225 protein-coding genes, 3 riboswitches and 1 other annotated feature (2 of these 229 only partly in view) are annotated in these 230,686 nt (G+C 47.3%); of the genes, 61 read left to right on the forward strand and 164 right to left on the reverse strand.

Features of this window, described 5'->3' with window-relative positions; genetic code table 11:
- On the forward strand, window positions 1–563 hold the 3' portion of the coding sequence (locus tag AC4EHJ_RS07945) for an acyltransferase family protein (RefSeq protein WP_490975020.1). It extends 487 nt beyond the left edge of the window; only the last 563 of its 1,050 coding nucleotides appear in the window; the start codon falls outside the window, past its left edge; its stop codon occupies window positions 561–563.
- Window positions 564–634: 71 nt separating this feature from the next.
- On the opposite strand, the gene AC4EHJ_RS07950 is transcribed toward AC4EHJ_RS07945, so the two are convergent.
- The 5 genes from AC4EHJ_RS07950 to AC4EHJ_RS07970 form a co-directional block, all read right to left on the reverse strand.
- Complete coding sequence (locus AC4EHJ_RS07950; RefSeq protein WP_490975021.1) at window positions 635–2,458, reverse strand: ABC transporter ATP-binding protein; 1,824 nt, start codon at window positions 2,456–2,458, stop codon at window positions 635–637.
- Complete coding sequence (locus AC4EHJ_RS07955; protein ID WP_490975022.1) at window positions 2,451–4,178, reverse strand: ABC transporter ATP-binding protein; 1,728 nt, start codon at window positions 4,176–4,178, stop codon at window positions 2,451–2,453. Before AC4EHJ_RS07955 ends, AC4EHJ_RS07950 begins: the two co-directional genes overlap by 8 nt.
- Before the next feature lie 132 nt (window positions 4,179–4,310).
- Window positions 4,311–5,225: a DMT family transporter gene (locus AC4EHJ_RS07960; protein WP_490975023.1), complete on the reverse strand. Its 915-nt coding sequence runs from the start codon at window positions 5,223–5,225 to the stop codon at window positions 4,311–4,313.
- Between the two features lie 59 nt (window positions 5,226–5,284).
- On the reverse strand, window positions 5,285–6,334 hold the full coding sequence (locus tag AC4EHJ_RS07965) for a copper resistance D family protein (RefSeq protein ID WP_490975024.1): 1,050 nt from the start codon (window positions 6,332–6,334) through the stop codon (window positions 5,285–5,287).
- Entirely contained in the window at window positions 6,331–6,900 is a 570-nt protein-coding gene (locus AC4EHJ_RS07970; protein ID WP_490975025.1) for a copper resistance CopC family protein, read from the reverse strand. The genes AC4EHJ_RS07965 and AC4EHJ_RS07970 overlap by 4 nt, the downstream gene beginning before the upstream one ends.
- Before the next feature lie 177 nt (window positions 6,901–7,077).
- Here AC4EHJ_RS07970 and AC4EHJ_RS07975 point away from each other — a divergent pair, with 177 nt between their 5' ends.
- Window positions 7,078–9,099: a sensor domain-containing protein gene (locus AC4EHJ_RS07975; protein ID WP_490975026.1), complete on the forward strand. Its 2,022-nt coding sequence runs from the start codon at window positions 7,078–7,080 to the stop codon at window positions 9,097–9,099.
- A 30-nt stretch (window positions 9,100–9,129) separates the two neighbouring features.
- Here the strand turns inward: AC4EHJ_RS07975 and AC4EHJ_RS07980 are convergent, their stop codons facing one another.
- From AC4EHJ_RS07980 to AC4EHJ_RS08000, 5 genes are all read right to left on the reverse strand, one after another.
- On the reverse strand, window positions 9,130–9,597 hold the full coding sequence (locus AC4EHJ_RS07980) for a threonine/serine exporter family protein (protein WP_490975027.1): 468 nt from the start codon (window positions 9,595–9,597) through the stop codon (window positions 9,130–9,132).
- Between the two features lie 13 nt (window positions 9,598–9,610).
- Window positions 9,611–10,396 (reverse strand): threonine/serine exporter family protein, encoded by a 786-nt coding sequence (locus tag AC4EHJ_RS07985; RefSeq protein WP_490975028.1) that lies wholly within the window; start codon window positions 10,394–10,396, stop codon window positions 9,611–9,613.
- A 558-nt stretch (window positions 10,397–10,954) separates the two neighbouring features.
- On the reverse strand, window positions 10,955–12,094 hold the full coding sequence (locus AC4EHJ_RS07990) for a zinc-dependent alcohol dehydrogenase (RefSeq protein WP_490975029.1): 1,140 nt from the start codon (window positions 12,092–12,094) through the stop codon (window positions 10,955–10,957).
- 93 nt (window positions 12,095–12,187) lie between these two features.
- The gene (locus tag AC4EHJ_RS07995; RefSeq protein ID WP_490975030.1) at window positions 12,188–14,350 is read right to left on the reverse strand and encodes a beta-propeller domain-containing protein; all 2,163 of its coding nucleotides are present in this window, start codon (window positions 14,348–14,350) and stop codon (window positions 12,188–12,190) included.
- Window positions 14,351–14,407: 57 nt separating this feature from the next.
- Window positions 14,408–15,604, reverse strand: coding sequence for an alanyl-tRNA editing protein (locus AC4EHJ_RS08000; protein ID WP_490975031.1), 1,197 nt, complete (start codon window positions 15,602–15,604; stop codon window positions 14,408–14,410).
- A gap of 104 nt (window positions 15,605–15,708) precedes the next feature.
- Between AC4EHJ_RS08000 and AC4EHJ_RS08005 the strand changes: the two genes are divergently transcribed.
- On the forward strand, window positions 15,709–16,626 hold the full coding sequence (locus AC4EHJ_RS08005) for a diacylglycerol/lipid kinase family protein (protein ID WP_490975032.1): 918 nt from the start codon (window positions 15,709–15,711) through the stop codon (window positions 16,624–16,626).
- A 66-nt stretch (window positions 16,627–16,692) separates the two neighbouring features.
- On the opposite strand, the gene AC4EHJ_RS08010 is transcribed toward AC4EHJ_RS08005, so the two are convergent.
- Genes AC4EHJ_RS08010 through AC4EHJ_RS08020 form a run of 3 tightly spaced genes read right to left on the reverse strand, consistent with a single transcriptional unit; the run spans window position 16,693 to window position 20,576 of the window.
- The gene (locus AC4EHJ_RS08010; RefSeq protein ID WP_490975033.1) at window positions 16,693–17,886 is read right to left on the reverse strand and encodes an acyl-CoA dehydrogenase family protein; all 1,194 of its coding nucleotides are present in this window, start codon (window positions 17,884–17,886) and stop codon (window positions 16,693–16,695) included.
- 25 nt (window positions 17,887–17,911) lie between these two features.
- On the reverse strand, window positions 17,912–19,075 hold the full coding sequence (locus tag AC4EHJ_RS08015; RefSeq protein ID WP_490975034.1) for a saccharopine dehydrogenase family protein: 1,164 nt from the start codon (window positions 19,073–19,075) through the stop codon (window positions 17,912–17,914).
- Window positions 19,076–19,094: 19 nt separating this feature from the next.
- Window positions 19,095–20,576, reverse strand: coding sequence for an aldehyde dehydrogenase family protein (locus AC4EHJ_RS08020; RefSeq protein WP_490975035.1), 1,482 nt, complete (start codon window positions 20,574–20,576; stop codon window positions 19,095–19,097).
- 321 nt (window positions 20,577–20,897) lie between these two features.
- Here AC4EHJ_RS08020 and AC4EHJ_RS08025 point away from each other — a divergent pair, with 321 nt between their 5' ends.
- The 6 genes from AC4EHJ_RS08025 (at window position 20,898) to AC4EHJ_RS08050 (ending at window position 27,410) form a co-directional block, all read left to right on the forward strand.
- The gene (locus tag AC4EHJ_RS08025) at window positions 20,898–21,740 is read left to right on the forward strand and encodes a MerR family transcriptional regulator (RefSeq protein ID WP_490975036.1); all 843 of its coding nucleotides are present in this window, start codon (window positions 20,898–20,900) and stop codon (window positions 21,738–21,740) included.
- Between the two features lie 197 nt (window positions 21,741–21,937).
- Window positions 21,938–23,539 (forward strand): ATP-binding protein, encoded by a 1,602-nt coding sequence (locus AC4EHJ_RS08030; protein ID WP_490975037.1) that lies wholly within the window; start codon window positions 21,938–21,940, stop codon window positions 23,537–23,539.
- Window positions 23,536–24,213: a response regulator gene (locus AC4EHJ_RS08035; RefSeq protein WP_490975038.1), complete on the forward strand. Its 678-nt coding sequence runs from the start codon at window positions 23,536–23,538 to the stop codon at window positions 24,211–24,213. The genes AC4EHJ_RS08030 and AC4EHJ_RS08035 overlap by 4 nt, the downstream gene beginning before the upstream one ends.
- Before the next feature lie 135 nt (window positions 24,214–24,348).
- Window positions 24,349–25,365, forward strand: coding sequence for a Bug family tripartite tricarboxylate transporter substrate binding protein (locus AC4EHJ_RS08040; RefSeq protein ID WP_490975039.1), 1,017 nt, complete (start codon window positions 24,349–24,351; stop codon window positions 25,363–25,365).
- Between the two features lie 50 nt (window positions 25,366–25,415).
- Window positions 25,416–25,865, forward strand: a complete 450-nt coding sequence (locus AC4EHJ_RS08045) for a tripartite tricarboxylate transporter TctB family protein (protein WP_490975040.1) — start codon at window positions 25,416–25,418, stop codon at window positions 25,863–25,865.
- Between the two features lie 18 nt (window positions 25,866–25,883).
- A complete protein-coding gene (locus tag AC4EHJ_RS08050; RefSeq protein ID WP_490975041.1) occupies window positions 25,884–27,410 on the forward strand; it encodes a tripartite tricarboxylate transporter permease in 1,527 nt (508 codons plus the stop codon).
- 38 nt (window positions 27,411–27,448) lie between these two features.
- Here AC4EHJ_RS08050 and trhO read toward each other — a convergent pair whose 3' ends face one another.
- The 4 genes from trhO to AC4EHJ_RS08070 form a co-directional block, all read right to left on the reverse strand.
- Window positions 27,449–28,411: an oxygen-dependent tRNA uridine(34) hydroxylase TrhO gene (trhO, locus tag AC4EHJ_RS08055; protein ID WP_490975042.1), complete on the reverse strand. Its 963-nt coding sequence runs from the start codon at window positions 28,409–28,411 to the stop codon at window positions 27,449–27,451.
- A 128-nt stretch (window positions 28,412–28,539) separates the two neighbouring features.
- Window positions 28,540–29,490, reverse strand: coding sequence for a 2-hydroxyacid dehydrogenase (locus tag AC4EHJ_RS08060; protein WP_490975043.1), 951 nt, complete (start codon window positions 29,488–29,490; stop codon window positions 28,540–28,542).
- Between the two features lie 90 nt (window positions 29,491–29,580).
- Window positions 29,581–30,198: a DedA family protein gene (locus AC4EHJ_RS08065; protein WP_490975044.1), complete on the reverse strand. Its 618-nt coding sequence runs from the start codon at window positions 30,196–30,198 to the stop codon at window positions 29,581–29,583.
- Window positions 30,199–30,210: 12 nt separating this feature from the next.
- Window positions 30,211–31,293, reverse strand: coding sequence for a metallophosphoesterase (locus AC4EHJ_RS08070; RefSeq protein ID WP_490975045.1), 1,083 nt, complete (start codon window positions 31,291–31,293; stop codon window positions 30,211–30,213).
- Window positions 31,294–31,834: 541 nt separating this feature from the next.
- Between AC4EHJ_RS08070 and AC4EHJ_RS08075 the strand changes: the two genes are divergently transcribed.
- From AC4EHJ_RS08075 to AC4EHJ_RS08095, 5 genes are all read left to right on the forward strand, one after another.
- A complete protein-coding gene (locus AC4EHJ_RS08075; RefSeq protein ID WP_490975046.1) occupies window positions 31,835–32,176 on the forward strand; it encodes a lmo0954 family membrane protein in 342 nt (113 codons plus the stop codon).
- Window positions 32,177–32,188: 12 nt separating this feature from the next.
- Window positions 32,189–32,824, forward strand: coding sequence for a PspA/IM30 family protein (locus AC4EHJ_RS08080; protein ID WP_490975047.1), 636 nt, complete (start codon window positions 32,189–32,191; stop codon window positions 32,822–32,824).
- A gap of 62 nt (window positions 32,825–32,886) precedes the next feature.
- On the forward strand, window positions 32,887–33,579 hold the full coding sequence (gene liaF, locus AC4EHJ_RS08085; protein WP_490975048.1) for a cell wall-active antibiotics response protein LiaF: 693 nt from the start codon (window positions 32,887–32,889) through the stop codon (window positions 33,577–33,579).
- Window positions 33,576–34,622: a sensor histidine kinase gene (locus AC4EHJ_RS08090; protein ID WP_490975049.1), complete on the forward strand. Its 1,047-nt coding sequence runs from the start codon at window positions 33,576–33,578 to the stop codon at window positions 34,620–34,622. The genes liaF and AC4EHJ_RS08090 overlap by 4 nt, the downstream gene beginning before the upstream one ends.
- Window positions 34,597–35,232 (forward strand): response regulator, encoded by a 636-nt coding sequence (locus tag AC4EHJ_RS08095; RefSeq protein ID WP_490975050.1) that lies wholly within the window; start codon window positions 34,597–34,599, stop codon window positions 35,230–35,232. The genes AC4EHJ_RS08090 and AC4EHJ_RS08095 overlap by 26 nt, the downstream gene beginning before the upstream one ends.
- A 65-nt stretch (window positions 35,233–35,297) precedes the next feature.
- Here AC4EHJ_RS08095 and AC4EHJ_RS08100 read toward each other — a convergent pair whose 3' ends face one another.
- The 7 genes from AC4EHJ_RS08100 to AC4EHJ_RS08130 form a co-directional block, all read right to left on the reverse strand.
- Window positions 35,298–35,840 carry a hypothetical protein gene (locus AC4EHJ_RS08100; protein ID WP_490975051.1) on the reverse strand — a complete coding sequence of 181 codons (543 nt, stop codon included), beginning with the start codon at window positions 35,838–35,840 and terminating at the stop codon, window positions 35,298–35,300.
- 24 nt (window positions 35,841–35,864) lie between these two features.
- Window positions 35,865–37,514, reverse strand: coding sequence for a sodium:solute symporter family transporter (locus AC4EHJ_RS08105; protein WP_490975052.1), 1,650 nt, complete (start codon window positions 37,512–37,514; stop codon window positions 35,865–35,867).
- Between the two features lie 3 nt (window positions 37,515–37,517).
- A complete protein-coding gene (locus AC4EHJ_RS08110; RefSeq protein ID WP_490975053.1) occupies window positions 37,518–37,787 on the reverse strand; it encodes a hypothetical protein in 270 nt (89 codons plus the stop codon).
- Between the two features lie 249 nt (window positions 37,788–38,036).
- Entirely contained in the window at window positions 38,037–40,178 is a 2,142-nt protein-coding gene (locus tag AC4EHJ_RS08115; protein WP_490975054.1) for a sensor histidine kinase, read from the reverse strand.
- A gap of 2 nt (window positions 40,179–40,180) precedes the next feature.
- Window positions 40,181–40,342, reverse strand: coding sequence for a hypothetical protein (locus tag AC4EHJ_RS08120; protein ID WP_490975055.1), 162 nt, complete (start codon window positions 40,340–40,342; stop codon window positions 40,181–40,183).
- Window positions 40,320–41,012 (reverse strand): response regulator transcription factor, encoded by a 693-nt coding sequence (locus AC4EHJ_RS08125; RefSeq protein WP_490975056.1) that lies wholly within the window; start codon window positions 41,010–41,012, stop codon window positions 40,320–40,322. The genes AC4EHJ_RS08120 and AC4EHJ_RS08125 overlap by 23 nt, the downstream gene beginning before the upstream one ends.
- A gap of 118 nt (window positions 41,013–41,130) precedes the next feature.
- The gene (locus tag AC4EHJ_RS08130; RefSeq protein ID WP_490975057.1) at window positions 41,131–41,997 is read right to left on the reverse strand and encodes an EamA family transporter; all 867 of its coding nucleotides are present in this window, start codon (window positions 41,995–41,997) and stop codon (window positions 41,131–41,133) included.
- A gap of 195 nt (window positions 41,998–42,192) precedes the next feature.
- Between AC4EHJ_RS08130 and AC4EHJ_RS08135 the strand changes: the two genes are divergently transcribed.
- Complete coding sequence (locus AC4EHJ_RS08135) at window positions 42,193–42,423, forward strand: excisionase family DNA-binding protein (protein ID WP_490975058.1); 231 nt, start codon at window positions 42,193–42,195, stop codon at window positions 42,421–42,423.
- Between the two features lie 55 nt (window positions 42,424–42,478).
- Here the strand turns inward: AC4EHJ_RS08135 and AC4EHJ_RS08140 are convergent, their stop codons facing one another.
- The 3 genes from AC4EHJ_RS08140 to AC4EHJ_RS08150 form a co-directional block, all read right to left on the reverse strand.
- On the reverse strand, window positions 42,479–43,264 hold the full coding sequence (locus AC4EHJ_RS08140; RefSeq protein WP_490975059.1) for a hypothetical protein: 786 nt from the start codon (window positions 43,262–43,264) through the stop codon (window positions 42,479–42,481).
- Window positions 43,265–43,407: 143 nt separating this feature from the next.
- Entirely contained in the window at window positions 43,408–44,421 is a 1,014-nt protein-coding gene (gene metX, locus AC4EHJ_RS08145) for a homoserine O-acetyltransferase MetX (RefSeq protein ID WP_490975060.1), read from the reverse strand.
- A gap of 12 nt (window positions 44,422–44,433) precedes the next feature.
- Window positions 44,434–45,723, reverse strand: coding sequence for an O-acetylhomoserine aminocarboxypropyltransferase/cysteine synthase family protein (locus AC4EHJ_RS08150; protein WP_490975061.1), 1,290 nt, complete (start codon window positions 45,721–45,723; stop codon window positions 44,434–44,436).
- A gap of 104 nt (window positions 45,724–45,827) precedes the next feature.
- A riboswitch (SAM riboswitch) is annotated at window positions 45,828–45,943 on the reverse strand.
- Window positions 45,944–46,076: 133 nt separating this feature from the next.
- Between AC4EHJ_RS08150 and AC4EHJ_RS08155 the strand changes: the two genes are divergently transcribed.
- From AC4EHJ_RS08155 to pepT, 6 genes are all read left to right on the forward strand, one after another.
- Window positions 46,077–46,718 carry a glycerol-3-phosphate acyltransferase gene (locus AC4EHJ_RS08155; protein WP_490975062.1) on the forward strand — a complete coding sequence of 214 codons (642 nt, stop codon included), beginning with the start codon at window positions 46,077–46,079 and terminating at the stop codon, window positions 46,716–46,718.
- A gap of 104 nt (window positions 46,719–46,822) precedes the next feature.
- Window positions 46,823–46,936, forward strand: a riboswitch (SAM riboswitch).
- Window positions 46,937–47,077: 141 nt separating this feature from the next.
- Window positions 47,078–48,109 carry a methionine ABC transporter ATP-binding protein gene (locus AC4EHJ_RS08160; protein WP_490975063.1) on the forward strand — a complete coding sequence of 344 codons (1,032 nt, stop codon included), beginning with the start codon at window positions 47,078–47,080 and terminating at the stop codon, window positions 48,107–48,109.
- Window positions 48,099–48,749 (forward strand): methionine ABC transporter permease, encoded by a 651-nt coding sequence (locus tag AC4EHJ_RS08165; protein ID WP_490975064.1) that lies wholly within the window; start codon window positions 48,099–48,101, stop codon window positions 48,747–48,749. Before AC4EHJ_RS08160 ends, AC4EHJ_RS08165 begins: the two co-directional genes overlap by 11 nt.
- A 40-nt stretch (window positions 48,750–48,789) precedes the next feature.
- Entirely contained in the window at window positions 48,790–49,626 is an 837-nt protein-coding gene (locus AC4EHJ_RS08170; RefSeq protein WP_490975065.1) for a MetQ/NlpA family ABC transporter substrate-binding protein, read from the forward strand.
- A gap of 19 nt (window positions 49,627–49,645) precedes the next feature.
- Window positions 49,646–50,845: a M20 family metallopeptidase gene (locus tag AC4EHJ_RS08175; protein WP_490975066.1), complete on the forward strand. Its 1,200-nt coding sequence runs from the start codon at window positions 49,646–49,648 to the stop codon at window positions 50,843–50,845.
- Between the two features lie 160 nt (window positions 50,846–51,005).
- Window positions 51,006–52,223 carry a peptidase T gene (pepT, locus tag AC4EHJ_RS08180; RefSeq protein WP_490975067.1) on the forward strand — a complete coding sequence of 406 codons (1,218 nt, stop codon included), beginning with the start codon at window positions 51,006–51,008 and terminating at the stop codon, window positions 52,221–52,223.
- A gap of 191 nt (window positions 52,224–52,414) precedes the next feature.
- Here pepT and AC4EHJ_RS08185 read toward each other — a convergent pair whose 3' ends face one another.
- Both AC4EHJ_RS08185 and AC4EHJ_RS08190 read right to left on the reverse strand, forming a co-directional pair.
- Window positions 52,415–53,512 carry an acyltransferase gene (locus AC4EHJ_RS08185; RefSeq protein ID WP_490975068.1) on the reverse strand — a complete coding sequence of 366 codons (1,098 nt, stop codon included), beginning with the start codon at window positions 53,510–53,512 and terminating at the stop codon, window positions 52,415–52,417.
- Window positions 53,513–53,743: 231 nt separating this feature from the next.
- Window positions 53,744–54,763, reverse strand: coding sequence for an STAS domain-containing protein (locus AC4EHJ_RS08190; RefSeq protein WP_490975069.1), 1,020 nt, complete (start codon window positions 54,761–54,763; stop codon window positions 53,744–53,746).
- 174 nt (window positions 54,764–54,937) lie between these two features.
- Between AC4EHJ_RS08190 and AC4EHJ_RS08195 the strand changes: the two genes are divergently transcribed.
- The 3 genes from AC4EHJ_RS08195 to AC4EHJ_RS08205 all read left to right on the forward strand — a co-directional run bounded on the left by AC4EHJ_RS08195 (window position 54,938) and on the right by AC4EHJ_RS08205 (window position 56,666).
- Window positions 54,938–55,165 carry a YczO family protein gene (locus AC4EHJ_RS08195; RefSeq protein WP_490975070.1) on the forward strand — a complete coding sequence of 76 codons (228 nt, stop codon included), beginning with the start codon at window positions 54,938–54,940 and terminating at the stop codon, window positions 55,163–55,165.
- A 95-nt stretch (window positions 55,166–55,260) separates the two neighbouring features.
- Entirely contained in the window at window positions 55,261–56,157 is an 897-nt protein-coding gene (locus tag AC4EHJ_RS08200) for an EamA family transporter (protein ID WP_490975071.1), read from the forward strand.
- Window positions 56,158–56,243: 86 nt separating this feature from the next.
- A complete protein-coding gene (locus AC4EHJ_RS08205; protein WP_490975072.1) occupies window positions 56,244–56,666 on the forward strand; it encodes a pyridoxamine 5'-phosphate oxidase family protein in 423 nt (140 codons plus the stop codon).
- Between the two features lie 33 nt (window positions 56,667–56,699).
- Here the strand turns inward: AC4EHJ_RS08205 and AC4EHJ_RS08210 are convergent, their stop codons facing one another.
- The gene (locus tag AC4EHJ_RS08210) at window positions 56,700–57,134 is read right to left on the reverse strand and encodes an RrF2 family transcriptional regulator (protein WP_490975073.1); all 435 of its coding nucleotides are present in this window, start codon (window positions 57,132–57,134) and stop codon (window positions 56,700–56,702) included.
- A gap of 234 nt (window positions 57,135–57,368) precedes the next feature.
- Between AC4EHJ_RS08210 and hmpA the strand changes: the two genes are divergently transcribed.
- Entirely contained in the window at window positions 57,369–58,550 is a 1,182-nt protein-coding gene (gene hmpA / locus AC4EHJ_RS08215) for an NO-inducible flavohemoprotein (RefSeq protein WP_490975074.1), read from the forward strand.
- Between the two features lie 88 nt (window positions 58,551–58,638).
- Here the strand turns inward: hmpA and AC4EHJ_RS08220 are convergent, their stop codons facing one another.
- Window positions 58,639–59,019 carry a VOC family protein gene (locus AC4EHJ_RS08220; RefSeq protein WP_490975075.1) on the reverse strand — a complete coding sequence of 127 codons (381 nt, stop codon included), beginning with the start codon at window positions 59,017–59,019 and terminating at the stop codon, window positions 58,639–58,641.
- Between the two features lie 115 nt (window positions 59,020–59,134).
- Between AC4EHJ_RS08220 and AC4EHJ_RS08225 the strand changes: the two genes are divergently transcribed.
- On the forward strand, window positions 59,135–59,815 hold the full coding sequence (locus AC4EHJ_RS08225) for an IucA/IucC family C-terminal-domain containing protein (protein WP_490975076.1): 681 nt from the start codon (window positions 59,135–59,137) through the stop codon (window positions 59,813–59,815).
- A 33-nt stretch (window positions 59,816–59,848) separates the two neighbouring features.
- Here AC4EHJ_RS08225 and AC4EHJ_RS08230 read toward each other — a convergent pair whose 3' ends face one another.
- Window positions 59,849–60,694, reverse strand: coding sequence for a VLRF1 family aeRF1-type release factor (locus AC4EHJ_RS08230; protein WP_490975077.1), 846 nt, complete (start codon window positions 60,692–60,694; stop codon window positions 59,849–59,851).
- A 162-nt stretch (window positions 60,695–60,856) separates the two neighbouring features.
- Between AC4EHJ_RS08230 and AC4EHJ_RS08235 the strand changes: the two genes are divergently transcribed.
- Window positions 60,857–61,168 carry a DUF3243 domain-containing protein gene (locus AC4EHJ_RS08235; protein ID WP_490975078.1) on the forward strand — a complete coding sequence of 104 codons (312 nt, stop codon included), beginning with the start codon at window positions 60,857–60,859 and terminating at the stop codon, window positions 61,166–61,168.
- A 32-nt stretch (window positions 61,169–61,200) separates the two neighbouring features.
- On the opposite strand, the gene AC4EHJ_RS08240 is transcribed toward AC4EHJ_RS08235, so the two are convergent.
- The 22 genes from AC4EHJ_RS08240 to AC4EHJ_RS08345 form a co-directional block, all read right to left on the reverse strand.
- Complete coding sequence (locus AC4EHJ_RS08240; RefSeq protein WP_490975079.1) at window positions 61,201–62,472, reverse strand: MDR family MFS transporter; 1,272 nt, start codon at window positions 62,470–62,472, stop codon at window positions 61,201–61,203.
- 45 nt (window positions 62,473–62,517) lie between these two features.
- Window positions 62,518–64,644 (reverse strand): ATP-dependent helicase, encoded by a 2,127-nt coding sequence (locus tag AC4EHJ_RS08245; RefSeq protein ID WP_490975080.1) that lies wholly within the window; start codon window positions 64,642–64,644, stop codon window positions 62,518–62,520.
- Window positions 64,645–64,826: 182 nt separating this feature from the next.
- Window positions 64,827–65,027, reverse strand: a complete 201-nt coding sequence (locus AC4EHJ_RS08250; RefSeq protein WP_490975081.1) for a YwbE family protein — start codon at window positions 65,025–65,027, stop codon at window positions 64,827–64,829.
- 85 nt (window positions 65,028–65,112) lie between these two features.
- On the reverse strand, window positions 65,113–66,360 hold the full coding sequence (locus AC4EHJ_RS08255; protein ID WP_490975082.1) for a DUF2382 domain-containing protein: 1,248 nt from the start codon (window positions 66,358–66,360) through the stop codon (window positions 65,113–65,115).
- 138 nt (window positions 66,361–66,498) lie between these two features.
- Window positions 66,499–68,547: a catalase gene (locus AC4EHJ_RS08260; RefSeq protein ID WP_490975083.1), complete on the reverse strand. Its 2,049-nt coding sequence runs from the start codon at window positions 68,545–68,547 to the stop codon at window positions 66,499–66,501.
- Between the two features lie 123 nt (window positions 68,548–68,670).
- Window positions 68,671–69,636 carry a glutaminase gene (locus AC4EHJ_RS08265; protein ID WP_490975084.1) on the reverse strand — a complete coding sequence of 322 codons (966 nt, stop codon included), beginning with the start codon at window positions 69,634–69,636 and terminating at the stop codon, window positions 68,671–68,673.
- 59 nt (window positions 69,637–69,695) lie between these two features.
- The gene (locus AC4EHJ_RS08270) at window positions 69,696–70,298 is read right to left on the reverse strand and encodes an alpha/beta hydrolase (protein ID WP_490975085.1); all 603 of its coding nucleotides are present in this window, start codon (window positions 70,296–70,298) and stop codon (window positions 69,696–69,698) included.
- A gap of 232 nt (window positions 70,299–70,530) precedes the next feature.
- A complete protein-coding gene (gene hslO / locus AC4EHJ_RS08275) occupies window positions 70,531–71,400 on the reverse strand; it encodes an Hsp33 family molecular chaperone HslO (RefSeq protein ID WP_490975086.1) in 870 nt (289 codons plus the stop codon).
- Window positions 71,401–71,417: 17 nt separating this feature from the next.
- Entirely contained in the window at window positions 71,418–71,642 is a 225-nt protein-coding gene (locus tag AC4EHJ_RS08280) for a DUF896 domain-containing protein (protein ID WP_490975087.1), read from the reverse strand.
- Complete coding sequence (locus AC4EHJ_RS08285) at window positions 71,639–72,142, reverse strand: RrF2 family transcriptional regulator (protein WP_490975088.1); 504 nt, start codon at window positions 72,140–72,142, stop codon at window positions 71,639–71,641. The genes AC4EHJ_RS08280 and AC4EHJ_RS08285 overlap by 4 nt, the downstream gene beginning before the upstream one ends.
- A gap of 144 nt (window positions 72,143–72,286) precedes the next feature.
- On the reverse strand, window positions 72,287–72,820 hold the full coding sequence (locus AC4EHJ_RS08290; RefSeq protein ID WP_490975089.1) for a chromate transporter: 534 nt from the start codon (window positions 72,818–72,820) through the stop codon (window positions 72,287–72,289).
- Window positions 72,817–73,392 (reverse strand): chromate transporter, encoded by a 576-nt coding sequence (locus tag AC4EHJ_RS08295; protein ID WP_490975637.1) that lies wholly within the window; start codon window positions 73,390–73,392, stop codon window positions 72,817–72,819. The genes AC4EHJ_RS08290 and AC4EHJ_RS08295 overlap by 4 nt, the downstream gene beginning before the upstream one ends.
- A 17-nt stretch (window positions 73,393–73,409) precedes the next feature.
- Complete coding sequence (locus AC4EHJ_RS08300) at window positions 73,410–75,014, reverse strand: gamma-glutamyltransferase family protein (RefSeq protein WP_490975090.1); 1,605 nt, start codon at window positions 75,012–75,014, stop codon at window positions 73,410–73,412.
- 59 nt (window positions 75,015–75,073) lie between these two features.
- The gene (locus AC4EHJ_RS08305) at window positions 75,074–76,075 is read right to left on the reverse strand and encodes an ABC transporter ATP-binding protein (protein WP_490975091.1); all 1,002 of its coding nucleotides are present in this window, start codon (window positions 76,073–76,075) and stop codon (window positions 75,074–75,076) included.
- A complete protein-coding gene (locus AC4EHJ_RS08310) occupies window positions 76,041–77,054 on the reverse strand; it encodes an ABC transporter ATP-binding protein (protein ID WP_490975092.1) in 1,014 nt (337 codons plus the stop codon). Before AC4EHJ_RS08310 ends, AC4EHJ_RS08305 begins: the two co-directional genes overlap by 35 nt.
- 7 nt (window positions 77,055–77,061) lie before the next feature.
- Window positions 77,062–78,621, reverse strand: coding sequence for a glutathione ABC transporter substrate-binding protein (locus AC4EHJ_RS08315; RefSeq protein WP_490975093.1), 1,560 nt, complete (start codon window positions 78,619–78,621; stop codon window positions 77,062–77,064).
- A gap of 16 nt (window positions 78,622–78,637) precedes the next feature.
- Window positions 78,638–79,525 carry an ABC transporter permease gene (locus tag AC4EHJ_RS08320; protein ID WP_490975094.1) on the reverse strand — a complete coding sequence of 296 codons (888 nt, stop codon included), beginning with the start codon at window positions 79,523–79,525 and terminating at the stop codon, window positions 78,638–78,640.
- 15 nt (window positions 79,526–79,540) lie between these two features.
- Window positions 79,541–80,482 carry an ABC transporter permease gene (locus AC4EHJ_RS08325; protein ID WP_490975095.1) on the reverse strand — a complete coding sequence of 314 codons (942 nt, stop codon included), beginning with the start codon at window positions 80,480–80,482 and terminating at the stop codon, window positions 79,541–79,543.
- A gap of 355 nt (window positions 80,483–80,837) precedes the next feature.
- Window positions 80,838–81,287: an Lrp/AsnC family transcriptional regulator gene (locus tag AC4EHJ_RS08330; RefSeq protein WP_490975096.1), complete on the reverse strand. Its 450-nt coding sequence runs from the start codon at window positions 81,285–81,287 to the stop codon at window positions 80,838–80,840.
- 79 nt (window positions 81,288–81,366) lie between these two features.
- Entirely contained in the window at window positions 81,367–81,840 is a 474-nt protein-coding gene (locus tag AC4EHJ_RS08335; RefSeq protein ID WP_490975097.1) for a GNAT family N-acetyltransferase, read from the reverse strand.
- Window positions 81,841–81,924: 84 nt separating this feature from the next.
- A complete protein-coding gene (locus tag AC4EHJ_RS08340; protein ID WP_490975098.1) occupies window positions 81,925–82,773 on the reverse strand; it encodes a patatin-like phospholipase family protein in 849 nt (282 codons plus the stop codon).
- Window positions 82,774–82,788: 15 nt separating this feature from the next.
- On the reverse strand, window positions 82,789–83,463 hold the full coding sequence (locus tag AC4EHJ_RS08345; protein WP_490975099.1) for an SOS response-associated peptidase: 675 nt from the start codon (window positions 83,461–83,463) through the stop codon (window positions 82,789–82,791).
- 216 nt (window positions 83,464–83,679) lie between these two features.
- On the opposite strand from AC4EHJ_RS08345, the gene AC4EHJ_RS08350 reads away from it, so the two are divergent.
- Both AC4EHJ_RS08350 and AC4EHJ_RS08355 read left to right on the forward strand, forming a co-directional pair.
- Window positions 83,680–84,111 (forward strand): hypothetical protein, encoded by a 432-nt coding sequence (locus AC4EHJ_RS08350; protein ID WP_135505354.1) that lies wholly within the window; start codon window positions 83,680–83,682, stop codon window positions 84,109–84,111.
- 117 nt (window positions 84,112–84,228) lie between these two features.
- Complete coding sequence (locus AC4EHJ_RS08355; RefSeq protein WP_490975100.1) at window positions 84,229–85,428, forward strand: MFS transporter; 1,200 nt, start codon at window positions 84,229–84,231, stop codon at window positions 85,426–85,428.
- A 13-nt stretch (window positions 85,429–85,441) separates the two neighbouring features.
- On the opposite strand, the gene AC4EHJ_RS08360 is transcribed toward AC4EHJ_RS08355, so the two are convergent.
- Window positions 85,442–85,630 carry a hypothetical protein gene (locus tag AC4EHJ_RS08360; RefSeq protein ID WP_490975101.1) on the reverse strand — a complete coding sequence of 63 codons (189 nt, stop codon included), beginning with the start codon at window positions 85,628–85,630 and terminating at the stop codon, window positions 85,442–85,444.
- Window positions 85,631–85,739: 109 nt separating this feature from the next.
- A complete protein-coding gene (locus AC4EHJ_RS08365; protein ID WP_490975102.1) occupies window positions 85,740–86,222 on the reverse strand; it encodes a metal-dependent hydrolase in 483 nt (160 codons plus the stop codon).
- 91 nt (window positions 86,223–86,313) lie between these two features.
- Between AC4EHJ_RS08365 and AC4EHJ_RS08370 the strand changes: the two genes are divergently transcribed.
- The 4 genes from AC4EHJ_RS08370 (at window position 86,314) to AC4EHJ_RS08385 (ending at window position 89,776) form a co-directional block, all read left to right on the forward strand.
- Window positions 86,314–86,940: a YfbR-like 5'-deoxynucleotidase gene (locus tag AC4EHJ_RS08370; RefSeq protein WP_490975103.1), complete on the forward strand. Its 627-nt coding sequence runs from the start codon at window positions 86,314–86,316 to the stop codon at window positions 86,938–86,940.
- Window positions 86,941–87,031: 91 nt separating this feature from the next.
- Window positions 87,032–88,333: a hemolysin family protein gene (locus AC4EHJ_RS08375; protein ID WP_490975104.1), complete on the forward strand. Its 1,302-nt coding sequence runs from the start codon at window positions 87,032–87,034 to the stop codon at window positions 88,331–88,333.
- 141 nt (window positions 88,334–88,474) lie between these two features.
- Window positions 88,475–88,834 (forward strand): YolD-like family protein, encoded by a 360-nt coding sequence (locus tag AC4EHJ_RS08380; protein WP_490975105.1) that lies wholly within the window; start codon window positions 88,475–88,477, stop codon window positions 88,832–88,834.
- A gap of 93 nt (window positions 88,835–88,927) precedes the next feature.
- On the forward strand, window positions 88,928–89,776 hold the full coding sequence (locus AC4EHJ_RS08385; RefSeq protein ID WP_490975106.1) for a YihY/virulence factor BrkB family protein: 849 nt from the start codon (window positions 88,928–88,930) through the stop codon (window positions 89,774–89,776).
- Between the two features lie 68 nt (window positions 89,777–89,844).
- On the opposite strand, the gene AC4EHJ_RS08390 is transcribed toward AC4EHJ_RS08385, so the two are convergent.
- The 21 genes from AC4EHJ_RS08390 to AC4EHJ_RS08490 all read right to left on the reverse strand — a co-directional run bounded on the left by AC4EHJ_RS08390 (window position 89,845) and on the right by AC4EHJ_RS08490 (window position 113,136).
- Complete coding sequence (locus tag AC4EHJ_RS08390; protein WP_490975107.1) at window positions 89,845–90,813, reverse strand: dipeptidase; 969 nt, start codon at window positions 90,811–90,813, stop codon at window positions 89,845–89,847.
- Window positions 90,814–91,536 (reverse strand): gamma-glutamyl-gamma-aminobutyrate hydrolase family protein, encoded by a 723-nt coding sequence (locus AC4EHJ_RS08395; protein ID WP_490975108.1) that lies wholly within the window; start codon window positions 91,534–91,536, stop codon window positions 90,814–90,816.
- 644 nt (window positions 91,537–92,180) lie between these two features.
- Complete coding sequence (gene dacB / locus AC4EHJ_RS08400; protein ID WP_490975109.1) at window positions 92,181–93,683, reverse strand: D-alanyl-D-alanine carboxypeptidase/D-alanyl-D-alanine endopeptidase; 1,503 nt, start codon at window positions 93,681–93,683, stop codon at window positions 92,181–92,183.
- 223 nt (window positions 93,684–93,906) lie between these two features.
- Complete coding sequence (locus AC4EHJ_RS08405; protein WP_490975110.1) at window positions 93,907–94,176, reverse strand: hypothetical protein; 270 nt, start codon at window positions 94,174–94,176, stop codon at window positions 93,907–93,909.
- 120 nt (window positions 94,177–94,296) lie between these two features.
- A complete protein-coding gene (gene rbsB / locus AC4EHJ_RS08410; protein ID WP_490975111.1) occupies window positions 94,297–95,220 on the reverse strand; it encodes a ribose ABC transporter substrate-binding protein RbsB in 924 nt (307 codons plus the stop codon).
- A gap of 13 nt (window positions 95,221–95,233) precedes the next feature.
- A complete protein-coding gene (locus AC4EHJ_RS08415; RefSeq protein ID WP_490975112.1) occupies window positions 95,234–96,178 on the reverse strand; it encodes an ABC transporter permease subunit in 945 nt (314 codons plus the stop codon).
- Entirely contained in the window at window positions 96,159–97,661 is a 1,503-nt protein-coding gene (locus AC4EHJ_RS08420) for a sugar ABC transporter ATP-binding protein (RefSeq protein WP_490975113.1), read from the reverse strand. Before AC4EHJ_RS08420 ends, AC4EHJ_RS08415 begins: the two co-directional genes overlap by 20 nt.
- Window positions 97,662–97,680: 19 nt before the next feature.
- Window positions 97,681–98,067, reverse strand: coding sequence for a D-ribose pyranase (gene rbsD, locus AC4EHJ_RS08425; protein ID WP_490975114.1), 387 nt, complete (start codon window positions 98,065–98,067; stop codon window positions 97,681–97,683).
- A complete protein-coding gene (gene rbsK, locus AC4EHJ_RS08430) occupies window positions 98,064–98,945 on the reverse strand; it encodes a ribokinase (protein ID WP_490975115.1) in 882 nt (293 codons plus the stop codon). The genes rbsD and rbsK overlap by 4 nt, the downstream gene beginning before the upstream one ends.
- On the reverse strand, window positions 98,942–99,925 hold the full coding sequence (locus AC4EHJ_RS08435) for a LacI family DNA-binding transcriptional regulator (RefSeq protein ID WP_490975116.1): 984 nt from the start codon (window positions 99,923–99,925) through the stop codon (window positions 98,942–98,944). Before AC4EHJ_RS08435 ends, rbsK begins: the two co-directional genes overlap by 4 nt.
- Before the next feature lie 131 nt (window positions 99,926–100,056).
- Entirely contained in the window at window positions 100,057–100,425 is a 369-nt protein-coding gene (locus tag AC4EHJ_RS08440; RefSeq protein ID WP_490975117.1) for a rhodanese-like domain-containing protein, read from the reverse strand.
- Window positions 100,426–100,489: 64 nt separating this feature from the next.
- Window positions 100,490–101,890 (reverse strand): MBL fold metallo-hydrolase, encoded by a 1,401-nt coding sequence (locus AC4EHJ_RS08445; protein ID WP_490975118.1) that lies wholly within the window; start codon window positions 101,888–101,890, stop codon window positions 100,490–100,492.
- 225 nt (window positions 101,891–102,115) lie between these two features.
- Entirely contained in the window at window positions 102,116–103,366 is a 1,251-nt protein-coding gene (locus tag AC4EHJ_RS08450) for a dicarboxylate/amino acid:cation symporter (RefSeq protein ID WP_490975119.1), read from the reverse strand.
- A gap of 404 nt (window positions 103,367–103,770) precedes the next feature.
- A complete protein-coding gene (locus tag AC4EHJ_RS08455) occupies window positions 103,771–105,093 on the reverse strand; it encodes a hypothetical protein (protein WP_490975120.1) in 1,323 nt (440 codons plus the stop codon).
- A 13-nt stretch (window positions 105,094–105,106) separates the two neighbouring features.
- Entirely contained in the window at window positions 105,107–106,132 is a 1,026-nt protein-coding gene (locus AC4EHJ_RS08460) for an ABC transporter ATP-binding protein (protein WP_490975121.1), read from the reverse strand.
- Window positions 106,133–106,147: 15 nt separating this feature from the next.
- Entirely contained in the window at window positions 106,148–107,110 is a 963-nt protein-coding gene (locus tag AC4EHJ_RS08465) for an ABC transporter ATP-binding protein (RefSeq protein ID WP_490975122.1), read from the reverse strand.
- Window positions 107,111–107,130: 20 nt separating this feature from the next.
- Entirely contained in the window at window positions 107,131–108,027 is an 897-nt protein-coding gene (locus AC4EHJ_RS08470) for an ABC transporter permease (protein WP_490975638.1), read from the reverse strand.
- Window positions 108,028–108,050: 23 nt separating this feature from the next.
- Complete coding sequence (locus AC4EHJ_RS08475; protein ID WP_490975123.1) at window positions 108,051–108,965, reverse strand: ABC transporter permease; 915 nt, start codon at window positions 108,963–108,965, stop codon at window positions 108,051–108,053.
- 45 nt (window positions 108,966–109,010) lie between these two features.
- Entirely contained in the window at window positions 109,011–110,561 is a 1,551-nt protein-coding gene (locus tag AC4EHJ_RS08480) for an ABC transporter substrate-binding protein (protein WP_490975124.1), read from the reverse strand.
- Window positions 110,558–111,799, reverse strand: coding sequence for a M20 metallopeptidase family protein (locus AC4EHJ_RS08485; RefSeq protein ID WP_490975125.1), 1,242 nt, complete (start codon window positions 111,797–111,799; stop codon window positions 110,558–110,560). The genes AC4EHJ_RS08480 and AC4EHJ_RS08485 overlap by 4 nt, the downstream gene beginning before the upstream one ends.
- Entirely contained in the window at window positions 111,799–113,136 is a 1,338-nt protein-coding gene (locus tag AC4EHJ_RS08490) for a M20/M25/M40 family metallo-hydrolase (protein ID WP_490975126.1), read from the reverse strand. Before AC4EHJ_RS08490 ends, AC4EHJ_RS08485 begins: the two co-directional genes overlap by 1 nt.
- Window positions 113,137–113,347: 211 nt before the next feature.
- On the opposite strand from AC4EHJ_RS08490, the gene AC4EHJ_RS08495 reads away from it, so the two are divergent.
- A complete protein-coding gene (locus tag AC4EHJ_RS08495) occupies window positions 113,348–114,493 on the forward strand; it encodes a M20 family metallopeptidase (protein WP_490975127.1) in 1,146 nt (381 codons plus the stop codon).
- Window positions 114,494–114,595: 102 nt separating this feature from the next.
- On the opposite strand, the gene AC4EHJ_RS08500 is transcribed toward AC4EHJ_RS08495, so the two are convergent.
- The 5 genes from AC4EHJ_RS08500 to AC4EHJ_RS08520 all read right to left on the reverse strand — a co-directional run bounded on the left by AC4EHJ_RS08500 (window position 114,596) and on the right by AC4EHJ_RS08520 (window position 119,746).
- The gene (locus tag AC4EHJ_RS08500; RefSeq protein ID WP_490975128.1) at window positions 114,596–115,582 is read right to left on the reverse strand and encodes a quinone oxidoreductase family protein; all 987 of its coding nucleotides are present in this window, start codon (window positions 115,580–115,582) and stop codon (window positions 114,596–114,598) included.
- A gap of 46 nt (window positions 115,583–115,628) precedes the next feature.
- Window positions 115,629–116,213 (reverse strand): TetR/AcrR family transcriptional regulator, encoded by a 585-nt coding sequence (locus AC4EHJ_RS08505; protein ID WP_490975129.1) that lies wholly within the window; start codon window positions 116,211–116,213, stop codon window positions 115,629–115,631.
- A gap of 56 nt (window positions 116,214–116,269) precedes the next feature.
- Complete coding sequence (locus AC4EHJ_RS08510) at window positions 116,270–117,499, reverse strand: acyl-CoA dehydrogenase family protein (protein ID WP_490975130.1); 1,230 nt, start codon at window positions 117,497–117,499, stop codon at window positions 116,270–116,272.
- Between the two features lie 252 nt (window positions 117,500–117,751).
- Window positions 117,752–118,468, reverse strand: a complete 717-nt coding sequence (locus AC4EHJ_RS08515; RefSeq protein WP_490975131.1) for a YebC/PmpR family DNA-binding transcriptional regulator — start codon at window positions 118,466–118,468, stop codon at window positions 117,752–117,754.
- A 183-nt stretch (window positions 118,469–118,651) separates the two neighbouring features.
- Window positions 118,652–119,746 carry a nitric oxide synthase oxygenase gene (locus tag AC4EHJ_RS08520; RefSeq protein ID WP_490975639.1) on the reverse strand — a complete coding sequence of 365 codons (1,095 nt, stop codon included), beginning with the start codon at window positions 119,744–119,746 and terminating at the stop codon, window positions 118,652–118,654.
- Between the two features lie 145 nt (window positions 119,747–119,891).
- Between AC4EHJ_RS08520 and AC4EHJ_RS08525 the strand changes: the two genes are divergently transcribed.
- Complete coding sequence (locus AC4EHJ_RS08525; protein ID WP_490975132.1) at window positions 119,892–120,683, forward strand: HAD family hydrolase; 792 nt, start codon at window positions 119,892–119,894, stop codon at window positions 120,681–120,683.
- An 87-nt stretch (window positions 120,684–120,770) separates the two neighbouring features.
- On the opposite strand, the gene serA is transcribed toward AC4EHJ_RS08525, so the two are convergent.
- The gene (gene serA, locus AC4EHJ_RS08530) at window positions 120,771–122,357 is read right to left on the reverse strand and encodes a phosphoglycerate dehydrogenase (protein WP_490975133.1); all 1,587 of its coding nucleotides are present in this window, start codon (window positions 122,355–122,357) and stop codon (window positions 120,771–120,773) included.
- Window positions 122,354–123,517 carry a pyridoxal-phosphate-dependent aminotransferase family protein gene (locus AC4EHJ_RS08535; protein ID WP_490975134.1) on the reverse strand — a complete coding sequence of 388 codons (1,164 nt, stop codon included), beginning with the start codon at window positions 123,515–123,517 and terminating at the stop codon, window positions 122,354–122,356. Before AC4EHJ_RS08535 ends, serA begins: the two co-directional genes overlap by 4 nt.
- A gap of 94 nt (window positions 123,518–123,611) precedes the next feature.
- Window positions 123,612–123,837, reverse strand: a binding site (T-box leader).
- A gap of 235 nt (window positions 123,838–124,072) precedes the next feature.
- Between AC4EHJ_RS08535 and AC4EHJ_RS08540 the strand changes: the two genes are divergently transcribed.
- Window positions 124,073–125,506, forward strand: coding sequence for a M20 family metallopeptidase (locus AC4EHJ_RS08540; RefSeq protein ID WP_490975135.1), 1,434 nt, complete (start codon window positions 124,073–124,075; stop codon window positions 125,504–125,506).
- Window positions 125,507–125,571: 65 nt separating this feature from the next.
- Here AC4EHJ_RS08540 and AC4EHJ_RS08545 read toward each other — a convergent pair whose 3' ends face one another.
- The 15 genes from AC4EHJ_RS08545 to AC4EHJ_RS08615 all read right to left on the reverse strand — a co-directional run bounded on the left by AC4EHJ_RS08545 (window position 125,572) and on the right by AC4EHJ_RS08615 (window position 140,080).
- A complete protein-coding gene (locus tag AC4EHJ_RS08545) occupies window positions 125,572–126,747 on the reverse strand; it encodes an acyl-CoA dehydrogenase family protein (protein WP_490975136.1) in 1,176 nt (391 codons plus the stop codon).
- A gap of 22 nt (window positions 126,748–126,769) precedes the next feature.
- On the reverse strand, window positions 126,770–127,951 hold the full coding sequence (locus AC4EHJ_RS08550; RefSeq protein WP_490975137.1) for a CaiB/BaiF CoA transferase family protein: 1,182 nt from the start codon (window positions 127,949–127,951) through the stop codon (window positions 126,770–126,772).
- A gap of 38 nt (window positions 127,952–127,989) precedes the next feature.
- Window positions 127,990–129,411, reverse strand: a complete 1,422-nt coding sequence (locus AC4EHJ_RS08555; RefSeq protein ID WP_490975138.1) for an SLC13 family permease — start codon at window positions 129,409–129,411, stop codon at window positions 127,990–127,992.
- 28 nt (window positions 129,412–129,439) lie between these two features.
- Window positions 129,440–130,132, reverse strand: coding sequence for a class I SAM-dependent methyltransferase (locus tag AC4EHJ_RS08560; protein WP_490975139.1), 693 nt, complete (start codon window positions 130,130–130,132; stop codon window positions 129,440–129,442).
- Between the two features lie 263 nt (window positions 130,133–130,395).
- The gene (locus AC4EHJ_RS08565) at window positions 130,396–131,460 is read right to left on the reverse strand and encodes a tartrate dehydrogenase (RefSeq protein WP_490975140.1); all 1,065 of its coding nucleotides are present in this window, start codon (window positions 131,458–131,460) and stop codon (window positions 130,396–130,398) included.
- 51 nt (window positions 131,461–131,511) lie between these two features.
- Window positions 131,512–132,177 (reverse strand): GntR family transcriptional regulator, encoded by a 666-nt coding sequence (locus tag AC4EHJ_RS08570; RefSeq protein ID WP_490975141.1) that lies wholly within the window; start codon window positions 132,175–132,177, stop codon window positions 131,512–131,514.
- A gap of 136 nt (window positions 132,178–132,313) precedes the next feature.
- Window positions 132,314–133,204 carry an NAD(P)-dependent oxidoreductase gene (locus tag AC4EHJ_RS08575; protein ID WP_490975142.1) on the reverse strand — a complete coding sequence of 297 codons (891 nt, stop codon included), beginning with the start codon at window positions 133,202–133,204 and terminating at the stop codon, window positions 132,314–132,316.
- 13 nt (window positions 133,205–133,217) lie between these two features.
- Complete coding sequence (locus AC4EHJ_RS08580; protein WP_490975143.1) at window positions 133,218–133,772, reverse strand: Fe-S-containing hydro-lyase; 555 nt, start codon at window positions 133,770–133,772, stop codon at window positions 133,218–133,220.
- Window positions 133,773–133,784: 12 nt separating this feature from the next.
- A complete protein-coding gene (locus AC4EHJ_RS08585) occupies window positions 133,785–134,627 on the reverse strand; it encodes a fumarate hydratase (RefSeq protein ID WP_490975144.1) in 843 nt (280 codons plus the stop codon).
- A gap of 20 nt (window positions 134,628–134,647) precedes the next feature.
- Complete coding sequence (locus AC4EHJ_RS08590) at window positions 134,648–135,148, reverse strand: PaaI family thioesterase (RefSeq protein ID WP_490975145.1); 501 nt, start codon at window positions 135,146–135,148, stop codon at window positions 134,648–134,650.
- A 17-nt stretch (window positions 135,149–135,165) separates the two neighbouring features.
- Window positions 135,166–136,533 (reverse strand): MmgE/PrpD family protein, encoded by a 1,368-nt coding sequence (locus tag AC4EHJ_RS08595; RefSeq protein WP_490975146.1) that lies wholly within the window; start codon window positions 136,531–136,533, stop codon window positions 135,166–135,168.
- A gap of 5 nt (window positions 136,534–136,538) precedes the next feature.
- Window positions 136,539–137,333 carry an enoyl-CoA hydratase/isomerase family protein gene (locus AC4EHJ_RS08600; protein ID WP_490975147.1) on the reverse strand — a complete coding sequence of 265 codons (795 nt, stop codon included), beginning with the start codon at window positions 137,331–137,333 and terminating at the stop codon, window positions 136,539–136,541.
- Window positions 137,334–137,359: 26 nt separating this feature from the next.
- Window positions 137,360–138,286: a hydroxymethylglutaryl-CoA lyase gene (locus tag AC4EHJ_RS08605; protein ID WP_490975148.1), complete on the reverse strand. Its 927-nt coding sequence runs from the start codon at window positions 138,284–138,286 to the stop codon at window positions 137,360–137,362.
- 283 nt (window positions 138,287–138,569) lie between these two features.
- Window positions 138,570–138,950 (reverse strand): 4-carboxymuconolactone decarboxylase, encoded by a 381-nt coding sequence (gene pcaC / locus AC4EHJ_RS08610; protein WP_490975149.1) that lies wholly within the window; start codon window positions 138,948–138,950, stop codon window positions 138,570–138,572.
- A gap of 101 nt (window positions 138,951–139,051) precedes the next feature.
- A complete protein-coding gene (locus AC4EHJ_RS08615; RefSeq protein ID WP_490975150.1) occupies window positions 139,052–140,080 on the reverse strand; it encodes a DctP family TRAP transporter solute-binding subunit in 1,029 nt (342 codons plus the stop codon).
- 415 nt (window positions 140,081–140,495) lie between these two features.
- On the opposite strand from AC4EHJ_RS08615, the gene AC4EHJ_RS08620 reads away from it, so the two are divergent.
- Both AC4EHJ_RS08620 and AC4EHJ_RS08625 read left to right on the forward strand, forming a co-directional pair.
- A complete protein-coding gene (locus AC4EHJ_RS08620; protein ID WP_490975151.1) occupies window positions 140,496–140,993 on the forward strand; it encodes a TRAP transporter small permease in 498 nt (165 codons plus the stop codon).
- Window positions 140,981–142,243, forward strand: a complete 1,263-nt coding sequence (locus AC4EHJ_RS08625) for a TRAP transporter large permease (protein ID WP_490975152.1) — start codon at window positions 140,981–140,983, stop codon at window positions 142,241–142,243. Before AC4EHJ_RS08620 ends, AC4EHJ_RS08625 begins: the two co-directional genes overlap by 13 nt.
- 64 nt (window positions 142,244–142,307) lie before the next feature.
- Here the strand turns inward: AC4EHJ_RS08625 and AC4EHJ_RS08630 are convergent, their stop codons facing one another.
- The 12 genes from AC4EHJ_RS08630 to AC4EHJ_RS08685 all read right to left on the reverse strand — a co-directional run bounded on the left by AC4EHJ_RS08630 (window position 142,308) and on the right by AC4EHJ_RS08685 (window position 155,769).
- On the reverse strand, window positions 142,308–143,606 hold the full coding sequence (locus AC4EHJ_RS08630; RefSeq protein ID WP_490975153.1) for an amidohydrolase: 1,299 nt from the start codon (window positions 143,604–143,606) through the stop codon (window positions 142,308–142,310).
- 38 nt (window positions 143,607–143,644) lie between these two features.
- Window positions 143,645–145,174, reverse strand: coding sequence for an AbgT family transporter (locus tag AC4EHJ_RS08635; RefSeq protein ID WP_490975154.1), 1,530 nt, complete (start codon window positions 145,172–145,174; stop codon window positions 143,645–143,647).
- 189 nt (window positions 145,175–145,363) lie between these two features.
- The gene (locus AC4EHJ_RS08640) at window positions 145,364–146,530 is read right to left on the reverse strand and encodes a M20 metallopeptidase family protein (protein WP_490975155.1); all 1,167 of its coding nucleotides are present in this window, start codon (window positions 146,528–146,530) and stop codon (window positions 145,364–145,366) included.
- A 213-nt stretch (window positions 146,531–146,743) separates the two neighbouring features.
- Window positions 146,744–147,322 (reverse strand): TerD family protein, encoded by a 579-nt coding sequence (locus tag AC4EHJ_RS08645; protein ID WP_490975156.1) that lies wholly within the window; start codon window positions 147,320–147,322, stop codon window positions 146,744–146,746.
- A 19-nt stretch (window positions 147,323–147,341) separates the two neighbouring features.
- Window positions 147,342–148,424 carry a toxic anion resistance protein gene (locus AC4EHJ_RS08650; RefSeq protein WP_490975157.1) on the reverse strand — a complete coding sequence of 361 codons (1,083 nt, stop codon included), beginning with the start codon at window positions 148,422–148,424 and terminating at the stop codon, window positions 147,342–147,344.
- Window positions 148,425–148,445: 21 nt separating this feature from the next.
- Window positions 148,446–150,059 carry a YceG family protein gene (locus tag AC4EHJ_RS08655; RefSeq protein WP_490975158.1) on the reverse strand — a complete coding sequence of 538 codons (1,614 nt, stop codon included), beginning with the start codon at window positions 150,057–150,059 and terminating at the stop codon, window positions 148,446–148,448.
- Window positions 150,060–150,076: 17 nt separating this feature from the next.
- Window positions 150,077–150,892: a hypothetical protein gene (locus tag AC4EHJ_RS08660; RefSeq protein WP_490975159.1), complete on the reverse strand. Its 816-nt coding sequence runs from the start codon at window positions 150,890–150,892 to the stop codon at window positions 150,077–150,079.
- Complete coding sequence (locus AC4EHJ_RS08665) at window positions 150,889–151,998, reverse strand: cysteine protease StiP family protein (RefSeq protein ID WP_490975160.1); 1,110 nt, start codon at window positions 151,996–151,998, stop codon at window positions 150,889–150,891. The genes AC4EHJ_RS08660 and AC4EHJ_RS08665 overlap by 4 nt, the downstream gene beginning before the upstream one ends.
- A complete protein-coding gene (locus AC4EHJ_RS08670) occupies window positions 151,998–153,371 on the reverse strand; it encodes a phosphoribosyltransferase domain-containing protein (protein ID WP_490975161.1) in 1,374 nt (457 codons plus the stop codon). The genes AC4EHJ_RS08665 and AC4EHJ_RS08670 overlap by 1 nt, the downstream gene beginning before the upstream one ends.
- Window positions 153,304–154,449, reverse strand: coding sequence for an HpcH/HpaI aldolase/citrate lyase family protein (locus AC4EHJ_RS08675; RefSeq protein WP_490975162.1), 1,146 nt, complete (start codon window positions 154,447–154,449; stop codon window positions 153,304–153,306). The genes AC4EHJ_RS08670 and AC4EHJ_RS08675 overlap by 68 nt, the downstream gene beginning before the upstream one ends.
- Before the next feature lie 109 nt (window positions 154,450–154,558).
- Window positions 154,559–155,137: a TerD family protein gene (locus AC4EHJ_RS08680; RefSeq protein WP_490975163.1), complete on the reverse strand. Its 579-nt coding sequence runs from the start codon at window positions 155,135–155,137 to the stop codon at window positions 154,559–154,561.
- Between the two features lie 14 nt (window positions 155,138–155,151).
- The gene (locus tag AC4EHJ_RS08685; protein ID WP_490975164.1) at window positions 155,152–155,769 is read right to left on the reverse strand and encodes a TerD family protein; all 618 of its coding nucleotides are present in this window, start codon (window positions 155,767–155,769) and stop codon (window positions 155,152–155,154) included.
- A 325-nt stretch (window positions 155,770–156,094) separates the two neighbouring features.
- On the opposite strand from AC4EHJ_RS08685, the gene AC4EHJ_RS08690 reads away from it, so the two are divergent.
- From AC4EHJ_RS08690 to AC4EHJ_RS08705, 4 genes are all read left to right on the forward strand, one after another.
- Window positions 156,095–157,033: a glycosyltransferase family 2 protein gene (locus tag AC4EHJ_RS08690; protein ID WP_490975165.1), complete on the forward strand. Its 939-nt coding sequence runs from the start codon at window positions 156,095–156,097 to the stop codon at window positions 157,031–157,033.
- A complete protein-coding gene (locus tag AC4EHJ_RS08695; protein ID WP_490975166.1) occupies window positions 157,023–157,418 on the forward strand; it encodes a GtrA family protein in 396 nt (131 codons plus the stop codon). The genes AC4EHJ_RS08690 and AC4EHJ_RS08695 overlap by 11 nt, the downstream gene beginning before the upstream one ends.
- Window positions 157,419–157,437: 19 nt before the next feature.
- On the forward strand, window positions 157,438–160,023 hold the full coding sequence (locus AC4EHJ_RS08700) for a YfhO family protein (RefSeq protein WP_490975167.1): 2,586 nt from the start codon (window positions 157,438–157,440) through the stop codon (window positions 160,021–160,023).
- A gap of 89 nt (window positions 160,024–160,112) precedes the next feature.
- Window positions 160,113–160,988, forward strand: coding sequence for an SDR family oxidoreductase (locus AC4EHJ_RS08705; protein ID WP_490975168.1), 876 nt, complete (start codon window positions 160,113–160,115; stop codon window positions 160,986–160,988).
- A 30-nt stretch (window positions 160,989–161,018) separates the two neighbouring features.
- Here AC4EHJ_RS08705 and AC4EHJ_RS08710 read toward each other — a convergent pair whose 3' ends face one another.
- From AC4EHJ_RS08710 to AC4EHJ_RS08720, 3 genes are all read right to left on the reverse strand, one after another.
- Window positions 161,019–161,726, reverse strand: a complete 708-nt coding sequence (locus AC4EHJ_RS08710) for a YqjF family protein (RefSeq protein WP_490975169.1) — start codon at window positions 161,724–161,726, stop codon at window positions 161,019–161,021.
- Window positions 161,727–161,786: 60 nt separating this feature from the next.
- Window positions 161,787–162,608 carry a manganese catalase gene (locus AC4EHJ_RS08715; protein WP_490975170.1) on the reverse strand — a complete coding sequence of 274 codons (822 nt, stop codon included), beginning with the start codon at window positions 162,606–162,608 and terminating at the stop codon, window positions 161,787–161,789.
- Between the two features lie 64 nt (window positions 162,609–162,672).
- Window positions 162,673–163,011 (reverse strand): hypothetical protein, encoded by a 339-nt coding sequence (locus AC4EHJ_RS08720; RefSeq protein ID WP_490975171.1) that lies wholly within the window; start codon window positions 163,009–163,011, stop codon window positions 162,673–162,675.
- 224 nt (window positions 163,012–163,235) lie between these two features.
- Between AC4EHJ_RS08720 and AC4EHJ_RS08725 the strand changes: the two genes are divergently transcribed.
- The 3 genes from AC4EHJ_RS08725 to AC4EHJ_RS08735 all read left to right on the forward strand — a co-directional run bounded on the left by AC4EHJ_RS08725 (window position 163,236) and on the right by AC4EHJ_RS08735 (window position 164,573).
- The gene (locus tag AC4EHJ_RS08725; RefSeq protein WP_490975172.1) at window positions 163,236–163,940 is read left to right on the forward strand and encodes a type 1 glutamine amidotransferase domain-containing protein; all 705 of its coding nucleotides are present in this window, start codon (window positions 163,236–163,238) and stop codon (window positions 163,938–163,940) included.
- Between the two features lie 54 nt (window positions 163,941–163,994).
- Window positions 163,995–164,201 (forward strand): hypothetical protein, encoded by a 207-nt coding sequence (locus tag AC4EHJ_RS08730; RefSeq protein WP_490975173.1) that lies wholly within the window; start codon window positions 163,995–163,997, stop codon window positions 164,199–164,201.
- Window positions 164,202–164,342: 141 nt separating this feature from the next.
- Window positions 164,343–164,573 (forward strand): hypothetical protein, encoded by a 231-nt coding sequence (locus tag AC4EHJ_RS08735; protein ID WP_490975174.1) that lies wholly within the window; start codon window positions 164,343–164,345, stop codon window positions 164,571–164,573.
- A gap of 66 nt (window positions 164,574–164,639) precedes the next feature.
- Here AC4EHJ_RS08735 and AC4EHJ_RS08740 read toward each other — a convergent pair whose 3' ends face one another.
- The 10 genes from AC4EHJ_RS08740 to ribE form a co-directional block, all read right to left on the reverse strand.
- Window positions 164,640–165,827: a S1C family serine protease gene (locus tag AC4EHJ_RS08740; RefSeq protein ID WP_490975175.1), complete on the reverse strand. Its 1,188-nt coding sequence runs from the start codon at window positions 165,825–165,827 to the stop codon at window positions 164,640–164,642.
- A 1-nt stretch (window position 165,828) separates the two neighbouring features.
- Window positions 165,829–166,704: a peptidylprolyl isomerase gene (locus AC4EHJ_RS08745; protein ID WP_490975176.1), complete on the reverse strand. Its 876-nt coding sequence runs from the start codon at window positions 166,702–166,704 to the stop codon at window positions 165,829–165,831.
- Between the two features lie 112 nt (window positions 166,705–166,816).
- A complete protein-coding gene (locus tag AC4EHJ_RS08750) occupies window positions 166,817–168,217 on the reverse strand; it encodes an ATP-binding protein (RefSeq protein ID WP_490975640.1) in 1,401 nt (466 codons plus the stop codon).
- Window positions 168,207–168,887, reverse strand: coding sequence for a response regulator transcription factor (locus AC4EHJ_RS08755; protein WP_490975177.1), 681 nt, complete (start codon window positions 168,885–168,887; stop codon window positions 168,207–168,209). Before AC4EHJ_RS08755 ends, AC4EHJ_RS08750 begins: the two co-directional genes overlap by 11 nt.
- A gap of 103 nt (window positions 168,888–168,990) precedes the next feature.
- On the reverse strand, window positions 168,991–170,004 hold the full coding sequence (locus AC4EHJ_RS08760) for a GTPase (RefSeq protein ID WP_490975178.1): 1,014 nt from the start codon (window positions 170,002–170,004) through the stop codon (window positions 168,991–168,993).
- 67 nt (window positions 170,005–170,071) lie between these two features.
- Window positions 170,072–171,895 carry an LTA synthase family protein gene (locus AC4EHJ_RS08765; RefSeq protein WP_490975179.1) on the reverse strand — a complete coding sequence of 608 codons (1,824 nt, stop codon included), beginning with the start codon at window positions 171,893–171,895 and terminating at the stop codon, window positions 170,072–170,074.
- Between the two features lie 69 nt (window positions 171,896–171,964).
- Window positions 171,965–172,504, reverse strand: a complete 540-nt coding sequence (locus AC4EHJ_RS08770) for a histidine phosphatase family protein (RefSeq protein ID WP_490975180.1) — start codon at window positions 172,502–172,504, stop codon at window positions 171,965–171,967.
- Window positions 172,505–172,729: 225 nt separating this feature from the next.
- The gene (ribH, locus tag AC4EHJ_RS08775) at window positions 172,730–173,194 is read right to left on the reverse strand and encodes a 6,7-dimethyl-8-ribityllumazine synthase (RefSeq protein WP_490975181.1); all 465 of its coding nucleotides are present in this window, start codon (window positions 173,192–173,194) and stop codon (window positions 172,730–172,732) included.
- Between the two features lie 13 nt (window positions 173,195–173,207).
- Complete coding sequence (locus tag AC4EHJ_RS08780) at window positions 173,208–174,401, reverse strand: bifunctional 3,4-dihydroxy-2-butanone-4-phosphate synthase/GTP cyclohydrolase II (RefSeq protein WP_490975182.1); 1,194 nt, start codon at window positions 174,399–174,401, stop codon at window positions 173,208–173,210.
- A gap of 15 nt (window positions 174,402–174,416) precedes the next feature.
- Window positions 174,417–175,046 (reverse strand): riboflavin synthase, encoded by a 630-nt coding sequence (ribE, locus tag AC4EHJ_RS08785; protein WP_490975183.1) that lies wholly within the window; start codon window positions 175,044–175,046, stop codon window positions 174,417–174,419.
- Between the two features lie 240 nt (window positions 175,047–175,286).
- Window positions 175,287–175,459, reverse strand: a riboswitch (FMN riboswitch).
- Window positions 175,460–175,545: 86 nt separating this feature from the next.
- Here ribE and AC4EHJ_RS08790 point away from each other — a divergent pair.
- Window positions 175,546–175,869: a CHY zinc finger protein gene (locus tag AC4EHJ_RS08790; RefSeq protein WP_490975184.1), complete on the forward strand. Its 324-nt coding sequence runs from the start codon at window positions 175,546–175,548 to the stop codon at window positions 175,867–175,869.
- A 32-nt stretch (window positions 175,870–175,901) separates the two neighbouring features.
- On the opposite strand, the gene AC4EHJ_RS08795 is transcribed toward AC4EHJ_RS08790, so the two are convergent.
- From AC4EHJ_RS08795 to msrA, 9 genes are all read right to left on the reverse strand, one after another.
- Window positions 175,902–176,399 carry a GNAT family N-acetyltransferase gene (locus tag AC4EHJ_RS08795; protein WP_490975185.1) on the reverse strand — a complete coding sequence of 166 codons (498 nt, stop codon included), beginning with the start codon at window positions 176,397–176,399 and terminating at the stop codon, window positions 175,902–175,904.
- Between the two features lie 24 nt (window positions 176,400–176,423).
- Window positions 176,424–176,900: an NUDIX hydrolase gene (locus tag AC4EHJ_RS08800; RefSeq protein ID WP_490975186.1), complete on the reverse strand. Its 477-nt coding sequence runs from the start codon at window positions 176,898–176,900 to the stop codon at window positions 176,424–176,426.
- Window positions 176,901–176,912: 12 nt separating this feature from the next.
- Window positions 176,913–177,737, reverse strand: coding sequence for a metallophosphoesterase (locus AC4EHJ_RS08805; protein ID WP_490975187.1), 825 nt, complete (start codon window positions 177,735–177,737; stop codon window positions 176,913–176,915).
- A 10-nt stretch (window positions 177,738–177,747) separates the two neighbouring features.
- Complete coding sequence (locus tag AC4EHJ_RS08810) at window positions 177,748–178,452, reverse strand: CBS domain-containing protein (protein WP_490975188.1); 705 nt, start codon at window positions 178,450–178,452, stop codon at window positions 177,748–177,750.
- Window positions 178,445–178,849: a VOC family protein gene (locus AC4EHJ_RS08815; protein WP_490975189.1), complete on the reverse strand. Its 405-nt coding sequence runs from the start codon at window positions 178,847–178,849 to the stop codon at window positions 178,445–178,447. The genes AC4EHJ_RS08810 and AC4EHJ_RS08815 overlap by 8 nt, the downstream gene beginning before the upstream one ends.
- Before the next feature lie 160 nt (window positions 178,850–179,009).
- Entirely contained in the window at window positions 179,010–179,795 is a 786-nt protein-coding gene (locus AC4EHJ_RS08820) for an ABC transporter permease (protein ID WP_490975190.1), read from the reverse strand.
- Window positions 179,792–180,670, reverse strand: coding sequence for an ABC transporter ATP-binding protein (locus AC4EHJ_RS08825; RefSeq protein ID WP_490975191.1), 879 nt, complete (start codon window positions 180,668–180,670; stop codon window positions 179,792–179,794). The genes AC4EHJ_RS08820 and AC4EHJ_RS08825 overlap by 4 nt, the downstream gene beginning before the upstream one ends.
- Window positions 180,667–180,861 (reverse strand): PLD nuclease N-terminal domain-containing protein, encoded by a 195-nt coding sequence (locus AC4EHJ_RS08830; RefSeq protein ID WP_490975641.1) that lies wholly within the window; start codon window positions 180,859–180,861, stop codon window positions 180,667–180,669. Before AC4EHJ_RS08830 ends, AC4EHJ_RS08825 begins: the two co-directional genes overlap by 4 nt.
- A gap of 162 nt (window positions 180,862–181,023) precedes the next feature.
- On the reverse strand, window positions 181,024–181,662 hold the full coding sequence (msrA, locus tag AC4EHJ_RS08835) for a peptide-methionine (S)-S-oxide reductase MsrA (protein WP_490975642.1): 639 nt from the start codon (window positions 181,660–181,662) through the stop codon (window positions 181,024–181,026).
- Between the two features lie 205 nt (window positions 181,663–181,867).
- On the opposite strand from msrA, the gene AC4EHJ_RS08840 reads away from it, so the two are divergent.
- Window positions 181,868–182,449, forward strand: coding sequence for a protein-L-isoaspartate(D-aspartate) O-methyltransferase (locus AC4EHJ_RS08840; RefSeq protein ID WP_490975192.1), 582 nt, complete (start codon window positions 181,868–181,870; stop codon window positions 182,447–182,449).
- Between the two features lie 818 nt (window positions 182,450–183,267).
- On the opposite strand, the gene AC4EHJ_RS08845 is transcribed toward AC4EHJ_RS08840, so the two are convergent.
- The 3 genes from AC4EHJ_RS08845 to AC4EHJ_RS08855 all read right to left on the reverse strand — a co-directional run bounded on the left by AC4EHJ_RS08845 (window position 183,268) and on the right by AC4EHJ_RS08855 (window position 186,423).
- On the reverse strand, window positions 183,268–183,474 hold the full coding sequence (locus AC4EHJ_RS08845) for a heavy-metal-associated domain-containing protein (RefSeq protein WP_490975193.1): 207 nt from the start codon (window positions 183,472–183,474) through the stop codon (window positions 183,268–183,270).
- A gap of 53 nt (window positions 183,475–183,527) precedes the next feature.
- Entirely contained in the window at window positions 183,528–185,636 is a 2,109-nt protein-coding gene (locus AC4EHJ_RS08850; RefSeq protein WP_490975194.1) for a type IA DNA topoisomerase, read from the reverse strand.
- A gap of 106 nt (window positions 185,637–185,742) precedes the next feature.
- On the reverse strand, window positions 185,743–186,423 hold the full coding sequence (locus AC4EHJ_RS08855) for a TrkA C-terminal domain-containing protein (protein ID WP_490975195.1): 681 nt from the start codon (window positions 186,421–186,423) through the stop codon (window positions 185,743–185,745).
- Window positions 186,424–186,550: 127 nt separating this feature from the next.
- Here AC4EHJ_RS08855 and AC4EHJ_RS08860 point away from each other — a divergent pair, with 127 nt between their 5' ends.
- Window positions 186,551–187,252: an oxidoreductase gene (locus AC4EHJ_RS08860; protein WP_490975196.1), complete on the forward strand. Its 702-nt coding sequence runs from the start codon at window positions 186,551–186,553 to the stop codon at window positions 187,250–187,252.
- A gap of 221 nt (window positions 187,253–187,473) precedes the next feature.
- Here AC4EHJ_RS08860 and AC4EHJ_RS08865 read toward each other — a convergent pair whose 3' ends face one another.
- From AC4EHJ_RS08865 to AC4EHJ_RS08875, 3 genes are all read right to left on the reverse strand, one after another.
- The gene (locus AC4EHJ_RS08865) at window positions 187,474–187,836 is read right to left on the reverse strand and encodes a rhodanese-like domain-containing protein (protein WP_490975197.1); all 363 of its coding nucleotides are present in this window, start codon (window positions 187,834–187,836) and stop codon (window positions 187,474–187,476) included.
- A gap of 200 nt (window positions 187,837–188,036) precedes the next feature.
- On the reverse strand, window positions 188,037–188,297 hold the full coding sequence (locus tag AC4EHJ_RS08870) for a metal-sensitive transcriptional regulator (protein ID WP_490975198.1): 261 nt from the start codon (window positions 188,295–188,297) through the stop codon (window positions 188,037–188,039).
- A 149-nt stretch (window positions 188,298–188,446) separates the two neighbouring features.
- Window positions 188,447–188,899, reverse strand: coding sequence for an OsmC family protein (locus AC4EHJ_RS08875; protein WP_490975199.1), 453 nt, complete (start codon window positions 188,897–188,899; stop codon window positions 188,447–188,449).
- A 114-nt stretch (window positions 188,900–189,013) separates the two neighbouring features.
- On the opposite strand from AC4EHJ_RS08875, the gene AC4EHJ_RS08880 reads away from it, so the two are divergent.
- A complete protein-coding gene (locus AC4EHJ_RS08880; protein WP_490975200.1) occupies window positions 189,014–189,592 on the forward strand; it encodes a GNAT family N-acetyltransferase in 579 nt (192 codons plus the stop codon).
- A gap of 27 nt (window positions 189,593–189,619) precedes the next feature.
- On the opposite strand, the gene AC4EHJ_RS08885 is transcribed toward AC4EHJ_RS08880, so the two are convergent.
- On the reverse strand, window positions 189,620–190,405 hold the full coding sequence (locus tag AC4EHJ_RS08885) for a carbon-nitrogen family hydrolase (protein ID WP_490975201.1): 786 nt from the start codon (window positions 190,403–190,405) through the stop codon (window positions 189,620–189,622).
- Between the two features lie 87 nt (window positions 190,406–190,492).
- Here AC4EHJ_RS08885 and AC4EHJ_RS08890 point away from each other — a divergent pair, with 87 nt between their 5' ends.
- On the forward strand, window positions 190,493–191,659 hold the full coding sequence (locus AC4EHJ_RS08890; RefSeq protein WP_490975202.1) for a pyridoxal phosphate-dependent aminotransferase: 1,167 nt from the start codon (window positions 190,493–190,495) through the stop codon (window positions 191,657–191,659).
- Between the two features lie 50 nt (window positions 191,660–191,709).
- Here the strand turns inward: AC4EHJ_RS08890 and AC4EHJ_RS08895 are convergent, their stop codons facing one another.
- Together AC4EHJ_RS08895 and lepB are read right to left on the reverse strand one after the other, a co-directional pair.
- A complete protein-coding gene (locus tag AC4EHJ_RS08895) occupies window positions 191,710–194,049 on the reverse strand; it encodes a purple acid phosphatase family protein (protein WP_490975203.1) in 2,340 nt (779 codons plus the stop codon).
- A 510-nt stretch (window positions 194,050–194,559) separates the two neighbouring features.
- Entirely contained in the window at window positions 194,560–195,093 is a 534-nt protein-coding gene (gene lepB, locus AC4EHJ_RS08900; RefSeq protein WP_490975204.1) for a signal peptidase I, read from the reverse strand.
- Between the two features lie 126 nt (window positions 195,094–195,219).
- Here lepB and AC4EHJ_RS08905 point away from each other — a divergent pair, with 126 nt between their 5' ends.
- The 3 genes from AC4EHJ_RS08905 (at window position 195,220) to AC4EHJ_RS08915 (ending at window position 198,096) form a co-directional block, all read left to right on the forward strand.
- Entirely contained in the window at window positions 195,220–196,122 is a 903-nt protein-coding gene (locus AC4EHJ_RS08905) for an acetamidase/formamidase family protein (RefSeq protein ID WP_490975205.1), read from the forward strand.
- Between the two features lie 108 nt (window positions 196,123–196,230).
- On the forward strand, window positions 196,231–197,250 hold the full coding sequence (locus AC4EHJ_RS08910) for a YecA family protein (protein WP_490975206.1): 1,020 nt from the start codon (window positions 196,231–196,233) through the stop codon (window positions 197,248–197,250).
- 336 nt (window positions 197,251–197,586) lie between these two features.
- Complete coding sequence (locus AC4EHJ_RS08915) at window positions 197,587–198,096, forward strand: DUF421 domain-containing protein (protein WP_490975207.1); 510 nt, start codon at window positions 197,587–197,589, stop codon at window positions 198,094–198,096.
- 62 nt (window positions 198,097–198,158) lie between these two features.
- Here AC4EHJ_RS08915 and AC4EHJ_RS08920 read toward each other — a convergent pair whose 3' ends face one another.
- Complete coding sequence (locus AC4EHJ_RS08920) at window positions 198,159–198,635, reverse strand: acyl-CoA thioesterase (RefSeq protein WP_490975208.1); 477 nt, start codon at window positions 198,633–198,635, stop codon at window positions 198,159–198,161.
- A 79-nt stretch (window positions 198,636–198,714) separates the two neighbouring features.
- Here AC4EHJ_RS08920 and AC4EHJ_RS08925 point away from each other — a divergent pair, with 79 nt between their 5' ends.
- The gene (locus AC4EHJ_RS08925) at window positions 198,715–199,533 is read left to right on the forward strand and encodes an AAC(3) family N-acetyltransferase (RefSeq protein WP_490975209.1); all 819 of its coding nucleotides are present in this window, start codon (window positions 198,715–198,717) and stop codon (window positions 199,531–199,533) included.
- Between the two features lie 71 nt (window positions 199,534–199,604).
- Here AC4EHJ_RS08925 and AC4EHJ_RS08930 read toward each other — a convergent pair whose 3' ends face one another.
- From AC4EHJ_RS08930 to adh, 4 genes are all read right to left on the reverse strand, one after another.
- The gene (locus AC4EHJ_RS08930) at window positions 199,605–200,195 is read right to left on the reverse strand and encodes a Fic/DOC family protein (RefSeq protein WP_490975210.1); all 591 of its coding nucleotides are present in this window, start codon (window positions 200,193–200,195) and stop codon (window positions 199,605–199,607) included.
- Window positions 200,188–200,376, reverse strand: a complete 189-nt coding sequence (locus AC4EHJ_RS08935; protein WP_490975211.1) for a hypothetical protein — start codon at window positions 200,374–200,376, stop codon at window positions 200,188–200,190. The genes AC4EHJ_RS08930 and AC4EHJ_RS08935 overlap by 8 nt, the downstream gene beginning before the upstream one ends.
- 485 nt (window positions 200,377–200,861) lie before the next feature.
- On the reverse strand, window positions 200,862–201,224 hold the full coding sequence (locus AC4EHJ_RS08940) for a DUF779 domain-containing protein (protein ID WP_490975212.1): 363 nt from the start codon (window positions 201,222–201,224) through the stop codon (window positions 200,862–200,864).
- Between the two features lie 21 nt (window positions 201,225–201,245).
- Window positions 201,246–202,766 (reverse strand): aldehyde dehydrogenase, encoded by a 1,521-nt coding sequence (gene adh, locus AC4EHJ_RS08945; RefSeq protein WP_490975643.1) that lies wholly within the window; start codon window positions 202,764–202,766, stop codon window positions 201,246–201,248.
- A gap of 235 nt (window positions 202,767–203,001) precedes the next feature.
- Between adh and rluF the strand changes: the two genes are divergently transcribed.
- Together rluF and AC4EHJ_RS08955 are read left to right on the forward strand one after the other, a co-directional pair.
- A complete protein-coding gene (gene rluF, locus AC4EHJ_RS08950) occupies window positions 203,002–203,709 on the forward strand; it encodes a 23S rRNA pseudouridine(2604) synthase RluF (RefSeq protein ID WP_490975213.1) in 708 nt (235 codons plus the stop codon).
- Between the two features lie 11 nt (window positions 203,710–203,720).
- Complete coding sequence (locus AC4EHJ_RS08955) at window positions 203,721–204,437, forward strand: DUF6904 family protein (protein ID WP_490975214.1); 717 nt, start codon at window positions 203,721–203,723, stop codon at window positions 204,435–204,437.
- 171 nt (window positions 204,438–204,608) lie between these two features.
- On the opposite strand, the gene AC4EHJ_RS08960 is transcribed toward AC4EHJ_RS08955, so the two are convergent.
- From AC4EHJ_RS08960 to AC4EHJ_RS08980, 5 genes are all read right to left on the reverse strand, one after another.
- A complete protein-coding gene (locus AC4EHJ_RS08960; RefSeq protein WP_490975215.1) occupies window positions 204,609–204,908 on the reverse strand; it encodes an AraC family ligand binding domain-containing protein in 300 nt (99 codons plus the stop codon).
- An 84-nt stretch (window positions 204,909–204,992) separates the two neighbouring features.
- Complete coding sequence (locus tag AC4EHJ_RS08965; RefSeq protein WP_490975216.1) at window positions 204,993–205,715, reverse strand: amino acid ABC transporter ATP-binding protein; 723 nt, start codon at window positions 205,713–205,715, stop codon at window positions 204,993–204,995.
- A 12-nt stretch (window positions 205,716–205,727) separates the two neighbouring features.
- Complete coding sequence (locus AC4EHJ_RS08970; RefSeq protein ID WP_490975217.1) at window positions 205,728–206,396, reverse strand: amino acid ABC transporter permease; 669 nt, start codon at window positions 206,394–206,396, stop codon at window positions 205,728–205,730.
- Window positions 206,397–206,424: 28 nt separating this feature from the next.
- Window positions 206,425–207,261, reverse strand: a complete 837-nt coding sequence (locus AC4EHJ_RS08975) for a transporter substrate-binding domain-containing protein (RefSeq protein WP_490975218.1) — start codon at window positions 207,259–207,261, stop codon at window positions 206,425–206,427.
- A gap of 81 nt (window positions 207,262–207,342) precedes the next feature.
- Window positions 207,343–208,185, reverse strand: coding sequence for a MurR/RpiR family transcriptional regulator (locus AC4EHJ_RS08980; RefSeq protein ID WP_490975219.1), 843 nt, complete (start codon window positions 208,183–208,185; stop codon window positions 207,343–207,345).
- 468 nt (window positions 208,186–208,653) lie between these two features.
- Between AC4EHJ_RS08980 and AC4EHJ_RS08985 the strand changes: the two genes are divergently transcribed.
- The 4 genes from AC4EHJ_RS08985 to AC4EHJ_RS09000 are packed head-to-tail and all read left to right on the forward strand — an operon-like array spanning window position 208,654 to window position 212,658.
- On the forward strand, window positions 208,654–209,412 hold the full coding sequence (locus AC4EHJ_RS08985; protein WP_490975220.1) for a carotenoid biosynthesis protein: 759 nt from the start codon (window positions 208,654–208,656) through the stop codon (window positions 209,410–209,412).
- Window positions 209,409–210,083, forward strand: coding sequence for a lysophospholipid acyltransferase family protein (locus AC4EHJ_RS08990; protein WP_490975221.1), 675 nt, complete (start codon window positions 209,409–209,411; stop codon window positions 210,081–210,083). Before AC4EHJ_RS08985 ends, AC4EHJ_RS08990 begins: the two co-directional genes overlap by 4 nt.
- 2 nt (window positions 210,084–210,085) lie before the next feature.
- Window positions 210,086–211,186 carry a glycosyltransferase family 2 protein gene (locus tag AC4EHJ_RS08995; RefSeq protein WP_490975222.1) on the forward strand — a complete coding sequence of 367 codons (1,101 nt, stop codon included), beginning with the start codon at window positions 210,086–210,088 and terminating at the stop codon, window positions 211,184–211,186.
- Window positions 211,183–212,658 (forward strand): phytoene desaturase family protein, encoded by a 1,476-nt coding sequence (locus AC4EHJ_RS09000; RefSeq protein ID WP_490975223.1) that lies wholly within the window; start codon window positions 211,183–211,185, stop codon window positions 212,656–212,658. Before AC4EHJ_RS08995 ends, AC4EHJ_RS09000 begins: the two co-directional genes overlap by 4 nt.
- A gap of 37 nt (window positions 212,659–212,695) precedes the next feature.
- Here AC4EHJ_RS09000 and AC4EHJ_RS09005 read toward each other — a convergent pair whose 3' ends face one another.
- From AC4EHJ_RS09005 to AC4EHJ_RS09015, 3 genes are read right to left on the reverse strand one after another with little or no spacing between them, the layout of a single operon-like run.
- Window positions 212,696–213,526: a phytoene/squalene synthase family protein gene (locus AC4EHJ_RS09005; protein WP_490975224.1), complete on the reverse strand. Its 831-nt coding sequence runs from the start codon at window positions 213,524–213,526 to the stop codon at window positions 212,696–212,698.
- Window positions 213,517–214,983, reverse strand: a complete 1,467-nt coding sequence (locus AC4EHJ_RS09010) for a phytoene desaturase family protein (protein ID WP_490975225.1) — start codon at window positions 214,981–214,983, stop codon at window positions 213,517–213,519. Before AC4EHJ_RS09010 ends, AC4EHJ_RS09005 begins: the two co-directional genes overlap by 10 nt.
- Entirely contained in the window at window positions 214,980–216,506 is a 1,527-nt protein-coding gene (locus AC4EHJ_RS09015; RefSeq protein WP_490975226.1) for a phytoene desaturase family protein, read from the reverse strand. Before AC4EHJ_RS09015 ends, AC4EHJ_RS09010 begins: the two co-directional genes overlap by 4 nt.
- A gap of 470 nt (window positions 216,507–216,976) precedes the next feature.
- On the opposite strand from AC4EHJ_RS09015, the gene AC4EHJ_RS09020 reads away from it, so the two are divergent.
- Window positions 216,977–219,337: an immune inhibitor A domain-containing protein gene (locus AC4EHJ_RS09020; protein WP_490975227.1), complete on the forward strand. Its 2,361-nt coding sequence runs from the start codon at window positions 216,977–216,979 to the stop codon at window positions 219,335–219,337.
- Window positions 219,338–219,475: 138 nt separating this feature from the next.
- On the opposite strand, the gene AC4EHJ_RS09025 is transcribed toward AC4EHJ_RS09020, so the two are convergent.
- The 9 genes from AC4EHJ_RS09025 to gltB all read right to left on the reverse strand — a co-directional run.
- Window positions 219,476–220,042, reverse strand: coding sequence for a 3D domain-containing protein (locus AC4EHJ_RS09025; RefSeq protein ID WP_490975228.1), 567 nt, complete (start codon window positions 220,040–220,042; stop codon window positions 219,476–219,478).
- Window positions 220,043–220,276: 234 nt separating this feature from the next.
- Window positions 220,277–221,722 carry a DEAD/DEAH box helicase gene (locus tag AC4EHJ_RS09030; protein ID WP_490975229.1) on the reverse strand — a complete coding sequence of 482 codons (1,446 nt, stop codon included), beginning with the start codon at window positions 221,720–221,722 and terminating at the stop codon, window positions 220,277–220,279.
- Between the two features lie 150 nt (window positions 221,723–221,872).
- The gene (locus AC4EHJ_RS09035; protein WP_490975230.1) at window positions 221,873–223,756 is read right to left on the reverse strand and encodes an alpha-E domain-containing protein; all 1,884 of its coding nucleotides are present in this window, start codon (window positions 223,754–223,756) and stop codon (window positions 221,873–221,875) included.
- The gene (locus tag AC4EHJ_RS09040; RefSeq protein ID WP_490975231.1) at window positions 223,737–225,212 is read right to left on the reverse strand and encodes a circularly permuted type 2 ATP-grasp protein; all 1,476 of its coding nucleotides are present in this window, start codon (window positions 225,210–225,212) and stop codon (window positions 223,737–223,739) included. The genes AC4EHJ_RS09035 and AC4EHJ_RS09040 overlap by 20 nt, the downstream gene beginning before the upstream one ends.
- A 132-nt stretch (window positions 225,213–225,344) precedes the next feature.
- A complete protein-coding gene (locus tag AC4EHJ_RS09045) occupies window positions 225,345–225,923 on the reverse strand; it encodes a hypothetical protein (RefSeq protein ID WP_490975232.1) in 579 nt (192 codons plus the stop codon).
- A 133-nt stretch (window positions 225,924–226,056) separates the two neighbouring features.
- Window positions 226,057–226,959, reverse strand: a complete 903-nt coding sequence (locus AC4EHJ_RS09050; RefSeq protein ID WP_490975233.1) for an HD domain-containing phosphohydrolase — start codon at window positions 226,957–226,959, stop codon at window positions 226,057–226,059.
- Window positions 226,960–227,046: 87 nt separating this feature from the next.
- Window positions 227,047–227,481 carry a hypothetical protein gene (locus tag AC4EHJ_RS09055; protein ID WP_490975234.1) on the reverse strand — a complete coding sequence of 145 codons (435 nt, stop codon included), beginning with the start codon at window positions 227,479–227,481 and terminating at the stop codon, window positions 227,047–227,049.
- A gap of 288 nt (window positions 227,482–227,769) precedes the next feature.
- Window positions 227,770–229,257, reverse strand: a complete 1,488-nt coding sequence (locus tag AC4EHJ_RS09060; RefSeq protein ID WP_490975235.1) for a glutamate synthase subunit beta — start codon at window positions 229,255–229,257, stop codon at window positions 227,770–227,772.
- A gap of 18 nt (window positions 229,258–229,275) precedes the next feature.
- A protein-coding gene (gene gltB / locus AC4EHJ_RS09065) for a glutamate synthase large subunit (protein ID WP_490975236.1) crosses the window boundary here: on the reverse strand, window positions 229,276–230,686 show its final stretch. The gene runs 3,176 nt beyond the window's last position; 1,411 of the gene's 4,587 nt are visible here — the last part of the coding sequence; the start codon falls outside the window, past its right edge; its stop codon occupies window positions 229,276–229,278.

Here is a 230,686-nt window from a genome sequence, read left to right on the forward strand (position 1 = left end):
TGGAAGGATCATTCGCTATGGGGCTCGCTTCTGAACCAGACGCTGCCTCTGCCCAGATCCCAATGATTGGGAATCTGGACGTTGTGCTTATCGCCGTCGTCTATTTTGCGACCGGCTATTATTTCAAGGCATTTTGGATGAATATCCCGAAAGCCGCAATCGGCATTGCGGCGACAGTTGTTGCTTTGGCAATGGCCGCCGATGGCATCGGACTTATCAATTACCATTTAAGCCTGAAATTTTTGCGCTACGACCATTTCTTGCTGGATCTCATCATACCGATTGCGATGTCAGCTTTAATCGTCGGCATCTTCCAGCAGATGACAGCCATTAAAAGGCTGCCTTGGTTCGAGAAAATCGAAAAACATTCGATTTCAATCATGTATCTGCACATCTTCATCGGCTTTGTCGTCAAAGATATGCTTCCTTATAATATTTTGACCTACACATTAGCGGGATTATTCGTGCCGATTGTCTTGTCAATCCTGATTCCCAAGACGATTCCGCTCGGCGAAATCCTCATCGGCCGATTCAATCCGCGCAAACATATGCACTTGAGCTGAAAAAAAGAGACAGAAAGCAGAGTATCTGCCATTCCGTCTCTTTTTTGTTGGAAAAGATTTAAACTATGCGGTCACAGCTTCGCATCCGCGAGCATTGCCGTGTACAAACCACCGCTGTTGATCAAGTCCTGCTGCTGGCCGAACTCGACCAATTCACCCATTTCCATCACCAGCACCAAATCAGCCTGCCGCACTGTGTTCAAACGGTGCGCAATGACGAAGCTGGTTCGGCCGGCCATGAGATGTTCAAGAGCTTCCTGTATTTTCAGCTCTGTGACGGTATCGATGCTGCTCGTTGCCTCATCCAATAAAAGGATGACAGGATCTGCGATGAGCGCTCTCGCAATCGACAGCAATTGCTTCTGCCCTTGGCTGATCATCGAGCCGTCGCCTTTCAACACCGTGTCGTAGCCGAACGGCAATGCCTCGATAAAGTCATGGGCATTGCTCCTTTTCGCAGCCTCGACCACTTCTTCATCGGTTGCATCGAGGCGGCCATACCGAATATTTTCCCGCACCGTCTCTTCAAAAAGGAACGGGTCCTGCAGGACAAAAGCGATTTGTTTGCGGAGCGTTTCCCGCGGCATCGCTTCGATCGGTGTGCCATCAAGGCGTATCTGCCCTTCCGCCGTGTCATAGAAACGGGCAAGCAACTGCATAATCGTCGTTTTCCCCGCACCGGTCGCTCCGACCAATGCGGCAGTCTGGCCAACGCCGACGGCAAAGCTCACATTACGGATTGTCCAATCCTCTTCCGCACCTTCGTATTTGAAAGACACATCGTCAAATTCGACCAGCCCGCGCAGCTTCTTATCGGCATTCAAAACCGCTTCATCCTTTTCTTCCGTTTCTCCCATGATCGAAAACACACGTTCCGCCCCTGCTATAGCCGACAGTACGGTATTGAACTGGTTTGCCAAGTCATTGAGCGGGCGCGTAAACTGGCGGGCATACTCAGTAAAGATGACAATGACCCCGATTGAAATCGATCCGTTAAGCGCAAGAATACCGCCCACGCCGGCGACAATCGCAAAACTGCCGTTGTTCAAAAAGTTCATCACTTTCGGAATGAACCCAGCATAAGTCCATGCCCAAAATCCTGTACGGCGAAGATTCTCACTTTTCACGAGAAACTCTTCCATCACGCGCGGTTCCTGTGAAAAGGCTTTGACGATTTTCTGCCCGGAAATCGATTCCTCGATCAAACCGTTCAATTCGCCGATGGCTTGCTGCTGCTCTTTGTAGAGACGGCCCGTGCGCTTCGTAATCCATTGCATCGAAACGTACATGAGGGGAATGATGATTAGCGTCAAAACCGTCAGCAGCGGGCTCAGCCACAGCATGACAATGATGGTCCCCGTCAATGTCAGGATGCTTGAAAACACTTGGATAAATGTGCTGTTAAGCGTTGTCGACACATTCTCGATGTCATTCGTCATGCGGCTCATCAACTCGCCGTGCTGGCGTTTGTCGAAGAATGAGACCGGCAAACGCTGAAGATGCTCGAACAGCCTGGTGCGCATCCGGTAAATCACTCCTTGGGCAATCCCGACCATCCAATAGTTTTGCAGGTATAACGAGACAGAATGCCCGGTATAAACGGCAATGAGCCAGAAGATGACCGTTCCCATGCCGCTGAACGTCTGGGGGACGATGAATTCATCAATAATAAAACCGATCAGGTAAGGGCCTAGCAGCGCCAACGCTGAACTGACGAACACCAAAGCAAGCACTGCCACCAACAGGAGGCGATGTTCATCCACCAGTTTCCAGATGCGCAGCAGCGTGGATTGCCAATTCTCCGCACGCTCGGTTTTTTTGCTGTCTTTCTTTTTTAAGTCCTCTTTCTGGATTACCGGTTCGTAGCCGAAAGGACGCCGAATCGCCTCAAACATACTCGTCCACCTCCTGTTCTTGCTGTGAAAAGGCAATCTGCCGATAAAGTGAAGACGCCTTCAAGAGCTGTTCGTGTGTTCCATAAGCGGAAATTTCACCATCCTCCAAAAGCAGGATGCGGTCAGCTTTCATCGCTGTGCGGATTTTTTGTGTGACCATGAGCATCGTCGCATTTTCCCGTTCGAGCTCTTCCCACAGCGCCGCTTCCGTTTTCACATCAAGCGCGCTTGTGCTGTCATCCAAAATCAGCACCGATGGTTTGCGTACAAGTGCACGCGCAATCGACAAGCGCTGTTTTTGGCCGCCGGATAAATTGACGCCTTTTTGTCCGACACGCGTGTTATAGCCATCCGGAAAACGCATGATGGTATCGTGGATTTGGGCTTTAACAGCGGCGTTGGCAAGTTCACCTTGCTCAGACTGTTCTTTCCCCCACGACAAGTTGTCTGAAATGGTCCCCGTGAAAAGCATCGATTGCTGCGGCACGATGCCGATGGTTTTGCGCAATGTCCGCAGCTTCCATTTCTGCACGTCGCTGCCATGGATTTTCACAATGCCATCCTTAGCATCATAAAACCGGGGAATGAGCTGCAAAAGCGTCGATTTCCCCGACCCAGTCGCACCCATAATCGCCAGTTTTTCATTCGCTTCCAAGCTGAACGTGATATTCTTCAGCACCAATCGATCCGTTCCGGGATATGCAAATGACACGCCATCGAACTCGACAGCTCCGCGCTGCAGCATATTGTCTCCACCATTTTCATCTTTTTCACGCACGTCTTCCGCAAGCAGCACTTCTTCGATTCGCTCAGAAGAAGATTTCGCCCGCGCAAACGCCATAATGATGAACGAGAACATCGAGAAAGCGCCAGTCATACGCATGGCGTAGTTGACGATTGCCACCAGTTCGCCGATTTCAGCACTGCCTTGACGAATTTCAAAGGCGCCAAACCAAAGCACCGCTAATAACGACAAGTTCATGCCGAATAAAAGAATTGGCAAAATGATTTCCATGACGCGGAATGCTTTCACGGTATCGATTTTCAGCGAATCGGCTACGCCCGAGAAGCGATTCGATTCGTGTTTGCCGCGCAAATAAGCTTTGATCAGCCGGACAGCCTGCAAGTTTTCCTGAACCATCCGGTTAAGCTGATCGAGCCGCTGCTGAACAAAACTGAAATGCGAAACACCTTTTTTCACCATAATGTATAAAAACACCAACAGCAATGGAAAGATGACCACCAGATAAACCGCCAGCTGGGCGTTAACGACAAATGCCATGACGATGCTTCCAATAACGAGCAACGGCGCGCGCAGCATGATGCGCAAACTCATGAACAGCACCTGCTGGACTAAGTTGACATCGCTGGTCAGCCGCGTGATCAAGCCCGACGCCGGAAAGCGGTTGAACGTTGCCAGTGAAAAAGACTGTATCCGCCCGTAGACGGCCTTTCTCAAGTCGAACGAAAAGCTTTGCGATACGTGCGAAGCGAAATAGGAGTTCACCACACCTGACAAAAAGGCGATGACCGAAAGCCCCATCAATATGATTCCATATTCGATGATTTGATCGCGGTCCCCCGCCATGATGCCGTCGTCGATGATTTTTGCGATGACCAGCGGCTGCAAAAGCTCCACTGTCAGTTCAAGCAGCATAAGAGATAAGGCGATGGAGATTAAAAATTTATATGATTTGGCGTACGAAAAAACAGTTTTCACCCGCATAGCCTCCTTGAACATTTCGATACACGAACTTTTATCTTGTTATTATGACATAATTCTCTGACAACAGACAGTATATTTCCTTGAAAATAAAAAAAACGGCGCTTCTATAAAGCGCCGCTTCGTGACTTATCTGACTCTTCGTTTTTTCAGTTTAACATTGCCTGCCAGCGACAGGAATGTGACAAACACCAGCATGATGAGCGCTCCTGTAAGCTGGGTCGGTGCAAGTATCTGATGAAACCAGAAAGCTGAAATAATCATTGCCGTAAGCGGTTCCACCGCAGACAGCACACTCGTTTCCACTGGCGTGATAAAGCGCATGCTGCTTAGGAACAGGACAAACGCCAGCGTCCCTACAATAACCAAGGCAAGGAAAATCAAGAGCGCTTTTGGATCCATCAGGCTTCCCCAATCATCCGCAAGAAACACCGGATCCACAATCGCCAGGAACAGGCCGCCAATCAGCATCGACCATCCTACGACAAGAAGTACGCCCCATTCTTGCATCAATTGTGCTGGGTATAAAGTATAAAAAGAAAACGTCAGTCCTACTAAGATGCCCCAGAACAGCGCTTCGCCGCTGATGATCAGCTCATCCGGACGACCATTTGTCAAAAGCAGGAATAACCCTGCCAGCGTTCCCACCATGCCGATCACCTGATAAAGCGGCGGCAATTTCTTTTGGCGCAGTGAAATGAATAGGATGATGTAAATCGGCCCCAAAAATTGAAGCAGCGTCGCGACGACTGCGTCACTGGCTGCAATGGCTGATACAAATGTAAATTGCGCGCCAAGCATGCCGAAAATCGAGAACAGTACAAGTGGACGGATCCAAATGCGCCCTCTGAAAATCGATGTGACTTTCACTCCTTTCATTTTCACAAAAGCAAGCAGCATCACCCCCGCCAGCATCAGGCGCAGCGTGGACACAAAAGTAGGCGTCAAGCTGTACTCATGCATCATCCACTCCATCATCGGGCCGGTTGCTCCCCAAAATACCGAACCCGTGATGATCATTGCAATCCCTTTAATACGGTTCATGGCAAATCTTCCTTTCTACAGGAAAAACCAATCCCGGAAGATTGGTTTTCTGGTATTCGTTAAAAAGTGGTGGTCAGCATCAAGCCGCAATACGCGGCTGCGATAAAACCGATGCCGAACAGTACGGAAAATCCGGCAGGCAGGCTGCGTTTATAAGACAGCGGCACCATCACCAAACAAAGGAGTGCTATTCCAAGCAGCAGCAGGCCATTCAATGAAAAGGCCGGTGCTGCGCTGATTGGAATATACAGCGGACCCATGAACGCTTCGATAAACGGCGCCGCCCCTTCCGAGCGGAATGTATCATTGACATCGTGCGGAGGTGCTTGTTTGCTCATGAACGCGGTCATTGCCAGCGTTGCCAATAGCAAAATGCTTTCCGCTTTCAGCCATGCCTGTTGGTAAAGGCGTTTTTTATTCAAAAAGCCATTGATGGCTGCCGCCAGCAATAGCGGAAGGATGCTCAAATGTTTCAATAACAGCAATTGGCCGTAAGGCAGAACCCATGAACTGGCGTAATCAGCTGGCGCCACAAAGAACAGCATGATGACAAATCCACTGATTAACAGGATCGCGACACAGGCACTGGCAAATGGCGTGAACCACGCCAAGAATCGCTCCCATTGCCCGCCCTTTGATAACCATGCTGTCTGCAGCAGCATTCCCGCCCAGAGCACCAACGCCAAAAAATGGATCGTATGGCCAACGAAACCGCTCCATAAATTCAAGGTCGAAGCGTGGCTGAAAAATCCGACAGCCAGAATTAATGCCAGCGTGTAGTACGCGGCCATGTATTTTGAGCCGTCGTAATAGATGGTGACGCCAAGGAGCAGCGAAATCAATGCGGTAATCACCCAGCCATGGCCGGTCCGGTAATCGAGCAGCACGGTAAAGAACGTCCCGAAACCGCCGTCCAAAAACACCAGCAATTCAATGACAGGGGCCAGCGAAAAAAGCACAATCCCGATTACGCTTAACATCAGCAGCCATCGCGGCTCACGGATTTCCGGCTTATGGGACTGAGGGATGAATTTCAACAACACCGAACTCGCGATAATGGAAAATGAGATATACAGCAAAAAATCAGCAATTGAAGTGAAAAAGATCATCGCTTCTTTTTGATCAGCAGGACAGAGCCGAACCCTATCAGTACTGTAACAGCAATAATCAATAAAATTGTCAGAAGGCTGCCGCCTTCTTTCCCTTCATCCGCAGCAGCTTGCTGGTCTTCATCGGACTCGGCAGGCTCTGTTTGAGCTGCCTCTTCTTGTGCAGCTTCTCCTGTGGATTCTTCAGCCGGTTCTTCCGATGCTGTTTCTTCTGCAGGAGCCGCCTCCACACTGAATAAAATTTCCCCTTCAATTGGATGACCATCTTCACCTATAATTTTCCATGAAATTATGTATTGGCCATTCACTAACTCTTCATTGATTAAGCCTTTCATCACGTTTTCAGAAATTGAAATACCATCCAGCGCCACGTCTGTCTCAGGTCCTTTGAGCGTCATCATGCTGCCTTCTTCGATAATTGTGCCAAACACCAATTCAAGTTCCTCCGGGGTTTCAGCCAATTTCTCACCTTCTGCAGGGTTAGACGATGTCAATGCTGTATGGGCATGCGCCGTGAAAGGCATCCCGATCATTAGCAGCAACATTGCCACAATTATTTTCTTCATTGAGTTTCCCTCTTTTTCTTTATTTTTCATTTTTTCTTTCCCCATTCTCTCATGCTTGTTAAAATAAGCATAGTCATTGTATCTTATAAATAATCGCAGGGAATATTTTGAAAAGGATGACGATAGTCCTTTTCTTCTTTATAATGGAATTAGACTACGGAGAAGGAGCGTCATGGAATGAGTGAATTACAAGAACTGCTAGCGGATAACCTCGTTTTTAACCATATCCCTTTTCCCATTATCATTATGGACAAAGACGGACTTGTAGTATGGTGCAGCCGCCATGCAGAACGTGTTTTCCAAATCGAAACCAATACAATCAAAGGCCAACTTTATCCATATATGAACCCGGAGAGAGCCGCTCTTTATAAGCATTCCTGGGAAACGGTTATACATAGCAAAGAGCCGATACGGTTTGAAGATGTAGAAGTCGAATTAGGTGGCGGAACGCTGACGTATACAACCATCGTCACAAAAGCATTCACTGCTGATAATGAACAATTCATCATGGCGATTTTCGAAGTGGACGATGCTGACGAAGAAGGATCGGCAAACCGCGAATTGAACAGCTTGCGGAGCGGATTGGATAATTCGTTCATGTTGCTATATTTTGACGAGGAATTTTTGATCACTTACGCAAATCCTTTGTTTCTAAAACTCAGCAAATGGACGCCGAAACGGATTCTCGGCAAACCGATCTGGCAGATGTTCGGGGAAGAAAGCGCGGATGTCCGTTTTGTGGAAACGCTTGTGGCAACATTGAAGAGCGGCAATGTCTGGAACGGGCAGACGCGGAAAGTGAAGAAAGACGGCGAAGAATACTGGGTTGACCTGACTGCGATTCCGATGCAGATTAAAGGCGATGACACCTATTACATCTTCCTCGAAAAGGATATTACTGCTGCTAAGAAAGTGCAGCATCACTTGGAAGAAATTGCCTTCGTTGATCCCATCACTGGCTTAGAGAATCGCCATCGCTTAGAGCAAGTGGTCAACGAGTTTATCGAAGAGAAGAAAAATTTCTCGTTTGTCTATCTCGATATTGACCGTTTCTATACACTTCGCGATGTGTCGGACACCGATACTGAAAATGAATTGCTCATCGAATTCACGAAGCGCCTGCGCATGTATTTCTCAGATACCATCATCACCCGCGCCGGGCTGCATGAATTCGCGTTGGTGACACCGCTCAGCAACTGGTTCATTGAAGGGTTCCTATATTACCTTCAGCAGCACCCGATCTACATTGACGGGCTGTCAATTCCGATGACCATCAGCGGCGCCATCACGCGCTATCCGGAAGATCAGCAGTCGTTCGTGCACCTGATTAAAGCGTCTCACGCGACCATCAAAAAAGTCAAAGAACGCGGCGGCAGTGCCATCTCTGCGCTGACTTCGGATGACCATGAGCGCCTGAGCCGAAAATCATTGATTGAAAAACGCTTGATCCACGCGCTTGACCGCCATAATTTGCATTTGCTGTACCAGCCGCAAGTCAATTTGAAGACCGGAAAAGTGGAAAGTGTCGAAGCGCTCGTGCGATGGGAAGATTCCGAAATCGGCATTGTCACGCCGGATGAATTAATACCGATCGCCGAAGAAAATGGGATGATCAACGAAATCGGCCTTTACGTGCTTGAAACGGTTTGCACGCAGCTGAAAGACTGGCAGAATCGTGGAATCGATATGAAAGTCAGCATTAATACGTCCATCCGGGAATTCCGCGACAAGGACATGGCCAAGATCTTTCTTGAGCAGATCCAGCTAAATGGCTGCGATCCTGCTTCATTGGCGATTGAAATTACCGAACGGTTCGCTTTGGAAGCGGAAGCAGAACGGTCCATCGTCAAACAGATGCAGCAGCTGAACGCGGCTGGCATCTCCTTCTCACTCGATGATTTCGGCACAGGCTACGCCGCATTCCGCTATATGCTGATGCTGCCGATCACCAATTTGAAAATCGACCGTTCCATCATCAAGTACATCACTAAACAGGAAAAAATGCAGAAACTGATTAAAGGCATGATCCAATTTGGCAAGAGCTTGGATCTCCAAGTCACTGCGGAAGGCGTAGAAACCAACGAACAGCTGGAATTATTGCGCGCCATGGACTGCGATTTGATCCAAGGTTATATTTCCGGTTATCCGATGACAGCGGCAGACCTGGAAAAATGGCTTAAAGTTTCAGAAACGACGTAATATAAAAATAAAAAAATCGGCATGTCCCAGTCAATTCTGGGTCATGCCGATTTTCTTTTGGACGCGCTTGGCCATGACTTTGAAGACCATTTGCATCAATACTTCCGCGAACACCAACCCCATCGCGACAGCGCCTGAAATCATCAGCGCTTCAGAAGCGAAGGTTATGGCTTCCAGATAATTGTTCTCTACGATATTGCGCATGGCATTATATGCTTTGCTGCCCGGCACAAGCGGAATGATTCCTGCCACACTGAAAATGATCATGGGCATCTTGAACTTTTTCGCCAGCAGATGCGCAGCCAGCGCCACGCCGAATGCGCCAGCAAAGGTCGCCTGTACGGGGTCGTCGAGGAAAATGACGCCCGTCCGGTAAATCAGCCAGCCCGTCATACCGACCAGCCCGCAGCTGAACAATGTCCTTCTCGGCGTATTGAAAATAACGCCAAACGACGCTGCTGCCAGAAAACTTAAAAACGCTTCTAATGGCCAGTTCATCGTACCCCTCCTTTTAAAATGACAATACAAGCGCGATGCCCGCTCCAATGGCGAACGCTGTCAGAAATGCTTCCGCTCCTTTAGAGAGGCCCGAAACGAAATGCCCGGCCATCAGATCGCGGACGGCGTTAGTGATCAGCAGCCCCGGTACAAGCGGCATGATCGAGCCGATGATGATTGTGTCCAAATTTTTTCCAAAGCCGGAATGGACGGCCAACAGCGCGAACACGCCGATGGCCAACGCTCCGACAAACTCGGCAAAAAATTTCACTCGCGTTTTCTCTAAAATCGTTTCTACTATGATAAAGCCCGTACCGCCGAAAACAAAAGCGAACGGCAAATCACTCCAACTGCCGCCCAGCAGGATCAAAAAACATCCACTCGCCGTCGCTGCTGCCAGAATCTGAAGCCATATATTGAACATATAATTAGTTCGGTCGATTATTTTCAATTCTTCGTATGCCTCTGCCAGCGCCAATTCACCAGCCACCAATTTCCTAGACACCGAATTCACCAGCGCAACACGCTCCAGATCGGTGCGGCGGCTGTTGATGCGCACAAAGCGCGTCGCCAGTTCATCACTCGGAGAAAACATGATGCCCGTAGGCGTGACAAAACAATGGGAGTCTGTCATTTTCTGTGATATGGCCATGCGGATCATCGTATCTTCAACGCGGTAAGTTTCCGCGCCATTCTCCATCAATAGCTTGCCGGCCAACAGAAAACAATCGAGGGCAAGCTCGCGTCTAGTTTCAACTATTTGTGTCACAGGCTCTCCCCCTTCTGTATTATTCCTCATGATAACGCATCCGGACAAAAATTAAAACGCTCCGCCTAGGCGGAGCGTTTTTTTAGATTATTGGGAAACTCCTGACAACTCTTTTCATTTCGCTCTAGGCGGACGCTTTCCGCGGGCACGGCTTCAGCCGCTTCCCTCACTACGAAAACCGTTGCTCCTGTCCCTGTCCCTGCAACGCTTCGCTAGCTTCGGGACATGGAAGTGCGTTGCAGCGCTATACGCTTCGTCGCAAACAAGTTGGGCAAAAAAACTTTTTGCCAACTTGTTCGCCGCCTTCCGCTTCATTCAAAGGTGTTTCTTAATAGTGAAGCATTTCTTTGAATGAAGAAAACGAAAGATATAATTTCTGCAGTTTCTTTCCAATCTCCAGATATGTAGCAAAACAGCTCCGACTCCCGCGGGAGCAGCGAAGCGATGAAGTGCCGAAATCCACTCGAGCACTAGCACGAGTGGATTTCGGCGCAAGCCCGCAGGAAAGCGGTGCTGTTTTGTGGAATATTGATGTCGATGCCTGACTTGACATTGGATTTTAATTTAGTGTTTTCTGTTAGCTATAAATCAAGGTTTCAGGATGACTTTCGTGCAGTCGTCTGTGTGGTCATTGAAAATCTGATAAGCATCCGCTGCCTTTTCAAGCGGCATGATATGCGAAATGATTTCACGCGGATCGAATTCACCATTCTCAATTTTTTCGTACAGCATCGGCATCAAATGAATGACGGGTGCCTGCCCCATCTTCATTGTAACGTTGCGCTCAAAGATATTGCCCAGTGGAAACTGGTTGTACTTCAACCCATAGACGCCTGTCAATTGGATCGTACCGAATTTGGCAACTGCGTCTTTTGCGATATCAATCGCACTTAGCGTGCCGCCTTGAAGCATCAACTTCTGCTGGATTGCTTCTGCTGCCGATTTTTTGCCGTCCATTCCGACGCAATCGATAACTACTTGCGCGCCTCCGCTCGTCAGATCATGGATATGCGCACCCATATTATCGTATTGGCTAAAATCGAACACTTCAACGTTGTTCATGCGTTTCGCTTTTTCCATTCGGTATGGAATTTCATCAACCGCGATGACGCGTTTAGCGCCTTTCATCCATGCGAATTTCTGGGTCATCAAGCCGATTGGCCCGCAGCCCAGGACAACTACCGTATCTCCCTGCTTTACGCCGGCATTTTCAACACTCCACCAAGCGGTCGGCAGTACGTCAGAAAGGAAAAGCACCGATTCATCTTCAAGCTCGGAAGATTCCGGAATGACAAACGGCATGAAGTTGCCGTACGGCACACGCAGGTATTCGGCCTGTCCGCCGGAATAATCGCCGTAACGTTCAGTAAATCCGAAATAGCCGCCCGTATCGAAATGAGGATTGCCATTTGAATTGTCGCATTGGCTCTCCATGTCATGATCGCAATAGAAGCACTGCCCGCAGCTGACGTTAAATGGCAGTACGATGCGATCGCCTTTTTTCACTTTTGTCACTTCGGGCCCAACTTCTTCGACAATGCCCATCGGTTCATGGCCAATGACGTAATCTTTTCGCGCAGGCAAGGCTCCTTGATAAATATGCAAATCCGAACCACAAATAGCAGAAGAAGTGATTTTGACAACGATATCGTCTTTCTTCTCGATTTCAGGATCCTTGACTTTTTTTACTTTGATGTCTTTGACTCCTTGAAAAGTTACTGCTTTCATCTCATCGCCTCCATAGTTTTCAGAATACTCTACTACTTCCCTGATTTGATGAATAAAAAACCGCACATCCGGAATTTCCGGATGTGCGGACGGCTAATAGGCCAATGTGTCTTTCAATTCATAGGTTTCAAGATTGTAGCTTTTCACTTCGCTATTGGCTACAGTGTAAAGATTGTCACCGCTGTAAAGGATGCGCTGCACGCTTTTAGCCCAATCTTCGAACTGCATATCGGACTGCGCTATCAAATTGGCCGCTTCTGTGATGCCGTCGGGAGTTATATTGTAAATCATTGCCCCCTCACCTTCGAACTCCACATACTTGCCATCTGTTTCGCTATACATTGCCAGCGGAAAACCGTAAAGGCTCTTTTCGGGATGGATGAACAGCGCTTTGTGGTCGTATTGCAGCTGGGAATAGGTTCCCGGACCGCCTATGATTTCATTGTCTTTTTCCCGGGGATTTGAGAAATCGCTGATATCAAACAATGAAATTTTCATTCCCCCGGTTACTATCCGCGGTTCGCCGCCCTTCACCGGCTCCAGCTTCGTATCTGCCCCAAAACCGATTAAGTGGTTTTCATCCAATGGATGAAGATAATTCGAGAATCCGGGAATTTTCAATTCTCCCAGCACTTTCGGCGCGGATGGAGCGGATACATCGATGACAAACAATGGATCGGTTTCTTTAAACGTCACCATATATGCTTTATCCCCGATAAACCGGGCTGAGTAGATCCGCTCTCCTTTTGCCAAATCTTCCACTGCGCCAACTTGTTTCATGCCAGCATCCAGTACGAACAGATGGTTTTTCGAGGGTTCATTGACATTCCACGCAAATCCTTCCGTTGTTGCTATACGGAAATAGCCATTGTGCTCATCCATTGAAAACTGGTTTAAGAGTGAACCCCTCACTTCGCTGGAGGCTAAAAATTGGACTTCTGTTTCTTCCAATGCAAATTTGAAAATCTCGGTATTTGCCGTCTGCGGCATCCAGATCGCTATATCAGCATCGCTGTCGGTCACTGTGCCGTCTTCGCTGGCTGCCGGAATATAAGCGGCTGCCGTCAAATAGAGATGGTCTTTCGACATATACAACTGCTCGCTGCCGCCTAAAAATCCTTTTGTGCTAATGTCGTTTTGGGAAGGCTCCGCCAAATCGATGGCTGATATGACACTATAGCTGCCCTCCATTGTCCCTGGCAAGATGGAAAGGCTGTCGTAAGGCACCGGTGTGAGCGTGCCGCCATTTTTCGAATCGTAGGTATGTGGACGCAATTCCGTCTCATTTTGCTTTTCCATAATCCAGAAATCCGGATAGACATTGGTGACATAGTATAAGACATTGTCAGCCAGCCGTGCGCCGTTTAAATTCCCCTCTGTTCCGAATTCTCTCAGCAATTCCGGCGATGCCGGATTATCAATGTCGTAAAGGTGGACGGTTGTCATTCCCATATGCGGAAAGTACTCCCGTTCCATGCCATCCATCGGCATAATTGAATACTTGCTGCCGATCACAACAAGAACGCCATCGTTCAAGAACAATTGCTGCGGATATATTTCTTCTTCGAAAACCAGTTCATCCGCCACGGCCAATTCGTCCGGATTTCGGACATCTGTAATAATAACGCGATTTTCGCTGATTGAATAAATGAACGATCCATCGGTTTTTACGAGATCAGCTTCATCTACACCTTCAACTTGTTTATTGGTGGTTGAGTAATCGCCGCCATTCCCGGCTTCTCCGCTGGATTCACCGCTTCCGCTGTCTGCAGACTCTTCTGTGGCGCCGCTTTTATCTGTGAAAATACCAGCTTCCTCATTGCTTTGCTGCAAAGCCAGTACTTGGCCGAAATACGCCCTCAGCTCTTCAGCGTCCGTCAATGTCTGGATTTCTTCCTGAACAGAAAAAGTGAGCTCTTTTCGATCAAGTGATTTGAAAAAGCTTCCTTTGATTGCTGATTCTTTGATGTGAAGTTCGTATTGTCCAACCGGAAGCTGCGGCATTTCTATGGTTTTGCCGTTTGGCCGCAATTCCATTGAAGTTTCCACTCGATTCCCTTCCGCATCCGTCAGATAAATGTCGCCTTTTTCAATCGCATCCCTTTGGACTGTGGATGAGAAATTCGCGCGCCATCCTTGCTCAGTCAAGGCGATTGCGGGTGCGTTGACAGTCACTTTGTCGAACATCAAAACTCCTGCAATTGCGATGCCTGCAAGCAACACTGCAGCCACTAGCCATATCCCTTTCTTCTTCATTACCGACCCCGCCTTTCAAGGCTTCTTTTCCAATTAGACATTAGCCACAGGAAAAAGTTACAGATTTTCCCGGAACTTTTTTACAGCCTTTTGGAATGTCCCGATAAACTGCTCATTCGCGCAATCCGTGTTCCCACCGCCTTGAACAAATCCTGGATTTCCGCCGCCTTTGCCATCCGTTAATGCCAATAACTCTTCCAGCACTTCCCGCATATCTCCTTGTGCCTCTTCCCCTTTCGCACAGACAAATCGCACGCTTTTGCCTTCTACCGACAAAAGGAGTAAATAAGCCTCTTTTTCACGAGCCGCAACTAAACGCGCCAATTGCTGGAGTTCTTTTACCGGGCGGTTATAAAATATACGTTCTGCAGTTGCCGTATTTGCCGTTGCCTGAATGCCACCGGCTTCGGCTTCCAATAATTTTGAACGTGTGTCTTTTAATTCTTTTTCGATTCCCGTCTTTTCTTCAAGCAGCGCATCAGCCGCAGCCGGCAAATCCTTCAACGGGGAATTTAGCTGGCGCACCAGTTCATCAGTGGTTTCAATCAACAGGTTGAAATGGCTGAATGCCCGGCCACCGCATAAAAAATAAACCCGTGTTCCGCCTTTCGCCTTCTCCACAGTAATGATTTTGATGACGCCAATGTCAGCGGTATTTTTAGGATGGGTGCCTCCACAGGCATTTAGGTCGACCCCTTCAATTTTTACGAGCCGAATGTCCCCTTCCACCACAGGCGGTTTTCTTAACGGCAGAGATTTCGCCTGCTCACCGGACACCCATTCTGTCGTAATCGGCAGATGGCGGCGAATGACTCTATTGGCCGCAGCTTCCGCAGCCGCCAGAACTTCCGGTGGAATTTCAGCGGCGTCCAAATCAATGGACACCCGCTCCACACCAAGATGAAAGCTTGTCGTATGCAAATTAAACTTGTCAGCAAACACGGCACTCAGTACGTGCTGGCCAGCATGCTGCTGCATATGGTCAAAGCGCCTATTCCAGTCGAGCTGCGCCGGATATTCCCCGTTGCCGAGCGGCATATTCGTGTAATGCCGGATTTCCTCTTGAAAAGTTTGAACGTCCAGTACTGCAGCCTCGCCAATAAAGCCGGTGTCTGCAGGCTGTCCGCCGCCTTCCGGATAGAATATCGTTTGGTTTGTTAGTATGTATTGCCCTTTTTTGTCCTGTCCCGATCCAATCACTTCCACTTTGGCCAGCGCAATTTCCGGGTCGCCATAATACATTTTCAATGTCATTATCGTTCCTTCTTTCCGCTTTTTCAGTATGCAGCCCTCTGTTGTTTAGGGATCTCCGTTTAGTGGAAATAAATAATTACAAGAGAATTTAGGAGGTAGCAAGCATGCCGAGATTTGAACGTTCCATATTATTGTATAACGGCGCGGCTGGAGCGGCAACGACCGACACGGTAATCCCTTTGACTGTTCCGGCTCTCGCGCGGGCGTCAAAGCATCTTGAGCTGATCCAAACTGCGTCACCAGAAGAATTCGAAGCTGCATGCCGCAATTCCTGCAACAACGCCGATGCGCTTTTTGTTGCAGGAGGAGACGGCACCGTACACATTGCGGTACAAGTGCTTTCCACCATGGATGCTCCTCCAGTGCTCGGAATCCTTCCAAGCGGAACGTGCAATGATTTTGCCCGGACGCTGGAGATTCCATTGTTGCTTGACCAAGCGGCAGAAGCTTTGGCCGCTGGAGATATTCAGGACATCGACACGGCACAAGTCAACGATCGGATTTTCCTTAATTTCGCCGGACTCGGATTGATTACGGATACGTCATTGAACATCGACCCTGCGTTAAAAGAACGCTACGGCAAATTAAGTTATTTCATGAGCGCTTTGCAAACCATGCGCCAATCGATCCCTTTTCCAATCCATTTGGAAATCGATGGCGTGCAATCCTTGGAAGAAGGAGTCGCTGCGTTGATTATGAACGGAAAATCCATCGGCACCCATATGCTTCCGATGGATTCGATTAGCCCTTCTGACGGCCTGCTTGATGTCTTCATTGTCCAATCATCGACGATTACCGCGATCCGGGAATGGTTTTCACTCGCTAAACCTGACGTGACGCCCGACGAATTGGAACACATAACCCATTTCCAAGGACAGCACATCAAAATATGGACAGATGAAGAAAAAGAAGTCGACACGGATGGAGAAATCTACTTGAAGACTCCACTTGACATTCAAATCCAGCCGAAGAAACTCAAAATGCTGGTGCCAAAAACCGCATTTGACAGTATTCCTGAATAATCCCCCAGCCAGAAAAAAGAGCCGCAAGCAACTGTCATGGAAAAATGACAGTGCTGACGGCTTTTTTTATTCTTCAAATGGCCATTGCGGCAGCATGTGATTCAATTTCTTATCCTGGCGGTTGCCGAGCACATAATCCGCTTGCATGAGCGTATGGATTTCACGCGTTCCTTCATAAATGACCGGTGCTTTCGAGTTCCGCAAGAAGCGGGCAACCGGATATTCATCCGTATAGCCGTAAGCGCCGTGGATCTGGACAGCATCATCTGCCGCTTTATTGGCAAAATCGCAAGCCTGCCATTTCGCTAGAGACGTTTCCCGCGTGTTGCGCTTCCCTTGGTTTTTCATCTCGCCCGCCCGGTATACGAGCAGCCTGCTCATTTGATAACCCGCTTCCATATTGGCAAGCATCTGCTGGACAAGCTGGTGTTCGCCAATCGGTTTGCCGAATGTCGAGCGGGAATGGCAATACTTGACGCTTTCTTCTATACACGCCATCAGCAAACCACATGCACCCGCAGCAACGGTAAAGCGGCCGTTATCAAGTGCAGACATGGCGATTTTAAAGCCCTCGCCTTCTTGCCCTAATAGATTTTCCACCGGCACCCGCAAATCATCAAAGAATAATTCGCCGGTATTGCCCGAGCGGATGCCGTACTTTCCTTTTAGCGCTTTTGAAGAAAACCCTTCCCAAGTCCGCTCGACGATAAATGCACTGATTCCTTTATGCTTTTTCTCTTTGTCGGTATAAGCGAAAATGATAAAATGGTCTGCAACGTCGCATAACGAAATCCAGGTTTTCTGGCCATTCAAAATATAATGCTCGCCGTCCCTCACCGCTGTCGAAGCCAAAGCTACGACATCTGAGCCTGCGCCCGGTTCTGTCAGGCCGAATGCTCCAATTTTTTCACCTTTTGCTTGGGGAACGAGGTATTGCTGTTTCTGCTGCTCGGTCCCCCATTGCAAAAGGGACATCGAATTGAGGCCCGTATGGACGGAAACCGCTGTCCGGAAAGCCGTGTCTCCTCTTTCTAATTCTTCACAAATAATCGCCAACGAATTATAATCCATTCCGCTGCCGCCGTATTTTTCAGGTATGCATACACCCATTAGGCCCATATCTTTCAGCCGGATCCAGATGGCCGGATCAAAAGCTCCGGCCGCATCCCATCCGGCTATATGCGGAATGATTTCTTCATCGACAAAGTGCCTGACTGTTTTCCGAAGCAGCTGATGTTCTTGAGTGAATTCGAAATCCATAGCCGTTCCCCCCCTGTGCCGTTTTTTAATTCTGATACGCGGAACGATGCACTGTTTCTTTGATGAGAACTCCGCGCTTCGCCATTTCCGCAATGTATTCATCGCCTGGCACGATCAATTCAGGCGGATAAGAACCTCGCTTATCGATGAGGCCGCTGCCAATCATCTGCGCCACAACTGAAATCGTATAAGCAGTCGCCCGCGCCATAGCGGTCACACCCGCATCTTCCCGAACTGTAATCATATTGTATTCATAGGTCAGCCCTTCACCTTCTTTGGTACCCGAAACCAAGACGCGCAACAAAACAGCATCCTGTTTATCGCCAAGTTCAGTGAGCGGCTTCAGCACTTCACGCAAAACGTCGCGCGGCTTCACGGCTAGCCCGTTCACCTTAACCGTTTTTTCGCGATCCGTGAATCCAAGGTCGACAAGGATTTGAAACTTTTCGGCATGCCCTTTATAGCGAACCGTTTTATACTCTAATGTATCAACGTCACTGAACGTGTCGATAAGCGTTGATGTTCCGCCAGATGTATGGAAGGCTTCAAGTTCCACGAAATTCTCGAATTGTACAAATTCGATTTCCGACAGCGAAGCGACTTCCTGTTCACGCCCTTCGCGGATGACAACCGACGGGTCCGTATAATGATCGAATACGCCCTCCAATGAAAAAACATGATTGTACATTAAAGGCGGTTCGGGTTTCACCGGTATTCCGCCAACAAAAATCCGGATTTCATGGACTTGATCCAACTTTTCGGCTCCATGGCCAACCAATATATTCATCATGCCCGGAGCCACGCCCAAATCTGGAATGAGTGTCACGCCCCGCTGCTCCGCTTGTTCGTGCATCGACAAAACAGCGTCGGTAGCTCCGCCGATATGGCCGCCAAGGTCCACCGAATGGACTCCGCATTGCATAGCAAGGCGGGCCACTTTTTCGTTGAATGTATAAAACAATGCGTTGATGACAACGTCAGCCTGAGCCATGATATCCAAGAGCTGCTGGTCGTCATGAGCATCTAAATAATGCACCTCGATTTTATCGCTGCCTAGCTGTTGTTTGAACAGCTCAGCCTGCGCTGGATGAAGATCCGCCAGAAACACTTTTTCCACCTCGCTGTTGGCAGCCAAGTCCCCTGCCGCTTGCTTACCCATCAATCCTGCACCCAATACCGCGATTTTCATGCCGACGCCTCCTCTTTAATCAGATTTCGTTGTCGATTTGCGCACGCTGCAGCTTGCCGCTGAAATCAACATACACGCTCTTCCACTCTGTAAAGACGTCAAGCGCCGCAACCCCTGAATCGCGATGGCCGTTGCCGGTCCCTTTTGTCCCCCCAAATGGCAAATGGATTTCTGCCCCTGTGGTCCCAGCATTGATGTAAACGATTCCCGTATCCAAATCTCTTTGCGCTTTGAATGCACGGTTGACATCACTCGTGTAAATTGAGCTTGATAATCCGTAAATCACGCCATTATTCACTTCAATTGCTTCTTCAAAGCTCGATACTTCTATGATTGACACGACAGGGCCGAAAATTTCCTCCTGGGCAATCCGCATATCCGGCAGTACATCCGTAAACACTGTCGGAGCGTAATAGTTGCCTTTGTCTAGCGGTGCTCCACTCAAAACTTCACCGCCAATCAGCAATGCAGCGCCTTCCTGCTGGCCTACCTCCACATAGGAATGGATTTTTTCCAAAGCTTTTTTATTGATGACCGGACCAACTTTAACCGTTTCATCCAAGCCATCCCCGATCGTTAAGATTTTCACTTTTTCAAGCAGCCGTCTTTGCAGTTCCTCTTTGATGTCCTTATGGACAATAACACGGCTGCAAGCCGTGCAGCGCTGGCCGGCTGTTCCGTATGCGCTCCATAAGATTCCTTCGACTGCAAGATCCAGATCCGCATCATCCATGACGATCACTGCATTCTTGCCGCCCATTTCCAATGACACTTTCTTCAAGTTACGTCCTCCAGCTTCAGCCACTTTGCGGCCGGTTTCCGTTGAACCTGTAAACGAAATCACTTTGATATCCGGATGTTCGATCATCGCTGTGCCCACTTCAGCACCAGAGCCGAATACAATATTCGCCACCCCTGGAGGCAATCCCGCCGCCTCGAAGATTTTAGCCATTTCAAAAGCCATCATCGGCGTTTCCGTAGCCGGCTTCCAGAGAAACGCATTGCCCGCTACAATGGCCGGAAACGACTTCCATGTTGCAATCGCCACGGGGAAGTTCCAGGGAGTGATCAATCCGACAACCCCAATCGGAGAGCGGACGCTCATCGCAAATTTGTCTGCCAGTTCAGAGGGTGTCGTTTCACCGAACATGCGACGTCCTTCACCAGCCATATAAAAAGCCATGTCTATGCCTTCCTGCACCTCTCCGCGCGCTTCTTCGATGACTTTGCCCATCTCCTTGGTCAGTACTTGCGCCAACCGTTCTTTATCTTCTTTCATCAACCTTCCAATTTCATATAAATAATCCGCTCGTTTCGGAGCCGGAACTTTCGCCCATTTCTTCTGCGCTGTTTTTGCCGCTCGAGCCGCTGCATCGACATCAGCCGTTGTAGACATTTGGACTTGAGCCAATTGTTCGCCCGTAGCTGGATTCGTTACTGGAGTAAAATTTGAATTAGCCGCTTCCTGCCACTCGCCGTTCACGTAATTCGTCAACTTCATTTTCCATTCCTCCTTGGCACGCCATTTTTGAAACTGCTCTCATGGTTATTATTTCACACGGATTTTGAAACTACCAGCTTTTATGAGAAATATTAGAATTTTCTTTCTACGATAATATACAGCTTATATAATGCCACTTGGTTGGCGAAACATCCAAAAGTAAAAATAACCCCATTCAAGATTTATTAAGATAATAGACCTGAATTAGAAAGTGCGTTCCCCTGAATGCTTGTGTAGTTTGTGCCATTTAAAAGAAATTCTCCATATTCTATTGACACTGACGGTTCGTCATAGTCTAATCAGTAATTAGAGGTGATAGTCATGTACAAAGTACAGGAAGTGGCAAAAATTGCAGGAGTCAGTGTTCGCACGCTCCACCATTATGACAGCATCGGGCTGCTCAAGCCCTCAAATATCGGTTCCAACCGTTACCGTTATTATAACGACGAAGATTTGAAGCTGCTGCAGCATATCCTATTTTTCAAAGAACTTGGATTCTCTTTGAAAAAAATACAGGAAATTGTTGCTCTTGGATTTGATGCGAATTTCGCGTTGGCGCAGCACATCGAGTTTTTACGCCTGAAAAAAGAGCGTATGGAAGCATTGATTGAAAGCGCTGAAATGACGCTTCTGGAAAACGCGGGCGCGGAAACACTTTCCAATGAAGAACGTTTTGCAGCTTTCGCTGACAAGAAGAACGGGGACGATATCTCAAAATATAAAATGGAGATTCCAGAACTCTTGGAAGATGAAGTGTCTGAAGAAAGGTTTGAAGCTGCAGAAGAAGCGGAATTGCTTGTGAATATGGCAGTGATCGACGAAGCTGCTGCTATTGAAGAGCCTGTACATATTGAAACGGCAAAACCGGAAAAAGAAGAAGAAGACTTGGATGAGATCAACCTTGAAGGAAACCGGATTTACAATGCAGTCGCAGCATTGATGCATCTGCCGCCGTACGCGGAAGAAGTGCAGATTGAAATGAAGGCGTATTACACGCTTTTGAACCGTTTTTACGATTGCACGCCAAGAATGTTTCGCGGCCTTGCAGATTTATACGCGTCTGACAGCCGCTTCGCGAACAATATCGATCAGCATGGAAAAGGCCTTTCAACTTACTTGAAGGAAGCCATGTACGAGTACGCGGCTGCATTACAGGATGCGTGAACTCATCGGCCCCTGCAGCAATTGTGGAAAAGACATCTATTGCCTTGATGGCTTTTTGGACGGCGTCTATATAGACGGTGAGCTCTTTTGTTTTGACTGCTCGGAAGAAGAGGAGGAAATGGCACAAAAGTAGACACTTTTGTGCCATTTCTTTTCCGTTCTTTTAAATTCAGAATTTTATTTCATCTTTTATAGAAATGAGTGGCGTGTTCATGTCTCTTCAGAAAAGAATATTTTTATACGGCGCTTTGTTCATTTCCGCCATTATGGTGCTGGCTGGCGGCCTATTTTACGTCACCATATCTGGCGCCATTGAAGAACAGGTCGGCCAGCGGGCGTTGGATATTGCCGTCACTTCAGCCGAGCGCCCCGATATTATAGAAGGGTTCAAAGCGGACGACCCGGTGGCGTCCATCCAACCGATTGCTGAAAAAATCCGCACCCAAACCGGCGCCGAATATGTGGTCGTCGGCAATACTGAAAGCATCCGCTATTCTCATCCCATTGTCGGAAGGCTCGGACAAAAGATGATCGGTGACGACAACGAAAAAGCTTTACAGGACGGCATTGCTTATATTTCCGAGGCAACAGGTTCCCTGGGACCAGCCCTGCGAGGAAAAGCACCCATTTTTGACCAAGACGGCACCATCATCGGCGTCATTTCAGTCGGGTTCTTAAAGACGGATATGGCTGGAACGTTCCATGCCTATCTGGATTCCATCAGCAGCATCGTCGTGGCGGCGGCTGTCATCGGCGCCTTCGGTTCGATGCTGCTTGCGCGCAGCATCAAGAAAACCTTATTCGGCCTTGAACCTGCTGAAATCGCTAACCTGTACAATGAACGGAACGCGGTAATTGAATCGGTCCGGGAAGGCATCATCATGGTGAACAAGTCGGGCGAAATCACCATGGCGAACGCTTCAGCGCATGACATGTTAGAGCTGCCTGAAGACATGAGCCTGCTGGGTATCCCCATCGAAGACATTTTGCCGAACACGATGCTTCCTCAAGTGTTCCAAACGGGCGAATCCCAATTCGATCGCCCCATGACAATACGCGGCAAGAAAACGATCGTCAATCGCATCCCCATCAGTTTTGATGATGAAATCGTCGGGGCCGTCTCCAGTTTCCGACTGCAAGCGGATATTGAAGGGCTGCGGAGTGAATTGTCACAAGTCACACAATATGCTGAAGCTTTGCGCGCTCAGACACATGAACACCAGAATTTCCTTTACACGATATCCGGCCTGATTCAGCTTAACTCGCTCGAAGAAGCGATGCAGCTAATCCATCACGAAACTGAAGAACAGCAATCACTTGTCCAGTTCGTGACGCAACGGCTCCAAGACCCATTTTTAGGCGGTTTGGTCATTGGCTTGTTCAATCGCGCGCGTGAATTGAAAGTGAAAATGCTGCTCGATGAAGAAAGCTATATGAAAGGGCTGCCCCCTCACCTCGAAAAAAGTTTGTTTGTCTCGATACTCGGCAATTTAATTGTTAATGCATTCGAAGCGGTCGAGCACTTGCCGGAAAGCGAACGTACGGTGCGCCTGTTAATAGTGGACAATGGCAGCGAAATTCTCTTGGAAGTTGAAGATTCGGGTCCGGGTCTTAAGCCGGAACTCATGCCTTTGCTGTTCAAAGAGCGCGTCTCCACTAAACAAGGCGGCGACCGCGGCTATGGTATGGTCAAAGTTTACGAAAGCGTCCGCGACCTCCAAGGGGAGATCGCTATCGAAGCTGGCGATTTAGGCGGTTCGTTATTCATTATTTCGATAAAATCGGAGGAACTAGCATGATTGAGATTCTAATCATTGAAGACGATAAACGCATTGCCGACATCCACAGACGCTTCATCGAAAAGATGGAAGGTTTCCAAGTGGTCGGCTCTGCCCATAACGGAGCGGAAGCCAAGGATTGGATTCAAGCGCTTCAGCCTCAACTGATTTTGCTCGATGTCCATTTGCCAGACATGAAAGGAACGGAATTATTGCCTTTCATCCAGCAGGAAAGCACCGACTCGGATATCATTTTCATCACAGCGGCTTCTGAGACGGACATCGTGAAAAAAGCGTTCCGCGCAGGCGTCGCCGATTATATCCTCAAACCGCTGACTTTTGCACGATTTGAAGAAAGCCTGGTTGCCTATAAGGAAAAAAGACGGTCATTGGAAAAGGCCGGTTCGCTGGACGAGGAGTCTATCCAGAAATTATGGAATTTGAACCGCAGTGCCTCGAGCGAACCTTTTGCTACACCGAAAGGCATCGATCCGAATACCATGGCCCGCATCAAAGAACGTTTGGCAATGGCTGAGCTGGGAATGACTGCGGAAGAAATGGGCGCCGCGTGCGGCATGAGCCGGTCTACTGCCCGCCGTTATCTGGAACACCTGGTATCTGAACGGCTGGCAGTGGCAGAATTGCTTTATGGCACAATCGGCCGGCCAGAGCGCCGCTACTTTCCGCAGCCGTGAACTTTATGCACAAAAATGATTAATTGAACAATATCCCTCTTATTTCCACAAACGATCAATTGAATAAAAGTTCTGATAAATTAAAGACAGCGCATGAAAGCGCTGTCTTTTACTATTTCAAAGGGGATGATTAATATGTTGAAAAAAATGATTTCTGTTTCATTAGCCGGTGTCTTGGCTTTAAGTTTGGCAGCCTGTTCTTCCGGAGGAGAAACGCAAGGAGCGGGTGAATCAGCGAATTATCCAGAACGTGGAATGTCCATTGTTGCCCCTTCGGGAGCTGGCGGCGGGTGGGATTTGACAGCGCGGTCCATTGCTAAAACCATGAACAATACAAAATTGATCGAAGAGTCGATCACGGTTGAAAACAAACCAGGCGGCGGCGGTGCAGTATTTATGGCGGAATACGCCACTAAAGAAGTGGACAACGATTATATGCTGATGGTGAAATCTCCGCCAATTTTGATCAACAACAATAAAGCTGAAGGAAACAGCCCTTATGGCTATAAAGATACAACTCCACTGGCGCAATTGACGCGTGATTACGGCGCAATCGTCGTCAGAGCCGATTCAGAATTCAATACGCTCGAAGATTTGCTGGAAGCAATCAAAGCAGACCCAACTTCCATCACATTGGCCGGCGGTTCAGCTCCAGGTTCGATGGACCACCTAGTTGGCATCCTTCCTGCTTTCGAATACGGTATTGATCCAAAGTCAGTAAAATACGTATCGTATGATGGAGGCGGCGAAGCGGTAGCATCTTTGCTCGGCAATAACGCAGATGTCATTGCAACGGATGCTTCGACGATTGCTGAATACGTTCGCTCTGGTGATGTGAAAGTTCTGGCAGTAAGTTCTCCTGAACCTCTTGAAGGCGAGTTGAGCGATGTCCCTACTTTTAAAGACGCTGGAATTGATGCAGAATTCACAATCTGGCGCGGAATTTTCGGACCTAAGAATATGTCAGATGGCGCAGTTGACTATTGGTCAACGAAATTGAAAGAGATGTCCGAAACGGAAGAATGGAAAAAAGAATTAGAGCAGAACGGCTGGCAGCCTGAGTACAAAGATGCCGCTGGTTTTGAAGAATACTTGAAAACACAAGAACAAGTGATTGTTGAACTGTTGACGGCGCTTGAGATGCAAAAATAATGAAGGAGCGGCTTCGGCCGCTTTCTTGATTTTGAAAGGAGTAGAAGGCAATGAGTAAAACGTTTGACCGCTTTGCAGGAATCGCTTTTTTGCTGATTGGGCTGCTGTTCGTACTGGAAAGCCGAAAAATATCCGAAAGCTCGTACGGCTCAGAAGTCGGACCAGATATCTTCCCTATTGGCTTGGGCATCCTTTTGATCCTGTTGAGTGCACGGTTGATTTATGAAACTTTCCGCTACCAGGTGATACAAGGAGAAATGGAAAAAGTCCAGTATGGCAAGTTTATTGTGCTGTTTGTCAGCGCAGTGCTTTATGCAGCACTTCTTGAACCTCTGGGATATGTCATCACGACTTTCCTGTTCTTGTTAATCGCATTTCAGACGATGGAGCGCGGCAAATGGATTCAAACCCTTGTCATCGCCAGCATTTTTTCTTTCGGAGTCTATTATTTGTTCGCTGAATTCCTAGGCGGTTCCTTGCCAGGGTTTCCGGTATTCTAACTTGAAAGGCGGAGAATTATGAGTACATTACAATTTCTTATGGATGGATTCGGTGTCGCTTTTCAATGGCAGAACATCCTCTTTGCATTTGTCGGCGTATTGATCGGAACAGCGGTCGGGGTGCTTCCGGGCATCGGCCCTATGAGCGGCGTTGCGCTCCTGATTCCGGTCACAGCCACATTAACTGCTGGCCTTCCCCCTGAAGCGGCCGCCGCCAGCTCCATCATTTTATTGGCCGGCGTATACTATGGGGCAATGTATGGCGGTTCGACAACCTCCATCTTACTGAACACTCCTGGAGAATCCTCTTCAGTCGTCACTACGCTCGACGGCTACCAGATGGCGCGGCAAGGGCGGGCGGGTGCAGCATTGTCCATTGCTGCCATCGGTTCGTTCGCCGCAGGCATAATTTCACTGATCGGCCTTGTGCTGCTGGCAAAACCGTTATCGAATATCGCACTGCAATTCGGGCCAGCCGAATATTTCTCGTTGATGCTTCTCGGTCTTGCTGCGGTTAGCGGACTTGCCGGAAAATCAATGACAAAAGCGCTGATGATGACAGTCTTCGGCCTTATGCTCGGGACCATCGGCATCGATGCCGTTTCAGGCATTGCGCGCTTCACTTACGATTTGCCGATTTTGTATTCAGGTCTTGAATTTTTGACGATTGCTGTCGGGTTATTCGCTTTAGGGGAAGTATTCAAAACAGTCCTTGAACGTGATCACGAAGAAGGCGCAATTGCAAAAATCGGCCGCATTTTGCCGACAAAGCAAGATTTAAAAGACAGTACCGTACCGATATTGCGCGGTTCGTTCCTGGGTTTCTTCATCGGCGTTCTGCCTGGAGCCGGCGCTACATTGGCTTCGTTCTTCTCTTACATCACAGAAAAGAAATTCAGCAAAACTCCTGAAAAATTCGGCACTGGCGCAATTGCCGGTGTAGCGGGTCCGGAATCCGCAAATAATGCAGCTTCTGGCGGCGCATTGATCCCCTTGCTGACACTCGGCATTCCAGGATCAGGTACAACCGCTATCCTCATGGGTGCATTGATCATGTACAATATCCAGCCAGGCCCATTACTTTTTGATGATCACCCAGAAGTAGCGTGGGGATTAATCGCCAGCATGTTTGTCGGGAACTTGATGCTGTTGGTGCTGAATATGCCATTGGTCAAAGTATTTGCTAAGATTATTCAAACACCGAAGAAATACTTGTTGCCGATCATCATCGCCATCTCTTTCTTCGGCGTCTACGCAGTGCAATACACGACATTCGATTTGTACCTATTGCTTGCTTGCGGCTTGCTTGGCTATCTGCTCGTGCGGAATGATTTCCCAGTCGCTCCATTGGTATTGGCATTAGTGCTTGGTCCAATGATCGAAAACAATATGCGCCGCGCACTGACTATCTCGAACGGCGACTTCTCTATTTTCGCGACCAAGCCGATCTCGCTTGTGCTCTTGATCGTCGCTGCCGCTTGGCTGCTCGTGCCGCTGTTGTTGAAATTCAAAGGCCGCGCCATTATTGTCAATGAAGAAGATTGAACAGAAAAAGCCGTCCCGAGGGGCGGCTTTTTCTGTTTTTACACTTCAGTTGTTGTTTTCAATGCGTTCAGGCGCTCCTGGACTTGTGCTCCATCCAAGCCGTGCTCAAACGCATAGCGGTTGCGCGGATGTTCGCGGCATTCATCAGAACATGAACGCATATACTTATGCTCGTTTTCTTCTGATGCAAGGATTTTCGCGTTGCATTCAGGGTTAGCACAGTTTACATAGCGCTCACAAGGTTCGCCTGTAAAATGGTCTTTGCCGACGATGACGTGTTCCTTTTGGTTTACCGGTACGGCGATGCGCTCATCAAAAACGTAGAGCTGGCCATCCCAAAGTTCCCCTTGCACTTCAGGATCTTTGCCGTAAGTGGCAATCCCGCCGTGCAATTGTGAAACATCTTCAAAGCCTTCTTTTTTCAGCCAGCCAGAAAATTTCTCACAGCGGATTCCGCCTGTGCAATACGTCAAAATTTTCTTACCTTCGAAGATTTCTTTGTTGTCGCGTACCCATTCAGGCAAATCGCGGAAGTTTTCAATATCCGGCCTTACCGCACCGCGGAAATGGCCAAGATCAAATTCATAATCATTGCGTGCATCAAGAACGATTGTATCTTCTTCTTGCATCTGTTTGTAGAATTCAGAAGGCTCCAGGTATTTCCCGGTCAATTCGTTCGGGTTGATATCATCTTCCAAGCCCAAATGGACAATCTCTTGTTTCGCGCGCACATGCATTTTTCTGAAGGCATGGCGGTCAGTCGCGTCAATTTTGAATGGCATATCCGCAAAGCGCTCGTCTTGTTTCATCAATTCTACATAAGCATCAGTTTGCTCGACCGTACCTGAACACGTGCCGTTAATGCCTTCATGTGAAACAAGGATGCGGCCTTTCAAACCGATTTCCTTGCACGCAGCCAAATGCTCTGCAGCAAATACTGTTGGATCTTCGATTTCTACGTACTTATAGTACAGTAGAACATTGTGTGTATGATTTTGCATGAATCATTACCACCCTACTCTTTTCAATTTGTTCTCTTCACCGGAACGGCGTTAAAAACCTAGACTATTTTATAATAAATTCCGGCAAACTTCAACTTTCTCATAATTGAAAACAGCATCATAAGATGTTAACAGACCCGGTTTTCCACCGATTTGCCTTCAAGGCATGCAGCAATTGCTTGGGCATTCATTTCCATCATCGCCAAGCGCGTTTGGACGGTAGCGCTGCCGATATGCGGCAGCACAGTCAAGTTCGGCAATGACAACAGAGAATGATCAAGCGGCAGCGGCTCTGTTTCAAAGACGTCGAGGCCGGCACCCCAGATTTTTTTCGCTTTGAGCGCTTCGTATAAAGCTTTTTCATCAACAATGCCGCCTCGCGCAACATTGATGAGGCAAGCGGTTTCTTTCATAAGAGACAATTCACGTTCCCCGATCATGCCTTGTGTTTCTTGAGTCAGCGGCGTCAGAATGACGACATAATCCGATTGCTGCAGCAAGTCGTCAAGCTGAGCATATTTGACGTCTTCAAAGCTGCGGCGGGTCCGGTTATGATACAACACCTTCATGCCGAAGCCCTGAGCCCGTCTCGCAACCGCTTCGCCGATGCGCCCCATGCCGATGATGCCCAGCGTCGCTCCTCCGACGTTGCGTCCCGCCATTCCCATCGGGGACCACGACTTCCAGTCTCCAGAACGCACGGACTCTTCCGCTTTGATAATGCGCCGGGCAGTTGCCAGCAATAACGCAAATGTAAGATCCGCTGTGCTTTCTGTCAAGACATCGGGCGTATTCGTCACCATGACACCTCGCTCGTGGGCGGCGTGGATATCGATATTATTATAGCCAACTGCCAGATTCGAAACGATTTTTAAATTCGGTGCGGCTTCCAGCAATTCGCGGTCCACCTTATCGGACAGCATCGTCCATAAAGCGTGCGCTTCCTTTGCCTGCTTCAAGATTTCTTCCCGCGGCGCCGGCGCTTTCTCATCGTGCCACATGCGCACTTCGTAAGATTCATGCAAGCCGGCGACAGCCTCGTCCGGCAATTTCTGTGTGATAAAAATGATAGGTTTCATTTGGACCCTCCGTCTCTTTATTATCAAACAATTATATCAATTTAAAAAACTGCTGGCAATTGCCGGCAGTTTTTGGAAATTCTATTTTGTTTAATCCATCGGCCGGCTGCGAATCTTTTTCACGTAAAACCATACTGCCGCTAGTGCAACGATTACGATCAAAGCATATACCACATTGGAATAAATATCGAACTGCTCCATAATAGCTGCCCGGTTCACCCCTACTGCTTCGCCAATAAAAACGAGGACAGTATTCCATAGCAAAGTTCCCAGTGTCGTGAATGTGATGAACAGCCAAAATTTCGTATTTGCCATGCCTGCAGGAATCGAAATCAAGCTCCGGATAAGCGGAACCAGCCGCGCGAAAAAGATGGTCCAGATGCCATAGCGGTCGAACCAGGCATCTGCCCGGTAGATATCCGCCCGCTTGACACGCAAGACGCGGCCATATTTATCAACGATTTTCTCCAACCGCTCAACATCCAGCAGCAAACCAAGGCCATACAAGACAACCGCACCGCTTACTGATCCCGCCGTCGAAGCCAAAATCACTCCTGGAATTGTCATATTCGTAGAGGTTGTCATAAAGCCCCCCACTGTCAAAATGACTTCCGAGGGGATAGGCGGGAAAACGTTTTCCAACATAATAAGAAAAAATATTCCAAAATAACCGTAATCAGACATAATGTCTATAATCCATTGTTCCATTTGCTGTCTCCTTTACTGCTCTTTCCCGAACTTCATTTTTACCGACCATAATTCTGATCGGCTGCCAATCCGGATCGGTGGCCCCCAGAATCCGAATCCTGACGACACGAGAAAATGGGTTTTCTCGATCAAACGGTGGCCGTAATCCAACTCAAAGACTTTTTTAGTGATCCAGCTATTTGGCCACATCTGCCCTTTATGGGTATGGCCCGATATATGAAAATCAGCTCCAAGTCGAACCGGCATTTTTAAATCAGAAGGCGTATGGTCCATGACGATCCAAGGCAGGCCTTTTTCAGGCGCAAGCTTCTCGAGTGGATGCCGTTCGCCATTTGTCCGGTCTTCCCGTCCTGTTAAATAGAAACGCTCCGCGACCAAAATAGTTTCATCGCGCAGAATCCGAACGCCGGAGTCTTCCATCACTTTGACGAGGAGCGGAATTTTACGTCCGTAATATTCATGATTTCCAAGAACACCGTATACTCCAAGCAGAGCTGTCAAGCGCTCCATTTCCTCCTGCATCCCGTAACGCGCATACCACACCGGATCATCATCGACCAGATCTCCTGCTAAAAATACGGCATCCGGCTTAAGATTGTTGGCCCTATCAACAAATCGCTTCAGATGCCGTTTGCCTGACAGCACGCCCAAGTGAAAATCCGAACCCACGACAATATGCAATGGTTCTGCCGGCACATCGCCCACTGTTATCTCCAATTCACGAATGGTCGGACTATAAGCCAAATAAGAACCGACCAGTAAAATCAACAACATCGCCGCCGCGACGGCATTGCCGATATAAAATGCTTCACGCGGCCAATCCACCAAAACGCTCACCAAATTGGCAACGGGGAACAACACAATTGCATATTGTAAAAAGGCAAACCAATAAGAGCCGATAATGGTAAATGCCAACCAGTTATGGCCGATGCGGCCGATGAAAAAACTGAAGGCAATGATCGTCCAAATGCCAGCGAACAGCCACGGTTTCACTGAAATCCATAAGGCGATCCATAAATATGTGTTCCATCCCAAATAACTGATCAGTGCCAAGTAAATGCCGAACGCACCTGCAATGGCGGCAAACTGTTTCATACAATATTTCCTCTTTTCCTGCTATATAAATTGAATTAAAGAATTAGTATAAATATACCGCTTCTGCGCTTTGGACAGAGCAAAGATTATGCTCCTGCGCAAGCTCGTCGCAAAGGAAATGGTCCAAATTCCATTTGGCCATCTCCTTGGCTCCCTCAATAAGCCGCGAAAACCACTCGTCTCATTGCTTCGCCCAGTCCGAAGGCGCGCCGGCGCTGAGAGAAGTCTCTGGAGATATGGAGCAAAACAGTTGCGACTCCTGCGGAATAGCGAGACTCCCGAGACCCCGCAGGGAGCCTAGCGACCGAGGAGGCTTGGGAGCGAGCCCGCGGAAAGCGCAGCTGTTTTGCGGAATATCCGCTATTATTGATTATTAGTTCAACTTATATATATCTAAAAAACATTATAGCACTTACTCCCAAAACTACCTTCCCGAACGCCACTACGCCGCAAGCCCTAGTTAAAGATGCAGTCAAGGTCCGTATTCCAAAAGCCGTGCGCTTGGTAACATGAAGATAGAAATTGAGAGGAGGAAATAACAATGAATAAGTTTTGGATGATCACACTCGGCATTATCGCCGGAATCATCGTCTTGTCGAACCTGGGAGCAATTGTCGGGCTCGCTGTGTCAGCGTTGATCATGTACGCAGGTATCCATTATTACCTGAGAAGCATTTCCCTCGCTGCTAAAATTTGGTGGGGCGTCGTCGCTGCCGCCGGTGCAATCTCAGCAATCTCAAATGTCCCAGCTTTGCTCGGCGTGGCTGCAGCAGCCGGCCTGTGGATGATTTACCGCAATTGGAACGGACGTCCCGTTTCGTTTCAAGACGCAAAAGACCCTTTTACGAACTTTGAAAGCCAATGGCAGAAATTAAACAAATAAGGAGGAATCGGCATGACAACTTTATGGGAACGCTTGAAATTCGCTGTAGCCACTGACGTGGATATGGTGATGACAAAGAAGGAAGAAAAAAATCCACTAGCTGCTTTGAACCGCTTTATTGCGGAAGCCCAAAAACAGACGGAAACGACAGGCAAATGGGTGGAACGCCAAGCTCAGCTGACAGCTAAACTGGAGCAGGAGCTATCGGAAGCGTCTGCGATGGCTGAAAAACGACAAATGCAGCTTGGGTTGGCAAAAGCTTCAGGTGAAAGCGATTTGTCACGATTTGCTGAACTGGAAGTCGCAGCCTATTCGAATCGTGTCAGGGAATTGGAACAAAGCCTTGCTGAAAATCTTGAGGAAATCACTCGCCTAGAGCAGCGATTCGAGGAGATGCAGCATAAAGTGAAAGATATGAAATTGCGGCAGCTGCAATTGATGGGGAAAGAGAATGCGGCACGCGCGCATTATCAAATGGACAAAGTCTTAGCTTCCGGCTTCGAAACAGAAAGTTTGGGATCAGGAAACATGTCCGCATTTATTAACGGCCTGGGAAGCGAAGCGGAAGAGGTGCAACAACGCTCAACAATGGAACACCGCTTGGAATCGCTCGAAAAAAACAGCGCACAGCAAAAAGAAATTGGGTAAACTAGAGTGAGAAGAAGGTTTCCTTCTTCTCGCTTTTCCGCTGCAAAGAAGGAGGAAAAACCATGATGAACCACTGGACCACCAATAAAAAAGCACTGATTTTATGGTGCGCCTTATTGCTCATTTTTATAGAAGTTGCCTTTTTTGGAAATGGCAGCGTATTTTTGGTTCTTCTTGGCATTGGAATCTTGTATTACGCCATGAGTAAAGCGCCAGAGTCCCGCAAAGCTTATGTTTGGACTGCTGTCATCTTGATCGGCATTGCGGTGCTGTCGATGTGGAGTTTGAGGCTGATCGTTTTTGCGGTTGCCATCTATTTGCTGATCCGCCTATGGAAAGGCGAAGAGTGGGAGCAGCAGCTGCCGATTGGCGGCGGCGACAAAGGCCCCTTCCAAAATAAATTTTTCGCTGCCCAGCAAACGCCGATTGAAGCATATGAATGGAAAGATATACACATCCAAGGGATTGCCGGTGATTTACTCATTGACGCAACCCAGACGGTGCTGCCGAAACAAACCTCATTAATTTCCATTCGCCAAGGGTTCGGTAAAGTGAGAATCATTGTACCTTATGAAGTTCCGGTGCGCGTCTACTACTCTACCCTCTTAGGGGACGCACGTTTTTTCAACGCTGAAAAAGAACGCATTTGGAATAGTTCGCTTCATGTCGAGGATGGCTATCCCGCTGACGGCAAAGTTGAAATGATCATTGCAATCACGACATGGATGGGGGATGTCGAGGTGATTCGCCGATGAGACAGATCCTGCCGCGCAGCCTTTTCTTCATGGCCTTGTTCGCTTTTATCGTTTTCTGTATCCTGGCAGTGCTGCTGGGGCTTCCGACTTTCGCCTCGTGGTCCGTGCTGTGGGAGGATTTCGTTGCCGGATTGCCGTTCGGCATTTGGCTGCTCGTGTTGGTGCTTGCGCTGTCAATCGGCATTGCTTGGTGGTCAGAATCAATGTCCCGCGCAAAAGTGCAGGATATCGAGGAAATTTTTCAGGCTTTGTTGCGCAACGAAGACCACACTGTCATTGAAGCTGCCCATATGAAATCGCTGCCGGCCAATTTGGCTTCTTCTATTTTAAAACTCCAGAAATTGCTGGAATCTCAGCGCAGAAGCTTGGCGCGCATTTCCAATGAACGCGCGGAAACCCAGGACAAAGTGATTCAGGAACGCCTAATCATGGAACGCCAGCGGCTGGCGCGCGAATTGCATGATTCAGTGTCTCAGCAATTATTTGCTGCATCTATGCTGCTGTCTTCAATGACAGAGCGTGAACATGCCGCACCAGCTCTGCTGCAGACGGAAAAAATGGTTCAGCAAGCACAACTGGAGATGCGCGCCTTGCTGCTCCATCTCCGCCCTGCTGCGCTCCACAATAAAACCTTGCGCCAAGGATTGGCTGAACTGATCGCCGAACTAAAGGAAAAAGTCTATTTCGATATCGATTCCAAATTGGAGGAAGTTCTCTTGCCAAAAGGCGCGGAAGACCATCTCTTCCGCATCGCCCAAGAAACTCTTTCGAATACACTGCGCCATTCGAAAGCCACCGAAGTCCATATCCTTTTTGTCGAACGGGACAATTTCGCCATTTTGCGCATCCAAGATAATGGCGTAGGTTTTGAAAGCCATCAATCAAAATCCACTTCATATGGCTTGAAGCATATTGAAGAACGGGCCATTGAAATCGGCGCCGTCAGCAAAATCGTTTCCGTGCCTTCCGAGGGCACTATCGTTGAAGTGAAAGTCCCTATTGAAAGGAAGGTTTCTGATGATCCGAATCTTATTAGCCGATGACCATGAGATGGTCCGAATTGGTGTTTCCGCCTATCTCCAATCGCAGCCGGATATGGAAGTTGCCGGCGAGGCGGCAAATGGTGAAGAAGCTGTGAAGATGGCGCTCGAATTGCGGCCGGATGTTATTTTGATGGACATGGTTATGCCCATCATGAACGGGGCGGAAGCGACCGACGCCATCATCACCCTTTGGCCGGAAGCGAAAATCATGATTGTCACCAGCTTTCCAGATGATGATAAAGTTTACCCTGCATTGAAAGCCGGGGCGGTAAGCTATATTCTGAAAACGTCCAAAGCATCTCGCATTGCAGAATCTATCCGCGCTACGATGAACGGTACACCTGTCCTTGAGCCGGAAGTGATGGCCAAGATGATGAAGCAGATGCGCCGCAGCCATGTTCCTCATGAAGATCTGACAGACCGCGAAATGGAGATCCTGCTGCTGATTGCATCGGGCTACAGCAACCAGGAAATTGCGGATGAGTTATTCATCGCGCTGAAAACGGTCAAGACACATGTCAGTAATCTTTTGGCTAAACTCGAAGTCCATGACCGCACTCAAGCGGCTATCTATGCGTTTCAACATCGCCTCATCTCCCCTCCGCAATGAGGGGTTATTTTTTTCCATCAAAAAAAGGCTGGAAGCTCATGCTTCCAGCCTTTTTCAAATTCCTTTCAAGACGGCACTACGATGTAATAGACGCTCGCTAAAAACAAGAACGCAAGGAATGCCGCCCAATACGCTTTTTTATTAGTAAAGTTCTGTGTCGTTTTCAAGATTTTTGCACTGACAAAATACATCCATACAATACCCGCCAGCAGCAAGACGATGACTACAGGTCCGCCTTCTCCCCAGCCTGCCAAATAGGGTACGCAGAGCAGACCCGGCAGCATTGCGACAGGCGAGGCAAGATTGATCTCCCTGAAAAGTGCCTTGCCGCCGAACCCTTTCGCCCCCGCCCATAACAGCAGCGCCAGGCCGATTTTCGTGATGACTGCCGATAACAAGCCAAAAAGAATGAATATCAGCGGTACAAGGAAATTTTGCAGCACGGGCGAATCGAAGTTCGCTATGTATGAGGCATTCGACGCGATTGAAATCGCGCCGTAGCCTACTCCGGTAACCAGCAAAATAAGATTGCTGATCACCTTGATATTCGGTGAGTTTAAAAATGCCCCAAAATATGTTTCATTCAACGCCACCATATTCCTGACCATTTTAATCACTCCTTTTTCCATATCTTACATGCCCCAAGGCATCAGCGCCCATACAGCAACGATTGCAGACAATACGACCGTTACGCCCGCGCCGACTTTGCTGTTGTAGCGGTAAGCTTTGATATCTTTCCATCCGTGGATCCGTTCGACCAATTCGATATCCGATTGTTTGGTCAAGTTTTTTGCCAGTGACGGCATGCGGTTCGTGATATACGACACCACAATCAGCAAGATAAAGCTGACCGGAACAGCCAGCATTGCGCCTGATAGGCCCATGCCGTCTGTCACTGCGTGCCCGGTCAAGACGATACTCGGGAAGACGAAAGGCGATACGACGATATACAAGATTCCGCCGACGATCGAGGCTGCCATCGCCCCATATTTATTTGCTTCTTTCCACCATACGCCGACAATGATAAGCGGCGCATTTGTCACTCCGGCGAGACCGAATGCCCAAAGGATGCTGACCACCAGGAATGCGGGCGGTTGGATCGCCAATAGGATACTGACGACACCGCCAAGGAAAATCGCTACAAAGCCAAGGCGCAGATTCACGCGCTGAGAAATATTCGGTTTCAATGTAGCAACAATGTCTTGGGACAGCAAAGCGCCGATTGCCAGCAAGTTGCCGCTCAATGTAGAAACACCGGCTGAAATGGCGCCGGCGATGACTAATGCCGTCACCCAGTCAGGGTTGTAAACCAAGTTAAGGATGATTGTCAATTTGTCTGCGTCTTCCGGTGAAATCTGCAACCCTTGCGTAGTTGTCGCATAGACCCCGACAAAGCCCATCGCGTAAGTAGCTGAGAATACCAATCCTAGGATAAAGGCGAACCAGACCATCGCTGCCCGCGCGCTCTTCAGGTTTGATGCTGTGTAAACACGCATCGCCAAATGGGGAAGCCCCAAGGCACCGATTGTCAAAGCCGGGATAATCGAGAAATACCATTTAGGCGAAAATTGATAGTCGAAAAAAGTCGGCAGTGCGTCTAGCATCGCCGGGACCATATCCGCATACAATAATGGCGGGAAATACCAGCCAGTGCCACCGACCGCTTTCATGATCGCCCCTAAAGGAACGATGAACATCAAAGCCATGATGACCATCTGGATTGCCGCGTTATTGGTCGCTCCAGCCATGCCCCCTACTGTTATATAGCCGACAATAAGCAAGCCGCCGACAATCAAACCGGTCAAGTACGGAATACCCAATAATGTTTCGAAAGTTACGGCGATGCCGATCATCTGGCCAAGCGCGTACATAATAGAGACGAGAATCATGAACAACGCAGCAATGATAGATGCCGATTTGCCGTAGCGGTCGCGGATAAAATGCGTTGGAGAAAAAGCTCCCATCCGGCGCAGGCTTGTCCCGTAAATGATGGTGATCAGTGGAATCGCTAAAATCAGCTGAATCCACAGCATGATGAATGGCACCTGCAATTGAAGAATAAGTGCTGTAATCCCTAAAAACGTCGCTAGACTCATGTACGTTGCTGACATGGCAAGGCCATTTACAAGCGCCCCTGTATTAGATTTGCCGACATACAGCTCCTTAGCAGAAGTACTTTGGCGGTTCGATATAAAACCGACTATATAGAATAACAGGAACGTGGCTATAATAACGCCAAGACCCAACCACGGATTATCTAATTGCCAATTTTGGTTTTCCATTCCTTACACCCCTTCCGTATCGCGGGACTTATCGAGCATATCGTTTTCTGCATCAATTTCATCATCGATGCGATTGCCGATGATCCCTGCAATAATCGTCAATAGGAACACGCCGAACCACCCCATCAGAATCGGCAAGATGTACTTTAATGGAAACCCTAAGAAAATTGCATCAGTCGGGAAAATCGAGAAAATCAGTCCAACATTTCCCACCAGGATGAAAGCTGCCGTCATCCAAATTGTGAATTGCACTTCTTTTTTGTAAGCCTTCATTGCATGCTCCCCCATTTCGTGAAATAAATTACTGCCCCTTGTACACCGTCTGAGCGTGCGCTCATTTCCATTCCATAATTTCCCTCCCCTTCTTTATTTTAAGAGTAATGACCTTTTGATTGTAACCGCTTTCCCGATTTTAAGTCAAACTAATTTTCTAATAATTATAATAACTCCTGCATATTTTATTATCCGAAACAAATAAAAACCAGCCTATAGTCTGGACTACGGGCTGGCTCTCTTTAACTATTATGCACTTTTAACGGTTACTGTCACTTTGAATAAATCTCCGTCCACTTCAATCTTCAATGCGCCTCCGTGAAGTTCGACAATCGACTGGGCAATGGCAAGTCCTAAACCTGAGCCTTCTGTCTGCCGTGAAGCGTCGCCGCGCTTAAAGCGTTCGAATAGCTCATCCGGATTGCCTCCAAGCTCATAGCGAGTGATGTTTTTGATGATGAATTCCGCATCGCCCTCCACCTCGTTCAGCGACACGAAAACCCGTGTGCCCGGCAGCGCGTATTTCAGTGAATTCAAAATCAGGTTATCCAGCACACGCCACCACTTTTGGCCGTCCGTATAGATGTATAGTGGCTTGTCACCAATCGATACGCGAAAATCCAAACCGGATTGCTCAATGTCTTCCGCATGTTCAGCAAGTGCCTGCTGCAGCAATTGCGCAAAATCAAGCTTCGTCCGGTGCAGCTCGATATTGCCGCTGGCCATTTTGGATACTTCGAACAAGTCTTCAATCAGTGTCTTCAGGCGCTGTGACTTACGGTCGAGGATGCCAGCATAGGACAAGCGCTCCTCATCCGACAACACCGGCGCTTTCAGCAAATCGGTATATGTGATGATGGAAGTCAGCGGTGTACGCAAATCATGGCTGACATTCGTGATCAATTCCGTTTTCAACCTTTCGCTTTTCGCCTGCTCGGACATCGAAATTTTAACGCCTTCTTTCAAGCGGTTCAGTTGCCGTGCGTGATTGGCAAGCGGCGAAGAGCCGCGGACCGGCACCGCTTGGTTCAGCTGCCCCATCGCCATCGCTTCCGTTTCCTGCATCAATACATTCAAATAGCTGAAGCGCTTCAACATCATCACGAGCACCGGAATACCGATGAAGAACGTGGCTGGCAACCATACTAGCAACATCCCCGGAATGGCAATGGACAGCATCGTACCGAAGCCCCAAAAGAAAATCACAGTCAATAAAATCAACGACTGGACGCCGATCGATTTGTTCAAGAAAACCTGTTTGAGTCCCTTTACGTTGCGGTGAAGGATGCTTTTCTGAAACTCGTGTTTTAACAACGCAGGCTTTTTGTAATAAGCCGTGAGCCAAATCACCTGCAAAATCGCAAGTGCGGTGACGGCTAGTACGACGATAAACTCGCCTCCTAGGCTAAGTACGTAGCTCACATAATTGCTTGACCAGCTGTTCATCAAGCTCGTGTTGAAGTTTCCAGCAGCAAATAAGGCATAAATGGCAGCGAGGAAAGCTGCGAGCAGCCGTCCTTCCATCGGCCAGCCTGCCCATTTTTCAAACAGCCGGCTGAATGTGAACCATTCCCAGCGGAAAGGCAGCAGCACGATTACTGCAATCATTACTCCCGCTACAGCTACAGACAATAGATAAGTGAAAGTCTTGACGAAATTGAATTGATTGAAGTTGTTGCCGCTTTCAGATGCTGCGAGCAGTTCACGATCAACTTGAATCACCCCTTCAAAAGCCGCCTCATTAACTGTCTCCTCCATACCCGGCATAAAGTAATCACTTTCACTTTTGTTCAATGGCCGTGCTGCCGTATAGTTTTTTTCGTACACCGGATCTTTCGAAAGTTCTCCTTTCGTGAAGACTTCGCCGGTCTCGGTATTTTTCAATTCATAGACATAATAGGTGTAATTAGCAGCGAATGATGGTTTATCCGCATATACATCCTTCAACGACCTGGCGATTTCCTCCTGCCATTCAGCTTTTAATTTTTCCGCAACTACTTCATCGTCTGAAAAATTGCTTTGGATTGCCGCGATTTTGCGGTCGCGTTCTGCAACGAGAATTTTTTCCACGTCGCCGTTTCTTGCAGCTTTTGCCTCTTCGATATCGGCGGCATATTGGCTTTGAATATTTTCGACTTGGTCGGCGAGTGATCCATAGCGGGTGCGGTATTCTTCCATTTCGCTTTGGGTAACCGGTCTGTCTGCCAATTCTTCCGCATCGGGCGGCGCCAATTCAAACATGATCAAGCTATCGGTGTAATAAGCATAATCCATCTTGAATTGTTCGGAATCGGTGAACTGCTTGCCAAAATAACTGGGGACCGTTTCCATAAGAATGAAAAGGCCGAGAATAACAAAAGCCGTGGCTGCTAGCCATAACCATTTCTTCATCTTCAAATGTCCCCTTTCGACAACAAGCGCAGCGATGCCAGCAACTCTGCAGAAGATGTATTTTGAACCATTTCCAATATGAATGAACAACAGTAAAGCAAAGAAAACAATGCAATGATGACCGCTGAAATCGACCATAGATCATTTTTCCATTTTGTAGCCAATGCCCCACACCACCTTCAAATATCTTGGATTTTTCGGATCTGCTTCAATTTTTTCACGGATTTTCCGGATATGCACCGCTACAATGTTTTCAGCATTATAGGCGGGCTCGTTCCAGACGCGTTCATAAATTTCTTGGATGGAAAACACACGCCCCGCATTCGCCATCAATAATTCGGTCACTTTGAATTCAATCGGGGTCAATTTGATTGCCTCACCGTGCAGCGACACTTCTTTTGCTTCAGCGTCGAGTGCAAGGCCGTCAATTTCAATGCGCTGGTTTTTGTCTTCGTATGTACCTAGGCTAACGTAACGTCTAAGCTGTGATTTCACCCTTGCCACCAGCTCCATTGGATGAAAAGGCTTCGTGACGTAATCATCTGCACCAACCGAGAGGCCATGTATTTTATCAGAATCCTCTACTTTCGCACTGAGCATAATGATAGGAATATTGCGTTGTTCACGTATTTTAAATGTAGCAGCGATGCCGTCCATTTTTGGCATCATAACGTCGAGGATGATAACATGCACATCATTGATGTCCAACAACTCCAGCGCTTCAAGGCCGTTTGCCGCTTTCAGCACCCTATATCCCTCATTCTTCAAATAGATTTCGATGCCATCCCGGATGTCCTGGTCATCGTCAGTCACCAATACTGTAAATTGTCCCATTTCCCCACCTCTTTCATCTCTGTAATTTATTGTAAACGAAAATTCTTAAGGGCAGCTTAGGAATATTATGAAGAAATTCTTAAGAAAATAGCGGCAATCCATAGGATGCCGCTGTTTCTCAAGAAATGGGTTTCTTTTTAGCAAAAGTTAAGATGAGAATTCCCCCCAGTAACAGCAGGACGCCGGCCCAAGATACCGCACTCAACCGTTCACCGACGATGAAAACGCCGAGCAGCGCGGCGGTCAATGGTTCTCCGAGCGACAGCGTAACTGCCGATGAAGAAGGTATGTTTTTTAAGCCATATGAAAAAAGAATATACGATAAGCTTGTCGCGCCGATGCCTAAATAGACAAGGACCGCCAGATTGGCGGGATGCGCTAAATAGGAAATATCAAGTACTACTAAAAACGGCAGCAGCGCCAAAGCACCCAGTGAAAAAATAACGGCTACCGCTGGTACGGCATCCATTCGGTCGAGCACTTTTTTACTTGAAATTGCATAGCCCGCGAAAGACAGGCCTGCGCCCAGCGCCAAGACAATGCCGAGTGGGTCGATCACCGCTGCTTGCTTATCGGAAAAAAGCAGCAAGCAGCCAGCGATTGCCGATGCAGTTGCAGCGGCCCATACGCGGTCTGGCCGCCTTTTCATAATAAGCCATTCCAACAACCCGGAAAATACCGGCGCGCTGCCGATTGACGCCACCGTACCGATAGCGATGCCGGTCAGCTGCACCGAAGAAAAGAACAGCGGCTGAAATAGTGCCATTAATGCCGCCGACACCACTGCTGCTTTCCAAGGAATCTCTTTCCATATCAATTTTTTCGCAAGCAGTACAAAAGCCAACAGCGTAAAGCCGCCGATTCCAAGGCGCATGGCACCAATTGTCAGCGGGTGCGCGTCTCCTTCGATGAAACTTTGGGCGGTGCCGGTCGTGCCCCACAGCATAGCAGCCAGCAGCACCCATATGTATGGCCAATAATTCATGACATGCACCTCAAGTTAAGGCAAGCAACCCGCGCTTGCCGTTTTAGTATGTATGATTTTCTTAAAAGCTTAAGCGTTGCGAAAAGGCCTTATTCAACCGGCCTCAGCCATCCACCAATTAGCTTATCATTAATTGAATGGTTTGAGATAGCGCACTTCTTCTATTATAATAAAAGAAAAAGAGGAGATGATTCCATGTATATGACAGTCTCGGAAACTGCCGCTTTCCTGTCGATGCCTGAAGAACAAATAGCCCGCTATGTTTCAGAAGGCCGCATCCGCGCAGTCCATGACGGTGAACAATACCTGGTCAATACTTCTCAATTCGACACGCATTTCCAGCAGCTCGAGATCGCCAAACAAGCCTTGGAAGAATGGCAGATGACGCCGATTCCGGAAGATGTGGATATTAAAGACGAAGATTGACAGCTTGCAACAAAGCATCCCGGCGATTAAATCGCCGAGATGCTTTTTAGTTGAGTTATTTAGGATAGCGGATCCATTGCCGCTGGCCTTCAATGATTTTTTTGTTGTCTTCGATCATCTTATCGTAGTTCAGCTTTTTCATTTTTTCAAAATCGCTGTCTGAAATCACCTTCAATCCATCTAAACTCTTTTGCATTTTTTCCGTGTTCTCTGTGATTCCTTGGATGAATTTCTGAGTTTCTTTGTCGAATCCATTCCAGGCTTCCTTTGTTTTTAAAAAAGAGGAAAAAGCCTTTATTTCCGAATTCTTTTTCAGCAAAATCTGCAGGTTCAAGAATTGATAAAGGGTCAGCAGATTTGCTGTTTCCTGGGTTTTCACAACATCCGCAAGGACAATTTCGTTGCGGATCAACACGTCCGTTTCGTAATAGCCTTTGTACTCTTTTACTAGCGATGAAAGCTTTTGCTGAATCTTCCATAGCTCATCAAATGCATTTCTTCCTGCTATCACAGCTGAATCCGAAGCAGGAACAGGAACACTTAGCGGCTTCGTAAAATAGGCTGCGTTTATTTTTAAAAAGTCCATGCCAATATTGAATATATTATTGCTTAAATCGCCAAAAAGAGCTAAATGGCGTTGAGCTTCCAACGCTTCTTCCCGGTTTTCTTCACCGGTCGTCAAATATGCCGTTGCAACAGAAGCATTATTCTTCGTGAAGCCCGCCATATAATAAGGTTTGCCGTTTACCATCCAATAAATGGGATTTACAAATACACCTTCTGTCCATTTTTTATGCTTCTTTACTTTTTTCAAGAGCAGTTTTGTTGTTTGTTCATCCATAATACATTCCTCATCCTCTACACCTTACTGTAAACATATTCCTTATTAAACATTTTAACCTATTTTTGAGAAATAAGTTTTGTATTGTCGAGATCTTTCCGGTAGTTTTTCAGAGCATTTTAGGCAAATAAAAAAAGCTTATGCTATTGCATAAGCTGAGGAATTGTCAAGCTGTTCAATTTTCGGGAAATGTGGCTGCCCCATTTTTCGAACTCGACCAGAAAACCGTCGTGCCCGAATTGGGTATCGATGATTTCCCATGAAGCATTGGGTTGGCTGGCTAGCCAAGGAATCATCCCTTCGCTCGGATACAGCAAATCGTGTGTGTAGGAAAGAGAGAGGATCTCCACTTCCATCCGGGATTCTGAAACATCATGAGTGTTCATAGCGTGGAGCAAAACTACATAGCTATTGGCGTCAAAGCGCTTCGCCAATTTCTGCCCCTGATAAGCCAAATAAGATTCTACTTGAAAAGTTCCTTTGCCTCCGGCACGCCTGAATCGCTCGTTAAACATCCCACCGCTCCGATATGTCACCATCCCTGCTATGCGGGCTATCTCAAAACCTTTCAAATCAGCGGAGTCCTCGTAGTTTCCGCCATTGAATTTCGGATCGTTCACGATCGATTGAATGCCGATAAAATTGAATGCGACGCCAAAATCGCTGTAAGCCGGCGTTACGGCAAGCGGGAAAATCGCTTTGACGAATTCCGGGTAACTGCGTCCCCATTCCAAGGTTTTCATACCACCTAGAGATCCGCCAATTACGGCGGCAAGACCGGTAATATCCAATTCACGTAAAGCAGCGTATTCCGCATTCACCATGTCCCGGATTGTGATGGCTGGGAATGCTGCCTTGTAAGGCGTTCCGGTATGTGGATTGATGGACAAAGGGCCAGTAGAGCCGCTGCATCCGCCCAGCACATTGAAAGTGATGACTTGGAATTTATCCGTATCTACGGCTTTCCCTGGCCCTGCCAGGCCTGCCCACCAGCCTGGGTTTTCCGCAGTGCCGACAGCCCATTGATCACCTGTCAAGGCATGGCATATAAGGACCACTGGGGCGCCTTGTTTCCCGCAGCGTTCATAGGCAAGTTCGACATTCGCAAGGATTACCCCCGACTCCAGGGCCAAAGATCCGATAGATACGCTAACCATTCCGCATTCCTCCTAAACGTTTTCTAAAACTGCAGCTTGTATGGCCTGCTCAAGGTCTGCAATCAAATCTTCCGGATTCTCAAGGCCGACCGACAAGCGAATCAATTCTTCCGTGACGCCCGATGACTCAAGTTCCTCTTTAGACAATTGCTGATGCGTTGTCGACGCCGGATGGATGATCAACGATTTGGCATCGCCGACGTTGGCGACATGTGACCACAATCCAACGCTATCAATCAATTTACGTCCAGCTTCACGTCCACCTTTAACACCGAAGTTGACGATCGATCCATATCCATCCTTCAAGTATTTCTGCGCCAATCCATGTGATGGATGATTTTCAAATCCGATATAATTGACCCATTCCACTTGTGGATGGTCTCTCAAATATTCCGCTATGGCCTGTGCGTTGCTGTTATGGCGCGGAATCCGCAGATGCAGCGTCTCCAAGCCCTGTAAAAATGCATGCGCGCTCTCCGCACTCAAAGACGGGCCAAAATCACGCAGCAGCTGAACGCGCAATTTCGTTGCAAAGGAAGCACCTTCTGCGTCGATTCCGTAACGTATGCCGTGGTAGCTTTCATCGGGTTCGGTATAGCTTGGGAATTTCGGGTTGTTCCAATTGAATTTCCCGCCATCGACAACTACGCCTCCGATTGTTGTACCATGGCCGCCAATCCATTTTGTTGCGGAGTGGATGACCACATCGGCTCCGAATTCGATCGGGTTGCTGCCATAAGGCGATGCAAACGTATTGTCAATCAATAACGGAATATCATTGTCATGTGCAATGTTGGCCACTTTTTCGACATCGAAGACATTCAGGCTCGGATTGCCGATAATTTCGCCAAACAGTGCTTTTGTTTTATCGGTGATGGCTCCACGGAAATTTTCCGGATCCTTGCCGTCGACGAACTTAACCGTAATACCGTATCTCGGCAATGTATTTGCAAAGAGGCTGTAAGTACCGCCGTACAAGTTGCTGTCCGCGACGATCTCATCGCCCGCTTCTGCTACATTCAGAATGGAGAAAGCGATAGCCGCCATCCCAGATGCCAGCGCCACAGCTGCAGTGCCGCCTTCGAGAAGCGCCACTCGCTGTTCAAATACGTCCACCGTCGGATTCATAATGCGTGAATAGATATTGCCGGCTTCTTTCAAGCCGAATAAATTCTGGGCATGCTCCGTATTCTTAAACACATAAGAAGTCGTTTTATAAATTGGCACCCCTCTTGAGCCTGTTACGGGATCAGGCTGCTGTCCACCATGCAATAAAAGCGTTTCCGGTTTAAAATTTGTCATTTCGTATTCCTCCTAAGGTTTTATGGATGGAAACCAAGGTTGAGGAGGGAACAGAAAAAGCCCTCTTCGATTAAGAAGAGGGCCGTCAAATACGGGTATACCTCCTCTCATCTGCCAGATCCCGTCGTACCGGATCTGTAGGATTTAGCACCTTTCCAAGCTGCGCTTGTTGGTTGCTGGGCATCACAGGGCCTATTCCCTCCGCCTCTCTTGATAAGAGTATTCAGATTTAGTTTTCCATCTTGTTGTGAAGTATAAAAAGAAAGGCCAGCAATGTCAAGAATAAAATTCAAATAATTTCGAAACCTTCCAGCATCGGTTGCGTTAAAATGAAGGGAAGGAGGAGAATACAGATGTTATTTTGGACAATTTCCGCACTCATATCAGGTTATATTATTGGTTCTTTGCATGGCTCGCTCATCCCTCAGCTGTTGACGGGCGTCAACATCAATAAAGAAGGCCTTAAAAACTCCGGAGCGTCGAACGCCGCAATTGTGCTTGGCTGGAAATTCGGCGCACTCGTCGCCGCCTTCGACATTATTAAAGGATTTGCTGCAGTGGCCGGATTTCGGCTGCTGCTCGACGCATCGGCGCTTTCGGATGGAACAGTCTGGACCTTGCTGTTCACCGTTGGCGCGGGCGTCGTTTGTGGCCACAACTTTCCCGTCTATATGAAGTTCAACGGCGGCAAAGGAACAGCACCGCTTATTGGCGTCATGCTGGCACTGGATTGGAAATTTGGAATTGCCGCCCTCCTATTATTGGTTGCCGTTTCACTCGCCACCGACTATCTCATCGCTGGCGTGCTGGTCCTTTACCTCATGCTTTTAGCTATCGCGATTTTTCCAGCTGAAGGATTTTGGCCACCAGCCTTTGCAATTCTGCTGTTTGCAATGGCGATCTGGAAGCATCTTGAAAATATTGCGCGCGTTCGGGAAGGCACCGAAAAAAAGGTTTCTGAAGTGCTGCGCAAAAAATCCGCCGGTTCTGCTTAACATAGGCTGGCAGAAATAAGTCCAAAAAATTTTTTGGAGTTTTAGTTGACTTTTACAACAGTCCCCTTTAAAGTAAGCATTACAAATCGAATACGTACATCACTTTCTTATCCAGAGAAACCGAGGGACAGGCCCTATGACGTTTCGGCAGCGGATTCGCTTCATGCGAAAACTGTGCTAATTCCTGCAAATGCATCCGTGCATTTGGAAGATGAGAACGAGATGGTTTCATGCCGAAGCCCTCTTTTTTTCTTATGGATTAAGAAAAAAAGAGGGCTTTTTATCGTTCACTTTTGGAAAGATTGATCTGTACCGAAGAGATTTGCATAGATACACTCAGCTTGAGGAGGCGCTTTTACATGATTCAATTCGAGGAGGTCACAAAAACCTACCAATCCGGAAAACAGGAAATCCACGCTTTGAATGGCATTGATTTGACGATTGAGACCGGAGAAATATACGGAGTCATCGGCTTCAGCGGCGCTGGGAAAAGTTCACTGATCCGCACAGTCAATCTATTGGAACGCCCGACTACCGGGCGAGTGCTGATTCACGGAAAAGATATCCTGGCCTTGTCAGGCAGTGAAATCCGTAAAACGCGAAAAGACATCGGTATGATTTTCCAGCATTTCAATCTGCTGAATTCCAAAACGGTCTACCATAACGTCGCTATGCCACTGCTGCTGGCCAACACACCGAAGGATAAAATTAAGGAACAAGTCAAAAACTTGCTGGAGTTCGTCGGCTTGGCTGACCAAGCGGAGAAGTATCCGGATCAATTATCGGGTGGCCAGAAACAGCGCATCGGAATCGCCCGGGCGCTTGCCACTAATCCTTCCGTGCTGTTATGCGACGAAGCGACTTCCGCTCTGGACCCGCAGACCACGCAATCTATTCTTGAACTGCTGCGCCGCATCAACCAGGAATACAACATCACGATTTTGCTCATCACACATGAAATGGGCGTCATCCGTGAAATCTGCGACAAAGTCGCAGTCCTGGAAGCCGGCAAAATCATCGAAAAAGGAACAGTATTTGATGTCTTCACCAATCCGCAGCAACCGACCACCCAGCGCTTCGTGCGCTCGGTCATGAACGATGAGCTGCCGCCGTCGTTACTGGCACAGCTGGCGGATCCGGCACGAAGCCATTCCATTTACCGCGTTCAATTCACCGGCTCGTCAGTCGGACAGCCGCTGATGTCCCGCATTTCACGTGATTTCAATTTAGATTTGAATGTTTTATTCGGCAACATTACTGAATTGCAAGGCGAGCCGTATGGCAATCTGATTGTTGAATTTACCGGCCCTGCTGCAGAGATACAAAAAGCGCTCGCGACAATCCGCAGCGGCAGCGTCAAGGTTGAGGAGGTGAAGCATTATGCTAATTGATAACGAACAAATTTTGGAAGCACTGTGGGAGACCGTTTATATGACCAGTGCATCATTCTTCTTCTCCCTGTTAATCGGCTTCCCGCTCGGCATATTGCTAGTCGTCACCCGTAAAGACCATTTGCTGGCCAATGAACCCGTATCAAAAGTACTGAACATCGTCATCAATATTTTCCGTTCTGTGCCGTTCATCATCTTAATGGTCGCCATCATCCCGCTAACGAGGCTGATTGTCGGCACGTCGATCGGTACGGCGGCAGCGATTGTCCCGCTGGTCTTTTACGCCGGCCCATATATCGCCCGTTTGATTGAGAACTCGCTGCTCGAAGTTGATAAAGGCGTCATTGAAGCCGCGCAAGCCATGGGTGCCTCTCCTGCCCAGATTATTTTCCGCTTTTTGATACCGGAAGCATTGAGTTCACTGGTGCTCGCCCTGACAATTGCTATTGTCGGCTTGATCGGCGCTTCTGCCATGGCAGGCGCCATCGGAGGCGGCGGACTCGGAGATCTCGCCATCACTTACGGCTACCAGCGTTTCGACACAATGGTCATGGTCATCACAGTAGCGATTCTAGTCGTCCTGGTGCAAGGCGTCCAATCCGCTGGCAACCTATTATCCAAGCAAGTCAGAAGAAGATAAAAACGAACGACAACTTAAACCATTATTGGAGGAAACCCACATGAAAAAAATTACAGCTTTTTTATTGATAACGATACTCGCATTGCTGCTGGCAGCTTGCGGCAACGACGAAGAAGGCGCTGACGGCAACAGAAAAGTCACACTAGGCATCAGCGGCTCTGACACGACGATTTGGGACCACATTGCTGAAAAAGCCGAAGCAGAAGGAATCGAACTTGAAATCGTCACGTTCTCTGATTACGTTGCACCGAACATTGCCTTAGCAGAAGGTGAACTTGATTTGAACGCATTCCAAACGATTTCTTATTTCGATGAATTTGTCGCAGAACATAAACTGGATATCGTTCCGATCGGCTCGACTGTCATTGCGCCAATGGGCCTTTACTCTGAAAAACACAAGTCGATCGAAGAACTGCCTGAAGGTTCACAAATCGCCGTACCGAACGAAGCGACGAACATGGGCCGCGCCTTGCTGCTCCTTGAAGAAGCAGGCTTGATCGAACTTGCGGATGATGCCGGTTTGACAGGAACAGCTGATGACATTACGGATAACCCGAAAAAACTTGAAATTGTACCGATGATTTCTGGCCAAACACCACGTGCAATGGGTGACGTTGCCGCTTCAATCATCAATAACGGCATTGCAGTAGATGCCGGCTTGAACCCTACTGAAGACCCGATTGCCCGTGAAAGTGAAACAGCAACACCATACATCAACTTGATTGCAGCGAGTGAAGAAAATGCAGAAGATCCGGACTTCCTGAAAATCGTTGAGCTTTACCAACAGGAAGACACGAAAGAATTCATCATCGAGCATACAAAAGGGGCTCAAATCCCGACATTCGTTTCTGTTGAAGAACTTGTCGATTATAAATAATTCTTGAGGAGGAATTCCAATGACCATTGCCAAAGAAACCGTCCAGGCTATTTCCCAGTCGATCGACTCCAAGCAGGCGGCGTACATCGGAGCCAGCCAAGCGATACATGCCAAACCTGAAATCGGAAACGAAGAGTTTTTCGCCAGCAAGACCTTAGTGGCCTTGCTTGAAAACGCCGGCTTCACCGTCGAAACTGGCGTTGCCGGCCACGAAACCGCCTTTTATGCGAGCTTCGGCGGTGATGTTCCCGGCCCAGCCATCGCTTTTCTTGCGGAGTACGATGCATTGCCCGGCCTTGGCCATGCGTGCGGCCATAATATTATCGGCACGACAAGCGTTGCCGCTGCAATTGCCTTGTCCGAGACACTCGCTTGGACTGGCGGCCGTATCGTAGTGCTTGGCACACCAGCTGAAGAAGGCGGACCCCACGGCAGCGCAAAAGGCAGCTTCGTGAAACACGGGCTGCTCGAAGGCATCGATGCCGCGCTGATGATCCATCCTTCGGGCAAAACGGCGCTGACCGGCAACTCGCTGGCAGTGGACCCATTGGAATTCCATTTCTATGGCAAACCGGCACACGCTGCCGGTTCTCCTGAAAAAGGCATTAACGCACTTGATGCCGTGCTGCAGCTTTTCAACAGCATCAACGCGTTGCGCCAGCAATTGCCGTCCGACGCACGCGTCCACGGTATCATTACTCACGGCGGCGATGCACCGAACATCATTCCGGAATACGCTGCTGCTCGATTTTACATTCGAGGCGATTCATGGAAAAAAACTGCGGATACCGCGGAGAAAATCCGCGCAATCGCTGAAGGCGCCGCACTTGCTACAGGAGCCAGTGTGAAAATCGTCCGCTTCCAAAACGAAGTCAAAGATCTTGTCCCTACTCCCCTATTGGATTCGATTGTGCGCGGCGAATTGGAAGCAGTAGGCGAACAAGTAGCGGAGTCGCGCAATTACGGACTCGGTTCCACGGATGCCGGCAACATCAGCCATGTCGTCCCGACTGCGCATCCTTATATCAAAATCGGTCCTGATGACCTTGTTGGACACACGCCAGAGTTCCGGGAAGCTGCAAAATCAGATTTGGGCAATGAAGCTTTGATCCGCGGTGCCAAAGCGCTGGCGAACACCGGATACCGGTTGTTGACTGACGCTCCTCTCTTAGCAGAAATCAAACAAGCGCATGCCCAGGCATTAACAGCAAAAAATTAATCGCATGAAATGTAAGACAGCAGAGACGCTGTCTTTTTTTATTGTCTAGAAGCGTATTTCGGCAGCAAAAGAGCGTATTTCCAAATTCCCATACCGTATTCCCAAAATTCTCTCTTATCGTGCTAAAATTAAAGCATTACATATTTAGGGGGAACATTTGATGATTGAAACTTTGATCGAGCGCCTTGTGCGCTATGCAAAAATCGATACGCAATCCGATTTTGAAAACAACGAAACGCCGTCGACTCCCGGCCAATGGGATTTACTGCGTGAACTGGAAAATGAGATGAACCACATCGGACTTCTAGAAGTAGGCATGGACGATCATGGCTACCTTTTTGGTACATTGCCTGCAAATACCGATAAGCAGCTGCCAGTCCTCGGTTTCCTGGCGCATGTCGACACGGCAACTGATTTCACCGGCAAAAACGTCAATCCCCAGCGCATCGAAAATTACGATGGCAACGATATTCAGCTGAGCGGCACAGTGGCAATGACAGTCGCTGACTTCCCGGACCTGAAAAACTACGTTGGCCATACTTTGATTACAACTGACGGCACGACATTGCTAGGCGCTGACAATAAAGCGGGCGTCGCTGAAATCATGACAGCGATGGAATATTTGGTGCAGCATCCTGAACTAGAGCATGGAAAAATCCGTGTGGCGTTCACTCCGGACGAAGAAATCGGCCGTGGCCCGCATAAATTCGATGTCGCCCGCTTTGGAGCGGATTACGCGTACACGATGGACGGCGGACCGCTTGGTGAATTGCAGTATGAAAGCTTCAATGCAGCAAGCGGAAAATTAACCGTGCAAGGGAAAAGCGTCCATCCTGGATCTGCGAAAGACAAGATGGTCAACGCTCAGACAGTTGCGATTCTGTTCCAGGAAGAAATGCCAAAAAATGAAGTGCCTGAACGGACAGAAGGCTATGAAGGGTTTATCCACCTGAATAGTTTCAAGGGCGATGTTGAAAAAACGGTGCTTTCCTATATCATCCGCGATTTCGATAAAGAAAAGTTTGAAGCGAAGAAAGAACATATGAAAGCTGTCGCAGCGAAGCTACAAGAACAATTCGGTGCGGATGCAATCACGTTGGAGCTTGAAGACCAGTATTATAATATGCGCGAAAAAATCGAACCGTCGATGGAAATCGTTGATGCCGCAGAAGCAGCGATGAAGAAATTAGGCATTACGCCGAATATCGTTCCAGTACGCGGCGGCACGGATGGCTCGCAATTATCGTATATGGGATTGCCGACACCGAATGTTTTCACAGGCGGCGAAAACTACCACGGAAAATACGAATTCATTTCAGCCGAAAACATGGAAAAAGCAACACAAGTCATTATTGAAATCGTTCAATCGGCAAAATAAAAAAGCGCCCACGGGCGCTTAAAGCTTGTAGAATTAGGGTCGATTTCCACCCTAAGGCTGCAAGTTTTTTTTGTATAACAAAAGAAACTGATGCTTTTGAGGAGGTTACCACATATCGTAAAAAAAATTAGTGACAGCCGATACAAAATGAAAATGGCTTTTAATTTTATGAAGGTATTACCCTCTAAACCTTAAATAAGGTTTCTCGTTAAAACTTCTTTTTTGCTTTCTTTAGCAGGTGCCTTATTAACTATAGAAGGAACTGTTAAAATGATATGTCCAAATGGCAATTTTTGAATCAATAAAATAATGCCAATCGTGATAAACATCACCACTGCAAACCAAATTGGAAATAGAGAAAGAGTCCATACATCTGAGGGTAGGTTTCGTTGTAACATATGTATAACAAAGGGATGTATAAGATAGATTCCCATCGACATAGCTCCAAGTCTTGATGTTACGGAAAAGAGTAAAGGGTTTCGAGCAACTTTTTCAGAAATCGCCATTACAAACATAACGATAACAGGCAAATTAACGATATTAGTTATACGATTAGATCCAATGTAACCGCCCCACTCATATTCAACTGCTGCGAAGTAAAAAACTAATAATACTGCAATAAATAGTGGAACTCTCATTTTATAAGTCCATTCTTTTGCAATCTCCCAATGATATGCAAGAAATCCGCCAAAAATGAAAAAGAATAACCACTTTGGCAAAAACGCGCGTTGTTCAGTTATTAAGCCAAAAAACCCTTCAAACTGTCCAGCTGCCATATATTTCATGGAATAGATATGAACCAAAGCTGATATGGCTAATAAGCCAAACCAAGCACCTCTGCTTTTAATAAACTGCAGCAATGGAAAAATCAAATAAAATTGCAAAACAATTGAAATGAAATAAAGATGAGAATAGGTTTCTCCAAATGCCGCTTTAAAGATAAAGCGTTCAATTCCGCCATTAAAGGGATTCGCACCAAAAACCAGCCAGATATAAACTACATAAAATGCGGTCCAGAATATGAATGGGATGACGATTTTATTTATTCGTGATCTGAAAAATTTTTTAAAGAAAAACCCTCTTTTTTTTACCTGCAAAAATAATAAAAGCCCGCTTACTATAGCAAAAACAGGGGTCCCGAATCGACTTGATTGATTAATAAACAGGATTACGTCTTCCCAGCTTCCACTTTGAACATAATATAGCGCTGAAACATGAACGAGTACCACCATTAAACAACCTACTGCTCTCAGTACATGGATATCAAAAATTTGACCTTGCTGATTCATATATTTACACCCTTAACTATTTATTAGACCGAATTTATTATAAACGTTTCTTACAAGGGGATACAACTTATTTTAAAAATATCAATATAATATACTCGTGTTTTCATTTCTAGACTCGGAGGGCAAATCTTTTCTTTTGTCTTCAAATTAAAAAGCGCCCACGGGCGCTTTTTTTTGTCTAGATGCGATTTAAGAGCCTTCCGGACTAGATAAACATTTAAGCTTTCGTTTTTATATAATACTTCTTCCGTTCTGCGCTAATGCGTAATGGATGCCGTGCTGCAAAGTTTGGAAGCATTGGAATTTCGATAAATTCAAACCGGTTTCCGTAATAATCATGCCCATTTGAGGGGATATTCCGACCAGGATGGCTTGGCTGCCAATCAACGAGGCTGTAGTGCCCAATTTGTCGATCAAGCTTGCCGCCTGATACGTGAATTCTGCATTCAGCCCTGTCAAATCCAGTACAAGGTATTTCGCTTTATATCTTGGCAGGTTCTGCAATGTTTTCACGAGCAGTTCTTCTGCGCGTGCTTCGTCGTATGTTCCAAGCAGCGGCACGACGACAATGCCATCGAGCACTGGAATGATTGGCGATGAAATTTCCTTGATAAGGGCATTGAGTTCAGCAGTCTTCTCTTCTACTTGAAGTTCCAGGCGCTGAATTTCTTCCGCTTCTTTTTTGCGCGCCAATCGATGGATATTTTTGTCAATGTTTTCATCGGAAGAGTAATATTCAACAAGCGTTTCACTAAAGCCCTCTATCTGGTGGTGCAGCACCCGGTACCAGATGTTCTCCCCGAATAATTCGGTGAAAATTCCGGCATAATGCGCCGGCAGAAAGCAACCGCCGGATTTTTTCCCTTGCGCCACGTTCATCTTATGCTCCCAGCTGTTTTTCAAACTCACTTTCAACGTTTTCTGCTGTTCGTCCAACTCGCTGATTTCAGCCAACCCCCATCCAGCAGAGGCGTATGTATTTGTAATGAGTGCAGCTGCATCGGAAATCGTAACGTTTTTCATCTTCGAAAAGTATTGTCCCACCAACAACCCTTGGCGGAATCCGGTCGTTTCCATCACGATATTGGACGAATCTTCACCTGCAATCTCTTCAATCGTATCAAAAAATGTTTTTAAAGCGGTGGAAGTCCAAAAAAGGACCGAATCCTGACCTTCGAACAAAAACCTGCCTTCTTCCAGATTCCATTCAAAGCTCAAGCCTCCAACCTTTATTGAAGAAAGTGTAGCCATTTGAAAACTCCTCTCGTACTTCATTTTATTTTATCATATTGTTAAACAAACGTTAAAGCTTGCACCTTAAGCCACTCACTTTCATCATAAATGTGGCATTTATAATGGATATGTTTTAAATTGGCTGATTAAAGGAATAAAGAGATAACACATTAATAGGAAGAGGTGCTTTCTTTGCCAGATAAAAAATCTTTTGAAGAAGAACGTGAAAATCGTACAGGCGCGCCGATGGATAACCCGGAACAAGTCAAGACTGACAAGAAAACAATGCATGAAATGTTCAAAGAAGAAGAAACGGTGGATTCCATTCCGCTTGAAGATTTAAAGCAAGATATGGAAGATGAAGGAAATCCTCGCTCTACAAAGAATAACTCATCCAGCGAAGAAAAATTCCCCGGATAAAGGGCAGAATAAACCCACTTTTCTGAAGAACAGTTCGGCTGACGCCGGGCTGTTTTTTTATGATATGATATTCTGATGAACAGGAGTGGCTTATCATGAAAAACTGGATTTACCCGGTCATGGTAGTTGTTGCGGCAAGTTGTTATGGCGTTCTTTCCACAATTATTAAAGTGGCGATGCAGAATGGTTTTACAGCAGCCGAAGCAGTTACCAGCCAATATTTTGTGGGCTTCTTTTTAGCAGCCCTTTTATTTGCAGTTACACAACGCAAATTCCCACGCCTTCGCGGATGGAAAATACTTGTGTTATCCGGTTCTTGCACAGCGGCGACAGGAATGGTCTATGGCCAATCGCTGGAATACCTGCCTGCATCCCTTGCAGTTGTCCTGCTTTTCCAATTCACATGGATTGGCATGTTTCTGGATTGCATTGTAAAACGAAGACGGTTGAAACGTGCTGAGACCCTTTCCCTTGTTTTATTATTCGGGGGAACACTGCTCGCAGCCGGGGTCATCGATACTGACCTTAGCGGAATCGCATGGCAAGGATGGGCATGGGGAATCGGCGCAGCCTTCTGCTTCTCGGCGTTCATGTTTGTCAACGGCAAAAAGGTGGAAGGCATGGATACCTCCGCGCGACTTTTCTATGTTTCGCTGTTTGCGGCAATCGTCGTCGGAATGTTCCAGACGCCGGAAATTGTCTGGAATGGACAACTCTTTTCTGAAGGCTTATGGATTTACGGTTTACTTTTAGGATTTTTCGGCATTATCATGCCAATCTACTTCTTTTCCGTTGCGGTCCCACATACCGGTTCCGGCTTAGCTTCCATTTTAAGCGCCATGGAATTGCCAGTGGCTATTATCGTATCCGTACTGATTTTAAGCGAGACGCTGACTCTTCTCCAAGTGCTCGGAATTGGTGTCATTTTGGTTGGCATGATACTGCCAAGCGCATTCAACCGCACACCAAAATCAGTCGAAACTATCCATTAAGCCCGCGCTCTGCGGGCTTTTTATGTTTAGCATTGGATTAAACAGGAATAACAGGAATATCACATTAAATCAAAGGAGTGGAAAAAATGAATCAATCTGAGCTAAAAAAGCAATCACTCGATATTTTGGATGCAAGCCGCGTCGGCGTCCTGTCGACGGTGAAGGACAATAAACCTCATTCACGCTATATGACATTCTTTAATGATGAATTCACTTTATATACTCCAACCAGCAAAAAGACACAGAAGGTCGATGAATTGGAAAATAATCCGAATGCCCATATCCTTCTTGGTTACGAAGGCGAAGGCGTCGGGGATGCTTTCTTGGAAATCGAAGGGCAGATAGGCATGCACGACGATGCCAGCATGATTGATAAAGTTTGGAACGACCATCTAAAAGGCTGGTTTACAGGTCCGGATGATCCAAACCTGCTGATACTGGCGATTAAGCCGACACGCGTTCGCCTGATCAATAAAAAAGGTGAAGAGCCGCAGTCAATCGACTTGTAAAACACAAAAACGGCTCGAATAATCGAGCCGTTTTTATGTTTTCAAAATCTGGCGCAGTCCTTCACGGTTGAACAACAGATCTTCCAATGTGTATTCATCTAGAACCGCCAGATAGGCGTGCAGCGCTTTCCCAAGAACGCCCCTCAGACCGCATACCGGCGTAATTGGGCAGCGGTTATGCTCGGGGTCAAAACATTCGACCAAATGGAAGTCATCTTCCATCCTGCGGACGACTGCCCCCACATTAATGTTCTGCGGCAAATCCGCTAATCGGATTCCGCCGCCGCGGCCACGTACAGTATGGATAAAGCCGGCTTTGCCGAGTTCGAACGTCACTTTCATCAAATGATTTTTCGATATATTATAAGCATCGGAAATTTCCTGTATGGTGGATAATTTCACATCTTGTTTCGACCCTAAATACAGCAACACACGCAACGAGTAATCAGTATACATCGTCAGTCTCATCTTTTCACCTTCCCTGCCTCTCTATTATACCCATTAAGGGATTGGTGGAAAAGAAATCCGGATTGGCGAATCATTCATAAGTCTACATAAAACGGTCTGTGTTTTCACAGGCTTTTTGTGTGACTTTTTTGTGAAATCAAATGTCTTGAAATTTTAAAGATGTATTTTAAATATATCTTTAATTCGCAAAGGGGTATATAGTCAAGATATAGAAAACAAAAGGAGCGATTGACAATGTTATCCCTAGAGACAAGATCAATTATCAAAGCGACAGTACCTGTTTTAGAGGAACACGGCACAGCGATCACAACGGTCTTTTACAAAAATATGTTCGAAGCACACCCGGAACTTTTGAATATCTTCAACCATGCAAACCAAGCAAAAGGGCGTCAGCAGGCCGCTTTAGCAAATACTGTATACGCGGCAGCGGTGCATATCGATAATTTAGAAGCCATTCTTCCAGCAGTGGTTCAAATCGCCAATAAACACGTTAGCCTTGGCATAAAACCTGAACATTATCCGATTGTCGGCGAGTATCTATTAAAAGCGATCAAAGAAGTATTAGGCGATGCCGCGACTGACGACATCATCAATGCCTGGGGAGAAGCATATGGCGTCATTGCTGACGCATTCATCGGCGTTGAAAAAGATATGTATGAAAAAGTAGAAAACCAGGAGAATGGTTGGAAATTTTTTAAAGACTTTATCGTCGCACGGAAAGAGAAAGAAAGCGGCAATATCACTTCGTTCTATTTGAAACCGGCTGAAGGTTCGAATGTTCCTACCTATCACCCAGGCCAATATATTTCAGTGCGCATGTCGATTCCAGGTGAAAAATACACAATGATCCGCCAATACAGCTTGTCACAGGCTGCTAAAGAAGACGAGTTCCGCATTTCCGTTAAACGCGAAGCGGATAACGATCCAAATGGCCGCGTTTCCGTGTACCTTCATGAAGAAGTGAATATCGGCGACCGCCTAGAAGTCAGCGCGCCAGCAGGCGAATTCGTCCTCGATACTGAGAAAAAATCTCCGGTGGCATTTGTCAGCGGCGGCGTTGGCATCACACCGATGATGAGCATGTTCGAAACTGTTGCAACAATGACTCCGGAACGCCCGACCGTCTTCTTGCACGCTGCACGCAATGAATCATTCCATGCATTCGACCAGGACATCCGGAAATACACAGAGTCGATGGATAACGCCACTTATAAAACGCTTTACTCTGATGAACCTTCCGGTTACATCACACGTGAGCTTCTTGCGGAATACGTCGATATTTCAGGCGAAGCCTACGTTTGCGGGCCTGTACCATTCATGGAAGCCATGATTCAGGAACTGCGCGCGCTTGGCATGAAAGAAGATCAGATTCATTTTGAATTCTTCGGCCCTGCTGTAGCATTGCAGACTGTTTAAAAGTTCTTAAACTATTTCCGCAACCCGCTGAAAATGGATAAAAGCATGTCCTTTCGCCTTTTACAGGTGAAGGACATGCTTTTTCTATTTACTGTGAAGCCATCGCTTGTTTCAGGAATTCCAGGCGGTTGCCGAACGGGTCCGCTGCAAAAAATCGGGTACTTCCGGGAATGCTTTTGTCATCCTTTACCGCTATACCCTTTTCCATCAGATGGGCTTTCAATTCATCAAACCCTTCTACGACAAACGCAGGATGTGCTTTTTTTGCCGGTTCGAAAGGTTCTTCGACCCCAACATGTAGCTGAAAGCCAGGAAATTCAAACCAAGCCCCGCCTCTTTCTTGCAACGGTTTTGGCTTTTCCAATTCCTTCATTCCCAAAATTCCGCTATAAAAGTTACGGGCTTCTTCCTCGCAGCCTTTAGGCGCAGCTACCTGAACATGATCTATTTTTTTAATGTTGAATACCATTCCATTTCCTCCTCCAGCTTCTCCATAACTTTAGAAGCGCCTTTTATTCTTTCGCCTTTCTGTTTTGCAAATCCTTCCGCCATCCCGTAGCATATAAAAAAAGGGGTGACGCTAGATGGCTTTTCCGCAACAGCTAAAATACACACTCGCCGCCCAATCGGTCTCAATCGACCGCGAACCGCAGCAAGCGCTATCGGCCGAATTCCCAATTTTAATCAAGGAATTGAAAGAATGGGCCAAAACAGACAACGACGGAGTGGCAATTTCCTATTTCTTCCGCCAATATGCACTTTTCATCTCTGCCCAGTTCAATCTACTGGCGCATCAGAATGCTTATTTCGCTTGTTCCTGGAAGGAATTGAAATTCGATCGCAGCTTTAATTACGGCTTGCACTTGTTGAAGACGCATGCCTCTTCCCTTTCCTATACGCAAATCCAGCCTCACCAACGATATGAAGCGATGCATTACGTGCTTGTCGAACAAGTCGATTCTCTGATCCAGGAGTTTCGCCAACATGCTAAAATTTCGCCCATCATCTTATGGGAGAACGTCCTGGGATCCATCATCTGGCTTTATGCCGGAATTGAACGCTCAAATCCCAGAAAAGCCGCAGAAGACATGGAATGGCTGCTCGAACCGTCGAATTGGCAGCCTATCAAGACGTCTTATCTGAACAAGCTGCTGGGTGATGTTCCGCTGGGGCGCGCCGTTTCGGGCCCGCTCCGCAAAACGTGCTGCCTTTATAAGGAACTCCCTGAATTCGGAGCCTGCACATACTGCCCTCAGCCAAATTAAAAGCTCCGGAGCACAATGTGCCGGAGCTTTAGATTAGACTTCGAATACTTCATGCAGAATTTTTCCTGGATCGTTATTCATTAGATTTTTGTAGACACAGCTTTTCGGCTTGTCTTGGAGCGATTTCGCAAAAGATTTGGCATGCTCGGCATCTCCGACAATATGCACTTCTTCCCATCGGCGCTCTTTTTTCAGTTTTTCAATCTTGCCGCCCATATCTTTATAGAAACGGTCAAGATTTTCTTTTAAGCGATGGTCCAGTTCATCAACCGGACTGCCGCCTCCGCTTACCGGCGTACTGCCACCCGAAGCACCGCCTCCAGTTGCACCGACGCCTGAAACACGCCCAGAACTGCGGACGCCTTTTTGTTCCGCCCAGACTTCAAGGCCTGAATCGAATTCATAGAAGAATTCCTCATTGATGATTCCCATTGAGGTATCTAATACCCGGATTCCTTTTAGGCTCGGCATGACGACTCCTGCATATGGATAGGCTTTGTACATATATCTTAGCTGATCCAATTGCGGCGTTTCTTCCCAATGGAAATTGTTTTTGACCGGAATTTGAACATAGCGCACCCACCATAAATTTTCATGGGGAGAAGCGAAAATGACGACCCCTTTTAAAAGCTCGCTTTGGTGGTCGGTAATTTCCCGTTCGACTTTTTTCTTCAATTCTCTATAAGAATTTATTTCTTTTTCATCGCGTGAAGCGGAAAGGTATTCATCAAGCTTTTTCAAGCCGTTTTTTAAATGGATTTTCCAAGCACCGTTCTGGGCTTCTGAATCTGCAGGATTGGTATTTAGATAGATACTCAGTACACAGCGATCTTCGCAACGGAACGCTTTCAACTCCTGAATTTCATCGTATAATGTCATATAACCCTCATCCTCCTTAAAATCCGTGCTATTTAACTCCTTACCCTATGAGTTCTATATTAAACGGTCCATCCCCTTCTTTTTTTCATTATTCAGACGTTTAAGTTCTGCCAGTTGAGGTAAACAAGAAGTGCAATGAAAAAAAAAAGGAGCGTGTAAAAATTGGAAAATGTAGATAAAAAAGTAGACGAGAAGTTGAAGCATTTTGATGACGAAAAGAAAGAAGAAATTCTAGCCAATTTTGAGAACTTCAAAAATTATTTAGGCTCAAAAGTGGAACTTGGCGAAAAAATGGGATTGAGCGAAGAACGCCTTGCTCAAATTACGGAAAAAGTCGCAGGCTATTTAGCGAAAAATGAAGAACCTAAAAACCGTGAAGAATACGTGCTACAGGAACTATGGAAAGTCGGTTCAAAAGAAGAACAGCACATGCTGGCCCACATGCTCTTGCGTATGGTTAAAAAAGACTCATAAAGTTAAAATGACTCATAAAAAACAGCCTTCCCTTATAAATGGGAAGGCTGTTTTTCAAATAGCTGGAACATCCAGTAATAGATAACGCCGCTTGCGAATGCCAGGAGTGCCAAAATGGTAAACGTCCAGCCGAAGCCGAACCAAGCAGTCATCGGGATCGACAGTGGTGCAATCATGCGCCCTATCGTGTACCTTAGACTCGCTGCTGCAAAATACTGGCCGCGCATTTCTTCAGGCGCCAGCTTTGAGATAAAGCTCTGCTGAACGCCGACAACCATCAACTCCGCAAAAGTGAAGATCGCCATCGCTAACACGAACATCCAGAACCAAGAAGTAATCGGGAAAATAAGCATCGAGACGCCGTACAAAATCGCTGACATGAAGAAAACCCATTTCTCCCGGAACCTGGTCATCCATCTGGTAATGATGACTGTAAATAACGCAACCAGCAAGCCGTTCTCGGATAACAGGACACCGAATGACGTTTCACCCGTTACTGTCAGTTCACGCCCCATAAATGCAGCTACAGTCTGTTCGTCAATTGTTTCCTTTAAGAAGACGGGAATCAGCAAATCCAGCTGCATGAATGTCTGCGCGCCTAGAATACCGGCAATGACGAATAACAGGAAGAGTTTGTCTTTGAAAATGACGCCGTATTCCTTCACTTGCTTCGCCACTGCTCCAAGAACACCGACTGATTCTTCGCGCTGCCATTTGTCTATGACGCTTTGCGGCAAGGTTTCATTGGTATAAAGCCTTAAGACGGTACCGAGGATCATCGAGATGACCGCCACGATCAACAGTAATTCGAAACGGTACGAGAAGAACAGCACGGCTCCGAACAGCGGCCCAACAACTACCGCGATATTCAACGTAGTATAGAAAATGGCAAAGACGTCACTTCTATATTTCTCCGGAATGACATCCGCAATCATCGCCTGGCTCGCTGGCCAGTACAGTGAACCGCCCATGCCCGCTATCGTAAAGGCGATAAAACCGAGCATTGGTGATTCGAGCCAAGGCGAATTGGCATAAGCGAACAGCAAAAACGCAAAACCTTGTCCGATCGAGGCTACGACAAGCATTGTGCGCCGGCCGAACCTGTCTGCGCAATAGCCGCCGACTAAATTAGCGGCTACTGAAAAAACTTGCGACACGACAAGCAGCAAGCCCGCCGTGTTTTTCCCGAATTCTTCCGCAAAGTAAATGGCGAGGAATGGGAAGACCATCCAGTAACTTGTATTCATGAAAAATTCGCCGACGAGGCGAACTTTCAAATTCCTATTCCAATCTCTAATCTTCATTTTTCAGTTCCCCGCGTTCTCTGATCTCTTCTCTGGGCCTGGTAATTACCCGATAACTTCAAGCAGCTTGTAGCTCAGGCAAATATCGATTAACAGCTCTTTCCGTTCTTTGGCAAATTGGATGACCAGGCGTTCATGATCACGTTCGATGATTTCACCAGCTCCGAACACACGGTGCCGTACAGTCGCTCCCGCCACAAGTTCGCCGCCATCTTTTACGGCATTCGGATTGTCGGGCACTTTCACTTTGACCGGCGGCTGTACTTTTGCAGGAGCCTTCTTAAGGGCTGGTTTTCCTGCAATCGCCACATCCCGCACTTCATCGACAAAACGGGATTCGCTATCATAGCTGATCAATTCAAGATGCTTTCTAGCGCGAGTCATCCCGACATAAAACAGGCGCCGCGCCTCTTCAAGAAGATCCGGCTGCTCTGTGTCTTCTTCTGTCGGAATGATGCCTTCCACTAGGTCGATCATATACACTCTGTCGAATTCCAACCCTTTGGAACTGTGGAATGTCGAAAGGGTCAGCATGTCATCAGTTTTTTCGGCTTTGGCTGCCTGTGTCACCTGCTCCAATTCCTTCAGGCGCTTCGCAAACTCCATCATGCTGCTAAGCGGCGCAGCAATCTGCTCCAGTGTTACCAGGATCTGCTCCAGGTATTGCAGCCGCATCCCGAATTTCTCCGCGCGGCTCGCAAGCATCTGGTCATAGCCCAGATCTGCCCTGATGGTGCGGATGACTTTCAGCGGCTGCATGCCTTTCAATGCTTCGAACCATTTCTTCTGCTCGCCCAATATCCGGATTTGGTAATCTTTCAATGTTATGTGGCGGTTGATTTCGTCAAAGGCATTGATTTCTGATGGCTTCATCTTGCTCATGAACTTCAGCTGGCTTCCTGACCAGTAGGCATTGGTTTTTGAAGCGACTTTTGAATAGATGTCGATGCGCTCCAGCTTTAAGCTGAAACGCATAAAATTCAGCATGTCCTCGACAATCCAATGGGAGAAGAACCGGTTGTCCCCGTCTTTCATATAGAACGGGATGCCCATCCGGTCGAGCTCGCTCATCAACAAGGTGGAAGACGAATTATTGCGGTACAAAATCGCCACTTCTCCGAAATTGTCCAGCTCCTTCAATTCCTTCATCAGGTATTTGAATTGTGCATCTTCTGAAACCAGCCGTTTGATTACGATTGGCTGGCCATCCGGCTGTTTGGTGAACATGTTTTTATCGTGGCGCTTTTTATTCGTCTTGATGAATAAATTCGCGGCGTCGACAATATTTTTCGTGGACCGATAATTGCGCTCCATTTTCATGACGTAAGCGTCCGGATAAACCGTTTTGAATTTCAATAAATAAGTGGGCTCTGCCGCGCGCCACGTATAAATCGACTGATCGTCATCAGCGACGACGCACAGATTTTGGTGGCGCGCCACCAGCTTTTCCACGATGGCATGCTGGATCATCGATGTGTCCTGGCTTTCATCGGTCATCACGTAATCCCAGCGCTGCTGGTATTTTTTCAATAGCGCTTTGTCTTTTTCCAACGCCTCGTTCGCGAGCGACAACATATCGTCAAAGTCCACTAACCTAACATCATAGTTTTCTTTGAACGCTTCATAGGTCTTCAGTATTTCAATGGCGCCTTCAAAAGGGGCCTTCAGTTTTTTCCACTCGCTGCGCGGCGTCATCTTGTTCTTCACAAAACTGATGAATGAGGTCAATTCGTCCAATTGGTCTTCTGTTATAGGTTCCCCGACTTCGGTCTCAAACATTTCCCGCAGCAGCCGTTTTTTATGGAGTCCGTTGCTTTCGCTGCCTTCAATCATGACATAGCGCAGTTCCGACAAATACTCCCGGGTAATTTGGAAAGCCAGGCTATGGATTGTCGAAAAATCCACAGGTGCAAGCGTAGGGAAAAGCCGTTTATAGCGTTCCTGCATATCGACAGCTGACGCTTTGCTGAATGTGATCGCTTTAATGCGCTGCGCCGCCACCTTTTTTTCTTCGATCAAGTAGCCGATGCGCATGATCATCGTCGTGGTCTTGCCGGATCCAGGGCATGCCAGGAGAAGCAAGGGGCCTTCAGTCCGCTCCACTGCTTTGCGCTGTATTTTGTTCAGCTCGACGCCGAGCTGTTGTTGTTTGCGTTCAAAAAAATTGCTCATACGGCAGATACTCCTTCGCACTATCATTCCTTCTATTTTACCATGGCTGCGCGATATTTATTTGTTGTTTTTTAAGATGCAGAGAAAACTTGCGGTCCGGTTGCGAATAATTTTCTAACATAAAAAAGGACTCATGGGAATGAGCCCTTTACCGCAATCCGGCAAGCATTGCCTTATGCGATTTATTTCGGACTGATAATTTCACAGACCCGGCCCACTTGCCCATCTTCCAGCCTCACCTTGATGCCATGAGGGTGCGTCGCGGAATTGGTCAATAAATCTTTGACGATGCCTTGTGTTTTTTTACCGCTTCGCTGGTCTTGTTTTAAAATCACGTTGACTTCCAGCCCCGGTTTTACGTCACTTCTTTTTTTGCCGTCCATCCAAAATCCCTCCCGACTTTCTTCCAGTATACATTATCGCATACAAAAAGGCGGGGATTCCCCCGCCTCGCTTTGCATTCATTGCTTAAAAATGTTTTTTGCGATTACCTTCTAAATCATCGTCATCAAGATCTGACAACGTTGTATCTTTTTTGTTTTTATTAGTGAAAGAAGCGTCTTCGTCAATGTCAGCTTCTTCTTTACGGACAGTTTCACGAATTGTTTCCGTGTCTTGGACTTTCTTTTTGCCGACTACGATTTCTTCACTGACCACATTCGTTTTCGAAACGTTGACGCGTTCTTCTGTCAATGGAATGTGAATGTTATCGCCTTCTTGGTAGGCATCTGCTGTAGCGCCATCGACTTCTTCATTTACCGGGCGCCGTTCAACATAAATCTCTTCGCGTTCTACCGGCACATCAATCGATTGTTCGTTTTCCACTGTGCGTTTCCCAACGTTCACTTCGCCAGTCTGTACACGGTCTTTGTTCACATGCAAACGTTCTTCGTGAAGGCGCAGGCGCTCTTCTTCCGTCCCTGCTGCATCTGTGTTATTGCCTGAGAAGTTAGAAGCTGTGCGATCTGTATCTGTGTATCGTTCATTGTCTTTATTCAATGTGTCACGCTCCATTCCATTTGTTGTGTCAAAGCGGTCTGCATCACGGTCTTTACTAGTATCGCCATCTACTGAAACGCCTGGCCCTAAACCAAATCCTGTGCCTCTGTCTTCGCCGACTCCTGCAGTTTCATTAGTGTTTTGTCGTTCTGAAGCGGCCAAATCATCGTCATCTGTCATGCCGCGCTCGCCTTTTTCCCGGTGGTAGTTAACGTCGTTCGATTCGTTTGTATCCACAGTCAATCCGTCACGCGCCACCATTCCTGAGTCGCCGTAGCCGGCAGTTCCACCGGTTGCGCCGACATAGCCTGCCGCACCTGTAGTATTGTTCCCCGGATCGCCGTATACATTCCGATCGATATCACTATCTTTTGAGTCGTAATCCGAACCGATTTCCTGATCAACAAACAATAAAATCTTGCCGTTTTGCACGTCCTGGTAATAGCGGTCTGCTTCCTGATCGTCTACGCCCATGCCCGAGAATGCTTCACGCACCGGCTCATTACCGGAAAGGAAGCCCATGAATTTATCCATCCAGCCGCCTTCAGCAGATTTATAATCCACGTCTGTCCGCCCTCTTACCATGGATAGCTGTTCTTTATCATGCGCCATGACGTACATATGATCTTCGGAAATACCTTGCTCTCTTAACTCTTCGATTTTTCTTAATACCTCTGACTCATTGTCGAAAGTTCCCATAAATTTATTGTTGGCCATTTTTCTATTCCTCCAATTGTTTTATGTTTACAAAAATTTTTGTATTGCGAAAAATCTTACTAGTTTTGAAATACCCGCCTTGAAAACACTGAAACATTTTATTGCGATTTAAGGACTAATGGATTATAATGCGAAAACTCACTCTACTTTCCGTTCCCAGTGGCGGTGCTTGGTAATTGCGGCGATAAAATCAGTTGGAAAACTGCCATCCGCCGATCCGGTTATCACGCCCGGCTGCCCTTGCATATGGGCCGCTTCAATCCATTTCATGCCATCATGAGTCGCTCCGATTGGTTTGTAATGGTCGAAGGCTTCACCAACATAGCGCGCCGCTTCTTTAGCGAACTTCCGGCTCACCGATGCACTGCCGACTGCATAGATTGCGTCATATAGCACAGGGTCTGCCGTCGTAAACGTATGGTCAACTTCAAATTCGCCGCCATTCTTCCCTTTAGCCATCCCCAGCATCTCACTGATAATTTCCACTTGAATCCCTTTAGCTTTCAATGCCTCAAAGACTTTCGACACTTCTTTATCCTCAAAGCCGTCTCCCAGCAAAACCCCGACCTTGCGCGTTGCGGGCGTTTTGATGGTGTTTTCCTGGCTCAGCGCAGGAGAAGTTTTGCCAACAGCTGTATTGCCGCTTTGCGGCGCCACAGCTCCGACTTTTTTCGCTACCGTCTTAGCCATTTCAAGATCTACATTCGCAAACATATCGACCGCATTTTGGCGTACGACTTTTTCTTTGCATTTTCCGAGTTCGAAGCTGAACGCTTCGATGATATGCTCTTTTTCAGGCGCGGACATGCTGTTCCAGAACATCGTCGCCTGCGAGAAATGGTCTTTGAAGCTTTCGCTGCGCGCACGCACTTTACGCCCTTCCATTTTCTCCTGGTAATGTTCGAATCCGCCATCCGCGGGACTCGCTGGCGCTGGACTATTATTTGCCAAGCCATTTTTATGGTACGACACTTGCCCGCGGTTAATTGTTTGGCGCCCGTAGCCATCGCGCTGGTTATTGTGGAATGGGCATACCGGCCGGTTGATCGGCAGTTCGTGGAAATTAGGTCCGCCGAGGCGAATCAATTGCGTGTCTGTATAGGAGAACAAGCGCCCTTGCAGCAGCGGATCATTGGAAAAGTCGATTCCAGGCACAACATGCCCTGCATGGAATGCTACTTGCTCAGTTTCTGCGAAAACGTTGTCGACGTTGCGGTTCAATGTCATCTTGCCGACAATTTGAATCGGGATTTCTTCTTGCGGCCAAAGCTTGGTTGCATCCAGCAAATCAAAGTCGAATTTATGTTCATCTTCTTCTGGAATGATTTGAACCCCTAATTCAAATTCAGGAAAATCTCCGTTCTCGATTGCTTCATATAAATCTCGGCGGTTGAAGTCAGGGTCTTTGCCTGAAATCTTCTGTGCTTCGTCCCATACGAGTGAATGCACGCCGAGCGTCGATTTCCAGTTGAATTTCACAAAATGGGATTTTCCTTCGGCGTTGACAAAGCGGAACGCGTGGACGCCGAAACCATCCATCATCCGGAAACTGCGCGGCAAAGCGCGGTCAGACATCAGCCACATAATGGCATGGGCCGTTTCCTGATTATGCGCCACGAAATCCCATAATGTATCATGGGCACTCGCTGCCTGAGGCATTTCGTTATGCGGTTCCGGTTTCACGGCATGGACAAAGTCCGGGAACTTAATGGCATCCTGGATAAAGAACACAGGCATATTGTTGCCGACCAAGTCGTAATTTCCTTCCTCCGTATAGAACTTTGTTGCAAACCCCCTGACATCCCGCACGGTTTCAGCGGAGCCTTTAGAGCCTGCCACAGTGGAGAAACGCACGAAAACAGGTGTCTTCTTGCCTTTCTCAGACAGAAATTTGGCTTTCGTCAAATGTTCCAATGAATCATATGCTTCGAAAACGCCATGCGCAGCATAGCCTCTGGCATGGACGACACGCTCAGGAATCCGCTCATGGTCGAAATGCGTCATTTTTTCGCGGAAATGGAAATCCTCCATCAGCGTAGGCCCTCGTTCTCCTGCTTTCAGTGAAAATTCATCTTCCGAGACTTTGAGTCCTTGGTTAGTGGTCATGTCTTTTCCGGCGTCATCACTGCGGAATTGTTCCAACTGTTCGTCTTTGCTATCGGCGCCGACTTTCGTTTTCTTGTCCATTTCTCCACTCCTCTGTCGCAATTTTCTTTCTTCTCTCCTTCTACCCTCTAACTTTTTTAATAAAACGCCAAATGGAAAATATGAAAAGCTCTGCAGGCATAAACAGCCTGCAGAGCTTTTCATTTAAAATATACTTAAATCCCATTCTTTTGAAATCTGCCGCAGCATCATTGTCCCTGCAGCGCTGTTTCCTTGGACATCAATTGCTGGCCCGTAAACACCGATGCCTGCACCAGCCTTGAATTCATAGGTCTGGGAATGCAGTTTCGGAGGCACAGCCCCCATGATTCCGCCAGACACGCCGCTTTTCGCTGGAATGCCGACATGCGCCGCAAAATTGCCGGATGAATTGTACATGCCGCAGGTGACCATCAAAACTTTTGCCACTTGCGCAATTTCAGCCGAAAAATGCGTTTCTTTTGTAATTGGGTTAAAACCGTCGTAAGCGATGATCAATCCGATCAGCGCCAAGTCCTTGACGCTCATTTTGATGGAACATTGGCGAATATATATATCCAACGCTTCTTCCACTTCAATATCCAAAAACTTCGCTTCTTTCAAATAGTAGGCGAGTGCCCGGTTGCGATGCGATGTCTTCCATTCCGAATCGTACACTTCCTTATCGAGCTCAAGCGGATGGCCGACAAGCTTTTCCAGAAACTCCAGCAAAAATTCGTATTTTTTCTGACTCGTTGTCCCGGGCAAAATCGCAGAAATGGTAATAGCTCCTGCATTGATAAAAGGATTGAACGGCTTGTTTGGCCGGTGTATTTCAAACGGAATGATGGAATTGAACGCTTCTCCCGTCGGTTCGACGTCTACACGCTCCAAAACGAAATCCAAACCGTAATGGCAGCTCACGGCGATGAACGTCAGCGCCTTTGAAATGCTTTGCAGCGTAAATTCCTGGTCCGTATCTCCGGCGCAATAATAATGCCCATCCTCATCCACCATGCAAATGCCGAGAAGACTTGGATCCACTTTTCCAAGCGCCGGTATATATTGGGCGGTCGTCCCTAAAATAGCGTGGCTTTTGTTTTCTTTCACCCATGCTTCAAGCTGTTCCTGGATATGCGGATTTTCCTTCATAACATCCCTCCTCCTAAAATTTCTAAAACCCCTCTTAATGTGCAAGAGGGGTTGGATGATTATAAGTTATCGTACCATTCTTTCGCCGCTTCGACTTCCGGCATGGTCAATTGGTGTCCGTAATTTTCCCAATGAAGCTTGACGCTGGCACCGGCATCGCTTAAAAGCCGTTCCAGATCTGTCGACTCTTCTGCTGGGCAGATCGGGTCGTTCGTGCCAGCTGCGATGAATACAGGGACACCTGCCAAATTCGGCAATTCCGTGTCGCGGTTCGGCACCATCGGGTGGTGAAGAATCGCACCTTTCAACGCATCTGCGTAAGTAAAGAGCAGATTGGCTGCAATATTCGCTCCGTTCGAGTAGCCGATGGCGATGACATTGGTACGGTCAAAACCGTTTTCTTCAGCCGCTTTGCCAATAAAATCGTATAATTCTTCGGTCCGCAATTTCAAATCTTCCATATCGAATACACCTTCAGACAAGCGCTTGAAAAAGCGCGGCATGCCATTTTCTGAAACGTTGCCGCGGACACTTAGGATGGAAGCCTGCGAATCAATATGAGCCGCAATCGGCATCAAATCATTTTCATTGCCGCCTGTGCCGTGGAGCATTAGAAATGTCGGTTTGGATGGATCGGTACCTTTTTGGAATATGTGTTTCATCTTTTATAACCTCCCGAGATAGTAGAAAGCCTCTGCTCTGTTCTGGCTTTCCCCTTTTTAATTAGTTCGAAACTTATCTTGAATTCGAGATAATAATAACATACTTTTCGCTTCATACCAACTAATCCGTTTTTATTTTAAGCAACGCTTTTCGACAAAAAAATGCAGCGGAACGGATCCGCTGCATTTTTTAAGCCAGCCGACGATGGCGGCATTAATATTAGATGTTTTTCTAGCCAAGCATTTCTTCTAGATGCTGTTTGGAAAAATGGTATTTTTCATTGCAGAAATGGCATTGGGCTTCCGCTTGGCCATCGGTCACAATCATGTCCTGAATTTCGTCAGGGCCAAGGCTGATGATGGCATTCGATATGCGATCCCGTGAACATTGGCATTGGAACTGGATAGGCATTTTTTCCAGAACTTTAACATTCTCGCTTCCGAGAACTTCTGATAAAATCTCTTCAGGCGTTAAGCCATCACGCACCATGCTCGAAATGGTCGGAATTTCCGATAATCGCTGCTCAATATGCGCAATGACACTTTCTTCAGTGCCCGGCATCAACTGGATGATAAAGCCCCCGGAAGCCTGGATGCTGTTATCCGGATTAACGATTACGCCAACACCCACTGATGAAGGAACCTGCTCCGAAGTGACGATATAATGCGTGAAGTCCTCACCCAGCTCACCTGATACGAGCGGTACTTGCCCAACGAAAGGATGCAGCAAGCCAATGTCTTTCGATACCGACAACGTCCCTTCCGTTCCGACAGCGCGACGCACATCCAATTTTCCTTTTTCGTTCAAATCGAAATGGGTATGCGGATTCGACACGTATCCTCTGACTTCCCCTTTGGCATTGGCATCAACCAAAATCGTTCCGAGCGGTCCATTGCCGTTGATTTTGATCGTCAGCTTTTCTTCGCCTTTCATCATAGCTGCAAGCATGACGGTCGCTGTCATTGAGCGGCCCAGTGCGGCTGATGCAGTCGGCCATGTATAGTGGCGGCGCTGCGCTTCCCCCACGGATTCAGTTGTGCGTGTGGCGTATGCGCGGACTTGTCCGTCGTATGCTAATGCTTTCACTAAATAATCATTCATCTATAATCACTTTCTTTCTATATAATATTGTTAACAGTTTTATCTTTTAATTTATCTGGCGTAACGTCGTTGCCGAGCGGATCGATGATCGTCAATCCGGTAACCGAACTTTCTACCTGTCCACGGATCTGGCGCAGGTAATCTTCGCGCAGCACTTGCTGTTCCACTTGCTGAGCTTTCGTCAAGCCTACTTCTTTTGCTATTTTTGATAATTCGTTAATGCGAGTCAAACTTGCAATCATCGATTACCGCTCCTTTCCTGAACAAGCATTTTTTCGATCAACCATTGTTGAAGCTCTGCCGCTTTCGGCTGAAATCGCTGTTCTTCCATCTTCCGTGCCAATGAAGCCACAGTTTCCCGCTCCATGACAGCTCTCCATGCTGATTCTGCTTCATCCATTAAATCCGTCAACAAGCAACTGGCCTCGGGTTTTTCAAGTTCCAGCAAATCGCCCAAAATCCCGCTTGGTGAATACAGCGATTGCCTGCCCTCTATTGCCAAGTAAATATCGTACACACAGATTTCCTCGGGGCGTTTCTTCAACCGGAATCCGCCTTTGACGCCAGGCACTGATGCCACCAGATCTGCGCTGACTAATTTCCTCAACAACTTCTGAAAATAAGTGGGTGACGCATTCAACTGCTGACTGATTGCTTCACCGGACAGCACTGCTTTGCCCGGCAGCATATTCAACAAAAGAATGGCATATACGGATTGCTCGACCCCTGTCTTCATGTGCATGAAACTCACCTCTATCCCTTATTAACGAGGACAACAATTGTCCTTGATTGCTATAATAAAATATCTCGAATTAAAAGTAAAGGTTTCTGCCTGCAACAAAAAACCACCCGCTGCATGCGAATGGTTTTGGAGGTTATTAAGAAACTAAAACAAGCCACTGAGGCCGCCGTAGACGAGTGCGAGCAATATGACAAAGGCTGGATGGATTTTCTTGATTTCCAATAGCCAATAGCTGACTACCGCCAGCACTACGGTTTGTATGCTGCCGGAAGTTTCTGCTGAAGTCATAAAAAACTGCAGCGTCATGGCGCCCAAAAGAACAGCGATGACTGGCCGGATCATCTTCGTGATGTTTTTGACTTTCGGGGAATCTTTGTATTTCATCAATGTCATCATCAAGGCAATCATCAAAATCAGTGAAGGTGCCACCGAAGCGAACAACCCGATAAATGACCCCAGGATTCCACCTTCCATGTATCCGATATAGCCAGCCATCTTCGTCGCAATCGGTCCTGGAAGTGCATTTCCCAATGCCAGCACTTCTCCGAATTCCTGCGTCGTCATCCAGCCGTACCGGTCAACCACTTCCTTCTCAACAAGCGGTATGGAGGCAGGGCCTCCGCCATAGCCCAATATGCCGGGAATAAAAAACGCCAGAAAAATGGACCAGTAAATCACGCTGTCCGCCCTCCTTTTCTAAAGCCCAGCAACACGATCAAAAGAATTCCGATGATCAAAACAACCGGATGGATATGGAGGATTTCCATCAACAGAACCGAAATTCCGAGCAGCAAGGCAGCTCGGGGCCAGCCCAGGGACTGCCCGGATTTTTTCACGAAATCCCAGGTCATCACCCCCAGCATGACCGCAACAACCGGAACAACTGCTGCCGACATGCTGTTTACCCATTCAACGCCCTTGTATTGCTGCAATGCGCCGAGCAACAGGATCATCATCAGGACCGTCGGCACCACTAATGCAATCAGCGCCGTCATGCTTCCAACGATGCCCCCGATGCGATAACCTATATAGCCGGCCATTTTCGTGGCAATCGGACCTGGCATCGTATTGGCCAGCGCCAAGGTATCGCTGAACTCGTCTTCTGTCATCCAGTCATATTTTTTTACAGCTTCCGCATGGAAAAGAGGGATTGCCGAGGGGCCTCCGCCGAAGCCTAAAATACCGACGCGAAAAAAGGCGGCAAATAAATCGGCATTTATTTTCAAGGCTGAACCAGCCCGCGGCTCCATCCCTTTTTTCCCTTCAGTCACCAAACAGCCACGGCTCCATCCGTACGGGACTCTGTGCCGCCTGACAATACGCCCGTGTCCGGATTGCGCCAAATGATCTGGCCGCGGCCAAAAGCACCGCCGTCTGTTGCTACTTGAATTGCATGCCCTTTACGCGCAAGCGACTGCGCTAAATAATTCGGGAAATTCGGCTCGACCAAAATCGTTTTGCCGCCCATCCATTGCCATCTCGGCATATCAAGGGCAGCCTGTGGATTCATTAAATAGTCTATGGTGTTCGTTACTACTTGGAAATGTCCCTGCGGCTGCATATAGCCGCCCATTACGCCGAATGGACCGACCGCTTTGCCGTCTTTGGTCAGGAATCCGGGAATGATCGTGTGATAAGTCCGCTTTCCACCTTGCAGTACATTCGGATGCTGCGGGTCAAGCGAGAAATCTGCACCGCGGTTCTGCAGGCCGATTCCCGTTCCTGGAATGACGATTCCTGAACCGAAGCCCATGTAATTGCTTTGGATATAGGAAATCATATTGCCTTCTTCATCTGCTGCGGACAAATAAACGGTCCCGCCTTTAGGCAGATCGTAAGGAACAGGATCTGCTGCGCCTTCACCGATCGTACCGGCACGCTGTGCTGCATATTCTTCGGACAGAAGATGTTCGACGCTGACAGGCATCGCTTCTAGTTCCGTGATAAATTCTTTGCCATCTGTGAAAGCCAGCTTCATTGCTTCGATTTGTTGATGATAGGTGTCAGCTGACTGCCATTTGGGCTCTTTCAGTTTTTTGAAGATATTCAATGCCATCAATGCCACCATGCCTTGGCCGTTCGGCGGAATTTCCCACACATCATAGCCACGGTAATTGGCTGACACCGGCTCAACCCATTGCGGTTTGAATGCTGCAAGATCCTCTTTGGAAAGGAAGCCATTATGCTGCTTCATGAAAGCATCGATTTTTTCAGCCAGCGGCCCTTCATAGAAAGAACGTGCATCTGTTTCGGCTATTTCCTTCAACGTTGCCGCATGTCCTGGTGAAGACCACATTTCTCCAATTTCCGGAGCCTGGCCATTCGGTGCGAACGTATCGAACCACGATTGGTATTCTTCAGAAGTAAACGAATCCTTGAATTTTTCATAAGCCGCTTTCCAGTACTTGCCAAGGATCGGCGTCAACGGATAGCCTTCTTCCGCATATCGGATTGCCGGTTTTAACGCTTCAGACAAAGGCAATTTGCCGAATTTCTTTGAAAGTTCGGCCCATGCAGCGGGAACGCCAGGAACCGTGACTGGCACTACGCCGTGTACCGGCATCTTGTCATGCCCGAGCGCTTTTACAGCTTCTATCGAAATTTTCGCCGGCGCAGGACCTGAACTGTTCAGACCGTGGAGCTTGTCTTTTACCCAAACTAATGCAAAAGCGTCTCCCCCGATTCCATTTGAAGTTGGTTCAACGACTGTCAGCGCAGCCGCTGTTGCAATTGCGGCATCGATTGCGTTGCCGCCTTTTTGCATCACTTCGATCCCTGCTTGTGCCGCTAAAGGCTGGGAAGTTGCAACCATGCCTTTTTTTGAAAATACCGTATGTCTTTTCGATTCGAACGGGTGCTGTAAATAGTCCATTGAAATTCCTCCAGATTCAGAATAAAAGCCAGCTGCCGGAGTTTCCCCCGGCACCCGGCTCATAGTTTGCCCGCGAAATGGCACGCCGCAAAATGATTTGGTTCATGTTCCACAAACGCCGGCTTGTCCACAACACAAACATCCTGCGCAATCGGACAGCGGGTGTGGAATGGGCAGCCTGTAGGCGGATTTGCCGGATTCGGCATATCGCCAACAAGGCGGATACGTTCGCGTTTCGCGTTGATTGCCGGTCTCGGAATCGCCGACAACAGCGCTTTTGTATAAGGGTGGAGCGGGTTATTGAAGATTTTGGATACATCGCTCATTTCCACCATATTCCCCAGGTACATAACAAGCACCCGATCGCAGAAGTAGCGCACAACTCCTAAATCGTGGGAAATGAACATATAAGAAAGATCGTACTTTTTCTGGATGGTTTTCAGCAGTTTCAAGACTTGCGCCTGCACTGAAACATCCAATGCCGATACCGCTTCATCACAAATGACAAAAGAAGGATTGAGGGCAATTGCCCGGGCAATGCCGATTCGCTGCCGCTGGCCTCCGCTGAATTCATGCGGATAGCGGTCGTAATGTTCAGGCTTCAGCCCGACTTCGGCTAACAAGCTCAAAACGGAATCTTTCCGCTCTTTCGCCGACATATCGGTATGCATTTTGAACACTTCATCCAATGCATGGCCGATTCGCTGTCGCGGATTCAGCGAAGCGTAAGGATCCTGGAAAATCATTTGCATTTCTTTGACGAATTTCTTTTTTTCCTTGCGGCTCAGATCCTGGATTTCCTGCTGTCCGAAGCTAATTGTACCATCAGTCAGCTCCTCAAGCCCGAGGATTGTGCGCCCCAGCGTGGATTTACCACAGCCAGATTCGCCTACCACTCCGAGGCTTTCGCCTTTGTATAATTTCAGCGTTACCGACTCAACAGCTTTGACATTGCCGACAACTCGTTTAAAGACCCCGCCTTTGATTGGAAAGTATTTTTTTACACCATTTAATTCAACGAGGACTTCAGGATTCGACCGTAACTCTTCCACTGCTTTCATCTTTTTCGGCCTCCTTTTCGTTCAACCAGCACATCGCGCTATGGCCATTGGATAAAGTGAAATTAGGAGGTTCCGTCACTCTGCATTTATCCATTGCGAATTTGCAGCGCGGATGAAAACGGCAGCCAGTGATCTGTTCATTCAATCCAGGCATATTGCCCGGAATCGGTTCCAGTTCAAATTCAGGATCATCGACGTTCGGTACCGAGTGCAACAACCCTAATGTATAGGGATGGCTTGGATTAGTGAATATTTCTTCCACCGGTCCTTCTTCGATTTTCTTTCCTGCGTACATGACCATGACGCGGTCTGCAACTTCTGCTACGACGCCCATATCATGGGTAATCATCAAAACGCCCATATTCAATTTCTCTTTCAAGTCTTTGATCAAGTCCAGAATCTGTGCCTGGATGGTAACATCCAGCGCTGTAGTAGGTTCATCCGCAATCAGCAAACTCGGATGGCAGGACAGGGCCATAGCAATCATGACCCGTTGGCGCATCCCCCCGCTCAGTTCATGCGGGTATTGGTTCAACCGTTTCTCCGGATTGGGAATCCCCACTTGCCGAAGCAATTCAATGCCTTGTATCGATGCTTCCGCTTTCGACACTTTATGGTGCAGCATCAGCGGCTCACGCAATTGAAAGCCGATTGTCAAAACCGGATTCAACGCCGTCATCGGCTCTTGGAAAATCATCGAAACCCGATTGCCGCGGATTCTGCGCATTTTTTCATTTGACAGATTTTGAAGAGGTTCACCGTTCAGCAAAATCTCTCCGCTTTCGATTGAGCCGTTGGATGGGAGCAAGCGCATCACCGATAAAGAAGTGATGCTTTTCCCGCAGCCGGACTCGCCGACGATGCAAAGCGTTTCCCCTTTATCAACATGGAAAGAAACATCTCTGACCGCTTGCAATGTTCCATCGGCTGTACGAAATGATGTAACCAGATTCTTCACGTCAAGCAATCTTTCTCCCATATTCTCCCTACTCTCTCGTTACGTCTTTTAAGCTCCATTGGCCATTCGGGTCCACTTTCAGCCCTTTGATTGATTTGTCAGTAGCTGAAGTTACAAGGCCGTGATACATGACGACGGCAATATCGTTTTCAAGCATGTACATATTCGCCTCATTCAAATGTTGCTCGCGTTCAGCCTGGTCTATAGTCGTACGTGACGCTTCAACCAATTTATCGAATTCAGGATCGCTGTACTGCGCACGGTTTGAATTTCCAACGTTATCGGAATGGAAGTTCGGGTAAAGCATCTCAGAACCGTCACTTGTAACATTCGACCAGCTCAAGAATGTCAAATCATATTCACCGCCGCGTGCTGTATCAAGGAATGTCGCCCATTCCATCATTTCAATTTCCACTTTGAATCCTGCATCAGTCAATTGTGCTTGGACAATTTCCGCCATCAAGACAAAATTGTCGCGGTTCGCTGCAAGCAATTTGATCGGCTCGTCCCCAAAACCGTTTTCTTCTACCAGTTTCTTAGCAGCTTCTGGATCGTATGCTGTTCCTGCTTTGTCTGCACTTTCGTTATAGCCAAAGACTTTCGGTCCAAGTACGCTGTCGCTTCTTACGCCCAATCCGTTCAATTTTTCAACAAAAGCGTCACGATCGATTGCTTGAGCGACCGCTTTTCGGAATGCTGGATCCTGGTTGCGCTCTTGTGAATGGTTGAAAGTCAGGTAGTAGACCGGAGTCCCTTCCTGTTTGGACACATCGACATTTTTCAAGCCTTCGATACGGGAAATTTGTTCTGGCGGCAATGCATCCAGGAAGCCTACTTCACCTGTCTGAAGCATTGAAATAGCAGTTGATGTTTCTGGCACTACTCTGAATACCACTTTATCAAGCGCAACTTCTCCATCCCAGTAGTCTGCATTTTTTTCAAGGACGATTTGGTCGCCAGTCGCCCAGCTGACAAATTTGAATGGGCCTGTGCCTACCGGATTTTGCATCAAATCTTGTTTTTCATCAGCAGTTGGGCTGATAATAGCAGCGTTTGAGTGGGACAATGCTGCAAGCAGCGGTCCGTATGGGTATTTCGTTTTGATTTCAACAGTTGTTTCATCAATAACCGTTACCGTATCCACCGGTTCTAATAAGGATGCACGTGGCGCGGCAGTTGCCGGGTCGCGCAACTTATCGTACGTATATTTGACTGCTTCCGCGTTGAACGGCGTGCCATCTTGGAAAGTGATGCCTTCTTTCAATTTGATCACCCAAGTCAGGTCATCTGTGTTTTCATAGGATTCTGCAAGCTTCGGTTCCAATTCCATTGTTTCCGGATTTCTTTCAAATAGGTTTTCATAAATCTGAGTCATGACGTTCGAAGAAACAGAGTCATTCGTCATTGTCGGTGATAATCCCACCGCATCAGAAGTTGAAGCATAAATAACTTCCTTCGCCCCTCCGCTTGCCGGCTCCGAATCAGAACCTGAACCTTCCTGCCCTTCTGGAATGGTACTTCCACCAGAACAAGCCCCTAAAATCAATACCCCGATCAATGTTAATAAAAGCAGCCAGTGTTTTTTCATTTAAATTCCCCCATTCTTATTGTTGTATATCCATATTCGGATCGAGCGCGTCGCGTAAGCCGTCTCCGAGTACATTAAATGCGAAAACTGTCAGCATGATGGCGATGCCGGGCACAATCGTCAAATGCGGAGATGTCCACATAAAGTCTTGGCCTTGTGAAATCATGGCACCCCATTCCGGAGTCGGCGGCTGTGCGCCAAGCCCTAAGTAGCTGAGTGAAGCAGTGGAAAGGATAGCGGTCGCCATCCGCATTGTTGCGAAAACAATGATTGGCGCGGTGGCGTTCGGCAAGATGTGCCTGGCCATGATCCGTAGATCCGAAGCGCCCATCGAGCGCATGGCCATGATGTATTCTTTTTCTTTAATCGACAATACCGAGCCGCGGACAATGCGCGCGCATGTGGGAATCGACCAGATGCTGATGGCGATTGCGACATTGACTAGGCTAGTTCCCAGGATAGCGATGATCAGCATCGCCAAAAGAATTCCCGGAAACGAAAACAGTAAATCGACAAAGCGCATGATAACAGCGTCAAGCTTCGGATAAAAGCCGGCGAGCATGCCCAGAAGCACTCCGCCGATAAGCCCTAATGAGACGGCAACTAATCCCACTACTAGAGAAATCCGTGCGCCGTAAACAATGCGGCTCCAGACATCCCTGCCATAATTATCAGTGCCAAGCCAATGGCCGTCACTGAACATCGGCAATTCACTGCTGGCAAGATTCTGTTTTATCGGATCATGTACTGTAATGGCTGGTGCAAAAATGGCCATCAGGATTTGCAGGATGACGATAATCAGGCCAGCTACCGCCAATTTGTTTTTAAACAAGCGCCGAATCGTGGTGACGATATATTTCTCTCGCTTTTTTTCTTTTAAAGCAACCGTTTCCGCTATTGCCATTGGGTCCCCTCCTTTTTAATCGAATTTGATCCTTGGATCGATATAGGTGTAGATGATATCAACAAGCAGATTGACAACTACGAACAAGGTGGCGACGAGAAGCACAGAACCTTGGACCATTGGAAAGTCCCGGGCAGCAATGGCATCAATCATCAAGCGGCCGACCCCATTGATTGCGAATACTTTCTCTGTGATGATCGTGCCGCCAAGCAGGAAACCGAAGTTCAAGCCGATGACTGTGATAATCGGAATCATTGCGTTCTTTAATGTGTGGATCCATATAACGTTTTTCTCTTTAACACCTTTCGCACGCGCTGTCCGGACATAATCGGCACGGATTACTTCAAGCATAGAAGACCGTGTCATGCGGGCAATCATAGCAGCTGAACCTGTGCCAAGCGTAATGGCCGGCAGGATCAATTCTTTAATTCCCGCGAGCGTGTAGAAGGGGTTGGTCATCCCTCCTACCGGCAACCATTGGAGATTGACCGAGAAGACCAGAATAAGCAATGCCCCTAGCCAGAAGTTCGGTATCGAGATGCCCGCTAAAGCAAAGGTCGTTGCCGATACATCGAGCAAAGAATTTTGCTTCAGCGCCGAGATCAGCCCTGTGATGATTCCGATGACCACCGCAACGATCATGCTGGCAATTGCCAGTTTCAACGTGTTTGGAAAGCGGACCGCAATGGCATCAGCAACTGGTTGGGCTGTCTGATAGGAATAACCGAAATCCCCTTGCACTGCATTACCGACGTATCGTACGTATTGTGTAAGAAACGGATCGTCCAAGCCGAGATTCGCTTCGATTGCCGCAATATCTTCCGCCGTAGCAGTTGGGCCGCCAATGATAGCTGCCGGATTTCCGGGCGCAATATACATAGAAGAAAAGACAAGAAATGAGATTCCGAATAGCAAGAATGCCAATTGCATTATCCGGCGGATTATTAAAGCAAGCATTGTTCCTCCCCCTCTTTACATTTGTTAAGTGTTTAAATGAAAACGATTAACAAATGATTTTTTTGATTTCTTTGATTATAGAGCAAGTCTTTTAAAAAATCTATACGAATTTTCAAAAAAGTCATTATTTTTTATTTTTTTCATTCATAAAATTATAATTCTATTGAAAAATCCTTCTTTTAGTTCGTTTTTATAATAATTATTATACATTTTGAAATATATGGATGAAAACGCTTTCCAATATTTTGGAATACAAAAAGAAAGCATCGCAATTGACTATAAAAAAGGATTTTCTGAGAAATAATCAATTTTCCGCACAAAAAAAGCCTGCAGCAATTGAATATGCTGCAAGCTCTTAAAGTTTCAAACCATTTCTGCTCTTGAAACGGCGTAATAAAATGTGGCTTTCTACGCGCGTGATTCCTTCAAGCGCATATAATTCCTTGTTAATGAATTTCTCCAGATCAGTAAAGTCATCCACCAAGACATGCATGTGCAGAGTCGATGGACCGGTCATCTGGTAGCAGCTTGCAACACTGGGGTTATCCGCCAGCGCCTGCGCAACTTCAACAAGGGAGGATGGTTCACAATCTACTTCAAAGAAACCGGATACTTTTTTTCCAACTTTTTCGCTATTAATGACCACCGTGAACTTTTCAATGATGCCCGCCTCGGTCAGTTGATGGACACGTTCCCGGACTGCCACGCGTGACAGGCTCAATTCTTTACCGATGTCGACATACGAAGAACGGCCGTTGACCGTCAATAAATCCAATATCTTCTTATCAATTTCATCCAATTTCATAAGCGCACCTCTAAACTATATTTTTGTATATGATTATACGTCCTTTACTTCCGTTTTGAAAGATAAATTATAATTATTTTTACTTTTCGAAATCATTTATATGTAATGTTTTAATTTTATGATAAATTACACATGGAATTCCAGGCTCCGGTTCAAAGCTTCCTTGCAGTTTAAAACCAAACATTTCATACAATTTTCTAGCGGGTTCATTCAATGTGCCTGTGCTGACGATAAAATCGCTGCATGGAAAATTTTCCAGCAAATGCGCAAGTAATGTACGTCCTATCCCTTGCCGAAAATGTGCGGGTGCAACGGCTAGCCGGTGGATATCGACTAAGGGCCCCTTCACTTTGTAGGAAATGAAGCCGGCCAACACTCCGTTGGAATACCCAATGAAAGTTTCGCCCGAATTCTGAATTTCCAATATGGACTCATTTAATTGCGGAATGCCGTCGAATCCGATCAGTTCGGCTTCAACTTGGTAGGCACGCTTTTGCAGACGTTGAATTTCTTTTGCCGTTTTTTCCTGGTGATGGTTCAATCGTTCAATCATAAATGCACCTCTCTCCGATTTTACCATATTTCCGATTATTGGCGGGCGCACCGCCATATAAAAAAACCGCTGGCTTCCAGCGGTTTAGCGGCTGATGAATCTGTAGATCACGTCCATCATCTCTTCAGTATCTTTATAGCCTAGGTCGTAGAGCTCCGTCAGCTTTCCGACATCGCGCTCCATACCGGTCATTTTGAAATATTTAGAGGGCCGGATGACCAGCACAGTCCCTTCCGCTTCCATTTTTTCAATAAGTTCCATTGTTGTATTATAGCGGATAGCCCAGTCTTCCAGGTTCTTGATGATTCCTGGGAACTGGCGGTAAAAGGTAGGCACGATGCGTGCAAACGAATTCTTTTTTTTGCGGTACCCTTTCTCTTTGGTGAGAATGATGACTGGCCTTGTCACTTCATCCTCCAGTGCTTTTCGGATCGGCAGCGGATCTGCAAGCCCCCCATCCATCAACAGGCGCCCATTGTACTCGACCGGCCGCGCCATCAACGGGATTGAGCTTGATGCCCGGACAATCGATAGAATGTCATCAGCATGCTCATTCTTTCTATAGTAGATTGCTTCACCCGTCATGCAATCGGTCGCCCCCACTACGAATTCTTCGGTGGCTTTATTGAAATTCATGTAATCGAATGGCACAAGACGATTCGGAATTTCGTCAAAAATCAAATTCATGCCGAACAATTCCCTTTTAAGCAAGAGGTTCTTTACTGATATATAATCCGGATGATGTACAGAGCCGATCGTCACTTCACGGTTGCGTCCGGATTGCCGCGACACATAAGAAGAAGCATTGCATGCGCCTGCCGAGACTCCGATAATGTAATCCACAAACAATTCTTCATTCAGGAATTTCTCCAGAACTCCCCCTGTATAAACGCCCCTCATGCCTCCTCCTTCTAAAATCAGGCCACTCTTCATTTGGAATCCCTCCGATCATCCCACTTTTCGAATCAATTCCGGTCCATTATGCTTTGGCGAATTGACAGCATCTGAGACTTCAAAAGTTTCCATTTCCTCCGAATCGAACGGTTTCAATAAGTCTTCAAGAACCTGTGGATCCTGTTTTGGATTGAGCCAGAGTTTCTCTCCTTCTTCCGACAGCATGACCGGCATTCTGTCATGGATTGTCCCCATCAATCCATTGGCCTGTGTCGTCAGAATGGTGCAGCTGTTCACAATTTCACCCTCGGGCGATTGCCATGTTTCCCAAAGCCCAGCAAAAGCGAAAGGCTTCCCGGACTTTAACTTGGCGAGCATGGGAATTTTGCCTTCATCAGTACGCTGCCATTCGTAAAAGGCATCCGCAATCACCAAGCAGCGTTTTTTCTTGAACGCATGGCGGAAACTTGGCTTTTCCGCTGCAGTCTCTGCTCGGGCATTGATCATCTTATAGCCGATTTTCTGATCTTTCGCCCACGGCGGCACGAGCCCCCATTTCAAATAGCCAAGCCGGTTCTTCGTCCCGTCGTTTACCACCGCCAGCACTTTTTGGGAAGGTGCGATGTTGTAGCTGGGCGAATACTCCGCTTCGCCAACCGCACTTTCTTCAATGTGAAACCGTTCTAAAATCGTTGCATAATCCGCATATAAAGCGTATCTACCACACATGCAAACACTCCTTTCCACACTTTCTTCCATACCTTTAATATAACAGAATTTTCCGCCTTTTAATTGTTATCAGCTCATTTTTCCGTTATTACCCCCTTTCTTTATTCGCATGCACCCATTGTGTGCTCTTGGCAAATCTCAATAGCCCGTTTCATCCCCATTTATGGCCAAAGAGTGGTATAATAAGACATAAAGAGCTTTACAAGGAGGAATTACATGGCTACTGCACGAGAAATGAGTCTGGTAAACAAAGATTTTCTGGTAGAAGAATTAGGGCTGAAACAACAAGGCAACTCATCGGTATTTGCGAACGAGGATTGCTTCGTATTATCTCCATCAGTCCAGCGGTACGAAAAAGGTTTTGATATCAGCGAATTCAGCTTGGCGAAATTCGACCCGGAGCGTCAACAAGGCTTTTTGATCGTACGGTATATGGATACCTTTTTGATGGCTAAACTCGAAAGCTTCAAAGAAAAAATGATGCCGCCTGAACTCCAGATCAAGAAGAAAAACACGAAACCACATTGGAAGTTCACGGTTGCTGAAAACCCGGCTTACCATCTGGTAAATACCCAAAACAAAGAACTTCGCTATCGCCTTCAAGAACCTTCGAAGAAACAGATTCTTTCTTTCTTCAATAAAATATGAAAAAATCCCGCAATCATTCGATTTGCGGGATTTTTTCATGTCTTGCTCCATCACAATTCCATTGCAGTTGATTAATGGTAATATATTGATATCGCCAAGCGAATGGATGTGAATTCTATGGAGCTCCAAAAATACACTTCCAAAGACAAAGATTTTTGGAAGATCATGCTCAGCTTGCTTCTAGCTTCTCTTTTCATCTTCGCCAACCTGTACGCCGTGCAGCCGTTGCTTCCGCTTTTCGTCTCAGAATTCCAGGTTTCGATTTCTACATCCAGCCTGGCGCTGTCTTCGACGATTGTCGGGCTGATTGCCGGCTTGATCATTCTCGGCTTCTTTTCTGACCGCAACGGCAGGCGAACTTATATTATCTATTCCTTGCTCGGATCGGCGCTCCCTTTTTTCCTGCTGCCGTTCACCGAATCCTTTACATGTTTTGTTGTTCTGCGCCTTATCCAAGGTTTTGCGCTGGCAGGAGTTCCGGCAGCGGCACTGGCTTATATCAGTGAAGAGATCGACCGGAAAGACATCGCGTATGCGACCGCTCTCTACATTTCCAGCAATGCGCTTGGCGGGATGATTGGCCGTGTACTCGCCGGCTATCTGTCTGACCACTTTTCCTGGCAGACCACCTTCTTTGTTTTCGGGGCAACCGGCCTTTTACTTTTTGTCGCTGTGTTGCTTCTGCTGCCGAAATCCCTTTATTTCCAACCGAGCGACCTAAGCTTCTCTAAAGACATTGCAGGCTTCCTTTTCCATTTGAAAAACCCTTCTTTGCTTGTTGTCTTCGGTCTTGGGGCGGTTCTGCAGATTTCGTTCACAGGTATCTGGACTTATTTGCCGTTCCACCTTGAAGCACCTCCTTACTCCATGACGCTGCAGACCATTTCTTATTTCTTTTTCGCCTACGGAATCGGTGTCGCGGGTTCGCCGCTGGCTGGGCGCACCGCAGAACGATTCGGCCTCCGTACTGTGCGCAGAGCTGGTGTAGTGATTTTGTCTTTAGGGATTTTGATGACCCTCAGCTCCCAAGTCTGGCTCATCGCAGTCGGTTTATGTGTGACATGCCTAGGCTTCTTTACTGCCCATTCTTTGACAGCAGCTTCCGTAGGACAGCAAGCTGCCCATCACAAGGGAAGTGCTTCGAGCTTGTACCTTGTCGCTTATTACATCGGCGTCGCTGCAGGCAGCTCACTGTTAAGTCCGCTTTGGACCGCTGGCGGCTGGAACGCTTTGGTGCTGTTCACCGCGTCGCTGCCTATGCTGTACCTGTTTGCTGTATCGATGTACCGTAAAAATGCCGCCTCGGCTAAAAGCTGAGGCGGCATTTTTTTCATTCTTTTTCATTTTCTTTTATCGGCGTTTCTTCATCGCCCACTCCAAGGTTGCTGTGCGCTCCCTTTTTTCCCATGTCTCTTCCGTCTTCACTGGATTCCTGCTCGATGCTTTCAAATTCTTCCCGTTCGCGGCGTTTTTTTGAGCCGCCGAGAGGGCGTTCATTCGAAAAGTCGTCTTTTCCCATGAATTTCGCCTCCTTTTTTTCGTCTATAAGGCGATTATTCCCTATAACGCAGCGATAAAACTCCTGTTTCAGGTTCATTTTATAGCTGGCAGAATTTCTGGCTAGTATCCTATTGGAAGTAGATTGAGAAAGCGTCATAACCAAAATAGACAACCAATACTGAAAGCGCGGAAAATACCAAGTATTCAGCAGTTCCGCCAGTTGTTGTTGTGATTGGAAAGCGGATCGTCGCTTTCAATGGGAAAAATAATTTAATGCCATTTTTCGTCGCCATATCCAGTACAAGATGGCTGATCATTCCGACCAGAAAACCTGCGCTGATGGCTTTGTCCACTCCAAGGGCATTAAACAGGATGCCTATCAGCACTAAGAAAAGAAGGCTGTGAGTAAACGTCCGGTGACCGAACAGAACATTGATGATTTTCGATAAAACCGGGAACGAGCGGCCGATTTTGCTGCCTCCGTGGCAAATATCCGGCAGCAGCGCCCCTATAGTTCCGGAGCATAAGAGTATAACCGGATCGTAATGTGTAATTTGGGCAAACGCCAGGCTTGCGGCGATGCCTCCGATGATGTGTGTTTTTCCAGTCATGTCGCATGTTCCCCTTTTTTAGTATCTTCTTTTATTATACTGAAAACCGGGTATGATGAGGTATAGAGAAAAAATAAAGGAGTCGAGGGCGATGGGAATCCATAGGTTTTTTACCTCATTAAATGATTTGGAGCGGATTATCCGTGCTCCAGGTAGATTTAAGTTTGAAGAGCATAACGTAGCGGCGCATTCCTGGAAAGTCAGCCAATATGCGATGTTCTTTGCTACCATTGAAGAACGGGCAGGCAAAAACGTCGACTGGAAGTCGCTATACGAAAAAACCATCAACCATGACTTTGCGGAAGTGTTCATCGGCGATATCAAGACGCCCGTCAAGCACTCTTCACCCGAACTTAAAGAAATGATTGCAAAAGTGGAAGAAGGCATGATGGAAAAGTTCATCTACCGCGAAATCCCTGAAGAATTCCACGAAGTGTTCTTTGACCGTATGAAAGAAGGAAAAGACGCTTCCACCGAAGGGCGTCTGCTGGAGATGGCAGACAAGCTCGACCAATTCTACGAGTCGTTCGCAGAATTGAAACGCGGCAATTCGGACAAGGAATTTGTCGCGATGTACCGCATTGCCTTGAAAAAGCTGCTGGCGATTCCGCTTAAAGCGAGCGTTGATTACTTCCAGCATGTCATCCTTGAAGACGTCATCAGTGAAGACTCGATTGTTGATATAAAGGAAATCACGCGCCAGGTACTGGCTGATTAATCTAAAACGATAGGTTTTGCCTTTTAACTATGGTAAATTTATAATAATACCAAAAAAATCCGGAGGTGAATCCCTTATTTAAGGGAATTTATTGGACCCCATACTTTTATTGAATTTAGCTTTGCTCATCTTATTAATCGCGTTGACAGCCTTTTTTGTAGGGGCTGAATTTGCCGTCGTCAAAGTCCGCATGTCGCGCATTGACCAGCTCATTGAAGAAGGCAATAAAAAGGCGCTTACGGTCAAAAAAGTTGTCGGGAATCTGGATTATTACTTATCCGCCTGCCAGCTCGGAATTACGGTCACAGCACTTGGCCTTGGTTGGCTCGGAGAACCGACCGTGGAGCGGATCCTGCATCCTGTTTTTGATGCATTCGGCATCCCGTCATCGGTTTCGGCCATCGTTTCGTTTGTCCTGGCTTTCTCGCTAGTGACTTTTTTGCATGTCGTCATCGGAGAAATGGCGCCGAAATCATTAGCGCTCCAATTCGCCGAACGCATGTCGCTGCTATTGGCCCCGCCACTTTACTGGTTTGGCAAAATCATGGCTCCAGTCATCTTTCTGCTTAACGGTTCGGCGCGTGTTTTCCTCCGTCTTTTCGGTGTCCAGCCTGCTTCTGAAGAACAGGCCCATTCGGAAGACGAACTGAAAATCATCATGGCACAAAGTTTTCAAAGCGGCGAAATCAACCAAACCGAATTGTCCTTCATGCAGAATATATTTGCATTCGATGAGCGCAGCGCTAAAGATGTCATGGTGCCGCGTACCCAGATTGTGGCTTTCCCGCAAGATTTGAGCTGCGAAGAACTGTTGGCCGAACTTCGGGAACATCGCTACACGCGCTATCCCATTGCCAATAACGGCGATAAAGACGATTTGATCGGTTTTATCAACGCCAAAGAAATTTTGACCCATTATGCGCTTGTGGGCGATGTGAAGATGCCCGATTTTATCCATAGCCTTCCCTATTTCCATGAAACGACGCCTCTTCAGACAGCGTTGATGAAGATGCAGAAAGACCGCACGCATATCGCTTTGGTGATTGATGAATATGGCGGAACGTCAGGGATTATTACAATGGAAGACATCTTGGAAGAAATTGTCGGGGAAATCCGCGATGAATTCGATGATGAAGAAGAAGCTGAAATCATTAAAGAAAGCGATGACCGCTACTTGTTAAATGGGCGTGTTTTGCTGAAAGACCTTGAAGAGCGATTCAATCTGGAGTTTGAAGATAGTGACGATATTGATACGATTGCAGGCTGGATCCAGCATCAGCTGGTGGAAGCAGAAATTGGCGACATCGTTTCAAAAACTGGGCAACGCTGGATTATCCTCGAAATGGAAAACCACCATATTGTAAAAGTCTCATTGGAAATTCTAAGAGATTGACAAAAAGCAGGACATCTCATTGCAAATGTCCTGCTTTTTTCCGTTTAAACGGACATTATTTTCCAGTTGGCATTGACCATAAGGGTGACCTTCTATATTATAAGAACAAATGTTCCTATTTTAAAAGAAGGAGGAATTTGCATGAAACTGAACAGGCAATTAAAAGTGAATGGACAAATCAAAGATCGGGGTACGATCAAGTGGACAGCGATGATGCTGCCCGAACATGTGCAGATGCTACGCGACTGGCAGAACCACGAGCGCAGCGATACCAGACCCCGTTTGGATGAATTCGACCTTGAAGCTCTTTACGAGGAAATCCACTTGGCTTATAAGCGGCAATGCCTTATCGAAATCCGTGTCTGGCAAGAAGAGGTGAAAGCTTTCACCGGGGTTGTCGCGGCGATAGACCTTAGGCTCAAGATGCTGTCCTTAGACAGCAGCGGAAACGTATTAAAGTTTTCTTTTGACGCCATTATTGGAGCAGCAATGCGTGAATAGCTCCATAAAATACGGTCGATTTCAAAATTTCGGGATTAAACCGGCTGGCAATGGGGCATATAGAGAATAGTCTTAAGGATGGAGGTCGGATATATGAGTAAATTTATGTCGTATGCTAAAGCAGTCGGCGGAGAAATTAAAACAGACAAAGCCACTACCTTAGCTGCTGCACAAGCCTATTATTATTTATTAGCAATTGTCCCTTTATTAATTTTGCTATTGTCGATCTTGCCTTATTTGCAGATCGATCCGAATGCCGCTATGGAATTCATCGCCGGCATCATGCCAGGTGAAGTGGCGAGAACATTCGAAGACACCATTGTCAGCGTGGTCACCACGCCATCTGGCGGTTTGTTGACATTCGGTATCCTGGGGACATTATGGTCGGCTTCAAATGCCATGAACGCCTTTATCGAAGCAACGAACACAGCTTACGATGTTGAAGAAACCCGTTCGTTTATCAAAAAGAAAGCCATGGCCATCGTCTTGACGTTGTTCATGCTTGTTGCAGTCATCATCGCTTTGGTCTTGCCAATTTTTGGCGGAGCCATCATCGATGCAATCAGTTCTACCCTAAATTTGCCGGAACAGACAGAAATCATTTTCCAAGTTTTGCGCTGGGTTATCTCGATCGCTGTTATGAGCATCGTGCTGGCATTCCTTTACAAATTTGCGCCGAATAAGCAATTCCCTTTCAAAGAGGTATTGGTCGGTGCAGTCATCGCTACCGTTTTATGGCAAGTCGTGTCACTCGGATTTTCGATTTACGTGGCAAACTTCGGAAGCTATTCCGCGACATACGGAAGCTTGGGCGGGTTAATCGTCTTGATGCTTTGGTTCTTCTTGACCGGTTTGATCCTCGTGATCGGCGCCGAAATCAACGCTGTCATCCATAAACGCAAGAATACGAAAAACGCTCCTGCGCAAGTGTACGAGGAGTAGCAAAAAGGCGCACCGCTGAATTCAGCGGTGCGTCTTTTTTCATTTACAGCGCTATTGTTTGCTGCCTTTCAGCTTTTTTGCATCTTCATGCCTGGCCGATGTTCAAGGAAATTCCGGCAAGCGAAACCCGCCACTTCATCTTCCGAATAATGCTTTTGCAATTCGTTTACAAGGTTTTGGAACTTCGAGGCATTTTCTAAATCAATAATGTGTGAAGCGATGCCGTCAAAATCGGAACCGATTCCAATTTGCTTTACGCCCCCCAGGCTGCAAAAATGGTCGATGTGCCGGATTAAATCCGGAATCATAATATCTTTCGGATTGGGTTTGATAAAGTCCAGGCAAAACACGACATCAATCATGCCGTCCTTCGCGAACATCGCCTTAGCTTGTTCATCATCCAAGTTTCTCGGGTGATTACAAAGCGCCCGCGCATTGGAATGGCTCGCAATAGGATAATCAGCGAGTTCCATAACGTCCCAGAACCCTTTCACTGATAAATGCGAAACGTCCGTGAAGACTCGGTTTTCATTGTTCAAACGCACCACGTCCTTGCCAAGCAGGGTCAGCCCTCCGCCTCGGGGTTCCCCGGCGCCGTCCGCGCATAAATTCGCATTGTTCCACGTCAATCCGATTGACAGCACACCCAGGCGATACAGTTGGCGCAGCTTCATCAAATCATTGCCGAAAGCATCCGCTCCTTCAAGTGTCAAAACAGCACCAATTTCGCCATCCGCCAGCGCATCGATATCTTCCCAGCGTTTAATGTGCTTCATAGCAGCATTCTTGCCAAGAATTTCCGTGTAAAACAGATCGACCTGTTCAAGCGCGTGCTGCCATTTTTCATTGTCAGGCAAATCCGGATACAGAAATACCGCAAAAAATTGGACTTTGACGCCGCCTGAACGGAGCCGCTCGTAATTCGTTTCAATTCCATCCGCATCCGTGAAATTCAACGGCTGCTGTTTGTAGAAAGCCCCTCTTTTAGCAAGCTGCAATTTCAGTAAGGCGTCGCAATGCGTATCGATAATCTGCACTTATTCATCCCCCTCTTCCAGGCACGCTTCGATAAATCCGTTGAAGATGCCGATAGAAGGGGCGTCCCCAGCAATAGCCATATTCTCTGGATGCCATTGCACCCCCAACACAAAATGATGCTCCTTGCTTTCAATCGCTTCAATCACACCATCGCTTGCTGTACCGCTTACGAGGAAAGACTCCGGCACCAATCTGTTGGCTTGATGATGGCGGCTGTTGACTTTCAATTGTGTCTTCCCCGTCAAGCGCTGCAGCAGAGAACCTTCTGGGATGTGCACGAAATGCGAACCGTGGAATTTCGGCGCCTTCTGCTGATGCTGAAGCAAGTCTCCTTCTTTCTGAGTGGTGATATCCTGATACATATCCCCGCCAATGGCAATGTTCAAAATCTGTGCCCCGCGGCAAACAGCCAGAATCGGCTTGCCCAATTCCAGCACCTTTTTGATCAGCGCCAATTCAAACGCATCGCGCGAGGGAATGATCACTCCGAGGTTCGGATGCGGTTCTTCGCCGAATAGCGTTGGATCGATGTCGTAGCCGCCAGCAGCAAATAACCCATCAATTCGGTTCGCAATCTGGTCGATGTCTTTTTCTGCCAATAAATGCGGAAGCATGATTGGCAAGCCGCCTGCCTGTAAAATAGCTTCTGTGTCCGCCTGTTCGATTGTGTAGTGTTCTTTGCCCAATTCTTTCGATGCCGTGATGCCAATGATTGGTTTCATGCTATTTCCCCCTGTGACTGAATATTTTGTCTGAATATATTAAACATACAGAATTACCCGCCAAAATGCCAGATGAACCGAAAGATATTTCTGTGTAAGGAGAACCTGTGGGTAGGCTCTTTTCATTGCGCTTCAACGTACTTTCATGTCTCGAAGCTAGCGAAGCGATGCAACGTTTTTTCATGTCCCGAAGCTAGCGCAGCGTTGCAGGGACAGAGACAGGCGGACGCGTTCCGCGGGCCCGCCTTACGCTTCATTCAAAGGTATTTCTTAATATAGAAAATCATCTCTTTTACCAAAGATCGTGAAAGATATCCTTTCTGTAGTTTCTCAAGGTTCTACAGATATGGAGCAAAACAGCTCCGACTCCCGCGAGACAGCGCAGTGCCGAAATCCACTCGGGCGTTAGCACGAGTTAGTTCGGCGCAAGCCCGCAGGAAAGATATGGCCGAAGGTAGTTCGGCCGTATCTTTGCGACGAAGCAGCGCAGCGATGCAACGCACTTTCATGTCCCGAAGCTAGCGAAGCGTTGCAGGGACAGGAGCATATGGGCTTGCGGGGCTATTTTGCGGAATATCGGCTTTAGTAATACTACTCTCCAACACTTAAAAATCCCGATAAGCAATCGCTTATCGGGATGGCATTTATTGTTCTTCGCCGTATTCCGCTATTGCTGATGCAATGGCATCTTCGATTGGCGTCACGGTCGCAAGATCGTTATTGATCAGGATTGAGAAAATCAATTTTTCCCCGCTGCGTGTTTCTGCATATCCGGATAATGCTGAAACAGCTGTCAGTGTTCCCGTTTTAGCGGTGACATTGCCAGTCGCTTCCCCTGTTTTCATGCGGTTGCGGAGCGTCCCGCCTACGAAACGTTCAGGAACACCTGCTACTGGCAGCGAGTTCAAGTAAGCTCCGAACCATTCTTCCTGCTGCGCTCCGTGAAGAAGAGCCGAAATTTCATTTGCAGGGACAAGGTTGACATGCGACATGCCCGAGCCATCGCGCAGCTGGACCGTGTCCATATTCACGCCGAGGTCTACAGCAACGTCTTCAACAACTTCAAGCCCAGCGTCCCAGCTTCCTTTACCGGAAACTGCCTGGCCCATTTCTTTCACCAGCACTTCAGCATGTCCGTTATTGCTCAGTTTCATAAACGGAATGTAAAGCTCACGCAAGGTCATAGATTGACGCTCAGCCAGCATAGTCGAACCTTCCGGTACCTCGCCCATCTTCATGCCATGTTTGCCAATCAATTCGATTCCTTCTGCAGCCAAGGCGTTTTCAAACAAGTCCAAGGCGTATCCCGATGGTTCCGTCACGGCGATCCACTCACGCGTACGTGAACCTTCAAGCGGCATTTCGCCTTCGATGATGATGTCGTTTGACCCGTGGGCGCGGATGATGGAAACTGTTTTCTTGCCGCCGACTGCCACTGTGGTCGTGTTATTGATGATGTTGACGTAATCCGTATGGGGCGTCAGCGTTACTGCTGTTTCAGCTCCTTGCGCATCGCCGGGATTCACTTCGACAATGACAGAGCCCGCATCGTAATCTTCGTTCGGCGAAGCCGTCAAAGCCGACACTTCAGCGCCGTAGTAATAGCGCTCGTCTTTCCATGTGATGTCTTCGGAAAGCCGTTCATCGTCATACCACGTGTCATCTCCGATAAGGTCGCCTTTCACTTTTTCAATGCCCTGGCTTTTCAGCTCAGCGGCAAATTCCTCAAAGTCTTTTTGCAGAAGCGTAGGATCGCCTTTCCCTTTCAAGTATAGGTTTCCTTGCAAAACTTTTCCTTTGAGTTGGCCATCTGTATGTATTTCTGTGCTGAAACGATGATTTTCTCCTAAAGTCTCCAGCGCTGCCGCTCCGCTGAACAATTTCGTGTTCGATGCCGGCGTCAATCGGGAATCTCCGAAATGGTCGTATATCACTTCTCCGGTCTCCGCTTTGCGTATGCTGACGCCTGTCGTTGCACCGTCCAGGCGTTTATCCTGCAGCAACAAGTTGATGTCATTTGCGAGTCCTGCATAATCGTCATCTGCCTCAGCCCCTTGATCGGAATTTCCACCTTGGACAGGCGATACTGCCAATACAGCTGCCAGTACGACAGGCACCCCCCACTTCAATGCACGTTTCTTTTCCACTTTTCCAGCCCCTTTTTCCTAGTGATAAAAAAAGCATAGCACACCAGGAGAAAGAATTTTCTGATTTTTTAACAAATGATTCCAACTACTTAGTATATTTTCATTAAATAGGAATATGTTCCATAATTTATAAAATAGATGATTTTTTTGTTCTTGTGCATAGACCGATAAACCTAACGCAAAAGCCGCAAAGCATTTGCGCTTTGCGGCTCGGTTTCATTACTTACATGTCCCATTGCAGGCCAGTCGAGTAGATAAGGCGTTCCCCAATAAAGATTCTGCATTCTGTATTCGGACATTTTGCTGACAATGAAATTTTGATGTCTTCAGACTCCCCGCGGCTGTTTTTCAGTTTTCCATAAAGCCGTGAACTCAAGTGCAAGCCGATGTGTTCATCCTGCAATACGCCGTCGACGTAAAGTTTATCATTCAACAGCGTATTTTCCACGTGAATGCTATGGTCTTCGTATTTCAGCTTCCAGGTGTTTCTCATCCAATCGCCTCCGCCCCAAGGTTATATTACTGCCAGTATAACAAAGCCCTTCACCAAAGGCGCCTATTCAGACCTGCCCAAATAAAAAAGGCATCGCGTTTTCACGATGCCAGGCTTTCGTTATTCTTTAATCAATTCCAGTTCAACTGGAATTGATGCTTCCACTTCTTCGCCGTTAAGCGACTTCACTGCAGCGTCAACTGCCATTTCACCAATCATTTGCGGTTTCTGCGCAATCGTTCCTGCCAAACGGCCTTCTTCCACTGCTTTCACAGCATCATCAGTTGCATCAAAGCCGACAACTGTAATGTCTTTTCCTGCAGCTTCAATCGCTTCAAGAGCCCCTAAAGCCATTTCGTCATTATGGGCAAACACACCCGTAATGTCAGGGTTCGACTGAAGAATGTTCTCCATAACAGTCAATCCTTCTGAACGGTTGAAGTTAGCTGTTTGTTTAGCAACCACTTCCAAGCTGTCTGCTGCAATTTTGTTGAAACCTTCACCGCGTTCGTTTGCAGCAGAAGATCCTGGTACCCCTTCAAGTTCAGCAACTAAAGCACCTTCGCCGACCAATGACACAAGGAATTCTCCTGCCATTTCACCGCCAGCAATATTATCCGAAGCGATGTGTGAAACTACTTCGCCGCCAGCTGCACTGCGGTCAACTGTAATAACTGGGATGCCAGCCGAGTTCGCTGATTCCACTGCAGCCGTTACCGCTTCCGAGTCAACCGGGTTAATCATGATCAAATCCACGCCTTGCTGGATCAAATCTTCTACGTCACTTGCTTGTTTTGAAGCATTGTCCTGTGAATCTACAACCGACAATTCAGCGCCAAGTTCTTCCGCTTTCGCTTCCGCGCCATCATTCAATGTGACGAAGAACGGGTTGTTTAATGTAGAAATCGAGAATCCGATTTTGAATTCCCCGCTTGATTCTCCGCCGCCTTCCTCTTCTTCAGACCCAGAGCCTGGGGCTTCCATTGAACACGCTGCCAAAATAAGCATTGCCAACAACACCAACAATAATTGAACCTTTTTCATTTCTCAACACTCCCTATGCTGTTTTTTTACGGTCCAATAAGACCGCCAATAATATTACTGCACCCTTCACCACTTGCTGGAAGAAGGAGGTTACCCCAATAATGTTCAAGCCATTATTCAATACGCCGATAATCAACGCGCCGATCAATGTTCCGACAATCCATCCGCGCCCGCCGGTTAAACTGGTACCGCCGAGGACGACCGCTGCAATTGCATCAAGCTCGAACATCTCTCCCGCGGTTGGCTGCGCCGAGTTCAAACGGGAAGTCAGCATGAGCGCCGCCAAAGCCGATAATAATCCCGTCAGCGAGTAGACATAAATTTTGATGCGGTCTGTGTTGATGCCCGACAAGATGGAAGCTTCTTCATTGCCGCCGACCGCATAAACGCGGCGGCCGAAAGTCGTTTTCTTCAAAATGAAATACAAAATTCCGAAGCTGATCAGCATGGTGACAACCGGAATCGGGATTCCAAGAAAATAGCCTTTGCCAAGCATCTGGAACGCCACATTGTCGCCTAGCCCGGAAATCGGACGGCCTTCCGTGTAGACGAGCGTCAGCCCCCGGTAGATGGTCATTGTGGCAAGAGTCGCGATGAATGGCGCCACTTTCCCTTTTGCAATGATGACACCGTTAACTGCGCCAAGGATAGCTCCGAGCAGCAGCCCCGCAAGCATTGCCAAAATCGGATCAATGCCGCTCGCAATCAAGCCTGCGCTCACAGCACCGGTCAGCGCCAAGATAGAGCCGACCGATAAATCGATGCCTCCAGTCAAAATAACAAAAGTCATACCGAATGCAATCAACGCGTTAAAGGAAACTTGTCTCAGCACATTGAGCAAATTGTTTACGGATAGGAATCCAGGCTCTAAAATCGAAAATATTAGGACAATAACAATCAATCCGATAAATGGACCGATTTTTTGTAATAAAGATTGATTAGTGTTCTTTAACTTCATGGTTCCCGCCTCCTGCAGCAAAATGCATAATTCGTTCCTGGGTCATTTCGGCTTTTGGCAAATCAGCCGCTACTTTTCCTTCGTGCATGACCAGCACGCGATCCGCCATCCCGATGACTTCAGGGAGTTCCGAGGAAATCATCAATATCGCAACTCCGCGTTCTGCAAGGCTGTTGATGATTGAATAGATTTCCTTTTTGGCTCCGACATCGACGCCGCGCGTCGGTTCATCGAGAATCAGCAGCTCGGGTTCGATCCCCAGCCATTTGGCAATGACCACTTTCTGCTGGTTTCCGCCGCTTAAGGATTTTGCCGTCTGCTGCGGCCCTGACGTTCGGATGCCCAAGCGTTTGACCATGCTGTCGTACAACGAGCGTTCTTTTGTTTTGGAAATCAGGCCGTTTTTCGAAATCGCAGAGAAATTGGTCAGACTGACGTTTTCTTCGACGGTGAAATCGACGATCAGCCCCTCACTCTTGCGGTCTTCCGTTATATAGCCAATGCCCAATTCCTTCGCTTGTTTTGGAGTTTTTATTTTTACAACCTGCCCATCAAATTCGACTGTCCCTGAATCCGCTTTCTTATAGCCGAAAAGCGACTGCGCCACTTCGGTGCGCCCTGCGCCCATCAAACCGGCGATCGACAACACTTCGCCCCGGCGGATTTCAAAACTGACATCTTCAAAGCAATCCTTGCGGCTCAAGCCTTTTACTGCCAGCTTTACATCGCCGATCTCGGCATTGCGCTGCGGAAAACGTTCGCCGAGCTCGCGGCCGACCATCATCTGGACGATTTCTTCAAACGATGTTTCCGATATCCGCTTGTCCCCTACATACTCGCCATCCCGCAAAATCGTTATACGATCGCAAAGCGAAAAGATTTCTTCCATGCGATGTGAAATGTAGATGAATGATACGCCGCGCTCTTGCAATTCACGAATCGTCGCGAACAAGGTATCGATCTCGCGATCTGTCAACGCCGCTGTCGGCTCATCCATGACAATCACTTCTGCTTCAATAGCCAGCGCTTTCGCAATTTCCACGATTTGCTGCTGGCCGACGGACAACGAACTTGCCGGTGCTGCCGGATCGATATCCAGGCCCAGGTCCAGAAGCGCTTTTTTCGTTTTCTGTTCCATTTTTTTAGTTCTGATGATTCCAGTGCGGCCGAATGTCTCTTCATTCCCTAAAAACATATTATCCATAATCGACAAATGCGGGAGGATGTTCAGCTCCTGATGTATTACAGCTATCCCAGCTTCTTCCGCTTGCTTCGGCGACGTGAAATGGACTTCCTTGCCTTTTACTTCCACCGTTCCGCTGTCGCGCGAGTAAATGCCCGTCAGTATTTTCATCAGCGTCGATTTGCCTGCGCCGTTTTCCCCCATCAATGCATGGATTTCTCCAGGTTCCAATGAAAACTGTACATTCTTCAATACTTGGTTGCCGTTGAATGACTTCGATATATTGGTCATTTTAATCATTGGGATTCACCTGCCTTTTTTAAAAGATCACACCAGAACGAAGAACAATATTGGCGTATGGCGTCGCTTCACCCGTCCGGATGATCAGCTTCGCCTCTTTACTCATTTTCTTCAATTCGTCATGCGTAATGTATGCGGCATTGACCTGCTCTAAAACACCTGTTTCAACTTCAGGATTCTCTTCTGTTATTTCCCGGGCAATAAACCCGGCTTCCGCTTCGAAATCTTCCAGGACCGCCTGTAGCACCGTAAGGAAAGAAGGTTCGCCGATGCGGTAGGATAAGTCGATGCATGGAACCCCTTTCGGTACCGGCAAACCGCAATCGGCAATGACGAGAAGGTCTGTATGTCCGAAGGCCGCAAGCGCTGCCGCTATGTCACGGTTGATCATGCCATGTTTTTTCATGTTTGGTTATCTCCCATACGCTTCAGAACTTCCTGCCGGGATGGCATTCCGCCTTGCGCTCCGAATTTTTCCACCGATAACGATGCAGCCGCATTGGCAAAGCGCACTGCTTCCGCAAATGGCATGTTTTCCACCAACGCCACAGCGAACGCTCCGTTGAACGTATCACCTGCGCCTGTTGTATCAATCGCTTGTGTTTCAAAACCTTTTACCTGGATATGCTTGTGGCCGTCAAAATATCTTGCCCCTTCTTTGCCTAAGGTGACAATCAGGCGGTTCGGGTATTGCTCAATTTCCCGCTCCCATTCCGCACCGAAGATTTCTTCTGCCTCTGTTTCGTTCGGCGTCAAATAAGTGGCGTATGGCAGGAGTTCTTTTGTAAAAGCATCAGCTGGCGCCGGATTCAAGATGGTCGGCACATTATGCCTATGGCAAATTTCCAGCGTCTGCTGGACGACTGGAATCGGAAGTTCCAATTGCAAGATGACGATGCCGCTTGCTGCGAGCTTGGATTCAAATGCCTCTAGTTCGTGCGCTTCGATGGCGTGATTTGCGCCTGGTACGACGATGATGCGGTTATCGCCTTCAGACAATAGAATATTCGCAATTCCGCTTGTGCCTGCGACACGCTTCACCAAGCCGATATCTATGTTTTCAGCAGCCAAACCTTTCAGCAGCTCATCCCCGAAAGCGTCCGTTCCGACCGCTCCGATCATTTGCACGGCTTCACCAAGCCGCGCAGCCGCAACTGCCTGATTGGCTCCTTTGCCTCCCGGTACAGTCGTATACAAATCGCCTAACGCTGTCTCCCCTTGCTTTGGAAAGCGATTTGCCCGTACGACCAAATCCATATTCACACTGCCCACTACTGTAATCATTCTGCCACTCCCTTTGTTGTCCCGCGAAGCTTCAATTGCACCGGCACTTCGTAGAAATGCTGGTCAACGGGCTGGTTTTCAATCCGCTTGATCAAGACCCGCGTTGCAATCGCTCCCATTTTATAAACATCTTGTGCCACTGTTGAAAGGCCGGGCGATAACATCTCGCCCATTGCAATTCCATCAAAGCCGACAATCTGCAATTCTTCAGGTACTTTGATGCCGAGCGTCACCGCCGCTTTCAATGCTCCTGCCGCCGAGACATCACTGCTGGCAAAAATGCCGTCAATTTCTTTATGCGCCCGTAAGAATTCATCCGTGATTTTTTGCGAATCCGCGAAATGGAACGGAGATGTCGCCACATGGTAATCAGCGCCCGCTGCTTTGATGGCATCCATAAACCCTTCATAGCGGTCATTCGCTGGGTTGAGCTCACCCGGGCCTCTTAAAAACAGGATGTTTTTGCAGCCTCTTTCCAGAAGTGCATTTGTGCCCATCGCCGCCCCTTCCCGGTTATTGGAAGAAACGGTTGGTATTTTGTCGTTGATTGCGCGGTCAAGTGCCACAATCGGCAAGGTCATATTCGCGTAATGTGGAGCATCCAGCTGGTTCGACGTCACAATAAAACCGGCAATGTATTTTTTCTTTAATGTATTCAAATAATTTTTCTCTTTTTCCGGATCTTCATCCGAGTTGCATAAGATCACAGTGTAGCCGTAAGTCAATGCAACATCTTCAACCGCCCTTGCCAGTTCCGGAAAAAACGGATTAGTGATGTCTGGCAATATCAAACCGATCAAATTCGACTGTTTGGTATTCAGCGACCGGGCAACTGGATTCAATTCGTATTTCAATTCTTCAACTGCTGAAGCAACAGCTTTTGCTGCGTCCGTACTGACATAGCCGCTGTTATTAAGAAAACGGGAAACTGTCGCTACGGATACCCCAGCTTTTTTTGCCACGTCTCTGATGGTTGTCATTGTACTGGCTCCATTCCTAATGCGTGTGTAACCGGTTACACAAAATATACATCGCTGTTTCACCCTTGTCAATGTGAAGATTTTCCAGAAAACAAAAAAAGATTCCATCGGGTGGGATGGAATCCTTTTGATCAATTGCACGGCACGCGAATATCGCCGTTGCTGTTTTGTCCAGTTAAGCTGTAGCTCACTACATTAAAGCCTTTTTTCTGCAGAAAGCGCGCGCCCAAATTCTTTTCGATTGCGTCCGATGCCAGTAAATGTATAGGCTGATCCGGAATTTCCTTATGGCTGCGCATTAAATAAGAAAATGGCAAGTTCATAGCTTCCGGCACTTCTCCATGCGAGATATTGTAAGGGCGGATATCCAGAATCGTCAAAGACTTGGAATCCACATCTTCGAGGCATTCTTTTTTCATTCCGCGAAGCGGCATGAACCTGCGGTATCCGCAGCCTGCAAGCAGCAGCGCCAGTAGAGTAATCGGTATTGCCATATCCATTCACCTGCCCCTCTGCATCTTAAAACCGCCGGAATAGTTCCGGCGGTTCGATTTATCCTGTTAGTTACGCTTTTACTCTAATCGACCATTTCGAATAGCCGCCTGGCATGTTGACGATGTTATCAAAGCCGTTCGCTTTCAGCAGGCTCGCTGCAATCGCCGAGCGCGCTCCGCTTTGGCAATGGACGATGACTGTCTTGCTGGCATCGACTTCTTCCAGACGGTTTTTCAATGTGCCCACCATGATGTGGATGGCATTTTCAATATGTCCTTCATCATACTCCGTTTTATTTCGAACGTCGAGTACATTAGCTTCGCCATTATTGATCATTTCTTTTGCTTCTTCAATGGTCACGTTATCGTATTTATCCAAGCTGTCCGCTTGGCCGACAACCGTGTCTGCATCCGCATAGCCAAGAACTTGGTCAATGCCGATTGAATGCAAAGCGATGACCACTTCGTCAAGCGATTCGGGATTCACCAGAATGTATACCGGTTTTTTGTAATCCACGACCCACCCTGCCCAGTTCGTGAATGAGTTATTGAACGGGATGTTGATGGTCCCTGGAATGAACCCTTGGCTAAAAGCATCCGCCGGGCGCAAATCCAAGACTTGTTCGCCTTGTTTCAACAAGTTCTTGATATCGGCGAATCGATCGATCGGTTTCAGTTCGGGCAAGTTAGCAATCAACTCTGGACCCACTTTGTTGACCGATTTCATGACCGCGAAATAATACGGCGGTTCTGTCTGCCCTGCCAGCAATTCTTCCATGAAGGAAGTTTCATCTTTGAATTGCATAGCCCAGTTAAAGAGCTTTTCGTAACCGACGGTAGTTGAAGGCATTGCGCCTATTGACTTACCGCAAGCACTTCCTGCACCATGTGCCGGCCAGACTTGCAAATAATCCGGAAGCTCTTTAAAGCGTTTGATTGATTTGAACATCTCTTTAGCTCCAGATTCTGAAGTGCCTTGGATGCCTGCCGCTTTTTCAAGCAAGTCCGGACGGCCGACGTCACCGACAAAGACAAAATCACCTGTGAAGATTCCCAATGGCAAATCGGCTGCTTTTGTATCAGTCAAGATAAATGAGATGCTTTCCGGCGTATGGCCAGGAGTATGCATCACTTCAAAGATTAAATTGCCGATACTGAATTTATCGCCATCTTTTAATAGTTGGTGGCTGAGATTATCTGTGTTCTGGTATTTCCAATCCTTGTCGCCTTCATCCGAAATATACATCTTAGTTCCGAAACGGTCAGCCAATTCGCGGGAACCGGAAACGAAATCTGCGTGGATATGAGTTTCAAGCGCTCCGACAATTTTCAATTTTTCTTTTTTAGCAAGTTCAACGTATGGGTTAATATCGCGCATCGGGTCTACCACTACTGCTTCCCCAGTTGCCTGGCAGCCTACGACATAAGATGCGTGCGCTAATTTATCATCATAGAAATATCGTAATAACATAAATGATTCCCCTTTTCCTATTGTTTAGAGTAGCCAAATATAATATACCCTTAGGGGTATGCTGTGTAAAGCAATCTGCTTATTTTTTCTTTCATTCAGATACCTACGCTGTGAAACCGCAGTTTGGCGGGATCACATCGCAGCAGACGGGTAAAATAAAAAACCCCCTTTTCCGCCATGCCTACTCCAGGCTGGAGAAAAGAGGGATTCGGTTTTATTATTCAATTACGCGTTGACTTCCTGTTCCTGAATTGCTTCGGTACGGTTTTTCTCCGTTTCCGCTACGTATACGGCACAGGCTGCGTCGCCTGAAATATTGATTGCGGTTCTAGTCATATCAAGCAAACGGTCGATCCCGAGCACAAGACCGATTCCAGCTACCGGAAGATTGACGCTGCCCAGCACCATCGCCAGCATGATCAAACCGACGCCTGGTACACCCGCAGTTCCGATGCTTGCCAAGACGGCAGTTAAGACAACTGTCGCCAATTGAGTCATCGTTAAATCGACGCCATAGGCCTGCGCGATGAACATTGTCGCGACGCCTTGCATAATGGCCGTGCCATCCATGTTGATCGTTGCGCCAAGCGGCTGGACAAACGAACTTATCGATTTAGGTACACCCAACTGTTTTTGGGCAACATCCATAGAGACAGGCAAAGTCGCTGTACTGCTAGACGTACTAAATGCCACACTCATTGCAGGGGCAAACTTCTTGAAAAACCAGATTGGGTTTTTCTTCGCCAATAACCCAATCGTTCCGCCGTAGGTGAAAGCGGCGTGGATGAATAATGCAGCTAAGACTACCAACATGTATGCGCTCATCGCTTTAATGGCAGACAGCCCCTGTGACCCGATAGCTGTCGCAATCAGACCAAATGTTCCATAAGGAGCGAACTTCATTACGATGCCGACAAGATACATCATAATGTCATTGCCTTGTTCGATGAGATTTACTATCCCTTTCGTTCGTTCGCCAAGCGCTGTAAGCGCCAAGCCGATAAACACAGCAAAGACGATGATTTGCAGCATATTGCCGTTTGTCAGCGCTTCAAGCGGGTTTTTCGGAATGATGTTCAGTAATGTTTCTGCGACAGAAGGCGCTTCTTCCGAATCGAATTCTGCGGTTTCCAGATCAAAGTCTCCTGCGAGTCCAGGTTGGACGATTGCGGACAGGCCAAGGCCAATTACTATAGCAATCGTAGTTGTCACGAGAAAATAAGTGATTGTTTTAAAGCCGATCCGGCCAAGTTTCGCTGGATCGCCAAGCCCCGAGGTTCCAAGGATAATTGAAAAGAATACAAGCGGCACGACCAGCATGCTGATCAAGCTCAAAAAGATTTGGCCAAGCGGTACGAACAAGTATGTATTAAAATTATCAAAAGCGTCAGGCGCAAACAGATTGATGAGCAATCCTGTAAGGGCTCCCAATATCAATCCGGCAATTACTTTTACAGTCAAACTTTTCTTCTTCATTCAAATCTTCCTTTTCTTCTGACATAGGCAATAGTTTAACTCAAATAGCAAAGGAATTATAGCGTAAAGTAGTTGCTCGAATTGCGCTTCAACAAATATACTACTATAGTATTATGTCTTGTAAGAACATTTAACCACTCCAAAGAATTAAACTGTTAATCTTTACGTATCTATTCCACAAAACTTTCGACCTTTCGGCGGATGAGCGTTAAATCGTTGCGCACTTCTCCTTCTCAAGGGTTTCGCAATTTTGCTTTTTGTTTTCACAACAGGCAATCAACTCCGCTTTCTTCCTCTGATTCGGGTTTATCCAAATCCAAAATAGCAAATTCATTAAAAATCGAAAACGATCCATTTTTCGCCTTAATAAAAAAAAAGCCCCATTTGGGCTTTTTCACACGCATTCATTTTTCTGCGCCAAGGACCAGCTCGTAGACTTTTTTTGGCCTTCCGCGTTTACCTTGGTTCAAATCTTCTTTAAGGCTGCGAATCAGCCCCATCTGTTCCAGTTCGCTTAATATCCTCCTTGAATTGCGGTCTGTGTTTTTCAAAAGCGATGACATCATTTCACTGCTGAAATACGGGATATTTTTCAATTTTACGTATTGATAAACTTTCATCGGGATATTTTCACGGTAGCCATGTGTTTTCAGTACAGCTTCCCAATATACCGGAAGCTTCAAATTCGGCAAAATATTCGCATTGTCCGTATCAAGAGCACCGGTGTTGATTCCTTCTTCATCAACGTATATGATTTTTTCGCTGTTTTCTTCATTGGCGTATTCAAAAGCCCGTTGGACATGTTGTTCAGCGTCATGGATCGTGTATCCCGAGCCGATTCCAATATGGAAATCCAAAGCGGTCCGCATAGTGATTTCATTCACCAATTTTGAAAACGGGCGCTCAGCTATCAATAATTCGTAATCCCCTTGGGTGGCATAAATGAAATGCACACCGCCGCCACGGTTTATCAAAGACCCATTCAATTTCCTCGCAATTTGCAGCAGTTCAAGCTCCAGTTCAAGCTCTTTCTGCTTTTCGGCAAAGTCATAGACCGTCTTTTTGCAAGCTCGCCCGCCTTCGACCAATTGAAAACCGATAATGACCACTTTCTGCTTCTCATAGACATGGCTTTGAGCGCGTGAAACGAGCAGATCCAACACTGTTTTGATCGCTAATTTTGAAGGCACCACTCTATAGCATGGGATCCCCAGCTTCCTCAATGCCAAATACACTTTCAATAGGCAGGTCAATACCACTTCCGCTTTTCCAGCCTGGTAATTTTGGAAATGAAAATTAATAATTTCGTCGTAGTCTTTGTATCCCTGATATGACAACAATTCGAAATTTATTTTATTCAAATGGTATTCAGAGAAAAGCGATTTGACTATGTCCTCATCTACCGTATCCAGACTCATATGTGAAACAAAACGGCCATGCTCCTGCATCACTTGCAGGCAGGTGCCGAGCAGTGCCATGCCGTGGAGAGGAGGATAAGACGCCTCCTCCTCCGTTATCAAGCCTTTTTCCAGGCAATAATAATACGGCGTCTGCCCTGAAAAGATCCATTGCGTTACTTCAAAGCGATGTTTGGAAAGGATCCCCGGCAATTGCTCAGAACCGAAATACTCGAACTCAACCAATTCAATCCTCGAATCCAGTTGGGCGACTTCCCTTATGATTTGCAGAGAGTCTGGAGGACCGATTGCCCCAATTCGGACTTTCATGATGTGCACCTTCTTACTTAACTTTTTTAACGTGCGGCAATACATTTGTATCTTCGTTCACTAGCGGATAATGGCAAGCAACAAAATGAGCCGGCAAGATTTCCCGGTATTCGGGCATTTCTATTTCGCATTTTGCTTGGGCATAAGGGCATCGCGGGTGGAACGGACACCCCGATGGCGGATTGCTCGGGCTTGGAATTTCCCCTTTGATCAATTGATGCTCTTTGCGCAGCCGCGGATCTGGAATCGGAACAGAATCCAGCAAAGCATGTGTATATGGGTGCAGGGGGTGTTCGAATAATTCATCCCGGCCCGCCAGCTCCACCATTTTCCCTAAATACATGACGCCAATGCGGTCGCTAATATGGCGCACCGCCGGCAAACCATGTGCTATAAAAATATAAGTCAAATCCATTTCCTTTTGCAACTTTTTAAGCAGATTGAGGATTTGCGCCTGGATGGAAACATCCAACGCAGACACGGCTTCATCGCAGACAATCACTTTCGGCTTTAATGCCAATGCCCGTGCTATTCCTATCCGCTGCCGTTGCCCGCCGCTGAATTCATGGGGATATAGTTTCATCTGATGTTCCCGCAAACCAACGAGCTTCAACAATTCACTTACTTGTTTCTTCAATTCTTTGCCTGAAGCCAAGCCGTGGACCAGCAAAGGCTCCCCGACCAGTTCTTCAACTGTCATCCTTGGATTCAAGGATGAATAGGGATCTTGAAAAATCACTTGCAGGTCGCGCCTGGCCTTGCGAAGTTCCTCTTTCGTCATGCCGGCGATATCCTGATCCTGAAAATAGATATGGCCTTCTGTTGCATCAAGCAGCCCCAGCATCAAGGAACCGGTCGTCGATTTCCCGCATCCTGATTCCCCTACAATACCCAATGTTTCGCCTTTGTATACTTTAAAGTTCAAGCCATCCACAGCTCTGACAATGGTTTTCGTTTTTTTGATAAAACCTTTAGACATATCAAAATGTTTTTTAAGGTTTTTCACTTCCATAATAACCTGATCTTCGACGGCGTTCATATGATTCCCCCTCCCCTAAACTTTTATGCATCGCTTCGCGTGTTTTTCTGAAACGTATTCTAATGGGGGATGGATTTTCGTGCATTCGATATCCCCTATCGGACAGCGCGGGAAAAATTTACAGCCTGGCGGCATATCAGCCGGGTTCGGTACTGTTCCTTCTATAGAATACAATTCATCCACCACATCATGGATTTTCGGAATGGATGCCATCAATCCTTTTGTGTATGGATGGAGCGGATTTTCAAACAGCTCGTAAATCGGTGCTTCTTCCACCACTTCTCCCGCGTACATCACGATGACGCGATCTGCAAGTTCAGCCACCACTCCCAGGTCGTGCGTGATGATCATGATGCTGGTATTCGATTTCTCTTTCAAATTGCGTAACAATGTCAGAATCTGTGCTTGAATGGTGACGTCGAGCGCGGTAGTCGGTTCATCCGCAATCAGCAGCTTCGGATTTCCAGACAACGCCATCGCAATCATAACGCGCTGGCGCATCCCCCCTGAAAGCTGATGGGGAAACCTGCCCATCACTTTTTCAGCATCCGGGATGCCAACTGTCTCAAGCATTTCCACGCCTTTTTTCTGCGCCTGTTCTTTCGACATCTGATAATGCAATATCAAGGTCTCTCTTAATTGATAACCGATTGTAAAAACAGGATTCAATGCGGTCATCGGTTCCTGAAAAATCATGGCAATTTCTTTGCCACGCAATTCCCTGTATTGTTTTTTGCTTAAATTCCTCAAATCCTTGCCTTCAAAGCTGACCTTGCCTTCATAAATTTCCCCATTCGCTGGAAGAATCCCCATTAAAGCAAGCGAAGTTACACTTTTCCCGCTGCCGGACTCTCCCACAATAGCCAAGGTTTCACCTTTTTCAACATCAAAAGTGACTCCATTTACAGTAGACACATAACCATCTTCCGTTTTAAAGCGGACTTTCAAATTTTCTACTTTTAAAAGGCTATTATTCAAAACCAAGCCACCTTCTTCCATTAATCTTTGATTTTCGGATCCAACACATCTCTCAGCCAGTCTCCAAGGAAAATGACTCCCAGTACTGTTACGGTGATGGCGATACCCGGGAAAGTGGCTACCCACCAGCTGGTCGCAATATATTCACGACCATCGCTCAACATCAGCCCCCATGAAACATCCGGCGGCTGGATGCCCAAGCCAAGGAAACTCAAACTCGCTTCCAATATGATTGTCGTAGCAACATTGAGTGTGGCAATTACGATAAACGAGGAAATGACGTTTGGCAAAATGTATTTCATGATAATTCTGAAATCCTTCGCTCCGATCGCTTTTGCGGACCGTACATAATCACGTTCTTTGATGCTGAGCGTCTCACTTCGGACCATTCGCGCATAGACGACCCAAGATGTGCCCCCGAGCACCAGTATCAGCGTAATGAGGCTTGGCCCCATGACTGCGAGAATGATTAGCATGAACAATATATTCGGGATTGCCAGCAGTGAATCAACTGTCCGCATGATGATGAAATCCCATACTTTTCCGTAGTAGCCAGCGATTAATCCGAGCGCCATGCCGATGGCACCTGCCAGCAAAACGGCGCTGATTCCGATTAATAACGATATGCGGGATCCGTAAATGATGCGGCTCAATATGTCGCGCCCCAGATTATCCGTCCCCAACAAAAATTCCGTATTGCCCCCTTCCAGCCAAGACGGTGGAAGCAGGCGGTTTATCACATCCGTCTTAGCGGGATCATGATCAGTCAATAATGGCGCAAGAATGGCCATTAGCACAACGCCCACCACAATGATCACGCCAATCATGCCCGTTTTGCTTCGCAGCAGTCTCTTCCCGAGCCTCTTCAAGGAGGACTGGGATTTGACTTTTTGTTCATCTGCAATTGGTTCTGTTATTCCCGTCAATGCCCTGACCTCCTTTAATCGTATTTAATGCGTGGATCCAGTAGACGATACACTAAATCCGCAATCAAATTGCTTAAAATAACAAAAATAGCGATGATGAAAGTGGCCGCTTGTACTACAGCCATATCCCTCAGGTTGACCGACTGGACCAGCAATTGGCCAAGCCCCGGCCACGCAAATACCGTTTCTGTGATCAGCGTGCCGCCGATCAATGTAGAAGTTTGTAAAGCCATGATCGTCACCACAGGAATCAGCGCATTTCGGAACGCATGCTTATTGACGATAATCGATTCACCCAGCCCCTTGCTTCGGGCTGTGCGGATAAAATCTTGGCCTAAAATTTCCAGCATGCTCGACCGGATCAGTCGGGTCATTTCTGCCGCGATGCCCGTACCGAGCGTCAGCGCCGGCAAAACAAGATGCCCTAATGTCCCCCTGCCGGAAACCGGGAAGAATTGAAAAGTTACGGACAACAGCAGGATCAGCATGATTCCAAGCCAGAAGTTCGGCATCGCTTTCCCCAAAACCGCTCCGCCCGTAATGAAAAGGTCGAAAAAGCTGTTCCGTTTAACAGCAGACAGGATTCCGAGCGGAACCGAAATGACAATGGCGACAATCATCGACGCAATAGCCAGTTCAATCGTCGCCGGCAGCCTTTCAAGAATAAGATTCAGCGCATCGGTATTGTACCGGAACGAATCACCGAAATCGCCAGTTACCAAATCTCCCAAATAATTAAGGTACTGCACTGGCAGCGGGTCGTTGAATCCCATCGCTTCCCGCAAGGAATCCCGTTCTGCATCACTTGCTGTTTCAGGCAGCATCAGCGACACCGGATCTCCTGTGACACGAACCAGCAAAAAAACGATTAGCGTAATCAGCAATAGCACAGGAATCGTTTTAACTAGACTTTTCAAAAAATACTTCATGCCAAACCTCCCCTATTGAAAAAAAGGGGGCATGCCCCCCTTCCTTTACTTCAATGTAATTGAATCCACATAGAACATTTCGTTCAAACGCGGTTCGAAATTCAGACGGTCGTTGATGCCAGTAATAGCATCCAATTGGAACATATAGATTTGAGGGCGATCTTCCGCAATCAATTCTTGAGCTTTCTGATACTGCTGCGCTCTTTCTTCAGCGTTCATATTCTGTTCCGCTGCCAACAGCAGATCGTTCACTTCCGGGTTATTGTAATCCGATTCACCTGCGGCTTCTTCCGTTGTTAAACGGTCAAGCGCAAGCGACGCATCAAACATCGAGTTGCCGTAGCCGATGTAGAACATTTCACCGAATCCTTTTTCCTGGTACTTCTGGTTGAATGCACTCCATTCCATCAATTCCAAGTTTACAGTGATGCCAACTTCAGAAAGCATCGCCGTAACCAATTCGACTGTTTCTTTATCTTTCAAATACCGTCCGTTTGGTGCGCTAAGCGCAAGCTCAAAGCCATCCGCATGCCCTGCTTCTTCAAGCAATTGTTTTGCTTTTTCTGGATCATAGAGTGTTTGGCCGTATAGGTCTTCGTTGGCGCCAATGTTCCCTGGTGTTACACGGGTGCGCGTAACTGTTCCTGCGCCTTCAAGCAATGAATCCACAATCGCTTGCTTATCAATTGCCAAATCGATGGCTTCACGGACTTTCGGATCTCCTGTTACGCTGCCTTCATCTGTGCGCAGCGTAAACATCATAACGCGCTGCGTAGGCGATTGGACAACCGATACGCCGTCTGTGCTGTTAATGCGTTCAACGTCTGTCGGCGGGATGTTTACAGCAACGTCCACTCCCCCTGTCAGCAATTCAGAAACACGAGTGGAATCTTCAGGAATGCTGCGGAATACGACTTCATCCCATTTCGGTGCTTCTCCGAAATATTCCGTATTAGCTTCCAGCGTCAAGCGGTCGTCTTTCTTCCATTCTTTGAATTTATAAGGTCCTGTACCCACTGGCTGCTCCAAGAACACTTCCCAGCCTTCCGTTTCGATATAGTCTTTCGGAAGGATCGCTGAACCCAGGCGGGACAGTCTGTTCAATAATGCAGGTTCCGGATTTTTTGTGATGATTTCAAATTCGTAGTCTCCGACAACTTTCACTTCCTCGATCTGGTTGTAGTTTCCATGCTCCAGCAACGTATCGTCTTTTGCAATTCTTTCAAGCGTGTATTTCACGTCATCCGCCGTCAAGTCTTCCCCATTGTGGAATTTAACGCCTTCTTTCAATTTAAAAGACCAGGTTTTGTCATCAACGTTTTCCCAGCTTTCAGCCAAGTCAGGTTTGAACCCTTCTTCTCCTTCATTCGTCAAAAGATAATTGAACATATTAACGTGTACAGCTTCTGTCGATGTCGTATTATGGTCGTGGATATCAAAAGACACAACATCTGTACCGTTAGCAATTACCAAGGTTTTGCTGTCACTTTGCTCAACAGGCTCTTCGCCTTCCGACCCCCCGCTTTCTTCTCCGCCTGAACATCCGGCCAACACAACTGCCAAACTCAGCATTAATCCCCAAAGACTTTTCTTCATACATTTTCCCCCTCAGATTGTTTTAAATAATTGCTTGCCAATAAACTCAATACGGATATGCCATAAAGAAACGATTGCTCGTCAACGTCAAACCGGCTATTATGGTTCGGATAAGCCGTATCTTCGCCATTTTCTGTTCCCAGACGGAAAAATACGGAAGGCACTTCTTGTGAAAAATAAGCGAAATCTTCGCCCCCCATTGATGGAGCGGATATTTTCAATGCCCCTTCCCCATACAATTCGCCAATCGTGTCTTGAAGCAGCCCGCGCATTTCGGCGTCTATTTTTATAGACGGTGTAACAAATTGATAGTCCAGTTCGCAGTCCCCGCCAAAACTTCGAGCTATGCCTTTCGAAATTGTTTCGATGCGTTCCGACATCAACTGCCGCGTCTCTGGCTTTAGCGTCCGCACTGTGCCTTTCACCAGGACCGAGTTCGGAATAATTGTTGCTTTGCTGCCCGCTTCTATCTGTCCGAAACTCAGCACTACCGAATCCAACGGATCTGTCTGCCTGCTGACAATTTGCTGGAGCGAAACCAAAATTTGCGCTGAAATCATAATCGGGTCTACAGTTTGATGAGGATGGGCGGCATGCCCTCCTTTCCCAGTCACTTTAAGTTCAAAAATGTCGACAGCAGCGCAGCTATACTCCGCTGTAGTAACTGAAAATTCACCTGTTTTCAGCGTCGGGTGGACATGCAGACCGGCCATGGCGTCTACTTTGGGGTTGGCCAATACGCCATCTTCAATCATCGCCGCGGCACCTTCACCTATTTCTTCGGCCGGTTGGAAAATCACCTTAAGTGAACCGCCCGGCAATCCTTTCTCAGCAAACAGCTTTGCCACACCCAGCAGAATCGCGGTATGCGCGTCATGCCCGCAAGTGTGGGCAGCGCCGGCGTTTTGGCTCCGGTATTCCTTGGGAATTTCATCTTCCATAGGCAGGGCGTCCATATCTGCCCGGAGGCCAAGGACTGGCCCAGGCCTGCCGCTTTCCAATAAACCCACAACACCAGTTTTCCCAACATTCTTCTGAACTTTGTAGCCCCATCTTTCCAATAAATCCGCTACAATACCCGCCGTTCTTTTTTCTTGGAAAGACAATTCCGGGTGTGCATGCAAATCTCGGCGGATTGCCGTAATTTCATTCAATAAGGAAAAAATTGAGCTATACCATTCTGGATGCGTTTTTTTCAACTCTTCGAATCCACGGTTTTCTCCGGCGATCACAGCCATTATCGAACACCTCCTTCAGATGTCTCAAATTGTCGGCTGAATTCGAAAACCAGCGCTGCAATCATCTTGATGCCATCGATGTAATCTTCGACATTAATATTTTCATTTGGTGCATGGTTATTGGACTGGAAATTGCCGACTCCGAAAGAAGCTGAGGGAATTCCAAGGGCCTGGCATAGTTCGTACATCGGGCCAGTCCCAGGTGTATTCGGGATGATATTCGGCTTTTTATCGCTGTATTTTTCCGCAACCGCAATCATCGCTCCTGCAATCGCTTCATCCGGGTGGCTTCTTGCGGCCTTTTCAGAGCTTGTAACCTGGATCGTGATATCTTCGAACCCTTGGGCATCCAAATGCGCTCTCAACTGCCGAAGAATCTTTTCTGGATCTTGTCCAGGCACCAGGCGGAAGTCCAGTTTAGCCATAGCTTCCGAAGGCAAGACCGTTTTTGTCCCTTCACCTGTATAACCGGAGGAAATTCCACAGATATTGCAAGTCGGTTCAAAAATATGCTTGCGCTTTAAATCGGTTCCTTCCAAATTCAGCACGAATTTGTCGATCTCCAGTTTTTTCAAGATTTCTTCTTCCTCCAGCCGGTACTGCGAAAGCAACTGGTCTTCAAGTGCTGTGACTGGCTCGATATCGTCGTAAAATCCCGGTATCATTATTTTTTCATTGGCATCTTTCAGCGTATTGAGCGCCCACACCAATTTCCATACCGGACTTTCAATAATGGCAGCCTGGGCAGAATGCAGATCTGTATTCGCGCCTTTCGAGCGAAGTTCGACATACAACATGCCTTTCACTCCAAGGCTGACTTGCACAGCGCCATCCGCGTCGCGGTAGCCAAATTCCCAGACACATCCGTCAGACTTGATCTTGTCGGCATATTCCTTAGCGAACTCAGGCAAGTTGAGGCTGCCGATTTCTTCCTCCCCTTCAAAAATGAATTTGATATTCACCGGCAGCTCTTCTCCGCATTGTTGAATGGCATGCAATGCCGCAAGGCGGGCAATGAGGTTGCCCTTATTATCGGCAACTCCCCGGGCAAAAATTTTTCCATTTCGGATATTTGGTTCAAAAGCAGGTGTTTCCCACAGCTCAACCGGATCTTCTGGCTGCACATCGTAATGATTGTAGAAACTCAAGGTTTTATCGGATTCCCCTTTTATTTCTGCAAATACCACTGGAAATCCAGAAGTCTCTAACTTTTCCGGCTTCAGCGAAAAAGCTGTTTCAAACAAATCGTCTAAGTAGTCGACAGCTTCTTCCATTCCACGATTTTGAGCGGCTACACTCGGGATCTCGCAAAAATCGGTCAGCCACTTTATGTACATCTCCCGATTCCTTTCAATAAACTCTTCGATATTTTGCACTCTTTTACCAGCCCCTTTTAATTAAGGAAAGTTTCCTTAATGTTTTTTATCACTTTACTAGTTTTTTATATAGCCTGTCAACGAAATTTTTAGTTTTTTCGAAATTAATTGATTTATCTTTCTATTTATGTTTAGGTATAAATATAATGAAATAAGGAAAGGAAATGATAAAATGAGCGTGTTTTATGAATATTTAGAAGAACACAAAGGGGAAATTAAAGAACAGCTTCTCAAATTAGTGAAAGCAGAGTCTCCCAGCCACCGCAAAAATGAGGTAGATAAATGCGGAGTTATTTTAAAGGAAATATTCCAAAATAATTTAAAAGGCGATTGGCAGCTTCAAGAATTTGAACAACCAACTGCAGGAAATCATTTGCTGTTTTCATTGGAGGAAGATTCAAACAAGCCCCGTTTCTTATTCTTGAGCCATTTTGATACAGTTTGGGAAGTCGGTGCGCTGCCGGTAGTTGAAAAAGGCGAAGATATTTATGGCCCAGGAATATTCGATATGAAGGCCGGCCTCCTTTCTTCTATCTGGGCCCTCCGCTCCTTACAGCAGGAGTATACTGAATTGCCGTTCTCACCGGTCTTCCTCTTCACCACCGATGAAGAAGTCGGAAGCACGACTTCAAGGAAGTTGATCGAAGAAGTTGCCCAAACTTGCGACGCCGTTTTCGTGATGGAGCCGCCGGTGTCAGGCACTTTCGCTTTGAAAACAGAACGGAAGGGCGTGGGACGCTATACGTTAAGCGTGAAAGGTGTCAGTGCGCATGCCGGAAATCACCACGAAGACGGAGTCAGCGCCATCCATGAACTATCGCAGCAGATCATTAAGCTTGAACAGTTGACAAATTATGAGCAAGGCACCACTGTCAATGTCGGCGTGATCCGAGGCGGCACCAGCAGCAACGTTGTGTCTGCAGCGGCGGAAGCGGAGATAGATTTCAGGGTGACAAGCCATGGTGAAGCGGACAAAATCATTAAAGTCCTGGAAAGCTTAAGTCCTTTCAATAATGCAGCGGAATTGGCGATTTCCGGCGAGCTGAATCGCCCTCCTATGGAAAAAAGCGGAAAAAGTGAACGTTTGTACCAGAAGGCCCTAGTGGCAGGCAAGCGTTTAGGGATTGAGCTGCAGGAAGCGAAAGCAGGAGGCGGCAGCGACGGCAACTTCACGGCTGCACTAGGAATTCCGACACTCGACGGCTTGGGCATCCCCGGCGATGGGCCACATGCTATTCATGAGCATATCCATTTTGACCGTTTCAGTGAGCGTTCTGCGCTGATCGCCGAATTATGCCTGGAACTCAGCGATCTCTAATGTCGCACCATAACACGAAAAAAAAACCATTCCACGGAGGAATGGTTTTTTCTATTGAGAAACGTTTTTACAGCACTTGCCTCTCGTTTTATTAAAAGAATTTTACGGTATGAGCAATACCTTACCAACGCTTTTGCGGCTTTCAATAAGAGCATGCGCTTTCGCTGCCGCTGCCAGTGGGTAGCGTTTTGAGATGACGATATTCAATGATCCTTCAAGCATGAACTTGGTGATTTCCTGTGCGGCTTCATGCAGAAATTCCGGACGCTGCTTGCGGTAGGTGCCCGTGCTATAGCCGATGACAGAGCGGCAGCTTGAATGGAGTTCTGTCGTTTTGACGCGTCCTGGCATCGAGCCTTCATTGGCATGTCCAAAAGAGACAATCCTGCCGAAAGGCGCCAAGCAATTCATGCTTTTCTCGAAGTTTTCACCGCCCACTGTATCCAGAATAACATCTGCTCCCTTGCCGTCTGTCATGTCGTTAACGATAGCCGCAAAATCCTGCGTCCGGTAATTGATCGCGTGATCGGCGCCGAATTCTTTCGCCATTGCCGTCTTTTCGCTACTGCCTGCTGTACCGATAATTTTGCCAGCCCCAAAAATCCGGGCCAGTTGGATGGCCGTCGAGCCGATGCCGCCAGCAGCCGCGTGGATGAGAATGGTTTCACCCGGTTCAAGCCTCGCCATTTTCCGGATGACATTATAGGCGGTGATGCCGACCGTCAACGAAGCGGCGGCCGTTTCAATCGGCAATTCGTCCGGCACCGCAAACGTTAAGGCTTCATCCGTTTTGACGTATTCCGCATATGACCCCTCTTTCGGAAACGCCATGACGCGGTCCCCTTTACGGAAACGCGTAACACTGCTTCCAGTTTCTACAATGACTCCGGCACAGTCAAGGCCGGGAGTAAAAGAAGCTCCAGCCTCGACTCCGTGATATTGCCCCTGGCGCGCCTTGATATCCGCAAAATTGACGCTTATGGCCTCGACCTTGATTAACACTTGATCGCTTGCGATTTCCGGCATTGGCGCATCCTCCAATTTCAGGACGGACGGCCCTCCCAACTCATGAACCACTATCGCTTTCATGTCAAAACCCCTTTCTGTTTAAATTAACAGTGTCTTTGCGGTTTCTTCAAGCCAACATCTTTAATAGATAAGATGCGTAGATCTCTTCGATTTTTTCATTGCTGTATTCCCCTTCTGGAGAATGCCATACTTGGACCCAATTGGTCGCACCCAGTATAATCATGCGCGCCATTTTTTTCTGCTCAATCGAGAACTCGCCTTTACTCACGCCTTCGTCGATGATCCTGTCGAAAACCTCCGCATATTTCGCACGCTTTTCGACAATTACATCCAAATGCTCCTTTGAGAATATCTGTTCAGGTTTTACAATTAAGTTGAAAATCTCTTTTTCCCGAATGGCGACTTCCAAATGAAATTTGATCGCTTTCTCCATCTTCTGCGCTGAAGAAAATTCCTGCGACATAATCTCTTCCATCTTCTCCATAGCGTCTGACAAAATCAAATCATGGCAGCGATAAAGCAATTCTTCTTTGTTTTTAAAGTAATAATAGAGGGATCCTTTTGTCATTAGCAATTCCGCTGCAATATCTTCCATCGTGGCATTATGGTAACCTTTGCGTGAAATGACTAAACTAGCTGAACGAAGGATATCCTCTTTCTTTTTAGCGGCTTTCCGTTCACGTAAGCTCATTCCATTCACCTCATCTACTCATTTTCAAAGGAATTCCACTGATAAGCCGACTGTTATCACTGCTTCACAGATGCTCTTTCTTTCAGCTGTTCACGCAATTCGAGCCTGCCGATATCACGCAGATGGACTTGGTCTGGCCCGTCCACCAAACGAAGCGTCCGCGCATAAGCATAATGTGCAGCCAGAGGGAAATCCTCCGTAAGCCCCGCGCCGCCGAAGACTTGAATTGCCCGGTCGATGACATTCAAAGAAACACGGGGAGCTGCAATTTTAATCATCGCAATCTCTTTGCGTGCTGCCTTTGCGCCTTCTGTGTCGATCTTATGAGCCGCATGCAAAGTCAGCAGACGCGCCATTTCAATTTCAATGCGGCTTTCGGCAATAATTTCTTTGATGACGTCCTTTTCAGCTAAAGTGGAACCGAACGCTTCTCTGCTTTCAGCGCGTTTGCACAATAATTCAAGTGCTCGCTCCGCTGCTCCGATTGCCCTCATGCAATGGTGAATGCGGCCTGGCCCTAATCGGCCTTGCGCAATTTCAAATCCGCGCCCTTCTCCTAAAAGCATATTGCCGACCGGCACCCGAACATTCGTGTAATGCACTTCCGCATGCCCTTGAGGAGCATCATCGTAGCCAAACACAGTCAACGGCCGTTTGATTTCGACTCCTGGTGCATCAAAGGGCACCAAAATCATGGATTGCTGTTGATGCTTTGCCGCAGTTGGATCAGTTTTCCCCATGACGATGGCAATTTTGCAGCGCGGATCCATAGCGCCGGTCGTCCACCATTTTTTCGCGTTGATGACATACTCATCGCCATCGCGGACAATGCTGCTTTGGATATTTGTTGCATCCGACGACGCCACGTCCGGTTCTGTCATCGAGAAACAAGAGCGGATTTCGCCTCGCAGCAAAGGCTCAAGCCATTGCTTTTTTTGTTCTTCCGTGCCGTATTTCACGAACACTTCCATATTGCCGGTGTCCGGCGCGTTGCAATTGAAAATCTCGGGAGCAATCAGCGAACGGCCCATGATTTCACAAAGATGCGAATAATCATAATTGGACAGGCCCGCTCCGTAATCGGGATCGTCCAAAAACAAATTCCATAACCCCTGATCTTTGGCTTTAGCCTTCAGCTCTTCGATAATAGGCGGGATCGTCCAGCGGTCTTCCGCTTCTTTCAAGTATTTCTCCACCGTCGATTCATTGGGATAAACATGTTCGTCCATAAACCGCAGTAAACTCTTCTCCAACTCTTGGGCTTTCGGCGACAATTCTTTAAGCATTTGCTTTCCTCCAATATTTTTCAAGGTATTTTTGAGTGAAAACCCTATCATTTACGCTATGAAAAAATTAATTAATTTGAATACTTATTCAAATTTAGTATAAAGCTTAACTTTTCGAATAACAAATCAATTGCCAAATCATTTTAAATATTCCATCAAATACGAAATTATTCTTTGAGTTGCTTAAAAGTACAAATATAAAAGACCGGCTCGCCTATGGGCGAACCGATCCTTATATCTTTCTGTCATTCATTAGCCCAAATCTACGTTATGGTACACCTGCTGGACGTCTTCCAAATCTTCGATGGCATCAATCATTTTTTCAAATTGCGCTTGCGCATCTTCCGGCAGTTCCAACTCGTTCTGCGCGAGCATCGTCAATTCAGCTACTGTGAATTCCGTAATGCCCGCGTTTTTGAATGCCTGCTGGACAACATGGAATTGGTCCGGCTCGGCGTAGACGATGACCGAATCTTCTTCTTCCATGATATCGCGTACGTCGATATCTGCTTCCATCAGCAATTCCAATACGTCGTCAGCCGTTTTGCCTTCAATTCCGAAGACTGCAGTATGGTCGAACATATACGACACAGATCCACTGACGCCCATATTGCCGCCGTTCTTACCGAACGCTGCACGCACGTCAGATGCTGTACGATTGACGTTGTTTGTCAACGTGTCGACGATTACCATTGAACCGCTCGGTCCGAATCCTTCGTAGCGCAGTTCGTCGAAGCTTTCTTCTGACCCACCTTTTGCCTTGTCGACTGCCCGGTCAATGATTACTCTTGGCACGCTATAAGTCTTCGCGCGTTCAAGTACGACTTTCAATGCTTGGTTCGATTCCGGATCCGGCTCTCCTTGCTTTGCAGCTACATAGATTTCACGGCCGAATTTTGCGTAGATGCGGCTTGTGTTCGCGTCTTTTGATGCTTTTTTCTCTTTGATGTTATTCCACTTGCGTCCCATTGTGTTTCCCACTTTCTTTCAACTTTGAATGTGAAGAACGTTCACTATCCTCCATTATATAATAAATCCACGGGTTTTTCAGAATTGCTGAGCTGAAAATATGCAAAAAAAAAGAGCATAGCTTTTTTCAGCTGTGCTCATTTGCCAGGAATCTTCCGGTTTCAAGCAGGGAGTCCTGCCAACCTACTGTTGATACGGCGGTTTTTGGTAAAAGTAATTCGGCTTCACCACATCGTTTTTATAAGGTTTGTGGAAAATATGTGTTGTTGCCGGAGACATCGGCGGTATCAGCCACGCCCAGTTTCCGGTGACGTCGCGCTCCGCCGCCTCTTCTTTTTTCTCAAAACTTTTGAATTGCTTGGCAGCGGTGTGATGGTCGACGATCGTCACACCTGCCTGTTGGAACGATTCAAGGACAGCGATGTTCAATTCGACAAGCGCTTTGTCTTTCCACAAAGAACGATTCGAGCCCGTATCCAATCCCATCACTTCTGCCACTTTCGGCAGCAGATCGTAGCGGTCCTCGTCCGCCAGGTTGCGTGCTCCAATTTCCGTTCCCATATACCAGCCATTAAATGGCGCAAGTGTATAATGGATGCCGCCGATTTCGAGCTTCATTTCTGAAATGATCGGCACCGCATACCATTTTACGCCCAGTTCTTTGAACGATGGCCAGTCAGGATGCTCAAGCTCCACTTCAAGCACTGATTCTTTCGGCAGTTCGAAAAAGCGCGGTTCTTCATGTGCTGTTTCAATGACGATTGGCAGCACGTCGTAAGGTGTACCCGCTCCTCGCCAACCCAGCTTTTCACATTGCTTTGTAAATTCAAGCGACGACGAGTCACCGATAATTTCTCCGTTTTGTTCATAGCCCGCATAGCGGATCAATTGGTGATTCCAAATTCGTGCTTTGTCCAATCCGTTTTGCTGCGGCGTAAAAATGGTGATGGCCGGCCGGATCTTCCCGCTGTTTGCGGCAAATTCGATGTGCCCCAGCAGCGCTTGAAAAATATCTTCCGCAGATTCCCTCCCACGCTCGTCAAACACAGTCAATGTGTTCCAGAACAACCGGCCTATACAGCGGTTATTATTGCGCCATGCCATCCGCGCGCCGTGCTCCAGCTCTTCGAATGTATGGGTGTAGCTTCCTTTATCATCTATTTCCTTTTTCACTTCATTGATGCGGCTGATCATTTCCGATTCGGTCTTTCCTAATTCATAGCAGTATCTGGATAAAAAATCCATGGCTTCCACAACCAAATCATTGGGCGTCCCAATAGCGTTCAAGATTATCACTCCTCGTCAACATTCTATCACCGCCCCTCCCTATTTTCCTGCTGGAAATGCACCGCTGCTGGGTTTTTTGTGACGAATACAGTACACTTGAACAAAGTGAAACTACAACGGCAGGAGACAAGAGAAGATGGTAAAAGCGATTTTTTTTGATTTGGACGATACTTTGTTATGGGATAAAAAAAGTGTCGAGCTGGCGTTCCAGAAAACCTGTGAATTGGCAGAATCTCTCAGCGGGACGGATTGCAGCAAGCTCGAAACAGCGGTCCGGGCCGAAGCGAGCGAGTTGTACGCTTCTTATCCGACCTATGATTTCACGAAAATGATCGGCATCAACCCATTCGAAGGCTTATGGGGAACTTTCGATGACGAAGGCTCCGATTTCCAGGAAATGAAGAAAATCGTTCCGGAGTACCGGCGCGCGGCTTGGACCGCCGGCTTAAAACGCATCGGTATCGATGATCCGGCACTCGGCCAGCAATTGGCCGAACATTTTCCGAAAGCACGCAAACAGCATCCTGTCCTTTACGACGAAACGACGCGTGTGCTTGAAGGGCTGAAAGACAGCTATGACCTTTTGCTATTGACGAACGGCTCTCCTGGCCTGCAGAATATTAAACTTGAAATCACTCCTGAAATCGCGCCTTACTTTGCCCATATCGTCATTTCCGGCGATTTCGGCAAAGGCAAACCTGACCCAGGCATCTTCGAATATGCATTAGCCAAATTCGGCTATGCAAAGGAAGATGTGCTGATGGTCGGTGATAATCTGATGACCGATATCATCGGTGCAGAAGGGGCGGGCATCCGTTCTGTGTGGATCAACCGTGAAGAAAAAGCTCCCCACGACACTATTAAACCCACCTATGAAATCGCGCACCTGGAAGAATTGCTGCAATTGTTGGAGCAGGAACAATTGTAACTTGCCGCAAAAAGGCGCATCGGAGTCATTCCCGATGCGCCTTTTTCTTATGATGCCAGCCAATAAAGCAACTGACTCTCATACAATCTATAAATTGATGGCGGTAACTTTTTCGATTTCCGCTAACGCTGTCAGTTGGTCGAGACTGCTTTGCTCAGCTGGTTTGTCGATCGACAGCATCATGATCGCATCGCCGCCGGCATTCGAACGGCCGACTTGCATTGTCGCGATATTAACATTTTCCTGTCCGAGCAATGTGCCGACGCGGCCAATAACGCCCGGACGGTCATTGTGGCGGATAAAGAGCAGGTTGCCTTTTGGCACAACATCGACGAGGTAATTATCAACTTTGACAATACGTGCGCCTTGGCCGTTCAAAAGCGTTCCGGCCGCTTTCCTCGTCCCATTGGCTGTCTTCACTTCCACTGTAATTAAGCTCGTAAAGCCTTTCGAGGCAGTCGATTTGCTTTCATTTACCGTGACGCCTTTCAAATTCGCAAAATACATGGCATTGACGTCGTTGACAATTTCTCCCAGATAACGCTTCAAAAGGCCTTTCAGCATATTGCGCGTCAGCGGACCGACTTCAACATTCGCCAGTTCGCCTGAATACTGGATATTCACTTCCTGGGCGGTACCGTCCGCCAGATCCGCCAAGAAAATGCCGAGCCGTTCCAGCAAATCAAAATACGGTTCGATTTGCGCCATGATTTCCTTTGGCACTGAAGGCAGATTGACCGAATTGCGCACGGTCCCTTCTGTGAAGTACCGGATGACGTCATTGCTGACATCGACAGCGACAATCTCCTGTGCTTCTATCGTGCTGGCGCCAAGATGGGGTGTCGCCACCACTTCCGGCAGCTCGAGCAGGCGAAAATCGACCATCGGTTCCTGTTCAAAAACATCAAGTGCCGCTCCCGCCACTTTGCCCGCTTTAATCGCGTCGTATAAGGCATTTTCATCGATGATTCCACCGCGGGCGCAGTTGACGATCTGGACGCCAGGCTTCATCATGCCGAAAGCTTCCGCATTAATGAGGTGGCGTGTTTCTTTCAGCAAAGGCGTGTGGACCGTGATAAAATCCGCAGCTCTGACCACTTCTTCGACAGTGCCAAAATCGACGCCCATTTTTTCCGCTTTTTCAGGCGTCAAAAACGGATCGTATGCGATGACATTCATGCGCTGCCCTTTGGCGCGCGCAGCCACTTCCGCTCCTATGCGCCCAAGTCCGATGACGCCAAGCGTCTTGTTTTTCAATTCGACGCCGACAAACGATTTGCGGTCCCAATTACGGTTGCGGAGCGCGTAATACGCCTGCGGAATTTTCCGGGCCATCGACATCAGCATCGCCATCGTATGCTCAGCCGCTGAGTTTGTGTTGCCGTCTGGAGCATTGACAACGATGATGCCATGTTCTGTCGCAGCCTCAAGGTCGATGTTATCGACACCCACACCGGCGCGGCCGATGATTTTCAGGTGCTTCGCCTTTTCAATGATGGCGCGGGTCACTTGGGTTTGGCTTCTGACAAGCAGCGCATCAAAATCACCGATGCGCTCCCCCAATTGTTCGGGCGTCATGTTCGTTTCAATTGTAATATCAAAGCCGTCTGCTTGGCGCAACGGGTAAATGCCGTCTTCACTTAAAGAATCACTGATCAAAATATTATAATTCATTGCGCAGACTTCCTTTCATCCAAGAAAATTTGTTGTGCTGCCCGCACGCCGTGGCCGAGTTCAATCTTTTTGCCTGCTTTTACGATGCCGATTTCCATCGCGGCAATCGCCTGCAGCATATCCGCCGGCGAGCAATAACCCATGTGGCCAATGCGGAAGATCTTCTTCGCCAGCTCTTGCTGCCCGCCGGCGAGTTCAAGGTTGAATTCGGTTTTCATTACTTTGCGGAACACTTCCGGATCGAAATCGTCGGGTTTCACTGCTGTCACGGTCGGAGAAGCGTCCGCGTCCGTTGTCAAAAGCGGCACGCCCAGCGCTTTAAATGCCGCACGCGTCATGTTCATCATCAACGAATGGCGGGCATAGACTCTTTCAAGCCCTTCTTCTTCCAGCAGCTCAAGCACCTGCTGCAAGCCGAATAAAATTGATAATGCCGGTGTGAAAGGCGTCGTATCCTTAAGAATATTATCCCTGTGCTTCGCCAAATCGAGATAAAATCGCGGCTGCGGATTGGCATTCACTTTTTCCCACGCCCGCTCGCTTGCAGCGATAAACGTCAATCCCGCAGGCAGCATAAATGCTTTCTGGGAGCCGGTCACGACGATATCGATGCCCCATTCATCCATTTCCGTTGCGGTGCCGGCTACACAGGAAACTCCATCCACAATGACCAAGGCATCCGATACTTCCTTGATAGCTGCCGCCAATTCTTTTATAGGATTCAAAACGCCTGTTGATGTTTCACAGAACGTCGAAAACACTGCCGTTACGAGAGTTTTTTCTTTCAAGAATTCTTTCAATTTTTGAGGATCGACCGCTTTACCCCATTCGACATCGAATACATGCGTTTTCAGTCCGTAAGCTTTGCAGATTTTCACAAACCTGTCGCCGAATGCGCCAGTCACAATGACAGCGACTTCTTCACCAGGTGCTACCGTATTGACGACAGCTGTTTCAAGCCCTGCTGTTCCGCTCCCTGTCAATATCATGACTTCCTGCTGAGTGCCGAAAACCTGTTTCAGTTTCGGGCGGATGGCAGCAATCATATCGGACGTGCTTTGTCCACGATGGCCGATCATCGGCTGGCTCATGGCCCGTTCAACACTCGGCGGTATCGGCGATGGTCCTGGAATTCTTAGAATTTGTTGATCTGTCAGCATAACGGTCATTCCCCTTTCGAATTCAAACGGTGTACGGAAATTCAGCATCCGGAACTGGAACTAAAAAAAGGCTCTCCACCCCCTACATAAAAATGTAAGGGGCGAAGAGCCTTCAATTCGCGGTACCACCCTAATTCGCTGCTCCATGGCGGAACAGCCTCATTGGTTCACATGCGTAACGGACACGAGCCGGAAGGGCCTACTGGAGTTCAGCCCATCTATTCAGGAGTGCTGCTTACTGCCGGAACCGCTGATTTGCACCATCCATCAGCTCTCTTGAGATTCCTCTGCCGTCTGCTTGTCTCCGTCAAAATAGTTGTTTGAATCTTTAATTGAATTCATCATAACAAATTGATGTAAGTTGTCAATATATAATAAATTTTCAGCTTTCTTTGGAACCGTTTTCATTTTCAGCAATCCTTTGTGCCTTAAGGCTCTATCCATGAATAAACTTTTTTATCTTTTACAAAGGAAATACAGCGTTTTACAGACAGCCTAAGATTCTCGCGCTGAATTTGTTATACTTGAAAGATAATTCAGAAGGAGGCGTAAGTGATGATCAATACATTTTCAATTGAGGACTATCTGGCTTCAAACCGAAACCGTTTTGAGGAAATCAGCAAATTCATCTGGCAGCACCCTGAAACCCGTTACTTGGAATTTGAATCTTCCCGTTTTTTGTCGGACGAATTCGAGAAAGAAGGATTTACAGTCCAACACGGCATCGGCGGCATCGAAACCGCTTTTTCCGCATCGTTCGGTGAAGGGAAACCAGTCATCGGTTTTCTCGGTGAATTTGACGCATTGGCAGGGCTCAGCCAAAAAGCGCACAGCGTTTCTCAAGAACCGCTTGAATCTGGCAGCAATGGCCATGGCTGCGGGCATAACCTCCTTGGCACCGGATCGCTTGCCGCTGCTTACGCCGTTAAATCCTATTTTGAGGAAAATGGCATTAAAGGGACTGTCGTATTCTACGGCTGTCCGGCCGAAGAAGGTGGATCCGGCAAAACGTTCATGGTGCGCGAAGGCGTCTTTGACGATCTCGATGCGGCGTTCACTTGGCATCCTTCTTATGTGAACACCATTATGAGTTTGTCGAGCCTGGCAAACTACCAGGTCTATTTCCGCTTCAAAGGCATTGCTTCTCATGCCGCGAACTCGCCGCACCTCGGGCGCAGCGCATTGGATGCTGTTGAACTAATGAACGTCGGCGTCAATTACCTGCGTGAACATGTCATTCCAGAAGCGCGCATGCATTATGCCATCACCAATAGCGGCGGCATTTCTCCGAACGTCGTGCAGTCGGAGGCAGAAGTTCTGTATTTGATCCGTGCACCGAAAGTTGCACAAGTAGATGACATCTACAAGCGCGTATGCAAAATCGCGGAAGGCGCAGCGTTGATGACAGAAACTGAGATGTCCATTGTTTTTGACAAAGCCTGCTCCAATTACGAACCGAACCGCGTGCTTGAAAGCATTCTTTTCGATAAGCTGCAGGCAGCCGGTCCGATCCACCCGACGGCAGAAGAAGAAACATTTGCTCAAGGCATCTGGGACAGCTTGTCCGAAGGGGAAAAGAAAAATTTCGTCGGCGGTATGGAAAGCTTCGGCTACAGCGGCGATGGCAGTGAGTTTGAAGGAAAGTTCCTGTCCGATATCATTTCAAGCTACGAGCCTTCTGACAAAACGATGCCCGGCTCTACCGATGTCTCGGACGTCAGTTGGGTTGTCCCAACTGCTCAATTGACTGCTGCCACCAGTGCGCTCGGCACACCGCTGCATACGTGGCAGATGGTCACACAAGGCCTCAGCACGTTCGCCCACAGTGGGACATTGCTTGCAGCGCATGCTATGGCAGAAGCTGCCATCCATCTTTTCGAAAATGGCTCAGCACTTGAAGCGGCAAAAACGGAGCACGACAAAAAACGTTCGAAAGAACCTTATACCAACCCGATTCCACGAAGCGTCAAGCCATCTGCAACGAAATAATTGCACAGCAACGCGCAATCAAAAGCGCCCGGCCATTTATTGGCCGGGCGCTTTTTGATAATGGTTCAATAAGAGCGCGGCATTCCCAGCACGTTCTGCCCGAGAAATGCCAGCACCATATTATTGCTGACCGGTGCCACTTGATACATCCGCGTTTCACGAAATTTGCGCTCTACGTCGTATTGATCGACAAAGCCATAGCCGCCGAACGTATCGACACAGACGTTCGCTGCCTGCCAGCTCGCTTCACTCGACAGGTATTTCGCTAAGTTCGCCTGTTCGCCGTATTTTTCACCTTCGTCGTATTTGCGCGCCGCTTCATAGCGCATCAGATCTGCAGCCTTAATCGCGGCGTAAGCCTTCGCAATCGGAAACTGGATGCCTTGGTTCATGCCGATTTTGCGGTCGAACACGACGCGGCTATTGGCGTATTCGGTAGCTTTATCAATAAAGAAATAGCCATCGCCGATTGCTTCAGCCGCCAACAGCGTACGTTCGGCATTCATTCCGTCGAGGACATAGCGAAAACCTTTGCCTTCTTCGCCAATCAAGGAATCTGCAGGGATTTTCATGTTTTTATACCAAACCTGGTTTGTCGCATAATTGAACATTGCACGGACGGGTTCTGTAACAAACGTCTCAGGCTGCTGTTCACGGATTTCCCGCAAATCGACAAGGAACAGGCTCAAGCCTTCGGTTTTCTTGTCGCCCAACTCTTCAGATGGGGTCGTGCGCGCAAGCAGCATCAGCAAATCCGATTGCAAAATACGGCTAGTCCAGTTTTTATGGCCATTGACGATATAGCCGCCATCCCTTTTCTCGGCAAATGTCTGAATCGCTGTCGTGTTGGAACCAGCCGCCTCTTCTGTCACCGAGAACGCCTGGAAACGGATGCTGCCGTCGGCAATACCCGGCAGGTACTTGCTTTTTTGTTCTTCGCTTCCGTGCTTCAGCAGCGCACCCATTGTATACATTTGCGCGTGGCAGCCTGCCGCATGGCCGCCCGACCGGTTGATTTCTTCCAATACAATCGTCGCTTCAGTCATGCCGTAGCCTTTGCCGCCGTATTGTTCTGGAATCAGCGCAGATAGATAGCCGCTTTTCGTCAGTGCGTCGACAAATTCGTACGGATATTCCCGCTCCAAATCTAACTTTCTCCAATACTCATTTGGAAATGCCGAACACAGATTCCGGACTTCTCCACGCAAACTCTCCCGTTCCTGCACACTTAAACCCGCCATCTTTTTCCCATCCCTTCATGTTTTAAATATTCTCATCCACCTCTGTATAAGGGCGCATTTCTTCATAGTCAAAACCGAACTCTTCTAATATGGCGGCTGTGTGTTCACCGACCGCCGGCACCGGATTCATGACCGTGTCAATTTCATCCGACGTCACAGGCGGCAACAATGCTTTCAGCATGCCCACTGGTGAATCCACTTCTCTCCAGCGATTGCGCGCCTGCAATTGCGGATGATCTACCAGTTCAGTAACGGTATTCAAGCGGGCATTGGCAATCTTCGCTCCTTCCAGCGAACTGATAATGGCGTCCGAGTCCATGTTTTGGAAAACCATTTCGATGAGTGCTCTTAACGCATCTTTGTTCGCTACGCGGTTGGAGTTGTTATTGAAGCGCTCGTCCACTGCGATTTCAGCCTTGTTCAAAACCTCTTCGCAGAACTGCACCCATTCACGTTCGTTTTGAATGCCGAGAAACACCATTTTTTCATCTCCCGCCTTGAACGGTCCATAAGGATAAATAGTGGCATGGCTCGCTCCGGTCCGCTGCGGCTCTGATTTGCCGTAAGCAGAATAATACAGCGGATAGCCCATCCACTCTGCCAGTGCTTCGAGCATCGACACTTCGATAATGGCGCCTTTTCCGGTTTTATAGCGGGAGATAATCGCTGTCAGCACGCCCGTGTACGTATACATACCTGCTGCAATATCCGCGATGGAAATTCCGGCTTTCGAAGGCGTTTCTTCTGTACCGGTTACAGAGACCAGTCCTGCTTCGCATTGAATCAGCAGATCGTAGGCTTTTTTATTGGTATAAGGACCAAATGTTCCGTAGCCCGAAATAGAGCAGATGATGAGCTTCGGGTATTTCTTTTGAAGTTCCTGCGCGCTGAAGCCGAGGCGGTCCACCGCTCCTGGAGCAAGATTCTGGATAAAAACATCGGCTTCCGACAGCAGTTTTTCCAATACTCTTTTCGCTTCTTCGTGCTTCAGGTCGAGCGTAATCGATTCTTTTGAGCGGTTCGTCCAGACAAAATGGCTTGATAGCCCTTTTACCGTTTTGTCGTAGCCGCGGGCAAAATCCCCCGGCCCAGGGCGTTCCACTTTAATGACACGTGCACCCAAGTCGGCCAGCTGGCGCGTCGCAAACGGCGCTGCCACTGCTTGTTCAAGTGAAACCACTGTGATTCCCTGTAAAGGCAACATAACTTCCCCTCCTTTTGAATTTCGGTTCTATTTTCACGCTATACCAAGCCGATCCATTGCCACCACGTCGCGGCGACTAAAATGGTAGCGGCGATGGATATCGCTGTTGCATATAAGCCAGGCTTTAAAAAATCCTTCTGTTTGATCATTCCGGTGCTATGTGCCAACAGATTCGGCATCGACTCGACAATGAGCACAAAACCGAAAAGGCATGTGAGGCCGGTCGTGAACCCGATCACCAACGGATTAATGCCCGCGTTCTGCGCCACGCTAATCAAGATCGGCACCAGAACGACGACAGCGGTCGCGACATTGGAGATCAGTTTATGGAACAACTGAGACAGTAGAATAACTGCTACAACCGCCATGAGCGGATTCTGCAGCAAGCCGGTAAACCATCCGACGCTTAAATAATTGCTAATCGTATCGGCTGCGCCAGAGTCGGCAAATGCATAGCCCATCGACAGCGTGACGCTGATCAGCAGCACCGTATTGTAATTTATTTTGACGACAGTTTCCCAATCAGCTACGCCGATTTTTGGCAATGCCATCAGAACGACCCCGATCAATGCTGGCAGGCTCGGGTGCATGCCATGAATTGGTTCTGTCAGCCATAGCATGACGATGAACAAAAGAATTCCGATGCCGCGTATTTCACCCGGTGTGACTGGACCGAGCTCTGCCAGCTTATCGCCCATCTCCTGGCGGATTGCCGGAAAAGAACGCTGTTCCGGAGGCAACGGAAACGTCTTCAGCAACATCAGCCAAATTGCAGGAATCAGGATCATCCACAGCGGAAAGGTATAGTAAAACCATTGGAAATACGTAATTTTGATTCCCGCGAAGCGGTCCAGCAATTCGACCGTGAGAATGTTGCCGATGGCGGCGGTCATCACGGACGTGCCGCTGATGATGCCGCCGAACGCTACACCCAGCATGATCATTTTCCTCAAGTTGCTGCCTGCCCCCGCCTGCGTCGTTTCGATAATCATCGAGGACACCGGCAGGATCAGCGCAGACCGAACTGCCGTGGAAGGAATAAAAAATGCCTGGATCTGCTGGATGATGATAATACTTCCGAGCAATCCTTCCGGGCTGCTGCCCCATCTTTTTAAAATCCAGTAGGTCATCCTTCTGATCAACGCGGTTTCGTTGACTGCCGTTGCAAGCATCATGCCGGCCACAATCAAATAAGTGGCAGGCGAAGCAAAGCCGCTAAAAATGACTGTTGAGTCCGCCGCTTTTAATATGAGCATGGCAAGCAGGATAATCAAAGCAGTCAAGCCGATCGGCACCGGTTCGAACGCCCATAAAATGATGCCCGAGACGATAATAGCCGTCATTACTTTTGCGTCATGCGAAAATGCATCCGGCAAGCCAAAAAACAGGAGCAAAAAAACAGCGACGGAAAATGTGAAAGATGCAAACGCCTTATAATCGGTCATGGGGAATCTTTTCATGGCATTTCACGCCTTTCCCTGCCTCTGTTTAACCGGCATAGCAGATCCAGCCGCCAAAATGGTTGGTTTTAAAGAATTTCGTGATTTTCCGGAATCCGGCTTCCACCAGTAATTCCCGCAGCTTTTCTTCCGGAATCGAGGCTTCCACCAACGTGCTTTTCATCAGGTTCTCAACTTGCTCCTCCGATAAATTGGTCATATCAAGCCAATAATTTTTCCATAATGCTACCTGCTCTTGAAACTCTTCGTCTTGCGGATCGCCGTATTTGCTTGCCAGCACTAGAGGCGCGCCAGGTTTCAAATGGGATCTCAATTTTTTCAGCAGCGCAAGCTTTCCTTCTATTTCTGCAACGAAATGCAAGACCAGCAGGCAAGTCGCCGCATCAAAAAGCGCCGCTTCCGGGACATCTTCGACCGTTCCCTGGATCAGAATTGTCCGTTTCTCCATATCGTTCTGCTGCGCTTTTATCCACGCCGCTTGGAGCATCGCTTTTGACGGGTCTACTGCAGTAAAACGCCAATCGGGATTTGGCGGCCCGAACGTTTTCAGTTCATTGCCGCCTCCACCGCCTACTACAAGAACAGCTGCCTCCGCCTCCAATTTAGATCGAAGAAACGTATTGGTCAGCCGCAGGAGCTGGTCGTATGTCGGCAATGTCCGCCTCACGCCTTTGTCGTATTCCTGTGCGATATCGGAATCAAATGCCATTTTATCGGACATCTCTTACACCTCGTTTCCTGCTCTTTTTTACTTGCCGATTCCTGGAACATCCGGCATCCAAAGCAAAATCTTCACTTTAATGAAAACGCTTTCTCGAAAACAAATCAAGCAGCCGGAAAATAACATTCTGTGGATATTGGATACAATTTAATTACAAATCTAATACTACTAAAAATTCCGACTATTGTAAATACGAATAACAGGAAATCCGGCTTGCCCATCTATAAATTTCGTAGATAAACATCGCCAAATCTCCTGCTGGTTTAGTTGGACCGTTTCTTAAGCGCTTCTATAACAGCATCAGTCACTTCTTTTGTATTCGAACGGCCGCCGATATCGCCTGTTTTGATGCCTTGCTGCAATGTATCTTCAATTGCTTGCAGCACGAGAGCGCCCATTTCGGGTTCCCCCAAGTGGTCAAGCATCATTTTTGCCGTCCATATTTGGCCGATCGGGTTTGCGATGCCTTTGCCGTAAATGTCCGGAGCCGAGCCATGTACCGGTTCGAACATAGAAGGGAATTTTCCGTTCAAGTTGATGTTGCCGGCTGGCGCGATGCCGATGCTGCCCATGATTGCCGCTCCGATATCGCTGAGAATATCACCGAATAAATTGCTTGCCACAACCACATCAAGCGTTTGCGGCTTAGTGATGAAAAATGCAGAAAGCGCATCGATATGTTCGCTATTCGTTTTGATGTCAGGGTAGCTCGCGGATAATTCTTTGAATACCTCGTCCCAAAATGGCATCGAATGGGCAATCCCGTTCGACTTGGTCGCACTGGTCAGGCTGCCGCCTCTTTTTTGCGCAATTTCAAAACCGTATTGCATGACACGGGAAACGCCTTTCTTTGTGAATACCGCATTTTGGACGACAATTTCATCTTCGCCGCTATGGACCCGGCCGCCAATGCTGCTGTATTCTCCTTCGCTGTTTTCACGGACGATCATAATATCAAAATTTTCAGGACGGCTCAGTGGTGAAACCATTCCCTCCAGCATTTTCGCTGGCCGGACATTGATGACTTGCTGAAATTCCCGACGGATTTTCAGCAGCAGCCCTGCAAGAGAGACATGATCTGGCACGAGGGCAGGATCTCCGACAGCACCCAGAAAAATCGCGTCGCTTTGGCTGATTTGTTCAAGACCGTCTTTCGGCATCATTTCGCCATGCTCAATATAGTATTCGCAGCTCCACGGATAATGGCTATAATTGAATTCAAGGCCACCATGGATTTCTGCAACAGCATCAAGGACACGCAATGCTTCCGGCACAACCTCTTTTCCGATTCCGTCCCCTGGTATTACGGCAATATCCAATCTTTTCATGAACTTGTCCCCTTTTCCCTAAGCGTTATTTAAGCATTCCGGATAGAACGGTCATTTCTCGCTGATCATGCGGATCAAGTTATCTTTTGTGCGCAGGATATGCTGCACAGTCACTTGCCGCAGCTTTTCGGCGTTTTTATCTTTAATAGCTTGGAGCATTTGGCCGTGCTCTTTATGCGATTCCGACAAATGGTCCGCCAGTAAACTCGGCGTATATGGCGGAATGCCTTTCCACAGCGTTTCGATAAAACCTTGAATTCGTCTCCACGGACATCCTTCGCGGATGATGCGGTGGAATTCGGTGTTCAGAGCCATAAATTCCTCCATATCATGTTCGTCCGCTTTCAGCATCAGCATCCTGCCGTAGATGTTTTCCAGCTCGGCAATCTCTTCCTCGCCCAGAAATGGCAGCGCCTTCACCACCGCCTCGCCTTCCAGCAAAGCGCGGAGCTGGTAAATTTCCTCAATATCTTCAATCGATACAGGCGTCACAATGGCGCCTCTTCTTGGCTCAATGCTGACAAGGCCTTCCACTTCCAGCTGGCGCAATGCTTCACGCAGCGGCATCCGGCTGACGCCCAGCTTTTTCGCCCACTCCTCCTGCATCAACCGTTCGCCCATCTTGAATTCGCCTTTTAAAATCAATTCACGCAGTTTTGTCGTGACTTTGAACTGCAATGTAGCCCTATCTTGTTCCGTTAATCTGAATTTCTCCATGTGGCACCCCTCAAATACTGTTCTCTTCTAAATCGGCTATGGCATAACATTGCTGGTATGCCAACAACGCCTTTAAATTAAGAATGATGAAGTAATTTTAACACTAATCAACTGTGTTGGGCACGAAGGGATTCAGTCATCCTTTTATCTCTACATTGAACATTTCTTCGATGCTTTTGATGATTGCGGTATGATCTTCGCTTCCACGGCCCTCGGTCCAAGCTTTTTTCCATAACTGGAACGAAGCACCGGAAATGAACATCGGTACACTTTCCTGTTCAGCCATGCTCATGGCAATTTTCAAGTCCTTAACCATCAGGTCCAGTGTGAAGCCGACTTCAAAATTTCTTGTCAGTACCTGATTGGGAAATTTGAAATCACTGGAAAAACTTCTGCCTGTGCTGGTGTTGATGACATCAAGCATTTTTGCTGGATCAAGCCCCAGCTTTACGCCGAGCGCCATCGCTTCCCCAGTTGCTGCAAGCGTTGTCGCGGAAATCATATTATTCAGCGCTTTAATGGTATGCCCCGCTCCAGCTTCTCCCACATGATTGATATTCTCTCCGAGCATTTCCAATAACGGCAGCGCTTCGTTGTAATCTGATTCTTCGCCGCCCACCATGATCGACAAGGTACCATTTTCAGCCTTTTTGACGCCACCCGAAACCGGTGCGTCGATCATGCGGAAACCTTTCGCTTTCATCGCTGCGCTTAACTCTTTCGTTACAGAAGGGATCGATGTCGTCATTTCGATGAGCAAGCTTTCCCCGTTCATGCCATCCATTAAGCCATTATTGCCTTGCAGCGTCTCTTGGACGATGTAAACATTCGGCAAGACGGTGATGATGTATTGAAATTTCCGTGCCAAATCGGCCGGGCTTTCCGCTTTTTCAGCTCCCAATGCCACCATTGCCTCAATGGCATCTTGGTTCACATCGTAAATGCCGACTTCAGCGCCTCCATCCAGCAAACGTCTAACCATTCGGCCTCCCATATTTCCCAGTCCGATAATCCCTGCTCTCACCATTATCCGTCCTCCTCTATTGCTCTCTGTATTTCTCGACGCCTTCCTGATAGATGTCTCCGCCATGCGCATCGTTGATAACAAAAACCGGGAAGTCTTCTATTGTCAGCTTGCGGATCGCTTCCGGCCCTAAATCATCGTAAGCGATTACTTCAACCGATTTGATCGAACGGGAAATGAGCGCTGCCGCTCCGCCGACGGCTCCGAAATAGACGGCTCTGTGCTTTATGATCGCCTCTTTCACTTCGTCGTTGCGGTAGCCTTTGCCGATCATCCCCTTAAGGCCTTTTTCGAGCAGTGCCGGCGTATACAAATCCATTCGCCCGCTAGTCGTCGGCCCCGCAGAACCGATCACTTCCCCGGGCTTTGCTGGCGTCGGGCCCGTGTAGTAAATCACTTGGCCGCTGACATCAATCGGCATTGGGATTCCTTGCCGTTCCTCTTCAATCATCCTTTTATGGGCTGCATCACGCGCCGTGTAGACGACCCCTGACAGCAGCACGCGATCGCCCGCTTTCAATAACTCGATATCTTCTTCTGTTAATGGCAACCTAACTTTCTTCTGGACCATTCGCCTTCCTCCTTATAGCACAGCCGTCTGGTGGCGGCTGGCGTGGCAGTTCAGATTGACTGCAACCGGCAAGGCGGCGATATGGCACGATTCTGCTTCCACTTTTACATCGAGCGCCGTCGTACTGCCTCCCATGCCTTGTGGACCAATTCCCAATCGGTTGATAGAAGCAATCAATTCTTCTTCGAGCGCCGCTACGTCAGGGTCCGGATGGCGTGTGCCAATCGGCCGGAACAGCGATTTCTTCGCCAGATAAGCACAACGTTCAAAATTGCCGCCGATTCCGATGCCAACAATTAGCGGAGGACAGGCATTCGGCCCCGCTACTTTAACAATCGACAGAATATAGTCTTTGACCCCTTCAATACCGTCAGAAGGTTTGAGCATTTTCAACGCGCTCATATTTTCAGCGCCTCCACCTTTAGCAGTCATGTGAAGCACCATTTTATCACCTTCCACCAGTTCAATATGGACGATGGCCGGTGTGTTATTGCCGGTATTTTTTCGATTCAACGGATTGTAGATCATCGAATTCCGAAGATATCCTTCACCGTAGCCTTTCGAAACGCCTTCGTTGATGGCGTCGCCTAAAAGTCCGCCAGTGATGTGGCAGTCCTGCCCAAGTTCCACGATGAAAACCGCTGTACCTGTATCTTGGCACATCGGCACTTGTTCAGCTTGGGCAATATCGGCATTCTCAATTAATTGCGCAAGCACTTCCTTGCCGGTTTCGGACCGTTCGGTAGAAAGTGCTTTTTTGAATGCCGAATAAACGTCATCGCCCAAATTATAATTGGCGCGCTGGCACATCCCGGCCACTTCCTCTACAACGTCGTTATAATGGATTTCCTTCATGTTGGTCCCTCCTTCCAAAATTACTTTCTTCCGGAAATATAAAATGTTCCGAGCGCTTTTGCGACAAGCGTTCCTTTGTCATCAGTAACAGTACATTCCGCCGCCACCGTACTGCGGCCACGGCGCAAAATGACCGGTGCCGCCAACAGACGGCCGCCTTGCCCTTTTTCAATGAAATTCACTTTCAGCTCCAGCGTGAATACTTTCTCGCCTTCCGACAAGGTTTTTAGAATGCTGAAGCCGATCGCCACGTCCGCCAAGGTGTAAATTGCGCCTCCTTGCGCGACGCCATACGTATTTTCGTTCTGCGCGCCAAGTTTCATCTCCGCTGTCCCGTCAGCATGCTGCTCGATTCCAAGAAATCTCCCAAGAAAATGCATCGGCACAGTGTTTGGTTGATGCGTCCGTGAAGACTCGCCGTAAAGCGACAGCACATACGCCACTTCATCCAATTCTTTTTTATCCAGCGCGGCCAGCCCTTTTTGCAGCTCATCTAACCGTCCGCGATTGTTGTCAGCCATATGCTCGCCCTCTTCACCTACAGATTGTCCATCAACTCTTCAACGCTGTGCACTTTTTCCAAATTCAATAATTTCTCAGCGATCCGTTCTCTCTTTTCGGCTGGAAAATCATTTGCCATGCCGATGAATTTATCGTACAACTCTTGTGCAGTTACCGCGTTTTCCGGATCCCCTTTCGGATATTCGGTTACCATTTTGACCGAATCGCCACCTTTGAATGCCACTTCCACTGCCGCTCCCCATTTTTTCGGGTAGCTGGCATCGATGCCGGGTTCCGTAATGACCTCCACTTTTTTCATCAGCTCGCGCACTTCGTCGTCCCACAGGGATTGTTCATTGAAATCCGCCAAACTGGCGCTGCCTTTCAATAGGGCCAATGCTGAGCAGAACTGAAGGCTGAACTTTGCCGCATATTCGGTTTGCGGAGCTGGATCGTCTGTGATGTTCAGCGCGACTTGATAGGATTCGACTTTCACCGATTCAATCTCTTCGAGTGATGGCTTGCGCTCCTTGAAAATGTCAATTAGCATGTCGACCGCATGATGCGTGTGCCGGCATGAAGCATGAATTTTAAATGAGTTCTCCATGATTTTAAATTGTTGGCCTAAGCCTTCCGTTATACGCGTTTCGTCGTATTCCTCGCTCATCGCCTTGAAAAAGCCACGGTCGCCTTCGAGAATCTTACGGGGACCGGTAAACCCTTTTTGGGCCAATAAAGCCGCGAGTACGCCGTTCATTGAAGCTTTCGCGGTATGAAGCTGTTTTGACATCGCGCCGTCTTCGATAAACTCCCATAGACCCGCCGCTTGCGTCCCAGCGTTTCCGAGGGCCGCAATCGTCTGTTCCTCATCTAAGCTAAGCAATTTTGCCGCGGCGATTGCCGATCCGAATGTTCCGCAAGTCGCGGTATTGTGCCAGTAATAATAATGCGAAGGCGATACAGCTTCCCCGATCCGGAAACAGACTTCATAGCCGGCGACTACGGCTGTGATCAATTCTTCCCCCGATAATTTCTTCCATTCCGCAATTGCCAGCGCCGCCGGGATGACGACAGTGGCCGCATGGATAATCGAACCTTTATGGATATCATCAAGTTCCACGACATGGCTTGCTGCGCCGTTGACCATTGCCGCATTCAAAACGGATGACTTTCCGCCGGTAAATAGGCGCGCTTGTTCACTCCCGCCCAGATCAGATGCAAGTTCCGCAATCATCTGAACTGGCCTTTTGCCGGAACCGGCAATCGCCGAACCGAAATAATCCAAGATGCAGAGCTTCGTAAATTCCACCACTTCCGCGGGCAATTCGCTGTATGTCAGCGCTGTGCTGTATGCCGCAAGCTTTTTGCTCAGTTCAAGCGCTTGTTCTCCTTTTACTTCTTGCATTTACGTCATCTCCCTTGCCAGTTTGCTTTCCGTTTTTCGTTAAAAGCCAAAATCCCTTCCTGGCGGTCAGCTGAGTTCGCGCATTTATAATATTGATCCAGCTCAATCACCAGCGCTGTATTCAAATCGGTTTCGATTCCCGTGTTAATCGCTTTCTTCAACGCTTTCAGCGACAGCGGCGCATTTGCCGCAATTTCCTTGGCAATCGACAGCGTCACTTCCAGCAATTCCTCTTTTGGCACCACGCCATTCAAAATGCCTGTCTCAAACGCTTTCTGCGCCGGGATCTTATTGCCTCTGAACAGGAATTCCTTTGCCAGCCCGATCGGAATCGCACGCGGCAGTAATTGCGTGCCGCCGACTCCAGGAATAATGCCGAGCTTCACTTCAGGAAGCCCCATCTGAGCGTGTTCTGATGCATAGCGTAAATCACAGCTCAACAACATTTCCATGCCCCCACCAAGCGCAAAGCCATTGACAGCCGCAATGACCGGATACGGAAAATTCCTCAGGCAGGCATAAGCTTCCTCGAAAATATCGTGCTGTTTCTTCCATTGTTCATTCGTCATGCCTTTTCGCTCTTTCAAATCCGCGCCAGCGCAAAAGCTTTTTTCACCGGCAGCGGTCAACACAAGCACGCGCAGATCCGGCTTTTCCTGAATTTCCTTAAGGCATTCGATCAACTCGATGCCCATTAGCGTATTCAGCGAATTCATCGCCTCTGGCCGGTTCAATTCAAGGATATAAACGTTTTCAGAAGCGTAATCTTCTTTTAATTTGATTGTTTGCCAGTCAGCCATCTTGTCATCCCCCAAGTTTTCAACGTTTAATTGTTCGGCACCGGATATTTCCGGTCAGAAGGCCCTGCTTTCAAAATATAGCTCGGCGTCTTATGGCCGACCACTTTTTCAAGTATGCGGGAGGTTTCAATCAACCCTCCGAGCGAAATGCCGGTTTCGATGCCCATAGTGTGCAGCATGTGGACCGCGTCTTCCGTACAGACATTCCCGGTAGCTCCTGGCGCAAATGGACAGCCGCCGAGCCCGCCGAGCGATGTGTCAAAACTGTCCACACCCGCTTGAATGGCTGACAAGATGTTGGCAAGTCCCATTCCTCTTGTATTATGGAAATGCAGATTGAATTTCTGCTGTGGGTGGACTTTTTTCAAGCTCTCCAGCAGTTCAAAGACTTGCCGCGGATTCGCCATGCCTGTCGTATCCGCTAATGTGATGATATCAATTGGCAGACCAATAAGTTTTTTCACCAGCTCACTGATGCGTTCAGGGGGCACATCCCCTTCAAACGGACAGCCAAACGTAGTCGCAATCGACACATTCATGATGATTCCATTCGCCTTGCAAAAAGCATGGATTGCTTCGAGCTCTTCCAGAGATTGTTCTGTGGTCTTGTTCACATTTTGCAGGTTATGGGTATTGCTCGCTGAAAAAACGAAATTCACTCGTTCCACGCCTTTCAAACTCGCGAGCTCTGCGCCTTTCAAATTCGGAATCAACGCAATCAACGCCGGATGGGCTGGTTCTTTGGCAATTTGGGCATAAAACTCACCGCTGTTCGCCATTTGCGGCACCGCTTTCGGATGGACGAATGAACCGAATTCAATCGTTTCGACGCCCGCATGGACCAACCCGTCAAACAGCTCTTTCTTTTCCTCAAGGCTGGCGATCTTCGCCTCCAATTGAAGCCCATCTCTTAACACGACTTCGTTTATCTTCACACGCTGCGGAAAATGCATAATGCCCCTCCTTTGAGATCATGATGCCCCATCAAAACTTTCGCTTTATTTCGGCTACAGCCCGTTAATCAAAGCAATTATATAAATTAAACTAAATAAGCTTTTATACATCGCTTCGTAAGATACTTTTCGATATGGAGTAAAACCTTCTTAGTTTAATTTATAGTTGTATTTTGTATCCAAAATAATGGCGAAAATTTTTACCCGCTTTGCTGCACTTGGATTTGCTAATTGCTGCAGCCAAGTGCGCGTCGGGAGGAGCTTTTATTGGCCTTTTAATGGCTTATTCTTTGTCCATTTCATCAAAAACTTCTTTTGCGGAGCGAAAACTGTCGATTGCTGCCGGCACGCCGCAGTAAATCGCTGTTTGCAAGAATATTTCTTTAATTTCATCGCGTGTCAGACCGTTATTGATTGCGCCTCTGACGTGAAGCTTTAATTCATGCGGGCGATTGAGCGCTGTGATCATCGCCAAATTGATGATGCTTCTTGTTTTTCTTTCCAAACCGGGACGTCCCCAAATCTCACCCCAGCAATATTCTGTAACCAATTCCTGCATCGGCATATTGAAATCCGTCGCATTATTGATCGAATTCTCGACGTATTCGGCTCCAAGAACGCTTTTTCGAATTTCTAACCCTTTTTCAAATTTTGCTTTATCCACATTCATTCTCCTGTCTTAAGGTTATTTTGAAAGAATTCAAATAAAGTGAAAAAGCTGGCTATGGATACAGCCAACTTTTTCAATTCCAGCCATAATGGCCATTATTCTCCAGCAGCTTCTCTTGCCGCTTCGTATACATCAGTGCCAATTTCCTCTTCAAACTCTTCATAGATTGGCTCCAAAGCAGTTCTGAATTCTTCCACCTGTTCAGGAGTCAATTCAGTGATTTCGATTTCGCCGCGTTCTTTGATCAATTCCAATGCTGCTTCATTCAAAGTAAGGGCTTCTTCACGTGCCACTTTCGTGCCTTCTTCAACGCCTGCTTCAACAATCGCTTTTGTTTCTTCGTTCATGCCTTCCCAGAATTCAGTGTTTGTGAAAATTGCGTAGTCAACACGTGTATGGTTCATAATTGTCATGAATTCTTGCACTTCATCGAATTTTTTCGATTCGATGTTGCTGAATGTATTTTCCTGTCCGTCAACTACTCCTTGGTCCAATGCAGTGTAAAGTTCACTGAATGGAATCGATTCAGAACCGGCTCCAAGCGTTGAGTAAACCTCTTCAAGAACTTGTCCGCCTTGTGTACGGAATTTCAATCCATCAAAATCAGCTGGAGATGTGATGGCACGTTCGTTATTCGTTACATGTTTTCCGCCATTCGGCCACATTTTCAAGCCAAGTACACCATCTGCTTCAAGGCTTCCCAAAATTTCTGTTCCTTTTTCCCCATCCCAGAAAGCGATGGCTTCATCATCGTTGTCAAACAAGAACGGCAACGATGGAACGTTGAATTGCGGGTTGTTCCCTACGAATTTAGATAAATCGGGAGCAATGAATTGTACGTTATTCGATACTAAGTTTTGGTATTCATCTTGGTCACCGAACAAAGAACTGTTTGGGTAGATTTCAACTGTGATCTTTCCATCCGACTCTGCTTCAATATATTCTTTCATCGCCAATGCACCTTGGTGCTTCGGTGTGTTTTCAGCTACTACGTGCGAAAATTTAATCGTCGTTTCTTGAACCCCATCCGCGCTTTCCGATCCACCGCCTGACTCCTCGCTTCCGCAAGCTGCCAAAACAAACCCGACCACCAATAAAAATAACAATAGTGTTACCTTCTTCATGTACTCTTCCCCCTTGTATGTTTGTTTTCCTTTAGTGCTGCCCAGCCTATTTCGTTTTTTGAAAGGGTTTTCATTTTACCGTTTACGCCTCCCTTTTCATTGAACTTTTACTGCTGATTTGGAGTCGGTTCCCTGTTTCTTGATTATTGGATACAACTCAACCCCAAATTATCACAGCAAAATCATATTGTAAAGAAAAATTTTAATTTTCTAACACTTTAATTCAGACTCATTAATTCACTTTTCCAGTCTCCTTCTTTAAAAGGCGAGGATTATTTCTAATAAAAACTCAAATTTCCGTTTAAATATTTTTAATAATTTAACTATTTGGTCTTGTTATTCTAAAACGCTTATATTATGATTTGACTTAGCATCTCGTATCCAAAATACATGAACGGGATAAGGAGGAGAATTAATGAAAATTTTAGACTGGATTGAAAGCGCTTTCTCAGCTGTTTTATTTTTAGCAGGAATTGGAATCAGTTTGTATTCGGTATTCATGCGTTATGTAATAGGAGCATCACAAAGCTGGGCAACAGAAATTTATACCATGCTACTGGTGTGGGCAATCTTCATCGGTTTCTCCACTGCCTTAAAAGAAGACAAACATATTGCCATCGATATCATTTATGACCGAGCAGGCCCAACCTTCAGAAAAATTTCACAAGTTTTCACTCTTTTGGTCGGAATCTCATTCAGTGTTTTCGTTATATGGACTGGCCTGGATATGGTTATGACCGCATACGAACAGCAAATCAAAACCATCGATCTTAACTTCCCGATCTGGATCAACTATTTGATTATGCCGATTGCCGGTACATTGCTGTTTATCCGGTTCTGTGAAAAAGCCTATAAGTTTTTTGTTAAGAAAGAAGACGTTACTCACGGGGAGGATATTCTATGGAAGCAGTAATTGTAATTGGCTTATTATTCTTCTTTGCTTTATTGCGGGTGCCGATTGCCATCAGTTTGGCGATGTCCAGCATCATCGGCTTGTATCTGGTTGATTTTTCTTTAAATACCGTTATTCAGCGGATGTTTACCGGCGTCAACAGTACGACGCTTATGGCAATTCCGGGCTTCGTATTCGCCGGTTTGATTATGGCGCAAGGCGGAATTTCAAAATATCTGATTGAAGCCATCCGCGTATGGGTTGGCCATACAAAAGGCGGCCTATCAGTTGTAACCGTGTTAACGTGTATGATATTTGCAGCGATTTCCGGTTCCAGCCCAGCCACTGCTGCGGCAATCGGCGCAATCATGATTCCGATGATGGTCAAAGCGGGATACGATAAAAAGTATTCTATGGGATTGGTCGCATCTGCGGGGACGCTGGGAATTTTGATTCCGCCTTCTATTCCGCTGATTTTGTATGGATCGGTTTCAGAGCAGTCTACCGGCAAATTATTTTCCGCCGGTATTTTACCTGGTTTGGTGCTCGGTTTAGCACTCATCATTTATGCAGTAATCGTGGCCCACAAAAAAGGCTATGGCGGTTCACCGAAAGTTCCTTTAAATGAAAGATGGCGCCCGACTCTTAAATCCATTTGGGGTTTAATAATGCCAGTTCTTATTTTGGGAAGCATTTACACCGGTGTCGTTACACCGACTGAAGCATCATTCTTGGCGGTTTTATATTCTTTGATCATCTCGATATTCGTTTACCGTGAGTTAGATCTAAAAAAATTCAGAAATATTTTAACAGAATCCATCAACACCACAGCGATGATTTTCCTAATTATCGCAGCCGCGCTTGTGCTCGGAACTTTCCTTACTACAGAACAGATTCCACAAAGCTTTGCGCAATGGGTCAGCGACAGCGGCTTTAACAAATGGACATTCTTGCTGATTATCAGTTTGCTGTTCTTCGTCCTCGGAATGTTCCTGGAGCCGACAGCTATCATCCTGATTACGCTGCCAATCTTGCTACCGATCATCACAGCATTGGAAATTGATGTTATTCACTTCGCGATCATCATGGTCGTCAACATGGAGCTTGGGATGATAACCCCTCCAGTTGGGCTGAACCTCTTTGTCGTCAGTGGGATAACCGGCGAGAAAGTGGAAGAGGTCATCAGGGGCGTTGTGCCATTTTTCGCGATATTCGTTATCGTTTTGGTCATTGTCATCGTCTTCCCGCAGCTTTCGTTATTCCTGACGTAACAGTAAAGTTTAATTGACATAAGAAAAGACAGGGCAGCTGCCCTGTCTTTTCTTATGTTTTATGTTATGTGTTGCTTAAGTTGAACGCTGAGCGCAGGAGTACATCCACCGCCGCCGGCATCGATGCTTCATCAAAATCAAAGCGTTCGTTATGATGCCCTGCTGCCAAGTCGCTTCCTACGATGCAATAAGTCGCCGAGCCCCCGAGTTCTTTCACCCGTTCCATGTAATACGTGGCGTCTTCAGATCCAGCCGCATCGGTCGACCAGGCTGTCACTTTATTGAAATATGGAGATTCTTCGGCTATCGCTGCAAGATCTTCGACCAGCTTGCTGCTCGGCATGCTGCTTTTCGCTTCGCCGACAATATCCATCTCCACTTCCACGCCGTACATCGCAGCCGCCCCGGTTAGGACAGCCAGTGCCTGGGAGCGAATAAAATCATTGATCTCAGAAGTTTCACCACGCGTTTCCAATTTCATCTCAGCGAGCGGCGCAATAATGTTGCGGCCTGAACCGGCAGTCAATACGCCGACATTGATGCGGGAAGCCCCTGCTGAATGGCGCGGAATGCCGTATAGCGCAAGAACTGCTGACGATGCAGCCGTTAATGCGTTGCGCCCTTCTTCCGGTTTGCCGCCAGCATGCGAAGCTACGCCTTTAAAAGTGACATCCAATTTCGTCGTGGCAAGGAAGCCGGAATTGCCGGCGATGAATTCGCCTGTCGGAACGCCTGTCCCAAGGTGCATCGCGATGAAGAAATCCACATCGTCCACTACGCCCGCTTCCACCATCGACTTCGCGCCGCGCGTCCCTTCTTCAGCTGGCTGGAAGATCAATTTGATTGTCCCAGCCATCTTTTCTTTATTGTCCATCAACGCTTTTGCCAAACCAAGGCCGATAGATGTATGCCCATCGTGACCGCAAGCGTGCATTTTAGAAGCATTCATCGAAGCAAAGCCGTTTTCAAACGGCACATGCCCACCCGCCATGTCTTCTTGGATATCCAGCGCGTCCATGTCAAAGCGGTAAGCTAGCACTGGGCCGGGCTTGCCGGTTTGCAGCGTCGCTACAATTCCCGTCATCCCACCTTTGAATTTCGGCAGCCAATCGAGGTCTGCTCCATTTTGTTCGGCCCAGCTATAATGAGCGTCCAGAATTTCTTCCGAAGGGACGCCCATGCGATGTTCGGCTTTCATGACGTCTTGCGCCCATTTCAATTCGTAGCCAAGTGACTCTAAATAAGGTGCAACAAGTGATGCTGTGCGCATTTCCAAAAATCCAGATTCCGCATGCTTATGCAGATCCCTGCGCCACTTGATCATCTCTTCCTGCAATTCGTCGCCAATCCCTATTCCCATCATGAAATCTACTCCTTTCATCTTTTTACAATCTGCCTAGCTTACAAGAAAGGCGTAATGCCTGGTCCGTATTGTAAGCCTGCATAGAAGAATATGAGGAACATGATAATCCAAACGACTAAGAAAGATAGCGTATATGGAATCATCAACGAGATCAATGTCCCCATTCCCGCTTTTTTATCGTATTCACGCATGAATGAAAGAACAACGATGAAATACGGGTTCAGCGGCGTCACGATATTCGTAGACGAATCCCCAATCCGGTAAGCCATTTGGGTAAATGCCGGATGGTAGCCCAGCTGCATGAACAACGGCACGAAAACTGGAGCTTCCAGCGCCCATTTCGCAGAACCAGAAGAAATCAGGAAATTCAGCATTGATGTAAAGAGAATATATCCGATAATGAGATAGATTCCTGTGAAATTGATTTGTGTCAGCAATTCAGCCCCATTGACCGCTATCCAGGTTCCGATATTCGTCCACGTAAAGTAAGCGATAAACTGAGCCGCGGCAAAAATCAAGACAATAAATCCGGACATGTCTTTAATGGATTCCCCCATAAAGCCGACTGCATCCTTTGAACTTTTGATGACTCCGACCGTTTTTCCATAGGCTACACCAAGGACGATGAAAAGCCCCAAGATCACCGGTACGATTCCTGTTAGAAAAGGCGAAGGGATCAATCCGCCATCTTCGTTTCGAAGCGATGACCCTGGCAGAAAGATGAGCAAAGCAATTAAAGCAAGGTAAGCCAAAGCCGCAAGTCCAGCATTACGCAACCCTTTATTGGCTTTTGGATGTTCTTCAGCACTGACATCTATGACAGCGTCCCCTTCATACTTTCCAAGTTTCGGTTCGATGATTTTTTCAGTAATCAGCCCCGCAACTATAGTCAAAACAAAAACAGAAACGATGTTAAAATACCAGTTATCTGCGGGTGTCACAATAATTGAGTCGTCCAAGATAGCGGCAGCTTCCGTTGAAATACCGGAAAGCAAAGCATCTGTACCAACAATCAATAAATTTGCGGTGAAACCGGCGCCCGCACTGGCAAAGCCAACAGCAAGCCCTGCAAGCGGATGGCGTCCGACTTTATAAAAAACCATCGCAGCTAGCGGTGGAATCAAGATTTGTGCCGCATCTGAAGCAATGTTTCCCATAATTCCTACAAAAGCAATCGCGTAAGTGACTAATGCCGCGGGAGCTTTTAAAATCGTCTTACGGATGGCTATTTCCAATAAGCCGACCTTTTCTGCAAGTCCGATTCCAAGCATTACTGCAAGGACGGTTCCAAGCGGCGCGAAGCCGGTAAAGTTGGTGAGCATGGATGTGATTATGTATTCCAAACCCGTCCAAGACAACAGGTTCTGAATAGCAAGCGTCTCGCCAGTACCCGGATGGACGACAGATGCATTGAACAAACTGAAGATAAATGATCCTATAATGACTGCAATGGACAAATACACGAAAATCATGAATGGATCAGGCAGCTTGTTCCCTATCTTTTCTATTGCGTTTAAGAATCGGATAAAAATACCCGTCTTTTCCGCCTGCTTCTCTGGACTTTTCATATTGCGCCTCCCTAAATAAAAGAATTTTTATTCATTTTAACAATATTATATACATTATTTTCAGGATTACTCAATATTATTTGAAGAAAATTGCATATAAGCTTATTTTTAGCGAACTTTATAACTATTTTTTAAACAACCATAAAGTTCGCTGATCAGCCACGGTTTTCGTGGCAACTCCACCAGCAGTCAGTTTTTCAGTTTTTTAAGGGCGCTGACCGTCACATCGACCATCGTATTGATGCCGATTTCCAGCGCATCTTCGTTGAAGAAAAATTCCGGATCGTGGAGTGGCTTCGATTTTTCTTCCCCTTCTTTCGCACAGCCCAACCAGTAGAAAGCACCCGGGTATTCGGCCAAAAATCGTGAAAAATCTTCGCCTGCCATGGAAGGGTCTACTTTTGGCAATGCATCAGCGCCGTGCAGCTCTTCAGCGCGTTCCCGAATCAGCTCTGCCCATTCCGGCGTATTGACGGTAGCGTCATAGCCTTCGATGTATTCATAGTCGATTTCCGTTTCAAATGCTTCTGCGAAACCTTTTACGAGACTGTCGATTCTCCGTTTTACCGTTTCTTTCGCCTGGCTGCTATAAGTTCTGACTGTGCCATTTAATTCCACACTGTCCGCGATGACGTTATACCGGTACCCTCCGCTAATTGTGCCGATTGTGATGACCGCTGATTCCAGCGGATTGACATTTCGGCTGACTATCGACTGCAGCGAAGAGATAAATTCGGCAGCGATGACGATGGCATCTTTGCCTTGGTGTGGCATGCTCGCGTGCCCGCCTGCACCTTTGATCGTGAAGATAAGCCTGTCGGAAGCCGCCATCATTTCCTTGTCCCTGACGCCGATCTGGCCCACCGGCAAATCCGGCCATACATGCTGTCCAAAAATGACATCCGGTTTGAACTCATCAAATACTCCGTCTTCCATCATCGGCCGCGCTCCGCCGATTGGCGTCGATTCCTCGTTTGGCTGAAACACAAGCAGCACACGCCCAGACAGCTGGTCTTCCATTTCTTTCAACTTGAAGGCTGTGCCTAGCAGCATCGCGGTATGTGCATCGTGTCCGCAGGCATGCATTTTCCCAGCTGCCTTGGATTTGAATTCAACATCCGCCTTTTCCGAAATCGGCAAGGCATCAATATCTGCACGCAGCGCCACTGTGCCTCCTGTGCCGTTTCCTTCAATGATTCCAAGCACACCGGTTTTTGCAAATCCCGTCTTAAACGGAATGCCAGCTTTTTGGAGCTCTTGTTGAATGCGTTCAGACGTTTCCCATTCTTCTCCGCCAAGCTCCGGTTTCTGGTGCAATGCCCGCCGAATTTCTTTTACCCGCTCTATATCCACCATGCAACTCACCCTTTCCTTATCGCTTTACTTTCTTTTTGAGGATAGCATAAATCGAAATAGCGATGTTGAATAATTCCAATTCATAAAATATTGCATCATCTTTACTATATTTCGGCTCTCGAATAACTGCGACCGATGACCCAATAGAAAAAGGCTGCCCCAAAGCCATATTCATGACTTTCCGGGACAGCCTTTTGTACTTTATTCAATTGATTAATTCAAGCCGAAATCGCTGACCAAAGCGGCAAGCCCGCCTTGGTAGCCGCTGCCGATGGCGTTGAATTTCCACTCCGCTCCGTGGCGGTAAAGTTCTCCGACGACAAGCGCCGTTTCAATAGAGAAATCTTCCCCAAGGTCGTACCGCAGAATTTCCTGGTTGCTGCTTTCGTTCATCACGCGGATAAATGCGTTTGATACTTGGCCGAAATTCTGGCCGCGGCTTTCCGCTTCGTGAATAGTTACAGTGAATACCACTTTATGGACGTCTGAAGGCACATTCGGCAAGTCCACGATCACTTGCTCATCGTCGCCGTCCCCTTCGCCCGTCAAGTTATCTCCAGTGTGGACGACAGAACCGTTGCCGCCTGATAGGTTATTGTAAAAGATAAAATCTTCCGGACCGCGTGATTTGCCGTTTTCCGCTACCAGGAAAATGGACGCGTCCAAGTCGAAGTCGCCTCCGCCGCTGTATTTATTGGTATCCCAGCCAAGTCCGACTAAAACTTTTGTTAATCCTGGATTGGTTTTTGTTAAATCAATTTTCTGGCCTTTTGTTAAGTTGATCGTTGACATACGTGAATTCCTCCTCAGATTAAGTAGCTTTGCGTTGGGTATCTTCGTATTTCTTCTGCAACTCTTCGATGCGCAAACGCCCTTGCTCGCGCATTTTGCGGTTTTCGTCTTCAATTGCACGGGTTTCATTCATGCCCTGCATGATTGTCTCCCATGTTTGCTCAATCGTTTCAATTTTGATGCTCGGCTGTCCAGACATGCGCGCAATGTCAACACTTTGGCGTGAGATGTCGTTGGCATTTTTCAAAAGCATTTCGTTCGTACGGCGGTCAAGCTCATTCATGCCTTCGGCAACCAAGCTCTGGCGCTTCGCGGCAATCGCGTTGATCAACCCTGTTTTAAAGATAGGGATTGTCGTGACGAAAGCAGAATTGATTTTCCCGATGAGCTTCGTATTGCCCCGTTGCAGCATGCGGATCTGCGGCGCCGACTGGTAGGAAACCTGTTTTGCCATCTCCAAGTCGTAGACGCGCTGTTCCAACAATTCAATGGCGTTCTGCAGTGAGTTCAATTCCATCAACGCCATCTGATTGCCGCTTTCCGCCTTGGCTTGGACGCCAGGCAATTGCTGTTTCAGTTCGTCGATTTTAATATCGCCTGCTGCAATGTATTTTTCCAGCTCCATAAAATACTGGAAGTTCTTGTCGTACAGTTCTTCCAAAGTCGTAGTGGACTTTTTCATTTCAGATTCATATTTCGTGATCTCGACATAGACTTTATCGATTTCCGTACCCATCGTTTGGTACTTGCTGAATAATTGCTCGATCACTTTATTGCCTTTGTTGAAAATTTTGTTGAGAAAACCTTTCTTCTCCACAAAATCCTTCTTGTCGAACTTATCCATGATTTTGCCCAGCTGCTTCAGCAACTCGCTGGATTCCTCCATGCTATTCGCTTGAACCGTGTTCAATACTTTGCCGGTGAACGCTGAAATTTCATTTGCCGGCTCACGGCCGAACTCCAATAATTCAATCTGGTTTTTTGGATTGATTTTTGAAGCCAGCTGCAATACTTCAGGGTTTTTCTTCAGCTGGACTTTCAGCTCGTTCTCGTTTTGCATTGCGAGTTCTTGTTCTTCGATTTGATTTGGCATCGTGTTCATCAACTTTCCCTCCTTTTATGGTTAAAGCCATTTTCTGAACATCTTTTTCACCACTGACGGTTCTCTATATGGTTCGTCGTAGCTTCTGTCGTCCAGCCAATGCGTATCAATCAAATCCGCATCTATCCAGCGCTCGATGTCTTGATGGGCTTGTGGATTGATGATGATCACATCCAATCCGAAAGTGTGGATCAAGGCAATCACGTTGGCATCCGCGCGGCTCAGTTCGCCATCTTTTTCTTCGTTGTAAAAAAGCAGCGTCGGCACAAATTGCGGATAATCGAATTGCTGGATCAGTTTGATGACCGGATCCGGCAGCGACATCGATTGCGAAAATTGGTAAAGCTTCAAGTCTTCCAGAGACTCTCCTGGCTGCGGAGCGAGCATCGGCTTTTCCACATGCCGTGCAATCGCTTCGCACAATGCCGTCTGTAAACCTGTCGGCAGCCTTCCGTACTTCCACCAATTTGCGGTCTTCATCTTTTCCGGATCTAAGCGGCCATCTTTGCCAAGCGCCGCGCGATAATGGAATTGTTGATTGCCTTTCCGTTCCTCAATAAAAGGGAAACTGCGAATCAATAAAGTATCTTCGCGTTCATCCAGGTTATGGATGTTGTCCCAAAAACGCTTGCGGTCCTTTTCGATTCCCATAATTTTCGCGAAAACCACTGGAATGATGACGCTTCCACGCTCCACTGCAAATGACGGCCGCACCATCGCCCGTTCTTTTGCCAAGATAAAAGCTTCATCGATGGTGGTTTTCAAGCGGACTGATTTGGTTGCGTAGGATTTAAACTGGAACGGCTTGTACAAGCCAGAATCATCGTGATGCAAAAGCCGGTCCACTTCCTGCGTTGCCCGGAAAGCGACTGTGCCGACTCTCTCAGGCCGTTCCAGCGGGAAAGGCGGCACTGTATCCGCTGTGATTTGGAAGCTATGCGACGGCAGATCTTTTTCACCGACAGCATCTTCCAACCATTGTTTGCCTTCAGGGTCGTAGACGATAAGATGGAAGCCGAACTTCGCTGCGAATTTCATGAACCATTTTTCACTTTCCGTCGTTTCCCCATACCACAAAAATCCAGGCAAACCTTTTTCAAGTGCCAATTTATCCAGCTCCGGCTCCACGTGGTTGAACGTCCATTTTACAAGATCGGTCGCCACGCGCCGGAAAGAAGAAATCGTCGTGCTGCCTCCCGATTGCTCCTGAAATTCCTTCAACACTTCAATCATGATGAGGCGGATCCGACGATTCAAGCCCGCGTCCTTCAGTCGCGGAAGCAAACCCTTGCCGTCCAGAAATGCCACGATGCGGCTAGGGGACAGTCCCCTTTCCTTATTATTCATTTCGAATAAATCCTGAAGGCTGCGCAGACGTTCTCCAGAAATTTGCTTATTCAAGTTGCCCGACAGGCGGATCAGCCTGCCATCCGCTTGTTCAAGCAAATCATACATTGCTGCAAAATAATCATCGGCATCCAGCGGCATGCCGAGAAATTGCCCCAGCAGCTGCGGATACGTTATGGTTTCATCTTCCACTTTCGTTTCAGGGTGCGCAACCAGCGGTTTAGCCAGCCATTCACCCAGTTTTTCCGGATCCCACGTTCTCACGCGAACCGGATGCAGCTGAACCATGGGAATCCCCTCCTCCTTTATTTATATTGCAGAACCACTTTCGCGATACGCTCAAGAATTTCTTCCCCTGCTCTAATACCGCTTTGTCTAGTCACTTCAATATGGGCTGAAATCGGAATGTTGCTCTTTACAGCTTCTCCGTGGGCAGCAAATAGCCCAAGGTCCGCACTTTCGAGGAGGCAATGGTCCAATAATGAATCTCCGGCCGCTGCCACAAAGCTTGCATTGACCCGTTCTTTCACATATTCCATAGCGCCCGACTTTGTGATGCTGACTGGCATGAAATAGAGCTTACGCCCCTGCAACGACATGTCCCAGCCGATTTCACGGAAAATTTTCGTGTATTCGCTTAATCTCTCTTCCGGAAAACGATCACGGTCGACAATCAGATAGACGAACCAATCGTCCGCCTGGCGCACTCGCAGCACCCAGTCTTCTGAAAAATGCTGCTTTATTTTCGGCAGCAGTTCCTCGATAACCGTTCTATCACTTGTGCATTTCTGGCGCAGCCGCTCAGACCATTCGCGAATCGGCTGTCCATTCTCCAAGATGACCGCACCGTTTGAAATAACTGCGAAACGAGGCGTTTCGCCGTTTTTGAAAATACCGGTTACACGCTCGTACTGCGCTTGAGTTCTTGTAGTCACCGGCAGGAAAAACGTCGATTCCGAAAGTTCCCACAGCGCCTGCTGGCTTTTTTCAGTCATAAACGATTGAGGATTTCCTTCAAAACGCTCCACTTCCCGCAATTCCGCCTCTAAGACATCAAGCCCCATTGACCGGCGGGAATAAATCAAAGTCTGATCCAAATCACTCGCAAAAAGAATTGTCATAATTCTTTCCCCGATCTGATCAAGCCGATTGCCTGGTAAAACAAGGCCGGCACTTCTTCGACGTCTATGCCTTTTTCTTTCGCCAAAATCAAGATATGCTGCACATCCGGATTATCGAGTTCGCGGACATACACCTTCCATGGGCTTCGGCGCAACAGTACTCGCGTCGTTTCGCCGACCCCGGGTTTGACGAGGTGGTAATCCCGTTCGCTGTACATTTTATCGCCGATTTCTTCCACTTCCCGCATGCCTTGCCATGTCCGCTCCGCTGTTGCTGGAGAACTTTCAGCGGCTTTTTCCACTGCGTCCGCTGTTGCCTTGAATTCAGCAGTTACCTGATTGATGAAATCATTGGATAAGTCATCCTGAAGCAGTTCGGCATAGAATTTGGCGCCGTGGAAGTCATTTTCACCGACGTATTTATCATTTAAAATGGTACGGCTTACAAGCCCAGACACTGTTGCGTTCAAACAAGCGCTTGGAATCAGGAAATCTTCCCTTGTGCCAAACAATACGGCGCATGCTCCGGGATCGGCCAAGACCGCCATATCATCTTTCAGATTCGAGCCGTTTTTATCATTCAAAAGTGCAACCGATTTTGTCAGTTCTTTTTGGATGGCACCTTTCCCAGTCCAACCGTCAACGAATTGAATGCGGCTTTCGGGGTGTTTTTCGCAGATGGCTTCCATCGCTTTTTCATCGATCCCTTTATCACGCAAAATCGATACGCTGTAATGTGGCCAATCCATGCCTAAAATCTGTTGCGCGTAGCGGCGGATCAAAATGCCGATCGGGCTGCCGGCGCGCGCAAGAGAAACGAGTACAATATCATCTGTCCCCGCATTCATGTGGATGCGGCGAGCTACAAGGCCAACCAAAGAGCCCAAATATGACTTGGTTTTTTCGACCGTAGCATGATACAGTTTCGTGTATTCTTGGGACGGCACGTATTCAATCGGCAGGCGCTCTGCATAATGCGCTCCCGCTTGAACCGCTTGTTCACGTTCCTCGAGTGTACTTTCGGTGAAGTCATCAGTTACATCTTTCAATAAAAAAGTGATATCTTCTTTCGAATAGCTTGTTTTGACCAGTCCTGCTTCAATCATCAGGCTCCATCCCCCGCTTTCTTGTTCGTCAGAGAAATCCATTTGACAGGCGCTTTTTTCTCTAAATAAGAAATCAGCGGCTGCCAGTCTTCTTCTAATGTGACAGATTCAGCTAGCAAATAAATCGTTGTTATATCAAGCTTGTCCACGTTATAGATGAACTGGTTCACTCCGTCAGCATCAGGCAAGCTGAACTTCACTTTTTCTTTGATGGGGTATTCTTCTGTGTCAGAAGCAAAAATCGGGCTGCGCGTAGTTGTTTGGACAAGTGCATTGCTGTCCAGTTCCAAAGCGAAGCGGAGCGGCAAATACATATTCTCGCCAATGCCGATTACCAGCGGCTTTTCATTTGCTGTCAGCTCTCCGGCCAGCGCTGAAGCCTGTTTTGCCCAGCTACCGATTTCTAAATGGGCAGTGCTGGACAAGCCGAAGCGGCCAGTCAGTGGAATATAGCGGTGGCCCGTGGCCGATTGATGCGGCAATGGTTTTGAAAATACAATTTCCTCCAGTTGTAAACTGCTTGTTCCTGACAAATTTTCCAGTTCGCCGTCTTCCGGCGATGAACCGTGCCGGAGTTCGAACTCTCCGGCCATTAAGGCAAGGACTGCGATGCTGATGTTCCGGTCCGCTTCAAGCTGGCTAACATTTTGCCGCTGTATTTCATTGCGCCAGTCGAGTATCGACAAGGACGTATATTTTTTGCCTGGGAATTGCTCATCCAAGGCTTTTATGAGATTGATCAAGGTATTGCCCGTAGAGATCTCGTCATCAATGAGCACGATGGCTTCCGCATCTTCGAGCATTCCTTCTGGAGCATAAACTCTGTGGGAAGTCGCGTGGGAATGTTCTTCTTCGAAAACAAAAGATGGGGCTACTCCATTTATGTTTTCTCGTGTTGTATGAATATAAAAAGCATCTTCAAAATGCTGAAAAACAGAATGGCCTAATCCGGTAGCCGTTTCCGCCATGCCGATAAAAACCGTTTTCTCTGGCAAAGCAATTCTATAGTCCAATGCTTTTTTCAGCAAAGCAGGATCAGGAATTCCCTCCCCGATCATGCGTGCCAGTTTCTGTGTTTGAGGCGGTGCAGAAAGGCTCTCTTTTTCCATCAGTAAAGAAGCCAGCAAAGTGCCGGTGCCTAACGCAATGGCTGGATTGACTGCCAAATGCTTGGCGATCAGCTTGCTGACAAACAGGAATTGCCGTTTTTTATTGACCCGAAGAGCCATCGAAAAAAGCGATTCCACTGGCAGCCCCTGAAAAGATTGGTTCACCGTAACCAATAGTTCAAGAGAATCCCATAATTTATAATTGTTTTGATAATTGACTTGCTCGAATGTGGTTGAGGACATCGATTGGTTTAAAGTTTTCATTCAGCACCCCATAGACTTCCGCCTGGGCGGCAATTTTCCTTGCCCAGCTCAAATGCGGTTTTACTTCGTTCATTTTGTTTCGGGTCGGGCTTTGCAGTACACCATTATGCGAATCGCTTTCGGACAAAATCAATGCAGCATCTGTGTAACTTTCGAGCGAGACGATATAGCCAGCATTAACAATCATTATTTGGGACGGATGGATGCAAGTTTTGCCCTTGAATCCGTTAAGGGCATCCAATTGCACTTCTTCCCATAGCACCTTCTCCGGAACGCTTGTGAGCCAACCTTGTCGGTTAGCAGAGAAATGTTCATAAACTGGCCCTGATACGGTGAAACCGTCTTCGGCTCTGCCGAAACGGTTCAGCACATCGGCCAAGCAGTCCCTGATTACGTGGACATCGTAAATTGTTCGTTCTGCAGGACGGCGCAAGCCATATAAACTGGAAAAATCAGTGGCGCCGACTCGGACTGTCAATACACGGTCCACTTCCGCCAACAAAATTTCATGGATTTCCTGCAGTGCCTGGTCGCGCGTTTCGGAATACAGCACTTCTCTCGTTTCAAGCAGGGGCAGGGCGTATAAATTGCGCCCCGCTGCCACACTGGCGCGGTCAAGCGCTGGAAAGAATGCCAAAAGGTTCTCCGGTTCGCATTTCGGAAAGACGATGCCGGTCAAAACGCTTAGGGAGGTACCGCACAAAGCCGTCATCTTGTCGAGTTGCTGCGCGTTGCGGATCCGCAGGAAAAGAGCCGGTCCGGCCTCCAGCTGAAACGCCTTCGCTTTTTCCAACCGTTTCAGCTGCTGAACGACATTGTCTTCCGCCTGCAAAAGCTGTGAGTCTGCAACAGCATCCTCCAGGCAAACGATCAATGTCGTCAGTCCAGAAAACGCATCACGGCTGTATTGCCCAGATAATATCTTATAGGCGAAATCCGGCCTGGAGCCGGGCGTGTAAAGCGCCGCTCCCAAAGCCAACCCCAATGTTTCCCGTTCTGCATCTCGGTTGAATTCTGCCGGGGTATATTTAAAAAAGGTTTTTAAATCAGAATCGTTCAAAACGCCAAAATGTCTCATAACTTCTTTCCTCCCGGCCCCGCCGCAACAGCAAGCACCTTAAAATTAATAACGGAATTAATGGATAAAAAAAGCAAGGAGACAGCCTCCTTGCTTTTTTGCTTTCAAATCAGCTGTCGAGGCCGAAGTCTTTAACTAGTGAGCCAAGGCCGCCTTGATAGCCGCTGCCGATTGCATTGAATTTCCATTCAGCGCCATGACGGTAAAGTTCACCAACGACAATCGCCGTTTCAATCGAGAAATCTTCTCCAAGATCGTAGCGGATCAGTTCTTCATTTGAATCGCCATTGACGATACGGACGTAAGAATTGCTCACTTGCCCGAAGTTCTGCCCGCGGTTTTCCGCGTCATGGATTGTGATTGCAAACGTCACACGTTCGATTGTTGCTGGAATTGTCGACATGGTCACTTTGACTTGCTCATCGTCCCCGTCGCCTTCACCTGTTTTGTTGTCGCCTGTATGCTCTACTGAACCGGCGGCTCCAATCGTGTTGTTATAGAAAATAAAGTCGGCTTCAGAAGCTGCTTTGCCGTCTGCGTTTAAAAGGAATACGGATGAATCCAGGTCAAAGTCCTGTCCTCCATCGTATTTGTTTGTATCCCAGCCTAAACCGACGATTACATTCGTAAGACCCGGATTTGATTTAGTTAAATCTACTTTTTGACCTTTTGATAAATTGATTGCCATTGCGCATGCACCCCTTAAGCGTATTTGTTTGCGATTGATCCGATATCTGCATCCATTGTTCCTTCACCGATAGCGGAGAATTTCCAATCAGAGCCTTGGCGATAAAGTTCTCCAGGGATCAATGACATTTTGCCTCCGTAGTTTTCAGTAAGGTTGTAATGGATAAGTTCTTCTTTAGATTGGTTGTCTACTAAACGGATGAAAGCATTTTGGATCATGCCGAAATCCTGTTTCTTCTGTTTTGCGTTGTAGATATTGACAACGAACACCAGTCGGTGAACAGATGGCGAAATGCTCTTCAAATCGATTTGGATCGTTTCATCGTCGCCTTCTCCTGCACCAGTCAAGTTATCGCCTGAATGGACAACGCTGCCGTCCTTGCTTTTCTTGTTGCCGAAATAAATCAGGTTTTCTTTGCCTTTCAGTTTGCCGTTCTCATCCAATAGGATAACTGAAGCGTCACAGTCCACTTCTGAACCGCCTCCGCCGCCTCCACCAAGCAAGCCGCCCAAAAATCCGCCGCTCTTCTTCGTTTCAACAGGGTCCCAACCCAATCCGACCATAATGCTCGATAGAGAAGAACGTCCTTTTGTTAAATCGATCTTCTGACCTTTTACCAAGTTAATAGCCATTCTTTTGCACTCTCCATTCATCTTTATGTACTCTTCTATAAGTCTATTTGTAATTCCGGAAAATTTCAATTATTAAGGGCTTTCAATCCCAATTACAGCTGGAACCGTTTTACCAATTCTGCGTCTTATTGATATAAGTTGAGTTACAGATTGAAAATTTCCCGCCGGCGCGTCTCCGGAATAACGGCCGGTATTATTCTATACGTTCATCCGGCAAATAAGTTTCATATATGCGGCGAGAGAGTTGTATAATTACAAAAAGCGATGGGTAAACAATAGCAGACAGCCTGTTTTATTGAATGATACTCGGAAAGGAGCCTTTCATGTGGCATTAATCTCCATAGTTGTGCCGGCTTATAACGAAGAAGCCAATATCCAATTCATGTATGAAAAATTAGTTCAGGAACTTCAGCCGCTCCCGTTCGATTATGAAATCATGTTTATCAATGATGGATCAAGCGACGGTACGTTACAGCAGATCCTTGCGCTCGCGGATGAACATGCCGACGTCAAATACATTTCATTGACCCGCAACTTTGGAAAAGAAGCGGCACTTTTTGCCGGGCTGAAACGGATCCAAGGCGATGCCGCTATTTTGATGGACAGCGACCTTCAGCATCCGCCGGAATTGATCAGCGAAATGTTCAGCGGATTTGAAGAAGGGTTTCACCAAGTCGTTGCGAAGCGGTCGCGCACAGGCGATAGCAAATTGCGAAGCGTGTTTTCTTCCTTCTATTATAAATTAGTAAATTTTGTTACTGATGTCGATTTTGCTGACGGCGAAGGCGACTTCCGGCTGCTGAGCCGCAAAGCCATTAATTCGATTCTTCAGCTCAGCGAAAGCAATCGCTTTTCGAAAGGCCTTTACTCGTGGATCGGCTTAAGCAAAAAGATCATTTCGTACGAAAATGTTTCACGGTCAGCCGGAACTTCCAAATGGTCTTTTGGCAGCTTGGTGAACTATGGCATCGACGGAATCATTTCTTTCAATATGAAGCCGCTGCGCATTTGTTTCTATACCGGCTTTATCGTTCTGGTCCTCTCAATTATCTATATTGGTGTGACCTTCTACAATATTATGGTGAACGGCATCGGTGCACCCGGTTATTTCACGACGATTACAGCCATCTTGTTTCTCGGCGGCATTCAGTTGATCAGTCTTGGCGTAATCGGAGAATACGTGGGGCGCATTTACAATGAATCTAAGCGCCGCCCGAATTTCCTTGTCGATATCAGCAATGCGGATGAATACGATGCTCCTTAAACGCCTGAATACGGAATTCAACCGGTTTGTTGTTGTCGGAGTCATCAACACCATCACCTATTACAGCATTTATTTGCTGCTCCATAAATGGGCTGGGCTGCCATACTTGCTTGCGCATGTCTTCGGCTTTCTGATTTCTTTGAATGTATCTTTCTTTTTAAACTCTTACGTTACGTACAATGTAAAACCGACACTCAAAAAATATCTTTATTTCCCGTTAACGCAGGTGGTCAATATGTCAGTTTCCACCTTCCTCATTTATGTATTTGTGGAATTCATCCATTTAAGCAGCAATATCGCTCCATTCGCGGCCGTTCTGTTTACAGTGCCGATTACTTTTCTCGTTTCAAGCAGAATCATGAAGGGGCCTGCGCGCTCTAAATAATCCGAAAGTTGGTGATACCATGCAGTGGAAATACCCGAATGTCCTTTTGTTCTTCAGCTGTCTCGCTTTATCAGCTGCCGGACACGCGGTTTTCCTTTCCCAATGGACGCGCGGCCACTTTATGATCGGCATTGATGACGGAGCTTCCCAGATGATGCCATTCAAAAAGCTGTTGTATGAACAATACAGCAGCGGCGAGTTTTTCTATTCATTCGATTTCGGCCTGGGCGCAGGGACGTTCAGCGAACTTTCCTATTATTTTTCCACATCAATTGTTTTCCTGATTACGGCCGTTGTAGTATTTGTGCTTGAAAGCATTCATATTATCGATTCGACAGATGTGCTGTTTTGGGCAAATGCAGCAGTTTTCATTAGTATCATTCGGCTGGCTTTTGTTTTGTTCATCACCACCAGGTTGTTTATCTATATGGGCATTTCCATGCTTTCCGCGTTCACCGGCGCTGCGCTTTACGGCTTGTCAGGAATGTATTTCCGCCATACAGTTTATTGGGAATTCTTTGCTGACGCGTATTTATGGCTGCCGCTGCTGATTCTTGGTGCGGAGAAAGTGTTCAGGGAGCACAAGCCTGGCTGGTTTTTATTTGCTATAGCCATTTCGCTAATCGACAACTTCTATTTTGCATACATCAATATTATGCTCACAGCTATATACATATCGGTGCGACTTTTTTTCCCGCTAACTGAATCGGAAATTCCAAAAAGAAAAGCCATCGGCACTTTTTTTGCCTTCGGCCTTCTTGGGCTGGGCATCAGTGCAATATCTTTTGGGCCTGCGGTTTATGCCTATCTGAACAATCATCGGCCAGCTTTCCAAGAAGACATCGAGTGGGTGAATATGACTGATAACATTCTTTTTACCAGCCGCTACATTGTTTTGCCTGCAATTTTCTTGCTATTTTGGACGATTCCCGCTTTCCATCGGAGCCGCTTGTTCCGCTTGTTCGCTTTGTTCGCATTAATCGGTACGTTGCTTCACTACAGCCCGATTGCGGCAAGCCTTTTCAATGGCTTCTCCGCTCCGCAATACCGCTGGGAATATTTTATGGCACTTGTGAGCGGCGGCGCAGTAGCGGTAGGATTGGAACGCCTCGGCGACCTCACCATGCGCCAGCTCGTTGCTGCCGCAGCCTTTGCGCTTCTGGCCTATAACTTGGCTATCAGCATAGACGTAGGTTTTGATGCCGAATCATGGCAAGCCGTATTTGTTTCAATATCACTGTCGGCAGCCATACTGCTGCTCGCCGCGTCTATTCGCTGGCCGCGGCCGCTGCTGAAAAAAAGCTTAGCCGTCTATGTGGTAGTTTCCGCTGTCATGTTTGCAAATTTATACCAAGCTGATACTCTCTTAGAAACTGGCCGCGTTAAAAATGTTAACGAAGAGCTGCTTACTACCGCGGGCTATGATTCTCTTGAAATCAGAGGTTTGCTGGAAGAAATTCATGCGCAGGAAAGCGATCCGATGTACCGCATCGACTGGATGGAAGACATCCGCAACAATACGCCGATTGTTCAGGAATTCCGGGGGCTTAGTGCATACTCCAGCATTCTGAATAAAAATTTATTGTATTTTTATTTATATGACTTGGAAATCGATATGGGCCGTGAAAGTGTCAGCCGTTACGCGTCACTGGGCAATCGGGCCAATCTCCACAGCTTGCTGCAAGGCAAATACACCATCTTGGAAAAAGGCGATCCGAATGTTCCCTATGGCTTTGAAGAGCTGACAGCTTCAGAAAACTTTGCCGTTTATCGAAATACCAATAATCTACCTTTCGCCCGCTCTGTCTCTGATTCTTATTCCGAAGCAGGGCTCGAAGCGTCGCCTCCGCTCGTCCGGGAACACGCCATGCTGAAGGGAATCGTGCTGGACGGCGACGGCGGCTCTGCTCCACTTTCTGTAGAGGATCAGGCGCAGCAATATCAAATCCAGGAACAAGCTGCCGTCTACGATAATGGCTTATTGAAAGTCCATGGCGAAACCGGGGGAATCGATTTGACGCGGATAGACGGCGTAGTTACTGAAGGCGACCTTTATGTATCATTCCATTTGGAGAACGAAGCTCCGAGTGAAGGATTTATCCTGACAGTGAATGGCTATGAAACGAGCCGCAAATCCAACGATTCCATCTACCGGACATATGTCGACGACTTGACCATTCGCATACCAGCTGACGAAATTATCCAAATCCGGCTGCCACAAGGCAATTACCGGCTGACAGAACTACAGGTTTTCGAAGAACCATACGAAGTGCTGGAAGCCCAGGCACAAAAACCTTCAAGCGCGGCAAATGTTGAAATCGATGGCAGTAAAGTTACGCTCGATTACGATAACCTTGAGCAGGATGAGTATTTATTGCTCAGTATCCCTTATGAGCGAGGATGGAAAGCAAGGGTTAACGGCGAACCGGCTACGGTGCTGAAAGCCAATTATGCATTTGTCGCCGTGCCCATAGAAAAGGGGCTGAACACTGTTGAATTTACTTACAGACCGCCTTATTTCGGCATTGCTTCAGCTGTCAGCCTCGTTTCAGTGCTTGCCGGGCTATTCTACATCTTCTTCAGAAAAAGGCGGTCCGGTTCATAGTTTCGGAACGGCTTCACGGTATAGCGTTTAGCGGAGAGCCCAACGGGAATAATGACCCTATAACTAACCGAAATGGGGAGGAATTCATAATGGCAGAAGATAAATTCGAAAAAATCGACAAAGAAATTGACCCACAGGAACAGTCGCACCAGCCTGGATCTGAAAGAGAAATGTCCCCTGAACCGATTTATGATGATAAAGATTATAAAGGCTCAGGCAAACTTAAAGGCAAAACAGCATTGATCACCGGCGGAGACAGCGGAATCGGCCGTGCCGTAGCTGTGGCGTTTGCAAAAGAAGGGGCGAATGTCGCGATCGCTTACTTGGATGAACACGCCGATGCGGAAGACACGGTCAAAGTTATTGAATCGTATGGCGCGAAGGCATTCAAATCAGCAACGGACATCGGGGACTCCGAAAATTGCCAAAAGCTCATTGACGATGTCATCGCTGAATTCGGCGGACTGAACATACTGGTCAACAATGCAGGCAAGCAATTTCCCCAGGATGACTTCTTGGCAATTACGCCCGACCAGTTGATGGAAACATTTGAAACAAACATTTTCAGTATGTTCTATCTAAGCCAAGCGGCGGTTCCACATATGCAAAAAGGAGATTCGATCATCAATACGTCATCTGTCACCGCATACCGCGGCTCATCGTCACTCATCGATTATTCATCGACGAAAGGCGCAATCACCGCCTTCACACGCTCGCTTTCCCAAAACCTTGCCGACAAAGGCATCCGCGTCAACTCCGTTGCGCCAGGGCCAATCTGGACTCCGCTTATCCCAGCAACTTTTGATGCGGAAAAAGTCGGCAAGCACGGCAGTGAAACAGCGATGGAACGCCGAGGACAGCCTTCAGAAGTGGCGCCGGCTTATGTCTATTTCGCGTCGAAAGATTCGACTTATGTGACCGGACAGGCAATTCATATTAACGGCGGCGACTTTATCACATCCTAAACAATAAAGAAAAACGCTAAAGCTTTGGCTTCAGCGTTTTTTTGCGTTTTTTTCGATAATCGGCGGATAAAACAAAACTTCCATTGAAGAGCTGTAATGGGTTACCGGACGCAATCGATGCAATTGTTCCGGCAGAAATCCGGCAAGAGAATTTTCATTGATCTCTCCTTTAACATATTGAATGCGCCAGGGCGGATGGCCGATGTCCAGGCGGTAAAGCCGATTTTTCGGTTTCGTCCACAGGCTGTAACGCTCTGTCAGCCAAATCTCTAAAGGGGTAGGTTCAATAATTGCCGCTTGGGGTTCATAAGCCAGTTCAATTTCTTCAACGCCATTCGCTTCGCTATGTCTGCTCTTGAACATGATCCCTGTTCCTTGCTTAGCCATTTCGATGTGCGCCTGGCGGTATGGCAAAAAGCCGCCCAGAGACGCTGTCTGGACAGCTGCCAGGCTGTTTGCATCCATCGAAAAAAAGTAGACGCCGCGCCGATTTCCGTACCGGACATACGTCCGGACGTTCAGCTGCAGAAATGTCCGCATTCCCGGCATCGCAGGCATGCCCCGGATATGCGTGCCTCGCGCCTTGAACAGCACAGCGCTTATCCATGCCTCTCCACCATACAGATCCAGTTCCAATTCAGAAGGCAGCATTCCGCAAAGCCAATCTGCGGGAACCGCCCAATGCAAAAACAGCACATCCTGCAATTGCTGCGACATGATCCATTTTTTGGAGCCCATCATTCTCTCCCCTTTAAACACGCAAATGAGCCTCTTCAGCGAAGAGGCTCCATTTTCTTATTACAATTTATCCATTGGCAATGTATTGTGCGCTTCTCTTGGAGCAGGCTTCAATACAGGTTTCTCACTTAATGGCTCCGGTTTTTCAACAGTCATCGGTTGGCCGTCCGGCGCCGGCTGGCCGACCCAAGGCAATTGCGAAGCTGTGCTTGTGTCCGTGTTGGTATAAAGAATGTGTGAGAATTGCGTCGCTTCCCATTCAGGCGGCAGGGTTGAAGGCACGATTGGTCCTTCTTTCGCTTCCAAATCTTTAATAGCAGCGAGCCATTGATTTTGATGCATCGTATCGCGCGCCAGCAAGAACGAGAAGAGATCTTTGACACCCCGATCATCCGTCATGCTGTATAGACGGGCAACTTGTAGGCGCCCCTGCGATTCGGCATTGACATTGGCACGGAAATCCGCCAATAAATTCCCGCTCGCTACAATATATCCAGCGTTCCAAGGGACGCCATTGCTGTCTTTTGGCGATGCACCAAGACCATGCACGATTGCATGCTGCGGATTCATTCCGCCCATGATGGCCCCGACAATCGGGTCACTTGCTGCTTTTTCCTGCTCGTAGACTGGCGCTCCTTCAAGAAGGCGCGCTACCATTGTAGCAAGCAATTCAATGTGCCCCAATTCCTGGGTTCCGGTATCCATCAGCAAGTCTCTGTATTTCTCGTTTCCTCTGGTGCCCCACCCTTGGAATAAGTATTGCATTGCTACGGACATTTCACCGAATTGCCCGCCAATCAATTCCTGGACTTGTTTCGCAAACACCGGATCTGGAGCGTCCGGTTTCGAATGATATTGAAGTTCACCTTGATGGAAGAACATATGCATAACCTCCTGGATTTATCTTAAATTTGTCAGTCTTAAAATTTTCTCCAATGGCTGAGTATCATTTTTTCGAACGGAAAGATTCTCCTGGGTGGCCGCCGTCATAATCCGAGTCGTTATTTCCGGCATTAAATGTACCTTGATCTTCACCTTCTTCAGAGGTTTCTTCTTCCAAAAAGCTTCCTGCTGGATGGCCGCCATCGTAATCCGAATCGTTATTTCCGGCATTAAATGTACCTTGATCTTCACTTTTTTCAGAGGTTTCTTCTTCCGAAAAGCTTCCTGCTGGATGGCCGCCATCATAATCCGAAGAATTTCCACCAGCATTGAATTGTGGTTTTTGGCGTTTTTCCACTTTTTGTTCCACTTTATCATTGCGTTCCTGATTCCCATTTTCCATTTTCCCTTCCCCTTCCTATTAGTTTTCAGCATTCATTATCTGAATACCCAGACTACTAATGGTGAAACAAGTTTCAAGTAAGCGTTGAACTCTTTCCTACGAAAGTAATAAACCTTGCTTATGTTTCTTTCACACTCCTATGAATGCGGTTACTAAAACGTTTCAGGATAGCCTGAAAGGGTAAATGAACTAATAGACATAAAGACTCTGAGGAGGAATAAATGATGGCAAAAGTTTTAGCCGTTCTATCAGGCGGATATGCAGATGAAGAAAATAATTACGTAACTGGATGGTGGGCGGAAGAATTGTTCGCTCCAGTATTAGCGCTTGAAAAAGAAGGGCACACAGTCGGCCTTGCTTCACTAAAAGGCGGCAAACCAGTTGTTGACCCGATAAGCCTCAGCAAAGAATATGACCCAGAAGGCAAATACAAGGATTTATACGACTCCGGTATTGCGGACAAAACGACACCGATTGTTGACGTCAAAGCGAGCGATTACGATGCAATCATGATCGTCGGCGGACACGGTGCTATGTTCGACTTAGCGCATGATCCAGATTTGCACGCCGTCATCAACATTGTCTACGAAACAGGCGGCATTGTTTCCGCTGTTTGCCATGGACCAGCGCCGCTCGTCTATACCAAGACAAAAGACGGCCGCGGAATTTTAGAAGGTTTGAAAGTGACAGGTTATCCAAATAAATTCGAGCCCGAAGAAGTAGTGGATCTGCTGCCATTCAGCCTTGAAGATGAAATGAAGAAAATTGCAAATTACGAACCGGCTTCTGATAAAGAACAATATGCCGTATGGGGCAGCGACCAGATTTTAACTGGCCGCGATCCGCAGTCTTCTCCGCTGTTCGGCAAAGAACTGGCTGAGAAATTGACAAGCCTCGAAAAAAAGGAAGAAGAAAAATTCTTTAAGTAAGCTCCATTAATGTCAGCTTTCAATCAATCTGCTTCAGAAAAGGAGGAAATTCACATGACAGAAAAAGATCCAAAAGAGCAAGAATACGCAAGAGCCAATAAGTCAGAAATGCAAGGTCCCCCGGCACAAAAAGAAGGTTTGGAGGAGCCGAAGACCAAGGGCTATAAACCCATTCAAATCGGTATCGTCATTTTCGTCATATTGGTATTGATCCTCATTATTACCGGCATAAGTTCCGACATGTGGGGACTTTTAGGCTGATTGCTTTCAAGCAATCAGTTTTTTTGTTGGTCCAGATTTCAGCGACCTTCTGATTCCGAAAAATAAAATCTTAGTTGTATTAATTATTTGTTTTTTCTGTTAATATTATATCAATAAGTGTTACAAAGGGAGGCGATCATCATGAATCAGCAAGAACCTGTGGAAAAGGAGCAATTGCAAACCGCCCATGACACTGCTGAACCGGTTGAAACACCGCCGCACCATCACCATATGCACCACATGGAAGGCTTAGAAGAGCCGAAAATCAAGGACTACAAGCCGATACAAGTCGGTGTGGTCATTTTTTCAATCGCCATATTGGCATTGATCTTTTTCGGAATCTCCTCTGATATGTGGGGGTTGATAAACTGATGGCAATAGCCCAATACGATTTATGCACAACAAAAAGAGGATGCGCAATCGCATCCTCTTTTTGCATTAAAGGCTTTCGTTCAGTTCGATTTCAAAATCCATCAATTCCCCGTTGCGGTATGCTTTCACTTTCAATCTATCCCCGACCTCTGTCTCGTTATACAGATGCTGGCGAAGTTCCTGGATGGATGTTACCGGCTCTCCGTCCATCTCGACAATGACATCAAATTGCTGGAGCCCTGCTTTGTCCGCGCTTGAACTTGGCGAAACTTCATTGACCACTATTCCGCCTTCCACTTCTTCTGGAAGTTTCAGCTCGCTTTGGCGGTATTGCTGCGGAACTTCGGACAACCCCAGAATGCTGACACCCATCGACGGTCGTTCCACCTCTCCTTTAGATTCCAAATCCTCGATTACCGGAATTGCCGAGTTGATTGGAATCGCAAGCCCGATGCCTTCGACAGCATCCTGCGCTATTTTCATTGAATTGATGCCGATCAGTTGGCCTTGGCTATTGATCAACGCACCGCCGCTGTTGCCAGGGTTAATAGCCGCGTCTGTCTGGAGGACTTCTGCCTGCCAATCCTCTGTTCCGTCTTTATTGATATCGATCGGCACGAGCCGCTCGGTGCCGGAAATGACACCCGTGGTCACCGATCCGGAAAATTGAAGGCCCAGTGGATTGCCGATAGCGATTGCCGGCTCGCCTGCTTTAAGGACAGACGAGTCGCCAAATTCGATAACTGTCTTAATCTGCTCGGAAGGCACTTTTAACACGGCGAGGTCCGTCCAGACATCTGTGCCCAGCACTTCCGCATCTAGTTCCGTTTTATCATCAAGTGTCACGGTAACTTTTTCTGCACCTTCGACGACGTGGTTATTGGTGACGATATATGCCCAATCGCCGGTTTTTTTATAAATTACGCCTGATCCTGCTCCGGCTTTCTGTTCTCCAGACTCAGCTGTCGGCATAAATGGACTTTGAGGGGCTGTCTGCAAGTTTGTTACGCCTACGACAGCTCCTGAAGTTTTTTCAACCGTTTCTGTAATATCGGTGGTCACGATATTCGTGCTTCCTTGTACGCCGCTTGCTGTTTCAGCGATGACTGCGCCGTTGTCTGCGGCCGAATCAACATCCGTGAATTCCGGCAGAACCACTCCCACCAGAAGCGCTCCTGCAATCAGCCCCATAAAGCTGGATGCAAAAGAGCCTGTACGTTTTTTCTTCGGTTCACTTGAATTGTAATATCCCATATTAATTTCCTCCTTCTGCAATTTTGTTTTCTATGTCATAAGACGCCTGTTTTTCGGATAGCCATGTTGCGTATTCACTGTTCAATTGCTCTTCGAACAACAGCTCTTTGATTTCTTCTTTGCTGTTTTCAAGCGTAGCTTCAGCAGCTTCTGTCTTGCCTGTCACTTTGATGATGTGGAAACCGAATTCCGTTTCGACCGGCTTGCTGATATCGTCTGCTTTCATAGCAAATGCTGCTTCCTCGAATTCAGGGGCCATTTCACCGGCTCCGAATGTTCCAAGCTCGCCGCCATTCTCCGCACTGGCTGTATCAATCGAATACTCTTTTGCCAATTCGGCAAAGTCTCCGCCTTCAGCAAGCTTGCCTTGGACTTCTTCTGCCTCTTCTTTAGTGGCGGTCAGGATATGGCTTGCTTCCACTTGTTCGCTTTGCCCCAGTGAATCCTTATTTTCATCGAAATAGTTTTGAATTTGTTCATCTGTAATTTCAATGCCCGGACCGATCAGTTTCTCGATTTTCACATAGGTCTGGACGTCTTCCTTCAGTGATTCAACCGTCATTCCGCTTGCCGCCAACGCCGTCTCAAGTTCTTCAGCGCCGCCGTACTGCTCTTCGTAGACCGCAATTTCATCTGCGACTTCTTCATCTGTAACTGTGATATCCTCTTTTTCAGCTTCCTGCCGGACAATTTCATCCGAAATCATCAAATCGAGTGTTTCCGTACCGCTCGTTTTCAGCATTTGTGCGTACAATTCATCTTTGCTTATTTCCTGTCCATTTACGCTTGCCACGCCATCGTTCTTCCCAAAACTCATCAACAAGAATATCGCTGATGCAGCAATGACTCCAATTGCAATGTATATCACTTTTTTCATTTTGCTATCCCTCTCTCTATCTGATTACTAACATCGTAACAAGCAATTATGAATAAACTATGACCAAAGCTGTAACAATTAGAGAAATAAAAAAACAGCTTGGCCGACTGGCTCAAACTGTCTCTTTATGCGGCAGGTGGATCAGGAATATCGTGCCTTTTCCTTTCTCGCTTTGCACGCTGATGTCTCCCCCATGCAGTGTTACCAATTGCTTGACAATTGATAAGCCAAGACCGAATTGGCCGCTCCCACGCGATAAATCTGCTTTGTAGAAGCGGCGCCAGATCAAATCGATTTCTTGGACATCAATCCCTTCACCCGTGTCTTTTACTTCGATAGCTATACCGCCCGGCTCGCTGTATGCCCGCAAGGAAATCAGCCCATCCGCTGTAAACTGGATGCTGTTTTTCACAATATTCGTCAAAACCTGGATCAGCCGGTCCATGTCCCCGTAAATCACCTGTCCGGGTTCCACGGCTATTTCAATGCGGTTTCCTTTTTCAGACGCTTGCATCTCCAGCTGCTCCTGAATGATTTCGAGCAATTCTTCCGCTTCGATTTCTTCTTTCGTGAGCGCCACTTGGTTCGAACGGATTTTTTCATAATCCAGGTTTTCATTGACGAGTCGGATAAGGCGTTTCGTTTCGTCGCTGACCAGGCGGATACCTTTTTCGCGTTGCTCTTCTACAATCATATTATTGCGCAGCCCTTCAATAACGCCGGCAATGGTGGTCAACGGCGTGCGCATTTCGTGCGAAACGTCTGCCATGAACTGGCGCCTTCTGTTTTCCAGTCCCTCGATTTCTTCATTCGACTGCTGCAGCTTTCTGGCCATCTGGTTGAAATCCTTTGACAAATCGCCGAATTCATCAAAATCGGATTCCGGCAAATTCACCGCGTAGTTTCCTTCGCTGATCATTCCTGTCGCTTCCTGCATGCGCTTCAAACGACTGACATGCAGTTTCGACAACAGCAGACTAAGCAGCAATGCCACTGCCAATGCAATGAATATCGTCGTCAACAGCGATTTATTCAGTTCTGCAATCATTTCGCTCGTGCCGCTGACCGGCGAAGCAAGGAGCACGCCGCCAGCCAATTGGCCATTGTCGGCATATGGCATCGCTACAAATGTCACGGTATTCTCAAATCGTTCGACATCCCGGTTGACGACGAGCGTTTCCCCGCGCTCAATAACGTTCCATTCCTCAGTGGTTAATTCGACAGGTGGAAACGCTCCGGATACCGGGTACAAAATGCGGCTTTGTTGGTCGAAGACGATAAAGTTGATGTTTTGGGCTTCCAGAATGGACACATAGGACTGCAGATTTGAGCCTGGCCGCGGCGCTTCCAGCTCCTGCAAAATCTTGACTCCATAGCTTTCCAGTTCCGTTGCTTTTTCCTCGTAAGCAAAATCTTCCACGTAATTGACGAATAACAAACTCAATATCAAAAATGCAATGAGCAGGATGCTCAAATGGCTTGCAATCAATTGGTAAAAATAATTAATCCGCATGTTCTTCAAATTTATAGCCAACTCCCCAGACGGTATGGAAAAATTGTTCCCCGCCTGCTATTTTCTTGCGCAGCCGCTTGATGTGAACATCGACGGTCCGCTCATCTCCGTAATATTGGTAGCCCCATACTTGTTCAAGGAGCTGCTCGCGGCTGAACACCTGTTTCGGATGCTGCATGAAGAACAGCAGCAGTTCGAACTCTTTCGGCGTCAAATTTTGCACCGCCTCGCCGTCCTTTTGCACTTCCCGCGTTTCTTTATTAACGGCAAAATGCTGTGTATGGACTGTTTCCATAGGTGCTTCCGCCTTTTGCGAGCGCCGCATGACTGCTTTGATGCGAGCCATGAGCGTCAAGGGGCTGAAAGGTTTTGTCACGTAATCATCCGCGCCCATCTCGAACCCGATGACCTGGTCGGATTCACTGTCTTTAGCTGTCAGCATGATGATTGGCACTGAATCCCCGAGTTCCCGGATTTTCCGGCACAGCGCAATGCCGTCCATGCCTGGCAGCATCCAGTCCAAAATCAATAAATCATAATCGCCTTGTCTGTATTTTGCGAATCCTTCCAGGCCGTCCGCTGCAAAATCACCAGCAATCGCTTCTTTTTGAAAAAACAACTCCAGCATGGAACTGACGCTTGGATTGTCTTCCACCACTAATATTTTCATCCTGTACCTCCGGCATCCTTTTCTTTTAAAGTAAAGCAGGCGGGCAAAAGACGCAAGTACATAGAAAAAAACCGCCCTTTTCATAAGAGCGGTTTTTTTGCGTTTATGCCTTTTTCTCGCGCGCTTTGTATTTCTCGAACAATTCGCCGATCATGTCGTAATCGATGGCGATATTGTTTTCATAGGCATATCGCACGCCATAGCCTAGCGCCAAGGTCATTGCGGAAGCTACAGTGGCGCCGATGACGGAACCGGCGCCTGGGATGAATTTCAGCGCCTGGCGGTAAAGCGTGTGGCCGATTGTTTGGGTCGCCGTGATGACAATCATATCTTTGGCTGCTTTTTTACTGAGCGGTTTATCGTACAGCTTTGAAAGCTTGATGATCAAACCGACTTGCAGCGATGTCAGCGGAATGATGTCTGAACCGGGAATCGGGGAAGCCCCGATAACGCCGGCCGAGACGCCAGCACCGATAATCCAGCGGTTCGCAGCGGCCGATTTCTCTTTCATGCTTTTGGCAAAGAGCAGGTCTTTACCCTTCTTTTCGAGCAAAAAAAGGATTTCCTTCTTCAAGGTTTCCAAATTCTCGCCAGTTTTCGATGAAATTGGAATTACCTTATATTTACCGCCAGTATGACTTTTAACAAATTCGATGATGGAGGGGATATCTTCAGCCGCATCAATTTTGTTTAATACAATCAGGATGTCCTTGTTGTGCTTTTCGATTCCCGCGAACTTTTCTTTTTCGCTTTCAGAAAATACTGTTCCAGCTGCATTTAGAAAAAATAGCACCACATCTGATTGTTGAACGAACTCCAAGGTCTTTTTGGGATTTTCATCATTTGGATCGTTCAACCCAGGCGTATCCATGAACTTGATATTCTCCAAGCCTTCCAAATTATATGGATCGACGCTCACGGTTTCCCCCGGCATCGGATTGGTACTTGCAATATCCTTGCCGATGATTTTATTGACCGTCGAGGATTTGCCGGCATTGACTTCACCAATTAAAGAAATCAGCAGCTCCTGCTCGAGCATATCGTTCACTTTCTTCATCTCATTTTCAAACATCGAATCCATCACGCGGCTTACTTCTTCTTCAAAACTTTTTGCCATCTTCTAATCCCCCTTGATAAATTCTCTTTATAAATAGTATAGGCAATGTTGTGATTCACGCATATTTTTATTTACCAATGTACGGTTTCAGCAGCGCATCGCCGTATTTCAAAATTTCCTGAGCATTGCGGATATGCTTTTTGGTTGCGCTGTTTTTCGCGCGTTTTTCCATGGTTTTCATATCCCGGAGCTCATCCGGCAATTTCGCCCCCGGCGCTTTGTACAATTGTTCAGACTGCGCGAATGAACCGCCAGGCATATAATAACGCATCGCCAGCAGGTTTTTTTCATACTCAAAGAGGTTATGGCCCATCATTGGCGATTCATGCTCCACTCCCAGCAGAGCGAGCGTAGTCGGCATAATGTCCACTTGCCCCCCGAGACGGCTGAATTCTTCGCCCGTGAACAAGCCGCCTCCCGCCATAACAAGCGGTACCGTCAGCCGCTCTTTCATCGAATACGGATGGCCGAGGAAATCTTGCAGCAGCACAGCATCTTCCTCTGAAAGCGGTGAGCCGTGTATACCAGAATGGTCGCCATAGATGACAATCAGCGACTCATCATAAAGCTGCTGATCTTTCAGTTCTTCTATAAACTTGCCAATCTGCTCATCAGCATAGCGGATCGATTGGAGATAATGGCCGACGTGTGTCCCTTCATATTCCGCTGGCAAGTCCAGGTGTTGCATGTCTTCAGGCAATATGAACGGGGTATGGCTTGTCATCATGACAATGTTCGAGTAGACCCGCTCGTAGGTATCCAGCTGCCTCGGCAGTTCCCCCAGCGCAAAATCCATCAACACTTCATCCGAAGGGCCATATCCTACTTGGTCTTTGTCCGGAATCTCTTCCACCGTAAACACTTCATCAAAGCCGAGGGCCGGATACAGCACGTCGCGGTTCCAGAAGGTCACATCATCTGCGTGGTAAGTAGCAGAACCATAGCCTTCTTTTTTCAGTGAACGAGAAAGTGAAGGCACTTCCTTGCCATTCAAATCATTAACTGTTGGCGCCATTCCTTCAGCGTAAAGTCCGGTATTACCCATCCACTCCGCATCCGAAGTTGTGCCTGCACCAATTTGCTGGAAGACATTCGAGAAATACGCGCTTTCTTCGATAAGTTTATTGAGATTGGGCGTTATTTCCTGGCCATCGATTGATTTGTTGACAGTGAAATTTTGCATCGATTCCACTTGGATCATGAACAGATGGCGCCCTTCCGCCAACCCGAACTCAGCGTGACTCTTCAAGGGGACCCATTCATTGCCCTTCAACTCTTCCAACTCTTTCGCCGATAACTTTGTTTCATTGCCGGAAGCGTGTGCTTTTTCGTTGAGTTGGTTGTACATCTGAACGAGCTGGGATTGGGCATAGCCATTTTCTTTAGCAAAAAAGGAGATATCAATGATGGGCTGCTTGATGGCATAGACAGTTGTCAAAACACTGATTGCAGCCAGTCCAGCAGCAGCATACTTCAATGAATTGAGTTTTGGCAGCTTGCCCCAGCGGCGCGCCAAAACAACTAAGATTATTGCATCCAGGAAAAAAAGGAAATCCAGTGGATTGATCAATAACAAAATGGTCGTGCCAACCGTTCCGGATTGGGTAGTCTGCCGCAAATCATAATAGGAAGGGATTGTGGAATAATAGCGGCTGTACAATACAACGGCAAAAAAGATCCCTGATACCAGTCCATTGAAAATGCCGGCAGTGAGCCAAATGCGTTTCTTGAATAACAGCAGCGCAACAGCCAACAGGAAAGCCCAGACCGGAAATTCGACGAACGCGATATGGAATATGGATTTCGCATCGAAGATTACGATGCGGAACGTCATAACTTTAAGAAATAATAATAAGAAAATTGCAATATAAGGCATAGCTTTTGTTCTCATCGTAATCCACCTCCTCTTTACAGACGGCCGCGCTGCCGGAATGTTGCAATTCCGTTGCACTGGACAGTCTCAGTTCCAGACTCTTTCCACGATGACCGATTGCCCGTCATGCATGATTTTAAAAATGTCAGGATTTGATAAATTTTGCCAATCAGCAAAGCCAAAGCTCGGATCCCAGTGATTGAGCAATAACGCCAAAAGATTGCCATGCGTAACGACAATGCTTTGATGCGGCACCGCAGATACCGCCGCGATTCCACGCTCAGCTGCCTCACTTCCGGATTCGCCCCCCGCCAACTTCAAATCCATGTTTTTGAATGACCGTTCCAGATGTTCAAGCCAGTCAGGCAGATTACCGCTGCCCAAAACACGCTCCGATAAACGGATGTCGGTTTCCAGCGGAAGCTTGGTCTGTTTTAAGGTTGGTCCGATCGATTCGATTGCCCGCACATAAGGGCTTGAAACGATATAGGAGATTTCACTGTGGGCAAAAAAACGGGCAAGCCTGTCTGCCTGCGCCCGTCCTTCCACTGTCAATCCGGCTTGCGGATGCTGTCCCTCCGCCTGGCAATGCCGAACCAGGTAAAACGTTTTCTCCGTGCCCTTCATCTTTAGTCCTCCTTGGCTCCATAACAATTTCTGCCACATTCATTCCATTATAAGCCTTTTTTGGAGATTCGTCTTTTTTCGCCTTCCGATGCATCCGCCATTATTTTTCAAGGCGCAGGAAGGTATGTATGCCAGTTTCCGCTCATATCTAGGTTTTTATGTTATTCCCTTTTTATCCGGTTTTTAAGCCAAAAAAACTCCAGGCAAATGGCCTGGAGTGCAATATTATAGTTTTTTCATCAAATTCGCCATTTCAATGGCTCCAGCAGCAGACTCCCAGCCTTTGTTGCCGGATTTCGTCCCTGCGCGTTCAATTGCCTGTTCGATCGAATCTGTCGTCAAGACGCCAAATATGACCGGAATATCCGATTGGTCGCTTGCCCGCGACACGCCTTTTGCGACTTCGCTGCAGACGTAATCGAAGTGAGGAGTCGCTCCTCGGATTACGGTACCGAGTGTAATGACCGCGTCATATTTGCCGCTGGCCGCCATTTTTTTAGCAACTAATGGAATTTCAAATGCGCCTGGCACCCATGCAATTCCGACATCTTCGGGTTTGACGCCATGGCGTTTCAAGGCATCTTCCGCTCCGCTCAGTAATTTGCTGGTGATGAATTCATTAAAGCGACCGACTACAATGCCGATGCGCAGTCCTTCTCCATTTAAATAACCTTCAAAATGATTCGCCATTTCCATTTCTCCTTTAGAAATTCAGCAAGTGGCCGAGTTTCGATTTTTTAGTTTTCATGTATGCTTCATTATCCTTATTGGTCGGCATTTCAATCTGCAGGCGCTCGACAACTTCGAGGCCATAGCCGCCGATGCCCGCAATTTTCCGCGGGTTGTTCGTCAGCAATTTCATCTTCTGGACGCCAAGATCCCGCAGAATTTGCGCGCCGATTCCATAATCGCGCAAATCATCGGCAAAGCCGAGTTTTTGGTTGGCTTCTACCGTGTCGTAGCCCTGCTCCTGCAATTCGTACGCTTTCAGTTTATTGATCAGGCCGATGCCGCGCCCTTCCTGCCTCATATACAGCAAAATTCCCGCTCCGGCGTCGTTTATCTGTTTAAGGGCAGCATGAAGCTGGTTGCCGCAATCGCATTTATGCGAACCGAAGACATCTCCCGTCAGACATTCCGAATGGACGCGCACAAGCACTGGACTTTCGGGATCGATTTCCCCTTTTACAAGCGCCACATGGTCTTGCCCGGTCAGCACTTCGGTATAGCCGACAGCGCGGAAATCACCGTATTCGGTAGGCAATTGAACTTCCACTTCGCGTTTGATCAATTTTTCGTTTTTTCGCTTATAGGCTATCAGGTCCTGGATAGTCAGAATGCCCATGCCCAGGCGCTTTGCCACTTCCTGCAAATCATCAACGCGTGCCATTGTACCGTCAGCGTTCATGATTTCGCAAATGACGCCAGCCGGTGTAGAGCCCGCCAATTTCGCCAGATCCACAGCTGCTTCCGTGTGGCCAGCCCGGCGCAGGACGCCGCCTTTTTTCGCAATCAGCGGGAAAATATGGCCAGGGCGCTTGAAGTCAGATGGCTTCGCAGCCGGATCAAGCAGGCCCATGATCGTGTGCGAACGTTCAAAAGCACTGATACCTGTCGTAGTTTCGCGGTGGTCAACGCTGATAGTGAAGGCGGTGCCATATTCGTCCGTGTTATTGTCGGTCATTAATCCGATTTTCAATCGTTTGGCGATTGATTCCTCAACAGGGACGCAGATCAATCCGCGCCCTTCAGTCGCCATCAAATTGACAATGTCAGGTGTAGCAAATTCTGCCAAGGCGATAAAATCACCTTCGTTTTCACGGTTTTCGTCATCGATGACAATAATCGCTTTGCCGTTTTTCAAATCATGGACAGCTTCTTCAACTGTATAAAACATCTTTTCCGCCTCCATTTAAAATCCATTTTCCGCGAGCCAGCTGCGGCTGATTTTCGATTCCGCCGTCTGAATGCGCTCTGTGTACTTCGCCAGCATATCGCATTCGATGTTGACGGGATCGCCAATTCCTTTAGCACCCAACAACGAATCTTCCTGCGTGGTGGGAATCAGTGAAATTGTTACGGTGTTATGGCCGAGCTCGAAGATTGTCAGTGACGTCCCATCTACTGCGATCGAACCCTTCATCATCATGTACTTCATGAGTTCGGGTTTGACTTCAATAGACTTTGTGACCGCATTCGCTTCTTTTTTAACTGAACGAATCACACCAACGCCATCAATATGGCCGCTGACAAAATGGCCGCCGAACCTGCCATTTGCAGGCATCGCGCGTTCAAGGTTGACCTTCGACCCGCTTTTCAGCCCGTGAAGCGTAGAGGACTTGACCGTTTCTGGGATGACATCAACTGTAAAGGTGCTTTGTGCCAATGAAGACACAGTCAAGCAGACACCATTGATGGAGATGCTGTCTCCGCGTTTGGCGTCTTCAAGAACCAGCGAACACGAAATGGTCAGCTCCATTGCCTGGGGCTTTGACCGCACAGATGCTACGCGGCCCACTTCTTCCACAATTCCGGTGAACATTGAATCACGCTCCTTTGTAAAAGCCATAAAGCTCCGTTGCTGCGGTCCAATGACCGCATTAAATTATAGGTATTGCTAAAAGGGTTCTTTCCACCAAGGGGCAGTCGGGTGGTAAGGAAAGGAATTTCTATAGGGGATTTGCAAGCCGCATCAAAGGCACGCTGAATAAACTCTATTTCGTTGTCAGAAACGGAGTCGTGCCGTTAAAGAGCTAAAAAAGGGTACGACAAAACAAGCGCTCAAATTCTTCTCCCATCCAGACTTTCACTGTCGGTGCCGGATTTTCACCAGCTCCACCGCCTTGAAAAACATGCAGCCATTATTTGGCTGGACATCTTTTCAAGATCGGGTCACGGACTTACAGTTCTCTGCTCACCGCCGGTAAGGAATTTCACCTTGCCCCGAAGAATTCGATTCGATTAATTGTCCATTTCATAGTAGCATAAAAAAGAGGAAACTTCGCAGATTTCTGATTTTGCGGATGACAGGGGGAGAAATTATGCCACATACACAAAAGGTCTTAGGGCTGCAAGTCGATGAAGAAACGAGATGCGCTCATTGGCATTCGGAAATTGACCGGATCGCCATTAAGTTTTATTGCTGTGGACTTTATTACGCATGCTTTGAATGCCATAAAGAAGCCGGATGCGAAAAAGCAACAGTCTGGCCAAAAGAGCAATTTGATGAAAAAGCGGTGTTGTGCGGATCCTGCGGCCATCAATTGGCCATCCGGGAATACCTAGACTGCGCGTCGGTGTGCCCGTCATGCGACAGTCGCTTCAATCCAGGCTGCAGCCTGCATAAGCATCTTTACTTTGAATAAGTGCTCTTAGGCGGTCAAATAAAAAAAGAGCGTCAGCCGCTCTTTTCAACGGCTTTCACTCTTAAGCACATGACAATTTGTTCGCCTTTGGAGCGCATCAGGCGCCTCCCGGTATCTTCAAATCCGGCTCGTTGGTAGATGTGCTGAGCCGGCGTGTTGCGGGCATTGACTCCGAGCACCACTTCGTCAGCTTCCGGGAATTCCTGGCGGATAAAATCAGGCAGCGCATAAATTGAACCTGTCGCGATGCCTTGCCCTTGAAAAGCAGGATCCACAGAGTAGCCTCTCAGCAACAAGGTATGCGGGTTGTCGGAATAGGCTTTGCGGTCATCCGATTCATCGAGTTCAAAAAAGCCGGCCACTTGTCCACGCGCTTTGATAATGATGAAATGCTTCAGCGGATTTTCCGCGTCCCGCCGGATGATATCCTGTGGCAGACCGGTAAATTCGCGTTGCTCCGAAGGCAGGTCGTATTGAACGTCCACTTTCGGCGTGTAGCAATGCAATGTGACTTCTTTTTTCCTGATCACCGTAAACGCCTCCTGAATTGTTTATTAAAGCGCATCTTCCGCAATGATTACATGCTCTATACCAGCAGGGAGCCTTTTTAAGCCGGAACGCAGAAACTCCGGGTAAAGCTCGACTTGATCGATTTCACTAAGCGGCACCCATTCATATGTCAGGCGCTCACCTTCAGGTCCGAAGAACGGGCCTTCGCGGTAATGATTTGCGCCGTCCACAGGCTCTACTTCATAATAGAAACCGATCTCATGGTATTTCTTAGCATTATAAGTAAAAAAGTTTTCTGTCACCCACAGCAATCGGCTGGCGGACACAGTCGCGCCCAGCTCTTCTTCCATTTCCCTCGCAAGACAGCTTTTCGAGTCCTCAAGCATTTCCGCCCGTCCGCCGGGAAGCGCCCAATACGATTCTTTTGTCTGCTTGTGCAGCAAAATATGGCCGTTCTCAATCCATACAGCGGCCACGCGGTAGTTGAAAACCTGTGTTTCCATTTTAAACGATGTATCCAAATGGGCACCTCCTCATTCTTTTTCCAGCGTTACCGCTACCACTTCCGGCAGGTTGAAGACTCTAACCGGAAAGCCGCTATTGCCAAGCCCTCGGCTCAAAACGAGCTGTGTGCCCTCTTTGCGGAAAATCCCCTTGGTCATTGTCGGAAACCATCCTTGTCCAGGAGCAATCAAGCCGCCAAGGCCAGGTATGCGAACCTGTCCACCATGGGCATGTCCGGCGAACACCATATCAATGCCCTGTTCCACGTAAATACTGAACATTTCCGGACGATGCGCCAATAGCAAAGTGAAATTGTCCGTCAATTCCGTTTCAGCTAATGCATCGTGTGTAAATTCCTCTTCTGTCAAATCGACATTGAACAAGGGGTCGTTGATGCCGGCAATCTGGACGGTTTCCCCGCCTTCTTCCCACTGCACCTTGTCATTCATGAGCACTGTGACGCCCCGCTCTTCCAGCGCCGCTGTAATCTCATCGATTTTATTGACCGCTACTTCATGATTGCCCAGCACAAAATAAACTTCGCTCATTTCTACCAATGCATCGACCAGCGTCAAACTGGTTTCCAAATCGTAGCGGTTGCTGTCAACCAAATCCCCTGTCAGGAAAATGACATCTGGATCGGCAGCTTCTACTTTTTCAATCAATGATGATTGCGCTGTACCAAAATTCGCATTGTGGAGATCCGATACCTGGATAACCCTTTTGCCGTCAAAAGCAGCGGGCAACTCTGCAGACGATAATGTATATTCTGTCGTTTGAATCCAATTATTATTAACCCAGATGAAGCTCCAGACAAAAGCGATGAGCAACAGCAGGGTGATGATTTTCTTCATATTTTAGCCTCTATTCAATCTTGATCAAGTCAATCGGCGTAATGATTCCCGTCAATTGTTCTTTTTTGCTGCCATTCCTTGTAATGAGCAACGCTTCCAGGGCACCGCCTGAAAGCACCGATTCCTTGAATATTTCCTCTGCTTCATAAACGGATGTAGCAGAAGCGATGAAGCGATGGTTGCGACCATCTTTCTCATATTGCAGAATATCACGCATAGTCGTTATTTCCCGGGAAATAGTTTCTTCTTCCCTCGTTTGGATGAGCCATCGCGCGATGCCGCCTGATGTAATCAACCCGGCAAATTCTTCTCCGTCATAAATAGGCCATTGCATAAAACCCTTGGCCCGGACGATGCGCAGTACTTTCGCCAATGTATCTTCCGCTTGAAACGTATGCACCTGGCGCGCAAACATCACACCCACTGTAACTGGCTGGGACAATAATTCTTCAATACGCTCTATCAATTCTACAATTTCCATATGTGGTTCAGCAATAGCGTATTCCGTCGAAGTCCGATGGTGGACAATAGCGTTGCGCAAATCAGCGAATTCCCTCAAATCACCCTCGTATTTTCTCACTGTGGCGTTTTTTCTGCCAGCTAAATCAATCGATTTGAAGAACGTTACGTAATCCTTCGAGCCATTGATTTCTTTCAGAAATTTTTCGATTTTATTGAAAGCCACTAAAAATCGGCTTGAGTTTTTATCAGACATTGTTTTCAGCACTCCCATCCATGGCAATTTCAATTTTCATCCGATCCGGATCTTCCATGAAAACAGCGTAATGATGAGGACCTCCTGCATAAGGGTATCGGTCTTCATAGAGCATCTGCACGCCCAAGCTCCGCATCTTGCCGGCCAAGCTATCTACAGCGGCCGGTGTGTCCGCATGAAATGCGAGATGATTGAGTCCGGGCGCTTTTCGGTGATAAGGGCGGGACAGGAAATCTTCGGCTGTCTGCACAAACACCACGTAGCTGGGGCCTTTCTTGAAGCTGAAGCCCTCCGGCCAGTCCTGGTAAACCGAATACCCCAGTTCAGGAAGCAGTGCCTCGTAAAATGCCCTTGATTTATTCAAATCAGAAACATTCAGTTCAATGTGATGAATCAATTTAAAGGGCCCCTTTTTTTCATTCTAACAGAACCTTTCCAAAAAGTTCGCGTTCAAGCAAAGAGTACAATTCCACCTTCCCAACGAAAGCCTGCAAGGCGTGCCACGCAAAAAAGCCCGGCACTTTAAGCCGAATTCCCCGTTATACCTGCTCATATGATTACACTTTTGCCGTCGCGGCATTTTTTCGTGACATCCAGACGCCGAATACCGCGGCCACTGCAATAAGCAGCACGGCAATGCCCAAAGCCCACCAAAAATCTGCGCGCACCGGACCATCCGCAAGCCATTGTGCCGCATAGCTTGGTATTTTCACTGGTGAAACCGTCCAATACGCTCCAAGCAGTCCGTCCGCGAGCTGCGCCAGAAAAACCACTGCCAATGCCACTGCTGCAGCAAACCCCGGATTCGGCAATGCGGCGCTTGCCGCGAGGACAACGGACACCACCAGCAAAATCCACACACTGTAAGTTGCCGCAAATTGGATGAATTTCATGAAATCCACTTTTTCGAATAACAGGAATGTATAATAATAGGCCGCAAGCAAACCGGACCAGACGCTTATAAGGGCAATCAGCCCCGCCATCATCCATTTACTGAAAAAATAAGACGCAAAAGACAAAGGGCGGACATACAATAGTGTCGCTGCACCGCTTTTCCGCTCACCTGCAATCGTGCCCATGTAAGCCAAAACCAGCACCATCAGTCCTACAAATTGATATTGTCCCAAAACGGCAGCTAGAATTTGCGCCGGTTCTGGCTGCGGAATCTCGATAACCGCACCATCCGGCAGATTCCCGACAGAATCGAGAATTTGTGGAAGGAAATAATTCGTCACCGGCTCCAAAATACCGAACAGGATGAAGACAGCCGGAATCCAGAAAACTTTAAAATTCCGCAGGTTTTCCCGCCATTCCTTTTGAAAAAGAACACCTAATTGGTTCATCTTGCCCCCACCACCTTCAAGAATATTTCCTCCAGTGTTGCGGACTGGCGCTCCACTGCCGCAACTCCGGCTGGAGCCGCAGCCAAAAAGCTGAGTATTTCTTCCATAGCGGGACCGCCGCTTGCCGCCAAAATTACAGATGCCCCTTTTGCTTCCGCTTGCCACGGTGTGTTTTCCACAAACCGCGATGCCTGTTCGCTGTCGTCAAAACGGATGCGGATTTGCGGATTGGCATGGCGCTTTTTAACTTCAGCAAGCGATCCTTGTTCAATCAGCTTTCCGGATTGCATGAACAATACTTGGTCCGTCATCTCTTCCGCATCATTCAGAATATGCGTCGAGTACAAAATCGTCGTATGTCCTTGCAGCGATTTCAATAAATCCATCACTTCCCGACGTCCTGTCGGATCAAGCGCAGACACTGGTTCATCAAGCAGCAGCAATTTAGGCTGATGGACAATTGCCTGCGCAAGGCCCAAGCGCTGTTTCATGCCACCGGAAAACGTCCCGGTTTTTTTATTCAGGGCTTTGCCCAAACCGACAAATTCGAGCGTCCGCTGGGATTGCTTCCTTGCTAATTTGGAATCCACTCCGCTAATCTTCGCCGCCATTTCTGTGAACTCGATGGCTGTCAGCCAAGGAAAGAATTGCGGATGCTGCGGCAGGAAACCGATGCCGGAATGTACGTCCCATTCAATGGTTCCTTCTGTCTGTTTCAGCAATCCGGCAAGCATCGACAAAGTGGTCGTTTTGCCGGCGCCATTCGGACCGATCAAAGCGGTTGCAGTCCCTTCTTCGAGCTCAAAGGTGGCTTGGTCAACCACCAGTTCATTGCCATACCGTTTCGTCAGCCTTTTGGCTTCCAGCATGTTCAATAATTACGCCTCCCTATAACAAAGTAAACAATCGGACCGATAGTATTAATCAAGACGATAATCAGCGCCCACATCCATTTCGGACCATTGGGATTCGGATTTTTAACCAAATCCACTAAAGCGAAAATCATTAAAGCAAGTTGGATCAATATAATCGGCAGTAACAGCCCTAACATATCCATGTCTTGCATCGCCATCTCTTTCCCTCCCTGTGCCTTCATTTTTTATTTCTCTACCCATCCAGGCGAATCCTGCTTTCGCATTCCGATTGATGATACACGAGAATTTGCGGCAAACCTTTTCACCTCTAAATTTTAGCCAGAAAAAAAGACTCCGCAAACGGAATCCTTCGCTTACCACTTGATTGTCATCAAAGTCTCCGTCAGCTGCTTCCGGCTTTCTTCGCTGATGCTCCAACGTGCTATTTCTTCCTTCAACTTTTCCCTATTGCCAAATCCTTTGGCAAAGCCGTTCAAGCGCGCTGCAAAAATAGAATTCTGCAATCCTTGTGCGTCTGAATAATGCGGCACCAATTGCTCGAGGATCCGTGGATACCGCTTCACGTAGTACTTTTGATGCCGTTCTTCCGCCAATGTGAAATTGCGGTAGGGTCCGATATCCGTTTCGATCTTTTCTCCCAGCCTGCTTTCCATTTCTTCTTTGATTCGGGCAATCGTTTTCTGCTGCTGCTCGGAATGGAAGCGCAAAAGGGAGATGTATTGACGGCCCTTATACTCATCCCTGTTCGGATAATGATTCTCCCAAAAATGCCGCAGTACCTCTTCGTAAGGCAGCACAGCCGGATCAAAATCTATTTGCACGGTTTCAGTATGGTCGCCCATTTGGCGGTAAACCGGATTCAAGGCCGTGCCCCCGGCATAGCCGACCCGCGTGCGCAAAACACCCGGCAGGCTTCCAAAGCGCGCTTCCGGACCCCAGAAACAGCCCATCCCGAATGTGGCGGTTTCAAAATAAGCATGCGCTTCTGCCATCTCTTGTTCTGCCGCAGCCAAGTTTGACTGTTTGTTATTCATCTTAACCCCACCTCGATTCCCTTACAGTTAAACACATCCGAGTGGCCAAAGAAAGCGCAGGCGACCGCGAATAAATAGGCAAAAAAGCAAATTCGAATTACAATAGAACACAAGAGCCAAAACCATCCGATTCCCTATCCTATATGGAAAGAGAGTGAAGAAGATGAATAGCAGAAAAAAAGAAATCATTGCCTATTTCCGTAATTTGGACCGGAGTTTTTTTATGGAAAAGTACAAAGACCTTGCCGGTTTGGATGAAGCGATTCCAATCGGCCACCAACAGACGATTTCCCAACCATCGCTCGTTTTGGAAATGACACTTGCTTTAGATCTTCAGCAAACTTCAAAAGTATTGGAGATTGGAACAGGTTCCGGCTTTCAAACAGCCTTGCTCGCAAAGTTCTCAGATTCGGTCTATACAGTCGAACGAATTAAAGAACTGCATAAAAGTGCCCAAAAGCGCTTAGGCGAAGCCGGCTTTGAAAATATCCATTTCAAACTTGATGACGGCAGTTACGGCTGGGCTGAACATGCGCCTTACGATCGCATTATGGTCACGGCTGCTGCTGCCACAATACCGCAGGAGCTGATTGAACAATTAAAGCCAGGCGGAAAAATGCTGATTCCGGTCGGCAGCTCATTTATGCAGGATTTGCAGCTGGTTGAAAAAGACAGTCAAGGCAAGCTCCACAAAACCGTTATTAATAATGTATTGTTTGTGCCGCTCAAAGGTAAATACGAATAATAGACACTTGAAAAAATAAAAGGCTGGCGAGATTGAATCTCGCCAGCCTTTTATTTTTCTTCTTTCCAAGCAGCATGTCAATATAAGCTTTGTCACCCTCTAAATGCCAGTCGATAAAAACTTCCTGCATTGCAGCTGATTGTGGGTTTCCAAATCAGCTGCCGCAGCATCGCGCGTTCAAGCGGTCGCTACACAAGTTTCAGTTCTTCAGAAAATCCCGCTTTGATCAATTCTTTTTCAATGTTTTTTTCTGTTGCCTCTTCTGTATGCTCCCTTGGCCGATAAAATGTACACCATAAAGCCCCTTACCATACCAGAAGGTTATATGGCATGCATTTAAGTATGTAGCCCCTTAATCAAATTCAATTTGTACGGTTTGGCAATGCTCACATAATTCATATGTTCCGTCATTTTCTAAACTTTTTATATAATCCTCCGCATTTGTGAATTCCCGCTTGTCGATCGGCGTTTCGACAAATCCGCATCTATCTCCCGCGTACATTCTTTGATGAATTTTCCTGTACTTATGATCAATAAAAAATTGCATGAAAATCATCCCTTTCTAAAGAAAAACATAAAAAAGCCGAAAAGGATCTCTTGGATCCTTTTCGGCTTTGTCAGCAGCTCTATTGTCTGAAACATTTCACCAAAGTATATTTTTTATGGAAGTTATACCAGCATCTTAAAGGATGTCGGCACCTATGTGACTGTTTATGAACGCTTTCATCAATTTAAGTGGAATTGGAAACGCTATAGTTTTCCAAGCAAATTTAATTTTACATCAATTTGCCATCGGCGTAAAGGATTTACTATATGCTTCAAACGATATGAAAACCGTCTTGCCGTATTCTTTCAATAAGCTGTTCCTGGGCCAAAACCTTTTCATCGAAAGTAATCTTCACTTCTCCATCCGTCGTGTCAATCAATGCCCGTTCGACTCCATCTATTGCTGTAATGACGGCTTCAAGAGCACGGATCGGTTTTTCAGAAGTGGCTTCTTTAACGAACAAGGTTATCGTTTTCATTCCAACCATCCTTCCACATATGCTTTTAATATCCATACCCGCTTTTCAAGCATTTAAAATTCCATTTTCAGTTTCCCATCCTCAAGTATCAGCTTCGCGTTGAACTTTTTGCCGTTCTTAGACACAAAACCTTTGATAACCGGCGTTTTTCCTTTTGTGCATAAATACTCCACTTGCTTTGCGGTCAGCCTTTTTTTCAGGAACACATTCGGGAAGGATTGCTTGCAGCCATTATCGTATTCCGTACAGCCGTATGACCCTTTGCGCGAGATGATCATACCTTTTTTGCAGCGCGGGCACAGGGCTATTTCTTCTTTGCTGTCGGGCACCGCCAGCTTGTCCGGCAGGCCGTTCTGCTTCATCTGGGCAGGGACATCTTCAAGAAGCTTGTGTATGAATTTTGCAATCGTCGCCAGGAACACTTCCGGGGATCCTTCCCCTTTGCCGATTTTCTTCAGATACGTTTCCCATTTGGCAGTCATCGCAGGACTCGAGAGCAGATTCCCTTCAATCGACTGGCACAGAATGCGGCCTTTTCCAGTAATCGAAACGATATTCTTCTTCACTTCAATGTATTCGTGGCGCTTGATCGTCTCGATGATGCCACTCCGCGTCGCTTCTGTCCCAAGCCCCTCAATTTCCTTAAGGATTTCAGTATCTTCCACATCGTCTACATACTTCCCGCATGTTTTCATCATGGCGATCAATTGGCCTTCTGTATATGGTTTCGGAGGCGTTGTCATGCCTTCCTTCACAGCTACGTCAGCCTTTACCGGTTCTTGCTCACGAAGTTCCGGCAATGGCGGTTCCTGTTTCGCTTCTTTTGCAGCCGGAAACAAGTCTTTCCACCCCTGGTCGAGATCCGTTTTTCCAGTCGTCAAGAACGCCAGACCATTTACGTCTGTCACAACTTTCGTTTCTGCGTAACGGTAATCCCGGTGGAACATCGCCAATGTCGTCCGCAGCACTTCTTCATACAGACTCCGTTCATCGCGCGCCAAGCCTTCCAATTTTCTTGCGGTAGGAATGGACTTGGTAGGAATGATGGCATAATGCTCCTGGACTTTCGCGCTGTCGACAAAGCGTTTTTTCGGCGTTTTTGATGCTATCGGAAATTCGGCGCCGATCAGTTTTTGATAGGATTCAACTTGTCCCGCCACGTAACTGAATTCCGCCGGTGTAATATGCTGGGCATCGGTCCTCGGATAGCTTACCAGTTTCTTCTCGTACAGCCCCTGCATGACCGACAGCACTTTCGCCGGGCTGTATTTCCATTTGCGGTTCGCGGTTGCCTGCAATGTCGATAACGAATGCAGCATCGGAGGCGGCATCCGTTTTTCAACTGTTTTCAGTTGCGCCACGATACCTTCCGCTTTTCCGGCGATGTTATGTTTCTGCAACAATTCTTCCGCCTCACGCCGCTCTTTCGCCTTGAACTTCGCTTTTCCTTTATAACGCCCTTTTTCCGCAGTGAACACGCCTTCGATTTCATAAAACGGTTCAGGCACAAAAGCCTCGATCTCCATCGCTCGCTGGTAAACCAGAAAGACGGTCGGCGTCTGCACCCTTCCAATGGCGAATACTTCGTGTATGCCCTTTTCCTGCAGCAACAAGGAATACAGACGGGAGCCGTTCATGCCGACAAGCCAGTCGCTGATTTGCCGCGCCCGCGCTTCCTGGTAGAGCAGCAAGTCCTGCTTGTTGTCGCGCAATTGCTGAAAACCTTTGCGGACCTCATCCACTTCAAGGGAATTGATCCACAGCCGCTGGATTTTCTTGCCTTTCACACCTGTCTGATAATAAATGCTGTAAAAAATATTGGAACCTTCACGGTCAACGTCGCACGCATTGATGACGGTATCGGTTTGTGAAATCAATCTTTTAATAATATTAAATTGCTGCGATTTTCCTCTCGCGACCTGGAATTGGTATTTTTCAGGCAGAATTGGCAGCGCCTCGAGCTTCCAGCGCCCCCATTTCGGATCGTAGGCCTTCGGCTCTTTCAACTCCACCAGATGGCCGATTCCCCACGTGATAAAGGCACCTTCCGGAAAAATCGAATCTGGTGCTATTTCCAAATAGCCATCCCGTTTGGACGTTTTAAACGCTTCGGCATATGCTTTGGCCTGGCTCGGCTTTTCGGCTACAATTACTGGTTTCATACAATTCGTCCTTTCATTCTCCGCTTTCCTCTATTGTACGCTGTTCGCCGGAAAAGCAAAGAAATTTGAAAACGGATTATTGCACGATTCATCCTATGGGATACAGTCATAGCCTTCTACGCGACAACATCTCGCTGAATCTGCCCTTTATGGTTTCTTTGTCTCCAAAAATCATCACCAAGTCCCCTGTTTGCAAAGTTTCTTCAAAAACCAATTTCCTTACGATGGAGTTGCCTCTTCTGATAAAAAGCAAGTGGATATCATCTTCTCTTTCCAAAAGCTTTTCTGCCGTCTTTCCAGAGTATTCAGAGTCATACCGGATTTCCAGCAGCGCCACCATGTCGTTGTCTTCGAGTGACAACGCGGTTTTCAGCGGCCAATCTTCCAGGTCGTATTCCTCTTCCATTTCGTGTTCAAATTTACCAGCCAAAAAGGTTTTGATCAACCCACTTTTTAATATGAGCAGAATCGTCAGAAAAACAGCTATTACAATAAAAAGCACATTTATCCTTAAATCATCGGACAGAATCGTCGCGATGGAAGAGATCATGACGGCTAGGGAAAAGTAGCCGAATAGAATGACCGCAGCGCTGATTCTCCTGCGGATTGGATGATCGACAATCAGTCTAGACTCATCCGACGTAAAACCAGTGGCTGTCAGCATGGAAATCACCTGATAGCGGGCTATTGGCTTCTTCAGCCCTGTCGCCACAAAAAGCATTACTGCGATTTCGATCGCCAGCCACATGATGGCCGAGTAAAGCAAAATAAAAAGAATTCCCGTCATGCCCTGCCACTCCTCTCTTCATCTTAAACTATTCCCCCATTGCAATAGTTGAAATCCTTTCTGCTTGAAAGTATTCAGTAGTATAATCAATAACACAACGCTGATTGATATGAATGGAGAGGATCCCATGGAACACGCTACTAAAACCGCGCTGCTTGCAGGAGCCAGCGGCTTGGTCGGAAATGAGCTGCTGCATATTTTGCTGGAAAGCCCCCATTATGATTCTGTCAAAATAATCGGCCGCCGCCATCTCGACATTATGCACCCTAAACTTGAGCAAATAGTCGTAGACTTCGACTGGCTTGAAAATTTTCACGAACTGCTCGTTGCTGATGACGTTTTTTGCTGCTTAGGCACCACGATCAAAGCAGCAGGCTCCCAGCAAGCGTTTAGAAAAGTGGATTTCGAATACCCGGCCAAACTCGCAGAAATGGCAAAAGAGCAAGGCGCGCAAAAATTTCTGGTTATTTCAGCGCTTGGCGCCGATTCTTCATCCAAGGTATTCTATAGCCGCATTAAAGGCCAATTAGAAGATGCTTTGAAGAAAAACGGCTTTCCTGCGCTCCACATTTTCCAGCCATCCTTGCTGTTGGGGGATCGCAAAGAATTCCGCCTGGGTGAAAAGGCAGCGGTTCTGTTGAGCCCGTTGTTCAGCCCCCTGCTCGTCGGCAGGCTGCAAAAGTACAAGCCAATCAGCGCACGGCGTGTAGCCGTTGCAATGCATCACGCAGCACAGGATTCATCCCTTGGCGCCTTTACCCATACGTCAAATCGGATTTTCACGTTGAGCCGCAGGCATCCGCTTGCACAGAAAAATGGCACTGGATAATCCAGTGCCATTTTTCTTTATAGAATATCCGACCAAATATTGATCGCTATCCCTAAAATCAACAGCGCCAAAATCCAGTGCAAATATTTCGTATTCATTTTTTGGCCTAATCTCGCTCTAATCGGAGCAGCTATGATACTAGCCACAATCATGACCGCAGCCGGACCGTAGAGGTTGTTTTTACGATCGGCATTGGATAAACCATGATATATTTTTTTGCTTTAGCGGTAGCTGCTCATTCCGCCCCGTACATTCAAGACTTTTTCAAAACCGTTCTTTTTCAAGATTTGGCTGGCTTTGCTGCTGCGCATTCCACTTTGGCACATAACCACCACTTCTTTATCTTTAGATAATTCGCCCATACGCTTCGGCAGGTCGTTCAATGGAATGTTTTTGAAGCCTTTGACATAGTTTTCTTTAAACTCGCCTGGAGTCCGTACATCAACGAATTGTTTATTTTCGCTGTCTAGCTGGGATTTCAATTCTTCAGTCGAAATCGACTGCACGCCTTTTTTTGGAGATGTCAGACGGTATCCGAGCCACAAAGCCGCTGCTCCGATTACAACCCATAAAAGAATATCCATTTTCATCATTTCCTCTCTATTCGGTTTGGCCGAGCCAATTAGATAAATAAGCTGCGTTGCCGTCACTTAATCATCTTAAACACTTACCCGTGGGGGTATTGTATTCTTCAAAAAAATAACGTTTTAAAGTGTCGCCGCACTCTTAACACACCACGTAGGCTGAGTTGAAGTCTATCATTCTCTATGCCAGCCAAAATTTACTACCTGCTTTTCACGAGCAATTCTACAGCTTCTTTTACTACCGCTTCTGTATCTTCGCCTTTTTCAATGCTCTGGCGGACGCAAGCTTCCAGATTATCACTGACTATTACACCAATTGTACGGTCGACAGCGCTTCTGATCGCGGAAAGCTGAGTGACAACATCTCGGCATTCGCCGTCATTTTCAACCATTTTAAGCACGCCTCGCAATTGCCCCTCAATCCGTTTCAGCCGATTTTCAATGCGTTTATCGTATGCCATGTTTCGTTCCTCCTTGAAATATACAAGAGATGCTTTATTTATACTATCCACAATATACCCATCGGGGTATATTGTCAAATCATTTAAAACTCGTTTTCGATGCAGCAACCGCAATACCTATTTCGGTTAAATATTTCCACAAGTTTCTTCTATATCGCAAGAGACTGGATATTGGCCTGCAACTCGAGTTCGACATTTCCTTTGATAGCTCGGCTGATCATACAGGAAGATTCTGCTTTTTCCGCAAGCCGGTGGGCCAGTTCGAAATCTTTTTCGGAAGCATCTGTTTTCAAGACCACTTGCGGGCGATGAATGATTTTTTTATAAGTGATCACGCCTTTTTCCACTTCCACTATTCCTTCCGATTCCATCGTCAAGGATTCCTTCTCCAAATTGCTGCGCTGCATCATTGCTGCCAGTGTAATGATGTAGCAAGTCGCGGCTGCTCCGAGCAGCATCTCGTCCGGATTGGTGCCGACTCCCGGGCCGTCCATTTCCGGCGGTATGGAAATCTGCGTCTTCAAATTCCCTGATTCGATTTCTCCAACATCATTACGCAAACCCGGCCAATCCGCTTTTAAATGAAAACTGTGTAAAGCCATGCAGCTTCTCTCCTTTAATGGTAACGTCATTACATAGAAAAAAATAATTTCTTCCGATTTTCTTTATTATTCCAGTGCTCATAGGCTTTAAGCAAGCAAAAGGAGCTAAATAGAATGGATATTAGACTACGGCAGGCCCGGCCTGAGGATGGAACAGCGGCAGCCCCGCTCATCGTCAATGCTATAGGGGATATCGCCAAGCACATGACTGCACTGCAAGAGCCGCAATTGGTCCTTGATAAAATCAGCGAAATGGTCCGCGGCAAAAATACACGGCACAGCCACCGCTTCACCTATATTGCAGAAGTCCAGAATGACCTCGCTGGAGTGCTGGTGCTTTACCATGGCAGCAAAGCGGAAGCGCTTGACCGCTTTCTGTACGATGAACTGAGAAAAAGCGGACATGAGCGGACGATTGAAAGGGAAGCCCATCTCGATGAATGGTATATCGATACCGTATCGGTTGATGCCGCTTACCAAGGAAAGGGCATCGGCACAGCATTATTGCACTACGCTGAAAAAATTGTTTCAGACAAAGGAGGCGGCAAGCTGTCGCTGAATGTCGATACAGAAAAAGATGCAGCCATACGCCTTTACCAGAGACTCGGCTATACTATTTCCGAACCCTGGACCATCATCGGAGAGCCTTTCCATCATATGGTGAAGGCCGTATCAGCCCAAAAGCCGCAATGACAAATAGTCATTGCGGCTTTTTTTCAGTCATTTAAATTTCATGTACAGCTTCTCCCGGCGGTCAGCGAACACCGGTATGCGTTCCCGGACACTCTCCACTTCAGCCAAATCAATTTCTGTGTAGCCGATTCCTTGCTGCTTGGCCATATCAAGGCGAATCTCGCCCCATGGCGCGATAACCATTGAACTTCCGCCGAATTCGTTTTTCGGATCGCTGCCGATGCGGTTAACCGCGACGATAAAGCATTGGTTTTCGATGGCGCGCGCCTGTAAAAGAATGCGCCAATGGTCAATTCGTGCTTCCGGCCATTCCGCCGGCACGAATATGACCTTCGCTCCGTTGAGCGCTTGCGCCCGTATCCATTCCGGAAAGCGGATGTCGTAGCAGATTACGCCGCCGCAAACTGTGCCGTCCAGCTCAAATGTGCCGAGACCTTCGCCTTCTTCCAGATGCATATGCTCATCCATCAGCCCGAAGCGGTGCGCCTTATCATATTCCGATACCAGTTCACCCTTTTTATCGACAACGTACATCGTGTTATAAAAGCCAGCTTGTTTTTTGGTGGACACTGAACCTCCAACGATATTGACGCCATTCCGTTTGGCAAAATCCTGCAGAAACTCCAGCGTTCGGCCAGCCCCATCAGCCAGCTCTTCCAATTCCGTCAAAGCATAGCCTGTATTCCACATTTCGGGCAGGACAATCGTTTCCGCCCCGTTCGCCGCTGCTTCATTCAAGTAAGCCTCAACCTTATCAAAATTCACTCCTGGCTCCCCAAAAGCAATATCCATCTGTACGCACGCAATCTTCATTTTATTCTCCTCCAGTAGACAAGTTAAGTTAAACTCTATAAGATTTGGAATAGAAGTGCAATTATTTAGAAAATGAGGGACTATTATATGGAATTTTCAAATCGCCTGCAGCAACTGCCGGAACAATTTTTTTCAAAACTAGCATCACGCACCAAACAAGCGATGCTTCAGGGGCGAGATATTATCAACCTGGGGCAGGGCAATCCGGATCAGCCGACACCTCCCCACATCGTTAAAGCGATGCAAGAAGCTGTTGCCGACCCGCAAAATCACCGGTATTCCCCGTTCCGTGGCATTCCGGAAATGCATCAAGCCGCTGCGGCATTCTATAAACGCGAATACGGCGTCGACATTGACCCTGATACGGAAGTGGCTGTGCTTGGCGGCACGAAGATCGGCCTAGTGGAGCTGCCGCTCGCGTTGCTCAACCCTGGAGACCTGCTGCTGCTGCCGGACCCGGGCTATCCTGATTATCTGTCGGGTGCACCGCTTGCCGAGGCCCGATTTGAAACAATGCCGCTCAAAGCGGAAAACAATTTCCTGCCGGATTATGCGGAACTTTCTCTTTCGGCTAAAGAACAAGCCAAATTGATGTACTTGAATTATCCGAACAACCCGACAGGCGCCGTTGCCAACAATCAGTTCTTCACTGAAACCGTCGAATTTGCAAAGCATCACAGAATTGGCGTTGTCCACGATTTCGCATATGGCGCAGTCGGCTTTGAAGGTGTAAAACCGCCGAGTTTCCTGCAGGCGGAAGGCGCCAAAGAAGTCGGAATTGAAATGTACACATTGTCCAAAACGTATAATATGGCTGGCTGGCGCATCGGTTTTGCAGTCGGAAACGCCAAAATGATTGAAGCTTTGAACATCATACAAGACCATTTATTCGCCGGGCTTTCACCAGCCCTGCAAATCGCCGCCGCAGAAGCTTTGACCGCCAGCCAACAATGCGTCGAAGAGTTGAACGGCACGTATGAAAGCCGCCGCAACGTATTAAAGGCGGAATGCGAGCGCATCGGCTGGCATATTGAAGCGCCTAAAGGATCATTCTTCGCCTGGCTGCCCGTACCGGAAGGCTTCACAAGCATGGAATTCACCGATCTCCTGCTGGAAAAAGCCGACATAGCCGTAGCGGCTGGGAGCGGCTTTGGCGAAAGCGGCGAAGGCTACGTGCGGGTCGGCCTGCTAGTGGGTGAAGAGCGTATCGTGGAAGCCATCCAGCGCATCGAGAAATTGGAACTGTTTGGTTGAATCTATAGACTTTATAAAAAGGAGAGCCTACGCGGCTCTCCTTTTTATGTTCAGTCTGTTTTCAAGCTTACGACAAACTTCATATCCCAATAAACATCGGAACTTTGCGGGCTGTCTTGATGCACTTCCACTGCAAGGACGTTTTCCCCATCTGCCAGATTAGCCAATGCGTCTCTATCCAACGTGATGCGCGTCAATTTATTCTCGGGAGGTATATTTTCTTCGTCCAGATCATTCAAATGGTCGTCATACTCAACTTCAACGTCCGCCATATTATAGCGGCCGATTTCTTCGCCATTCAGATAAATAATCGCTGCGTCATCCGCTTCGAGGTCAATGATGCCGAAATCGCCGATTGCATCGAAGTCATCGATATTGAACGATGTCCGGAAATAGGAAGTCGCGTATTTGTCGGATTCGTCATCCCCGTAACCGATGATTGTCTGGATTTCCCCGAAGGGTTCACGTTCATCGCCTTCCGGATAACCAAGAGGCGCTTGCCCGTCTTCCCAGTCATTATCGTCAAAATCAGGCAGCATCCAGTCAGAGCCGGGATCTGAGCCGTCGTCCAAATAAGTCCAGTCGGATTCGGCTTCCAGCAACGTCGTTTCTTCATGGTCGACAATTGACAGCAAAACCGGGTCAGTTGTCAGACTTTGGCCATCCGCCTTAACTTCCGCCCATATTTCGACTTCTCCAGGCTCGGCGTTTTCCGCTATGCTGACAACTCCGGTCCGAGAAATGGAAATGGCCCCTTCCGGCTCTGTCCGATAGACGATATTTTCTTCGAAAAGGTCATATTGCCCGCCTTCTGTATTGATGCCGGCGACGTCAAGGACAACCTCGGGATAGAAATCTGTCGGTTCGGTCGGTAAAATCGTCCCCGTCGCCGTCAGAGCTGCTTCGCTCAGGCCCGGTACTTCGACTTCAATGGAACTATCTTTGATGATCTTATACGTATCGACAACGTCCATCGTATCGGTTCGGTATGTGATGAATTCCAGGCTTGTCGGCGTCACTGCGACGTTCATGAATGTCGGCACTCCGAGCTGTTCTCTTACTGCAGAATAAGGCTCGGGATCTGTATTCATCGGGTAGAACTTGCTGCCGCTTGCCGAGTTGCCGGTCAGGTAAATCGTCCCTTCAGGGTTGATCACCGCCCCGTCTTCGATCATATGGTTTTTCAGCGGCTTAAAGCCTTTCATCTGGTGGGTCCTGACATAGGAATGGTCATGCCCCATCAATACAGCATCGAATTCCAATTTATCGATTGCCGGAACGAGCTGCTCCCTCAAGCCGAGGACATGGTCGCTCGTCGAATGCACTGCGGCGCTGTAAATGGAATGGTGGAAAACGAGGAACTTCCACTTGAAGTCCTGGCCGGCAGTCGCCTCTATCGTTTCTTCCATGAATTGGACGTGCTCTTCTCCATTTGTTTGGTTCGAATTCAGATTGATGAATAACGCATCGCCATATGTGAAATAATAATTCCCTCCTGAACTGTCATAATTGCCGAGTGCGGCATTCTGGTTCGGGACATTGAAATGGTATTCATAAAAAATCGTATTATCGTGATTCCCGATAGTTGTGGCAGTCGGCACGTGCTTCAGCGCATCCGGGGCAAAATAAGCTTCATATTCTTCTTCCAAATTCCGGTTCTCGACTTGATCCCCAGCGGATTGGATAAAACTCGTCATCGGATACTTGTCCAAAGCCTTTTCCAAAGTTTCGTTCCAGCCGGCTATATCCGCTTTCAAATTTCCGGAAGCACCGATTTGCGGATCACCCATCAACAGGAAATTATACGAATCGGTTTCCCGGGTGTGGAAGCTGTATGTTCCGCTCCAGTTGCCATAGCCGTCGCCCACTCGGTAGATATATTCGGTAGAAGGCTCAAGGCCGGATATAGCTGCTTCGTTGGATGCGTATCCGATGGAAGCGATATCCGAATGGGCCATGCTCTTCTGTACAGCGGCAGCTTCAGTGCCCGCAGTGAAACGGCTTCCCGCTTTGGCATACTCGACGACTCCGGGATTGCGAGTGTCCGGAGAATACCAGGAAAAGTTCATTTCTTGCTCAGTGCGCCCTGGAGCGAATGCGATCGAACTGACGAGGTAGCGCGATGTATCCGGAAAGACAGTCGGACCGCTCCGGTCGAGCAGCAAGTAGAAGCGGTCATATTGCTCTTTGTAGCTGCCCGAGAAATTCAGCAGCTCTTTCGACAATTGAACGTTTCTCTCTTCGATTTCAGCGCTTTCAGCCAAGGCCAGTGCAGTTTCGGATTCGCCTTCTGCTGCTGCGCTTTCCGTCCCTGACAAGCATATGAAGCTTAATAAGGCTGCCGCTCCGATAAATTCAACAACTTTGGATTTCATAGGAATCAGCCGCATCGTCTTCACTCCACTTCATTGATTTCTTTCAAACCTCCAGCAGCGAACTGCCTAAATGCCGAAAATTTCTGGAAACACACTGGTTGTAAAAAATTGGATGAACGGCATTTGATAGACCCATGACTTAAGGTGAATACTTCTAAAATATAGAAGAGCATAAATACTCAAATCTCTTTCAAAATAGAGACAGATAAACCCTATTTTAATCCATATAATGGAATCTTAATTCCTTAATACAAAATTCAACATTTATTAATTGACTTTTCAGACTTTTATTATATCCTACACTGTTTATGGATAAAAAGAAACCTCTTTGAATAGGAAATATGTACTTATTAGACGTTCATCCATGCAAAAAGTTCGTAGTTTTGTCAACTTCACCATATTTTTGACGGAACATTAACAATAGCCTCAGTTTCACCATTTTTTCAAATAGCCTAATAGCCAAAAGAATAGCCCGCTAAAATAGCGAGCTTCTCTAAATAGAAATTCTAAATAAATCATTTTATTTCATTCGATTGCACCTAGATTTTCAAAGGGCTCAAGGCGCAGCTTCACTTCTCCAACGATTGCTTTGTCGAGCACGAATCCGATTTCCCTTGAATCCACGCTGTTTAGCCGATTGTCGCCCAGCACGAAATATGCCCCGCCAGGCACCGTGAATTCCTCGAAATCCTCTGTCAGTTTTCCCAGCCCCTGCTCACTGGCTAAAACGCGGTTTTCCTCCAGGTAAGCTTCTTGAACCGGCGTACCGTTTAGGAACAGCCGGTCATCGTCCATGCTAATCTTATCTCCCGGAATACCGATTACACGCTTGATGAAGTTTCTGTCCCCAGGCGTCTTAAACACGATTATGTCAAAGTTATCGATATCGCTGAGTTTCACGATCAAGACTTTATCGGCTTCCTCGAAAGTAGGCATCATCGATGTGCCGTGCACTTCTACAGGCTCAAAAAGAAATTGACGGGCCAAAAGCACGATCAGCGCGGTGAACAATAGGATTTTCATCCAGGCAATAAGTTCTTGGATTGCGCCTTCAGCCATCTCTTCCACCCCGTTCTCTGTAGTACATCCATTTTACTACAGCCAAAAGCGCTTGCACATTCGTTTTGCTATTCAATATCCGGATTGCTACAATTGTGTAAATATTAAAAATAGGAGGACTAAAGCATGAAAACCTTATCAACAAATCATGTCATCTACAGCTTTTCCCATTTGAACGAACCTGTCATGAAGGTGCAGCCGGGCGATACAGTAGCCATTGAAACCTATGATTGCTTCCAGAATCAGCTTCAATCTGCCGAACAGGAAGTCGCGGCCATCGATTGGAATGAAATAAACCCCGCTACGGGGCCGATTTTTATTGAAGGCGCAGGAATCGGCGATTTGCTGAAAGTGACCATCGACGAACTCGAAATTGGCACTCAAGGCGTTATGGTGACCGGTCCGGATTTAGGTGTCATGGGACATCGCCTCGAAAAAATGGAATCGAAAATCATTCCAATAGAAGGCGGTAAAGCTATTTTTAGTGATCAGCTCCATATTCCTTTGAACCCGATGATCGGAGTTATCGGTGTTGCCCCTGACGGCCCTCCGATTTCTTGCGGCACTCCAGGAGCACATGGCGGCAATATGGATACGAAACTGATTACAAAAGGTGCAGTTCTCTACTTCCCGGTCTTTGCCGAAGGTGCACTTTTCGCATTGGGGGATTTCCATGCCGCCATGGGCGACGGCGAAGTCAGTGTATCAGGCATTGAAGTGCCGGGACGCGCGACGGTTACATTTGACGTCATCAAAGGCCGGCATTCGAAATATCCGGTTCTCCAAAACAGCGACGGTTTTGCACTCCTCGTTTCTGCCATGACGCTCGACGAAGCGGTCAAAATAGCGGTGGAGGAAACAATTGATCTGCTGCTGCCGCATACCGATTTGAGCGTCAGCGACATGACAATGCTCATGAGCGCGGCCGGCCAGGCACAAATCAGCCAAGTCGTGGATCCGCTTGTGACGGTGCGCTTTTTTGTCCCACAATACGTATTGGATTCGCTCAATATCAAATTATTCTCTTAATGAAGATTTATTTAGGCATTTCAGGAGTGCGGCGGCGTCAGAATCGTCCGACTTTTGAGCCCCGCTCCTTTTTATGTTACACTCAAGAAAAACTTGTAGGTGATAAGAATGGTAGGAAGAAATGACCCATGCCCATGCGGCAGCGGAAAGAAGTATAAAAAATGTCACGGGAAACAGCAAACGGTTTCCATCAATGACATGGTAAATGACGAATTGTTCAAAGTACGCCAGCAATTTTTCTCGGATAACCCGAATCAGGAACAGCTTCCGGCGTTCCGTGAACTTCAGCAGCAATGGCAGCCTCGCTTGATGCAGTCAATGGCTGAAAACGATGCGCAAGCTTTTGTCATCGAAAATTTCCTGTTCATGCAAAAGCCTGAACTATGGGCAGACTTTTTAACAAAACAGGTTGAAGCGGCTCAGCGTCCAACAACCAAAGAAGTTCTTGAAAACTGGAAAAATGTAAAAGTATTCCTTGGCCAATATGTTGCCGGAAACGATACTTCTGCACAATTCAAAGATGCTTTTACAGGCGAAGTCTTCAAAATGACTGACCAGCCTCCGACAGATATGCAGGACAATCAAGGATTATTGGCTATTTTGCTGCCAGATGCACGCATCGGCGAAGAAGGCGCATTGTTCTTGAACGGCTATTTGACAGTTGTCGGCGAATTCAACCCGTTCTTTGAACAGTTGAAAGCGCAAATGGCTTCCGAAAATGCTACTGACGGTACTGCTTATTTGTACGACAATTATTTGGCAGTCGTTGAGATGATCGTTAAATATTCGACAGGCTCGGTCGATGAAAGCCTTGAGCTTTCGCCTGAACACCAATCGGTTATGAACGAGCTTAACAAACATATTGAACAGGCGGATTTTGATGCCGAAACAGTTGATAATGTGACAAGCATCCTGAACAGCTATCTTGTGAGCCAACAACCGACTGTCCAAAAGCCTGAAGCACTTGTTGCCGGCTATTGGAGATTCCTGCAGGACCACGAATTGATCAAAGGGCCAATGCTTGCGCCTAAGGACCTCAGCGAAAAATTCGGTGTTTCTTCAAGCACAATCCTAAAACGTTCAAAAGAATTCGGATCTTATTTCGAAGAGCTTTTAGCAAAAAGTTAATCAGCAATAAAGGCGCGGCTTAGGCCGCGCCTTTTTCATGCCATTTTACCCACAAAGCCAAGTCCTGCAACGATTTTCAACCTGTTTGAAAGCGAAAATTTAATATAAATCCGTTTGTTTGCAGAAATCCAGGGAATCAGGAGAATATGTGGGTTATTTATTGAGAGAGACAGATTTCCCCGTCGCCAAGTGCATTAATCTGCGTCTTATGCACAAGATTTATGGCTTACCTGTGTGGTGTGGGGATAAAAACGTTCTTTTTCCCTAAAAAAACCTTATCAACATGTTGATAAGGTTTTGCGGCGAAATGTTACTCAAATAAAGGAGGACAAGAAGATGTTCGAAATCACATTGAACAGTTTTATCCGAATTGTCACCGTCGGTTTTCTGGCGTATATCGGCCTCGTATTCTTTTTACGCACTTCCGGAAAACGGACATTAACGAAATTGAACGCTTTCGATTTGGTCGTAACCGTAGCATTGGGGTCGACGCTTGCGACGGTTTTATTGAGCAAAGACGTCAGCTTGCTCGAAGGGATGACTGCCTTCGCTTTGTTGATCATCATGCAGTACTTGATGACGTTTCTGGCAGTCCGTTCGAAAGGCTTTGCCAATTTCATCAAATCTGAACCGAAGTTACTGTATAGCGGCGGCTCGTTTTTGGAAGAGGCGATGAAGAAAGAACGAATTACGGAAAACGAGATTCTTCAAGCGGTGCGGAACCAAGGAACAGGAAGCATGGACAAAGTCCAGGCAATTGTTCTGGAAACCGACGGCAGCCTGTCAGTCATCAGCGGTGAACCAGGCAATACCCTGAACAATGTAGAAATGAACAGTGAGCAATAGCTCCGGTTAGCAGCAAGCAAATGCATAAAAAAAGGTTCCGGAGGATTCCGGAACCTTTTTTTTTATGACCTTGGGGTTTTTACCCGTTGTTTGCGGTGCTCCCGGCGGGCAGGTGCACTTTCAAAAAAGAGCTTCTCTCCTGCGGATTCCGGAATCACAGCTGGGACCTGCGCCGGTTTGCCGTCTTCTCCCATTGCGACCATCGTCAGGAACGATTCGGTAGTCAGCCGCTCTTCCCCAGTCTGCAAATTATGCGATTTCACGCGTACGTAAACTTCCATTGAAGTTCTGCCCGTAGACGTTACATTCGCTTCAAGTTCCAACACATCGCCGACGTGTGCGGAGGACAGAAAGTCAACCGAGTCAATCGACGCTGTTACTACTTGTTTGCGGGAATGCTTCATAGCGGAAATTCCGGCAATCTCATCGATATAGGCAAGCACCTTGCCTCCGAAAATTGAGTTCATGTGATTCGTATCCGGGGGCAATACCAGTTTTGTCTGGATTGTCCGTGATTCCTTCATCGGCCTTGTTTCCATTTTCAACACTCCTTCTGCTTCTTGCTGTTTTTAAATACACTTCCCTTCTATGATATATTAAAAATAAGGGGGAGTAACAATGACAGAATTATTGAGAATTTTGAACACACCTGAATTCCAATCCAAAAAAACCTTGAAAGGCCAATTGGAGGAGCTGGGAATAAAAGAAGGTGACTCACTCATTGTCCATTCATCGCTTAAGTCGATGGGATGGATTGCAGGAGGCCCTCAGGCGGTCGTTGAGGCATTAATAGAGACAATTACCGTAAAAGGGACCTTAGTTATGCCTGCGCAGTCAGCGGATAACTCAGACCCTTCTTATTGGATGGCGCCGCCCATCCCGGAAAATTGGCATCAACCATTGCGTGATGAGCTTCCAGCGTATGATCCTCACCTGACGCCCATGCGTGGCATGGGCAAAATCGCTGAATGCCTGCACCGCCACCCGGACACGATCCGCAGTCCGCATCCAGCCCACTCCTTTATGGCTTGGGGCATAAATGCCGCTCATTGGATGAGCGAGCAGCCAATCGAAAATTCTTTCGGACCCGGGTCGCCGCTTGGCAAAATGATGGAAGCGGATGTGAAAATCGTATTGCTCGGCACCGGTTTTGATTCATGCACAGCTTTGCATTATGCAGAGTTTGTCCAAAGCGACAGAACTACATCCCCACAAGGCGCCGCTATTATGAAAGACGGCGAGCGGATCTGGCAGCAATTCGACTGCGTGGATATGGACTCTGAGCGTTTCCCTGAAATCGCCAAAGCATACCCGGGAGCTATCACAACCGGCAGACTTGGCCAAGCTGAAGTTCAGATTGCCCCTATGCGTCCGCTTGTCGAATTCGGCATCGAATGGCTGAAAGCCAATCCTTCGCCAAAAGAAGAACAATCATAAAAGCCTGTCCATCGGAGTGGACTGCCCTTCCATCTATTTCATGGAGAGGCAGCCCAATAATGGACAGGCTTTTATGTATAGACGATTTCATCCAATAAATCCTCAAGGCGGGTATTGCTGGCGTTGAAAGAATCCACGAACGCATTGATAATGTCAGCAGGTTCCGCTATGTTCTCCCAATCCAGCCGGTATCCGGCGTTCAAGGCAAGCTGGCGGGCGAATTCCCTTACCGTCCTGCCATTCCCTTCACGAAAAGGATGCAAAGCATTCAGTTCCGCCAAATAATGGGCAAGGCGGGGAATGAATTGGCTGCGCGGCAAGCCTTTCAGGTAGTTGTCCTGCTTTAGCTCCACAAAGATTCTGCGCAATTCCGCATCGATGAACTTTGGATGCGCAAAAGACGAAGAACCTTTCGAAATCATCTCTTCCCGAATTTTCCCAGCAAAAGGATAGACATCCTGCAGGATAGAGCGGTGGATTTCAATAAAAGCTTCCATATCAACCGGATCGGCGGGTTTTTTAATACGCAATTCCGATAACCGGAACAGCGTATAGACTTTTTCCAGCTCTTTCAGTTTTTCTTCATCCATTAAGTTGAACAGATTGACCAGTACCTCCGACTCGGGGTAGCAGTACATAGAGCTATGCTGGTACTTAGACATTGAATTTCGACTTGATGGCCCGGTGGAATTGAGCTTCCGTCCGTTCGCCAGTCAACACCGACCTCACAAAATTCTCATCCTCGTTTGTTACATCAAAGCCTTCAGTCACTAAAGAATGTGCAGCATAAGAAATTGCATGGCTGGCTTGTTCATGGGAAACACGGTTAACTAATTTCGTCAAGTTCATGACCACCTTTCGTTTTCCAATCATACCATTTTTCTGCCCTTTTTTCCATCCTTAACCCCTATTCCATAAGGTTTTCAGCGATTTTTTTGCACAAAAAAACCGGATGCTGAAGCACCCGGTTTTCAGTTTGTTGAAAAGCAGAATTATAAAAGTAATAAAGTATATTTTGACATTGATATTCCGCAAAACAGCCCCGCTTTCCTGCGGGCTTGCGCCGAACTAACTCGTGCTGACGCCCGAGTTAGTTCGGCACTTCGTCGCTACGCTGCCCCGTGGGAGTCGGAGCTGTTTTGCTCCAAATCTGAATATTCGCCGGAAATTCAGAGAGCATATTTTCATGTTCTTCGATAAAAGAAATGATTCTCTATTAGGAAATACCTTTGAATGATGCGGAACGCGTCCGCCTAGAGCGAAATGAAAAGACACTACTAGAAATTTTCTCGACAAAAAAAACCGGATGCCGAAGCACCCGGTTTTCTTTATGCCTGCTGCTGCAGTTCTTTGGTTTCTTCGGCTGTAAAAGGCCGGGATCTCGTTAAGAACCGTTTGCCTTCCACGCCTTCCAACGAAAACATGCCGCCGCGCCCATTCACAACATCAATAATCAGCTGTGTATGGCTCCAGTACTCGAATTGGTTTTTATGCATATAGAATTTGCTGCCACCGATTTCGCCGAGCAGCACATCCTGGTCGCCTAGAAACAAATCGCCTACCGGATAGCACATCGGTGAACTGCCATCACAGCAGCCTCCCGATTGGTGGAACATGACCGGTCCGTGTTTCTTTTTCAGCAATTCAATCAGCTCAAGTGCCGCTTCTGTTGCAATTACTCGTTGGACCATCTTAATCCCTTCTTTCCTTGATCAAAAGAACCCTTGTTTGTCATCACTGTAGCTGACAAGCATATTTTTCGTCTGCTGGTAATGGTCTAGCATCATTTTGTGGTTCTCACGTCCGACGCCGGACATTTTGTAGCCCCCGAATGCTGCGTGTGCAGGGTATTGGTGGTAGCAGTTTGTCCAAACACGGCCAGCTTGGATGCCGCGTCCGAAACGGTAAGCCGTATTCGTGTCGCGCGTCCAGATTCCCGCTCCCAATCCATATAACGTATCGTTAGCGATTTCAAGCGCTTCTTCTTTTGTTTTGAATGTCGTAACCGAAACGACCGGCCCGAAAATCTCTTCTTGGAAAACGCGCATCTTGTTATTGCCTTTAAAGACAGTAGGCTTGATATAATAGCCTTCTGCTAAGTCTCCTTCAAGTATATTGCGGTCTCCGCCAATCAATACTTCAGCACCTTCTTGCTTGCCGATATCCAGGTAAGACATGATTTTTTCCATTTGTTCTTGTGAAGCTTGAGCGCCCATCATTGTTTCAGGATCAAGCGGATTGCCGATTTTAATTGCAGCAACGCGTTTTAAAGCGCGCTCCATGAATGCATCGTAGATATCTTCGTGGATCAGTACGCGTGAAGGGCATGTACATACTTCGCCTTGGTTTAAGGCAAACATGACAAAACCTTCAATCGCTTTATCCAGGAATGCATCGTCTTCATCCATTATGTCTTTGAAGAAGATATTCGGTGATTTACCGCCAAGCTCCAATGTTACCGGAATCAAGTTTTGCGACGCGTATTGCATGATCATACGGCCTGTTGTCGTTTCACCCGTAAATGCCACTTTTGCAACGCGCGGGCTTGAAGCAAGCGGTTTGCCTGCTTCCAATCCGAAGCCGTTGACGATGTTCAATACGCCTGGTGGAATCAGATCGCCTACCAGTTCAGCCCAAACGAGAATGCTCGCCGGTGTCTGTTCAGCAGGTTTCAAGACGACGCAGTTTCCAGCTGCAAGTGCAGGTGCAAGTTTCCAGACAGCCATCAGCAACGGGAAGTTCCAAGGAATGATCTGGCCCACGACGCCCAGCGGCTCATGGAAATGATAAGCTACCGTATCTTCGTCAATTTGGCTGATCGAACCTTCTTGCGCGCGGATCACACCCGCGAAATAGCGGAAATGATCAATTGCCAAAGGAATATCGGCATTCAAGGTTTCACGGACTGCTTTTCCGTTATCCCAAGTTTCAGCGACTGCCAATAATTCCAGGTTTTCTTCCATGCGGTCTGCAATTTTCAATAATATATTTGAGCGGACAGTAGTCGATGTTTTGCCCCATGCCTCTTTTGCCGCATGTGCAGCGTCAAGCGCCGCTTCTACGTCTTCAGCTGTCGAACGCGCCACTTCTGTGAATTTTTTGCCGTTTACTGGAGAAACATTATCAAAATACTGGCCATTCGCCGGAGCTCGCCACTCTCCATTTATAAAGTTTTCGTACCTTTCCTTAAAAGAGTGTTTCGCTCCTTGCGTGTTCGGCATCGCATATTCCATTACCATTCTGTTTCCTCCCTTTATCTTTTTTGCCTTTCTTGTATGCGCTTACATTCCCTTAGAAAAAGAGTGCTGCACATCAAGAAACAGCTTCCCTTCTATATTGTCAAAAAAATTAGAAAATTGCAAGCGATTTGGATAAATTCTAGGTCCCATTTCACATCGTTTTGTTTATTCGGCCTGAAGGGTATACTGTTTAATAGAAAAAGAAATAAGCAATGAAGGGATTTTATTTATGCGAATCAATAAGTTTTTGAGTGAAACGGGCATCACCTCGCGCCGCGGCGCCGATAAATTCATCGAAGCAGGACGTGTCACTATCAATGGCCAGCTGGCGGAACTTGGCAGCAAAGTCGGACCGCGCGACGAAGTCCAAGTCGATGGCAAAATCATTGAACAACCGCAAGAAGAATACGTCTACATCGCGCTCAACAAACCCGTTGGCATTACAAGTACGACCGAGCGCCATATCGAAGGCAATATTGTGGATTTCGTCAACCATCCTTTGCGTATCTTCCACGTCGGTAGGCTGGACAAGGATTCGGAAGGTTTGATTTTGCTGACGAACGACGGCGACATTGTCAACGAGATTCTACGGGCGGAAAATGAACACGAAAAAGAATACATCGTCAAAGTGGATATGCCGATTACAGAATCTTTCTTGAAGAAAATGTCGGAAGGCGTTGAGATTCTTGATACAAAAACGCTGCCGGCTAAAGCTGAGAAGATTTCGAAATTCTCATTCCGCTTGACGATCCGACAAGGATTGAACCGTCAGATCCGGCGCATGTGCCAAGCGCTCGGCTATGAAGTCCGCGATTTGAAGCGGGTGCGCATTATGAACATTCACCTAGGCGGCTTATCGACAGGCGAATGGCGGAATCTGACAGAGGAAGAACGCAACGACCTGTTCCGCGAACTCGACTACAAACCTAAACGATAGGAGACAGATACATGCTGACATTGCAGAACACCCCTAACCACGCAGGCGTTAAGATAAGCGGTGATTATTTCGATCTTGAAGAATTGAACAAAGCGATTTACCATGTAATCGGCGATGAAAACAAATACCATAATTATACCGGCTCCCGGACCCGGATTCTTGGGATTTCCCACGCAATCCGCCAAGCCGCGCTTGGCGAACGCAATTTGGAAACTGTTTTTAACGGTTTGACGGAACACGCAAAAAAACAAAAGAGCTTTATATCTCCTGATAAAAATATCTATTTCTCTACGGAAGTGCTGTGGCCTGAAATCTTATACGCAGCGGTGGCACTCAAGGATTTTGTCCGCCTGCACCGCGAAGAATCCACATTCCCCGACTGGGAGCCAGAAGTGCACGTTATCACTCATTTCCAGTCGCTTGTGCTGGATTGCCTTCACGGCCAAGTGCCTGAAGAAGAATACCAGATCATCATGAAGACATTCAGCCAATCTTCTTCTGTCGGTGATTATGCTATCCAATACATCGATTTTCTCAATCTGAAGTTTATCGATATGGCGAAGCAGCAGCGTGAAAAAGCGCTGTCTGCTGTCGCGATGAAGATTGCTGTGCAAGACAACGAATACACCGCATTTCGCCAGCAGGTGCTGGCAGCGGCAAATCCATCCAAAAAAAGCATACACGAAATTTACTTTAAAGCTGATTACCCTGAACAGATTGATTGGTGACATGAAAAGTGCAGGCGCCTTGCTAGGCCCGACAAGCGCTGGAGGGCTTGGCTTGAATGGCGCTTTTTGCCATTCTAAACAAGACCGAAGCGTCTCGAGGGCCTAGGCGCCGGAGCTGGACAATAAGAAAAACAGGCACCGGCGTGAATTCACGCTGGCGCCTGTTTTTTCTTAACGCTTGATCTGCAGTACCATGAAATCACTGACTTCTTCTGCCCGTAAGCTATGCTTCTCACCAGGAGCCATATGGAGCATATTGTGTTGGGACACTTCAACTTCCCTGCCCTCTACCGTGAAAATCACTTTCCCTCTTTTGACGATGATGAGAACATCCGCATCCACTTCATGCTCCGCTACCGTCTGCCCGATCTGCAGCTGCATGTTCACCACATTGGTGTTGTTAAAACTCAGCACTTTTTCGATATGCTTATGGGTGTCGTTCAAATAATAAGGCGTTTCAATCAATTCCATGCCGGCACCTCCCTTTTCTTCACCTAATTCGACATAAAACCCCGGATTCCTTTGCTTACGGAATCCGGGGTTTTCACGATTTTCTTATTCGACCAATTGGATAAATTGTTTTGTGCGTTCGTGCTGAGGATTTTCAAAGAACGTTTTTGGATCTGCCGATTCAATGATTGTCCCCTGGTCGATCATAATCACACGGTCCGCTACTTCTTTTGCGAACTTCATCTCGTGCGTCACGACGACCATCGTCATTCCTTCTTCCGCAAGCTGTTTCATGACCTGCAGAACTTCTCCGACCAATTCAGGATCGAGAGCAGAAGTAGGTTCATCGAATAGCATGACCTTCGGTTTCATTGCAAGAGACCGCGCAATTGCCACCCGCTGCTTTTGGCCGCCAGAAAGTTTGCTGGGATAAACATCCGCCTTATCTTCAAGGCCGACCTTTTTCAGAAGCTCCATTCCCAGCTTTTTCGCTTCTTCTTTTTTCATTTTTTTCACCGTAATCGGCGCTTCAATGACATTTTCCAAAACGGTTTTATGTGGGAACAAGTTGAAGTGTTGGAAAACCATCCCGACTTCCGCTCTGATTTGAGGCAAATTCTCTTTTTTAGGGTCGATTGTATGACCGTCAATTGTAATTTTCCCGCTATTGATCATTTCTAAAAAGTTAAAACACCTGAGAAGCGTACTTTTTCCGGATCCACTGACCCCGACCAGAACGACAACCTCTTGGGGCTTCACATGCAAATCAATGCCTTTTAGCACTTCAAGGTCGCCAAAGGATTTGTGTATATTTTCTCCGATTATCATGTTTAACCCTCCTTAGGCTTTGTCCACATCGAGTTTATTTTCGTATAAGCGCAATAGGTACGTAAAGATCATTACGAGTACCAAGTAATACAGCGCGACAACCAGGAACGACTCAAACGGCTGGAAAGATTGTGCTGCTTCACGGTTCGCAAGTGCGAAGATTTCCGATACCCCGATAATATAAACCAGCGACGAATCTTTCAATGTAATGATGAACTGGTTGCCAAGCGGTGGAATCGAACGGCGTAAGGCTTGTGGAAAGACGATGCGCTGCATGGTCTGTCTCCGATTCATGCCAAGCGACATACTCGCCTCACGCTGCCCAGGGTCGACGCCCTGAATGGCGCCGCGGAAAATTTCCGCAATATACGCACCGTTATGGACACCTAGAGCAATGGCGCCTGCCCAGAAATTATCCATTGTGTAAATTTCCACTATCCCGAAGTACAGGAACATGATTTGAACGATCAGCGGTGTTCCGCGGATGACCGTAATATAAATATTAGCAATTCCCCTCAGGATTTTCGATCCCGAAATTTTCATCAAGGCAAATACCAAACCGATTACCGTACCCAGAATGACACCGATTGCGGTCAATTGCAGCGTGACAACTGTCGCTTCCAGGAATCCCTGATAGGTCCGCATAAATACTTCATATACTGTTGCAAATAATTCTAACATTAACACCATTCCTCCCTAGGCCAAATGATTATTTGAGGATCTCGACTCCTTCAAGATCTACGTCAAGGAGGTTACGGCCAAACCATTTATCAGAGATTTCTTCATATGTGCCGTTTTCAATGATTGCAGCCAATGCTTCGTTCACTGCAGCCAGCAATTCTTCATCTTCTTTGTTTACTGCAACAGCTGCTTGCTCAATCCAAAGTGGATCACCGACTATTTCGACTTCAAGACCGGCTTTTTGTGCTTCAAAGCCTACTACGTCAGCCGTGATGACCGCATCCAAACGTCCTTCGATTGCTAAATCCTGCAATGCGACAACATCACTATTGTAATACTGAATATCTTCCGTGTATTTTTGTGCAGCTGTATCGTATGTGCTTTGTCCTACAACACCAATTTTCTTACCTTCCAGATCAGCTTCCGAAGTGATTTCAGTGTTACCTTCGCGTACGAAGATTACACCACCTGAGTAATAATATGGATCAGAGAACGAAACTTGCTTTTCACGCTCTTCTGTAATCGCCATCGATCCGATAATCGCATCGAAACGGTTAGTTGTTAGACCCTGGATAATTGTTTCCCATGGTGTTGTGATTGGATTCGGCTCAAGGCCCATTTCCTCTGAAATTGCATTGCTGACATCAATATCAAACCCTGTCAAAGTCCCGCCTTCTGTAAAATTGAACGGTTTGTACAGACCGCTTGAAGCTGTTGTGAATTTGCCTTCCTCCACTAGATTCAAATCGCTGCCGCCTTCAGTGCTTGATCCTCCCGAACCGGCTGAGTCTTCTGAACCTCCGCAAGCTGCCATAAGCATCCCTGCTGATAGAATTACACCTAAAAATGATAATTTCTTTTTCATATTGTTCTCCCCTTTTCGTTGTTTATGATTGACCAAAGCGCCGCAGCGTTTCGGGACTTGCCAGTAAGTTGAGCGTCCTTTTTATAAAAATATGTCTTTCTCTTTGTATACCTCTTCTACTTTTATCAAATTCCCCTTCACTTTCGCATGCTCCTTTACATAAACGAAGCGCATGATGGAAGTCAGCAAAGCGTGGACAGCTGTGTAGGAATCGATGTTCAAATTGGAATTCAACGCAACCGGCAGCAAAATATCCGCGTATTCGCCAGCAGGTGAATCACTGGCATCGGTCAGCACAATCACTTGTGCGCCCCGCTTTTTCGCTGTGCCGAGTGTTTCGATCAATGCTCGAGTATAGCGCGGAAACGCAAAGGCAATTAAAATGTCGCCTTCCTTGACCTTCGATAATTGGCTGTAATATCGCCCTTCGGAAGAAACGATCATTTCCGTTTGGCCGAGCGACATGTCCAGCCAGCCTGAAAACCAATGCGCCAGCCCGAAATCGAAAAAATTGCTGGTGACGTAAATGTGTTTTGCGGAACTGATCATATCGACTACTTGAAGCAGCTTTTCTTCATCAATGGATTGCTTGAGCTTTACGATGCTCAAAATATCCGCATCCAGCAAATTCTCCAAAAAAGATTGATCCACTTCCGGTTCCAGTATTTCCTGTTCCGCCTGTACCAGCCTTTCTTCCGCCAATTTCCGTTGAATCACCTGCTGAAATTCAGCATATCCTTTGTAACCAAGCTTCTGCGTCCAGCGAATCACCGTTGATTCACTGACGTTCACCCGTCTCCCTACTTCAAGAGCTGATGAAAATGCCAGGAAAATGGGTTCTTTAACAAATAAATCTCCCACTTTTTTTTGGCCAGAGCTGAAATCTTTATAAGATCCCGAAACTTTACGCAGTATTTCCTGCATGCCAACCGCCTCCAACACAAGAACTTACTCAAATACCTATAAAAAGTATACTACCTTGCAGGGAATCCTGCAATACTTTACTGAATATTCCCTGAAGCCATTTATTTATATTTATTCTATGTTTGAACCTTTTACTCAATTTAAGGTGTTTTTTATGCAGTTATTATGTATTTTTTAAATGCGCGGTGTATAGATCGGCCTGCAAAGGGAGGCTTGCAGGAGGCGGAGTCGAAAAATTCGGTTTAAAACAGAAGTTTTTTTGCAGGAAATACTTCGCTCAATTGCATCTTATTGAAAAATTCCCTTCCAACTTAAACTGTAAACCTGAATTTTTCATGTTTTTTGAATTAAAAGGATTTCCTTTCGGAGACACGAATTAGAAAGAGGAAGCAATACGATAAAAACGCCAGGACATGAAATAAAACATAAGTATTGTATAATAATTGTATAATATTAGTATCGGAGTGGATGAATGTGAAGTGGCAAGATCGAATTTTCTGGCTGTTTATCGTATGGTACAGCATTGGCATAGTGCTGTTGAGTTTTGATTTATTGCCTTGGTGGCTGGAATGGGCGAATGCATTTTTCCTGATGCTTGCCGGAACACTTGGTTTTCTTTATTTTTATCACCTGTTCGGAAAAACAGCCGGCATTTCGTTGGGCATTTTCATCTTCCTGTTTACGTTTATCGTGGAGGGGGCTGGCGCAGGTACTGACTTCCTTTTCGGCTCTTACGATTACACAAAAAGCTTCGCGCCCAACCTGTTTGGAGTGCCTATTGCTATCGGCTTCGCCTGGCTGATGGTCATGGCGACCACCCACGTGCTTGCACGGTGGATAGTGCCTTCCGGGGGGATTTTATATGCCTTTGCCGGAGCTATAGGCGCCGTCATCATCGACTTGATTATCGACCCCGTAGCTTTCCTTTTGAAAGAATATTGGATTTGGCAAGACACAGGCATCTATTACGGTATCCCGTGGACCAATTTCACCGGATGGTTTACCGTCGCTTTCGTCCTTCACTTGCTCATTGACTGGCTGATGAAACGGCAGGGCCTCCAAACCCGCGCTTCCATTCTCGAAAAACGGATGGTCCTCTTATACATATTAATCACAGCTATGTTCGTGCTGCTTGGCGCCTTGGGCGGCTTGTGGCTTGCCGCATTGCTGACCACCACCCTTGCAGCCGGATTCACGGCGTGGGCATGGAGAAGGAGGCCTGCATGATTCCCGCGAAAAAAATTTATTTATTCGATAAAGGATTTGAATTGTATTTGAATCCGCTTCTTCGCCGATTTTTTTCCGCCCTTCTCGGCCGTGGCATGCAAAAGCCGCCGGCAAATCCTGTAATCTTTATCGCCAACCACAGTTCATGGTGGGACGGGCTCTTGTTCTTTTTCCTGAACCGCACTGTGTGGAAGCATAACATCCATATGATGATGGACGAAAAAGGGTTGGTTCAATACAGCTTTTTCCGTTTTCTCGGTGCATTTTCCATCAACCGCGCAAAACCGAAAGATATTCTCGCCTCGCTGCAATACGCAGAAAAGCTGCTGCAAAACGGCAAATCTGTTGTGCTGTTTCCGCAAGGCGACGAGTTCCATCAGGAAAAACGGCCGCTGGGCTTCAGTGCCGGAATCACCTATTTGATGGAACGCTGTCCGGACATCCCGGTCGTTCCGTTGAGCTTCTATTATTCATTCCGCCATGTCCAAAAGCCGGAAGTGTGGATACTGCAGGGTCCGGCGTTCCGCCTGAATGATCTTGCAGGAAACAGCCGTAAAAAGCAGACAGCGGAAATCGAACAGCTTTCAACGCAACAGCTTGATGAGTTGAAGAGATTTGTGGTGGCAGAAGACACTGCCGCATTTGAAGACTTATTGAAAAGGGGGAAATAGCTATGCTATTGTTCATCAGCGTACTTTCGTTTTTTTTGCTGTGGACCATTTTTAACAGCTTTTTCCTCCCTGCGCTGCCAGCCAAGGCAAACTTTTCTGCAGGACCGGCCATTTCTGTACTGATCCCGATGCGCAATGAAGAGCATAATGCTGCGACTTTGGTAGCCTGCCTGAAAGCTGCGGATTATCCGAATATGGAATTCATCATCTTAAACGATCAATCGACAGACCGGACCGGTGAGATTCTTTCCCAGCTGACTGCCGGCGACAGCCGTTTCACCCTTTTACAAGGTCGGGAACTACCGACAGGCTGGGTTGGAAAAGTCCATGCCTGCCACCAATTGCAGCAGCACGCCCAAGGCGAATACCTGCTGTTCATTGATGCCGATATCCGCTTTGTCCCGGAGGCGTTCGGGCAAGCATTGTCGTTGATGCAGCAAAAAAATGCGAAGTTATTGTCCGGTTTTCCAGCGTTCGATGTGCCGCCTTTTTTAAGCAAGTTATTGGTGCCGATGCAACATTTCGTTGTGTTTTTCCATCTTCCGCTGGCAGTGGCCAACCGGACGAATATCCCGTCCACCACAGCAGCAAACGGCATGTGGATGATGTTCGAACGCAAAGCATACGAAACAATCGGCGGCCATGCAGCAGTTTCGGACTCTCTTGTGGAAGATGTCCACATCGCCAGGCTGATGAAGGCATCAGGAAAGAAAATGCTGCTCGCCAACATTACTCGCTCTGTGCGCTGCCGCATGTACGACACAAACCATGACGTATGGGAGGGCTTTCTGAAAAACAGCTATGCAGGCATCGGCCGATCGCCTTTGATGGCTGCAGGCTTGAGCCTTTTCTATGGAGCATTTTACGTAGCTCCTCTGTTTTTACTATTATATGGGCTGTTTTTTGCAAAGCCGCTTTATGCCGTCCCTTATGTCTTGACTGTAATGCAGCAGCTTTATGTGCTGCTCATGACCCGCCAGCATTGGCAGCTGGCGTTCTTAATGCCTGCGCAGGCGGCCGCAATGATTGCCGTACTGCTTCACTCAATGTGGAAAGCATGGCGCAAAAAACCGTATTCCTGGAAAGGCAGGCAGTATTCATGAAAAAAGTGATTATTATCGGTGGCGGACTTGGCGGACTTTCTTCAGCTGTCACTTTGGCACATGCCGGATTCCAAGTGCATTTATTCGAACAGAACGACCATCTCGGCGGCAAATTGATGCCGGTTTCTTTGGGCAGCTATACGTTTGACTTTGGACCGAATACAATCACGATGCCGCATGTATTCAAAGGAATCATTGAGCAGACCGGCGAGCGGGCAGAAGATTATTTCGAACTTCTGCCGCTCCGATCCCATACCCGCAACTATTTTCGGGATGGCTCCACAATTGAGTTTTCTTCAGACCCGGAAAAGATGGCTGCCGAAATTGCTCGTTCGTCGATAGGCGACGCTGCCAATTACCCGAAATTCCTGAAGGAAATCAGCCGCCTTTACAGATTATCCGAACGCTATTTCTTCCCCGCAACGTTCCAATCCTGGCGCGATTACCTTTCTCCTTCTCTCGGCAGCGCTTTGCTGCAGGCACGGCCGGCAGAAACCTTAGATCATTTTTTCAAGCGTTATTTTTCAAACCCGAACTTGCTGCAGGCTCTTGGCCGCTACGCAACTTATATCGGATCTTCACCTTATAAAGCGCCTGCCACTTTTGCGATGATTGCATATCTCGAACTGGTAGAAGGCGTCTATTATACGAAAGGCGGAAATGTCCGCATTGCGGAAGCTTTTGCGGCTGTTGCCAGAAAGAACGGGGCTGTGCTGCAGACCGGAACAAGCATAGAGCGGATACTGGTCAATAACGGCAGCGTCAGCGGTGTAGAGCTGGCAGGCGGAGAGAAAGTCGAGGCGGATCTGGTCATTTTAAATGGTGATCTCTTGAGTGCTTATCCCGAATTGGTGGATGAAAAGCTGCGCCCTTCTTTTCCCGATGCGAAAGCAGCAAGTTTCGAACCTTCTATCTCAGCATTCGTTATAACCGCAGGGCTGAGAGGACATGTGCCGGAACTCAAGCATCATAATGTATTTTTCTCCGGAGATTACCGACAGGAATTTGCCGATTTGTTTGATCACCAGCAATACAGCGACGAACCGACGGTCTATATTAGTAACTCCTCTTTCACCGATCCTACCGTATCTCCGGATGGCAGCAATTTGTTTATTTTAGTCAACGCACCTGCCCTGACAAAAGAAGGGCAGCTGCAGATCGATCCTGAGCAATACAAAGAACGAATTTATGATTTTCTGGAAAGCTACAGCGTGGAAATCCGCAGCCGCCTCGCCGTGGAAAAAGTGTTCACTCCTTCTTTTATAAAGGAAACGTTTGGCTCGTGGCGCGGCGCCTTGTATGGCCCTTCTTCCCATCGCAAAGCGAATGCCTTCCTGCGGCCTGCAAATGCAAGCCCGGATATCTCCAATTTATATTTCATAAGCGGCAGCACGCATCCCGGCGGCGGCTCCCCGATTGTTACAATGGGTGGACAGAATTTGGCAAACCGCATCATCAAGCAGCACAAATAAAAGGCTTCAGCACCGTTTTGCGCTGAAGCCTTTTGGTTTATAAGTAAGCTATGATGGCCTGTTTGGATTCATCTGATACGAAGTGTTTCTCTGTGAACACATTATAGCGCTTGTCGCGGATTGCCGACAAAATTTCACGGTATACAAGGCCCGCCCCTTTTACAGCGATGCGCGAGGACAGCGGGTATTCATGGATGGTTTCAAATGCCTGCTCATAAAAATGTTCAGCTTGCTTGGCAAGATCTTCCCAAACTTCGACAAACTCCCCGCTGACCTGCCCATTATGCAGATCGGCATCGGCAAGACTGTATTTATGCAAAACTTCATTCGGCAAATAAATTCGGCCAATTTTCAAATCTTCTCCGACATCCCGCAAAATATTGGTGAGCTGCATCGCGTAGCCCAGGGAAACCGCGCCTTCTTTCAGCACAGCCGTTTTGCCTGGCGCAAGAATCGGAAGCAGCATCAGCCCAACGCTGCTTGCCACATGGTAGCAATAGTCCAGCAGGTCTTCAACTGTTTCGTAGCGGCTGAAAGACAAGTCCATTGCTTGGCCTCTCAGCAAACAGGAAAATGCGTCTGCATCCATATCGAAGGTTTGGAACACATCGGCCAGCGCCACCCACATCGGATTTTCCGGGTTGTGCTGGCCTTTCAAGAATTGCTGAAACTCCTGTTCAAACTTTGCAAGTTCTTCAACGGGGTTATCCCCTTCATCAACAATATCATCAGCGAGACGGCAAAATGCATAAACTGCCCAAACCGCTTTCCGTTTTTCCTTTGGCAATAAAGAAAAGGTTTTGTAAAAACTCTTGGAATTGGCAGCAATGACTTTTTCACAATAATCGTAAGCTTGTCTTACTTCCATCGTGGACCGCTCCCTTCACTCGTGAACTCACTTTGGACTTGCTCGGCCATGAGTTTCGCTCCTTGCATGACAATCGGGATTCCACCGCCCGGATGCACGGACGCTCCCACTGCGAACAAGCCCTGGGTTTTATACGGCTTGACCTGCGGACGGAAAACCCCTGATTGGAACAGCGTCGGCCCAATGCCGAAGCTGCCGCCTTTGAACAAGCCGAACGCTTCAGCTTCTGTCGGCGTACGGATTTCCATCCACTCTATCGCCGCCTTTAACCCGGGAAAAGATAAATGCTCCGCGCGTTCTATGATTTGATCGATCCATTCTGCTTCCGAAGCCCAATCGACCGTTGAGCCGGCAGGAACAGGCACCAACATGTAAAGGACGCCTTTCCCTTCCGGAGCAAGTGAACGATCCACTTTGGAAGGATGGAAGGTATAGAACGCAGGGTCTTCAGGAAGTTTCTTATCGCTAAAGACATTTTTCATATGGTTTTCATAACTGTTCCCAATGAAAAACTGATGGACATTAACATCTTCATAGATTTTGTCGAGCCCGAAGTACAACAGTACGCAACCGGAAGAAGGAAGAAATTCCTTCACTTTCTGGCCAGGCAGGACAGATGTAATCGAAGGAAAGTCTCCATTATAAATTACGCCGTCAAAAGCCTGAAATCCTTCTTTTGTTTCAATTCCTTTGACCACATCGTCCTCAACGACGATGTTTTCTACTGGGCAGCCGGTATGTATCTCAGCATTCGGGCGCTTCCGGAGTTCTTTTTCAAGAAGCGGGATCAAACTGCCGTAGCCGCCTTTCAAATAATGCACGCCATGTTCATGCTCGCTGAAAGGCACTAAAGAATACATTGCAGGCGCATTGAACGGGTCTCCCCCGATATACAGCGCCTGCAGTGTATATGCCAATTGAAGCCTCTCATCTTTAAAATAATTGGCCATTAATTTTTTCACAGATTGCTGCGGCTTCAGCTTCAGCAGCTTTTTCACATTCCCAGGAGTCCAGAAGTCGCTTTTTTTAACAAAGGAATGTTCCAAAAAGGCGGAGCTTCCAATTTCAAAGCGCTCTCTGCCTTCTGCCATAAATTTCAAGAAGCCTTCCTGTTCCCCGGGAAACACCCGCTCCACTTCCGCGGCTTGGCGTTCGATATCCGGATATTTGGTGTACACTTTGCCGTCGGGGTAACGGATTGTATAAAGCGGATCGCAGAGGAGCAGTTCATATTGGTCATCGCTGATTCCTGCTTCCCCCAGCAGTTTACGGAACATTTCCGGCAGCAGGACAATTGTTGGCCCTTCGTCGATCCGGAAGCCGTCGCGTTCCACGAACGTTAAACGGCCTCCCAATTTCTGCTCTTTTTCAAAGATGGTAACATCGAAGCCTTGGCGGGTTAAGAAAAGTGCTCCCATCAAACCGCCGACGCCGCCTCCGATAATGGCAATTTTCATGAAAAGCCCTCCAATGCCGGCAAAGGCGATGTCGGAACAGGTGATTTTCCGTATTGCTCAAAAATGCCATTCGCTGTAATGCGGGCAGATTCCAGAATTGTCGGCAAGCCGCTTCCTGGATGTGTTCCGCCTCCTACCAGCCAGCAATTGTCCAGTTCTTCGAATTTATTATGGGGACGGAAAATCATCATCTGCGACAATTGATGTCCCAGATTGAACGTTGCACCTTTGTAAACGGAATACTCATGCTCCCAATCGAATGGCGTCAGCAGCTGCTCTTCTTCAATATGGTCGCGGAGCCCTTTAAAGCCTGTTTTTTCTTCGATGATATCCAATACCAGTTCGCGGAATGCCCCTTTTTCTTGCTCCCATCCGATATCGCTGAAATTATTCGGCACCGGTGCCAGGATATAAAGCGTCGACTTGCCTTCAGGCGCCAACGTTGGGTCGGTTACACTGGCGTTCTGGACGTAAATAGAGGGATCTGCCGAAAGCATGCGCGTATTCGTGATTTCCTCGACATTCTTTTTATAGTCTTTCGAAAAGATGATGGTGTGGTGGGAAAGGTCATATTTTTTATCCAGCCCAAGATACATCATAAACGTCGAACAAGAATATTTTTTCTTCTCCAATTTTTGCGGACTGTATTTCTTCAAAATGCCCGGTTCTACAAGGTGTGTCATGACGTGTGCGAAATCACCGTTGATGACGACTTCATCTGCCAATTCGACAGAGCCGTCCTCCAGTTCGACACCTTTTACAGCACGGTTTTCAATGGTTAATTTTTTAACACCTTTTCCTAAATGAATAGTGCCACCCAACTCTTCAACCACTTTGGCCATTGCCTGTGAAAGTTGGTTGACGCCGCCGATCGGATGGAAAATGCCGTATGCATGCTCCATATAGGAAAGGATGGAAAATGCACCCGGACATTCCCATGGCGACATCCCGAGGTATTTGGACTGAAATGCAAAAGCCATCTTCAAGCGCTCATCTTTAAAATAGCGGGACAGGACATCGTATAAAGTTTTATTGACCTCCAGTTGAGGCAGCGCTTTGATGACATTGGGCTGCATCATATGGATCAACTTGTCCATGCGCGATTGCAGCAACGGCGTCAGCGCCTCCAATTTTTTTGCGTTGTCTTTCATAAAACGGACATAGCCTTCGCCATCGCCTTTGAAATTTTCATCAATTTGTTTTCTCATTTGTTCGTAATCGCGTGTCATAATCAGGTTTTGATCTTCAAAGCGCAGCTCATACATCGGATCCAGTTCAATTGCTTCCATATAATCCTTCAATTGGCGTCCAGATGCTTCAAACAGCTCTTCCACAATGTGAATCATACTTAAGAACGTCGGGCCAGTATCAAATTTAAAATCGCCTAGACGCAATTCTGCATTGCGCCCACCTACTCGATCTTGTTTCTCGTAGACATCCACTTTATAGCCTTTGCTTGCCAGCAGCATTGCCGCTGCCAAACCGCCTGGGCCTGCGCCTATTACTATCATCCGCTCTTTCATGGCTTAACCCCCATTTTAGACTAACTCCCTATAATAGTTAGACATTTATTATACAAACATTATATATTTTTAACATCCAAATGACTAGCGATATGATTAATCAAACGGTCTATAAGATATTTCTATTTTATCATTTTTCAGATTTTTTAGCCTTTCTGCAAGGCAGGAAATCAACCGTAAAAACTGTGGCTTCGCTAAATTAAAAAATACCCGATATCTGGAGCATCGAGTATTCCCATTAAAAATTTCAAAACATTAGGCTAGAGGGTTTATCTCCTTTTTCCAATTCCATCTCGCACTTATTTCGATTAACTAAATTTTTACATATCGTAGTGTTAATATATCCACACATTTTATTCTTTAGTAGGTACTATTCTTCTTTTTTATAGTATTTGTAAATTTTTTATAGTATTTTCCATTTCTCTCATTTATATTTTAAATGTTATGAAAATTATATCATTAGAGGAGGAATGAATTTGAAGAAGAACATCTTTGTGAGCACGACTTTAGCTGCAGTTCTTGGATTCAGCGCGCTGGCTACAGGCAATGTCTATGCAGCGCCAACTACCAAGGCAGCTGAAGCTTTATCCCATTTCAGCGAAGTTTCTGGAACGCCAGCGGATCTGGGCGTGGCCAATGACGAAAGATTGATTGAAATGCTTAAGAAAGAGGGACGCCTGGCAAAAGACGCCGGCCCTGAAGAAGCGGAGAAAGCTTTGCAGAAATTCTTGAAAACAAAAGCTGAAAGCAACAAAAAAGTCGAAGCACAAAATCCTCTCACAAAAAAACACGAGGATTCATTAAGAGATAAAGCAAAAGGTCAAGGCCTGACAAACGGAAAAGGCAATAAGCTTGGCCAAACCAAAAAAGCGAATGTATCCCCAGTAGAAAACGAAGCATTCGACGGTGAGGTCCGTAAAGACAAAGTGCTTGTTCTTGCCATCGACTTCCCGGATTACAAAACAGGCTCCATTACACCAGAAGAAAGTGATATGTTCTATGAAGACTATCCAACCTCCCATTTCGAAGATATGGTTTTTGGCGACAACGGTTATAAAGGCCCGAACGGCGAAACTTTCGTATCCATGAAACAATATTACGAGCAGCAATCAGGCGGCAGCTATACATTCGATGGCCAAATCGCTGGCTGGTATACAGCTGACAACCCGGCCGCTTATTACGGCGGCAACTACCCTGGTCCAGACGATAGCGACCGAAGAGCAAGATCGCTTGTAATGGAAGCGCTAACAAAAGCGGGTCAAGACCCATCGATCAACTTGTCAGAATACGATGCTTGGGACCGCGATGATTATGACGGCGACGGCGTCTACAACGAGCCGGACGGCATTATTGACCACTTGATGGTTGTCCATGCCGGTGTCGGCGAAGAAGCTGGCGGCGGAAAACTGGCCGGAGACGCAATCTGGTCCCACCGTTCAAGCCTTGGGTTAGTAGCGGTGCCAGGCGGAAACTCTAACAGCGACCGTTTCGGTGGATTGTTGGGTGCTTCTGATTATACAATCGAACCGGAAGACGGCGCAGGCGGCGTGTTTGCACACGAGTACGGACACGATCTTGGCTTGCCGGATGAATACGACACTCAGTACTCAGGTACTGGCGAAGCAGTAGCATACTGGTCCATCATGTCAGCCGGCAGTTGGGCAGGAAAAGTGCCGGGAACTGAGCCGACCGCTTTCAGCCCATATGCTAAAGAAATGCTTCAAGCAGGCCATGGCGGCAACTGGCTGACAGGGACTACATTGAACGAAAAAGACATTACTTCAGCAGGAACAACTGTGCTGATCGATGAAAACGTCACGAAAGGCAAAAACAACGATACAGTGCGCGTCGACTTGCCGGAAAAAGCGACGGATGTAAACACGCCATTCAGCGGCACGAAAGAATACTTCAGCGGCAAAGGCGATGAGTTGGATAACTCGATGTCAGTGGAAGTTGATTTGACAACCGCCACTTCAGCCGCTTTGAATTTCAAAGCTTGGTATGACATTGAAACAGACTGGGATTATGCTTCTGTCAAAGTGAACGGCAAAGCAATCAAAGGAAATATCACAACAGATACAGATCCGCATGAGCAGAACCCAGGACACGGCATCACCGGCTCTTCAAGTGGCTGGGTCGATGCAAGCTTTGACTTATCGGCTTATGCAGGCGAAAAAGTTACAGTTGAACTAAACTACTGGACAGACGTTGCAGCGATCAACCCTGGCTTCTACGCGGATGACCTGGTCATCACGGCAGACGGCAAGACAATTGTATCTGACGATGCAGAAGGCACTCCTGCTTTCACACTTGCAGGTTTCACACAGGACGAAGGGAAAGTTTACTCAGAAAGATACTACTTGCTTGATTGGCGCTCACATAACGGCGTCGATGAAGGCTTAGCCAACATCCGCCGCGGAGCTAGCTTGATGAGCTACGATAAAGGGCTTGTTGTCTGGTATGTGGATACGTTCTACACGGACAACTGGACTGGGTTGCATCCGGGTGAAGGTTTCCTTGGCGTAGTTGACGCTGACCAGCAAACGAATTACTGGAGCGACGGCTTTGTTGGATCGTCACGCTACCAGTTGAATGATGCAGCCTTCAGCTTAAACAAATCTTCTAAAATGTACCTTGATTACAGAGCGATCAATGGCTTGACTTTGACTGACAACTTTACACAACGCACACCACTGTTTGATGACAGCGCTGACTACAGCAACCCGGGTATGGATGACGCAGGGCGCAATGTCCCAAGCGCCGGCTTGAAGTTCCGTGTTACTGGCGAAAGCACTGACGGATCAGTCGGGAAAGTACACATCTACAAATAAGAAGAAATGCCCCGGCGCATCCAATGCGCCGGGGCACTTTCTTTGGTTTTTAATCACATGAAAAAGAAAAGCAGCCCTTGAATCCCATTTTTTCCGGGTTCAAGGGCTGCTTTCACTTCTATTCTGATTTATCCCATCTTATTTAAGGATTTTGATTTTGACGTTTTTGCGTCCCCATTTTAGAGCAGCGCTCTTAGTCGGGATGAAGACGTCGATTTTGTTGCCTTTGATGGCGCTTCCGATGTCGCCTGCAACTGCGTAGCCGTAGCCATCAACATAAACTTTCGTTCCTAGTTTGATGATTCTCGGATCTACAGCGATTACTTTTAATCCTGGATTCTTCTTCAAGTTAATGCCGGTCTTCGTAATTCCTGAACAGCCTGCACATGACGCCGTGTATGCTGTAGCGGAAACCGTGAATTCTTTTACAACGTTAGATGAAGTTGAACGTGAAGGCGTTTTTGCTTTCGCAGCAGTTTTCACTGCAGTGCCTTTCACTTTTAATTTCTGTTTCGGATGGATGGTATTCGATTTAAGCTTGTTCCATGTTTTTAGGTTGCTGACTGATACTTTATGCGTTTTAGAAATCTTATATAAAGTGTCCCCACTTTTAACCGTGTATGTATTTGATGCTGCTGAACTTTCTAGAGACGTTCCAAGAAATAAAACTAATGCGAAACTTAAGACGATGAGTAGTTTTTTCAATTTATTCGCTCCTTTTTTGTTTTTGCAGTACAAATAAAATAACATGTAAACATTACAGTTCTGTAACAGTTAGACGTATATACCATTACATTTCGACTATATTTCATGACATTTATGATTAATAAGTTACAGCTAGAAACAGTTTTGCCCAGAAAAACGGGATTTTGACACAAAAAAAAGAATTGCCGACAAATTGCCGGCAACTCTGGAAAGCCCATATTGGGCATTCTTTCCTTATTTATTCGCTTTATGGACTTTCAAAGTTTTACCTTTGATCGTCTTATCTTTCATCGCTTTCAATACCATCGGCCCTTTGCCGTTGAGAATATCGATATACGTCACGGTATCCTGGATTTTGATGATGCCGATATCTTCAGCCGTTACACTTGGGATGCTCGTCAGCGTGCCGACAAAGTCGAATGCGCGCAATTTCTTTTTCTTGCCGCCATTGAAATACAATTTCATGATGTCTTTATTGACTTCTTCATTCTTGTTCTTTTTCAGCTTCGGCTGCGTTTCGAGCTTCTCCGTGAAGGCTGGCTCTGCGGCATGGACTTCGCTTGATGAAGGCGCCATGCGCTCTTCAATTTCAAATCCGATATACGCTTCGATCTCCGCCAGGAATTTGCCTTCGTGCGGTGTCACGAACGTAATAGCTTTCCCTGTCTTGCCTGCACGCCCTGTACGACCGGCGCGGTGTACATAACTTTCCTTCTCTAAAGGAATGTCGTAGTTGATGACATGCGTGATGCTGTCAATATCGATGCCGCGCGCAGCTACATCCGTAGCAACAAGATAACGGAACTCGCCACGTTTGAATTCGCTCATCACTGCAAAACGGTCTTCCTGCAGCATGCCGCCATGCAATTTCTCACATGTGTAATGATGCTTTTCAAGCTGCTCCATAACGAAATCGACATTATCTTTCGTACGGCAGAAAATAATGCAGCTATCCGGATTTTCAACAATCGTCAAATCGCGCAGCACAGCAAACTTTCTCTTTTCCTCCACACGGATCAAGGAATGGGCGATGCGGTCTGTTATAGTGTCCGTCGATTCGATTTCGATGTGTTCAGGATCCGTCATGTATTTGCGCTGAAGCTTTTCGACGTTTTCAGGCAATGTTGCCGAGAACAACATTGTTGTGCGCTGTTCCGGAAGCTTCGTGATGATCGTCTCCACTTGTTCAATAAAGCCCATGTTCAACATTTCATCCGCTTCATCAAGAACCAGGTAAGCGACTTTGCTCAAGTCGATCGTTCCGCGCTCAATATGATCCAGAACTCGTCCAGGCGTCCCTACGACAACGTGGCATTTCTGTTTCAATTCAGCCTGTTGGAAAGCGAAAGGCTGTTTGCCGTATACCGCTGCCGCTTTGATGCGTTTGAAGCGGCCGATATTCGTAATGTCCTCTTTCACTTGGTCAGCCAGTTCACGCGTCGGCGTCAGGATCAACGCTTGCGGCTTATTTTCATCCCAGTCGATCAATTCACAGATTGGAATCCCAAAAGAAGCGGTTTTCCCGCTCCCCGTCTGGGATTTCACGGTTAGATCCGTCTTTGCCAAAGCCACGGGAATAACCTTTTCTTGCACCTCTGTCGGTTTTTTATAGCCCAGCCCATCCAATGCTTTTAAGATTGGTTCGCTGATTGTAAAATCAGTAAATTGTTTTTCAGTCATATTTATTGCTCCTTCTCCGTTCAAAAATATACACGTTGTTTTATTATCGCACGGATATCATTCTTTCACACGTTAAGCGATTATTAAGTTTTATCTTGCCGGTAGATGAATAAAAAACCAGCGGAAATGCTCCACTGGTTGATTTGGTGCTTATTGATCGAGCAAGCTGACCGATACTTTGACGTCAAGCGACTGGCTTCCGCCTCTGTAAACGCCTTGCACCGGGCTGACATCATTGTAATCGCGCCCAACCCCGACAAGAATATGATGCTCAAGCGCTTCTACATTATTTGTCGGGTCCAGGCCGACCCAGCCGATTCCCGGAACCATCACTTCAACCCATGCATGGCTCGCCGCATCGCCGATCAATGCCGAGTTTTCGCCGACGTATAAATAGCCGCTGACGTAGCGCGCTGGAATGTGTTTGGCGCGCAATATTCCCAGCATGACGTGCGTGATGTCCTGGCAGACCCCTTTCATCAAATCGAACGACTCTTCCGCTCGCGTCGAAACGTCCGTCGACTCGCCGTCATACGTAAAGCGGTCGTGCAGGTAATTCATAACGTCAATCGAATACTGGACCGGATTCGACATTTCGCCGAGCGCTGTGTCCACTTGGCTGATATGTTCCGGCGTCAGATACGTATACGCCGTGTTGCTCAGATAGGCCAAATATTGTTCCCCAAATAAGTTGGAATGGAAAATGGAGTTCATTTCCGGTGAATAATCAATGCGGTGGATGAACGGGCTTTTCTGGATGCTGACAGTCGACGTAGCTTTCACTTCAAGATTTTGGTGATGCTCTGCAATGAAAAAGGTTTCCACATTATTGCCCCAAATATCGATATGCTCTTTTGTCAGTGAGGCAGGTGTAATATCCGCACGGTAAGCATGCAGGCGCTGGCATTCGTCGGATTTTGGCTTGAGGCGGATGGAGTTCATGCTTTGGTCGACAATCGTCTCGTATTGAAAAATATTGGTGTGCTCAATCTTATACTTCATAGTGGTTATTCCCTTCGTGCCTATCTGATGTGTTGCATTCTGTGACTGGCTTTGTCCAGACTGTTCTGAAGAAGGTTCGATCAAATAATAGGTTTTAGAGAATAATTGGCTGATTTCATTGCAGCCGTCTTGGAAATGATTTAGGAACTCCATCATTTCATCAGTTGATAACTCATCCAAATTCAGCTCATTGAACTTAGTCCGCACTTCGTCTAGTTTTGCGTAAAGCTCCCACGAATAATGGGAAATCTTGCTATCTTCCAACTCTTCCACAGCCGCCCGTACATGATCCAGACAATAACGGATTGAGCGCGGGAAGCTTTGATTGGAGATTAGGAAATTGAGCACGTGCCGCGGGTCCATTTTTGGCGGATTGGCTTTTAAATACGCATCATAGGCGTTGGTCATGCGCAGCGCAGACAGCCAATAATAATAATCTTCCGTCTGGGCTTTCAACTGCTGTTCATAGGTCCGCTCACAGACGACATTCAAAATCCGGGCGGTTTTTTCAGCGCGTTCGAGCCATTTGGCGATTTTGATGATTTGATAGCCGACTCCACGTGACATAGCCGCTTCAATAATTCCTTGCGATGTCAGCGAAGTGAATTTGACGCGCTCCAAAAACTTGCCGACATCTTTGGCCGTGCATTGGCCCACTTCTACATCCTGCAAAGCCAAATAACAGCGATTCCATGTCTGCCAATAATCATCCGTAATATGATCACGGCTGACGCGAGCATTTTCGCGGGCCGTCCGGACACAATTCGCAACGGAATTCATATTGCCTTCATCAAATGAAAGATATTGAACCAGCTGGTCTTCTTCATAATATTCCTTAGACTTTATATGGCTGAGCTCTTCACTTGAAGCACATATTTCATAAATCAACTTCCAGTCGCTGTCTCTGACCAGTTCTTCATCGGAAGCTTCAATCATCTGCAAAAGCTGGACATCCAAAATCCGGGCGTTATTTTCTGCGCGCTCGGCATTTCGGGACATCCAATATAAAGAATTAGCTACTCGACTCAGCATTGTGGTCCCCCCTGTCATCCTTATCCCGGTAGACCCAGGTATCTTTTCCGCCGCCGCCCTGCGAGGAGTTGACGACGAGCGATCCGCGCTTCAGCGCCACTCTCGACAATCCTCCTGGAAGGACGCGCGTATTTTTCCCTCTCATGACGAAGACGCGCAAATCAACATGGCACGGGTAAAAGTCTTCGCCTTGATAAGCGGGAGCACGCGACAATTTGATTGTCGGCTGGGCAATGTATTGATGTGGGCTCTCGATGATTTTAGCCCTGAATTCTTCAATTAGCTCTTTCGATGCATGGGGCCCGACCAGCATATCATAGCCGCCAGAAGCGCCGACGTTTTTCACGACCAGTTCTTCCAAATGCTCCAATACCCATTCCCGTTCTTCTAAATTATCAAGCAAATAAGTTTTAACGTTGCCGATGATTGGTTCTTCGTTTAGGTAATAGCGGATCATGTCTGGAACATACGCATAAATCGCCTTGTCATCCGCAACACCATTGCCAATACCATTCAAAATGGCGACGTTTCCATGGCGGTAAGCGTCCAACAGCCCCGGCACGCCCAGTGCTGAATCTTCGCGGAAAGCTTCCGGGTCCAGAAAATCATCGTCGATTCGGCGGTAGACAATATCAACGCGCTTGAGCCCACGAATCGATTTCATGTATACGACATGGTCTTTGACAATGAGGTCCCGGCCTTCAACTAGGTCAATCCCCATTTGCTGCGCCAAAAAAACGTGGTCATAATAAGCGGAATTGTACATTCCAGGGGTTAAAAGAACAGCAAAAGGCTTATCGTTCGTCGTTCTAGGAGCATGATCAAGAATCGCTTCGTGCAAATACGACATTTGATGCTCCAAGGCATGCACGGAATGATTGTTGAAGAATTCCGGATAGACTTGCCGCATAACATAGCGGTTCTGGTAGACATATGACATTCCAGAGGGGTTTCGCAGGTTGTCTTCAAGCACATGATATGTTCCATGTTCATCGCGGATCAAATCAATGCCGGCTAAAAATATATGGTTTTTCAGAGGCACATCGATTCCTTGCACTTGTTTAGCATAATAATAGGGATTTTCTTCTATCAGTCTTCTGGGGATTATTCCATCTTCGAGGATTTTCTGACTGTGATAGACATCATCCAAAAAGCGGTTTAGGGCTTCTGTACGTTGAATCATTCCTTTTTCAATTGTATCCCATTCTTCAGGGGAAATAATGATCGGCACAAAATCGAAAGGCATTGTCCGCTCTGTTCCGACGTTATTGTTATAGACTGTGAACGTAATCCCTTGCCTGAGAAAAGACAGCTGGGCTGTTTCGTGCTTTTCTTTCAGTTCTTCTTCGGAGAATTGCTGGAGCTTTTCATAGAATTTGCGGTAATGGGGTTTCGCCGTTCCTTGTGCTGTAAACATTTCATCAAAAAACGGTTTTACATTATACGATTTGAACATACATACCCTCCTTAAATCATTTTGCAGCATCCAATATAAACAAAAAAAGCTACGGCTCTTTTTTCGAGCTATAGCCTTCCCTCTATTCATTTTATCTTATTTTTCAGACAGGATATACATTTAACTGAAAAATTAGTTATTTTTTGACTTATCTTCGTCTGCATTCTTTTTCAGGGAATCGCTATAAGACGTGCTGCCGCCAAATGTGCCGCCGCTTGGAGTTGTGCCTGAAGAAGCAGAACCACTTGTTGAAGAGGATGTACCGCCGGCAGTTCCCGAAGTGCCGCTGCCTGTTTTGTCAGAGCTTGTCATGCCTGATCCAGATAAACCTGTACCCGTTAAACCCGTACCTGTCGTACTTGGTGTGCCTGTTGAACTTGTACCTGTCTTATTTGTTGAACTGCCGACATCCTCTTTCAAGGTCTGATTGGCTTTGTCCAACGCTTCTTTTTCTTTGTCCATCATTTGCTGCTGGCTTTCGATAACGCCTTTCACAGCCTCTACCGCTTTGTTGACACTTGGCTTCACTTTATCAACCATGCCGCCGGACTGCTCGTTCAACCGGTCAAGTCCTTTTACAACAGAGTCTTTCAGATTTCCAGCTTGAGTTGAAGTCTGCCCTTCTTTTTTCTGTGTCATTGCGGCACCGATTAAAGCACCTATTCCTAATAACACCAATTTACCGAATGTTCCGCTTGATTTTCTAGCCATTGCTTACCACTCCTTTTGATTTTTAAATCCTGTGTTATTTAGTATTGACTATTCGCAATATTTTCAAACCTTTTAATGGAAAAAAATAAAGACACCTACTGGTAAAAGTGGTGTCTAAAAAAGAGGAACATTATTAAATTTTGCCTTCTTCTTTAAGCACCTGCCAAAACGCCTCGACCACTTCTGGGTCATACTGAACTCCAGCCAGCCCCCTGATTTCAGCCATTGCATATTCTGCGCTAAAAGCTTTTCGGTATGCTCTATCTTCCGTCATCGCATCAAAAGTATCACAGACGCCGATGATTTTCGCTTCCGTCAATATCTCGTCGCCTTTCAGTCCGAAAGGATAGCCGCGGCCATTGACCCGTTCATGATGCTGCTCGACGATATCCGCAAGGTCTGCATAAGCCGTTTTCCGGAGCATGTCAGCACCGTCGCCGGGATGTTTTTTGACGAGCGCAAATTCCTCGTCGTTCAGTTTAGCAGGTTTTTTCAGAACTTCTTCCGGGATGTTGATTTTGCCGATGTCATGAAGGATGGAAGCTATGAATAAATTATGTATACGGTCTCTTCCTAAATCCATTTTTGAAGCCGTTTTTACTGCTATGTGGGCAACTCGTGAACTATGTTTGTGTGTGTACCGATCTTTTTTTTCAACTTCTTCGCCAATTTTTCGCAATTCATTAATTTCATTGCTTAAGGCATGAAATACAGGATGTGTCGATACTGATAAAAAACTCACATCTGATATTGCATTAAAAGTGACCGGTTCTTCTAAATTTCTTGCGGAAAAGAAATCCTCTGGTCCTAACTTTAGGATCTCGCCTTCTATTTCAACTTCCATTTCACCAGTCAATATATAGAAAAATTCTTGAACATCAGTATTTTCACTAGGAAAAAGAACCACTAATTTACCTTTTACTACTGTTTGCTTCATCATCTCAATACCACCACCACGACCTAACAAACTGAGAGATGTCGCGCCGTTTTGAACAGTTTCCAGGTAACCATTTTTTTGTATGTCCAAGCCTTTCACAAATACACTTCCTTCCAAAAAAACTATGGGAGTATAGATTCCTATACTCCCATAGTACTCTATTTATTAAGTTTTATACAACCACTCTTACCAACCAATTACTACCATTGGATCAATCATAGCAATGCGGTCCGGGAACTTAACCGGAATCCATTCAATCGCGACATTGATTCCAGCAGCATTGGCATTTTCAACGCCAACACGCGTCATTTCACGAGTCTTCATATCCAAGTCATGGATCAACGCTGAAACTTCCTCGTCGTATTTAGCCCATAAAGCAGATTTTGTTTCTGCGTCATAAGCACTCGCGTAATTAGATAGATAGTCAGCATATAACTCATCCGCTTCCGCCTGTGCTTCGGCGATTTCAGCGTAGATTTCGTTATTTACCAGCTCGATATCAGATAAGCCTTCTGCAATTTCCGTTGTTACGGATGTGTCTCCTGCAGCAAATGCCGACGTGCCAAGCATTACTGTAAGCATTACTGTGATAATAGCAGCAAGTACATTTTTCTTGAACATTCTCTTTCCTCCAATTGGGTCGGTTAATTGGGTCTCCAGCGCTTTCTGCGTCCAGATAGTGAAAGCTCCCCCTGAGCTTCCAGTATTTGATACATTTAACTGTCGCCGGTCCTCCTACTTAGTATATAAGAACCATAGCAATAGTACAATATAATTTGTCAATCCTTTACAAAAACAGAAGTTTCATTAAGATTCAAGGTGTTTAGAATCAAAAAAGGCCGGAAGAGATTCCGGCCTTTCCACATTCATATCATATTTAGGGATTGATGGTTTAACAGCTCGCCTTATTTATGGCAATACAGTCGAGCCCATCAGGTAACGGTCGCATTCGCGCGCGGCTTCGCGGCCTTCGTTGATTGCCCAGACGATCAAGCTTTGGCCTCGGCGCATATCTCCCGCAGCGAAGACACCTTCCACATTGGTGTTGTATTTGCCATATTCCGCTTTGACAGTAGACTTCGTCGTCGTTTCTACAGCCAATTGCTGGATCAGCCCTTGTTCTGGCCCGCTGAAACCGATGGCCAGCAGCACCAAGTCCGCTTTCCAGACTTTTTCAGTGCCCGGAATTTCTTCACGGATCCGGTTTCCTTGCTCATCAATTTTCAGTTTGACGTTGACGGTATGAACTTCTTTGACAGCCCCATTTTCATCGCCGACAAATTTTTTCGTCATTACCGCAAATGCCCGCGGATCGTGGCCGAAAGCGGCAGCCGCTTCTTTTTGGCCGTATTCGACGCGATGAATTTTTGGATACTGCGGCCACGGGTTGCCGGCTTCATCGCGCAATGCGCCTTTTTGATCGTAGACATCGAATTGTATAAGGCTGCGGCAATTCTGGCGGACCGCTGTTGCCAGACAGTCTGTCCCGGTATCGCCGCCTCCGATGACTATGACATCCTGGCCTTCAGCTGAAATAAACCGGCCATCTGCCAAATTCGAATCCAATAGGCTTTTTGTGTTGCTGTGGAGGAAATCCATTGCGAAATGGATTCCCTTCAAATCGCGTCCCGCTACATCGACATTGCGGTGGACAGTCGCGCCGCCGCACATGACAACTGCATCAAAATCGGAACGCAGCGAGGAAACCGGATAATCTTTTCCGACTTCGGTGTTCGTGATGAATGTGATGCCTTCCTGCTCCAGGATTTTGACGCGGCGCATTACCATATCATAAGGAAGCTTCATTTCGGGAATGCCGTAAGTCAAAAGCCCTCCGACGCGATCGCTCCGTTCAAAGACTGTCACAAAATGGCCGGCTTTATTCAGTTGGGCAGCCGTTGCCAGACCTGCAGGGCCTGAACCGATGACAGCAACCTTTTTGCCGGTGCGCGTTTTTGGCGGTTCCGGCACTACCCATCCTTCCGCAAAGCCTTTCTCAATGATTGAACGTTCCACCGTACGGATTGCGACCGCTGGCTCATTGATGCCAAGGACACAAGCGCCTTCACATGGAGCCGGGCACGCCACTCCCGTAAATTCCGGGAAATTATTCATAATATGTTCTCGGTGCAGAGCCTCTTTCCATTGCCCGCGATAAACAAGGTCGTTCCACTCCGGGATTAGGTGGTTTACAGGGCAGCCTGTTGTAGCGCCTTCCAGCTCCATGCCTGTTTGGCATGTCGGAACGCCGCAATCCATACAGCGAGCGCCTTGCTTGCTTACTTCTTCATCCGACAGCGGAATGGTGTAATCCGACCAATCCTTCACGCGCTCTTGCGGAACGCGCTCTTTGAGGGTCTGTCGGTTATATTCCATAAATCCAGTTGGTTTGCCCATCGAATCCCTCCTCCTCGGTTATTTTCCGGTTCCTGCCATTTTGCTTTCTTCAAAAGCTGCCATTTCAGCGTCCGCTCTTGCCATACCGCTTTGCTGAAGCTTATCAATGCGGTCGTTTATCTTCAAATATGCTTTCGGAATAACGCGTATGAATTTCGCCGAGAATGTATCCCAATACGCCAAAATCCGTTTGCCGTTTTCACTGTTTGTATAACGCACGTAGTTTTCGATCATGCCACGGAGTTCTTCCATCTCAGCCGGTTCAGCCAATGGCTGCATATGGACCATCTCAGGATTGCAGCGCGTACCGAATGTGCCGTCTTCGTCCAGCACATACGCCACGCCGCCCGACATGCCGGCCGCGAAGTTCTTCCCTGTAGAGCCCAGGATTGCTACGCGACCGCCGGTCATGTATTCACAGCCGTGGTCGCCAACCCCTTCCACTACGATTTTCGCGCCGCTGTTGCGGACTGCAAAACGTTCGCCTGCTACACCGTAGATATAGGCCTCACCCGCTGACGCTCCGTAAAACGCGACGTTGCCGATGATAATATTTTTCTCCGGGATGAAGGTCGAATCGGGTGCAGGGTAGACGACTATTTTACCGCCTGATAAGCCTTTTCCGACAAAGTCATTGGCATCGCCAATCAATTTCAAGGTCATCCCTTTTGGAATGAACGCACCGAAACTTTGGCCTGCCGAACCCCGGAAGTTCAAGTTGATGGTGTCTTCTGGCAGCCCATTGGCTCCATAACGCTTGGAAATTGCACTGCCGATGATTGTTCCGGTCGCGCGGTGAATGTTTCGGATAGCTGTTGTCAATTCCACACGGTTGCCGTTTTCGATCGCGTCTTTGCAGCGCGGCAGCAATTCCTGGTAATCGAGTGTCTGCTTCAACCCATGGTCTTGCTTGACCGTGGCGTAGCGGCCAACTTTTTCCGGCAGGTCGGGCTGATGCAGCAATGCTGACAGATCTAAGCCTTTCGCTTTCCAGTGGTCAATGTCCTGTTTCGTTTCAAGCACATCTGTGCGTCCGATCATTTCATCGATTGTGCGGAAGCCAAGTTCCGCCATCAATTCGCGTGTTTCCTGTGCCACAAAGCGCATAAAGTTCGCGACATGTTCCGGATCTCCCATGTATTTCTTGCGGAGTTCCGGATTTTGCGTCGCAATCCCAACCGGGCAAGTGTCCATATGGCAAACGCGCATCATGATGCAGCCAAGGACAACCAGCGGCGCTGTGGAAAAACCGAACTCTTCTGCTCCTAAAAGGGCTGCCGTAACAACATCGCGTCCTGTCATCATCTTGCCGTCCGTTTCAACGACGATGCGGTCGCGCAAGCCATTGAGCAACAAAGTCTGATGCGTTTCAGCCAATCCGATTTCCCATGGCAGTCCGGTATGCTTCAAGCTCGTTTTCGGAGCCGCC

Source organism: Planococcus sp. TJ-301, assembly GCF_058268475.1.

Coding starts and splice junctions, on each gene's coding strand:
- AC4EHJ_RS07950 (WP_490975021.1), bottom strand. CDS start 2,458: ATGTTTGAGGCGATTCGGCGTCCTTTCGGCTACGAACCGGTAATCCAG.
- AC4EHJ_RS07960 (WP_490975023.1), bottom strand. CDS start 5,225: ATGAACCGTATTAAAGGGATTGCAATGATCATCACGGGTTCGGTATTT.
- AC4EHJ_RS07965 (WP_490975024.1), bottom strand. CDS start 6,334: ATGATCTTTTTCACTTCAATTGCTGATTTTTTGCTGTATATCTCATTT.
- AC4EHJ_RS07970 (WP_490975025.1), bottom strand. CDS start 6,900: ATGAAGAAAATAATTGTGGCAATGTTGCTGCTAATGATCGGGATGCCT.
- AC4EHJ_RS07975 (WP_490975026.1), top strand. CDS start 7,078: ATGAGTGAATTACAAGAACTGCTAGCGGATAACCTCGTTTTTAACCAT.
- AC4EHJ_RS07980 (WP_490975027.1), bottom strand. CDS start 9,597: ATGAACTGGCCATTAGAAGCGTTTTTAAGTTTTCTGGCAGCAGCGTCG.
- AC4EHJ_RS07985 (WP_490975028.1), bottom strand. CDS start 10,396: ATGAGGAATAATACAGAAGGGGGAGAGCCTGTGACACAAATAGTTGAA.
- AC4EHJ_RS07990 (WP_490975029.1), bottom strand. CDS start 12,094: ATGAAAGCAGTAACTTTTCAAGGAGTCAAAGACATCAAAGTAAAAAAA.
- AC4EHJ_RS07995 (WP_490975030.1), bottom strand. CDS start 14,350: ATGAAGAAGAAAGGGATATGGCTAGTGGCTGCAGTGTTGCTTGCAGGC.
- AC4EHJ_RS08000 (WP_490975031.1), bottom strand. CDS start 15,604: ATGACATTGAAAATGTATTATGGCGACCCGGAAATTGCGCTGGCCAAA.
- AC4EHJ_RS08005 (WP_490975032.1), top strand. CDS start 15,709: ATGCCGAGATTTGAACGTTCCATATTATTGTATAACGGCGCGGCTGGA.
- AC4EHJ_RS08010 (WP_490975033.1), bottom strand. CDS start 17,886: ATGGATTTCGAATTCACTCAAGAACATCAGCTGCTTCGGAAAACAGTC.
- AC4EHJ_RS08015 (WP_490975034.1), bottom strand. CDS start 19,075: ATGAAAATCGCGGTATTGGGTGCAGGATTGATGGGTAAGCAAGCGGCA.
- AC4EHJ_RS08020 (WP_490975035.1), bottom strand. CDS start 20,576: ATGAAGTTGACGAATTACGTGAACGGCGAGTGGCAGGAAGCGGCTAAT.
- AC4EHJ_RS08025 (WP_490975036.1), top strand. CDS start 20,898: ATGTACAAAGTACAGGAAGTGGCAAAAATTGCAGGAGTCAGTGTTCGC.
- AC4EHJ_RS08030 (WP_490975037.1), top strand. CDS start 21,938: ATGAGTGGCGTGTTCATGTCTCTTCAGAAAAGAATATTTTTATACGGC.
- AC4EHJ_RS08035 (WP_490975038.1), top strand. CDS start 23,536: ATGATTGAGATTCTAATCATTGAAGACGATAAACGCATTGCCGACATC.
- AC4EHJ_RS08040 (WP_490975039.1), top strand. CDS start 24,349: ATGTTGAAAAAAATGATTTCTGTTTCATTAGCCGGTGTCTTGGCTTTA.
- AC4EHJ_RS08045 (WP_490975040.1), top strand. CDS start 25,416: ATGAGTAAAACGTTTGACCGCTTTGCAGGAATCGCTTTTTTGCTGATT.
- AC4EHJ_RS08050 (WP_490975041.1), top strand. CDS start 25,884: ATGAGTACATTACAATTTCTTATGGATGGATTCGGTGTCGCTTTTCAA.
- trhO (WP_490975042.1), bottom strand. CDS start 28,411: ATGCAAAATCATACACACAATGTTCTACTGTACTATAAGTACGTAGAA.
- AC4EHJ_RS08060 (WP_490975043.1), bottom strand. CDS start 29,490: ATGAAACCTATCATTTTTATCACACAGAAATTGCCGGACGAGGCTGTC.
- AC4EHJ_RS08065 (WP_490975044.1), bottom strand. CDS start 30,198: ATGGAACAATGGATTATAGACATTATGTCTGATTACGGTTATTTTGGA.
- AC4EHJ_RS08070 (WP_490975045.1), bottom strand. CDS start 31,293: ATGAAACAGTTTGCCGCCATTGCAGGTGCGTTCGGCATTTACTTGGCA.
- AC4EHJ_RS08075 (WP_490975046.1), top strand. CDS start 31,835: ATGAATAAGTTTTGGATGATCACACTCGGCATTATCGCCGGAATCATC.
- AC4EHJ_RS08080 (WP_490975047.1), top strand. CDS start 32,189: ATGACAACTTTATGGGAACGCTTGAAATTCGCTGTAGCCACTGACGTG.
- liaF (WP_490975048.1), top strand. CDS start 32,887: ATGATGAACCACTGGACCACCAATAAAAAAGCACTGATTTTATGGTGC.
- AC4EHJ_RS08090 (WP_490975049.1), top strand. CDS start 33,576: ATGAGACAGATCCTGCCGCGCAGCCTTTTCTTCATGGCCTTGTTCGCT.
- AC4EHJ_RS08095 (WP_490975050.1), top strand. CDS start 34,597: ATGATCCGAATCTTATTAGCCGATGACCATGAGATGGTCCGAATTGGT.
- AC4EHJ_RS08100 (WP_490975051.1), bottom strand. CDS start 35,840: ATGGTCAGGAATATGGTGGCGTTGAATGAAACATATTTTGGGGCATTT.
- AC4EHJ_RS08105 (WP_490975052.1), bottom strand. CDS start 37,514: ATGGAAAACCAAAATTGGCAATTAGATAATCCGTGGTTGGGTCTTGGC.
- AC4EHJ_RS08110 (WP_490975053.1), bottom strand. CDS start 37,787: ATGAAGGCTTACAAAAAAGAAGTGCAATTCACAATTTGGATGACGGCA.
- AC4EHJ_RS08115 (WP_490975054.1), bottom strand. CDS start 40,178: ATGAAGAAATGGTTATGGCTAGCAGCCACGGCTTTTGTTATTCTCGGC.
- AC4EHJ_RS08125 (WP_490975056.1), bottom strand. CDS start 41,012: ATGGGACAATTTACAGTATTGGTGACTGACGATGACCAGGACATCCGG.
- AC4EHJ_RS08130 (WP_490975057.1), bottom strand. CDS start 41,997: ATGAATTATTGGCCATACATATGGGTGCTGCTGGCTGCTATGCTGTGG.
- AC4EHJ_RS08135 (WP_490975058.1), top strand. CDS start 42,193: ATGTATATGACAGTCTCGGAAACTGCCGCTTTCCTGTCGATGCCTGAA.
- AC4EHJ_RS08140 (WP_490975059.1), bottom strand. CDS start 43,264: ATGGATGAACAAACAACAAAACTGCTCTTGAAAAAAGTAAAGAAGCAT.
- metX (WP_490975060.1), bottom strand. CDS start 44,421: ATGGTTAGCGTATCTATCGGATCTTTGGCCCTGGAGTCGGGGGTAATC.
- AC4EHJ_RS08150 (WP_490975061.1), bottom strand. CDS start 45,723: ATGACAAATTTTAAACCGGAAACGCTTTTATTGCATGGTGGACAGCAG.
- AC4EHJ_RS08155 (WP_490975062.1), top strand. CDS start 46,077: ATGTTATTTTGGACAATTTCCGCACTCATATCAGGTTATATTATTGGT.
- AC4EHJ_RS08160 (WP_490975063.1), top strand. CDS start 47,078: ATGATTCAATTCGAGGAGGTCACAAAAACCTACCAATCCGGAAAACAG.
- AC4EHJ_RS08165 (WP_490975064.1), top strand. CDS start 48,099: ATGCTAATTGATAACGAACAAATTTTGGAAGCACTGTGGGAGACCGTT.
- AC4EHJ_RS08170 (WP_490975065.1), top strand. CDS start 48,790: ATGAAAAAAATTACAGCTTTTTTATTGATAACGATACTCGCATTGCTG.
- AC4EHJ_RS08175 (WP_490975066.1), top strand. CDS start 49,646: ATGACCATTGCCAAAGAAACCGTCCAGGCTATTTCCCAGTCGATCGAC.
- pepT (WP_490975067.1), top strand. CDS start 51,006: ATGATTGAAACTTTGATCGAGCGCCTTGTGCGCTATGCAAAAATCGAT.
- AC4EHJ_RS08185 (WP_490975068.1), bottom strand. CDS start 53,512: ATGAATCAGCAAGGTCAAATTTTTGATATCCATGTACTGAGAGCAGTA.
- AC4EHJ_RS08190 (WP_490975069.1), bottom strand. CDS start 54,763: ATGGCTACACTTTCTTCAATAAAGGTTGGAGGCTTGAGCTTTGAATGG.
- AC4EHJ_RS08200 (WP_490975071.1), top strand. CDS start 55,261: ATGAAAAACTGGATTTACCCGGTCATGGTAGTTGTTGCGGCAAGTTGT.
- AC4EHJ_RS08205 (WP_490975072.1), top strand. CDS start 56,244: ATGAATCAATCTGAGCTAAAAAAGCAATCACTCGATATTTTGGATGCA.
- AC4EHJ_RS08210 (WP_490975073.1), bottom strand. CDS start 57,134: ATGAGACTGACGATGTATACTGATTACTCGTTGCGTGTGTTGCTGTAT.
- hmpA (WP_490975074.1), top strand. CDS start 57,369: ATGTTATCCCTAGAGACAAGATCAATTATCAAAGCGACAGTACCTGTT.
- AC4EHJ_RS08220 (WP_490975075.1), bottom strand. CDS start 59,019: ATGGTATTCAACATTAAAAAAATAGATCATGTTCAGGTAGCTGCGCCT.
- AC4EHJ_RS08225 (WP_490975076.1), top strand. CDS start 59,135: ATGGCTTTTCCGCAACAGCTAAAATACACACTCGCCGCCCAATCGGTC.
- AC4EHJ_RS08230 (WP_490975077.1), bottom strand. CDS start 60,694: ATGACATTATACGATGAAATTCAGGAGTTGAAAGCGTTCCGTTGCGAA.
- AC4EHJ_RS08240 (WP_490975079.1), bottom strand. CDS start 62,472: ATGAAGATTAGAGATTGGAATAGGAATTTGAAAGTTCGCCTCGTCGGC.
- AC4EHJ_RS08245 (WP_490975080.1), bottom strand. CDS start 64,644: ATGAGCAATTTTTTTGAACGCAAACAACAACAGCTCGGCGTCGAGCTG.
- AC4EHJ_RS08250 (WP_490975081.1), bottom strand. CDS start 65,027: ATGGACGGCAAAAAAAGAAGTGACGTAAAACCGGGGCTGGAAGTCAAC.
- AC4EHJ_RS08255 (WP_490975082.1), bottom strand. CDS start 66,360: ATGGCCAACAATAAATTTATGGGAACTTTCGACAATGAGTCAGAGGTA.
- AC4EHJ_RS08260 (WP_490975083.1), bottom strand. CDS start 68,547: ATGGACAAGAAAACGAAAGTCGGCGCCGATAGCAAAGACGAACAGTTG.
- AC4EHJ_RS08265 (WP_490975084.1), bottom strand. CDS start 69,636: ATGAAGGAAAATCCGCATATCCAGGAACAGCTTGAAGCATGGGTGAAA.
- AC4EHJ_RS08270 (WP_490975085.1), bottom strand. CDS start 70,298: ATGAAACACATATTCCAAAAAGGTACCGATCCATCCAAACCGACATTT.
- hslO (WP_490975086.1), bottom strand. CDS start 71,400: ATGAATGATTATTTAGTGAAAGCATTAGCATACGACGGACAAGTCCGC.
- AC4EHJ_RS08280 (WP_490975087.1), bottom strand. CDS start 71,642: ATGATTGCAAGTTTGACTCGCATTAACGAATTATCAAAAATAGCAAAA.
- AC4EHJ_RS08285 (WP_490975088.1), bottom strand. CDS start 72,142: ATGCACATGAAGACAGGGGTCGAGCAATCCGTATATGCCATTCTTTTG.
- AC4EHJ_RS08295 (WP_490975637.1), bottom strand. CDS start 73,392: ATGGAGCCGCGGGCTGGTTCAGCCTTGAAAATAAATGCCGATTTATTT.
- AC4EHJ_RS08300 (WP_490975090.1), bottom strand. CDS start 75,014: ATGGACTATTTACAGCACCCGTTCGAATCGAAAAGACATACGGTATTT.
- AC4EHJ_RS08305 (WP_490975091.1), bottom strand. CDS start 76,075: ATGAAAGCAGTGGAAGAGTTACGGTCGAATCCTGAAGTCCTCGTTGAA.
- AC4EHJ_RS08310 (WP_490975092.1), bottom strand. CDS start 77,054: ATGGGAGAAAGATTGCTTGACGTGAAGAATCTGGTTACATCATTTCGT.
- AC4EHJ_RS08315 (WP_490975093.1), bottom strand. CDS start 78,621: ATGAAAAAACACTGGCTGCTTTTATTAACATTGATCGGGGTATTGATT.
- AC4EHJ_RS08320 (WP_490975094.1), bottom strand. CDS start 79,525: ATGGCAATAGCGGAAACGGTTGCTTTAAAAGAAAAAAAGCGAGAGAAA.
- AC4EHJ_RS08325 (WP_490975095.1), bottom strand. CDS start 80,482: ATGCTTGCTTTAATAATCCGCCGGATAATGCAATTGGCATTCTTGCTA.
- AC4EHJ_RS08330 (WP_490975096.1), bottom strand. CDS start 81,287: ATGAAATTGGATGAAATTGATAAGAAGATATTGGATTTATTGACGGTC.
- AC4EHJ_RS08335 (WP_490975097.1), bottom strand. CDS start 81,840: ATGATTGAACGATTGAACCATCACCAGGAAAAAACGGCAAAAGAAATT.
- AC4EHJ_RS08340 (WP_490975098.1), bottom strand. CDS start 82,773: ATGAAGAGTGGCCTGATTTTAGAAGGAGGAGGCATGAGGGGCGTTTAT.
- AC4EHJ_RS08345 (WP_490975099.1), bottom strand. CDS start 83,463: ATGTGTGGTAGATACGCTTTATATGCGGATTATGCAACGATTTTAGAA.
- AC4EHJ_RS08350 (WP_135505354.1), top strand. CDS start 83,680: ATGGCTACTGCACGAGAAATGAGTCTGGTAAACAAAGATTTTCTGGTA.
- AC4EHJ_RS08355 (WP_490975100.1), top strand. CDS start 84,229: ATGGAGCTCCAAAAATACACTTCCAAAGACAAAGATTTTTGGAAGATC.
- AC4EHJ_RS08360 (WP_490975101.1), bottom strand. CDS start 85,630: ATGGGAAAAGACGACTTTTCGAATGAACGCCCTCTCGGCGGCTCAAAA.
- AC4EHJ_RS08365 (WP_490975102.1), bottom strand. CDS start 86,222: ATGACTGGAAAAACACACATCATCGGAGGCATCGCCGCAAGCCTGGCG.
- AC4EHJ_RS08370 (WP_490975103.1), top strand. CDS start 86,314: ATGGGAATCCATAGGTTTTTTACCTCATTAAATGATTTGGAGCGGATT.
- AC4EHJ_RS08380 (WP_490975105.1), top strand. CDS start 88,475: ATGAAACTGAACAGGCAATTAAAAGTGAATGGACAAATCAAAGATCGG.
- AC4EHJ_RS08385 (WP_490975106.1), top strand. CDS start 88,928: ATGAGTAAATTTATGTCGTATGCTAAAGCAGTCGGCGGAGAAATTAAA.
- AC4EHJ_RS08395 (WP_490975108.1), bottom strand. CDS start 91,536: ATGAAACCAATCATTGGCATCACGGCATCGAAAGAATTGGGCAAAGAA.
- AC4EHJ_RS08405 (WP_490975110.1), bottom strand. CDS start 94,176: ATGAGAAACACCTGGAAGCTGAAATACGAAGACCATAGCATTCACGTG.
- rbsB (WP_490975111.1), bottom strand. CDS start 95,220: ATGAAAAAGGTTCAATTATTGTTGGTGTTGTTGGCAATGCTTATTTTG.
- AC4EHJ_RS08415 (WP_490975112.1), bottom strand. CDS start 96,178: ATGAAGTTAAAGAACACTAATCAATCTTTATTACAAAAAATCGGTCCA.
- AC4EHJ_RS08420 (WP_490975113.1), bottom strand. CDS start 97,661: ATGATTAAAATGACCAATATATCGAAGTCATTCAACGGCAACCAAGTA.
- rbsD (WP_490975114.1), bottom strand. CDS start 98,067: ATGAAAAAACATGGCATGATCAACCGTGACATAGCGGCAGCGCTTGCG.
- rbsK (WP_490975115.1), bottom strand. CDS start 98,945: ATGATTACAGTAGTGGGCAGTGTGAATATGGATTTGGTCGTACGGGCA.
- AC4EHJ_RS08435 (WP_490975116.1), bottom strand. CDS start 99,925: ATGACAACCATCAGAGACGTGGCAAAAAAAGCTGGGGTATCCGTAGCG.
- AC4EHJ_RS08440 (WP_490975117.1), bottom strand. CDS start 100,425: ATGGATATGGCAATACCGATTACTCTACTGGCGCTGCTGCTTGCAGGC.
- AC4EHJ_RS08445 (WP_490975118.1), bottom strand. CDS start 101,890: ATGTTATTACGATATTTCTATGATGATAAATTAGCGCACGCATCTTAT.
- AC4EHJ_RS08450 (WP_490975119.1), bottom strand. CDS start 103,366: ATGAAGAAGAAAAGTTTGACTGTAAAAGTAATTGCCGGATTGATATTG.
- AC4EHJ_RS08455 (WP_490975120.1), bottom strand. CDS start 105,093: ATGAAAGTCCGAATTGGGGCAATCGGTCCTCCAGACTCTCTGCAAATC.
- AC4EHJ_RS08460 (WP_490975121.1), bottom strand. CDS start 106,132: ATGAACGCCGTCGAAGATCAGGTTATTATGGAAGTGAAAAACCTTAAA.
- AC4EHJ_RS08475 (WP_490975123.1), bottom strand. CDS start 108,965: ATGAAGTATTTTTTGAAAAGTCTAGTTAAAACGATTCCTGTGCTATTG.
- AC4EHJ_RS08480 (WP_490975124.1), bottom strand. CDS start 110,561: ATGAAGAAAAGTCTTTGGGGATTAATGCTGAGTTTGGCAGTTGTGTTG.
- AC4EHJ_RS08485 (WP_490975125.1), bottom strand. CDS start 111,799: ATGGCTGTGATCGCCGGAGAAAACCGTGGATTCGAAGAGTTGAAAAAA.
- AC4EHJ_RS08490 (WP_490975126.1), bottom strand. CDS start 113,136: ATGTACATAAAGTGGCTGACCGATTTTTGCGAGATCCCGAGTGTAGCC.
- AC4EHJ_RS08495 (WP_490975127.1), top strand. CDS start 113,348: ATGAGCGTGTTTTATGAATATTTAGAAGAACACAAAGGGGAAATTAAA.
- AC4EHJ_RS08500 (WP_490975128.1), bottom strand. CDS start 115,582: ATGAAAGCGATAGTGGTTCATGAGTTGGGAGGGCCGTCCGTCCTGAAA.
- AC4EHJ_RS08505 (WP_490975129.1), bottom strand. CDS start 116,213: ATGAGCTTACGTGAACGGAAAGCCGCTAAAAAGAAAGAGGATATCCTT.
- AC4EHJ_RS08510 (WP_490975130.1), bottom strand. CDS start 117,499: ATGCTTAAAGAATTGTCGCCGAAAGCCCAAGAGTTGGAGAAGAGTTTA.
- AC4EHJ_RS08515 (WP_490975131.1), bottom strand. CDS start 118,468: ATGGGACGCAAGTGGAATAACATCAAAGAGAAAAAAGCATCAAAAGAC.
- AC4EHJ_RS08525 (WP_490975132.1), top strand. CDS start 119,892: ATGGTAAAAGCGATTTTTTTTGATTTGGACGATACTTTGTTATGGGAT.
- serA (WP_490975133.1), bottom strand. CDS start 122,357: ATGAATTATAATATTTTGATCAGTGATTCTTTAAGTGAAGACGGCATT.
- AC4EHJ_RS08535 (WP_490975134.1), bottom strand. CDS start 123,517: ATGCTGACAGATCAACAAATTCTAAGAATTCCAGGACCATCGCCGATA.
- AC4EHJ_RS08540 (WP_490975135.1), top strand. CDS start 124,073: ATGATCAATACATTTTCAATTGAGGACTATCTGGCTTCAAACCGAAAC.
- AC4EHJ_RS08545 (WP_490975136.1), bottom strand. CDS start 126,747: ATGGCGGGTTTAAGTGTGCAGGAACGGGAGAGTTTGCGTGGAGAAGTC.
- AC4EHJ_RS08550 (WP_490975137.1), bottom strand. CDS start 127,951: ATGTTGCCTTTACAGGGAATCACAGTGGTTTCACTTGAACAAGCAGTG.
- AC4EHJ_RS08555 (WP_490975138.1), bottom strand. CDS start 129,411: ATGAAAAGATTCCCCATGACCGATTATAAGGCGTTTGCATCTTTCACA.
- AC4EHJ_RS08560 (WP_490975139.1), bottom strand. CDS start 130,132: ATGTCCGATAAAATGGCATTTGATTCCGATATCGCACAGGAATACGAC.
- AC4EHJ_RS08565 (WP_490975140.1), bottom strand. CDS start 131,460: ATGAAAAGATTGGATATTGCCGTAATACCAGGGGACGGAATCGGAAAA.
- AC4EHJ_RS08570 (WP_490975141.1), bottom strand. CDS start 132,177: ATGGAGAAATTCAGATTAACGGAACAAGATAGGGCTACATTGCAGTTC.
- AC4EHJ_RS08575 (WP_490975142.1), bottom strand. CDS start 133,204: ATGGTGAGAGCAGGGATTATCGGACTGGGAAATATGGGAGGCCGAATG.
- AC4EHJ_RS08580 (WP_490975143.1), bottom strand. CDS start 133,772: ATGGTCCAGAAGAAAGTTAGGTTGCCATTAACAGAAGAAGATATCGAG.
- AC4EHJ_RS08585 (WP_490975144.1), bottom strand. CDS start 134,627: ATGAAGGAAATCCATTATAACGACGTTGTAGAGGAAGTGGCCGGGATG.
- AC4EHJ_RS08590 (WP_490975145.1), bottom strand. CDS start 135,148: ATGGCTGACAACAATCGCGGACGGTTAGATGAGCTGCAAAAAGGGCTG.
- AC4EHJ_RS08595 (WP_490975146.1), bottom strand. CDS start 136,533: ATGCAAGAAGTAAAAGGAGAACAAGCGCTTGAACTGAGCAAAAAGCTT.
- AC4EHJ_RS08600 (WP_490975147.1), bottom strand. CDS start 137,333: ATGGCTGACTGGCAAACAATCAAATTAAAAGAAGATTACGCTTCTGAA.
- AC4EHJ_RS08605 (WP_490975148.1), bottom strand. CDS start 138,286: ATGCATTTTCCGCAGCGTGTGAAGATAAACGAAGTCGTGTTAAGAGAT.
- AC4EHJ_RS08615 (WP_490975150.1), bottom strand. CDS start 140,080: ATGAAGAAGGTAACACTATTGTTATTTTTATTGGTGGTCGGGTTTGTT.
- AC4EHJ_RS08620 (WP_490975151.1), top strand. CDS start 140,496: ATGAAAATTTTAGACTGGATTGAAAGCGCTTTCTCAGCTGTTTTATTT.
- AC4EHJ_RS08625 (WP_490975152.1), top strand. CDS start 140,981: ATGGAAGCAGTAATTGTAATTGGCTTATTATTCTTCTTTGCTTTATTG.
- AC4EHJ_RS08630 (WP_490975153.1), bottom strand. CDS start 143,606: ATGATGGGAATAGGGATTGGCGACGAATTGCAGGAAGAGATGATCAAG.
- AC4EHJ_RS08635 (WP_490975154.1), bottom strand. CDS start 145,174: ATGAAAAGTCCAGAGAAGCAGGCGGAAAAGACGGGTATTTTTATCCGA.
- AC4EHJ_RS08640 (WP_490975155.1), bottom strand. CDS start 146,530: ATGGTGGATATAGAGCGGGTAAAAGAAATTCGGCGGGCATTGCACCAG.
- AC4EHJ_RS08645 (WP_490975156.1), bottom strand. CDS start 147,322: ATGTCAACGATCAACTTAACAAAAGGCCAGAAAATTGATTTAACAAAA.
- AC4EHJ_RS08650 (WP_490975157.1), bottom strand. CDS start 148,424: ATGAACACGATGCCAAATCAAATCGAAGAACAAGAACTCGCAATGCAA.
- AC4EHJ_RS08655 (WP_490975158.1), bottom strand. CDS start 150,059: ATGGTTCAGCTGCATCCGGTTCGCGTGAGAACGTGGGATCCGGAAAAA.
- AC4EHJ_RS08660 (WP_490975159.1), bottom strand. CDS start 150,892: ATGACAATTCTTTTTGCGAGTGATTTGGATCAGACTTTGATTTATTCC.
- AC4EHJ_RS08665 (WP_490975160.1), bottom strand. CDS start 151,998: ATGATTGAAGCAGGACTGGTCAAAACAAGCTATTCGAAAGAAGATATC.
- AC4EHJ_RS08670 (WP_490975161.1), bottom strand. CDS start 153,371: ATGAAAACTTTAAACCAATCGATGTCCTCAACCACATTCGAGCAAGTC.
- AC4EHJ_RS08675 (WP_490975162.1), bottom strand. CDS start 154,449: ATGAGACATTTTGGCGTTTTGAACGATTCTGATTTAAAAACCTTTTTT.
- AC4EHJ_RS08680 (WP_490975163.1), bottom strand. CDS start 155,137: ATGGCAATCAATTTATCAAAAGGTCAAAAAGTAGATTTAACTAAATCA.
- AC4EHJ_RS08685 (WP_490975164.1), bottom strand. CDS start 155,769: ATGGCTATTAACTTGGTAAAAGGTCAGAAGATCGATTTAACAAAAGGA.
- AC4EHJ_RS08695 (WP_490975166.1), top strand. CDS start 157,023: ATGCTCCTTAAACGCCTGAATACGGAATTCAACCGGTTTGTTGTTGTC.
- AC4EHJ_RS08700 (WP_490975167.1), top strand. CDS start 157,438: ATGCAGTGGAAATACCCGAATGTCCTTTTGTTCTTCAGCTGTCTCGCT.
- AC4EHJ_RS08705 (WP_490975168.1), top strand. CDS start 160,113: ATGGCAGAAGATAAATTCGAAAAAATCGACAAAGAAATTGACCCACAG.
- AC4EHJ_RS08710 (WP_490975169.1), bottom strand. CDS start 161,726: ATGGGCTCCAAAAAATGGATCATGTCGCAGCAATTGCAGGATGTGCTG.
- AC4EHJ_RS08715 (WP_490975170.1), bottom strand. CDS start 162,608: ATGTTCTTCCATCAAGGTGAACTTCAATATCATTCGAAACCGGACGCT.
- AC4EHJ_RS08720 (WP_490975171.1), bottom strand. CDS start 163,011: ATGGAAAATGGGAATCAGGAACGCAATGATAAAGTGGAACAAAAAGTG.
- AC4EHJ_RS08725 (WP_490975172.1), top strand. CDS start 163,236: ATGGCAAAAGTTTTAGCCGTTCTATCAGGCGGATATGCAGATGAAGAA.
- AC4EHJ_RS08730 (WP_490975173.1), top strand. CDS start 163,995: ATGACAGAAAAAGATCCAAAAGAGCAAGAATACGCAAGAGCCAATAAG.
- AC4EHJ_RS08735 (WP_490975174.1), top strand. CDS start 164,343: ATGAATCAGCAAGAACCTGTGGAAAAGGAGCAATTGCAAACCGCCCAT.
- AC4EHJ_RS08740 (WP_490975175.1), bottom strand. CDS start 165,827: ATGGGATATTACAATTCAAGTGAACCGAAGAAAAAACGTACAGGCTCT.
- AC4EHJ_RS08745 (WP_490975176.1), bottom strand. CDS start 166,704: ATGAAAAAAGTGATATACATTGCAATTGGAGTCATTGCTGCATCAGCG.
- AC4EHJ_RS08750 (WP_490975640.1), bottom strand. CDS start 168,217: ATGCGGATTAATTATTTTTACCAATTGATTGCAAGCCATTTGAGCATC.
- AC4EHJ_RS08755 (WP_490975177.1), bottom strand. CDS start 168,887: ATGAAAATATTAGTGGTGGAAGACAATCCAAGCGTCAGTTCCATGCTG.
- AC4EHJ_RS08760 (WP_490975178.1), bottom strand. CDS start 170,004: ATGGCAAAAAGTTTTGAAGAAGAAGTAAGCCGCGTGATGGATTCGATG.
- AC4EHJ_RS08765 (WP_490975179.1), bottom strand. CDS start 171,895: ATGAGAACAAAAGCTATGCCTTATATTGCAATTTTCTTATTATTATTT.
- AC4EHJ_RS08770 (WP_490975180.1), bottom strand. CDS start 172,504: ATGAAGGGCACGGAGAAAACGTTTTACCTGGTTCGGCATTGCCAGGCG.
- ribH (WP_490975181.1), bottom strand. CDS start 173,194: ATGGCGAATCATTTTGAAGGTTATTTAAATGGAGAAGGACTGCGCATC.
- AC4EHJ_RS08780 (WP_490975182.1), bottom strand. CDS start 174,401: ATGTTTTATACAGTTGAAGAAGCTGTCCATGATTTGAAAAACGGCAAA.
- ribE (WP_490975183.1), bottom strand. CDS start 175,046: ATGTTCACCGGAATTGTGGAAGAAGTGGGCCGCGTAGCATCTGTGCGG.
- AC4EHJ_RS08790 (WP_490975184.1), top strand. CDS start 175,546: ATGCCACATACACAAAAGGTCTTAGGGCTGCAAGTCGATGAAGAAACG.
- AC4EHJ_RS08805 (WP_490975187.1), bottom strand. CDS start 177,737: ATGAAGAAAATCATCACCCTGCTGTTGCTCATCGCTTTTGTCTGGAGC.
- AC4EHJ_RS08810 (WP_490975188.1), bottom strand. CDS start 178,452: ATGTCTGATAAAAACTCAAGCCGATTTTTAGTGGCTTTCAATAAAATC.
- AC4EHJ_RS08820 (WP_490975190.1), bottom strand. CDS start 179,795: ATGAACCAATTAGGTGTTCTTTTTCAAAAGGAATGGCGGGAAAACCTG.
- AC4EHJ_RS08830 (WP_490975641.1), bottom strand. CDS start 180,861: ATGCAAGACATGGATATGTTAGGGCTGTTACTGCCGATTATATTGATC.
- msrA (WP_490975642.1), bottom strand. CDS start 181,662: ATGGCAGAAGCGCATGCTTATTTTGAAACCGCCACATTCGGGATGGGC.
- AC4EHJ_RS08840 (WP_490975192.1), top strand. CDS start 181,868: ATGAATAGCAGAAAAAAAGAAATCATTGCCTATTTCCGTAATTTGGAC.
- AC4EHJ_RS08845 (WP_490975193.1), bottom strand. CDS start 183,474: ATGAAAACGATAACCTTGTTCGTTAAAGAAGCCACTTCTGAAAAACCG.
- AC4EHJ_RS08850 (WP_490975194.1), bottom strand. CDS start 185,636: ATGAAACCAGTAATTGTAGCCGAAAAGCCGAGCCAGGCCAAAGCATAT.
- AC4EHJ_RS08855 (WP_490975195.1), bottom strand. CDS start 186,423: ATGACGGGAATTCTTTTTATTTTGCTTTACTCGGCCATCATGTGGCTG.
- AC4EHJ_RS08860 (WP_490975196.1), top strand. CDS start 186,551: ATGGAACACGCTACTAAAACCGCGCTGCTTGCAGGAGCCAGCGGCTTG.
- AC4EHJ_RS08865 (WP_490975197.1), bottom strand. CDS start 187,836: ATGGATATTCTTTTATGGGTTGTAATCGGAGCAGCGGCTTTGTGGCTC.
- AC4EHJ_RS08870 (WP_490975198.1), bottom strand. CDS start 188,297: ATGGCATACGATAAACGCATTGAAAATCGGCTGAAACGGATTGAGGGG.
- AC4EHJ_RS08875 (WP_490975199.1), bottom strand. CDS start 188,899: ATGGCTTTACACAGTTTTCATTTAAAAGCGGATTGGCCGGGTTTGCGT.
- AC4EHJ_RS08880 (WP_490975200.1), top strand. CDS start 189,014: ATGGATATTAGACTACGGCAGGCCCGGCCTGAGGATGGAACAGCGGCA.
- AC4EHJ_RS08885 (WP_490975201.1), bottom strand. CDS start 190,405: ATGAAGATTGCGTGCGTACAGATGGATATTGCTTTTGGGGAGCCAGGA.
- AC4EHJ_RS08890 (WP_490975202.1), top strand. CDS start 190,493: ATGGAATTTTCAAATCGCCTGCAGCAACTGCCGGAACAATTTTTTTCA.
- AC4EHJ_RS08895 (WP_490975203.1), bottom strand. CDS start 194,049: ATGCGGCTGATTCCTATGAAATCCAAAGTTGTTGAATTTATCGGAGCG.
- lepB (WP_490975204.1), bottom strand. CDS start 195,093: ATGGCTGAAGGCGCAATCCAAGAACTTATTGCCTGGATGAAAATCCTA.
- AC4EHJ_RS08905 (WP_490975205.1), top strand. CDS start 195,220: ATGAAAACCTTATCAACAAATCATGTCATCTACAGCTTTTCCCATTTG.
- AC4EHJ_RS08910 (WP_490975206.1), top strand. CDS start 196,231: ATGGTAGGAAGAAATGACCCATGCCCATGCGGCAGCGGAAAGAAGTAT.
- AC4EHJ_RS08915 (WP_490975207.1), top strand. CDS start 197,587: ATGTTCGAAATCACATTGAACAGTTTTATCCGAATTGTCACCGTCGGT.
- AC4EHJ_RS08920 (WP_490975208.1), bottom strand. CDS start 198,635: ATGGAAACAAGGCCGATGAAGGAATCACGGACAATCCAGACAAAACTG.
- AC4EHJ_RS08925 (WP_490975209.1), top strand. CDS start 198,715: ATGACAGAATTATTGAGAATTTTGAACACACCTGAATTCCAATCCAAA.
- AC4EHJ_RS08930 (WP_490975210.1), bottom strand. CDS start 200,195: ATGTCTAAGTACCAGCATAGCTCTATGTACTGCTACCCCGAGTCGGAG.
- AC4EHJ_RS08940 (WP_490975212.1), bottom strand. CDS start 201,224: ATGGTCCAACGAGTAATTGCAACAGAAGCGGCACTTGAGCTGATTGAA.
- adh (WP_490975643.1), bottom strand. CDS start 202,766: ATGGAATATGCGATGCCGAACACGCAAGGAGCGAAACACTCTTTTAAG.
- rluF (WP_490975213.1), top strand. CDS start 203,002: ATGCGAATCAATAAGTTTTTGAGTGAAACGGGCATCACCTCGCGCCGC.
- AC4EHJ_RS08955 (WP_490975214.1), top strand. CDS start 203,721: ATGCTGACATTGCAGAACACCCCTAACCACGCAGGCGTTAAGATAAGC.
- AC4EHJ_RS08960 (WP_490975215.1), bottom strand. CDS start 204,908: ATGGAATTGATTGAAACGCCTTATTATTTGAACGACACCCATAAGCAT.
- AC4EHJ_RS08965 (WP_490975216.1), bottom strand. CDS start 205,715: ATGATAATCGGAGAAAATATACACAAATCCTTTGGCGACCTTGAAGTG.
- AC4EHJ_RS08970 (WP_490975217.1), bottom strand. CDS start 206,396: ATGTTAGAATTATTTGCAACAGTATATGAAGTATTTATGCGGACCTAT.
- AC4EHJ_RS08975 (WP_490975218.1), bottom strand. CDS start 207,261: ATGAAAAAGAAATTATCATTTTTAGGTGTAATTCTATCAGCAGGGATG.
- AC4EHJ_RS08980 (WP_490975219.1), bottom strand. CDS start 208,185: ATGCAGGAAATACTGCGTAAAGTTTCGGGATCTTATAAAGATTTCAGC.
- AC4EHJ_RS08985 (WP_490975220.1), top strand. CDS start 208,654: ATGAATGTGAAGTGGCAAGATCGAATTTTCTGGCTGTTTATCGTATGG.
- AC4EHJ_RS08990 (WP_490975221.1), top strand. CDS start 209,409: ATGATTCCCGCGAAAAAAATTTATTTATTCGATAAAGGATTTGAATTG.
- AC4EHJ_RS08995 (WP_490975222.1), top strand. CDS start 210,086: ATGCTATTGTTCATCAGCGTACTTTCGTTTTTTTTGCTGTGGACCATT.
- AC4EHJ_RS09000 (WP_490975223.1), top strand. CDS start 211,183: ATGAAAAAAGTGATTATTATCGGTGGCGGACTTGGCGGACTTTCTTCA.
- AC4EHJ_RS09005 (WP_490975224.1), bottom strand. CDS start 213,526: ATGGAAGTAAGACAAGCTTACGATTATTGTGAAAAAGTCATTGCTGCC.
- AC4EHJ_RS09010 (WP_490975225.1), bottom strand. CDS start 214,983: ATGAAAATTGCCATTATCGGAGGCGGCGTCGGCGGTTTGATGGGAGCA.
- AC4EHJ_RS09015 (WP_490975226.1), bottom strand. CDS start 216,506: ATGAAAGAGCGGATGATAGTAATAGGCGCAGGCCCAGGCGGTTTGGCA.
- AC4EHJ_RS09020 (WP_490975227.1), top strand. CDS start 216,977: ATGAATTTGAAGAAGAACATCTTTGTGAGCACGACTTTAGCTGCAGTT.
- AC4EHJ_RS09030 (WP_490975229.1), bottom strand. CDS start 221,722: ATGACTGAAAAACAATTTACTGATTTTACAATCAGCGAACCAATCTTA.
- AC4EHJ_RS09035 (WP_490975230.1), bottom strand. CDS start 223,756: ATGCTGAGTCGAGTAGCTAATTCTTTATATTGGATGTCCCGAAATGCC.
- AC4EHJ_RS09040 (WP_490975231.1), bottom strand. CDS start 225,212: ATGTTCAAATCGTATAATGTAAAACCGTTTTTTGATGAAATGTTTACA.
- AC4EHJ_RS09045 (WP_490975232.1), bottom strand. CDS start 225,923: ATGGCTAGAAAATCAAGCGGAACATTCGGTAAATTGGTGTTATTAGGA.
- AC4EHJ_RS09055 (WP_490975234.1), bottom strand. CDS start 227,481: ATGTTCAAGAAAAATGTACTTGCTGCTATTATCACAGTAATGCTTACA.
- AC4EHJ_RS09060 (WP_490975235.1), bottom strand. CDS start 229,257: ATGGGCAAACCAACTGGATTTATGGAATATAACCGACAGACCCTCAAA.